The sequence below is a fragment of the Microbispora sp. NBC_01389 genome (genome assembly GCF_045040095.1).
Lineage (GTDB): Bacteria > Actinomycetota > Actinomycetes > Streptosporangiales > Streptosporangiaceae > Microbispora.
In genome coordinates this window covers 3,897,000-4,087,500 of sequence record NZ_CP109552.1, presented here as the reverse complement: position 1 = coordinate 4,087,500, position 190,501 = coordinate 3,897,000, and the positions used below count along the sequence as shown (strand labels likewise).

The window sequence follows — 190,501 nt, the reverse complement described above, 5'->3', positions numbered from 1 at the left end:
CTACATCCCGAACATCGGGTTCATCCTCGGCCTCATCCCTCCGGCGTTACTCGGACTGCTGGAGGGCGGGCCCAAGACGATGCTGCTGGTCATCGTGGCTTACATGGCGATCAACGTGGTGATCCAGTCGTTCATCCAGCCGAAATTCCTGGGGGACGCCGTGGGACTGTCCACGACGGCCACGTTCCTCTCACTGATCGTCTGGGGCTGGGTGCTCGGCCCGCTCGGCGCCCTGCTCGCGATTCCGCTGAGCCTGCTCGTCCGCGCCCTGCTCGTCGACAGCGATCCGGACGGCGCCTGGACCGCCGCGCTCATCTCCGGGCGGCTGCCGGAACGCTCCGCGCGGCCCCGCCCTGAAACGCCCCCAGAAACGCGCCCCGAAACGCGTCCGGCGCCTCCCTGCGATCACTGACCGCACATCGCCGGCCGCCGCCGGACGCTCCTCGACACGGACCGGTTCCGCGGGGTGCGGCGAAGGGTACGGCGGGGCGCTCCGGCTTAGGGTCTGGTCATGCGGCGATGGGACGACGACGAGCGGCTGACCGGGATCACGGACGCCTCGGCGATGGAGCCACAGGTGCGGGCCCTGCTCGACGCGATGGGGAGGGACGGATGGGTCACCGAGGAGCCCGAGGCGCACCTGCTTCCCCATCTGCGCCGGGCGTGCGGGTCGGAGTGGCTGCTCACCGGTGAACGCCTGCTCGACGACGGCGTGTACGAGGTGACGGTCTCGCTGTCCGGCGACAGGGAAGGCGTCCACGTGCACCGCGACGTGATCCGCCTGCTGTCGTCGATCGCCGAGTCCGCCTTCTTCGTACGGGAGGCGGGGCCGGGCGTGTTCGAGTGCGTGACCGGGCGGCTCGACGGCGACCCGCCCGGTTACCAGGGCCATGGTCACCTGGTCCGGCTCATCGTGACCTGAGCGGCCGGGCTCACACGGCCTGTACGCGTGCTCTCCCGTCCGGCGCGGGCAGCGGCATGCCCTCGGCGTACCTCCGCTTCCACGGGATGGCCGCGGCCAGCAGCGGAAAGATCAGCAGCGAACTGATCGCCCATGGTGAGTGCAGTTCCATCCAGGCGGACCCGTGGAACTGGGTGAGCACGATGTATCCCGCCGCGGCCCACAGCGTGCTGCCGAGGATCGCCGGCCAGGCCCAGCGAGTCGGCCGCGCGACCAGGAACGGCATGAACCACAGCAGATACTGCGCGCCGAGGCGCGGTGTGAGGATCATGAAGGACAGCAGGATGGCGATCGTGACGTCGACGGGATCGGCCCTGCGCCACCAGACGAGACAGGCGACGATCGAGGCGTAGATGAGATACTGACCGATCCTCGCCGGAGTCGGATCGAGGTTCCAGTTGCCGCCACTGACCAGCGCGGTCCAGCCCCAGTCTCCCGTGATCGGGCGGACGTCACTGGGCCGCAGGCCGATGGTGTTCAGCACCTCCGGAAGCTGCCGCCACTCCGTCCAGCCGCCGATGGGGAGCGTCAGCAGGAAGAACACCGGCGGAAGGGCGACGGCGACCAGCGCGACCAGCCGGCTGCGGAGCCCCGGCAGGAACATCAGCATCGCCGGGACGAGGATCACGGGCCAGCTCTTCGCGCACAGCGCGAGGCCCATGAGCACGCCCGCCCCGACCGCCCCCCACGTCGCCGCGCGGTCCGCCTCCGCCGGGCGGACCAGCCGCCGGACGATCTCGCCCGGCGGGATCCACGGCAGCGGCAGCGTGCGGTCCGCGATCCGCAGATGTGCCCACGGCAGCGGCTCCGGCCGGCGCCAGTCGCCGGGGCCTCGCGCCACGACGTACGCCGCGACGCCGAAGACCAGCGACACCGGCTCGACCTGGCCGTGTACGGAGGCGACGAGGATCGCGAGAGGGTTGCAGGCGTACTGGAAGGCGCGAAGTTTCGCGGTCCGTCCCCCGGCCAGCCTGCCGACCAGCGGGATCAGCACGATATCGGCGACGACCGTGACGATCCGGCCGGCGTAGTCCCAGGTGACGCCCAGCCACAGCAGCAGGCCGTACAGGTAGGGGATCATCGGCAGGAAGTGCCAGCCGCCGTTGCTTTCGAGCACCGGGTCGCGGCCTTCGACGATCGCCCTGCCCGCGGGCTGGAAGCTGTTCACGTAGTCGATCGGCTGGAACTTGGTGTCCTTGGCCGCCAGGACCATGATCAGAACACGTACGGCGATGCCGAGCGTCAGCGTGACGGCCAGCGACGGCCGCCAGCCCTTCCACTGGGCGACGAGCGCCAGTACGACGCCGGTGGCGAGGACGATGCTGGTGGGGATCGCGTATTCCATGACGATGCCAAGCCTGCCCGACAGACGGCAAAACTCGCGACTCAAAGACGTTTTCGGTTGTCCACCCGTCGCACTACGTCACTATTCGGGGTACTGTGAGCACGGAGCGTAGCATTCGGGAGACCTCGATGAAGATTCGCCTGTGGATCACTCTTGTCATGGCCGTGATCGTCGGCATGTTGATCGGCCTGCTGGCCCCCACGCACGGGGGCGACCGGCGCGTCGCGTAGGGGGTGTCGGGCTCGCGGCGCCGGCCGCCTGCCGAGGAGCTCCGAGGAGCTCCGGGACCGGGCCCGGTGTGCCGGGCCCGGCCTCCTTTCACAAGGGCCTGCTTCTCCTCGTCGCCGGGGTCAGAAGCCCGCGGTGACCCGGGTGAAGTCCCAGTCGCTCTGCGCGATGCCGCTGCAGTTCGACACCACCCCGCCGCCCGGGCAGCCGCGGTCGCGGTTGACCGACCAGAAGGCGAGCCGGCCGAGGCCCTTCGACTTGGCGTAGTCGCGGATCTGGGTCCAGGTGGACACCGAGGTCAGCTCTTGCTGGTCGGAAAGGCCGTTCATGCCCGAGATGCCCATGTGAGCGTACGCCTGGGCGTCGCTCCAGCCCCAGGCCGACTTGAGCGCGTTCTTCAGGCCCTCGGCCGCGTTGACGGTGTTCTGGTACATGTTCGCGCCGCCGCCGAAGTCGAACGGCATGATCGTGTAGTTGTCGATGTCCACGCCGAGCGCCTTCGACTGGTTGATCAGCCGCGTGCCCCACCAGCTCGGGCCGGTCGTGCTGGTGCCGAAGGTGACGACGACCTTGACGTTCGGGTTGTTCTGCTTGACGATCTTGAGCCCGCCGAGGATGCGGTCCTGGACGGCCTCGTTCTCGAACTCGTCGGAGTTCTCGATGTCGAAGTCGACCGCGGCGGGGCTGTACGCGTTGATCACCTGCTGGACCGCCGAGGCGAAGGCGGACGAGCTGGAGCAGTTCGGGCCGAGCTTGTTGCCCTGCCAGCCGCCGAAGGAGATCTGGACGTTGCCGCCGGCGGCCTTGATCTGCGAGATCGCGGTGGCGTCGGCGCTGCCGGACAGCGGGCGCGAGCCGTCCCACGCCGGGACGCAGCCGCCGCCGGAGAGCATGAAGGCCATCGTGAACTGCTTGACCCCGGTGGCGTTCATGACGGTGGCGGGGTTCGGCGGGTTGCCCCAGCCCTCGTAGAGGTAGGGCGCGCCGGGAAGCTTGCCGCCGCTCGCGGGGCAGCCCGTGGTGGTGCCGGTCACCGACCCGCTCGTCGCGGACTCGCCGTTGCTGTTGTACGCCTTGACCGTGTACGTGTGGGTGGTGCAGGTGCCGAGGCCGGAGATCGTGGCGCTGGTGCCGCTGACGGTCGCCTTGACCGACGTGCCCTCGTAGACGCGGTATCCGGTCACCGTGCCGCTCGACGCCCCCCAGGACAGCGAGATCGACGAGCCGCTGGTGCCGGTAACGGACGGATTGCCCGGCTTGCCCGGCGCGCCGGACGGAGGCGTCGGGCTCGGGGACGGGTTGCCTCCGCCGCTCACCGGCTTCCAGAGCGCCGGGACGATCGGCGGTTCCCAGCCGGTCAGGGAGGTGTGCGCCTGGATGCACTCGTAGTCGACGCCCTGGTAGGTGACGCGGGCGCCGACGGCGTACCAGGTGTTCGGGGCCCAGGCCGCGTAGGCCAGCGTGACCAGGCCGCTCGGGGCCGCCGAGGCGGAGGCGGTGGTTCCCGCGACCAGTCCGGCGACCGCCAGGAGGAGGGAGGCGACCAGGGCGAGCGCCGCCCTGACCTGCCGGCGCGTACGGAAGCGAAGCTGCATTCTTCCTCGCAAGGTGGGTGGGGGGTGAGTGGGGAGGATCGAGGGGGGTTCAGCCCGTGAAGGCCTTGAAGATGTCGGTGAACTCGTAGGCGGACTGGGAGACGCCGCTGCAGGTGGGCGAGAGCGTGCCGTTCGGGCAGCCGCCGTTGTCCCGGCCCACCGACCAGAAGCCGATCCGCCCCACGTGATTGGCCTGCGCGTACGACAGGAGCGTGCGGGCGTCGGCCTGGGAGGTCACCTGGCCCGTGTCGTTCTTGCCGATCATCGGGGTGAGGCCGAGCATCCGCCTGATCTGCGCGTCGGTCTTCGACGGCCAGATCTGTTTCAGCTGCGCCACGGTGGCGTTCGCCGCGCCGACCATCGCGGCGCCCCAGGCGCCGGAGTAGCCGAAGTCCATCAGCATCGGGTTGACCAGGACGTTCAGGCCCCTGGCCGCCGCGTCCTGGAGGATCTGCACCGAGAACGGGTCGACGCCGTAGTCCTGGCCCTGCACCCGCAGCGTGTAGCTGATCACGGTGCCGCGCTCGGCCTGCAGCTGCCTGAGCGCCGTGTTGACCTTGGCGGCGTCGATGGACGCCTCGACGTCCACGTCCAGATAGTTGGTGCCGACCGTATCCAGCACCTTCTTGTACGCCGCGAGCAGCGCCGCCGAGGTGCCGCAGGTGTGCTCCAGGTAGGGCCCCACGGCGCCTCCGGTGGCCACGATCACCTGGCCGCCCCTGGCCTGCAGGCCCTTGACGTCGCCCACGATCCGCGCGTCGCCGATCGGGATCGTGCCGCCCCAGGCCGGGTTGCAGCCCGTGCTGTCCCCCAGCGCGAAGGCGAGGGTGTAGTTCTTCACGCCCGTCGCGGTGTACGCGCTCACCAGCGACGGCGTGGTCATCGTGATGTCGACGTACGGCGCGAAGGTGATCGCGCCCGGGTTGGGCGGCGGCCCGGAGGGCGACGGGCTGACCGAGGGCGAGGGCGAGGGCGAGGGCGAGGGCACGGTGCCGGGGCCGTCGAGGATGACGTCGTCGGCGTAGTAGGTGCCCTGGCCGTACCAGCCGTTGACGTAGACCGTCACGCTCGTCGTCGCGGATCCGGTGGTGAAGGACGTGGCCAGGCGAGACCACACCGGCCCCGGCGAGGCCCACGTCTGCACCTCGACCCCGGCGCCGGTCGCGCCCAGGAACACGTAGTTGCCCTGCACCCAGGCCGACAACGCGTACGTCGTGGACGGCTTCACCGCGATCGTCTGCTGGCACCGCGCGTAGTCGTTGCCGACCGGCGTCGCCGACAGCGCCCTGGACCCGCCGTGCACCGGACTCGACACCACCTGTGCCGTCGGCGCGCACGTCCAGCCCGACAGGCCCGACTCGAAGCCCGGGTTGGCGGCGATGTTCGCGGCCCGGGCCGTTCCGGTGAAGACGCCGGTGAGCAGGGCGGCGAGGGCGAGGGACGCCGCCGTGCCGGCTCCGATGACCTTTCTCATGCGCGCCGTCCCGGGTACGGAGCGACGGTCGTGGAGAACTCGCGGCGCGGATTCGTGATCTGCATGGTCACAACCTCTGTGGGGGGTGAACGGGAGGTTGGGGGAACGGCATTCTTTTAGGAAAGTTTCCTAAGAGTTGCACGGATCGTAGCCCCCTGGTCGCGTGCCTGCAAGACCCAATTCGACAGCGTTCCTAACGCAGGCTGTCAGGCCGGGGTCGAGGCCGCGGACGCGGTGGGCGGCTGCCCGCACGCCCCTCGGACCGCGAACCCCGGTGAAGCCGGGAGGGCCCAGTGGTGAGCGTCGTGGTGAGCGTCGTGGAGAGCGTGCGGTTCGGGGTGCTCGGCACGTTGCGTGCGGAGGGGCCGGGATGCGGTTCAGCGGAGGATGGTGCCCTCGCGCAGGGCGTGCCGTCCTCCGCTCTGGACGGTGACAAAGTCGACCACCCCGGTCAGCTTCTGCAGGTCGAAGCCCGCCTTGACGCGGTCCGGCTCGGCCGGCACGTAGACGGTGAGCAGGTAGCGGCGTCGGTTGGCCACGCCGAGCGCGTCGAGTTGCGCGCGGAACTCGGCCAGCAGAGCCGTCAGGTGACGCCTGTCGTCGGCCCCGACGTGGTTGCCCAGGTGGCCCTCTTCACCGGGCCACTCCCAGTCGACGTCGATGCCGTCGAAGACGCCCGCGGCGCTGCCCGGTCCGCCTCGGCTGCCCACGCCCGGCAGATCACCCCTGATGTACGCGTCGAGGCACGACTTGACGAACCGCTGCCGGGTGGCGGCGGTTCGCGCGACGTCCGAGAAATACTTGGAGTACGTCCAGCCTCCGATGGAGATGAGCGTTCTCAGGTTGGAATGCCGGGCCTTCAGCTTCTTCAGCTGGTTGAAGTTTCCGGCGAGCCGGGCGTCCGGAGGGTCCGCCCTGCCGTCCAGCGACTCGGCCGCCGTGAAACCCCGCTGGTAGTCGGCCCAGGCGTCACCCGCGCCGTCGCCCTGGTCGGGGTCCTCGGGATCGGGCGCGGGCGGCCGGGTGACGCCGTTCAGGCAGGTCAGCGACGTCGGGTCGATGTTCGCGAAGGCGTAGACGGCGTGCGTCAGCCTGCTCGCCTGCCCGCTCTCCTCCAGGTCGCGCACGGTCGAGGTGGCGCCGTACGCGCCGCGCTGGGGGACGTACCCGACCCTGATCGGGCGCGGCGAGGGGGAGGGTCTGGGGGTGACCGTGACGGTGACCGTCACCTCGGGCATGGGCACGGACTCGCTCTCCACCCGGGTCGCCGCCGCCTGCGCGGCCGTGACCGTGCTCCGCGCCGCGGGGGCGGCGGCGGTCCCGGTCGCCCGGGCCGGGTCGAAGCAGGCGATGAGCAGGGCGGAAAGCACGGCGGACAGGACCACGACGGTGAAGGCGCCACGCGTGATCGCTTGCATGGTTGCTCCGAACGGAAAAGGGACCTCCGGCGTCGGAACGCCGAGGGGAGGGAATGCCGCGGGAGCGTAGTGACGTCTTCGACCGGCGGACAACCGGCCCAGTCTTAACGCCGCATTATGGCGGGCTCATGTCGCAGGTGGGCGCGTTCCAGCGAGCCGACCTGCTGCTTTTCATCATGGCGGTGGTCCCTGCAAATTTCACCCCTGCGGCTGAGAACGCACGCGGGGCCTGTCCCTACGGATCGACGGTCAGACGGCGGCGACGAGGGTGAGGACGCCCGCGCCGACCAGGGCGAAGGCCCACATCCGGTCGAGGTTGAACCAGGCCCGGCGCAGGACGGCGACGCCGAGGAACTCGTACACGACCACCGCGACCACGGTCGCCGTCAGGAACATCGCGAGCGTGTGCACGCCGGCGACGAACAGCCCGCCGGACAGCGCGTGCCCGTGGTGGCTCGCGGGCATCCGGGTGAGGACGGGCAGCAGCATCAGCCCCGCGCCGTGCATCGACGACATCAGGAACGACCAGGCGGCCAGTTGCGGCAGCGACAGCCGCATGCCCACCCAGCGGAAGTGCCGCCGGGCGAGCAGATGCCACAGCCCGAACCCGACGAGCAGGACCCCCGCCCCGATCGCGAGGGCCGTCCCGGTCACGAGCGACCCGGTCGCGGACACCACCGCCACCACCACGGCCACCGACGCGAGGTGGCCGAGCGCGATGACCGGGAGGGACTGCAGCAGCAGGTCGCGGCTGCGCTCCTGCAGTCCCCGGGCGACGGCGAACAGCCAGCCCATCGCGGGGTTGATCCCGTGGAAGGCGCCGAGCAGGATGACCGCGGTCAGTGTCACGGGTAGCAGTAGGAGTCGGAGGACGCGTCGCCGCCCTGCAGCCGGGTCTGGTGCGGGCGCAGGCCGCGGAAGTCGTCGCCGTGCGGGAAGAACCGCTCGTCGAGCGTGAAGCCGTCCGCGTCGATCTTCGCCATCCACGCGCCGACCCCGTCCGGGTAGAACTGGTCGTCCCAGGCGCCGTAGAGGGAGTTGGTGACGTAGACCCGGCGGCCGTCGCGGCTCACCTCGACCATCTGCGGCCCGCCCGCGAGCCGCTCGTCCGGAGCGGCGGGGTGGGCGGCCCGGTCCACGATGCCGCCGAGGCGGATCGAGCCGATCTCGACCGGCTTGAACGGGTCGGACACGTCGTACTGCTTGAGCTCTCCGGTGCCCCAGCACGACACGTACAGCCGCTGGTCGTCCACCGACAGGTCGATGTCGGTGACGAGCGGCGGCACCGCGCCGAACGGCTTGAGCACGTCGGGCAGGTCGTCCGGCGAGGCGGGCTCGGCGGGGATCGTGATGACCTTGGTCGCCGCCCAGCGGGAGCCCTCCTTGTGCCACACCCACACCGAGGCCGACAGGTCCTCGACGCTGACGACGACCCCGGCGAAGCCGTACGTCTTCGTCGGGTCGTGGGCGGGGCGCAGTTCCAGCGTCATCTGGTGCTGGTCGCCGAGGTCGACCTCCTGGACGTGCCGGCGCTTGCGCAGGTCCCAGAAGTGCAGCTTGTGGCCGTATTTGCGGCCGAGCAGCAGTTCGCCGACCACCCCGTCCTCGATCATGGAGGGCGTGCCCCACTCGGAGGTGACCAGCACGTCGTGGTTGATGTGCCACCAGAAGTCGTAGGCGAGGTACTGCGGACCGCGGTCGACCTCCCACCTGCCGAGGACCTCGAACGTGTTGTGGTCGAGGATGGCGATGCCGCCCGGGCCGTCGTCGCCGTAGCCGCCGAGCGCGCTGACGTAAAGCCCCTCGGGACCGCAGTGGACGGTGTGCGGGCGGGAGTAGCCGGCCCGCTTGCCCAGCTCCTCGGGCTCGACGACCTTCACGAGCTCGGGGCTGACCCGGTCCTTGGTGTCGTACACGTAGATCCGCGACGACCGCAGGCCGGGAACGATCAGGTAGCGCCGCTCCACGTGCGGGTGCGGCGCGTACGGGCAGAGGGCGCTGCTGCAGGCGTTCCAGCCGAAGTGGTGCAGCTCGTCCCCTGTGTGCGGCAGGTCCGTCCAGCCGGCCACCGTCCCGTACGCCGGAGAGGCGGGGTCGGTGTCGAGCACGGCGAGCGCGTCGGGCCGCTCGGCCGACCGGTCGAAGGCGGCCACGTAGGCCAGCTTCTCCGGCGGCGCCTCCGCCGCGTCGCGGGGAGATGGATAGAAGGTGGGATCGGGCTTCCACAGCGTCATGGGCCCAACAATTGTCCTTATTACCCATAGGGTCAATAGGTATCTTCCGGCTCTTAAACTGCCGTGACCAGGTGCTGTGCGGAGCTATACCCTGACTTATCACGCTTTACGGAGGCAGGGTTGTTCTTCGGCATCACCAACATCTGGACCTACGTGGTCGGCTCGTTCCTGATCGTCCTGCTGCCCGGGCCGAACTCGCTCTTCGTCCTGTCCACCGCCGCCCAGCGCGGAGTCCGGCGCGGCTACCGGGCCGCGGCCGGGGTCTTCGTCGGCGACTCGCTGCTCATGTTCCTGTCGGCCGCCGGGGTCGCGTCGCTGCTCAAGTCCACGCCCGTGCTCTTCACGATCGTGAAGTACTCGGGCGCGGTCTACCTCGGCTGGATCGGCTTCGGCATGCTGCGCGGCGCCTGGCGCTCGCTGCGCGCCTCCCGCGCCAGGACCGCCCCGCCCGAAACCGGGGCCGCCGCCGAGACCGTCCGGGAGAACCCCGCGGATGCCGCCCGGACGACCGGGCCCGCCGGGGAGCACGCGGCGGCCGACGAGCGGCGCGACCCGTTCCGGAAGGCGCTCACGATCAGCCTCCTCAACCCCAAGGCGATCCTGTTCTTCGTGGCGTTCTTCGTACAGTTCGTGGATCCGACGTACGGCGCGCCGGCGCTGTCGTTCCTGATCCTGGCGCTGATCGTGCAGGTGTTCAGCGTGACCTACCTGACCGCCCTCATCTTCGGCGGCACGTTCCTCGCGGCCCACTTCCGCCGCCGCCGCAGGCTCGCGGCCGGGCTCACGTCGGGAGTGGGCGCGCTCTTCCTGGGCTTCGGCGCCAAACTGGCCACCGCCACGCTCAACTGAGCGGCGGCCCGCACGGGGCCGTCCTCACTCGCCGTGCGCGTCGGCCAGGGCGGTCTCGAACGCGTCCATCTCCCGCTGGACCCTGTCGTATCCGGCCGACGGCAGCCAGGCCATGACACGTGAGACCCCCGCCGCCTCGCACCGCTCCAGCGCGGCGGGGTCCGCCGGGACGGCCAGCATCACGACCTCGACGTGCCGGCCCGCCTCCTCCGCCCGCCGGAACAGTTCGGGGATCCGCTCCAGGACCCCCGGGCCGTAGTTGGGCAGCCAGGCGTCCCCGTACTCCAGGACCCGGTCGAACACCCGCGGCCCGACCCCGCCCACAAGAATCGGCGGGTGCGGGCGCTGGGCCGGCTTGGGCCACGACCAGATGGGGTCGAACGACACGAACTCCCCGTGGTACTCCGCCTCGTCGCGGGTCCAGATCTCCCGCATGGCCTGCACGCGCTCCCGCATCAGCGCGAACCGGCGGGCGGGGTCGGTCCCGTGGTTGCGCATCTCCTCGCGGTTCCAGCCCGCCCCGATGCCGAACTCGAACCGCCCGCCGGTCAGGTCGTCCACGCTCGCGACCGTCTTCGCGAGGCCGATGGGCTCGTGCTCCGGCACCAGGCAGATGCCGGTGCCCACCCGCAGGCGGGTCGTCGCGGCCCCGGCCGCCATCGACGCGACGAACGGGTCGTAGGTGTGCCAGTATCGCCGCGGCAGTTCGCCGCCCCGCTCGTCCTCCGGCGCCTCGCCGCCGGGCGGCACGGGGATGTGCGTGTGCTCGGTGAACAGCAGCGCCGCGTGGCCGCGCTGCTCCACGAGGCGCGCGAGCGTATCCGGACGAACCGCATCATGAGTTGCGAAGTACCCGAATCCCGTATTCATCCCGTCACCGTAACCCGCGCCCGTGTCAGCGGGGAAAGCGGCCCGAGGCGCACGACGAAGCCGCGACCAGCGCAATCGTTTCGTCGGCGGACTCTCAAATGACATGCCGCATCGGTATCGGACGACACCTCGGTCAGTGCTTCAGGCCCGTCAAGGCCGTACCGTCAGGTACGGTAAGCCACCGATGCACCACCTTCCCTGGGCGTTTCCGACCGCGATGTCCGGGTAGGCGCGTTTGCCAACTACAGCGTCGGTCTCCCCCGCCGGCCCGTTGGAGTGTCATGAACCACACGCCCTTCGCCATGCCCAGGCTCACCGCCCTGATCAAACAGGCGGTCCCCCGGCTCCTCGAAGGTGTGGTGGCTCCTCTCGCCGTTTTCTACGCGGCACTCGCGGTGCTCGGCCTGCGCGGCGCGCTGATGGCGGCGATCTCCTGGGTCTACCTCGGCGTGCTGTGGCGCCTGGTGCGGCGCCAGCCGGTGCCCGGCACGATGATCTTCGCCGCCATCGCCATCACCGTACGGACGGTGCTCGGCCTGTGGAGCGGCAGCGCGGTGGTCTACTTCATCCAGCCGGAACTCGGCACGATCGTCATCAGCATGGTGCTGCTGGCGTCCGTCCGGATGCGCCGTCCCCTCGTGGAGAAGCTGACGCTCGACTACATCCACCTGCCGTCCTTCGTGCTGCGGCACCAGCGCGTCCAGCGGTTCTTCGCCCGGATCACGCTGCTGTGGGCGTTCGTTCTGCTGGTCAACTCGAGCGTGAGCATCTGGCTGCTGCTGCACCAGTCGATCGGCACCTACCTGCTGGTCCGGACGACCGCCGTGGCGGTCATCACCGGGATCGCCTTCCTGGCGTCCGTCTGGGCGTTCCGCAGGGTCCTCCGGCGGCTGCACACGGAGGCCCCGGCGGTCACCGGTTAGAGACGTAGTGCCTGTTCATCCGGCCGCCCGTCATTCTCGCCGCGGCTCCGCCTGACCGGACCATCCCGCCGGTCCCGGCAGTCAGCGCGGCCGGACGAGCATCAAAGCGACCCGCTTTCGGTGCGCCGGTGAACCTCGTCCGCCGTACACGGAGAGAGCCGGATCGGCGGCGCCCGCGAGGACGGCAGGGCCATCGCTCCTCAGCAGAGCACCGTCAACTGGCGCACCCTGAGCACCGACATTTCTGCGCGCCTGTGATTCCAACAAATCGCTTTGCAGGGGTGTTCATGGTGCGGTGACATGAAAGAATCAATACAAGCTTTCGAATACATCGGGGAGGTGCGATGGATCCGTTCGATATTGATCATGAGCACCTCGCTCGTTCGAACAATATCGGCGATGACGACTGGTGGGAGCGGCTCACGGCCGGCTCGCCCCTCTGGTCTATGGAAGACTCTCTCGCCCGCGAGTACGTCTCCATCGTTGACCCCGAGCCGCGAAAGCACGCGAGCCGGCGCAGCGACTCGGCCAAGATCCCCCTCATCCAGGCGTTCGCGAAGAAAACCAGTGCCGTTGACGACTCCGCCATCGGTGATGCCGCGAGCGGTGCTTCTCCTGAAGGCCCTTCTGACGGTGCCGATGTTCACGGCGCTGCTGCCGGTTCTCCCGGCACGGGCAATCACACAGGACGTGCCGACAGCGGCGATCCCGATGGTGCGCCCAGGGGCGCGTCTGATGGTGCTTCCAGTGGTGCTTCTGGCGGTGCCTGTGATGCCGGGTCGTCGTCGTGGGTGGCGGTGGCGGCGGTTGTCGAGGCGGCTCGGGTGGTGGCGTTGGTGCCGGTGCCTGAGGACGCGGGTGTGTGTCTGGCCGAGGCGGAGGAGTTGCTTGCGGTCCGTGATCGGATCACGTCGGCGTTGGCCGCCCGGGTGGGTCGTGTCCATCGGGCCGGGGAGGCGAAGAATCACGGCCATGCGTCCACGAAGTTGTGGTTGCGGTCCGCTGGGGGGATGACCCCTGCGGGGGCCGGCCGGTTGGTGACGATGAGCATGGAGCTGCACCGTCTGCCGCAGGTCCGCCGCCTGTTCGCCGAGGGCAGCCTGCCCGAGGGGATTGTGGAGGCGATCTGCACCGCCACCTCTGGGCTGACCGATGACCAGGCCACCACCGCTGAGCGGATTTTGCTGGAGTTGGCGAACTCGGCGGGTGCGGCGGAGGTGGCGAAGGCGGGGCGGTATCTGCGGGCGGTGCTGGACCCCGACGGGCATGAGAAGGACGAGCAGGCCGACTTCGATCGCCGGTTCTTTAGGGTGCGCCGGCGCAGGGGCGGCGGGCTGGAGGGCGAGTTCTACCTGCCGGTGGAGGCCGCCGCGCGGTTGCAGCACCTGCTGGACGTCTACGCCAAGCCCAAGGCCGAGGGTGATGACCGGCCGTTGAGTGTGCGGAACGCGGACGCGTTGATCGCGTTCTTGGAGAACAAGATCGTGACTGAGCTTCTGGTGCTGGTCAACGCCGAGTCTCTCCCCGACGACTCTCCGAGTGGCACTCCCTGCGACGAGGGTGAGCCCATCATCGACGACGGCGAGCCCACCATTGAGGAGCCCGCCGGCGAAGAACCACACGCAGAGCCAGACGAAGAACCACACGCAGAGCCAGGGGGTGCGGAGCCGGGCGCACGGCCATCGGCCGTCAGCCCCGAACGCACAGCCACTGCGCCCCCGGCGGGCGGGGATCGCTCAGCCGGCGAGGACGGTAGCTCGACCGTCGCGCCCTCCGCTGGAGACGACACCTCCCGCGCCGCCTCCCCCGCCGCCTGCCGTGCCGCCTCCCGTGCCGCCTCCAGCGCCGCCGCGGGTGCGGGCGCGGGTGCGGGCGCTGACGGGCAGGAGCGTGTCACCGGCCGCGCGGCCGCCGGTAGCTCGCCCATGGACGGTCCGGCTGCCGCCTGGCCGCACTTCGACCCAACCGACAGCCACGAGCACGGCCACGAGCGCGGCGACCTGCGATGACGTCCAGCAGGACCACGCCAACGACCACGCCGACGACCACGCCGACGACCCTGACGACGACCCTGACGACGACCCTGACGACGACTCTGACGACGACCCCGGCACTCAGGAAGAGGGCATCGAGCGAGGACACCGCAGAAACCGAGCGCGGCCGCAGCAGGCACCCCCGCAGCAGGCACGCCCGCAGCAGACGCATGCCCCTGATCCCCCACCCGAGCCCGACGCCCCGCCGGATGCGGAAGGGAGCGCCCGGCCGGGAAGCGACGCCTGGCCTGGCGGTGGCGCCTGGCCGGGAGGCGACACCTGGGCCGGGGTGGGAGCCGATGCGCCGCCGGGTGTGGACCACGGCGGTGGTGCCCGGCCGAGTGAGAGCGCCTGGCCGGGAGGCGACGCTTGGCCTGGCGGTGGCGCCTGGCCGGGAGGCGACACCTGGGCCGGGGTGGGAGCCGACGCGCCGCCGGGAAGCAGTCCGCCGGGAGCGGGCGGCAATGCGCCGCCCGGGGCGTGGATGCGGAGGTTGCCGGGGCTGATCCTGGCGACCGGGCACCTGCTGCCCGTCTCCAGCGTGCACCGGCTCGCCCGCACCAGCAGCCTGGTGAGGATCGTCATGAACGCCGCCGGGCAGGTCCTGGACATGGGCCGCAAGGTCAGGTTGGCCACCCCCGCCCAGCGCCGGGCCGTCTTCACCCGGTACGCCACCTGCTGGGTCGACGGCTGCCCCCTGCCCGCCACCATGTGCCAGATCGATCATTGCGACAACTGGAGCAGCGGCGGGCTGACCGACCTCAAGCTGCTCGGGCCGGCCTGCCAGTTCCACAACCGCGACCGCTACCGCCACCCCACCCGCTACACCCCCCGGAAGATCGGAGACGACCGCTGGGCCTTCACCTACCGCAACCCCCGCAGCAGCAGCTCCCGGAAACGCGTTTGAACTCCTCCCCGGCCTGAAGGCCGGAGATTCTCCCGTCGCGTCGCGGTCAAGCGGCGTGCGGGGGTTGACGCTTCGCGGACCGGGCAGCCCCGAGGTCTCCACGTCCTGACACCGCAGTTCCTGCGGCGTTGCGTATGTTGATCGCGGCGTTGGTGTCGGCGTGGCCGGCCCACCCGCACGCGGGATTCACGCACGAGAACCGGGTGCCGTCCCGGGCCGCCGAGTCACGGTGGCCGCACCGGTGGCAGGTCTGCGCCGTTCCCGGGGCGGGCACCTTCACCACCAGCCCGCCGCGATCACGGGTTTTGTACTCCAGCAGGGTGACCGTCCGGCCCCACGCCTGCCCGGCGATGGCGCGGTTCAGCCCCGCCTTCTGCCGCACGTTCCGGCCGGGGTGTTCGATCGTGCCCTTGGCAGTGCGGACCATGTTCGTGATCGTCAGGTCTTCCACCACGACCACGCCGAAGGCGCGGGCGAGTTCGGTGGTGGTCTGGTGCTGCCAGTCGACGGCCCGGCGCTTGGCTGTCGCGCGGAGCCGGGCGATCCGGTCATAGGTGCGGGCCAGCCGTCTGGACGCAGGCCGGCCGGGAACGCGAGTGCGGCGCTGGCGGGCCGAGGTCTTCTCCAGCCGGCGCAGGTGTTCCTTCTCGCCGTCGCGCAGCCAGGGCCCGTGCTCGCGCATGGTGCCGTCCGACAACGCCAGGGCGACGGTGATCCCCCGGTCGATCCCGACCCGCTCGCCCCGGTGGGCGGCCGGGGCCGCCGCGACCACTGCTTCGGTGCGGAACACGATGTGCCAGCCGTAGGCGTCCTTGACCAGGCGCGCGCCGGTGATGCGCCCGGCAGGGCCGCCCCTGGTGACGCCGGGAAGATCCCTCGTCCACCGGAAGCGCACCCGCCCGACCTTGGGCAGGTTGACCGCACCCCACCGCCGGTTCACCCGCGTGACCTGCAGATCACGGGCCTGCGGCACATCCACCGCCGGCCGGGTCCGCAACCGGGGTCGGGAGTTCAACGGCGAACACGACCACGCCCACCCACTGATCCACTACCCGCCGAAGGTCGCCCTGTCCACGCTCGTCAACCCACTGAAGGGCGTCTCGGCGCGGATACTCCGCAAGGAACACAGCGCGCATGTCCGCAAGTACCTGAGGGGTGGACACTTCTGGTCCGAAGTCCTACTTCGCCGGATCAGTCGGCGGTGCACCGCTCACGGTACTCAAGCCGCACATCGAGCAGCGGCAACGCCCACCGTGACCTGCGGGTGAAGGCACGTTCGCGCCCTAGCGGGCACTCCCGCGCGGGCCTTCACCCCCGGCCTGAAGGCCGGAGCACTGGCCCGCATTCCGGTAGAGGCGGCTCGTGGGCCGGCACGGCGACGGGCCCGATCGTCGGAGGTGCCCAACGTCCGGAACAGCGCATAGCCCCGGCCCATCCGGATCCGCATCCGCATCCGGGGCGATCAGTCCATCGTGTGGGCGCGCACCGCCTCGTCGCCCCGGGTGTGCCAGGCGTCGAACGTCAGGGCCGTGACCTTCCAGCCCTCGGCCTGCCGTACGAGCCCGAGCCGGTAGACGCCCCACACCTCCCACAGGCCGCCGCCGAGCCCCTCGTCGAGCACGTTGTAGGCGTAGCCCTTCGCGGTCACGTGCGCCTCGGCGCCGTCCACGGTCACCGCGAAGTTGCTCACAGTGTGGAAGCTCTGCTTGCGGCCGTGCAGGCCGGTACGCCAGCCGTCCACGAGGGCGTCGGCGCTGATCCGGGCCGGCTCCCCGCCGTTCAGGCTGGTGAAGTCGGCGTCCACCTCGTCGTCGAACAGTTCCCGGCACACCGGCCAGTTCTTTGCGTCGACGGTGTCGAAGACTGCGGTCACCACGTCCACGATCTCGGCGCGGTCGACCAGTGCGGCGATCTGATCCATGCGCCCCATCATGCCCGTGAGATCGTGTGGTAGGCACGGTTCCCATGGGAATCGCACTTGTCACCGGCGCCTCGCGAGGGCTCGGCGCCGTCATCGTGGAACGACTCGCCGCCGACGGCTGGCACGTCGCCGTCAACTACGCCAACGACACCGCCGGGGCCTCCGCCGTCGCCGACCGCATCACCGCCGCCGGCGGCTCGGCGACGACGGCCCGGTTCGACGTCACCGATGAGCGCTCCGTACGGGAGGGCGTGGCCGCGCTCGGGCGGGTCGGCATGGTGGTGAACAACGCCACCGGCCCGCAGCCGATGATGCCGGTGGAGAAGCAGACCTGGGACGACCACCTCGGCCAGCTCCGCTTCTTCGTCAAGGCTCCCCTGCTGCTCCTGCAGGCCGTGCTGCCCGGCATGCGCGAGGCCGGCTCGGGCCGGATCGTCAACGTGGGCAGCGAGGTCTCCGACCTCGGCAACGCCGAGTTCGGGCACTACGTCTCGGCCAAGGCCGCGATGCACGGGCTCACCCGGTCGTGGGCGCGGGAGCTGGGGCCGTACGGGATCACCGTCAACACGGTCGAGCCCGGCTGGATCCCGGTGGAGCGCCACGCGGACGTGCCGCCCGAGGACTACACCGGTTATCTACGGGACGTGCCGCTGGGTCACATGGGCGTGCCGCTCGACATCGCCGAGGCGGTGGCGTTCCTGGCCTCGCCCGGCGCCCGGTTCGTGACCGGGCAGCGCCTCGCCGTCAACGGCGGCCGGACGATGAGCTGACCCTCAAGAGAGGTGAAGAATTTGGTGACCCAGAAGGGTTTTTGACAAAAAATGAGTTAATGTCCGTTCATGTCCGGCGCATATTTCCCTCGCATCCAGACCGTCACCGGCGCCCTTCCCGTCTCCGAGATCGACGGGCCGGTGCTCCCCCACGAGCACCTGCGCACCGACACCCGCTGGGGGATCGGCGTGGACTCCGATCCGTGCCGGTGGCTGGACGAGGAGCGATATGTGCTGGCCGAGATCAAGGACCTCGGCAGGGGTGAGGCGCTGGGTCTCGTCGTCGAGCACAGCTGCGTCGGCATGGCCCGCGACCCCGCGGCCCTCGCCCGCATCTCCATGGCCGCGCGGGTCCCGATCGTCGCCGCCACCGGCTTCGCCGCCCAGCCGTTCGCCGGCGCGGCGATCACCCGGTACGGCGTCGACGACCTGACCGCCGACCTCCTCCACGAGATCGGCGCCGGGCTGGACGGGACCGGCGCCCGGCCGGGCGTCATCGTCGCGGCGTCGTGGGGTGAGACGCCCGCCCCCGCCGAGGAGCGGGCGGTCACCGCCGCCGCGCGCGCCTCGCTGCGCACCGACCTCCCGGTGGCCGCCGGCGGGCTGGAGCCGCTGGAACTGCTGCTCTCCCAGAACGTGCCCGCCCAGCGGCTCAGCGCCCCGGGCGCCGACACGCCGGCCCAGCGCAAGATCGCCGAGACCGGCGCGTACGTGAGCGTGTCCTGCGCGGACGACGTGCTCACCCTCCTCGACGCCGGTCACGCCGAGCGCATCCTGGTCAGCAGCGGTGTGCGGCTGCGCGAGCACCTGGCCGGCTACGGCGGGCAGGGGTACGGCCGGCTGTTCTCCTCGGTCGTCCCGGCCCTGCGGGCCGCCGGGGTGGACGACGGCACCGTGCGCCTCGTCACCCGCGACAATCCCCTCCGCTGGCTCACCGCCGGCCAGGGCCGCCTCGCCGCCTGATCCCGCCCCTCGGACTCACCGCGTCGTCTGGCCGCGTGGACGGCGCAGGGCGAGGCGGAAGGCACAGCCCGATCCGCCGGGAGCGCCGGACGCGACGGTGAGGTCGCCGCCGTGCGCCCGGGCGATCTGCCGGGCGATGGGCAGGCCGAGGCCGGTGCCGGGCACGTCGCGGTGTCCGCGCCAGGGCACACGGCCTCCGCGGGACGGTGATCCCCCGGTCGATCCCCACCTCAGGGCCGGAGTGCGCGGAAGGGGCAGGCACCTGGCCTTCGGTCCGGAACACGAGCTCGGCCCGGCGCCGCACGCCGTCAGGAGCAGGGCGACGAGGGTCGGTCCCGCCGAAACCCGCGCCGGGAATCCGGCAAAGAACCTTCGCATGCGGGAAACGTACGGACCCCCGCGCGAACCTGATGTGAATGGAACCGGACGGCGTCCCACCGAATGGCCGGATCGCCCCGATCGTTCAGGCCGGGTCCGGCCCGGAGTAGCGGGCGACGAGTTCGGCGCCGATGCGGGCGAGCTCGTCACGGACGGAGCGCGGCTCGACGACCTCGATCAGGGCGCCCCACCCCGCGAGGTGACGGGCGAGGTCCAGCGGGGTCGGGGCGGCGAGGCGCACCCGGACACGTCCCCCCGCTTCACCGTCGACTTCACCGTCGACGTGGCAGTGCCGTCCGAACCGGTCGCGCAGGACCGGCACGAACCGCTCCTCGACGAGCGCGGTCGCCCACGTGCGCGAACGCCGCCCCTCGATCTCGTCGACGACCTCCTGCCAGGCGGCGGCGAGGACCAGGCCGGCGGGGCGTTCGGCGGTCTCGCCGGTCGCCTCGGCCCGGACGATCCTGTCGACGCGGAAGGTCCGCCGTCCCCGGTCGGTTCCCGCCAGCAGATACCAGACGTCGTCCTTGTCGATCAGCCCCCACGGGTCGACCAGCCGCTCCGCGGGTTCCGCTTTCGGACCGGCGTAGGTGAGGCGGACCCTGCGGCGGCTCACCACGGCGCTCCGCAGCAGGTCGACCATCGCGGGCCGAGGGCGGTCGCGTTCCCCCCACCGGACGGGGTCGACCAGGGTCGCGTCGCGGGCGGCCTCGGCGTCGGCCCGGAAGGTCCGGGGCAGGGCCGCCAGGAGCTTGCGCAGCGCCGCTCCGGCCGCGGCCGACCCAGCCGACCCAGCCGACCCGGCCGCGGCCGGGCCGAGGAGCAGGAACAGCGCCTGCGCCTCGGGCGCCGACAGACCGCTCAGGTCGGTGCGGGCGCCGCCGACCAGCGACCAGCCGCCGCCACGCCCCGGCTGCGGATAGACCGGGACGCCCGCCGCCGACAGCGCCTCCAGGTCCCGGCGGGCGGTGGCCACGGAAACCTCGAGCTCTTCGGCCAGCTCGGCCGCGGTCACCCGGCCGCGAGCCTGCATCAGCAACAGGACGGCAACGAGACGGTCGGCGCGCACGGTTCCCGATTCTGCCCGGAAAAGTGCTCAGAAGGTGAGCACTTCAGGCCGGAGGATTGAAACATCAGCCACTGAGAAGGGAAACCCCGATGTTGCGAGGCCTCACCACCGTCAGCTTCTTCGCCGACGACGTCACCGCCGCCGCCCGCTGGTACGCCGGACTGCTCGGCGTCGAGCCGTACTTCACGCGTTCCGTCGAGGAGACGCTCGCCTACGCCGAGTTCCGGATCGGCGACGACGAGGACGAGCTCGGCATCGTCGACCGCCGCTTCTCCCCCCGCCCCCGGCAGGAGGAGCCCGCCGGCGCGGTCGTCTACTGGCACGTGGACGACGTCGAGGCCGCCTTCGCACGGCTGCTCGACCTGGGCGCCACGACGTACGAGAAGCCCGTGGAGCGCGGCCCGGGCTTCGTCACCGCCTCCGTGGTCGATCCCTTCGGCAACGTCCTCGGCGTGATGTACAACCGGCACTTCCTGGAGGTCCACGACCGGTGACGCGGACGCCGCCTCAGCTGTCGAAGCCGACGCCGAAGGCGTCGAGGGTGCGCAGCCAGGCGTTGCGGCGGCCCCCGTGCTCGTCGGCGCGGGCTATGGACCAGCGGGTGAGCTGGATGACGCCGGACCGCACCGGCTCGGGCGGGAAGGGCATCGGCTTGTGCCGCACCATCTCCAGCTCGGTTCGCTCGGTGAGACGCCCCTGCAGCAGATCGAGCATGACGTTGGCGCCGAAGCGGGTCGCCCCCACGCCGAGGCCGGTGTATCCGGCCGCGTAGGCGAGGCGGGAGCCGTACGCCGTGCCGAAGAAGGCGCTGAACCGGCTGCAGGTGTCGATGACGCCGCCCCAGCGGTGGGTGAAGCGCAGGCCGTGGAGCTGCGGGAACGTCTCGAAGAAGTGGGTGGCGAGCTTCTCGAAGGTGGCGTCGCGCTGGTCGTATTCGGGCCTGACCAGGCCGCCGTTGTGATAGACGGCGTCGTAGCCGCCCCACAGGATGCGGTTGTCGTCGGTCAGCCGGTAGTAGTGGAACCGGTTGGCCGAGTCGCCGACGCCCTGGCGGTTCCGCCAGCCGATCTCCGCGAGGAGGTCGCCGGCCACCGGCTCGGTCATCAGCGCGTAGTCGTACACCGGCACCAGGAAGTGCCTGAGCCGGCGTAGCAGCGGCGGGAAGGCGCCGGTGCCGAGCGCCACCCGCCCGGCCCGGACGCGGCCCTTCGGCGTCCCCAGCTCCAGCGCCGTGCCGTCGTCGTGCAGCGAGCGCACCGGCGTGTGCTCGAAGACGCGCACGCCGAGCCGGACGCAGACGTCGCGCAGCCCCCAGGCGAGGCGCGCCGGGTCGAGCATGGCGACGCCGTCCCGGTCCCACACCCCGCCGAGGTACGTCGGGGAGTCCACCTCGGCCCGCACCTGCTCCCGGTCGAGCCGCTCCAGGCGCTGGCCGAGCGAAGCCGCCGCGCTCACCTCCTCGTCGAGCCCGGCGATCTGCCATTCCTCTGTGGCCACCGAAAGCTCGCCGGTCCGCTCGAAGGAGCAATCGACGCCGTGGCGGGAGAGGGTCCGCTCGATCTCGTCCAGGTTCTCCCGGCCGAGCCGTTCCAGCGTCGCGATCTCCGCGGGCCAGCGGTCCTGGCCGTTGCCGAGCCCGTGGGTCAGGCTCGCCGCGCAGAAGCCGCCGTTGCGGCCGGAGGCGGCCCACCCGACCGCGCGGCCCTCCAGGAGGACCACGTCGAGCGAGGGGTCGCGTTCCTTGGCCATCAGGGCGGTCCACAGGCCGGTGAAGCCGCCGCCGACCACCGCCAGATCCGCCGTGACGTCTCCCGTCAGCGGGGGCAGCGGCTCGGGCGCGATCGGCCGGTCCAGCCAGTACGGTTTGCGCTCCGCGTCAGCGAGAGCTTTCTGCGGACTCACACATTTCACTTCCCCTCGAGATCCTGGGGATCTCACAGGTTCTTACAGGGGCCTACATCAGTTCCGGCGGCGGGCCATGAGGGCGTTGACCACGGCGATCAGCACACCGACCGCGAAGATCAGCGTGCCCATGACGTTGACCTGCGGCGGGATGCCCACGCGGGTGGCTCCCCAGATCCACAGCGGGAAGGTCACCGTCCCGCCCGCGTTGAAGTTGGTGATCACGAAGTCGTCGATGGACAAGGCGAAGGCCAGCATCGACCCGGCCAGCACACCGGGCATGATCATCGGGAGGGTGACCAGGCGGAACGTGGTCCAGGTCCCGGCTCCGAGATCCCTGGCGGCCTCCTCGAGTGAGTGGTCCAGCGTCATCACCCGGGCCCGCACGGTCACGGCCACGAACGAGATCGAGAACATGACGTGCGAGATCACGATCGTCCAGAAGCCCAGCGGCACGGCGAGGGTGACGAACAGCGACAGCAGCGACGCGCCCATGACGATCTCGGCGCAGGAGATGGCCGCGAACATGACGACGTTCATCGTCGCCGACCCGCGGAAGCGGTAGCGGCCCAGCGCCAGGCCGATGAGCGAGCCGAGCACTCCAGCGATGATCATCGTCAGCACGGCGATGAGCAGCGAGTTCACCAGCGCCTGGGTGAGGTCGCCGATCTCGAACAGCTTGCCGTACCACTTGAGGGTGAAGCCCTGCCAGGCGGTGTTGTATCGGCCGTGCGTGTCGTTGAACCCGAACAGGATCATGACCGCGATCGGCACGACCAGCCAGGCGATCACCAGCCAGGTGTAGATCTGGAGGCCGCGCCCCCTCAGCAGACCTTGCCTCATCGGGCCGCCACCTCCAGCACGTCGTCTGTGCCCAGCGCCCTGGCGTAGGCGAAGATGCCGACGAGCAGCAGCGCCATCAGCGTGAACGACAGCGCCGAGGCCGTCGGGTAGTCCTGCGTGACCAGATACTGGTTCTGGATGACGTTGCCGATCATCGTGGTGTTCGTGCCGCCGAGCACGGACGCGTTGACGTAGTCCGACGTCGCCGGCACGAAGGTCATCAGCACGCCGGCGAAGACGCCGGGCAGCGACAGCGGGAGCACCACGCGCAGGAACGTCTGGAACCGGCTCGCGTAGAGGTCCTGCGCCGCCTCGAGGACGCGCGGGTCGATCCGCTCCAGCGCCACGTACATCGGCAGCACCATGAACGGCAGGAAGTTGTACGCGAGGCCGCCGATCACGGCGAACGGCGTGGCGAGGACGCGGAAGCCGTCAGGCAGCAGCCCGATGTTCTTCAGCGGGCCGAGCAGCATGCCGTTGTCCGACAGCAGGAACTGCCAGGAGATCGTCCGCAGCACGAACGACACCAGGAACGGCAGCAGCAGCAGGAACAGGTAGAACGACTTGCGGCTGCCGCCCTTGAACGCGATCCAGTACGCCACCGGGAAACCGATGACGATCTGCAGCACGGTCGCTGCCAGGCCGTAGAGCAGCGACCGGATGATCTGGTCGTGGTAGTTCGCCAGCCCGCCGATGTAGGAGTGCCAGTTCCACGTGAAGGCGTAGCCGTCCTCCACACTGCCCGACTGCAGCGACAGGGACAGCATGACGATCATCGGGACCACGAAGAAGATCGCGAGCCACAGACCGCCCGGGAAGATCAGCGCGTACGGCGTGAGCGCCGCCCTGAGCCTGCTCATGACGTGGTGATGGGCTGGAAGACGCTTTCGAACTTCTTGTGCTCCTCGCTGTTGTCGAAGGTCACGTAGGTTCGCAGCTTGGCGTAGTCGTCGTCGCTCGGGAACACCAGCGGGCTGTCGGCGATCATCTCGAGGGTCTTCTTGTCGGTTCCGGACGCCTTGGCCGCGTCGGCGAGGATGGCGTCCTTGGCAGACGGGACCGGGGTGACGTAGTTGATGTACTCCGCCAGGCTTCCCGCCATGTCGGCCTCGTAGAAGAAGTCGATCAGCGTGATCGCGTCGACCGGGTTGGCGGCGGTCTTCGGGATCATGAAGTTGTCGGTCCAGATGGTGGCGCCCTCCTGCGGGATCACGAACTTCAGGTCCGTGCCGTCGGAGAGGTTCTTCTGGAAGATGTCGCCGGACCACGCCTGACAGATCCAGATGTCGCCCTTGGCCAGCGGGTCGATGTACGACTGGTCGTAATATTTCCGGACGATTCCCGAGTCGCGCTGCTCAGTGAGCTTCGCTGCCGCCTTCTCCCAGTCGGCCGGGGTGGACTTGTCCGGGTCGATGCCGAGCGCGAACATCGCGAAGTTCGCGATCTCCTGCGAGTCCGCCATCATGCCGACCTTGCCCTTGTACTTCGGGTCCCACAGGGCCGAGTAGCTCGTCGGCGGCGTGTCGATGTACTTCGGGTTGTACGCGATGCCGGTCATGCCGGACGCCCACGGAACGGTGTAGACGTTGCCCGGGTCGAACGCCTCCTGGGTGTATCGCGCCCCGACGTTCTTGGTGAAGTTCGGCAGCCGGTCGTGGTCGAGCGGCACCAGGTAGCCGAGCTTGATGAGCTGGGTGAGCTGGACGCTGTTGGTGAAGACCATGAGGTCGTAGTTGATCGACTGCCCGGCGGCCAGCTGCGGCTGGATCTTGGCGTACCAGCTCGTGGTCTCCTGGATGACCTCCTTGTAGGTCACCGTGGTCCCCGTGCGCTTGGTGAACTCCTTGAGCTCGGGCTGCTTGGGGTCCATGTAGAGAGGCCAGTTGGCGAAGTTCACGTGGCCGTTCTTCGCCTTGCCCGACCAGTATTTCTCCACCTCGGACTGCACCTGGGCGGAGGAGGTGGGCCTGGCCGCGCCCTTGCCCTGCACGCCGCAGGCCGCGAGGGCGAGCCCGGCTGCCGACAGTCCCGTGAGACGGAAGGCGTCGCGCCTGCCGAGCCGGCGCTGGGTCATGCCGCGGAGGAAGGCGGGGTCCTTCCCGTGGGGATGGTTCATGGGGTTCGTGTGCTCCGGGGAGTTCGGGGTTTTACCTCAGCGCGTAGGAGTGCCGGGGCTGCCAGGAGAGCCATACCTCGTCGCCGCGCTCGGCGGTGATCGTGCTGTCGTTCGCGTTCTGCTCGAACACCGTGATCTCGGCGCCGTCGCCGAGCATCACGACGTAGCTGTTGTACGTGCCGAGATAGACGACCTCGGCCACCGTCCCCCGGACGACGCTGAGGTCGCCCTCCGGCTGCTCCTTGGCGAGCTTGATCTTCTCGGGGCGGACGGTGAGATCGACGTGCTGCCCGGCGGAGAGCGCGCCGTCGGCCGGGACGAGGATCCGGTCGCTCGGCCCGAGGGCGAGCACGGCCGTGTCCCCGCTCACCTGCTGCACGGTGCCGCCGAACAGGTTGGAGGTGCCGATGAAGCCGGCGACGAACGTGCTGACGGGCCGCTCGTAGATCTCGCGGGGTTCGGCGAGCTGTTCCACGAGGCCGTCGTTCATGACCGCGATGCGGTCGCTCATGGTCAGCGCCTCGCTCTGGTCGTGCGTCACGTAGACGAACGTGATGCCGACCTCGCGCTGGATGCGCTTGAGCTCGATCTGCATGGCCTGACGGAGCTTGAGGTCGAGCGCGCCGAGCGGCTCGTCGAGCAGCAGCGCGCGGGGCCGGTTGACCAGCGCGCGGGCGAGCGCGACGCGCTGCTGCTGGCCGCCCGACATCTCCTTGGGACGGCGCTTCTCGCGGCCGGTGAGGTCCACGACCTCCAGGATCTCGCCGACGCGGCGCCTGATCTCCGCGTCGGGGACCTTCCTGCGCCTGAGCCCGAACGCGACGTTGTCCCAGACGTTCATGTGCGGGAACAGCGCGTACGACTGGAACACCATGTTGATGTCGCGTTTGTTCGGCGGGACGTGCGTGACGTCCTCCCCGAGAAGCCTGACGACCCCCTGGGTGGGGTCCTCGAACCCGGCGATCATCCGCATGGTGGTGGTCTTGCCGCAGCCGGAGGGCCCGAGGAGGGAGAAGAACTCCCCTTCCGCGATCGCGAGGCTCACGCCCTTGACCGCCCGTACGACCTCGCCGTGCGAGACGTACTCCTTGACCACGTTGTCGAGTTCGATGGCGGGCACGCTGACTGATCCGGGGGCGGCGGCGACCGCCGCCCCCGGGCCCGCCTGGATATCTGTCATTCCAGGCTTATCCCTCTTTATCGATAGGTCGTACGGCTTGCGCCGGGAACCTATTCGCCGATGTAGTGCATCACGTGCTTGACGCGGGTGTAGTCGTGCAGCCCGAAGACGGACAGGTCCTTGCCGTAGCCCGAGTGCTTGAAGCCGCCGTGCGGCATCTCGGACACGAACGGGATGTGGGTGTTGACCCAGACCACGCCGAAGTCGAGGCGCTTAGACATCCGCATCGCCCGCCCGTGGTCGGAGGTCCAGACGGAGCCGGACAGGCCGTAGCGGACGCCGTTCGCCTTGGCCAGCGCGTCGGCCTCGTCGGTGAACGTCTGGATGGTGACGACCGGGCCGAAGATCTCGTCCTGCACCATCTCGTCGTCCTGCCGCAGCCCGTCGACCACCGTCGGGGCGAAGAAGTAGCCCCTGTCGCCGACACGGGCGCCGCCGGTGAGGACCTTGGCGTGCTCGGGAAGCCGCTCGAAGAACGACTCGACCCGGGCGAGCTGGCCGGCGTTGTTCAGCGGGCCGAAGTAGGCGTCCTCGTCGTCGAGCCCGCCCAGCCTGGTGGCGGCGGCGGCCTCGGTCAGCGCCGCAGCGAACTCGTCGTGGATGCTCTCGTGCACCAGCACCCGGCAGGCGGCGGTGCAGTCCTGGCCGGCGTTGTAGAGGGCCGCCCCGGCGATCCCCTCGGCGACGGCCCTGATGTCCTTGACGTCGTCGAACACCACGACCGGGGCCTTGCCGCCCAGCTCCAGGTGGACCCGCTTGACGTCGTCGGCGGCGGTCTTCGCGACCGCCATGCCCGCGCCCACCGAGCCGGTGATCGCGACCATGCTCGCGGCCGGATGGCCGACCACCAGCGCGCCGGTCTCCCGGTCGCCGGTGACGACGTTGAAGACACCGGCCGGCAGGACGTCGCCGAGGATCTCGGCCAGCTTCAGCGTGGAGGCCGGGGTGGTGTCGGACGGCTTGAGCACGATCGTGTTGCCGGCCGCGAGCGCGGGGGCGATCTTCCACACGGCCATCATCATCGGGTAGTTCCACGGCGTGACCTGGCCGATGACGCCGATCGGCTCGTGCCGGATCACCGAGGTGTGGTCGGCCATGAACTCGCCGGAGGTCGGGCCCTCCAGGGTGCGGGCCGCGCCGGCGAAGAAGCGGAAGTGGTCCGCGGCGATCGGGGTCTCGTCCTCGGCCATGCGCGCCCGGGGCTTGCCGGTGTTGCGGCACTCGGCCTCGTTGATCTCGCCGGCCCGGGCCTCGATCGCGTCGGCGACCTTCAGCAGCAGCGTCGCGCGCTCACCCGGCGTCGTCTGGCCCCACGTCTCGAAGGCGGCCGTCGCGGCGGCGTACGCGGCGTCGACGTCCTCCTGGCCCGACACCGGTGCCTGGGCGTAGACCTCCCCCGTCGTAGGGTCTACGACGTCGGAGAAACGGCCGCTCGCGGCGTCGACGAACTTCCCGTTCACGAAGTTCTGGAGACGGGTGGTCACCGTTGACCTCCTGTTGAGGTAGCTAGGATGTCGCGACTCTGACAGAGAAAAGAGCCTACGACAAGGGATTTCGTGGCTAAGATACCAAACTGCTACGGAATCGCTTGACGGAAGCGATTCAGCTGACACCATGTCAGATCAAGATCGCAACATGTCGAAAACGGTGCCGTAACACAAGGTCGGTAGGACCGACGCGCTCTCCAAGAGAGGACACCCCCCGAGGATGACGACTCCGCCTAAGTCCCGCGCGGCTGCCGCGAAGGGCGGGCCGGTGGTGCTCGACGAGATCTCCAAGCAGATCATCGAGCAGCTCCAGACGGACGGGCGCAAGCCGTACGCCGCGATCGGCAAGGCCGTGGGCCTGTCGGAGGCCGCGGTGCGCCAGCGGGTGCAGCGACTGCTGGACCTCGGCGTCATGCAGATCGTCGCCGTGACCGACCCGCTGACCCTGGGCTTCCCGCGCCAGGCGATGATCGGCATCAAGTGCGAGGGCGACCTGGAGCGGGTCGCCGACGAGCTGTCGCAGATCCCCGAGATCGACTACGTCGTGCTCACGGCCGGCTCGGTGGACATCATGGTCGAGGTGGTCTGCGAGGGCGACACCCACCTGCTGGAGATCCTCGGCAAGATCCGGGCCATCTCCAGCGTCCGCGCCACCGAGACGTTCGTCTACCTCAAGCTGCACAAGCAGACCTACTCCTGGGGCACGCGCTGACGCCCTCCTGGGTCGTGACGGCTCCTAGGTTGTGACCGCTCCTAGGTTGTGACGGCGACCGCGCGTACGGGGGCTCCGTCGGCGGCGTGGAGCCGCAACGGCAGCAGGGAGACCTCGACGGCGCGCCCGGCGGCCTGGGCCTCCAGGAGCGGGCCGAGGTTGCGCAGGTTCTCGGCGATGACGCCGTGCGCCCCGCAGAGCACCCGGTGCGCGGGCAGGTCGGCGGGAGCGGGAGTCGGGTCGACGCTGAGGGCGTCGACGCCGACGGTCCGCACGCCCGCGTCGACGATCAGGCGGGCGGTCTCCGCCTCCAGGTACGGGTGGGCCAGATAGCCCGGCGTGCCCCAGTGGGCGTCCCAGCCGGTGGCGACCAGCAGGACGGCCCCCGGCCCCAGCCGCCCGGAGACCGGGCCGAGCATCGCGGGGGTGATCGGCGCCCGCGGCGGCAGCCCCCGGGCGTCGAGGACCGCCGCCGGGCCGAGGAACCGCTCCAGCGGCAGGTCGTCGAGCGCCGGCAGCGCGTCGTCGATGTGGCACGGCGCGTCCACGTGGGTGCCGGACTGCGACCCGAGGTGCAGGCGGAGGACGTTCACGCCCTCCTCCGCCACCGTGAGAGCGGGCGTGATCTCCACCTCCGGATCTCCGGGGTAGACCGGCATGCCGCTCACGACGGGCTGTGACAGGTCGACGATCATCGCTTCTCCCCCGCGTCAGGCCCTGCCCGGCGCGAGCGGGCCGCTCAGATCGTAGGCCACGCCGAGGCCGCGCCGGCGAGACCGCTTGAGCGTGCCTCACGGCCCCGGATCAGGACAATTGGGTCGATCACGGGAAATAAGCTCCACGATGTGGACACGCACACCACGGTGGAGGACCTGCTGCGCTCCCCCGCGCTGCAACTGAGGGTCGTGGCCGGTGAGCGCGGCCTCGGCAGGTCGGTCTCCTGGGCCCACGTGAGCGAACTGGAGGACCCGACCCCCTGGCTGCTCGGGGCCGAGGTCATCATGACGACCGGCATCGGCGTGCCGCGCGCCGGCGCCGCGCAGCGCGCGTACCTGGAGCGGCTGGACGACGCGGGGGTGGCCGCGCTCGCGCTCAGCGCGGGCCTGCACGTCCCGCCGCTCCGCCGGGCCTTCCTCGACGCCGCGGAGGAGCGCGGGTTCCCGGTGCTGGAGGTGCCGCTGGCCGTGCCGTTCATCGCGATCGCGCAGGAGGTCGCGGCGGCCGTGCAGGAGGACGCCCGGCAGCGGCTGGGAGCCCAGCTCCAGGTGTTCGGCGCGCTGCGCTGGCTCGCCTCGGAGGGGCTGGACACGGCGGGGCTGTTCCAGCGGCTCGAACGGCTGTCGGGGTACGCCATCCACCTGAGCACCCCGCAGGGGCGTCCGCTGCTGCCCGGCGTGCCCGCGCCCCCTCCCGGCGTACGGCTGCCCGCCTCGGCGGACGCGCCGCCGACCATCCCCGGCGGTTTCGCGCTCCCGGTCCCCGCGCCCGGCGGCCCGGCGGTATGCTCCGCCGTCACCGCGACCTGTACGTGCTGACGCCGGCCCCCGTGATCACCGGCGACGCGGGTGACAGGGACGCGGGGACGGCGCTGCGGGAGATCCCGGGGATCGCGGCGGGCGTCAGCCGCCCGCTCCCGCCCGGGTCGTCGCTGCGGGTCGCCCAGCGCGAGGCGCTGTGGGCGGTCTCCCGCGCCGCCGAGTCGGGCCGGCCGCTGGTGACGTACGGCGAGGACACCACGGGCCGGTGGCTCCCGGACGACGTGGGCGTGCTGACCGCGCTGGTCGAGCACGTGCTCGGCGACGCCCTGCGGTACGACGCCGAGCACGGTTCCGATCTGGTCGCGTCGGTGCGGACCTGGATGGAGCGCGACCGCCGCGTCGACGACGCCGCGCGGGCCCTGCACATCCACCCCAACACGCTGGCGTACCGGCTGCGCCGGTTCGGGGCGCTGACCGGCCGCGACCTGTCGGCGACCGGCGACTTCGCGGAGGTGTGGCTGGCCGTCCGCGCCGCCTCCCAGCTCGGCGGCCTGTAGCGCCGGGTCAGCGGATGCCGACGTAGAAGCGGGTCTGGTCGCTGCGGTGGAGGGCGCGATAGGCCTCGAACCTGGTGGTGTCCTCCAGCCACGCGACCGACTCGATGCCGAGGAGCGGCGTCGAGGTGGACACCTCCAGGAGCGCCGCGTCCTCCCGGTCCGGGAAGACCGCCTCGATCCAGCGGTCGGCCGCCGCGGGCTCGATGCCGTACCGGCGGCGTAGCGTGTCGTAGAGCGACTGGTTCTCCAGGACGACCCGCTCCAGGCCGGGGACGAGCCGGGCGGGCAGGGCGGTCTCGACGAGCAGCCACGGCTCACCGTCGACGCGGCGGAGCCTGCGCAGCCGTACGACCTGCTCTCCCTGCGGGATCCGCAGCAGCGCGGCCTCCCGCTCGTCGGCCTCGCCGAGCGCCTGGCGGATGGTCTGGGTGGTCACCCGGCGCCCTGACTCCCGCAGGTCGTCGGCGGATCCGGACATCGACCCGACGAACCTCAGCTCGGTCTTGCGCGGGGCGACGAAGGCCCCCTTGCCCTTCACCTTGTAGATCAGGCGCTGCTGCACCAGCTCGCGCAGCGCCTCCCTGACCACCGTGCGGGAGACGCCGAACAGGTCGCTCAGCTCGGCCTCCGACGGCAGGGGCCGGTCGGGGCCGCGCTCCCCACTCTCGATCTCCGCGCGCAACGCCCGCATGAGCTGCATCCACAGCGGTTCCGCCCCGTCGCGGTCAAGGGGCGGATAGGTCAGGGTCACGGGAACCTCCTCGGCGGCACCGCAGCAGCATGCCCGATCCACACCTGTCACTACAAGTCTTTCAGAGCCGTCAGCAAGATTATCCACCTCTCCCGGATAGAAGCGACCGGAAACATCCTCTTGACATGCCCGAAACGCCGTCTTAGTTTGCTTGTCACTACAGGCCTGTAATAACAAGTCGGCCCCGAGCCGACGTGTTCCAGCCGATCTCCCCCCTCGCGAACCCGCTCTGTCTGGAGACACCATGCACATGCGTCCCACACGCCGGCCCTGGCGCGCCGCCTCGGCCGCGGCGATCTCCGCCCTCGCCGTCCTGGCCGCGGGCTGCGGCTCAGGTGGCTCCGGTGACACCGCCGGCGCCGCGGACGGGGCCGCGGGCGGCGGCGCCGGCGGCGGCAAGCCCTTCATCGCGCTGAGCAACGGCTTCATCGGCAACGGCTGGCGGCAGACGATGATCGCCAAGTTCGAGGCGGCCGCCCAGCAGGCCAGGAGCGACGGGCTGATCGGCAAGTACAAGGTCGTCAACGCGCCGGGCGACAACTCCGCGACCGAGCAGGTCGCCCAGATCAAGAGCCTGCTGCTGCAGAAGCCCGACGCCCTGCTCATCGACCCGGCCTCGCCGACCGCGCTGCAGCCCGTCATCCAGCAGGCCTGCAATTCGGGCGTCAAGGTCGTGGTCTTCGACTCGGCCATCGACGCGCCCTGCGCGCACGTGCTGCAGAACAGCTTCGTCGACTGGGCAACGTACGCCGCGAAGCCCCTCCTGGAGGGCATCGGCGGCAAGGGCTCGGTCATCGTGAGCCGCGGCGTCGTCGGCTCCCAGCCCGAGGCCGAGATGCTCGACACCACCAAGAAGATCCTCGGGGACTACCCCGGAGTGAAGACCGTGGCGACGGTGACCGGCATGTGCGACGGCGCCACCGCGCAGAAGGCGGTGCTCGGCGTGCTGTCCAGCGTGCCGAAGGTCGACGGCGTCATCGGCTGCGGCGACGGCTACGGCGTCGCCCAGGCGTTCGCCACGGCCGGCAAGACCGTGCCCGCCGTGGACTTCGAGACCAACGGCCGCGCGCTGAGCTACTGGCGGGACAACAAGATCGACAACGGCTCGGTCGCGGTCATGTCCGACCCCGGCCAGTCGGTCGCCGCCCTCTGGGAGGCACTCGACCTGCTCGACGGCAAGGACGTGCCCAAGCAGATGACCTTCCCGATCGTCCTGATCGAGCAGAAGGACCGCGACGCCTGGGCCTCGGTGCTCAAGCCCGACGAGTACGCCGCCTGGCCGTGGACCCGCGACCTGTTCCGGCAGCAGGTCGAGGCCGTCAAGACCGGTGGCGAGCCGGTGCGGCCGCCGATCCCGTCCGCGCAGGGCTGACCCGGCCCGCTCCACACACCCAACGGCACGCAGGAGACGGAGGAGACCCGGGGATGCACGTCGACAATCTCCCGGCCGGCGGCGCCGCGCCGCCGGGCACGGACACGGGACCGGCCGGCCGGCCGCCCGTCGTCGCCGCCATGGGCGTGACCAAGGCGTACGGGCGTACCCGGGCCCTGACGGGCGTGGACCTGGAGGTCCGCGCGGGTGAGGTGCTCGGGCTGGTCGGACACAACGGCGCCGGCAAGAGCACCCTCATGCGGGTCCTCGCCGGGCTGGAGCCCTGCGACGCCGGCACGGTCCTCGTCCACGGCGCGAAGGCGTCCGCCGGAGACTTCCGCACGGTGCGGATGGCCTACCAGGAGACGTCGCTGTGCCCCGATCTCACCGTGGCGGAGAACATGTGGGTGTCCTCGCGGCACTGCCTGCCCCGCCTGCGGTGGCGGCGGGCCGCGAGCGACGCCGTGCGCCACCGCCTCGACGAGATGTTCCCCGGTCACGGCGTCTCCCCGCGCGACCGGGTGGAGGACCTCTCGCTCTCCCGCCGCCAGATGGTGGAGATCGCCCGTGCCTGCCTGGTGGACCGGCTCGACCTGCTGATCCTCGACGAGCCCACCGAGTCGCTCGGCCCGGACGCCGCCCGCTCGCTCTACGCCTACGTGCGGCGGCTGACCGAGGCGGGGACGGCCGTGCTGCTCATCTCGCACCGCATCCGGGAGGTCCTCTCGGTGGCCGACCGCGTCGCCGTCCTGCGCGACGGCGCGGTCACCGCCGAACGGCCCGCCTCCGGACTGAGCGAATCGGCCGTCCTCGGGCTGATGGGCGCGCACGTCGCCGCTCCACCGACGTCCGGCGCGCCGGCCACCGCCGGGACCACCGCCGGGACCACCGCCCGCGAGACGGTGGCCGAACTGCTCGGAGCCACCGGCCCGGGCCTGCGGGAGGTCACCCTGCGGGTCGGCGGGGGCGAGGTCGTGGGCCTCGCCGGGCTGGCCGGTCAGGGCCAGCAGGAGGTGCTCGAACGCCTGTGGCGGCCCGTCCGGCGCGACACCACCGTCGGCGTGAGCCGGGCGTACGTGCCCGGCGACCGGCAGCGCTCGGGGGTGCTGCCCCTGTGGAGCGTGGGCGACAACCTGATCGTGACCGCACTGCGCGGGATCGCCCGGCGCGGCATGCGCCGCCCGGCGGAGGAGCGCGCCGTCGTCGCCGACTGGGTGAAGCGCCTCTCGATCAGGGGCGGCGCGGAGGCCGGGATCACCGAGCTGAGCGGCGGCAACCAGCAGAAGGTCATCGTCGCCCGGGCGTTCGCCTCTCCCGCCGGGCTCGTGCTGCTCGACGACCCGTTCCGGGGCGTGGACGTGCACACCAAGACCGACCTGTACGGACTGATCCGGCAGGAGGCGGCCAAGGGCCGCAGCGTCGTCTGGTACTCCAGCGAGAACGCCGAGATGGCCCACTGCGACCGGGTCTACGTCTTCCGCGCCGGCCGGGTGGTGGCCGAGCTCACCGGCGAGGAGATCTCCGAGGAACGCATCATCGGCGTCTCCTTCGCCGAGAAGGGAGAAGACGACTGATGGCCCAGCTTCTCGCCCCCGCCCTGCCGGGCCGGGCGCGGATGCGCCGCTCCGCGCCCGCCGCGGTCAGCGCCGTGGCCCTGGTCGTGATGGTCTGCGTCTGCTCGACGCTCCAGCCGGGCGTGCTGACCGTGGAGGGCCTGACCCTGGTCCTGTCCGCGACCGTGCCGCTGGTGATCGCCGCGCAGGCCCAGATGACGCTCATGGCCGTCGGGGACATCGACCTCGGGATCGGCAACTTCGTCGGCCTCGTCACCGTGGTCTCCGCCACCCTGCTGGTCTCGTCGCCCCTGACCGGCGTCCTCGTGCTGGCCGGGCTGGTCGCGGCGTACGCCGTCCTCGGCCTCCTCATCCACCTGCGTCAGGTGCCGGCGCTGATCGCGACCCTCGGCGCGTCGTTCGTCTGGCTCGGCCTCGGCCTGTTCCTGCTGCCCACGCCCGGCGGCACGACCCCAGGGTGGCTGGCGTCCTTCGGCGCGTGGCAGCCCGCGGGCTTCCCCGCGCCGCTGCTGCCCATCGTGGTCGTCGCCCTGCTGGTCTACCTGCTCTCCGCGCGCAGCGCCCTCGGGGTGCGGATGCGCGGCCTCGGCAGCAACCCGGTCGCGCTGCGCCGGGCCGGGCTGCGCCCGGGGACCTCCCGCGTCGCCGCCTACGCCACGGCGGGCGTGCTCGGCGTGCTGTCCGGCCTCGTCCTGGCCTCCCAGACGGGCGGCGGAGACGTGTCGTCGGCCTCCAGCTACACGCTCATGACGGTGGCCGCGGTCATCCTCGGCGGCGGCTCCTTCGCCGGCGGCACCGCGGTGCCGTGGGGCGCGGCCGTCGGCGGGGTGACGCTGGGCCTGGTCAGCGTGGTTCTCAGCCTGCTCGACGTGCGGTCCGACATGCAGTCGGCCGTACAGGGAGTGATCGTCCTGGCCGTGCTCGCCGGCCGCGTCGTCGTGGGGAAGGTGCTGCGATGAACATCCGCGTGGCCGGGTCGCGCTCCTGGAGCGGCCCCTGGGTGTGGGGCTTCGCCGCCGCCGCGCTCGTGTGGCTGGTGATCCTGGTCATCTCGGGCCAGGGCGGCGGGCAGACGGTCTCGCTGGCCCTGTCCCTCGCGCCCTACCTCGTCATCGTCGGGCTCGGGCAGATGCTGGTCGTCACCGCGGGCCCGGGCAACATCGACGTGTCGGTCGCGTCGGTCATCTCGCTCGCCGGGTTCGTCTCGGTGGCGGCGGCCTCCGCGACCGGATCGGCGGCCGTCGGCATCCTCGCGGGCATCGGCGCCGGCGCCGGCGTCGCGGCGGTCAGCACCGTGGCCATCCTCGGCCTGTCCGTCCCCCCGATCATCGCCACGCTCGCCGCGGGGCTCGTCGCCTCGTCGATCACGCTGTCGACGGCCAACGGCTTCACCGCCGTGCCCGACGCAGGTCTGCGCGCGGCGCTCAACCTCCGCCCGGCGGGCGTGCCGGTCCTCGCGCTGGCGATCGCGGTGCTGACCGTGCTCGTCGCCGCCCTGCTGCGCCGTACGGTCTACGGGCGGTCGCTGGTCGCGGTGGGACAGAACCGCCGCGCCGCCGAACGGGCCGGCGTCCCGGTCGCCCGGGTCATCGCCACGACGTACCTGCTGAGCGGGGCGCTGGCCGGGCTGACCGGCGCGCTGCTCGCCGCCTACATCGCGCCCTCGGCCGATCTCGGCACCCGCTACCTGCTCGACTCGGTGGCCGTCGTGGTCATCGGCGGCACCCTGATCTCCGGCGGCCGGGCGGTCCCGGTGGGCGTGTGGGGCGCGGCCCTGTTCTTCATCCTCCTCGACGGCCTGGTCAACCTCGTCGGCTGGAGCACCGCGGCGCAGAACCTGCTCAAGGGCGGCCTGGTGCTCCTCGTCCTGTTCCTCGCAGGCGGAGGCGACCGGAGCGGAGGCCTGGCCTCCCTGTTCAGACGGCGGCCGCGACCCGCGGCCCCCACGACCACCACCACCGCAACCACTCTCACAGGAGAAGACACTGATGGCTGACACCGACGGCCTGCTCGACGCCCGCGACTTCGGGACGTCCGGACCCGCGGCGGGCGGCTTCCACGTCAAGGGCGCGCACGGGCAGGACTGGGGCCTGCGCAACCGCCTGTCGCGCATCTTCCGGCCGGACACCGGGCGGACGGTCATGCTCGCCTTCGACCACGGCTACTTCGTCGGGCCGATGGCCGGCCTGGAGCGCCTCGACACCCGGATCGCCCCGCTCACGCCGGACGCCGACGCGATCATGATGACCCGTGGCGCGCTGCGCACCAGCATCCCCGCGACCACCGGCGCGGGAATCGTGCTGCGCGCCAGCGGCGGCCCGAGCATCCTGCGCGAACTGTCCGACGAGCACATCGCGCTCGACATGGAGGACGCGCTGCGCCTCAACGCCGCGGCCGTGGCCATCCAGGTGTTCGTCGGCGGCGAGCACGAGTCGCGGTCGGTGGCCAACCTGGCCTCGCTGGTCGACGCCGGTCAGCGGCACGGCGTGGCCGTGCTCGGCGTCACCGCCGTCGGCAAGGACATGGTCCGTGACGCGCGCTACTTCCGCCTGGCCACCCGGATCAGCGCGGAGATGGGCGCCCACATCGTCAAGACGTACTACGTCGAGGACGGCTTCGAGACCGTCACCGCGAGCTGCCCGGTGCCGATCATCGTGGCCGGCGGCAAGAAGCTGCCGGAGCTGGACGCCCTGACGATGGCCTACCGGTCGATCCAGGAGGGCGCCGCAGGCGTCGACATGGGCCGCAACATCTTCCAGAGCGAGAACCCCGCCGGGATGCTCGCCGCCGTCCGCGGGGTCGTGCACGACGGGCTCAAGCCCGAGGAGGCGTACGAGATCTTCAAGGAGAAGGCGGCCGGCGCCGCGATCTGAACCCCCAAGGGCGCGGGTCCGGCGAGCGCCGCCCGCGGACCCGCGCCCGTCCTTCCCCCGGGAGCCTCCCATGTCGCACCATGTCCCCACCGGCGAGAACGACGTCGTCGATCTCGCCGTCATCGGAGCCGGTATCAACGGGCTCGCCATCGCCAGGGACGCGGCGGCCCGCGGCCTGCGCGTCGTCGTCGTCGACCGCGCCGACGTGGGCTCGGGCACGTCGAGCACCTCCAGCCGGCTCATCCACGGCGGCCTCAAGTACCTGGAGCGCTACGACTTCGCGCTCGTGCACGAATCCATCCGCGAGCGGCACCTGCTGTTCCGCACCGCTCCCCACCTCGTCCGCGACTACCCGATGCTGATCCCCTTCTACAAGGGGAACACCCGGCCCGGCACGCTGATCCGCCTCGGCCTGCTGGCGTTCGACCTGCTGGCCCTGGGCCGCGGACGCGGCCTGAGCCGGACCGTGCCGGTCCGCACGGTGGCCCGCGAATGGCCGACGCTGTCCCGCGACGGCCTGCGCGGGGCCGCGCTCTTCCACGACGCGCAGGTGCCCTGGGCGGAGCGGCTCTGCGTCGAACTGTTCCTCGACGCGCGCCACCTCGGCGCGCGGGTGCTCACCTACACCTCCGTCACCGGACTCGTCGTCGAGGGCGACCGCGTCGCGGGCCTGCGCACCGAGGACGTGCGGACGGGGGCGCGCGGCGAGATCCGGGCCGCCGTCACCGTCAACGCCGCCGGGCCGTGGATCGACCGGGTCCTCGACGGCCAGATCCAGAGCCGCCGTCTGAACGGCGGCACCAAGGGCAGCCACGTCGTGCTCGACCCGTTCCCCGGCGCCCCCGGCACCTGCATCTTCTTCGAGGCGGCCGCCGACGGCAGGCCGATCTTCGTTTTCCCCTGGCAGGGCCGCTACGTGCTCGGCAGCACCGACCTGACGTACGAGGGCGACCTGGACGAGGTCGTCGCGAGCGACGCCGAGATCGAGTATCTGCTCGCGGAGACGAACCGGATCTTCCCCGGCGCCGGGCTGACCCCCGCCGACGTGCTGTGGAGCGTCGCCGGGATCCGGCCCCTCCCGTACGCGAGCGGGGTGTCGGACAACGCCAAGATCAGCCGTGGGCACACGGTGCTCGACCACGGGCCGGCGTACCGGGGGCTGCTGACCGTCATCGGCGGCAAGCTCACCACCCACCGGGCGCTGGCGGAGGACGTCACCGACGCGGCGCTGCGCGTGCTCGGCCGCCGTCCCCGCCCGTGCGTCACCCGGGCGCGGCCGCTGCCCGGCGCGGAGACCTCGGCCTGGCCGGAGTTCGTCCGCGACTTCCTGCGCGACTCCCCGCTCGACCGGGCGTCCTCCCGCCGCCTGCTCCAGCTCTACGGCGTCCGCGCCCGCCGGGTGCTGGAGATCGCCGCCGGGGACCCCTCGCTCGCCGAGGTGGTCGACAAGGAGACCGGAGCGCTCGCCGCCGAGGTCGTCATGGCGGTGCGCGAGGAGGGGGCGGTGACGCTGGCCGACGTCATGCTGCGGCGTATCCTTGTCGGGCTCAACGGCGACATGGGCCTGGACAGCGCCGCGACCTGCGCGGACGTCGCCGTACGCCACCTCGGCTGGGACAAGGAGCGGGCCCGCTCCGAGGTGGCCGCGTACGAGGAGGAGTTGCGGCGTCACCGGCCCCGCGCCCTGGCCGGGGCGGCGGGCCGGGGCGGCGGCAGGCGTGTGGGCAGGGGCGTGGGCGGGAGCAGGGGCAGCGGGGGGACGGCATGACGAACCAGGTCACGTGTTACATCGGGGTCGACGTGGGCCTGACCGCGTCGAAGGCGGCGGCGTTCGACGCGGAGGGACGAGAGGTGGGGGTGGTGCACGCCCGCACACCGCGCACCAGCGTGACGGCCCACCGCCACGACGTGGACATGGCCGGCCTGGCCGAGACCGTCGTGTCGCTGCTCGGCGATCTCGCGGGCAAGCTCGCGGCCGACGGGTACGTGCCGGCCGGGATCGGCGTCGCGGCCCACGGCAACGGGCTCTATCCGGTCGACGAGTCGCTGCGGCCGGTCGGGCCGGCCATCGCGTCGTCCGACAGCCGCGCCCAGCACATCGTGGACGCGATCGAGCCGGAGGCGGCCCGCCGCCTCGCCGCCGAGACGGGCTCCATCCCGTGGGCCGCCCAGCCCGCCGTGCTGCTGCGCTGGATGCACGACGCCGAGCCGGAGGCGTACGCGCGGACCCGGTGGGCGCTGTCGTGCAAGGACTGGGTGACCTCCCAGCTCACCGGCGTCCCGAGCGCCGACTACAGCGACGCGAGCGCGTTCGGGATGGTCGCGCTGGACACCCGCGCCTACACTCCGACGGCGCTCGAACTCGTGGGGCTGCCGGCCGCGGACCTCGGCCGCTTCCCGCCGCTGCGGGAGTCGGGGCAGGTCGTCGCCGGGCTGAGCGCGCGGGTCGCGGAACTGACCGGGCTGCCCGAGGGGCTGCCGGTGATCGCGGGCTGCATGGACTGCGTGGCCGCGACGCTCGGCGCGGGCGGCCGGGCGCCGGGCGACGTCACGATCATCGTGGGGACGTGGGCCATCAACGGGGTCGTCGTCCCCGCGGCGACGCCCGCGCCCGAGGTCACACTCAGCGCGCTGATGCCGGACTCGGGGACGATGCTCGCCATGGAGGTCGCGCCGACGTCGGCCGCCAACCTCGACTGGCTGAGCTCGGCCTCGGTCCCGCACCGGCAGACCGGCGGAGGCGTACCGGCGGCGGACCTGCTGGAGGAGGCGGCGACGGTCGCGCCGGGCGCCGGCGGTCTGCTGTTCCTGCCCTTCGTGAACGGCGCCCCCGAGCACCCGGCGGCCTCCGGGACGTTCCTCGGCGTCTCCGCCGTCCACCGCCGCGGTCACCTCACCCGCGCGGTCATCGAGGGGGTCGCCCAGTATCACCGGGTGCAGCTCGACCGGGTCCTGGCCAGCGGGGCCGATGTCGGCGACCGGCCCTGGCGGCTGGCCGGCGGCGGCGCCCGGTCGGAGGTCTGGGCGCAGGTGTTCGCCGACGTGCTCGGCCGTCCCGTCCGGCGGCAGCTCACCAGCGAGCTGGGCGCGCGGGGGATCGCCTCGCTGCTGCCCGCCGCGCTCGGGCACAGCGACGTGCCGTGGTCGGTCAGCGACACCGACGACCTGTGCGTGCGTCCCGGTCCCGCCCGGGAGGCGTACGTCCGGCAGGCGGAGGTGTTCGACCGGTGCCTCACCGGGATGTCGGCCGCATGGGTGGAGATCGAGCGGTACCGTACGGCGGGGTTCGAACCCGCTCCCGCGGACTCCGCGGGCTGAACCCCGCCCGCCAACTCCGGCGTGGATCCGTCGTCCGGGGGCGCCCGCGTCGCGGGCGCGTGGAGACCGGACGTCGCGCGGGACGTCCGGGGGAAGCGTGAAAGCCCGGTGTCGCGCCCGTGCGGGGTCGCGAACGCCGTGGGCGTCACGGTGACGGCCGCGCGGAGAGGGCGGGTGCGGGGGCGGGTGCGCGGGCGGCGGGTGTCTCACCGGCCGCCCGCGCCCGCCCGAACTCGTCACTCAGAGCTTGGGCTTGTGCGCCTTGTACAGCCAGGCGTCGAACAGCGCGCCGAGGTCCTGGCCGGAGAGCCGCTCGGCGAGGGCCACGAAGTCCTTCGTGGTGACGGTGGAGTGCCGGTTCTCCTCCGTCCACGTGCGCAGCAGCGTGAAGAAAGTGTCGTCGCCGATCTTCTTGCGCAGGGCGTGCACGGTCATGGCGCCGCGCGTGTAGATCGCGTCGCCGTCGAACATGCCGGCGCGCCCCGGATCACCCGTCTTGAGCTTCCAGAAGTCGCCGCCGCTCTTCTTCTTGTAGAGCTTCGCGAAGGTCTTCTCGGCCGACGGGCCGCCGTGCTGCTCCTCGTACAGCCACTCGGCGTACGTCGCGAAGCCCTCGTTGAGCCAGATGTCCTTCCAGCTCCGCAGGCCGACGCTGTCGCCGAACCACTGGTGGGCCAGCTCGTGCACGATGACCAGGTCGTCGGCCATGCCCTTGTCGTACACCGGCCTGCCCTGGGTCTCCAGCGAGTAGAAGACGCCGAGCCGGTCGGCGATGCCGCCGGTGGACGAGAACGGGTAGGCGCCGAAGACCTTCGACTCCCATCTGATCGCCTTGGCGGTGGTGCGGTGCAGGTACCTGAACTCCTTGGCCAGCGAGGGGTCGTACGCCGTGATGTTGGGGATGCCGTCGACGGCGCCCTCGGTGACCTTGAACTTCCCGATCGCGACCGTGGCGAGGTACGGCGCCATGGGCTGGGACATCTCCCACCTCCACGTGCTGTAGCCGCCGCGGACGCCGACGATCCCGGAGTTCTTCGGCTCGCCGTTCGCGAGGACCGTGACGCCGTGGGGCGCGGAGATCTGGAAGCTGAAGGTGGCCTTGTCGCGCGGGTTGTCGTTGACGGGGAACCAGCTGCGGGCGCCGTCCGGCTCGGCCACGACAACGGCGCCGTCCGTGGTGTTGATCCAGCCGGAGGCGCCGAGCGCCTCGTCCTGGATCGGCTTCGGCCGGCCCGCGTAGGACACCTCGACCGTGAACTTCTCCCCCGACGGCAGCCCGTGGCGGGGGGTGACGACGAGCTCCTGGCCCTTCCGCCGGTACGCGGCCCGCTTGCCGTTCACCTCGACCCGGCTGATCTTCGGCCCGGAGAAGTCGAGGTTGAAGCGGGACAGGTTCTTGGTCGCCGTGGCCGTGATCGTGGTGGTGGCGCTGATGTGGCGCGTCTTCGGCGTGAACCTCAGCTTGATCGTGTAGTGGCCGGCGTCGTACCCGCCGTTGCCCGCGTGCGGGAAGTACGGGTCTCCCAGGCCGGCGGAGCCCGGCGTGTAGGTGTCGGCCAAGGCCGCGGGGGCGGCGACCAGGGATGTGGTCAACGTGAGACCGGCGGCGAGGACGGCCGCCAGGGGGGATGATCTGCGAAGCATGAGCACCATCGTGGTGCATCAGGCCATCGAATTGGCACTTGTTGCGATTCATGGGGGTTTTCAGGATGGACCAGTGATCACGAATCACCGAAACGGCCGTAAATCCTTCGGTAGGCTCGGGGACCTATGCGGATCGCCAGCGTCTCCTTCCGGTACGGACGGCGCGACCCCTGGGTCCTGTCCGACGCCGACCTGGTCCTCGATCCGGGGGACGTCGCCGAGGTCTCAGGCCCGAACGGCACCGGCAAGTCGACCCTCCTGCGGCTCGCCGCCGGGCTGCTCAGGCCCGTACGCGGACGCGTGGAGGGCCGCCCCCGGGTCGTCGGGTACGCCCCCGAGCGCTTCCCGGCCGACCAGCCGTTCACGGTGGCGGCCTATCTGCGGCACATGGCGGCGGTCCGCGGGCACAGCCGGATCGGGGGCCAGGACGCGATCGGCCACTGGAGCGAACGGCTCGGCATGGACCACCTGCTCGGCCGGAACCTGCCGGACCTGTCCAAAGGCAGCGCCCACAAGGTGGGCCTCGCCCAGGCGCTGCTCGCCGACCCGGGGCTGCTCGTGCTCGACGAGCCGTTCGCCGGGCTCGACGCCGCCACCCGCGCCGAGCTGCCCCGGATCATCGCGGAGATCGGCGCGCGCGGCGGGATCGTGGTGGTGAGCGACCACCAGGGCGACCTGCGCGACTTCCCCGGCCTGCGCCGTTTCGAGGTCCGCGACCACGCCGTACGGGAGTTGAAGGTCGAGAACACCGGCGAGACGCCCCTGACCGTGCTGGAGGTGGCGGTGGCCACGCCGAAGGCCGCTGACCTGGCCGACCGCCTGCGGGCCGAGGGCTGCACGGTGCGTATCACGGCGCCTATCACGGCCCGCGTCGCCCGGGAGGCCGCGGAATGACCCCCGTGATCGCCCTGACACGGTTCCGCATCGCCGGATACGTCGCCTCGCACCGGGCCCTGCAGCCACTGATCGCGCTGCTCGCGCTGCTGGCGGTCCTCTACGCGGGCGCCGTGCCCGCCGGTCAGGAGATCGCCGCCACCGCCGACTCGGCGGCCATGCTCGTGCCGGTGCTCGCCTGGGCCGCCCGCGGCCTGCTGGACACCGAGCCTGACGAGCAGCGCGCCGTCGCCCTGTCCGCCCTGGGAGCGCGGGAGCCGGTGAGCGGGCTGCTGGCGGCGTTCGCGTCGCTGCTCGCACTGGCCGCGATCGCCGAGGCCGCGTTGCTCGTCCGCCTGGCCGGCTCCCCCAGCCTCTCCGTGCTGCTGACCGGCGTGTGGCTGCATCTGCTGTCGGTGGCGGCGGGGCTCGCCCTCGGGGCGTTGACGAGCCGCCCGATCCTGCGTTCCCCGGCGGTCTCCACGATCGCCCTGATGCTTGGTTACCTGTGGATGCTGCTGGTCAGCCTCACCGGGGCCCGCTGGCTCACCGTGCCGGTGCTGGGCTGGATGCGGGACGCCCACCACGGGGTGCTGCCGGCGAACCCGCCCCTGCTCACGGCGCAGTCGCTGCTGTGGCCCGCGATCGGCCTGGCGGCCTACACGTGGCTGCGCCGCACCCGGCCGTAACCTGCTACGGCCGGTCCCGCTACGGCTGGAGCCTTATGGCTGGGGCGCGGCGGCGAGCTGGCCGCATGCCCCGTCGATCTCCCGTCCCCGGGTGTCCCGTACGGTGACGGCGACGCCGTGGGACTCCAGACGGCGGACGAAGGCCCGCTCGTCCTCGGGCCGCGACGCGGTCCACTTCGAACCGGGGGTGGGGTTGAGCGGGATGAGGTTGACGTGGACCAGCTTGCCCTTGAGCAGGCGGCCGAGCAGGTCGGCCCGCCACTCCTGGTCGTTGACGTCCTTGATCAGCGCGTACTCGATGGAGACCCGCCGCTTGGTCCTGGCCGCGTAGCTCCAGGCCGCGTCGAGCACCTCGGCGACCTTCCACCGCGTGTTGATCGGCACGAGCGTGTCCCTGAGCTCGTCGTCCGGAGCGTGGAGGGAGACGGCGAGCGTCACCGGCAGGCCCTCCTCGGCCAGCTTGCCGATCGCCGGCACCAGGCCGACCGTGGAGACGGTGACCCCGCGGGCCGAGATGCCGAGGCCCTCCGGCGCGGGATCGACCAGGCGGCGGACGGCGCCGATGACGGCCTTGTAGTTGGCCATCGGCTCGCCCATCCCCATGAAGACCACGTTGGTGACGCGGCCCGGCCCGCCCGGGACGTCGCCCCGCGCCAGCGCCCGCGCCCCCGCGACGACCTGCTCGACGATCTCGGCGGTGGACATGTTGCGGGTGAGCCCCGCCTGTCCCGTCGCGCAGAACGGGCAGTTCATGCCACACCCGGCCTGGGAGGACACGCACATCGTGACGCGGTCGGGATAACGCATGAGGACCGACTCGACCAGTGAGCCGTCGAACAGCTTCCACAGGGTCTTGCGGGTGGTGCCGCCGTCACAGGTGATCTCGCGTACGGAGGTCAGCAGCGGAGGCATGAGCTGCTCCACCAGCCGCTCGCGCAGCGGCGCCGGCAGGTCGGTCATCTGCTCCGGCGAGCCGGTCAGCCGGGTGAAGTAGTGCCGCGAGAGCTGGTCGGCGCGGAACGGCTTCTCGCCGATCTCGGCCACGGCCGCCCTGCGCTCGGCCATCGTCAGGTCGGCCAGATGGCGCTGCGGCTTGGCCCGTCGGGGCGCGACGAAGGTCAGCTGCCCGGTCTTCGGCTGCTCGCTCACGCGAAACCCTTTCCATCTCGTCGCGGCCGCCCTCTTAACGGCTGCCGCGAGCGGTTCTACATTCTGTCTGGCGGCGAAATCCCGCAGGCCTACGAGAGGTGAGGTATGGACATCACTGTCGTGCTCACCAGCCCCAACCCCTACGGGAGCCGCACGCTGACGATCGAAGCCGACCGGACCTCCTCGGTAGCTTACCTTCGCGACGCGCGAGGAATCGTCCACGGAGCGGTCTGGCTGGCCAACCACGTGCCCGCACCTGACGAGGACGACCTCGCCCGGGTGGACGCCGGGCTGCCCCCGGTGCTGCCCGCGGCCCGCACCACGCGGCCGCAGGGCACCGCGCCGCTCGACCCCGCGGCGCTGTCGGTGCTGTGGTTCGAGGAGGGCGACGGCGTCGCCCTGTACGAGCACGGCGAACTCCTCGCGGTCATTCCATCGTGGGCCGACCTGGACCGCGGCCTGCCGGGATACGCCAGGGACGCGGTCGGGGAATCGCTGTACGCCTGGTCGCTCGCCGAGGCGCTGGAGGGCCTCGCTCCCCGCGTGGCCAAGGCCCGCGCCTACTGGCAGTGGCGGCAGGCGGAGGGAAGCTGGGCCACCTTCCAGCAGTTCGTGCTGGGCCACCTCGACAGCAGGCTCGGCCCGCCGGGGCGCTACTGGGACGCCGGCGGCGACCGCCTCCCGCTCGTCGGCGTCAGCGAACGCCCGCCGACGTTCACCAGGGACTACACGGTCCTGTCGACCGTGGGCATGAGCTGCCAGCGGATGCCCACCGCGGAGATGTACGACACGGCGTGCCGGGTGGAGCTCGCGCTCGCGACCAGGCAGGATCCGAGGGCCGCCGCTCGGGTGTTCGCCTGGCTCGGGCAGTACCCGTGGCGTTCGGTGACGTGGCTGGGGCATGGCCACACGGCCCGCTGGTTCCAGAGGCCGGCGACGTTCCCCCTGGGCGGCGGGCACGAGGGGGTCCTCATGCTGATGGACCCGCCAGGATTGCCGGACATGTCCGGATTCATGTTTGGCGGGGACGTCGTACGGTGGCTGTGGCTGCTCCCGCTCACCGACGCCGAACTCCGCCTGGTGGCCGAGCACGGTCATCGGGCGGTGACCGAGCGGCTCGCCCTCACCAGCCGGATCTGACTCCGCGACCGGTTCTTCAGGCGACCGGGACGAGCAGCGTGAGCAGCAGCCAGACGGGGACGAGCGTGAACAGCAGCGAGTCGAGACGGTCCATCGCCCCGCCGTGACCCGGCAGCAGCGTGCCCATGTCCTTGATTCCGATGTCGCGCTTGACCACCGATTCGACCAGATCGCCGAGCGTCGCGCAGGCGACTCCCGCCAGGCCGACGACCGCGCCCTCCCAGTATTCGCCGCCCAGCAGGAAGTGCACCAGTAAGGCGCCGGCGACGACGCAGGCGAGGGTGGACCCGGCGAAGCCCTCCCAAGTCTTCTTCGGGCTGATGAGCGGCGACATGCGGTGCCTGCCGAAGAAGATTCCGGCGAAGTAGCCCCCGATGTCGCTGCAGACCGTCACCGCGACGAACACGATCACCCGGTCGGGCCCGTCCTCGGGGGCCAGCAGCAGGGGGACGAACCCGGCGATCAGCGCCGGATAGGCGGCGACGAACAACGCGCCCGTCGCGTCCCTGACGAAACCCTCGGCGCCCTGGAACATCCGCCAGGTCAGCAGCACCATCACGGTCACCGCGAACGCGCCGACGAGGAACGTGGCGCCACCCCAGTACGGGCCAAGCACCATGGCCGCCATGCCCGCGAGCAGCGGCGCGAGGGGCACCCGCACCCCGTGGTCGCCGAGCGCCTTGACGATCTCGTAGACTCCCACGCCGACGGCCATCAGGACCACGACGAGGAACGCCACCTTGACAAAGTAGAGCGAGCCGATGACCACCGCGCCCAGCGCGACGCCGACCGCCACGGCGGCCGGGAGGTTGCGCCCGGTGCGGCCGACCGGCTTCCCGGCGTCTCCGGACGGGTGCCCCGGCACGCCCGCGTGCGCCGGATCATCCCTCTCGGTGCCGTGTCCCGCGCCGGAGGGTCCGGTCGCGCCCTCCGCCGGGTTCCGGTCGCCGGCGGCTGCAGTTCCGTCCACAGCGTCTCACTCTCCATATACGCGTGATCCTTGTGCCGCACCTGCCCATGGCGCGGCACAAGGATCGCGGCACAAGGATCACGGTCATGCCGTCCGGCCCGGAGGCCGCGGCGTCAGACCTCGAGCAGCTCGGCTTCCTTGTGCTTCAGCAGCTCGTCGATCTTCGCGACGTGCTTCTGGGTGAGGTCGTCGAGCTCCTTGACCGCGCGGTGGACCTCGTCCTCGCCGGCCTCGCCGTCCTTGACGAGCCTGTCGAGGATTTCCTTGGCGTGCCGCCGGATGTTCCGCACGGAGACCCGGCCGTGCTCGGCCTTGTTGCGGGCGACCTTGATGTACTCCTTGCGGCGTTCCTCCGACAGGTCGGGGAACACCACGCGGATCACGGTGCCGTCGTTGCTGGGGTTGACGCCGAGGTCGCTGTCGCGAATGGCCCTCTCGACCCCGTTCAGCGAGCCCTTGTCGTACGGCTGGATGAGCACCATGCGCGCCTCGGGGACGTGGAACGACGCGAGCTGCTGGATGGGCGTCGGCGACCCGTAGTAGTCAACGTTGATCTTGTTGAACATCGAGGGCGTGACGCGGCCGGTGCGGATGCTCGCGAAGTCGTCCTTGGCGACCGTCACCGCCTTGTCCATCTTCTCCTCGGCCTCGAGGAGGGTTTCGTCGATCACTGCGGCTCCCTACTTCCCTGCCGGACTCACCAGCGTGCCGATCTTCTCACCGCGGACCGCCCGCAGGATGTTGCCCTCGCCCATGAGGTCGAAGACCACGATGGGCAGGCCGTTGTCCATGCACAGGCTGATCGCGGTGGCGTCCATTACCCCGAGCCCGCGCGTCAGCACCTCACCGTACTCAAGCTGGTCGAACCGGACCGCGTCGGGGTTCTTGCGCGGATCCGAGTCGTACACGCCGTCGACCTGGGTGCCCTTCAGCAGCGCCTCGGCGCCGATCTCCAGCGCGCGCTGCGCGGCACAGGTGTCGGTCGAGAAGAACGGCGAGCCGAGGCCCGCGCCGAAGATGACCACGCGCCCCTTCTCCAGGTGGCGGATCGCGCGGCGGGGCAGGAACGGCTCGGCCACCTGCTGCATCGTGATGGCCGTCTGCACACGGGTGTCGATGCCGCGCTTCTCCAGGAAGTCCTGCAGGGCGAGACAGTTGATGACCGTCCCCAGCATCCCCATGTAGTCGGCCCGGGCGCGATCCATGCCGCCCTGCGACAGGGCCGCGCCGCGGAACATGTTGCCCCCGCCGACGACGACGGCCACCTGCACGCCCTCGCGGACGGCCTCGGCGACCGAGTCCGCGAGCTGGGCGACGACGCGCGGGTCGATCCCGAGGGACTCGCCACCGGCGAACGCCTCACCCGACAGCTTCAGCATCACCCGCTTCCACCGCAGCGGCCCGTCGTACGACGAAGCCGCCGGCGTGGCGGGTCTGGGGTTCTCCTGCACGGCGGCGGCCTCCTCGTGTCGCGTGGGTCGATCCTGGCAATTAAGCCTAAGCCTGGCCGACCTTGTAGCGGGTGAAGGCCAGGACCTTTACGCCGGCCTCGTCCGCGACCTTCGCGATGGTCTTCTTGTTGTCCTTGACGAACGCCTGCTGAAGGAGCGTGAAGTCCTTGTACCAGCCGTTGACCCGGCCATCGACGATCTTCGGGATGGCGCCCTCGGGCTTGCCCTCCTCGCGGGTCATCTGCTCGAACAGCGACCGCTCCTTCTCGATGACCTCGGCGGGCACCTCGGCGGGGCTGAGGTACTTCGGGGCCATCGCGGCGGTGTGCTGGGCGATGTCCTTGGCGATCTCGGCGTTCGGCGTGTCGAGCTGCACGAGCACACCGACGGCCGGCGGGAGCTGCGGGTCGGTCTTGTGCATGTAGGAGGTGATGAAGCCACCCTCCAGCACCGAGAACCGGCGGATCTCGATCTTCTCGCCGAGCGCCGCGTTGGCTTCGTCGAGCAGCTCCTTGACGGTCTTGCCGTTCAGCTCGGACTCGAGCAGGGACGGCACGTCGGCGGGCTTGCTCGCGACGATGTGCGCGACGATGTCGGCGGCGAGCTCCTGGAAACGCTCGTTCTTGGCGACGAAGTCGGTCTCGCAGTTGAGCTCCAGCAGCGCCGCGAGGGAGTCGCCCTCGTGCTTGACGGCCACCAGGCCGTTCGACGCGGTGCGGGCCTCGCGCTTGCCGACGTCCTTGGCGCCCTTGAGGCGCAGGATGTCGACGGCCTTGTCGAAGTCGCCCTCGGACTCCTCGAGCGCCTTCTTGCAGTCCATCATGCCGGCGGCGGTCAGCTCACGAAGCCGCTTGACGTCGGCCATGTTTACGGAAGCCATTGTCCAATTCCTCTTCGGGACCCGGATGCGAATCGTCATGGGGGCGGGGCCGGCCGGTGTGGCGCGCCCGCCCGGTGGAGCCGTGGGCGCCGGTGCCCGGTGCGGCACCGGCGCCTGGGACCAGGTCTTCCCTGGGGTCCCCGCCTGTCGGAAGCGGCCGAAGGCCGCGCCGGCGGGGACCGGTGGCCGATCCCTAGGCCTGCTCGCCCTGCTCGCCCTGCTCGCCCTGCTCGGCGGCGGGAGCCTCGGCAGCCGGGGCCTCAGCAGCCGGAGCCTCAGCAGCCGGAGCCTGAGCGGTCTCGACGGCCGGAGCCTCGGCGGTGTCGGCGGTCTCCGTGGCCTCGGCGACCGGCGCCTCGGCGGCGGGGGCCTCGGCAGCGGGGGCCTCGGCAGCGGGGGCCTCCAGGAGCTCGCGCTCCCACTCGGCCAGCGGCTCGGCGGCGGCGACGCCCGCGGGCTTCTCGTCACCGCGGCCGGCGCCCGCACGGGTCATCAGGCCGTCGGCGACGCCGTCGGCGATCACGCGAGTGAGGAGGCTGACGGCGCGGATGGCGTCGTCGTTGCCCGGGATCGGGTAGTCGACCTCGTCCGGGTCGCAGTTGGTGTCCAGGATCGCGACGACCGGGATGCCGAGCTTCTTGGCCTCGTTGATCGCGATGTGCTCCTTCTTGGTGTCCACGACCCAGACCGCGCTCGGGACGCGGGCCATGTCACGGATACCGCCGAGGGTGCGCTCCAGCTTGTCCTTCTCGCGGCGGCGCATGAGGAGCTCCTTCTTCGTGAGCCCGGAGGCGGCCACGTTGTCGAAGTCGAGCTCCTCCAGCTCCTTGAGCCGCTGGAGCCTCTTGTGCACGGTGGAGAAGTTGGTGAGCATGCCGCCCAGCCAGCGCTGGTTCACGTACGGCATGCCGACGCGCGACGCCTGCTCGACGATCGACTCCTGCGCCTGCTTCTTCGTGCCGATGAACATGATGGTGCCGCCGTGTGCGACGGTCTCCTTCACGAAGTCGTAGGCACGGTCGATGTACGACAGCGACTTCTGCAGGTCGATGATGTAGATGCCGTTGCGCTCGGTGAAGATGAAGCGCTTCATCTTCGGGTTCCACCGGCGGGTCTGGTGGCCGAAGTGAACGCCGCTCTCCAGCAGCTGCCGCATGGTGACGACAGGGGCCATGGTCATGGTCCTCCATGGTCGTGTGCCCTCGGGCACGGTCTCGGTTGGTCACGCGGGCCCTGTTGCCCGCGCCCTGACGCCCCGGGCCGCCGCTTTCACCGGACGTGGTCCGGACCGAGAAAGGCGGCTCGTGAATGGGCGTGCGAATTCGGCCTAACAGGCCGTCGAACAGTCTACCCGGATCCGCCCCTTCCGATGACCCTCCACGGGCGCGGCACCCGGCGGCACCCCGCACGCTCCACCCGGCACCCGGAAGAGCGGCCTTGACCTCGGCGATTTCCGCGGGTGCGGCCCGCTCGGAGCGCCCCTGCGGCTTCAGGCACCCAGCGGCTTCAGGGGACCCAGGCGGCGGGGTGCTCGCCCTGGCGGGGCGGCGGGGTCGTCCAGCCCGGCCGCGCACCCCCGGCGAGGCCGGGAGGCGTCACATAGGTGAGCGTGCCGAAGGGGCTGTCCATCGTCGCCAGCAGATCCTCGGCCGGGCGGAGTGGCACTCCCCCGCCGTCGATCCGGCCGAGATCGTCGAGCCACGCCGCGGTCCTCGCCAGCGACACCTCGACGTGCCAGGAGCCGCCTTCGGCCGCGCGCCGGATCAGCGCCGCGACCGCGCAGAAGGCCGCCAGATATCCCGTGCCGTGGTCGAGGGCCTGGGCGGGCAGCGGCGCGGGCCGCAGGCCGTCGCCGTTCTCATGGGCGATCCCGCTCGCCATCTGGACCAGACTGTCGAACCCCCGCCTGGAGGCCCACGGCCCCCGGCTTCCGTAGGCGGAGACGTCGACGCAGACGACGCCGGGCCGCAGGGCGGCCAGGTCGTCCGGCCCGAAGCCCCTGGCCTGGAGCGCCCCCGGCCGATACGCCTGGATGACGACGTCGGCCCCGCGGACCAGCTCCCGCAGCCGGTCCCGGCCCGCCTCCGAGCGCAGGTCGACGTGGCACGACCGCTTGCCGAACGCCGTCTCCACCACGAGCCCCGGCACCTCCGGCAGGTGCGCGGCGCCCACCCGCAGGACCTCCGCGCCGTAGGCCGCGAGCGTGCGGGCGGCCACCGGGCCGGCGATCACCCTGGTGAGATCGAGCACCCGGACGCCGCTGAGCGGTCGTTCCCCGCCGCCCGCGCCGCGCTCCCCCGCCTCGCCCCGGCTCGGACCGTGCCCCCCGGAAAGGCCCACACCACCGCCTGGGCCGCAGGCCCCACCTCGGGCTCCACCGGTACCGGCACCGTCATCCCGGCCGCCGGGGCCGGAGAGCCAGGAGAGACCGACCAGAGGGAGGCCGGCCAGGGCCTGCGCTTGGGGATGCGCGAGCCATTCCGCCCTGCTCCGCATCGCGGCTGCGCAGCCACCCTCCCGGACGACCGCCTCCTCGACCTCCACGGCCGTACGACCGGCGCACGCCCTCTCGACGGCCTCCCTGCCCGACCCCGGGGCGAGCCCGAGCGCGCGCAGTGCGGCGTCCCGGTGGTGGTCGAAGTTGCAGTGGAGCCGGACCCAGCCGTCGGAGGCGGCGTAGTCCCCCGACAGAGCCGCCCAGACGTCCATGGCCTTCCCGTCCGTACGGAAGTGCCGCTCGCTCTGGAAGGCCACGGCGGCGTGGCGGACGTCGATCGCCACCTCGGGGTCACGGCTTCCCGGCGCAGGGATCGGCTCGGGGTTCGGCTCGGGGCTCGGTTCGGGGTGCGGCTCGGCGGCGCGCCCGCGTCGGGCGGCGTACGCGGCGACGGCGGCGCTCACCGCGCCGGCCGATGCCGCGGCCATCGTGCCGAGCCGGAAGACGGACGGCAGCACGGGGTCCTGTCCCGTGACACGCACGGCGGGCAGGGCGACTCCGACGCTCGCCCCCAGCTCCGCGATCAGCTTTTCGATCACCACTGGCTCCTCACTCCCGAAACGCCCGGCGGATGCTCCGCTCGCATGACCTGTCACGTCACCGCGGCGCTCCGCCGTCCCGCCCGCACGGACCGGGGCAAGTATCCACACCCGTGCCCAGCCTGCCGTGCCCGCTCCTCCCGATCTCCGGCGGCGGACCGAGCTGTGGACAAGAAAGCGCTTTCGGTTCCGCGCCTGTGGAGCACTCCGCCTGTCCACAGAAAGGCGTTCGGCAGGACGCGGCTGAGGCGGGCTCGGCGAGTGTCGGGGGCTGGAGGTGGTCCGATGGCCGCGAAGGATCAACTGGGCAGGCACGGCGAGCAGTTGGCCGTGACCTATCTGACGGCGCGAGGCATGCGCGTCCTCGACCGGAACTGGCGCTGCGCCGAAGGCGAGATCGACATCGTCGCCCGTGACGGGAACGCGCTGGTGGTCGTGGAGGTGAAGACCCGCTCCGGGCGCAGCCACGGCACCGCGTTCGAGGCGGTGACGGGCGAGAAGCTGCTGCGCCTGCGCGCACTGGCCGGCCGGTGGCTGGCCGCGCACACCGAGCGGTTCGACACGATACGGGTCGACGTGATCGCGCTGGAGAGGTTCGCCGGCGACTTCTCGCTCAGACATGAACGGGGGGTGGTCTGAGGTGCCCGTCTCCCGGACCCACTGCGCCGGCATCGTGGGCGTCGCCGGACGCCTCGTGGAGGTCGAGGCCGACGTCGGCCGCGGCATCGCGGGCACGCACTTCATCGGGCTCCTCGACACCGCGATCAGCGAGGCCCGCGGCCGCGTGCGGTCCGCGCTGATCAACAGCGGATTCGCCTGGCCCGACGCGCGGATCACCGTGAGCCTGTTCCCGGCCACGCTGCCCAAGCGAGGTTCGATCTTCGACCTGGCCATAGCGGTCGCGATCCTCGGCGCGGCCGGCGCGGTGCCCGCACAGCGGATCGCGACGCCGGCGTTCCTGGGCGAGCTCGGTCTCGACGGCCGGGTGCGGCCCGTCAGGGGCGTGCTGCCCGCCGCGCTCGCCGCGGCCCAGGCGGGCGTGGGCACCATCGTGGTGCCCGCGTTCAACGCGACCGAGGCCGCGCTGGTGCCCGGCCTCACCGTCGTTCCGGTCGCCACCCTCGGCGAGCTCGTGGGATGGCTGCGAGCGGGCGACCTGCGCCGGCTCCCGGTGGTGGCGGACGCCGCGTCCCTGTCGCGGGACGACGACCCCGCCGAGGACGCCCCCGGGCCCGACCTGTGCGACGTCGCCGGGCAGCCGATGGGCCGCAAGGCGCTGGAGGTGTGCGCCGCCGGAGGGCACAACCTGTGGATGCTGGGTCCCCCGGGGAGCGGCAAGACCATGCTCGCCGAGCGCCTGCCGACCCTGCTGCCTCCGCTGGACCAGGACAAGGCCCTGGAGGTGTCGGCCATCCACTCGGTGGCGGGCACGCTGCCGCCGGGACGCCCGCTGCTCACCCGGCCGCCGTTCATGGCCCCGCATCACAGCGCGACGATGGCGGCCGTCGTCGGCGGCGGGAGCGGCGGCGTCGTACGGCCCGGGGTGGTCTCGCTCGCGCACCGTGGCGTGCTCTTCCTCGACGAGGCGCCGGAGTTCGCGACGACCGTGCTCGACTCCCTGCGCCAGCCGCTCGAGTCGGGGGCGGTCACCATCGCCCGGGCCGTCGGCACGGTCACGTTCCCCGCCCGGTTCATGCTGGTGCTGGCGGCGAATCCCTGTCCCTGCGGGCTTCAGGGCACCGCTGGGCACCCCTGCCGGTGCACCCCGGCAGGCCGGCGCCGCTACCTCGACCGGCTCTCGGGGCCGCTGCTGGACCGCGTCGACGTCAAGGTGCGGATCGGCCGGGCCACCCGGGCCGAGCTGCTCGCGGACCGGCACTTCGTGGAGAGCAGCGCGACCGTGGCCGAGCGGGTCGGGCAGGCCCGGGAACGGGCCGCCCGGAGGCTCGCCGGCACTCCGTGGCACACCAACGCCGAGGTGTCCTCGTCCGCGCTGCACAGCCGGTTCCGCCTGCCCGACAGCGTGATGGCCCCGCTGCACCGGGGGCTCGACGTGGGCACGCTCAGCGCACGCGGCCTCGACCGCGTGCTCCGGATCTCATGGACGCTCGCGGACCTCGCGGGCGAAGACCGTCCGGGCCGCACCGAGACATCGGCGGCCCTCGCACTGTGGCTCGGAGTGGACTGATGCGAGTGACCGACTCCTCGAAGGAGACCGAACGGCCCGGGGAGCCCGGATGGCCGGATGGAGCGCGACTCCCCGGCGAGCCGGAGCGCCCCGGCGAGATGGAACGGCCGGGCGGAGCGGGACAGCCGGAGCGGCCGGATGAGGCGGTGCGGCTGGCGCGGGTGGCTCTCATGCGCATGGCGGAGGCGGGCGACGCGGTGATGGGCCGCCTGATCGCCCGCTGCGGCCCGGTGGCCGCGATGGAGCAGGCGAGACGGGGGACGCTCGACCCCGGCTTCGTACGCGAGGAGAGCGACCGAGGCGGCCCGTCGGCACGCCAAGGGGACCTCGATCGGCACGCGGCCGCCTGGGCGGCCCGCTACGGAGATCCCGCCGCCGACCTCGCGGAGGGTCGGCGGCAGGGGGCGCGGCTCGTCGTCCCGGGCGACGCCGAGTGGCCCACCCAGCTTGACGACCTGGAAGATGTCAGGCCTTTCGGGCTCTGGGTGGACGGGCAGGCGAACCTGCGCTTCTCCTGCCTGCGTTCGGTGTCGGTCGTCGGGGCCAGAGCAGCCACCGCGTACGGCACGACCGTGGCGGCCGAGTTCGCCATGGGTCTCGGCGGGCGAGGCTGGACGGTGATCAGCGGCGGCGCGTACGGGATCGACGGCGCGGCGCACCGGGGCGCCCTGGCCTCCGGCACGCCGACGATCGTCGTGCTGGCCTGCGGAACGGACGTCTGTTATCCGAGCGCCCACGAGGACCTGTTCCGCGTCGTGCGAGAGCACGGGGTGATCGTCAGCGAGTGGCCGCCGGGGGCGCACCCCACCCGGCTCCGCTTCCTCGTCCGCAACCGGGTGATCGCCGCTCTGTCCCGGGGAACGGTCGTCGTCCAGGCCGCCGCCCGCAGCGGGGCGCTCAACACGGCGTCCCACGCCTCCGGTCTCAACAGGCATCTGATGGCCGTGCCCGGTCCCATCACCGCCGAGGTCTCCGCGGGCTGCCACATCCTGATCCGGCAGGGCAAGGCCGTCTGCGTGACCTCCGCCGAGGAGATCGTCGAGGTGGCCGGCTCCATCGGGGACGACCTCGCCCCCGAGCGGCGCGGCCCCGTCTGGCCTCGTGACGGACTGAACGACGAGACCAGGCGCGTCCTGGAGGCGATCCCGGCGCGGGGCGCCGCGGGTCCCGCCGCGATCGCCGTCGCCGCCGGCGTTGACATCGGGACGGCGCTGTCCTGCCTCGGCGGCCTGGCCGCGGCGGGCTTCGTCGAGAACGTCGACCGGGGATGGCGGCTGCGGCCCACCGCCCGGGGCTGACAGGTCACCCCGGCACTCCCCGCGGCGCCCCGGACGCGCGTAGGTTCACCTGTGTGGGCCGCCGGCGCGGCCCGACGCGGCAGGGGCCGAGCGCGAAGGGGAAGGGCGGCATGACAGCGGGCGAAGAGCGGGATCACGGACGGTTCGATGTCGTGCTGGAGCAGTTCGAACGGCATCTGCACCTCGAACGGGACCTGTCGCCCCACACGGTGCGGGCCTACCTGGGCGACGTCACCGCACTGATCACGCATCTGACCGCCGCCGGGCAGACGGACCTGTCCGGCCTGGACGTCACCGGCCTGCGTGACTGGCTGGGCGACCAGCACCAGGCCGGACGCTCCCGCGCCACGCTGGCCCGCCGGACGGCGTGTGCCCGGGTCTTCACCGCCTTCTGCCACCGCCGGGGCTGGCTGGCGAGCGACCCGGGGCTGCTTCTCGGCACCGCCAAGGCGGAGCGCCGGCTGCCCAAGGTGCTGGATCAGACCGAGGCCGGGGCCGTTCTCGACGCCCCCGCGCGGGACGAGCCCAAGGACCTGCGCGACCGGGCCATGCTCGAACTGCTGTACGCCACGGGCATGCGGGTGAGCGAGTTGTGCGGCCTCGACGTCGACGACGTGGACCGGGACCGCAACACCGTCCGGGTGATGGGAAAGGGGCGCAGGGCGCGGACCATCCCGTTCGGCCTGCCCGCGCTCCGGGCCCTCGACGCGTGGTGTGTGCGCGGCAGGCCTCTGTGGGTTCGCGAAGGGAGCGGTCCGTCGCTCTTCCTCGGCGTCCGGGGAGGGCGTGTCGACCAGGGCACCGTCCGGCGCGTCGTCCACGCCCGGCTGGCCCAGGTGGAGGGGGCGCCCGACATGGGTCCCCACGGGCTCCGCCACACCGCCGCCACCCACCTGCTCGAAGGCGGGGCCGACCTCCGGTCCGTCCAGGAACTGCTCGGACACGCCTCGCTGGCCACCACGCAGATCTACACCCATGTGTCGATAGAACGGCTACGGGCGGCCTACCGCCAGGCCCACCCCCGGGCCTGACGACGCCTCGTGCCGACCCTCAACCGGCTGATTCCGCCCTCCCACAGCGCCCAGCTGGGCCAGGCCGGGGACAGCCTGACGTGCGGTGCCGAACAGAGACATGGTGAGAACAGAGACATGGTGGGAGAGGCGGCAATGGACCAGGGCACCCGCGGCGAGCTCATCAGCCGGCTGGCCGAGGCGATCGGGTCCGTCACGGCCGCGCACCCGCTGCGGGTCGCCATCGACGGACCACCAGCCGCCGGCAAGACCACGCTGGCCGACGAGCTCGCCGTCGTCCTGCGCGCGCAGGGCCGAGACGTCATCCGAGCGACCATCGACGACTTCCTCTTCCCCCGTGCGCAGCGCTACCGACGCGGCCAGTACTCGGCCGAAGGCTGCTACTTCGACGCCCACGACCACGCCTCGCTGTGCCGCGTGCTGCTCGATCCGCTGGGCCCAGGCGGAGACCGGAGGTTCCGACACGCGGTCCACGACAGAGACACCGACACCCCGTCGTCTCCGCCGGCCACGACCGCCACCGCCGACGCCGTACTGCTCTTCGACGGCGTCTTCCTCCTGCGCCCAGAACTCGTCGACCGGTGGGACCTGCGCATCTTCGTGTCCGTCCCATTCGAGAAGACGATAGATCGCGCCCAGGACCGAAGCACGGCACTGGCCGGATCCACCGCCGACCCCGCCGAAATCGAACGGTCCTGGCGCAACCGCTATATCCCCTCCCAACAGCTCTACTTCGCGACGGCCCGCCCAACCGACCACGCCGACGTCATCGTGTACAACGATCAGCTCCAACGGCCGGCCTGGGAAGTCCGACCACACTCATCGATACGCAGGATCTGACGATTGCTCGATGGCCCAGCGGGGCAGGAGACGGACCTGTCCCTGCCCGAAGAGGAGGAGCGGATCGAGGTAGAGCCGGCCGCTCGAAAGGCCCCGCTCACTCAATAAGCCCCGATCACTCAATAGGCCCCAGTGCAGGCATGACACCGGGCAGTGCGCGGCGCCGTCCTCGATGAGGCCGATGACCTGTCCGGCCGCGACGACCTCGCCGGGGCGTACCAGGGCGCGCACCGGCAGGTAGGTGGTGCGCAACCCTCCGGCGTGCACGACCGTCACGACTCCCCGTCCGGCGATCCGCTCCGCCACGCCGGCCCTTCCCGGCCCCGCGGCCCTGACCTCCTCGCCGGGATCCGCCGCGAGGTCCACGCCCCGGTGCCCGGCGAGCCAGCGCTGTGCGGGCGGATCGAAGAGCCTGAGCGGCCGTGCGTGCCTGGAAAGCGGCCACGTCCACCTCGGCGCTCCTCTGGGGAGCCGCGTCCCCGCCGCCCGGAACGGGCGGGACGAAGCCGGCTCGCGCGGATAGCCGATCGCCGCGGGCCGCTCCGCCTCGCGCGGATGGCCCGCCGCCGCGGAGTGCTCCGTCCCGGACGGAAGGGCCTCCGTGGGTCTGGCCGCCCGCACCGGCCCGGCGGGAGGGTGGGGCGCCTTCGAGGGCGCGGGGGCCGATGCGGGGGCCGGGGACGGCTTCGGAGGAGGATTCGGGGGAAGAACGGCGCCGGTGAAGCGGGCGGCGTCCGAGGGAGAGGCCGGAGCCGCGATCACCAGGACGATGACGAGCGGATACGTGACGCTACGCATGCGATCAGGATGCGCGGTACGAGTCCGCACCAGGCGGCCGAGCGCCGTTCTGTGGATAGACAGACGGGTGGAAGACAGGTGCCGCCCAGGATCAGGCGCGGCACCGGGCCGACCTCGTGCTCGATCAGCCGCCGTACCGGGTCAGCCGCCGTCGGACGCGATCAGTTGGAGAAGCCTTCCTTCGGCATCTCGAGGTCCGGCTTGGCCAGTTCCTCGACGTTGACGTCCTTGAAGGTCACGACCCGCACGTTCTTCACGAAGCGGGCCGGGCGGTACATGTCCCAGACCCAGGCGTCCTGCATCTTGACGTCGAAGAAGACGTCGCCGTTCTCGGCGGTGCGCACGTCGAGATCGACGGAATTGGTGAGATAGAAGCGCCGCTCGGTCTCGACCACGTAGGTGAACAGTCCGACCACATCGCGGTACTCCCGGTAGAGCTGCAACTCCATCTCGGTCTCGTACTTTTCGAGATCTTCGGCGCTCATCCCGGTCCTCCTCTTCCGCTCCCCGTCGAGATCCCTGCCGAGACTCCCGTCGAGGTCCCCATCAAGATCGCCGGTCGAGACCGGTCCTCTTCAGAGGACACCGGCCCCGACCTCATTCTCGCGCATGTCCCCATCCTGCCCCGTCCACAGTCCCCCTGCCGGGACCGGTGTCCCATGAGTCACCCTGGCCACCGTCACGAACGAGAACCGGTGCTGGGCACACGGCCCGTGGCGGGCCAGCGCCCGTCTGTGGCCCGGCGTCACGTATCCCTTGTGCAGGGCGAAGCCGTACTGCGGGTAGGTCTCGTCGAGACCGTGCATCAGCCGGTCCCTGGTCACCTTCGCCACGATCGAAGCCGCCGCCACGCATGCCGCGACCTGGTCGCCCTTCCAGACGGCCAGCGACGGCGCGGGCAGCCCGGCCACCGGGAAGCCGTCCACGAGCACGTAACCGGGGACGAGCCCCAGCCCGGCGACAGCCCGCCGCATGCCGGAGATGTTGCACTTGTGCAGGCCGCGATCGTCGATCTCCCGGGATGGGATGACGACCACGCGCACGGCCCGTGCGGTCGCCATGATCTGCTCATGGAGACGTTCGCGGACGGCCTCGGTCAGCAGCTTGGAGTCGCCCAGCCCGTCGATCTCCCGCCCCAGCACGACCGCGGCGACCACCAGCGGTCCGGCGCAGGCGCCGCGCCCGGCCTCGTCCACCCCGGCGACCGGCGTGAAACCCCGCCGGGCCAGGGCCCGCTCGTAGCCGTAGAGTCCGGAGTCCCGCCGTACGACACTCGGGCGCGGACGATAGGCAGCTGTCATGACGAGAAGCAGATTACGCCCCATTCGAGACCCGCGATACGGCCGAAACCGCCTTCGGCGGCAAAGCCGCAGGTGAGATCAGTGAACGACCGAGAAAGTGTCGGGACGGGACAGGAACGAGATCCGGTTCAGCGGCCAGTAGCGCAGGAACGCGCGCCCGATGATGTCGTCCTCCGAGATCGTGCCCTGATGTCCGTCGTCCAGGTAGAAGCGCGAATCGGCGGAGTTGTTCCGGTGGTCGCCCATCAGCCACACCCGTCCCTTGGGGACCTTCACGTCGAAGTCCCGGCCGGAGGGATAGACCCCCGGGTAGAGGTACTTGCCCTCCTCGTCCAGGGGCGTCCCGTTCACGGTGATGCGGCGCTTGTCGTCGCAGCACTTCACATGGTCGCCGCCGACGCCGATCACCCGCTTGATCGTGTCCTCGCCGTCCCAGCCCTTGAAGACCACAATGTCGCCGCGCTCCACGGACCCCAGCTTGTACGCGAGCTTGTTGACCACGACGTAGTCGTTGATCAGCAGCGTGTTCTGCATCGACTCCGACGGGATGTAGAACGACTGCAGGAGGAACGTATGGATCAGCAGTGCGGCGACCACCCCACCGAACATGTACAGGAGGGTGTCCCGCAGGCCCGAGCCCTTCTTGGCGGCGTCCTTCTCCTGCTTCCCGGGCCCGGTCTCCGCCGGCACCGTCCCTGTCGGCACCGTCCCTGTCGGCACCGTCTCCGGAGGTCCGGCCCCGGCCGGGCTCTCGCCCACGGGACGCACGGGCCCGCCGCCCGCGCCTAAGCGGCTCTCGTCGGCCTCGCTCACTTGATCTCGCTCTCTCCTCCGGGCTCGCGCACGTCCGCCCTACCGCCGCCTCAGCCTGCGCCCGAACCCGCGGCCCATCCGGCGGCCCGTCCGGCGGCCCATCCGGCGGCCCACGGCGACCAGCGGCACGGCCCCGGCGAGGCCCGCCACGAACGGCGCGGCCCCGGCGGCGGCCTGGAAGCCCGGCTGCCCGAACGTGTCCGGGATCGGCAGGATCTTGGCTCGGTCGAACGGCCAGACGATGACGAACGCGCGCCCGATCACCTTGTCGGCGGGGATCGTACCGCCGCCCGGGTCACCGGTGTGCAGGCGGGAGTCCCAGGAGAGCGAACGGTGGTCGCCCATGACCCAGAGGCGGCCCGGCGGCACGGTGACCTCGAACGGCCGGTCCGACGGCGCGTTGCCCGGGTACAGGTACGACTTCTCGTCGAGCGGCACGCCGTTCACGGTGACACGGCCCTGGGCGTCGCAGCACTTGACCTTGTCTCCGGGCACGCCGATGACCCGCTTGATGTAGTCCTTCTCCCCCGGGACCATTCCGAAGGCCGTGCCGATCCAGCGCATGGCCCCGACGACGGGGTTCGACGGCTTCTCTATCTGCACCTCGGGGTCCCAGGAGTCCACTCCGGAGAACACGACGACGTCACCGCGCGCGATGTCGCGTACGCGGTAGACGAGTTTGTTGACCAGAACCCGGTCGTTGATGAGGAGCGTGTTCTCCATCGACCCCGACGGGATGTAGAACGCCTGGACCACGAAAGACTTGATCAGCAGGGCCAGAGCGAGAGCGACCACGATCAGAACGGGCAACTCCCGCCAGAACGAGCCTTTCTTCTTGCCGTCCTCGGCGTTCTGCTTGACGTCTTCGGCGACCACGTCCACCCCGTCCTCGACAGGCGACTCGTGCCCGGCCCCTGTCCTCGCTAGCCAACGCTGCTGAGCCTAGATGATGTCCAGGACGGCGAGCGTCGAGGACACCGCATCCCCGGCCAAAAAGAAAGTGGCCCGCACCTGAGGCACGGACCACGATCCCCAAGACCCTACTTGGCGGTCGGCAGCGCGTCGCGCTTCTCGCGGATGCGGGCGGCCTTTCCGCGCAGGTCACGCATGTAGTACAGCTTGGCCCTGCGGACGTCACCGCGGGTGACCAGCGTGATCTTCTCGATCACCGGGCTGTGGACCGGGAAGGTGCGCTCGACGCCGACGCCGTAGCTGACCTTGCGGACCGTGAACGTCTCACGGATACCGCCGCCCTGACGGCGCAGGACGAACCCCTTGAACACCTGGATACGGGACCGGTTGCCCTCGACGACGCGGACGTGAACCTCCAGCGTGTCACCCGGGCGGAAGTCCGGTACGTCGCTGCGCAGGGCAGCCTTCTCGAGCTCCTGGATCTGCGTGTGCATGGCGGCGGTTCCTCATTGACATGAGCACGCGGAGGTCCACCCGGCCGGGCCGCGGCTCGGCATCGAGGGGGACACGCGCGCTTGGCTTGATACGTCTTGTCTGCCACGTCTCGACCGGGACTCACCCGGACATGCGGAAGAAGGCAGCAGCGACTCAGTCTGCCACATCTTCCGGCGCTGCGCGAAACGCGCCGCCCGACTCGCCGCCAGACACGGCGGCGGACCGGCGTTCCTCGAACTCCTCGACGACGTGCCGGTCGTGCTTGTCGAAGCCCTCCCGGTCGAGCCTGGCGGCCAGCTCCGGCCTGCGCTCCAGCGTGCGGCGCAGCGCCTCGTCCCGCCGCCACCGGGCGATCCTGCCGTGGTGACCCGACAGGAGGACCTCGGGCACCTCGTGCCCCCGCCACACGGGCGGTTTCGTGTAGACGGGGCCTTCCAGCAGGTTGGCCATGGCGCCGGGGGCGAAGGAGTCGTCGGCCACCGACCGCGCGTTGCCGAGGACTCCGGGCAGCAGCCTGCCCACGGCCTCGACCATGACCAGGACGGCTGCCTCTCCCCCGGCCAGGACATAGTCGCCGATGCTCACCTCGTCGGCCCGCAGGCGGGCGCCGTACTCGGCCACGACCCGGGAGTCGATGCCCTCGTACCGCGCGGGCGCGAACAGCAGCCACGGCTCCTTGGCGTACTCCAGCGCCACTTCCTGGGTGAACGGCCGTCCGCTCGGGGTGGGCACGATCATCCGGGGCAGCGTGTCCTCGCCGGAGCCGGCGCGTCCCTCCCCGATCACGGCGTCGACGGCCGCGCCCCAGATCTCCGGCTTCATCACCATGCCGGGCCCGCCGCCGTACGGCGTGTCGTCCACCGTCTTGTGGACGTCGTGGGTCCATTCGCGGAGTTGGTGCAGATGGATGTCGAGGATGCCGCGCTCGCGCGCCTTGCCCATCAAGGAGACGTCGAGCGGGGCGAAATACTCCGGGAAGATCGAGATGATGTCGACGCGCATGCGGCCGCTCCTACTCCGCCTCGGTGTCGAGCAGCCCGGGCGGAGGGTCGACGACCAGGATCCCCTTCCCGAGGTCGATCTCGGGCACGAGCGCCTTGACGAACGGGATGTACGCGTCGTCGCGCGACGGCCGGGTCACCACCAGAAGGTCCTGGCCGTGGTGGAGGACGTCACCCACCTCGCCGACCCGTTCTCCCCCGGTCGTCACGACCGCCAGGCCGATGAGCTCGTGGTCGTGGAACTCGTCGGGGTCCTCCAGCGGCGGCAGGTCGGCGGAGTCCACGACGAGCAGGGTGCCGCGCAGCGCCTCGGCGGCGTCCCGGCTCGCCACGCCCTCGATGGTCAGCAGCAGGATGTCCTTGTGCCACCGGGACCGCTCGACCGTCACCGGGCCGGCCGAGGCCGGGTCGGTGACCAGCGTCACGCCCGGGGCGAACCGCGAATCGGGGTCGTCGGTGCGCACCTCGACCGTGACCTCGCCCCGCACGCCGTGCGGACGGCCGATCCTGCCCACGACTAGCTGCACGTGCCGCCTACCATTCTTCGTCAGTTTCCGGCCCGGGAAACCCGGCGCCGGGAGAGCCGTCCCGCGGGGACCCGCGGAAAGCCCCGGAAAACACACCGGGGGACCCCGGTGTGGGGTCCCCCGGGCGCGAGCGTCGCCGCTGGAGCGGGCTCAGCGCGCCTCTTCAAGGTCGACGAGGTCGATCCGCACGTACTTGCCGTCCGACAGCGCGTTGACGACTGTGCGCAACGCCCTGGCCGTACGGCCGCCACGGCCGATCACCTTGCCGAGGTCGTCGGGGTGAACCCGGACCTCGAGAACGCGCCCGGTGCGAATGCGCCGGGCGCGGACCCGGACGTCGTCCGGATGCTCGACGATGCCCTTGACCAGGTGTTCGAGGGCTTCCTCGAGCACCTCAGGCCTCGCCTTCCGGCTTCTCCTCCGCGGCCGGGGCCTCGGTGGTCTCTTCGGCCTTCGCAGGCTTCCTGGCCTTCTTCGGCGTGGTGGCGGCGGCGCCGGTGTCGCTCGACAGCGACTCCCGGGCCGCGGCCTCGTACGCCGCGTGCCGGTCGGGCTTGGGCTCGGCGACCAGGAGCGGCGTGGCGGGGGCGGGCTCGCCCTTGAACTTCTGCCAGTCGCCGGTCAGCTTGAAGATCTTGAGGACCGGGTCGGTCGGCTGCGCGCCGACGCTCAGCCAGTACTGCGCCCGCTCGGAGTTCACCTCGATGCGCGAGGGGTTCTCCTTCGGGTGGTAGAGGCCGATCTCCTCGATCGCCCGGCCGTCCCGCTTGCTCCGGGCGTCGGCGATGACGATGCGGTACTGCGGGTTGCGGATCATTCCGAGCCGCTTGAGCTTGATCTTGACTGCCACGGGTGTGGTCTCTCCTGCATTAGAGCGTGGGTGAGTGGTATCTCGTCGAGTGGGGCACGACGGGAGCCCGCTCGAGGGACAGACGCGGCCGGCAGAGGTGAGAGGGCATCCGCCTGGTCACGATGTTCCAGCCTGACATTCTGCCAGATGATTGCGCGTGCTCGGGCAACGACGGCCCCGGCGCCGCTCCCGGTTTCCCCCACCCCGGAAAAGGGCCGCCCGGAAAAGGACCCGGAGGACGACCCGGAAGACGGCCCGGAGAAGCTCCGCCGGAGACGGGGAGACACGCGCCCTCGCGGAAAGGGTGCCCGATCAGGCGAACTGACCGGCGGGATCGGCCGTCCAACAGGCATGCGAGCAATCACGAGCACGGCCGGCGTCGCGGCGGCGGCGGCCATCCTGCTGTCCACCGGCTACGCTCTGTCCACCCGTGACGCCCTGTCCACCGGTGACGCTCTGTCCGACGCCGCGCACCCGGCGGTCGGAGCATCGGCGGTCGGAGCATCGGCGGTCGGAGCATCGGCCGCCGGCCCGGGCGGAGGCTCCGGCGAGAGTACGGGCAGGGCTGCCGGCGCTGCCGGCATGGTCTCCACCGCCCCGGCACCGGCCTTCTCATCGGCACCGGCCCACGGCACCGTCCGCGCGGCCTCCGCTTCGACCAACTCCACCAACTCCACCGCCTCCACCGCTTCCTCGGCGAAGGAGCCCGCGCGGTGCCGTACGACGGGACTGCGGGCGCGCGTCGGACGGCAGGACGCGGGGGCGGGGAACCGCTACGCGCCGCTCGTGCTGACCAACACCTCGGGCGGGACCTGCTGGGTCTACGGCTTCACCGGGCTCGTCCTGATCGACGGCCGGGGCGACGTGCTGCGCACCCGCACCCGCCGGGAGAGCGTGACGCCACACCGGGTCACGCTGCGGCCCGGCGCGAGCGCGCACGCGCGGCTGCACTGGACGGTGGTGCCGTCCGGGCACGAGACCCGGTGCCCCGCCTCGGCCCGGCTGATGATCATCCCACCGGACGAGGTGGCGCACCTGGAGGTCCCGTTCAGCGCCACGGTCTGCGACGACGGCCGGATCGACGCCAGGCCGATGGCCCCCGGCGCCGGTCTCTGACCCTCACCGGACGCCCGGCCACCCGTTAATTCTGGCCGGGCAGCTTGAGCTTGGAGGGGTCGAAGCCGGGCGGAAGCTCCAGGCCGGGGGGCAGCTGACCGCCGTTCCCGAGGTTGCCGAGCAGGCCCTTGGGCAGCTTCGGCTCGTCCGAGCCGTCCGAGCCGTCCGAGGCGGCGTTCGCCCCGGCCTTGCCGAGCGCGGCCTTGCGGGGGTCGCCGCTGACGCGGCGGCCCTTCTTGGGCTTCTGCGCCTTCTGCTTGCGCCCGCCGGGCATGCCCGGGATGCCCATGCCCTGGGTCATCCGCTTCATCATCTTCTGCGCCTCGAAGAACCGGACGACCAGGTTGTTCACCTCGGTGACCGTCACTCCGGAGCCCTTGGCGATGCGCGCCCGGCGGGAGCCGTTGATGATCTTCGGATCCTGCCGCTCAGCGGGGGTCATCGAGCGGATGACGGCGGCGACGCGGTCCAGGTCGCGGTCGTCGACCTGGTTGAGCTGCTCGCGCATCTGGCCCATGCCCGGCATCATGCCGAGCAGGTTCTTGATGGGCCCCATGCGGCGGACCATCATCATCTGCTCGAGGAAGTCGTCGAGGGTGAAGCCGTCGCCGGAGACGAGCTTGCCCGCCATCTTGGCGGCCTCCTGCTCGTCGAACGTCTTCTGCGCCTGCTCGATCAGGGTGAGGATGTCACCCATGTCGAGGATGCGGCCCGCCATCCGGTCGGGGTGGAAGGCGTCGAAGTCCTCAAGCTTCTCACCGGTGCTGGCGAACATGATCGGCCGGCCGGTGACGTGCCGCACCGACAGGGCCGCGCCGCCGCGGGCGTCGCCGTCGAGCTTGGTCAGCACGACGCCGTCGAAGCCGACGCCGTCCATGAAGGCGCGGGCGGTGCTCACCGCGTCCTGGCCGATCATCGCGTCGAGCACGAACAGGACCTCGTCCGGCGTGACCGCGTCGCGGATGTCGGCGGCCTGCTTCATCAGCTCCTGGTCGATGCCGAGACGGCCGGCGGTGTCGACGATGACCACGTCGTGCTGCTGGCGCCGTGCGTGGTCCAGCGACTGCCGCGCCACCGCGACCGGGTCGCCCACGCCGTTGCCGGGCTCGGGGGCGTACACCGCCACTCCAGCCCGCTCGGCCATGACGGCGAGCTGCTGCACGGCGTTGGGGCGCTGCAGGTCGCAGGCCACGAGCAGCGGGGCGTGCCCCTGGTCCCGCAGCCATCTGGCGAGCTTGCCGGCGAGGGTCGTCTTGCCCGAGCCCTGGAGACCGGCCAGCATGACGACGGTCGGCGGGTTCTTGGCGTAGCGCAGCCGCCGCGTCTCGCCGCCCAGCACCTCGATCAGCTCGTCGTTGACGATCTTCACGACCTGCTGGGCGGGGTTCAGCGCCTGGGAGACCTCGGCGCCGCGGGCCCGCTCCTTGATCCGGGCCACGAAGTCCTTCACGACCGGCAGCGCGACGTCCGCCTCAAGAAGCGCGATGCGGATCTCGCGGCAGGTCGCGTCGATGTCGGCGTCGGAAAGCCTGCCTTTGGACCGAAGGGAGGAGAAGACCGAAGTCAGCCGGTCGGAAAGCGTCTCGAACACGTGTTTGGCCAGCCTCGAAGCGAGTGGACGGGTCGGTGAACCATCAGTCTCCCCAGACTATCCGCCCGTACGGCGTTCACGCCCGCGCCGCCGTGGTGAGATCGCCGGACGGCGGCGCCGGGTCGTCACCGGAGCGCGCCGACGTGCGATGTCAGGGCGTGCTCGACGAGCGTGATCAGGGCGCTCTTCACCGATCCCCGGTCCCGGGCGTCCGTACGGACGATCGGGACCCCGGGTGAGATCGTGAGCGCCTCCCGCAGTTCGTCCTCCGAGTGGGTGTACTGCCCGTCGAAGCCGTTGACGCCGACGACGAACGGCAGCCGCGCCTCCTCGAAGTAGTCCACCGCGGGAAAACTGTCGGCCAACCGCCGGGTGTCGACCAGCACCACCGCACCGATCGCCCCCCGCACCAGGTCATCCCACATGAACCAGAACCGATGCTGACCCGGCGTGCCGAACAGATAAAGGATCAGATCCCGATCCAGCGACACCCGCCCGAAGTCCATCGCCACCGTCGTGGTCGTCTTGTGCGGCACCAGCCCCACATCATCCACACCCGCCGACGCGTCGGTCATCACCGCCTCCGTCGTCAGCGGCACGATCTCCGACACCGCCCCCACGAAAGTCGTCTTGCCCACACCGAAACCCCCCGCGACCACGATCTTCGTCGAGGTCAGCCCCCGGCTAGAGCCTGCGAAGTCCACTGAGCACCCTTTCCAGCAAGTTCAGATCCGGCTTACCCGCCTCCAACTGCGGCTGATGCACATGCACCAACCCCTCCGCCGCCATGTCCGCGATCACCACACGAACCACACCCAGCGGAATCCGCAACAACGCCGACACCTCGGCCACCGACCGCACCTGACGGCACAGGGAGGCGATGGCCCGATGCTCCGGCGGCCTCGTGGACAGGTCGTAGTGCGTGGTCGTGGCGGAGGAGACCAGTGCCTCCAGCGCGAGCTGCATACGTGGCGTCGTACGCCCGCCGGTGACGGTGAACGGGCGCACCGGGGAGGGCGGCTCCTCCGGGAGCGGGCCGCCGGGCCGCTGTCCCCAAGGGTCCATGCGTCACCTCCGCGGGTGGGACGCCTGCAGCTCGGCCCGGACCGCAGGGGTCAGCACCTGCCCCGCACGCTCCACCAGCAACGTCATCTGATAGGCCACCAGACCCAGATCGGAGTCGGCCGCCGCCAGCACCGCCAGACACGACCCGTCACTGACCGACATGATCAGCAACAACCCCCGCTGCATCTCCACGACCGTCTGCACCACGGGACCGCCCTCGAACACCCGGGAGGCCCCCTGCGTCAGACTGATCAACCCGGCGGCCACCGCCGCCAGCTGATCCGCCCGATCCTTGGGAAACCCGTTCGAGAACGCCAGAGGCAACCCGTCGGCCGACACCACCACGGTGTGCGCCACACCCGGGACCGCACTCACGAAATCACTGATCAGCCAGTTCAGGCCGCGTGCACCCTGGCTCAACTCCCTCATGCGCCGTCCCCTTTCTTCGTCGGATAGCCCTCGTCCTCACTCAACTCGCCCCGGGCCACCGCCCGCCCCTGCCGTACGCCCTGCTGGAAGCTGGACAGGCGGCTGCGCGCCCGGTCCGGCGACAGGGGCGGCCGCGGCGTCTGCGGCGTCTGCGGCGTCTGCTGTGTCTGCTGTGTCTGTGCCGCCTGCGGCTGCTGCGGCCCGGTCGAGTCCGCCGAGCCGGGCACCAGGTTGGCCTTCGGGACCCGCTTCGGCAGGCCGGACGTCGTCGTGCCCTCCCAGGCCGGCTTCTCGGCGGCCGCGGCGGCGGCCTGCCATCCCGCGTCCGTGGCCTGCTCACGCTGCCAGTCCGCCGGGCCGGTGTCGGTGGCGGGCGTACGGCGGAACCACGCCGACTCGACGGAGGCGAAGATCGGCAGGAACTCCTCAGCCGGCGGCGCCGGCGGCGCTCCGCCCGTTCCCACCGGCGCTCCGTACACCGGTCCGGTCTGCGCGGGGCCGAACTGCGTGGGGCCGAACTGCGTGGGGCCGGTCTGGGCGGCACCCGGTCCGGAGGGCATCGGGACCGGCCCTGTGTTGACGGAGAACGCTCCGGACTGGGCCCCGATCGGACCCGAGACGGCGGGATCGGGGAAGGCGGGAGCGGAGAAGGCCGACCCGGAGAAGGGGGACCCGGAGAAAGCGGGATCGGGGAAGGCGGGGCCGGAGACGGCGGGAATCGGACCGGTCGCCTCGCCGGGCAGGGGGTCGAACGGGCGTGTCCGCGAGAACATCCCCGGCTGCCGGGCGGCGGGGAGCGCCGCCTGCGCCGCCGGCGCGGGAAGCCCCTGCGGGCGGCCGTTCCAGCCGGACGACTGGCCGGGCTGCCCGCTCCAGGCGGGCGCGAAGGCTCCCGCGTAGGCCTGCTCCGGGTACGACGCGCCGCCCATGAGGCTCTCCGGCAGCAGGACCATGGCGGTCAGCCCTCCCCCGTCGTGCGGCCTGAGCTGCACCCGGATGCCGTGGCGCATGCCGAGGCGGCCGACCACGAACAGGCCCATCCGGCGGGACACCGACACGTCCACCACCGGCGGGTTCGCCAGCCTCCAGTTGGCCTGGGAGATCTCCTCGGCGGTCATCCCGATGCCGGAGTCGGTGACGGAGATCATCACGCCGCCGCCGTCGATCCGGTTGCCGGAGACGACCACCCGGGTGTCGCGGGCGGAGAACGACAGCGCGTTCTCCACCAGCTCCGCCATCAGGTGAATGATGTCGTTGACGGCCTGGCCGGCGATCGAGACGTCCGAGGGGAAGTTCAGCACCACCCGCTCGTAGCCCTCGACCTCCGACAGCGACGCCCGCAGAACGTCGGTGATCTCGACGGGCCGGCTCCAGCGGCGGGCGGTCTCCTGCCCGGCGAGGACCAGCAGGTTCTCACTGTTGCGGCGCATGCGGGTGGCGAGATGGTCGAGCTTGAACAGGTTCGCGAGCCGTTCCTCGTCCTGCTCGCCCTGCTCCAGCCCGTCGATCAGGGTGATCTGCCGCTCCACCAGGGTCTGCGTACGCCGCGACAGGTTCACGAACATCGCGTTGACGTTGCCGCGGAGCCGGGCCTCGTCGCCCGCCAGCCGTACGGCCTCACGGTGGACCTCGTCGAAGGCCCGCGCCACCTCGCCGATCTCGTCCGCCGACAGCACCCCGATCGGCTGCACCTGCTGAGAGCCGGCGGAGTCGGACTCGCGGAGGCGCTGGACGAGGCCGGGCAGCCGGTGCCCGGCGACCTCCAGCGCCTCGCTGCGCAGCCGCCGCAGCGGCCGGACGACCGAGCGGGCCATGACCAGGGTGATGACCAAGACCACCAGCAGGACGGCGACGACCAGGACCACGTTGATCGCGGCGACCCTCTGGTCCGACGCCTGGAACTCCTCGCTGCGCGTGATCACCGCGCGGGCGAGCGCGAGGTTGACCTTGTGCATCTGGTCGCCGGTCTCGGTGATCGCGTCGAACCAGGTGTCCGCGGCCTGTCCGCCGGGCTCGACGCGGTGCAGCGGCAGGCCGTCGCGGGTGAGGCTCAGGGCGAGGGCGCGCAGGTATTCGGCCCGGTCGACCTTCTGGCCCGTCACGGTGTCCGAGAAGAGCTGGCGCTGCGCGGCCGTGGCCTGGGCGAGGAACGCGTTGCGCTCGCTGACCTCGCGGGCGCGGGCGGCGGTGAACGCGTCGATCTCCGCGTTCTCGAACCGGTTCCGGACCAGCGCGGCGGCGAGCAGCGCGCGCTGCTTGGAGACCTCCTCCTCGGTCCGCGCGAGCGAGGCCATCGACTTCAGACCGGCGATGACGCCCTCGTCCACCGCGCCCTGCACGGTCTCGTCGTACAGCCGCAGGGCGTCGGCGGCGACCTGGGAGTACTTCTCGATCGCGGGCAGCGCGGGAAGCTTGCTCTCCAGGATCGTGGTGCGCAGCGCGGGCAGCTCGTCGAGGCGGCCGCGCAGGCGGACGAGATCGGCGCGGCCGATGTCGCCGAACGCGGCGCCCGCGGTCTCCGCCTTCGACCGCACCCGCTGCGCCGCCGCGTCGACCGCCGACTGCTGGTCGTGGATCAGCGAGAGGGTCGCCCCGCCACGGCGGTCCGTCCCCACGTAACGGGCCGTCAGGTCGCGTTCGAGCTGCAGCTCGTGGACGAAGTCGCCGATGCCGAGGACCAGTTCGGCGACGTCCTGCACCCGGCGGTACTCGGCCGCGCTGCTGATCGAGGAGGACACCCGCAGGCCGCCCAGCGTGACCGCGACGGCGGTCGGCACCAGGATCAACGCCAGCAGCCGGGTGCGCATCCGCCAGTTCTTCAGCGCCAGACGGCTACCGGCGCCCTGCCCGGGCGGCTCCGGCTGCGCCGGTTGCTCCCCCAACTCCCCCGCGGACGCCTCGGAGCCGGCCGGCAGCGGGGGCGGCTTCCGTTCACTACGACGACCGCTCTCGACTGTTGCCGTCCTCACTGATGCAACCTCACGCGGTTCTCGAGATGGGATTCGGGCCTATCACTCGGGATACCTCCCACAAGACATCGGCAATTGGAGCATAAGGCGACGAGATAGACCAACCTGTCAGATAATTTGGCACGGTCCAACGGCCGGAAGTTTCGTGCGGCGATGCATCGGGAAAGCCTTTCGCGAGTGACATCAACCGGCGCTCAGCGTTTCCGAATCAAGTTCTGGACATATATCGGTCCAAACAGCCACACCCCAGGTTACGGGGCATAGTGGATTTACTGACAAGTTTGGTGACATAGGGCTCCTAATCCTGTTATCCCGGTTTAAGTCCCGCTACGCTTCTCGCCCGTCGCCCGGTGCCGCCATCTCTCGCACCGGGCGCCTCGCTTCCCCCATCTGAGGAGACTCCATGAGGCTGACGGGTCGCAGAACCGTCATTGGCGTCATAGCAGCGTTGACACTTACCGCCTGTAGCGGTGCGGACACACAGACGACATCGTCCGGCGACAACGGACTGGAGAAAACCACCCTCAAAGTCGGTATTCTCCCCATCGCCGACGTCGCGGCGCTGTTCATCGCGATCAAGCAGGGCTTCTTCAAGGCCGAGGGGCTGACCATAGAGCCCGAAGTGGTCCAGAGCACCATCGTCGCCATCCCGAAGCTCGTGAGCGGCGCGACGGACATCACGCTCGGCAACTACTTCTCGGTGCTTTCGGCGCAGGAGGCGAAAGCGGGGAACTTCCGCGTCCTCGCCGATACATTCCAGGCCAAACCGGACGTATTTGACATCGTGGTCAAGAAGGACTCACCGATCCAGTCGGTCAAGGACCTCAAGGGCAAGAAGGTCACCGTCGCGGCGCTGAACAGCATCGGCGAGCTCGCCGTCGCCTCGACCCTGCGGGCCAACGGGCTGTCCCCCAAGGACGTCCAGTACGTCCCGGTGCCCTTCCCCCAGGCGCCGGGCATGCTCGCGTCCGGCCAGGTGGACGCGGCCTGGCTCACCGAGCCGTTCCTGACCGGCGTGCAGAAGGACATGGGCGCCCGCAAGATCGCCGACACGATGACCGGCGCGATGGCGGACTTCCCGATCGCGGGCTGGACCACGACCGAGCCCGCCCTGGCGAAGTACCCCAAGACCATGGCCGCCTTCCAGCGCGCCATCGTGAAGGCCCAGCAGATCGCCGACTCCGACCGCAAGGCCGTGGAGAAGGTGCTGCCTGACTACACACAGATCAAGCCGGAGGCGGCGTCCATCATCACCCTCGGCGCCTACCCGTCCACTCTCAACCCGACGCGCATCCAGCGGGTCGCCGACCTGATGCTGGAGTACGGCTACCTGAAGTCCAAGATGGACGTGACCCCGCTGCTGGTGCCGATGCCGCAATGACCGTCGGCAGAGTGGTCCGCGGCGCCGTCGGCGTCGCGGTCCTGCTGGTCGTCGCGGAGATCGCCGGCCGAACCGGCCTGATGGACACCCAGATCATGCCGCTGGCGTCCACCGTGCTCGCCGGGGCGGCCGGGCTCGCCGTCGATTCCGAGTTCCTGCACGACGCCTCGGCCACCGTCGAGGTGTGGGCGGAGGGTCTCCTCGTCGCGACCCTGCTGGCCGTGCCCGCCGGAGTGCTGCTCGGGAGCCTGCCGAAAGTGGAGATCGGGCTGCGGCCGCTCATCGAGTTCCTCCGGCCGATCCCCTCGATCGCGCTCATCCCCCTGGTCACGCTCATCATGGCCACCGGTGGCGCGGTGAAGGTCACGATCGTCGTCTACGCCGCGTGCTGGCCCGTTCTCGTCAACACCATGTACGGCCTGCACGATGTGGACCCGGTCGCCAGGGAGACGATGCGGGCCTTCGGCTTCGGCCGCCTGGCCGTGCTGCTGCGGGTGGCGCTGCCGAGCGCCGCCCCGTTCGTCCTGACCGGCGTACGCCTGGCGGCGTCGGTCGCGCTGGTGGTGGCCATCAGCGCGGAGCTGCTCTCCGGCGGCGAGGGCGGCATCGGCGTGTACATCATCAAGGCGGGATCGGGCTACCGGATCGACCTCATGCTGGCGGCCACGGTGTGGGCGGGGCTCATCGGCCTGGTCGTGAACGCGCTGCTCGTCCGGGCCGAACGCGGCCTGTTCCGCTGGCACGCCGCGCGTGCGGGGGTGGCCCAGTGACGACCCCCCCAGTGACGACCCCGCCGCTCACGACCGCCGTCGTGAGCGGCGGCCGGTGGGCCGGCCGGGCGCGCGGGCTCGCCGTGCGGATGTGGGCGGTGCCGGTCGTCGTCGCCCTGTGGGAGGCCGCCGCCCGGTCGGTGGAGTCCGTCTACTTCCCGCCGCCGTCGGCGATCCTGGCCCGGCTGCGGGAGCTGTGGTTCTCCGGGCCGCCGGCCCGCCTTTTCCTCAGCGACGCCGCCATCGCCGACTTCCTGCCCAGCCTCGGTCATCTGTTCGGCGGATGGGCGCTCGCCTGCGTGGGCGGGATCGCCCTGGGCGTCGCGATCGGCCGGTCCCGGACGCTGGCGGGCTACGTGGACCCGCTGATCGAGTTCGGCCGGGCGATCCCGCCGCCGACGCTCATCCCGCTGTTCATCGTGCTGTTCAAGGCGGACACGCGGATGCAGCTCGCCACCATCGTGTACGGCGTGATCTGGCCGGTCCTGGTCAACTCGGTGGACGGCGCCCGCTACGTGGACCGCCTCCACATCGAGACGGCGCGCGTGTTCGGCCTGTCCCGGGGCGAACTGCTCTTCCGGGTGATCCTGCCGGCGGCGGCGCCGAAGATCTTCGCGGGACTGCGGCTGAGCCTGTCGCTCGCGCTCATCCTCATGGTCGTCGCCGAACTCGCGGGCAGCGCGACCAGCGGGATCGGCTACGAGCTGATCTACACGCAGCAGAACTTCGACCTGCCGGGGATGTGGGGGACGATCGCGCTGCTCGGCGTCCTCGGCTTCCTCCTCAACTCGTCGTTCCTCGTCGTGGAGCGGCGCGCCCTGTCCTGGCACCGGGGTGCCGGGCGGAGAAGCTGAGGTGACACCGTGCTCGATGTCGTCAACCTGACCCACACCTACGGCAGCGGACCGGAGGCCCACCGGGCGCTCGGCGGGATCGACCTCAAGGTCTCCGAGGGCGAACTCGTCTGCGTCGTCGGCCCGTCGGGCTGCGGGAAGTCGACGCTCCTGCGGTCGATCGCGGGGCTTGTACGGCCGACCGGCGGGGAGGTCCGCGTCAAGGGCCGCCCGGTCGACGGGACGCCCGACGACCTCGCGGTGGTCTTCCAGGACTACAGCAGGTCGTTGTTCCCCTGGTTGTCGGTGCGCGACAACGTGGCGCTGCCGCTGCGGCGGCGCGGCCTCGACCGGGCGGCCCGCCGTACGGCGGCGGCGGAGGCGCTGGCGGCGGTGAGCCTGGAAGGCGCCGCGGCCAAGTATCCCTGGCAGCTGTCGGGCGGCATGCAGCAGCGGGTGGCGATCGCGCGGGCCCTCGCCTACCGTCCCTCGCTGCTGCTGATGGACGAGCCGTTCGGCTCCGTCGACGCCCAGACCCGCGAGGACCTGGAGGATCTCGTCCTCGCCGTACGCGGTCACCATCGCATGACGATCGTCCTGATCACCCACGACATCGACGAGAGCGTCTACGTCGGCGACCGGGTGGTGGTGCTGACCCGGGCGCCCGCCGTGGTCGCCGCCGACCTGCGGGTGGACCTGCCCGGTCCCCGCGACCAGATCGGGACCCGGGAACTGCCCGCCTTCGTGCACCTGCGGGCCGAGGTGAGCCGCCTGGTGCGCGGCAGACCCGAATTCACCCCCGAGTTCAGCCCCGGATTCGGCCCCGGATTCGGCCCCGGATTCGGCCCCGAGTTCAGCATGGCCCCACCGCACATGACGACCTCACCTCTCATGAACACCCCCTCACATCTGACCAAGGAGTAGTGAACGTGACAGAAGCCAGCAGCGTCGTGTGGGAGCACCTGCGCGGGTTCTACCGGGCCGCGGCGCTCGGCGCGATCGTCGACCTCGACTGCGCCGGCCACCTGAAGGACGGACCGCTCACCGTCGAGGAGCTCGCCACCCGCTGCGGCGCGCACGCGCCGTCCCTCGCCCGCCTGCTGCGCACGTGCGCCGCCAACGGGCTGTTCACCTCCGTCTCCCCCGGCACGTACGCGCTGACCGACGCGGGCCGGCTGCTCGTGGAGGGCGTGCCCGGCTCGCTGCGCACCGCCGTCCAGTTCAACACCGCGCCCACGCTCTCGTACGGCATGAACGCCCTGACCTCGACGGTGCGCGCGGGACGGTCGGCGTTCGTCGAGAAGTACGGAGTGCTCTACGACCACCTGGGGACCGACCCCGAGCTGAACCGCGTCTTCAACGACTTCATGAGCCAGCGGTCGCAGCCGATGGCGGACGGGGTGGCCGCGAGCTACGACTTCTCGTCGGTCAAGACGCTGGTGGACCTGGGCGGCGGCCGGGGCCACATCCTGGCGACGGCGCTGCGGGCCAACCCGCATCTGCGCGGTGTGCTGGTGGAGCTGGCGCACGTGCTGCCGGACGCGCGGGCCGCCTTCGACGAGTGGGGGCTGTCGGAGCGGGTGGAGGTCGTCGAGGGCGACTTCTTCGCGTCGGTCCCCGCGGGTCACGACGCCTACCTGCTGGGCAGTGTGATCCACAACTGGGATGACGAGGACGCGATCCGGATCCTGCGCGTGGTCCGCGACGCGATGAGTGACGACGGCCGGGTGCTGCTGGTGGAGTTGGTCCTGCCGGACGACGACTCGGCGCACTTCGGGAAGGACCTGGACATGCGGATGCTCGGCCTGTTCGGACAGGGAAGGGAGCGCAGCAGGTCGGAGCACGACGCGCTGCTGCGGGCGGCCGGGCTGCGCCTGACCGGCACCTACGGCCTGCCGTTCCACGCCACCCTCATCGAGGCGGTCCGCGTCTAGACCGGTGACTCCCGAGCGGGGGCCGCCTCAGGAGCGCCCCCCGCCGGGTACGGCGACCCGCATGGTCAGCGCGTGCTCGACGAGGGTGATCAGGGCGCTCTTCACCGATCCCCGGTCCCGGGCGTCCGTACGGACGACGGGGATCCGCGGCGCCAGACTCAGCGCCTCACGCACCTCCTCCTCCGCATGCGGATACTGCCCGTCGAAGCCGTTGACGCCGACGACGAACGGCAGCCGCGCCTCCTCGAAGTAGTCCACCGCGGGAAAACTGTCGGCCAACCGCCGGGTGTCGACCAGCACCACCGCACCGATCGCCCCCCGCACCAGGTCATCCCACATGAACCAGAACCGATGCTGACCCGGCGTGCCGAACAGATAAAGGATCAGATCCCGATCCAGCGACACCCGCCCGAAGTCCATCGCCACCGTCGTGGTCGTCTTGTGCGGCACCAGCCCCACATCATCCAAACCCGCCGACGCGTCGGTCATCACCGCCTCCGTCGTCAGCGGCACGATCTCCGACACCGCCCCCACGAAAGTCGTCTTGCCCACACCGAAACCCCCCGCGACCACGATCTTCGTCGAGGTCAGCCCCCGGCTAGAGCCTGCGAAGTCCACTGAGCACCCTTTCCAGCAAGTTCAGATCCGGCTTACCCGCCTCCAACTGCGGCTGATGCACATGCACCAACCCCTCCGCCGCCATGTCCGCGATCACCACACGAACCACACCCAGCGGAATCCGCAACAACGCCGACACCTCCGCCACCGACCGCACCTGACGGCACAGGGTGCTGATCGCCTGGCGTTCCGGGGTGAACGTGGAGAGGTCCTGCTGCACCGAGGTGGCGGAGGACACGAGCGCCTCCATCGCCAGCTGGAGGCGTGGCGTCGTGCGTCCTCCCGTCACCGCGTAGGGCCGTACGAGGGAGCTCTGCTCCGTCTGTGCCGGCCTCGGGTTGGGGGTCGCACCGCCGTACTGCCGGTGGGCGTCGGCCACCGGCGGGTAGGGCTCGTTGTTCCAGCCGCCGCTTGCCACAACGTCCTCCTGACGTTCTCGTTATCGCTCCGGGTTTCCGGTGGTGACCCGGCGCGCCCCGCTCCCGGGGCGCGTCTCCCGATCTGTGCTCCGCTGTCCGCGGCCGCGGGTCTCACCTCGCGGAACGGCGGGTCACCTCGGGTGGGAGGACTGCAGCTCGGCCCGGACCGCAGGGGTCAGCACCTGCCCCGCACGCTCCACCAGCAACGTCATCTGATAGGCCACCAGACCCAGATCGGAGTCGGCCGCCGCCAGCACCGCCAGACACGACCCGTCACTGATCGACATGATCAGCAACAACCCCCGCTGCATCTCCACCACGGTCTGCGTGACGGGGCCGCCCTCGAACACCCGGGAGGCCCCCTGCGTCAGACTGATCAACCCGGCGGCCACCGCCGCCAGCTGATCCGCCCGATCCTTGGGAAATCCGTCCGAGAACGCCAGGGGCAACCCGTCGGCCGACACCACCACGGTGTGCGCCACACCGGGCACGTTGTTCACGAAGTCCGTGATCAACCAGTTGATGCCGCGTGCGGCCTGACTCATCTCCCTCATCAGTCCTCCTTCTCACTGTCCTGGGCATCGGGCTTGCCCAGGGACGCCGCCCCGGGGTATCCCTGGTCCTCTCCGGCCTCCCCGCGCGCGACCGCACGGCCCTGCCGTACGCCCTGCTGGAAGCTGGAGAGCCTGCTGCGCACCCGCTCGGGCGAGAGCACGGGCGGGGGTGGCGGCGGAGTGGCCGCCGCCGCGGGGGCGGGTTCCGCGGAGGGCACCGGAGCGGTGGCCGAACCCGGCACGAGGTTGGCCTTGGGCACCCGCTTGGGCAGACCCGACGAGGTGACCCCGCCGAGGGCCGGTTCGCTGGCCGCCTGGGCCGCCTGCCAGCCGACGTCGGCCGGGGACGACCAGGCCTTGCTCTCCGCGCCGTCTTCGTCGGAGTCGCTCTTCTCCTCCGGGGCGTCGGCCTTCTTGAACCAGTCCGACTCGACCGCGGCGAAGATGGGGAGGTACTCCTCCTCCGACTCCAGCGGCGAGTCGCGCACCACCGGAAGCGGGCCCGTGTTGTCCTCGCCCTCGAAGGGACCGCGTCCGGCCCACCCGGCCGCGCCGCCTTCCTCCCGTCCTACCGGCCAGGAGGTGCTCCCCGGCGGGGGCAGGTGGCCGGGCCAGGGCGTGTCGACGGGCGCCTCACCCACGCGGCCGCGGTTGAAGGGGTTCGTGTCGAAGGGGCTGGACTCGAACGCGCCCGATTCGAACGGGCGCGAGTCGAAGGGTCCGGAGTCGAAGGTCGTGGTCTCGAACGGGTCCCGCTCGGCCGACGTCTTCTCGAACGGCGTCTTCTCGAACGGCGTCTTCTCGAACGGCGTCCTGTCGGAGAAGTCCCGGTCGGCGGGCGTCTTGTCGAAGGGCGTCTTGTCGAAGGCCGTCCGGTCGAAGGGGCCGGACTCGAACGGACTGCGGGCGAAGGGATCGGGCTGGCCGAAGGCACCGCTGTCGAACGCGCCGGTGTCGAACGCGCCGCTGTCGAAGGGGTTCCGGGCGAAGGGGTCCGGCTCCGCGGGGCGCTCGAAGCCACCCGATTCGAAGGGGTTGCGGGCGAAGGGGTCGTTGCCCGCGTTCCGCTGCGGCGGCTCGAACGGATTGCGCGAGAACGGGTCGGGATCGAAGCCGGTCGTCTCGCGCGGGAAGGTCTCGAAGGGCCCGCGCTCGGAGGCGGCGGCGGCCGGGGCGCCGACGCCCGGCGCGTCCGCGCCGAACACGGAGGTGCGCGGTGGGTTCTCGAACGGGGTCGGGCTGGCGAGAGCGGGCGCGCCGAACGCGGGAGCGCCGAACTGCGGCCCGGCCCCGACGGCCGGCATCGGGCTGGTCAGCTCCGGCTGGGGCATGCCCGGCACCCCCGGGAAGGCCGGGCCCGCGTGGGCCAGCAGCGACTCGGGCAGCAGCACCATGGCCGTCAGGCCGCCGGTGTCCTGCTGGCGCAACTGCACCCGGATGCCGTGACGCAGCGCGAGGCGGCCGACCACGAACAGGCCCATGCGGCGGGACACCGACACGTCCACCACGGGCGGGTTCGCCAGGCGGTGGTTCGTCCCGGCCAGTTCGTCGGGCGTCATGCCGATGCCGAGGTCGCTCACGGAGATGATCAGGCCGCCGCCGTCGATGCGGTTGCTCGACACCGTGACCTTGGTGTCGCGGGGCGAGAAGGAGATGGCGTTCTCGACCAGCTCGGCCACCAGGTGCACGACGTCGTTGACCGCCTGGCCGACGATCGACGCGCCGGCCTGCACCTGGATGTCGACGCGCTCGTAGCTCTCGACCTCCGACAGGGAGGCGCGGACGATGTCGACGATGGGCACCGGCTGGCCCCAGCGGCGCGCGGCCTCCTGCCCGGCGAGGACCAGCAGGTTCTCACTGTTGCGGCGCATGCGGGTGGCCAGGTGGTCGAGCTTGAACAGGTTGCCCAGCCGGTCGTCGTCCTGCTCGCCCTGCTCCAGGCCCTCGATAAGGGAGAGCTGGCGCTCCACCAGGGTCTGCGTACGCCGCGACAGGTTCACGAACATCGCGTTGACGTTGCTGCGCAGGCGCGCCTCGTCGCCCGCCAGGCGGATGGCCTCGCGGTGGACCTCGTCGAAGGCCCGCGCCACCTCGCCGATCTCGTCACGGCCGACCACGCCGATGGGGGCGATGGCCGGCACCTGGCCGGCGTCGCCGGCCTCGCGCAGCTTCTGGACCGTGTCGGGCAGACGGTGCCCGGCGACCTCCAGCGCCTCGCTGCGCAGCCGCCGCAGCGGGCGTACGAGCGAGCGGGCGACGCCGGTGGTGACGAGCAGCACCGCGATCAGCAGGAGGACGACGGCGACGGCGACGACGACGGCCCGCTGCTGCTCGTCGTCCTTGAGCGACTGGGCGCGTGCCACGATGGCCGACGTCAGCTTGGCCTCGACGGTGCGCATCCGGTTGATCGGCTGCGAGATCGCGTCGAACCACAGGCGGGTGTCGTCGCGTACGGACTGGTCGAGGCCTCTGAGGTCGAAGCCCGAGTTGGCCCGGTCGAGCACGAGCGTCCGGAGGAACTCCGCCTCGTCGACCCTGCCGCCGGAGACCGTGTTGTCGTAGTCCGTCCGTTCCTCCGGCGTGGCGCTCTTTCGGAACGCGCGCAGCTCGCTCTCCTGCGCGGACATCGCGCCGAGGAAGCTCTGGAGCTGGGCCTGCTCGAACCGGCCGGAGGTCAGCACCGTGGACAGCAGGCCGCGCTGCAGGGAGGCGCTCTCCTTCGCGCGGGCGAGGGCGGCCAGGGTGACCGACATCGCGCCGAGCCGGTCGTCGACCGTGCCCTGGGACAGTTCGTCCTGCAGGGCGAGCAGGTTGCCGATGACGAGGGTGTACTGGTCGAGCACGGCTCGCGGCTGCAGGTTCCCCTCCGCGGCCTGGCCGCGGAGCGACTCCACGCCGTCGAGCTTGCCGAGGATGTGCTCGATCTCGGCCGTGGCCCGGTCGCTCACGCCCGACCTGACCTCGTTCGCCAGGTCACGTACGGCGGTGGCCGCCTTGTTCGTGAGGATGGTCTGCGCCTTGACGGCGGCGGCCGCCTTGGGCGGGCGGCCGATGGTGGCGTTCCACGCGGCCCGGTCCCGCTCGGTCTGCAGTTCGTGGGTGAGGTTCGCGACGCGGTCCACCAGCCGGGCCAGGTCGCTCGTCTGCTGGTACTGCGACGCGGTGGTCACCGAGCTGACGATGCGGAACCCGCCGAGCACCAGGGCGGCCAGCGTGGGGATGAGGATCAGCGCCACCAGCCGGGAACGCACCCGCCAGTTACGCAGGAGGAAACGGCTTCCCTCGTCGGGCTCCTGCTCAGCCGGAACCCCGGTCCCGGGGCTCTCGTCGGTCCGGGGGTCTAGTGTCCTCACAGGCTTCGCAACCTCTCGCCGTATGTGCGCACAGGGGGGAATTCTCGTCACGGATGTGGTTGGCGTGACACGGGAGACGTCCTGCAGGCGAGGGTAATTGCAGCACACCGACACCAGGGAGGCCAACCGAACACCCGTGCACAAACAACCTATACAGGCACGGAGATGATGTTATTTGATTAAATATCGGGTCGTCTTCATTACCGGATTCTGCCCCTCCGGCTAGGTCACCATCTCACGAAACCACAGGCAGAAGGCCGGGAATCCGGTGACGCGGGCGGCCCGGACGGGCTCGGCCGCGCCCGGACGTCACGAAGGGCGGCACCCGGGGGTACCGCCCTCGCCGCCCTCTCGCCGAAGGCTCACGGGACAGCGCTCAGTAGGTCCTGCCGTACGCGGCGCGGACCGTGAGCACGTACTCGACCAGGCTGATGAGCGTGGACTTGACGCCGTCCCGCGACCTGGCGTCCGTACGGACGACCGGAACGTGCGGGGCCAGCGACAGCGCCTCGCGCACCTCCTCCTCCGAGTGGAGGAACTGTCCCTCCCAGCCGTTCATCGCGACGAGGAACGGAAGCTGGGCCTCCTCGAAGTAGTCGATGGCCGGGAAGCAGTCGGCGAGCCTGCGGCTGTCCACGAGCACGACCGCCCCGATGGCACCGCGGACGAGGTCGTCCCACATGAACCAGAAGCGGTGCTGGCCCGGAGTCCCGAACAGGTAGAGGATGAGGTCCTGGTCGAGCGACAGCCGCCCGAAGTCCATCGCGACCGTCGTGGTCGTCTTGTTCGGCGTGAGCCCCAGGTCGTCGATGCCGGCGCTGGCGTCGGTCATCACGGCCTCGGTCGTCAGCGGAAGGATCTCGGAGACGGCACCGACGAAGGTCGTCTTCCCGACGCCGAACCCACCCGCCACGACGATCTTCGTCGAGGTAAGACCACGACTAGAGCCTGCGTAGTCCACTGAGCACCCTTTCGAGCAGGTTGAGGTCTGGCTGTCCCTGGTTGAGCTGCGGCATGTGCAGGCGGACCAGACCCTCGTCGGCCATGTCGGCGATGAGCACGCGGGCCACGCCGAGCGGGACCCGGAGCAGCGCCGAGATCTCCGCGACCGATCGTACGGTACGACACAACATCATGATCGATTCCTGCTCCGGACCGAGCAGGGAATAGTCATTGCTCTTCAAGGTCACCGATGACACGAGCGTTTCCATCGCCAGGTGATAACGCGGCTCGGCTCGCCCACCGGTGACGGCGTACGGACGGAACAGAGGCTCGTCCTCTGTCCCGTCACGATCCCGCATGCCCCACTCCCATGATCATCGCCGCGATGTCTGCAGCTCGGCGCGCAGCGCCGGGGTGAGCACCTGTCCGGCCCGTTCCACGAGCAGGGTCATCTGGTAGGCCACCAGGCCCATGTCGCAGTCCGGGGAGGCCAGCACGGTCAGGCAGGACCCGTCGCTGATCGCCATGACCAGCAGCAGGCCGCGCTGCATCTCGACCACGGTCTGGGTGACCGAGCCTCCCTCGAACACCCGCGAGGCGCCGACGGTGAGGCTGAGCAGGCCGGCGGCGACCGCCGCGAGCTGGTCGGCGCGGTCAGGGGGGAAGCCGTCCGATTGGGCGAGTCGCAGGCCGTCCGACGAGACCACCACCGCGTGCGCCACCCCGGGGGTGGTGCCGACGAAGTCGGTGATCAGCCAGTCGAACCTGCGTGCTTCCACGCTCAACTCAGTCACGAGCCCTCCTCCTCGTTACCCGACCCTTCGGTGAGGCCGCCGGCCGCTTGGGCCCGGCCCCGCCGCACACCCTGCTGGAAGCTGGAAAGGCGGTTGCGGACCGCCTCGGCCGAGACCGGCGGACGCGGGGGCGCGGCGGCGCTCTCCGCGCCGACCGAGCCGGGCACCAGGTTGGCCTTCGGCATGCGCTTGGGCAGTCCGGCCGCGGTGACGCCGCCGAGCGACGGGTCCCGCACGCTCGCCGCGGCCTGGAAACCGCTGTCGGCCTGCGACCGCCACCCGCCGGTGCCGCTGGACTGCTGCGCGGGCGTCGCCCGGTTGTCCGCCGGCCCGTTCGCCGGTGCGGGGGCCGCGGCGGCCTTGGCGGCATCGGCGGTTCTTGCGATCTCCCCGGTGGTCTCCGCGGTGGTCTCCCCGTCCGTACGCGGAACCGCGGTGGGACCGGTGTCGGAAGGACGGCGGAACCAGGCCGACTCGACCGAGGCGAAGATCGGCAGGAACTCGTCGCCGCGCTCCAGCGGCGAGTCCTCCACCGCGGGCAGCGGACCGGTCGCCGACGCGAGGTTCCCGGAGCCGCCGGCTCGCCCCATCGCGGGCGGCGGAGGGAAGGCGGTCGGCCCCGTGCCGCCCGGCGGCACCGCGCTCTGGGGCGCCGGGGTGAAGACGTTCGGTCCCGTGCTCTGGGGAGACGGCGGGAACGCGGTCGGTCCCGTACTTTGCGACGACGGCGGGAACGCGTTCGGACCGGTGCCGTGAGCGGAGGGGGGGAACGCGTGCTCACCCGTGCTCCGCGTCGACGGCGGGAAGGCGGTGGGCCCGGTCGTGCCGGCCTGCGTGGCCGCGTTCCGCCGTGGGAGCGGGGTGGGCCCGGTGGGCAGCGACGGCCAGGAGGTTTCGGACCGGCCGGGCGCGGGCTCCTCGCCGATCGGCGTGCCGAACGCCGGGGGCCACGACGCGCCCGGCTGCCCGCCGAAGGCCGGGCGTGGGGGGTCCGCGTCCGGAGATCCTCCCGGCGCTCCGGGCATCGGCTGCGGCCCCGAGTTCCCCGTGTACGTGTTCCCTGTGTACGCGCTCTCGGTCGGCGGCGCCTCGACGGGACCCGGCGGTCCGTACGGGTGCTCGGCCGGCGCGGACGGCGCCTCCCTGACCGGAGCGCCGAAGGCGGAGAAGCCGCCCGAGCCGTTGCCGCCGGACCCGGCGCCACTCGGCGCCGGGGGCCGGCGCGACCCCACGCCGCCGGCCGCGCCGTCGCCGGGGTTCCACGGCTCGAACGGACCCGCTCCCGGCGCCTGGCCGGCCGGGTTGGGCTCGGCGAACGCCTGCCGCGCCGGCAGCCCGGCCGCGGTCTGCCCGACGGGGACCGACGGACGCGGCATGAGGGGCTGGTCGGCGTTGGAGATGAGCTGCGCGGGGAACAGCACCATCGCGATGATGCCCGCGCCGTCACCCCGGCGCAGCTGCACCCGGATGCCGTGACGCAGCGCGAGGCGGCCGACCACGAACAGGCCCATCCGGCGGGAGACCGACACGTCGATCGTGGGCGGCTCGGCGAGGCGGCGGTTGATCTCCGCCAGTTCCTCGGCGGACATGCCGATTCCGGCGTCGGTGACCCCGAGCATCACGGCCCCGCCCTCGACCGGGCTGCTGGAGACCACGACCTTGGTGTTGCGCGGCGAGAAGGCGATGGCGTTCTCGACGAGCTCGGCCAGGAGGTGGACGACGTCGTTGGTGGCGTGCCCGGCCAGGGCGATGCTGCGGGGGATCCGGACGACGACCCGTTCGTAGTCCTCGACCTCCGACAGCGAGGCGCGGACCACGTCGACGAGCCGGGCGGGCTGGCTGCGCTTGCGCGGCGGCTCGTGCCCGGCGAGCACCAGGAGGTTCTCACTGTTGCGGCGCATGCGGGTGGCGAGGTGGTCCAGCTTGAACAGGTCGGCGAGGCGCCGGCCGTCCTCCTCGCCCCGCTCCAGGCCGTCGATCAGCGAGATCTGCCGCTCCACCAGCGTCTGGGTGCGGCGCGACAGGTTCACGAACATCGAGTTGACGTTGGCGCGCAGGCGCGACTCCTCGGCGGCCAGCCGTACGGCCTGCAGGTGGACCTCGTCGAAGGCCTGGGCGACCTCGCCGATCTCGTCGGTGCTGCCGACCGCGATCGGCTGCACCTGCGACTCCCGGTCGGGGTCGTCCGACTCGCGCATGCGCCGCACGATCTCGGGCAGCCGGCGCCCGGCGATGTCGAGCGCCTCCACCCGCAGGCGGCGCAGCGGCCGGACCATCGAGCGCGCGATGAGCGCCGTGGTGGCCAGCACGAGCAGCAGGAGGGCGAGGATCAGGGCCCCGGCGATGAGGGCGTTGCGCTGTTCGGCCGACTGCAGATCACGGGTCCGGTCCTGCACCAGCGACGACACACGGCCCTCGACGGCCGCCATCTGCTCGATGGTCTTGGTGCTGTCCTGGAACCACCGCTGGGCCGTGGTGTCCCTGCTGCGGTAACGGCTGAGGGACTGGTTCTGCAGGCCCAGCCTGAGCGCCCACGACTTGGTCAGCTCGCCGTTCACCACGTTCGAGTCGGCGAAGAGGGTCACCAGGCGGGCCGCCTCGGCCTGTGGGGCCTCCGAGTAGAACGTCGCGAGGTAGCTCGCCTGGCGCGACTGGGCGGCCAGGAAGTCCTGCAGCTCGAAGGTGGTGAAGTTCTGGTTGCGCTCCATGAACTCACGGGTGAGGGCGGCCCGCTGCAGGGCCACCTCCTCCTTGGCGTGGGCGAGACCGCCCAGGGCGCGGACATTGCCCACGATCTCGGGGGCGACGTCGCTCGCGCCAAGCTCGTCGTGCAGACGCAGGATGTTGGCGATCAGTGCGCTGTAGTCCTCCGGCGCGCCGTTGGCGCGGATGCCGGCGAGGCTGGCGAAGCGGCTGGTGAGCTGCTGGGCCTGCTCCCCCGCCCGCGCGCCGTAGTCCACGTCGACGTTCTTGAGGTCGGCCCGCACCTGCTGCACCAGGGGGTCGACCACCGCGCGCTGCTGGGCGCGGGTCAGCTCGGTCTGGCCGTCGATGTCGAACGTGCGCCTGCCGTTGCCTCCCCAGACGAACAGGTCGCGTTCGAGGGCGAGCTGCTCGGCCAGGTCCCGCAGGTGCACCGAGTATTCCGCCGCCGACCTGGTCCGCTGGTAGCCGGTCAGGCTGTCCATCGAGCTGACGACGCGGAGGCCGGCGAGGAGCACGGCCACGAGCGTCGGGGCGAGGATCAGCGCGGTCAGGCGTGTGGGAACCCTCCAGTTGCGCGCTGCGAACGGGCTCCTCCGCCTGCGGTTATCGGTATTCGACTGCTCCATGCTCACCGGCCCCGCCATCGTTCGGCCTGCCTTCACGCGTCTGGACAGCATGAAGTGACATAGCTCTATAAGCGGGGACAATTCGACCACAAGGTCATCAAGGCGAGCGGCCCTACCCCTGCCGCAGCACCCCAATTGTTACCAAGAGGTGAGGATCGTGACCCTTACTACCTGAGGGCCGCGAGAACATGCTCCCGTACCTGGATCCGCTGCTGTTCGTCGACAATGGGGCGGCCCGTACGATCCGCCACATAGAAGACATCCACCGCTTCTGCGCCCAGAGTCTCCACACGCGCGGCGCGTACGTCAAGTCCGCACTCGCCGAAGGCGCGGCCGATACGCCACAGCAGACCGGGTCTGTCGTGCGCTCTCACCTCCACCACACTCGCCGTGTTGGACGCGTCGTCGAGCAGTGTGACGCGCGGCGGCGCCACCGGCACCCGGGAAGGGCGCATGGACCTCGCCCGCCGGGCCAGGCGCTGCTCGATGTCGAGCCGTCCGGCCAGGACGAGGCGCAGGTCGGCCTCCAGCGTCGCCGGATCCGGCGGCGAGCCGTACTCGGGGACGACGACGAACTCGATGACGGCGGTCGACCCGGCGGACGCGGCGGAGGCGGCGCGCACCGCCATCCGGTGCGCCGCGAGCACCCCGGCCGCCCGCCACAGCAGCCCCGGCCGGTCCGGCGCGACCACGGTGACCGCGCTGCCGTTCACCCGCACCGCTCCGCCGCCGTGCCGGGCGAGCGCCGCCTGGTCGGCCGACAACGCGGGCGCGGGCGCCGGCGGCGCGCCGGACAGCACCGACCTCACCCGCCGGACCAGGTCGGAGACCAGGGACGCCTTCCAGGAGTTCCACGCGGCCGGGCCGGTCGCGGAGCCGTCGGCCACGGCGAGCGCGGCCAGCAGTTCGAGGACCTCCCGGGAGCCGATCGCCTCGGCCACCCGGGAGATGGTCACCGGGTCGTCGAGGTCCCGCCGGGTGGCGGTCTCGGGCAGCAGCAGGTGATGCCGCACCACCGTGGCGAGGACCTCCACGTCCGCCTGCGGCAGGCCCATCCGGGCGCCGATGTCCCGGGTGACGATCTCACCGGTGGTCGAGTGGTCGCCCGGCCAGCCCTTGCCGATGTCGTGCAGCAGCGCCGAGATGAGCAGCAGGTCGGGGCGGGACACCTCGCGGGTGAAGGCGGCGGCCCCGGCCGCGGTCTCGATGAGGTGCCGGTCCACGGTGTACCGGTGGACCGGGTTGCGCTGGGGACGGTGCCGCACGCGCTCCCAGTCGGGGATCAGCTTGACCAGCACGCCGGCCTGGTCGAGCTCCTCCCAGACCGGTACGGCGGCGCGGCCCGCGCCGAGCAGCGCCACCAGCGCGCCGCGGGCCTCCGGGGGCCACGGCACGGGCAGCGGAGGCGACTGGGCGGCGAGCGCGCTGACCGTCGCCGGTGCCAGCGGGAGCCCCGCCTCGGCGGCGGCGGCCGCCGCCCGCAGCACGAGGGTGGGGTCGGAGCGTGGGGTGACGCCGCGGGCCAGCACGACCTCGCCGCCGTGTTCGACGACGCCGTCCGCGAGCGGCCGCCGTCCTCGTGGCGCGGGACCGGTCAGCAGCCGGTCGACGGTGCGCCAGGTGGCGTCGAAGGCGTGGGAGATGGTGCGGCCCGCCTCCGCCAGGCGGCGCATCAGCGCCTCGGCGTCGAGCATGCCGAGCGTCCCGGCGACCGCGTCCTGCTCCTGGAGCACCAGGCGGTCGGTTCCCCGGGCGGTGACCAGGTGCAGCCCGTGCCTGATGTCCAGCAGCAGTTCGTACGCCTCGCGGACGCGGGGGCCGGGGGCCGAGGCCACCCAGGCGGCGGCCACGGCCTGCATCGCCTGCACGTCGCGCAGGCCGCCCCTGGCGTCCCTGAGGTCGGGTTCGAGGAGAAAGGCCAGCTCGCCGCCGGTCTCGGCGCGCTTGTCCGCCGACGCCCGCAGCTCGGCCAGCCGGCGCCGGGAGTCGGCCCGCCACTCCACGAGCACCGCCTCCCGGGCGGACCGGGTCAGTTCGGGATCGCCCACCACGTGCCGCGCCTGGATCAGCCCGAGCACGGCCTTGAGGTCCTCCCTGGCGACCTTCACCGCCTCGTCCACGGTGCGGACGGAGTGGTCGAGGCCGATCCCGGAATCCCAGATGGGGTACCAGATGCGGTCGGCGATCCTCGCCACGTCCTCGCGCCCGTTGTGGAGCAGGACGAGGTCCAGGTCGCTGCCGGGGGCGAGTTCGCCCCGGCCCAGGCTGCCGACCGCGACCAGGGCCACGCCACCGATCCCGGTGGGAGCGGCGGGGCCTCGCTCGTCGGGGAGGCCGCCCTTCCCTCCCGATCCCTCCTCCCGCGCGTACGGCCGGGTGGCCGCCGTGCGGAACAGATCGGTGAGCCATCTGTCGATGTCCGCGGCCCGGTCCTTGCGGGTCGCGGCGAACGAGCGCGCCTCCCCTCTCATCATCCGGTTACAGCGCCTCCGGTCCGCGCTCCCCGGTGCGGACCCGGATGACCGTGTCCACGGGAACCGACCAGACCTTGCCGTCGCCGATCTTCCCGGTCTGCGCCGCCTTGACGATCACGTCGATGACGTCCTCGGCGTCGTCCTCCTCGGCCAGGACCTCGACCCGGACCTTGGGCACCAGGTCGACCTGGTACTCGGCGCCCCGGTAGACTTCGGTGTGGCCGCGCTGGCGGCCGTAGCCGCTGGCCTCCGAGACCGTCATGCCCTTGATGCCGAACTGCTCCAGGGCGGCCTTCACGTCGTCCAGTTTGAACGGCTTGATGACTGCGGTGATGAGTTTCATGCGTCGACCTTCTTCGTCTGTGCCGCGGAAACGGGCCCGTTGACGGAGGTCACTCCCGAGGAGTGAACGATGCCGAGGTCGTACCCGGTCTCGGCGTGGGTGGTGATGTCGATGCCGGTGACCTCGTCCTCCTGCTCGATCCGGAAGCCCATCGTCTTGTCGATGATCTTCCCGATCACGTAGGCCATGATGAAGGAGTAGAGGCCCACCGCGACAGGGCCGAGCGCCTGGACGCCGAGCTGCGAGATCGGGCCGCCGTAGATGAGGCCCTGGTTCTGGCCGTCGGCGAAGGGGTAGCGGGCGATGAGACCGAGGGAGACCGCGCCGATCGCGCCGCCGACCAGGTGGACGCCGACCACGTCGAGCGAGTCGTCGAAGCCGAGGCGGTACTTCAGGCCCACGGCGTACGCGCAGACCGCGCCGGCCAGGAGGCCGAGCACGAGCGCCGCCCACGGGTCGACGAAACCACAGGCGGGGGTGATGGCGACCAGGCCGGCCACGGCGCCGGAGGCGACGCCGAGGGTGGTGGAGTGGCCGTCGCGCAGCTTCTCCACGAGGATCCAGGCGCCGGCGGCGGCGGCCGTGGCGACCTGGGTGTTCATGAACGCGAGACCGGCGGTGCCGTCGACGGCGAGCTCGGAGCCCGCGTTGAAGCCGAACCAGCCGAACCACAGCAGGCCCACGCCGAGCAGGACCAGGGTGAGGTTGTGCGGGCGCATGGGGTCCTTGCGCCAGCCGGTCCGCTTGCCGAGCACGAACGCGAGCGCGAGGCCCGCGGCTCCGGCGTTCACGTGGACGACCGTACCGCCGGCGAAGTCCTCGATGCCGAGGTTGGCCAGCCAGCCGCCGCCCCAGACCCAGTGGGCGACCGGGAAGTAGACCAGCGTCGCCCAGGCGATGCCGAAGACCACCCAGGCGCCGAACTTGGCGCGGTCGGCGATGGCGCCGCTGATGAGGGCGACGGTGATGATCGCGAAGGTGAGCTGGAAAGCCGAGAACACGAGGCTCGGCATGCCGGTCCCGTCGTCCGCGGTGGGCGTGTCGATGAGGCTCTGCAGGCCTATGGCGTCGCCGCCGCCGACAAGCTTGTTGATGACGTTGTCTCCGTCGCCGAAGGCGTCGAAGGCCAGCGAGTGGCCGTACAGAACCCAGGCGAGGGTGATGGTGATGATGCTGACGAACGACATCATCATCATGTTCAGGACGCTCTTCGCCCTGGTCATGCCCCCGTAGAAGAACGCGAGCCCGGGCGTCATCAACAGCACCAGTGCGGTGGCTGTGATCATCCAGGCGGTGGTACCGGTATCGATCTTCACCGACGCGGCCCTCCTTACATTTGGCGTGTGGCCGGTTATCACTCCCTCAGTGGCGTCGTCCCGGGCTTCCTCGGCCGGCTGGCTCACTGACGTTGGCGAAAGCGTGTTCTTCCGCCGTTTCAGCTCATGACCATGCGTGTTTCACCGGTGTGAAACTCGCCGATCCCGTGTGTCGGCCAGGTTTCGGACGTGCTGGGAACGACAAAACGCGCACCCCAGGGGGGTGCGCGTCGTCGGGATACCGGTACGGCCGGTCGTCAGGCGGCGCTGGCCATCTTCCGCAGCCGCGACAGCGCGTCGCGCTCGATGCGCCGGGCGCGGTCACGGCCGATGCCGTAACGCTCGCCCACCTCGGTGAGGGTGTGCTCCCGGCCGTCCACCAGGCCGTACCGCCAGCGGAGCATGTCGCGCATCTGGCCCTCCAGGCCGGTCAGCCACTGCTCCAGGCGCTCCTTCTCCAGCGTGGCCATGGCCTGCTGCTCCGGGTCCGCCCAGGTCCCGTCGGCGATCATGTCGCCCAGCTCGGTCTCGTCCTCGTCGCCCACCCCGAGCTGGAGCGAGACGGGGTCGGACGCCCAGCGGCGCAGCTCCTGCACGCGCTCGATCGGCAGGTCGAGCACCGCGGCGAGGTCGGCGTCGGTCGGCTCGGCGTCGAACTCGGCCAGCATGTCCCGGCGGACCCGCATGAGCCGGGTCATCTGCTCTCCCGCGTGGGTGGGCAGCCGCACCGGCCGCGCCTGCTCGTGGATGGAGCGGCCGACCGACTGCCGGATCCACCAGGTGGCGTAGGTGGAGAACTTGTATCCCCGGCGGTAGTCGAACTTCTCCACCGCCCGGACCAGCCCGAGGTTGCCCTCCTGCACCAGGTCGATCAGGGGCATCCCCCGCCCCGAGTACTTCCTCGCCACGGCCACCACGAGGCGCAGGTTGGCCTGGATGAACTCGTCCTTCGCCCGCCGTCCCGAAACGGCGATGCGCTCGAGCTCCTCGTCGGTCGCGTCCGCGGCCTTGGGCTCCGCCCGCCCGCTGTCGAGCAACTGCTCGGCGAACAACCCCGCCTCGATCCGTTTGGCGAGCTCGACCTCCTGATCCGCGGTCAGCAACGGAACGCGGCCGATCTCGGCCAGATACGTCCCCAGCAGATCCCGGTCAGAGACCTGCTGCTCATGCGTCCGATTCCCCGTCGCCATACGATGGCACCTCGTTCCGCCGCCCGCGATATGCAATACGTGAGCCGGTGAACCGGACCCGTCCGCCCCGCTCGGCGTGGCCCCCGGCTTCCTGCTCCTGACCCGGTCAACGGCCGGTCCATGGCAAAGATTCCCCAAATGAATACGACCGGGGAATGGTTTACAGTTCCTCCCCAGGGAGGATGCGGGGCCGGGAGAAAAGCCGACTACCCAGATATCCCGGGTCTAAACAAGGCGGCGTCCCCCTCGCCACACCTGTGCCACCAGCGGCACGCCGGGCCGGTACGCCAGGTGGACGTACGACGGCGCCTCCAGGATGACGAGGTCGGCGCGGGAGCCCGCACGCAGGGCGCCGACGTCGGTGCGCCGCAGCGCCCGCGCGCCTCCGCGGGTGGCCGCGCGTACGGCCTCCAGCGGCGTCATGCCCATCTCCCGGACGGCCAGGGCCACGCAGAACGGCATCGACGTGGTGAACGACGACCCCGGGTTGCAGTCGGTGGCGAGGGCCACGGCGACCCCGGCGTCGAGCAGCCGCCGCGCGTCGGGGTAGGGCGACCTGGTGGAGAACTCCGCCCCCGGCAGCAGCGTGGCGACCACCCCGGAGGACGCGAGCGCGTCCACGTCGGCGTCGCCGAGATAGGTGCAGTGGTCGGCCGACGCCGCCCCCATCTCGCAGGCCAGCCGCACGCCCGGCCCCTCCCCCAGCTGGTTGGCGTGCACCCTGACCTGGAGCCCGGCCTCGCGGCCCGCCGCGAGCACCCGCCTCGCGTGGTCCTCGCCGAACGCGCCGCGCTCGCAGAACACGTCCACCCATCTGGCGAACGGCGCGCACGCCTCCAGCATCGGGCCGGTCACCAGCTCGACGTACTCGTCGGCGGTGGTCTCCGGCGGGACGACGTGCGCGCCCAGGAAGGTGGTCTCCCCGGTGAACTGCCGGGCGATCTCCAGGCTGCGGCGCTCGTGCTCGACGGTGAGGCCGTACCCGCTCTTGATCTCGAAGGTCGTGGTGCCCTGCGTCGTCATCTCCGCGACCAGCAGCGCGGTCGTGGAGACGAGCTCGGGGATGGTCGCCGCCCGGGTCGCGGCGACGGTCGCGTGGATGCCGCCCGCCGTGTAGGGCCGGCCGGCCATCCGCGCGGCGAACTCGTCGGTGCGGTCGCCCGCGAACACCAGATGGGCATGGCTGTCGACGAACCCCGGGATGACGGCGCGTCCCTCGACGCGGACCCGCTCGTCGGCGGGCGGGGCGCCGGCCGTGGGCCCGATCCAGCGGACCACCCCGTTCTCCGCCACCAGCGCGGCGTCCCGGATCTCCTCCCGCTCGGGGTCCGCCGTGAACAGCAGTCCGATCTCGGTGAAAACCGTGGAGTTCGCGTCGCTCGGCCACACGTCTCCTGATCCTCGCCAGGCCCCGCGTCGCGCAAACCCGCCGGGCCCACCTGGAATCCCCTGTTGGGGTGGAGCTCCGCGCCTCCCACGCCTGCCGTACGCGCCGGTCAGGCGACGAGCGGGGCGAGCGCCTCGCGGAGCAGCCTGCCCGCGTCGCCGAGGACGTGCCGCCCGTCCGTCACGACGCGCCGCCCGCCGGACACCACCGAGTGCACGTCGGCGGCCGTCGCCGTGAAGACCACCGAGGCCACCGCCGACGCCCGCGTCGCCCCCGCCGTGCGGACCGAGTCGAGCCGTACGGAGACGAGGTCGGCCCACGCGCCCGGCACCAGGCACCCCGCGTCGGGAAAGCCCAGGGACGCCTGCCCGGCGGCGGTGGCGGCGTGCAGGAGGTCGGCGGCCGGCCAGTGGCCGCGCTGCCCCGTGACCAGTCGCTCGTCCAGCTCGACCGCCCGGGCCTCCTCGAACAGGTCGATGACCGCCTGGCTGTCGCTGCCCAGCGTGACGGGCGAGCCGGCGTCCAGGAGCCGGCGGGCGGGGCCGACGCCGTCGGCGAGGTCCCGCTCGGTGGTGGGACACATGCACACGTGGCTGGTCGAACCACCCAGGAGCGCCACGTCCACGTCGGACAGGTGGGTGGCGTGCACCGCGGTGGAGCGCGGCCCGAGCGCGCCGTGCTCGTGCAGCACCTGCACCGGTGTCGCCGCGTACGCCTCCACGCACGCCTCGTTCTCGGCCCGCTGCTCGGACACGTGGACGTGCAGCGGGCCGGTGTGCCGGTGGGCGAAGTCGACCACGACGTGCATCTGCTCGGGGGGCACCGCGCGCACGGAGTGGATGGCCGCGCCGATCTCCACGTCCCGCGCGCCCTCGTGGGCCCCCGCCAGCGCGTCGGCCCTGGCCGCCCAGCGCTCGGCGTCCCCGTCGCCGAACCGCACCTGGGCACCCGTGAGGGCGTCGCCGATGCCGCCGGTCAGGTAACAGGCGTCCAGCAGGGCGATGCGCAGCCCGGCCCGCCTGGCCGCCTCGACCAGCGCCTCGCCCATCACGTTCGGGTCCGCGTACGGCGTGCCCCCGGGGCCGTGGTGCAGGTAGTGGAACTCGGCCACGGCGGTGATCCCGGCGAGCGCCATCTCCGCGTACGTCGCGGTGGCCAGCGCGAGGTAGCGGTCCGGGTCGAGCGCCTCGGCCACCACGTACATCCGCTCCCGCCAGCTCCAGAAGTCGCCCCGGCCCGTCTGGGTGTGGCCGCGCAGGGCGCGGTGGAAGGCGTGCGAGTGGCAGTTGGCCAGGCCGGGCAGGGTCAGCCCGGCCAGCCGCTCGGCGCCCGGCGGAGGCGGCACGCCCGGCCGGACGTCCGCGATGCGGGAGCCCTCGATCGCCACCGCGACGCTCTCCACGACCTCGCCGGGCGGCAGCCACGCCATCTCGCACCAGTAAGTCACGTGCACCGGTCCTCCAGGTGGGCGGCATAGTAGCGGCATCGTGGCGCCACGGCCGGTCCGGCGGGCCGTCAGCGGGTGGGCCCCGCCGCCGGCCGCACGGTGATCTCGGTGACATGCGCGTCCGGGGTCGCCGTCACGGCGGTCAGCACGGCGCGCGCCACCGACTCCGCCTCCAGATACCTTCCCGGCTCGTACGGCTCACCCTCCTGCTCGCGCACGTCCCTTTGCATGTCCGTGCCCACCCGGCCGGGGAAGATCGAGGTGACCCGCACGCCGTTCGGCTGCTCCTCCTCGCGCAGCACGTCGCCGTAGGCGCGGAGGGCGAACTTGCTGGCGGCGTAGGAGCCCCAGTTGGGGTTGGCCCGCTGCCCCGCGCCGGAGTTGATCAGCACGACGTGCCCCCTGGCCGCCCGGAGGGCGGGTAGCAGCAGCCGGGTCAGCTCGGCGACCGCGACGACGTTGACCTCCAGCGTCCGGCGCCACACCTCGGCCGGGGTGTCGGCGAGATGGCCGAGCCTGGCGATCCCCGCGCTGTGCACCAGCAGGTCGAGCCGCTCCACCCCCTCCACCTCGGCAGGGGTCAGGTCGGTGAGCTCCACCGCCCAGGGACGGGACCCGGGCAGCTCGCGGCACAGCGCGTCGAGCGCCGTGCCGTCCCGGCCGCCGAGCAGCAGGTCGTACGTGGGGGCGAGGGCGCGGGCGATCGCCGCGCCGATACCGCGCGAAGCGCCGGTGATCAAAGCCGTGGGCCGCATGGCGCACCACCTTAGACGGAACGCGGCGGGGCGCCCCGGCCCACTGACCGGAGCGCCCCGCCTCCGGCCCGGCCACCGGGCGCGCCCGCACGCGCGTTGCCCCCGGCGTCCGGGGCGGTGGTGAAGGAGAGGTAACGCACCTCCTGCCTTCCCGGCTCCCGGTCGAAAGAAGCTGTGGCCAGGTGTAAGGGCTGCTCACGGTTCCGCATCGCCCGCCCGTATCGCCCGTCCGCGCGGGCCCGCCGGTCGCCGGTTCAGGTCGCGACGAGGAACTGCGTGGCGGCGAGCTCCCGGTAGAGCGTGTCGGCCGCGACGAGCTCGTCGTGGGTGCCCCAGGCCCGCACACGCCCGGCCTCCATCACCACGATCCGGTCGGCCCCGGTCACGGTGGACAGGCGATGGGCGATCACCAGGACCGTCGTCTCCCGCGCCACCTCCGCCACGACCTCCCGCAGGCGCAGCTCGTTGACGGCGTCGAGCTGGGACGTCGCCTCGTCGAGCAGCAGCAGCCTCGGCCGGCGCAGCAGCGCCCTGGCGATGGCCACCCGCTGCCGCTCCCCTCCCGACAGCAGGACCCCTCGGTGGCCGACCGGCGTCTCCAGCCCCTCGGGCAGCCGCTCGACCAGGTCGTCGAGGCGGGTGCGGGCCAGGGCGCGGGCGATCTCCTCGCCGGTCGCCTCCGGCGCGCCGAAGACCAGGTTCTCCCGCAGCGTCCCGGCGAGCACGGGGGCGTCCTGCTCGACGTACCCGAGCATGGCCCGCAGCTCGCCGAGCGGCCAGTCGCGGACGTCGCGCCCGCCGATCGCGACGGTCCCCTCCCGGGCCTCGTAGAACCGCTCGATGAGGCCGAACACCGTCGACTTGCCCGCGCCGGAGGGGCCGACGAGCGCGGTCATGCCGCCCGCGGGCACCTCGAAGGTCACGCCGTGGTGCACGACCGGCCGGTCCTCGTCGTACCGGAAGACGACGTCCGCGAACGTCACCCCGACGGGGTCGCCGCCCGCCGCCTGGGTGGGCACGGAGGCGGGCGCGGCGACCGGTTCCGCGGGCAGCAGGACGATCTCCTGGATGCGGGTGACCGCGGCCAGGCCGTTCTGCATCTGGGTGAGGCTCTGGATGATCTGCCCGATCGGGGAGACCAGATAGAACAGGTACATCAGGAACGCGATCAGCGCGGAGATCTCCATCTCCCCCGACGCGACCCGCGCGCCGCCGACTCCCAGCACCGCGAGGAACGCGAGCTGGATCGACGTCCACGCGCCGACCCCGGCGAGCGACGTCCATCCGGCGGCGGCCACCCCGCGGTCGCGCGCCTCGGTGGCCGCCGCGGTCACCACCGCGGTCTCGCGGATCTCCGCGCCGCTGGCCTTGACCGTACGGAACGCTTGGAGCGCCCGGTCGAGCATCGAGCCCATCTCGCCCAGCGCCTCCTGGGCCCGCAGCGAGGCCCGCCGGATGCGCGGGGCGATCACCACGCCCATGACCGCGACCAGGGCGACCACGGCCAGGGTGACCCCGAGGAGCAGGCCGTCCATGATCGCCATCATCACGGCCGCGCCGAGGAACGTGAACGCGCCTCCGACCAGCGACGCCAGCGCGTCCGTGCAGACGGCCCGCAGCAGGGTCGTGTCGGAGCCGACGCGCGACAGCAGGTCGCCGGGACTGAGCCGGTCCACCTCGGGGACCCTGAGCCGCAGGATGCGGTCCACCAGCGTCCGGCGCGAGGCGAGCACGATGGTCTCACCCATGCGTTCGAGCAGGAAGCGCCCCGCCGCCGCGACCAGCGCGCCGGCCATGACCGCGGCCGAGAGGCCGAGCACCGGCCCGGTCATCGTGCCGCCCGCGCCGAACGCGTCGATCACCTGCTTGGCCATCAGCGGCATCGCGAGCCCGGCGAGGCTGCCGGCGAGGCTGAGCAGGCCGCCCAGCAGGAGCGTCCGCCGATGAGGACGGACCTGGTCGAGCAGCACCCGCCAGGCGGCCCGGTCCCCCAGGGACGCCCTGCGCTGTCGCGTGGCGGGTGAACCGTCGCCGGGGTCGTCGCCGTCCGTCGCCACCGCAACCCCCTCCGCGAGAGCCCACCCTGCGATCTTCTGTGGACCCTAACGCACCGGAAAGACCGGTGCGCGCGGGGATTTCGCGCCTCTGGGCGGTGGCTTTGACCGGCCCGTGACCTCGTGCGACAGCGACGAGCGGCCCCTCAGCCCCGTACGCCGTACAGCAGCCGGATGTCCCTGATCGTGTCCATGATCTCGTACCAGGTGAGGCACAGGGAGGCCTCGGCCTCCTCGGTGCGCGCCTCGCCCGCCATCAGGCGGTCGCCGGTGAGGAACGCCGCCTCCTGTTTGAGTTGCGCCGCCATTTTCCGGAACACGAATCGCCCGCGAGACTCCATGCCGACCCTCCCGCCCCCCGACAGCATTTACATCCCGTGAAATACCCACATAATCCGACGAAATTCTTTTCGCCCGATCAGCGGACCGCGTGGTTCACGCCATTCCCGGAGGCTACCCGCCGAAGGCTCAGCGGGCGCGGGGGCGTCCCGACCGCCAGTGCCGCCCGGCCCGCTCGGCGCCCCGCTCCGCGCCCCGCCGGGGACGCGGGACCACCGCCCGCCGCCGGTGGCCCCGTACGGGCGACTGGGGCGACTCGGGCGACTCGGGCGCGGGCAGGTCGTGACGGCCGGAGACGAACTCCTGCACGGCGATCTTCACCCGGATGACCGGCCTGCGCCAGCGCTCCTCACGGTGGACCGCCTTGGCCATGAGGCGGGGCCGGGGCCGTCGCGCCCGCTCCGAGTAGAACCAGCGGGCCCACGGCGAGCCGGGGCGGGCCACCCGCACCGCCCCCACGTACAGCGACGGCGGCACGAACAGCCCCAGCAGGCCGCTCCAGATCTTCCCCTTGAGCAGGGTGATCACGGCGAAGACGAGGTTGACCACGAGGAAGGCGGGGGCGGTCCAGTCGTCCGCGGTGGTGCCACCGTCCCAGCCGAGGGGGTGCAGCCCGAACAGGAGAAGTCCGGTGGCCGCGATCGCCACGAAGACCGCGTCGACGGAGGTGCGGCCCTCCTCCTGCCAGTAGACGTCGCGCAGGTGCAGGATCAGCGCGAACTCGTCGAGCACAAGGGCCGCGCCCACGCCGAAGACGGCCGAACTGAACGAGTACCACCCCTGGGAGACACCCGACAGGATCAGTCCGGCCACCCCGCCGAGCAGGGTGAGCACCACCCCGAAGACGACGTGGTGGATGTGCATGTCGCCGACGCTGACGTTGCCGAACCACCGCGTCCTGGCCCTGATCAGCCGCACGTTCACCCGCGTGCAGAGAAAGGCTGTGATCAGTGCCACGAAGAAGCAGAACAACGGCAGGCGGTGCGCGTCGACGACACGTTCGCGAAACCAGTCGGCCATACAGATATCAGTCCCCTGATCTCCGATGCTACGGCCGGCCCCGGAGTGGTCAGGCAACCGTCAGGCGAGGAAGCCGCGCAGCAGCGCGGCCGTCCCCTCCAGGTGCTCGGCCACCGCCCGGCCCGCCGCCTCGGGGTCGCCGTCCAGGATCGCGGCGGCGATGGCGGCGTGCTGCACCGCCGCGTGCTCGATGTTCGGCCCCAGCACGGGGATCGCGTTGAGCAGGTCGGTGACCCGCAGCCGGGCGTCCGCGCACGCGGCGGCCAGCCGCGGTGAGCCGGTGAGCTCCGCGATGGCGAGATGGAAGGCGATGTCCCTGTGGCGGTAGTCCGCCGGGGCGGCGTCGTTCACCCCGGCCAGCCGGGCGTTCAGCGTCTCCCGCTGTCCCGGGGTCAGCTCGGTCGTCGCGAGGACCCGGGCCGCCCCGCACTCCACGGCCATCCGGAAGGTCAGCGCGTCCTCGAGCTCGTCCTCGCCCATCCGGGTGAGCGCTCTGCGCAGATCGCCCTCGCGGGGGCGCGGCGGGCGGTAGACGACGAACGCGCCGCCGTACCTGCCCCGCCGTACGTCGAGGTAGCCGGCCTCCTGCAGGGCGCGGATCGCCTCGCGCAGGGTGACCCGGCTGATGCCGAGCCGGGTCGCGAGCTCCCGCTCGGGCGGCAGCTTGTCCCCGTACGCGACGACTCCCAGCTTGACGGCCTGGAGCAGGCGCTCGACGGTCTCCTCGAACGCGTTGCCCGCCCGCACCGGCCGCAGCAGCGACAGGGGCGCGGCAGCGGCAGCGGGAGCCGGGGTGCCGTCCATGCCTCGCCGTCCCTCCGCCCGTTCGCAGCCCAGGCACGTCCCGCCGCACCCCCCGTGTGTCCCGCGTGTGTCCCGCATGTTGTTGACGACGAGGGGAGCAGGGTGCTTGCATGCCTTCAATGGTCTGATTCTAGACAATTGGACGGGAGGCGTCGTGCTCGGCGTGGAACGACTTCGCGACGATGTCGAGGCGGGCCGGGTCGACACGGTCCTGCTCGCCGTCACCGACATGCAGGGACGGCTGCAGGGCAAGCGGCTGTCGGCGCGGTACTTCCTGGAGGAGGTGCTGGACCACGCCGCGGAGGGCTGCAACTACCTGCTCGCTGTGGACGTCGACATGAACACCGTGGACGGCTACGCCATGTCGTCCTGGGAGCGCGGTTACGGCGACTTCGTGATGCGGCCCGACCTGCCGACGCTGCGCCGGGTGCCCTGGCACGAGGGCACCGTGCTGCTGCTGGCCGACCTGGTGTGGGAGGACGGCTCGGACGTCGTGGCCTCTCCCCGGCAGATCCTGCGCCGCCAGCTCGCCCGGCTCGCCGAGCGCGGCTGGACCGCGCAGGTCGGCACCGAGCTGGAGTTCGTCGTCCACGACGACAGCTACGAGCAGGCGTGGCGGCGCGGCTACCGCGACCTCACCCCGGCCAACCTCTACAACGTCGACTACTCGCTGCTCGGCACCTCGCGCATCGAGCCGCTGCTGCGGAAGATCAGGCGCGGCATGGAGGGCGCCGGGCTGTACGTCGAGTCCGCCAAGGGCGAGTGCAACCTGGGCCAGCACGAGATCGCCTTCCGCTACGCCGACGCGCTGACGACCTGCGACAACCACGTGTTCTACAAGAACGGCGCCAAGGAGATCGCCGCCCAGGAGGGCAGGTCGATCACCTTCATGGCCAAGCCGAACCAGCGCGAGGGCAACTCCTGCCACATCCACCTCTCGCTGCGGGACGCAGGCGGCAGGCCGGTCATGGCGGGCGACGGGCCGTACGGGCTGTCGGAGACCGGGCGGCGGTTCGTGGCCGGTCAGCTCGCGGGGCTGCGCGAGCTCACGCTCTCCTACGCCCCCAACGTCAACTCCTACAAGCGGTTCGTGTCCGGCAGCTTCGCGCCCACGGCCGTGAAGTGGGGGGTGGACAACCGCACCTGCTCGATGCGGCTGGTCGGCCACGGGTCCTCGTTGCGGGTGGAGAACCGGGTGCCGGGCGGCGACGTGAATCCGTACCTCGCGGTCGCGGCGATGATCGCGGCCGGGTTGCGCGGCGTCGACACGGAGCTCGATCTGGAGGAGCCGTTCGGCGGGAACGCCTACGAATCCCCGGCCGAGCGGGTGCCGGCCACGCTCCGCGACGCCCTGGCCCTGTGGGAGGGATCGAGCATCGCCGAGGAGGCGTTCGGCACGGACGTGGTCGACCACTACGCCAACAACGCGAGAGTCGAACTGGCCGCCTTCGACGCGGCGGTCACCGACTGGGAGCTCTATCGGGGGTTCGAACGGCTGTGAAGATAGTCAATCCGGCGACCGAGGAAGTGATCGCCGAGGTCGAGATGGCGGACGCCGCCGAGGTGGACCGCGCCGTCGAGCGGGCCGTACGGGCCTTTCCCGCCTGGCGGGCGGTCGCGCCCGGCGACCGGGCCCGGCTGCTGCGCCGCTTCGCGCGAATCGTGGAGGAGCACGCGGAGGAACTGGCCCGGCTGGAGATCGCCGGCGCCGGGCACACCGTGGGCAACGCGCGCTGGGAGGCGGGCAACGTCCGCGACGTGCTCGACTTCTACGCGGGCGCGCCCGAGCGCGACCACGGCAGGCAGATCCCGGTGGCGGGCGGGGTGGACGTCACCTTCGCCGAGCCGCTGGGCGTGGTCGGGATCATCGTGCCGTGGAACTTCCCGATGGTCGTCATGACCTGGGGGGTCGCCCCGGCCCTGGCCGCCGGCAACACGGTGATCGTGAAGCCCGCCGAGTGGACGCCGCTGACCGCACTGCGGCTGGCCGAGCTCGCCCTGGAGGCCGGGCTGCCCGAGGGCGTGCTCCAGGTCGTCCCCGGCGAGGGGGAGGTCGCGGGAGCCCGCCTCGTCGAGCACCCGGACGTACGGAAGATCGTGTTCACCGGCTCGACCGAGGTCGGGAAGCTGATCGGCGCCAAGGCCGCCGAGCAGGTCAAGCGGGTCACGCTGGAGCTGGGCGGCAAGAGCGCCAACATCGTCTTCGCCGACTCCGACCTCTCCCGGGCGGCGGAGTCCGCCCCGATGGCGGTCTTCGACAACTCCGGCCAGGACTGCTGCGCCCGCTCGCGCATCCTGGTCGAGCGTTCGGTCCACGACGACTTCCTCGCGCGGCTCACCGAGGCCGTACGCGAGGTGAAGGTCGGTGACCCGAACGACCCGGCGTCCCAGATGGGCCCGCTGATCAGCGCCGAGCACCGCGAACGGGTCGCGTCGTTCGTCACCGACGCGGACGTGTACGCGCGGGGGTCGTGCCCCAGCGGGCCGGGCTACTGGTTCCCGCCCACGGTGCTCGCCGGGTCGTCCTCTGAGTCCTTCCGGCGGGCGTTCACCGAGGAGATCTTCGGGCCGGTGGTCGCCGTCGTGCCGTTCGAGGACGAGGCCGACGCGGTGCGGATCGCCAACGACACGGCGTACGGCCTGTCGGGGTCGATCTGGACCCGTGACGTGGGCCGGGCGCTGCGCGTGGCCCGGGCCGTCGAGGCGGGCAACCTGTCGGTCAACTCGCACTCCAGCGTCCGCTACTGGACCCCCTTCGGCGGCTTCAAGCAGTCGGGCCTGGGCCGCGAGCTCGGCCCCGACGCCCTGTCCGCCTTCACCGAGACCAAGAACGTCTTCATCTCCACGGAGTAGACCAATGCAGCGTTTGCAGGACCGCGTCGCCGTCATCACCGGGGCGGGCAGCGGCATCGGGCTGGCCACCGCCCGCCGGTTCGCCGAGGAGGGCGCGAAGGTCGTGGTCGCCGACCTCGACGAGACGGCCGGCGCCAAGGCCGCCGACGAGGTGGGCGGCCTGTTCGTCCGGGTGGACGTGGCGAACGAGGACGACGTGGCCCGGATGTACCGGACCGCGTCCGAGGAGTTCGGCAGCGTCGACATCGCGTTCAACAACGCGGGCATCTCCCCGCCCGACGACGACTCGATCCTGGAGACCGGGATCGACGCGTGGCGGCGGGTGCAGGAGGTCAACCTCACCAGCGTGTACCTGTGCTGCAAGCACGTGATCCCGTACATGCGGAGGCAGGGCAAGGGGTCGATCATCAACACCGCGTCGTTCGTCGCGGTGATGGGCTCGGCCACCTCGCAGATCTCCTACACCGCGTCCAAGGGCGGGGTGCTCGCGATGAGCCGCGAACTGGGCGTCCAGTTCGCCCGCGAGGGCATCCGGGTCAACGCGCTGTGCCCCGGGCCGGTGGACACCCCGCTGCTGCGGGAACTGTTCGCCAAGGACCCCGAGCGCGCCCAGCGGCGCCTGGTCCATGTGCCGATCGGCCGCTTCGCGCGGGCCGAGGAGATCGCCGCGGCGGTCGCGTTCCTCGCCTCCGACGACGCGTCGTTCATCACCGCCTCGGAGTTCCTGGTCGACGGCGGCATCTCCGGCGCGTACGTCACCCCGCTGTAGAGATTCGGAGCTGTAGAGATTCGGAGCTGCAGGGGGCTTGGGGCCGGGCGGAAGCGTTTTGTCAGACGAGGGGGAGGCAGGGCGATGTCCCGTCCGGTCATCGGCGTCACCTGCTACGTGGAGCCGGCGAGGTTCACCGTGTGGGACATGCCGGCGGCGCTGCTGCCGTACATGTATGTCGACCACGTCGTGCGGGCGGGCGGGCAGCCGGTCATCCTGCCGCCCGCCGGGGAGCCCGCCGCGCTGGCCGGCCGTCTCGACGGGCTGATCGTCGTGGGCGGGGGCGACATCGACCCCGCGCGGTACGGAGCCGTCCCCGCCGAGCAGACCGGCTACATACGGAAATTTCGTGACGACGCCGAGTTCGGACTGATGAGCGCCGCACTGGCGGCCGGGCTGCCGTTCCTGGGCATCTGCCGGGGCCTGCAGGTGCTCAACGTGGCGCTCGGCGGCACCCTCCACCAGCACCTTCCCGCGGTCGTGGACCACACCGGCCACTCCCCCGCCCCCGGAGTGTTCGGCCGCCTCCCCGTACGGCTCTCGCCGTCGCTGGCCAAGGTCTACGGCGACGAGGAGCTGGCCCCGGCGCACTACCACCACCAGGCGATCGACCGCCTGGCCGACGGCCTGGAGGTCACCGCCCGCTCGGACGACGGCACGATCGAGGCCGTCGAGGTCACCGGCGCGGCGTTCGCCCTCGCCGTCCAGTGGCACCCCGAGGCCGACGAGGACGGTCCCCTCTTCCGCGCCTTGGTTGAGGCCGCCGGAACCCGCTCCTGATCGCCTGTCCCGCCTCGTGTGGTCGTCAGTCCGTCATCCAGAGATACCAGTCGCCGCCGAGGTGACGATCCAGTTCGTCGAATTCCCCTCCGTCGTCAGACCCCGTGGGTAGGTAGGCCATGCCGTACTCCTCCAGGGACAGGAACGACCCCGACCCGGCGATGGCGAAGCTGACACCGCCCCCCGTCAGCCGTTGAGAAGAGGTGACCGTGAAGAGACCGACCCTGCGTTGTCCCACACCGGCGGTCCCGGCCGCCACCGCGTGCGCGTAGTCGTTCAGGGCCGCTTCGGACAGCTTGAAGCCCGCCCACGTGCACGCCCCGCTGACGGCCGTCACCAGTGTGACCAGCGCCATGAGCGGCGTCAGCGCGGCCGTGAAAACAGGCCGCTATCGCTTGCTCATCAGTATCGCCGTGAGCCAGGCACAGAAGAGCAGAGGCCAGCCGAGGAGAACCGGCCGATGAAACATCCACATGACGCCGGGGATGGCCGCTGCCGTCATGGTCACTGTCGACAGCAGAGCGGTCGCGACGGGCAGCACAATCCACACCGCCCGGGCAGTCCACGGAACCGTTCGCATCGAATCCACTCCCGACATGGCACGGCAATACAGAGCCGACACGACAGTCATCCGGGTAGGGGCACGCTCGCCCGTACGGAAACCGAGGCGGGGCCCTCAGCGCCTGCGGCTGCCTTCTATTTTGCCTATTCGTGCGACCTCATGAGGACCGGAGCCGCACATCCAGACACCGACGCCGTTCCGCTCCGCCGGCTTCAGACCGAGTCGATGACCAGGACACAACGGCCAGACCCGCCAAAACTCGTCGATGTAGTCCCCTTGAATGCCCGCCGCGATCTCTACCAGAGTGTCCTGGAATCCGATCCCGAACACTCCCCACCCATGGACGACCACTCTCTGCTCAGCGGGTTCATCCATCGAGACTACGGGAGTAGATTCTCCGCAGTTCTGTGATGGCCTCCGTGCCGAGGCGATCCACCTCGGCGTCAAATGCCTCGTCCTCTCGCAGCAGAGCACGGCCGTTCCAAGATCGTGAAGCGGTGTCGTTAGGCCCAGTGATGTTGATCGCGATCTGATCACGTACGGCGTGTTTGTCCTGGAATGAGCTGAAGCTCCAGCTAGCAAGGGTCTTCTCACAGATCAGCTTGCGCGCATGGAGCTTCAGCGTGACCCAGTGTGCCACCGTGGCCGCCGAACCGGTAACGGCCGAGCCCGTCATCCGTGTCCCCCTCGGCGAAGCATGCGGCGACCTGCTCAAACTGTTCAAAGGCGTGACCGATGGGCGCTCTGATCAAGGACGTGACCATCCGGTGGCGGCGGTGCTCGCCCTGGCTGCGGCGGCGACCGTGGCCGGGATGACGGGCTACCGCGCGATCACCGGCTGGATCGCGGATGTCCCCGCCGAGGTCCTGGCCGACCTCTACATGCGAGCAGGAGCGGCCCCGGCACCCGCGCCAGGCATGACCACGATCTGGCGCGTCCTCACCGACACCGACGCCGACACCCCGGACGCCGCGATCGGCACCTGGCTCACGACCAACCTATCGACCTGTATGAACGCCGGCGATGAGACAGACCAAGAGGGGACGCCGCTTGCCCATCTGCGGCTGGACGGCAAGACCGTCCGGGGCGCCAAGAACGACAACGGAACCCAGCGGCATCTGCTCGCGGTCATGCTGGGACCGCCGGACACGGCCGTGGTAGCCGCGCAAGCCGAGGTGGACGGTGCCAAGCCCCGTGAGACCATCACCGCCCGGGAACTGCTCAAACGCCTGGATCTGACCGGTACGGTCACCACCGCCGACGCACTGCACACCGTCAAGGCCACCGCCAAGGTGATCCACGCCCGGGGCGGCCACTACGTCCTGCCGGTCAAGGAGAACCGCAGCAAGCTGTTCGATGCCCTGGACGCGCTGCCCTGGAGGGACACCGAGATCGCCCACACCAGCACCGGCAAAGGCCACGGCAGGATCACCACCCGCACCATCCAGGTCCTGCCCGCTCCCGACGACCTCCCCTTCCCGCACGTCAGCCAGGTCTTCCTGATCGAACGGTACGTCACCGACCTGCACGGCAAACCGATCTCCGCCGTCGCCCAACTCGGCGTCACCAGCCTTAACCCCGACCAGGCCACCCCCACCCACCTGGCCGGATACGTCCAAGCACAGTGGGGCATCGAGGTGCTGCACCGGATCAGAGACACCCTCTACCGCGAGGACCGCTCCCGTACCCGCACCCGCTCCGGGCCCCGAGTAATGGCCTCCCTGCGCAACCTCGCCATCGGCGCCTTACGCCTCGCCGGCCGAACCGACATCACCGAAGCCACCCGCTGGGCCTGCCGCTACATGACCAGGCCGTTCACCATCCTCGGCCTAACAACATGATCTTGGAACGGCCGTGGCCTGTGTGGATGTCGAGAACTTCAATTCTCTGACAATGCGAGGAAGAACAGCTAGAGATAATCGGGATTACCACAATGCGGCCGAACTGCTGGAAGACGCCCTGCGGCTGTGGCGGGGCGACGCCCTCCTCGACCTCAGGCGCGTCGACGCACTCGCGGTGTGGGCCGACCGGCTCGACGAAGACCGGCGCACCGTCACCGAGGACCTGTTCGACGTACGGCTGGCACTCGGACAGCACCACGAGGTCGTCAGCGCCTTGACGCAGTGGGCCTCGACGCACCCGCTGCGTGAACGCCCCCACCAGCAGCTCATGCTCGCCCTGCACAGATCCGGCCGCACCCATGAGGCGTCCATGGCCTACCAGCGCCTCCACCGGACTCTTACCGACCAGATGGGCGCCGAACCCGCTCCCGGCACGCGCAAGCTCCACCAGCGCATCCTCGCCGACGACCCGGAGATCGGCGAGTCCCTCTCCTACATGTCCGGGGTCGTGTGACGGGCCGACCGGCCGCCCTTGGTCCCGCCGGGCGCCAGTTCGTGGGCGGATCGCACCGCCCAGAGGATGCTCGCCAGCGCGTTCAACCGGCCGAAGGTGAAGACGGGTGGATCGAGGATGCCGAAGTCGGGGAAGTTGTCCAGGCAGAAGCCGAACGCACCCACCACGACCGAGATCCAGCCCAGCACAACCGTGAGGGCGGACCACCGCCTCTCGCGCATCTGGGCCGCGACGACGGACGCCAGCCAGACGAACCCCAGGAACTGCAACAGCTTGAGCAGTGCGAGTGCCATGGCCCCGGCCATCGGCGGCAGGGCCGAGGCAACACCGAGCATTCGCAGGCACGTGGCGCCCGCGCCCGCCATTCCCGTCGTCAGCATCAGGGCCCGATGAAAGGAACCGGTTCTCCGGAGGACATCCGGAAACCGCAGCGTCACCCATCCCAGTAACAGCGCGGCGAGCAGGGCCACAACGCCGTAGGGAAGCGACACGAGGTTCGACACCAACACGCCCGTGGCCAGCGAGTAGAGGCTCCACCGTACGGCGCGCACGCGTGGGTCGCCGGCCATACCGGCGTCGCCGTCCTCCGGCCCATGTCGGCTGTCGCGGGAAACGTTCATCACTCTCCCAGGCAGTGTCAGGAGGTCCGGGAGAGCGACCTCGTGAGAGCCGTTCACCGGCCGCTCCGCCCGGCCCGGCAATCATGGCCCGACCGGGAGCCCACTTGCCGGTGTTTGCACCGACCCGTGGTGATTCTCGGTCATGTAACCGCTTTCATAACATGCACGTGCATGTTCGCTGGGCATTCATGACTTTACGGACCGCAATGCCGAGTGCCGAACAACGCATCTGCGGACGGCCGGAAAACGCGCAATTTTGACGAATGAAGCCGGAGAGGGATATCGTCAAACGCCGATCAAAGCCGCCGTCGTCGGCGCGTTCACGCTGCCTTGCGCGAGGGGAACCGTGTTATACGCCGTGCTCGGACCGTTTTCGGCCATGAACGACCGAGGAGACGCCATCGCCGGCCTCGCCGCGAGACATCGCCAGCTCCTGGCACTGCTCGTGCTCAATCCGAATATCGCGCTGCACCGGGACAAGCTCACCGGACTCCTGTGGAATGGCCGTCCCACCATTTCAGCGCCGCGCAATCTTACCACCTACGTCGCACAGGTGCGGCGGCGGCTCTCCCCTCGCGATCCCGGCCTTTCTCCGGTCCGTACGGTGAAGGGCGGATACCTTCTTTCCGTCCGGCCCGGGTCCGTGGACGTCGCAGAATTCAACCAATGGGCGGCGCAGGGCAGAATCGCTCGCGAGAATGGCGATTACCACAATGCGGCGCGGTTGTTGGAGAACGCGCTGCGCCTGTGGCGGGGCGACGCCCTCCTCGATGTGCGGCAGATCGACGGGCTCCGCGTGTGGGCCGAACGGCTCGACGAGGACCGGCGCGCGGTGACCGAGGACCTCTTCGACGTACGGCTGGCGCTCGGGCACCACCGCGAGATCGTCGGCGGCCTGGCCCAGTGGGCGACCCGGCACCCGCTGCGCGAACGCCCCCACCGGCAGCTCATGCTGGCCCTGCACCGGTCGGGCCGGACCCATGACGCCTCCGCCTCCTACCAGCGGCTGCGCCGCACCCTGGTCGACCGCCTCGGCACCGAGCCGTCCCCTGACACCCAGGCCCTCCACCAGCGGATCCTCACCGGCGACGCCTTGAACGCCTTTCCCGCCCGCGGCCACACAACCCCGAGGGGGGTCACTCCGAGCGCAAATTAGGTCACCCAATGTGACACAAGACCTGCGCGCGACGTCCACGTACAGTGACAATATGGCTGTGCTGACGATCGAGCTTGATCCGACGACTGAGCAGATCCTGGCCCGGCTGACAGCCGACGGACGGTCGGCCACAGATGTGGTGCGGGAGGCCATCAGGCTCGCCGACCGTCTCCGCTGGCTGGAGCAGGCCCGCGCGGACGCGGAGAGGCTTGGCAAGGACCCGGACGACCTCGCCGAGGTCCGCGCGATCCGCCAGGAGCTTGGGCATCCGGATGCGTGGTGACGCCCGACACGGCCTGTTGCATCGCTAGCCCAACGCTAGGGGTACGAATGGGCGCCGCGGGTGGGACAAAGCGGGTGACGTGGCAGGTTACGGGGACGGCGGCGAACCCACTAGGCTGGCAGCTCACCGATGATCCCGTGCGGGAGAGCGTCCTGGCAGCCGGTCAGGGCCCCTGAAGGAGCAAGCCCTCCCCGCGAACCTCTCAAGGCAAAGGACCGCGCGGGCCAGGTGACCTCTGGAAAGAAGGCCGTGAGGCCTCGCCGAAGGTGAAAGTCCGGCAAAGATCGGACGAAGCTCTCAGGCGCCGATGACAGAGGGGGAGGATGCCCGATAGTTCAGTGCAGCATCCGTCCTTTCCGAGGTCCTCATGTCCCGATCCACCCCGCTTCGCGGGGTTCACGAACGCCTTGGCGCGACCCTGACCGACTTCGCCGGATGGCAGATGCCGTTGCGGTACGGCAGCGAGTCGGCCGAGCACAACGCGGTGCGCACGGCCGCGGGGCTGTTCGACCTGTCCCACATGGGGGAGATCTTCGTCACCGGCCCGCAGGCGGGCGAGGCGCTCGACCACGCGCTGGTGGGCCACCTGAGCATCCTCGGCCCCGGCCGCGCCCGTTACACGATGATCGTGAACGAGGACGGCGGCATCCTCGACGACCTCATCGTCTACCGCCTCGACGAGGACCGGTACATGGTCGTCGCCAATGCCTCCAACTACGCCGTCGCGGCGCGCGAGCTGGCCGCCCGGTCCGAGGGGTACGACGCGCGGGTGACGGACCGGTCCGACGAGTACGCGCTGGTGGCCGTGCAGGGGCCGCGCGCCGCCGAGATCCTGCGCGGGCTGACCGACGCGGATGTCGACGGCCTGAAGTACTACGCCATCCTCCCCGGTGTCGTCGCCGGGGCGCCCGCCATGATCGCGCGGACGGGCTACACCGGCGAGGACGGCTTCGAGCTGTTCGTCCTCAACGAGCACGCCGTACCCCTGTGGGACGCGCTCGCCGAGGCGGGCCGCGACCTCGGGCTCGTCCCCGCGGGGCTGTCGGCCCGCGACACGCTGCGCCTTGAGGCCGGCATGCCGCTCTACGGCAACGAGCTGACCTCCTCGGCCACCCCGTTCGACGCCGGTCTCGGCCGGATCGTCCGCTTCGACAAGCCGGGCGACTTCGTGGGCCGGTCCGCCCTGGAGCGGGCCGCGCGGAACGGCGCCACGCGGCGGCTGGTCGGGCTGGTCGCCCGCGGCCGCCGGGTGCCCCGCCACGGCTATCCCGTCACCCGGGAGGGCGCCGTCGTCGGCGAGGTGACCAGCGGCGCGCCGTCGCAGTCCCTCGGCAAGCCGATCGCCATGGCGTACGTCACCGAGGACGCCCTCCGCGAGGGCGGCCTGACGGTCGGCATCCGGGGCAGCCATGAACCGGTCGACGTCGTCGATCTGCCTTTCTACAGGAGGAGCAAGTGAGCACCATTCCCGAGGACCTGAGCTACACCAAGGAGCACGAGTGGGTGGCCGGGATCGATGACGGCCTCACCGTGACGGTGGGCATCACGGCGTACGCCGCCGGACAGCTCGGCGACGTGGTCTACGTGCAGGTGCCGGAGGCGGGCACGACGGTGGCGGCCGGTGACGCGGTCGGCGAGGTCGAGTCGACCAAGTCGGTGAGCGACATCTTCGCCCCGGTCGCCGGCGAGATCGTCGAGACCAACGCCGCCGTCGTGGACGACCCCTCCCTGGTCAACACCGATCCCTACGGCGACGGCTGGCTGTTCCGCGTGCGCCTGGAGGGGGAGCCGGAGGACCTGCTGTCCGCCGCCGAGTACGGCACGCTCACCTCCGGCGAGTCCTGACGGCCCCGGCCGGGCACGGGAAAGGCGACGATCAATGGCGATCAGCGTCTTCGACCTGTTCAAGGTGGGGATCGGGCCGTCCAGCTCGCACACGGGCGGCCCGATGGCCGCGGCGCACAGGTTCGCCCGCGGGCTGCACGAGGACGGGCTGCTGGAGAAGGTCACCCGGGTCGAGGCCGTCCTGTACGGCTCGCTCGGGCTGACCGGCAAGGGCCACGGCAGCGACAAGGCGGTCCTGCTCGGCCTGTCCGGCGACAAGCCCGAACTGGTCGACGTCGACACCGCCGACGAACGGCTGGCCGCGATGCGGGCGAGCGGCACGGTGACGCTGCACGGCCTCCGGGAGATCCCGTTCGTCGTCGGCGAGCACCTCGTCTTCGAGCGCAAGGTGTCGCTCCCCCACCACCCGAACGGCATGCGGTTCACGGCGTACGCCGGCGACGCCGTGCTGCGCGAGAAGGTGTACTACTCGGTCGGCGGCGGCTTCGTGGTGGACGAGAACGCCACCGGCGCCGACCGGATCAAGCCCGACGACACGGCGCTGCCGTACCCCTTCACGACCGGGCGGGAACTGCTCGCGCACTGCGCGGAGACCGGCCTGTCGATCTCCGGGCTCATGATGGAGAACGAGCAGGCCTTCGGCCGTACGCCGGAGGAGATCCGGGCCCGCCTGCTGCACCTGTGGGAGGTCATGGCCGAGTGCGTGCGGCGCGGGACCTCCCGCGAGGGCGTCCTGCCCGGCGGGCTCAAGGTGCGGCGCCGGGCGCACCAGCTCCACCGCAAGCTGCGGGGCGAGGCCGAGGGGGCCGACCCGCTGCGGGCGATGGACTGGATCACGCTGTTCGCGCTGGCCGTGAACGAGGAGAACGCGGCGGGCGGCCGGGTCGTCACCGCCCCCACCAACGGCGCCGCCGGGATCATCCCGGCCGTCCTCTCCTACTACCTGCGGTTCCTGCCGGGCGCCGGCGAGGACGGCGTCGTCCGGTTCCTGCTCACCGCGGGCGCGATCGGCGTGCTGTTCAAGGAGAACGCCTCCATCTCCGGCGCGGAGGTCGGCTGTCAGGGCGAGGTCGGCTCCGCCTGCTCGATGGCCGCTGCGGGCCTCACCGAGGCCCTCGGCGGCACCCCCGAGCAGGTGGAGAACGCGGCGGAGATCGGCATCGAGCACAACCTCGGTCTGACCTGCGACCCGATCGGCGGCCTGGTCCAGATCCCGTGCATCGAGCGCAACGCCGTCGCCTCGATCAAGGCGGTCACCGCCGCGCGCATCGCGCTGCGCGGGGACGGCCGGCACTTCGTGCCGCTCGACAAGGCCATCAAGACGATGCGCGACACGGGCAGGGACATGCTCGACAAATACAAGGAGACCTCGCGCGGCGGCCTCGCCGTCAACGTCATCGAATGCTGACCGCGCTCGCCTCATGCGTGCGGAGGACGCCCAATAGGGTGGTGCCCTCGCCGACGAGGAGGAGGGCCGTCACGTGAGGTGGCGCGAGGCGCTGCGCCCGCATCGGGCGTTCCTGGTCCTGCTGGCGGCGGGCGCCGCCCTGCGCGCGCTCGCCGTGCTCGGCTACCGGCCCGCGCTGTGGTTCTGGGCCGACTCGTTCGCCTATCTCAGCTCCGCCCTCGACCTGCGGCCCCTGCCCTCCCGGCCGTCCGGTTACTCGCTGTTCCTGTGGGCGCTGAGCCCCCTGCACAGCGTCACCGCGGTCGTGGTCGTCCAGCACCTGCTCGGCCTCGGCATGGCGGTCTGCGTCTACGCCCTGCTGCGCCGCCGTACGCGGCTGCCGGGCTGGGGCGCGGCCCTCGCCGCCGCGCCGGTGCTGCTCGACGTCCACCAGATCCAGCTCGAACACCTGGTCATGGCGGACCTGCTGTTCACCGCCCTGGTCGTGGCCGCCGTGACGATCCTGCTGTGGCGGCCCCGGCCGGGCGGGTGGTCCGTCGTCGCGGCGCTGCTGCTGCTCGGGCTGGCGGCGGTCACCCGGACCCTCGGGCTGCCGCTGATCGCGCTCGCGCTGCTCCCCGTGCTGTTCGCCCGGCGCTGGCGGCCCGCGCTCGCCGGGCTCGCCGCCGCCTCGGCCGTCCTCGGCGGGTACGCCGTCTGGTTCCACGACGCCCACGGGTCGTACGGGATGGGCGGCAGCAGCACCTGGCTGTGGTCGCGCACCATGACCTTCGCCGACTGCGCGGTGATGAGGCCGCCGCGGGACCTCGCGGTGCTGTGCCCGTCGGGGCCCCGGCTCGCCGCGCCCGCCTACATCTGGGACCCCCGCTCCCCCATCCAGCGGGTGAAGCAGGACCGGGAGCGGCTGGCGGGCGAGTTCGCCTCGCTGGCGATCCGCCGCCAGCCGCTCGACTTCCTGACTACCGGCCTGCACGACGCCCTGTGGGCGTTCGAATGGGACCGCAGGCCCTACCCCTCCTCCGGGCCGCAGAGCGCGTACGTCTTCCCCGCCTCGGTGAAGCCGTTCACCTCCAAGATCGCCTCCGGCGGCCGTACGGCGGCCGAGCTCACCACCGCCTACCAGGGCGCATCCGGGGACACCCGGGTGGCCGAGCCGTACGCGGGATGGCTGCGCGCCTACCAGGAGCAGGGCTTCCTGCGGGGACCGCTGCTCGCGGTCGTGCTGCTGGCCGGGCTCGCCGGGCTGCTCGCGCGGCGGTGGGCCGCGCTGCTGCCGTGGACCGCCGCGATGGTCCTGCTCCTGCTGCCGCCGCTGATCGCCGCCTTCGACCACCGTTATGTGGTGCCCGTCGTGCCGCTCGCCTGCCTGGCCGCCGGGCTGGCCCTCGGCGCCCCCGCGGCGGCGGCCGATGTCAGAGCCAGAGCCAGAGCCGGCGCCGCGGCCGGAGGCCGCAGGCGGTCAGCGTCTGCGAACGTGCAGGCGGACGACGGCGGGCGCGTCGTCCCGGCCGATCGTGCGGCGAATGCGTGAGACCGCCGACTCGTCCAGGCGCCTGATCACCTGCCGCAGATCGGCCGGCCGCTGCAGGGACACCGACACCCGCAGCCTGCCGTCCCCGGCCACTCTGACCGACAGGCGGCCGATCTCCTCGATGCCCTTGAGCGCCACGCCGAGCATCGCGATGCCCGCGCCGGTGCGACGGCCGAGCCGTCCCCAGCCGAGGGCCAGGACGAGCCAGCGGGTCGCGACCAGGGCGACCAGCATCGCCGTCCCGGCCAGCAGGGGAAGCGCCCACGGCCGGCCGCCGAGCGCGTCCAGGCCGGCCGGCGCCGGCCCGGGCCGCCGTGCGACGGCCAGCAGGCCGAGCCCGCCCGCGACCAGCACCAGGCCCACGAGGAGGAGCCCGACGCGGTTCCCCAGACGCGGCCGCATGTCAGTTTCCCCTCCCCCGGAGCCGTACGACCACCTCGTGGCGGGCCTGGACGCCGAGGCCGGCGAGCCGGTCGCCCACGGCCGCGCCGACCTCGCGCAGCACCGCCCCGGTCCGCGCCGTACCGGTGACCACGGTGACCTCGATCCGGCCGCGGAGGATGTGCACGTTGGCACGCCGGACGTCCTCGACCTCCCGCGCCGAGGAGATGAGCGTGCGGCGCAGCCCGACACGGGTCAGGCCCATCGCGAGCAGCGGGTCCGCACACCGCAGGGGCACGAGACGGGGACGGCCGGGCACGACGGCGAGGGCCACCAGGCCCGCGCCGCAGACGATCATGCCCACCGCGGCGAGCGGGACGGCGGGGTCGGCCAGGGTGAGGTCCAGCAGGCGGGGCGGCAGCCGCCAGGGCAGGGACACGCCGAGCATGACGGCGACGGCCTGGACGGTGAGCCCCCAGCCGAGCAGGGCGAGCACGGCGGCGACGACGATCGCGGCGGGGGTGCGCCCCGGCCACAGGAGTCGTGCGGCGCCACGACGGCCGGCCGTGCCCTCCTCGGGAACGCTCGTGCCGCCTCTTCCGGCGCCCTCGTCGCTCCGGGCCCAGCCGGCGGTCCCGGAACGGACGACGGTTCCGCCTCCCGTGGCGCGTACCGCGTCCTCCGCGTAATCGGCGTACTCGGCGTGCCCCGCGCGCACGTCCCCGCCGGAATCCCCGGGGCCGCCGGAATCCCCGGGGCCGCCGGGGCCGCCGGAGCCATCGGGGCCGCCGGCGCTGCCGGTGCTCCTGGCGCTCGTGGCCGACGAACCCGTCAGGATCTCCTGCAGGATGCTCATCAGCCGTTCACCCCTCCCGCGCACCGCGCAGGGCCCGCTCGGTAGTCACGCCCTCATGGGTATATCGGCGCCGCGCCGGGCCGGGCGGGACACCCGCCCGCTTGCGCGATCATGGCGGCTTCCCGGCCGAGATTTTGCCCGGACCCGATTAACATGAATCAAGCTCATGTATTCGGCGTTAAGCTGCCCCCATGGACGACCGGCAGCGCCTCGACCGGGCGACGGCCCACCTGGAGCCCCCCTTCGCGGTCCTCGACATGGACGCCCTGCGGTCGAACGCGGCCGGCATGGTGAGCCGGGCCCGAGGCAAGCCGATCCGCGTCGCGAGCAAGTCGATCCGCTGCCGGGCCGTGCTGGAGCGGGTCCTGGCCATGGACGGCTTCTCGGGAGTCATGGCGTTCACGCTGCCCGAGGCGTTGTGGCTGGTCTCCACCGGCCTGCGGGACGTGCTCGTGGCGTACCCGACGGCCGACCGGACGGCCCTGCGCGCCCTGGGGTCGGACGAGGCCGCGGCCCGGGAGATCACGGTGACGGTCGACTCCCCCGAGCACCTCGACCTGATCGAGAGTCTTCGCACGCCTCACCCGATCCGCGTCTGCCTCGACGTCGACGCGGGCTTCGTGGCCTTCGGCGGCAGGTTCCGCGCGGGCGCGCTGCGGTCGCCGGTCCGGGAGCCCGGGCAGGCCGCCGCCGTCGCCGCCGACGTCGCCGGGCGCCCCGGGCTGCGCCTGGCCGGGCTCATGGCGTACGAGGCGCAGATCGCCGGGGTGGGCGACGACGTCCCCGGGCCGTACGGCGGGGCGGTGCGCTGGATGCAGCGGCGGTCACGCCGCGAACTGGCCGTACGGCGCGGCCGGATCGTGCGGGCCGTACGGCAGGTCGCGGACCTGGAGTTCGTCAACGGCGGCGGCACGGGAAGCATCGAGAAGACCATCGCCGAGCGGGCGATCACCGAGGTCGCGGCGGGCTCGGGATTCTTCCACCCCCGGTTGTTCGACTTCTATCGCGGCTTCACCGGCCGGCCCGCGGCGCTGTTCGCCCTGCCGGTGGTGCGCCGGCCCTCGCCGGGAGTCGTGACCGTGCTCGGCGGGGGCTATCCCGCCTCCGGCGCGGCCGGGCCCACCCGGCTGCCCCAGCCGTACCTGCCGGAGGGGCTCCGCTACCACCCGGACGAGGGAGCGGGCGAGGTGCAGACCCCCCTGCTCGGGGAGGCCGCGGCCGGGCTGCGCCTCGGCGACCGCGTCTGGTTCCGTCACGCCAAGGCCGGGGAGCTGTGCGAGCGGTTCCCCGTGCTGCACCTCGTCGAGGGAGACCGGGTGGCCGAGGAGGTGCCGACGTACCGGGGCGAGGGCATGGCGTTCCTCTGACGCCCTGCCCCCTGTCTTCGGGTACGGCGCGGGCCGGTCAGCGGGACCGGCGGCGCAGCAGCACGATCGTCGCGCCGACGGCCACCACGATCCCCACGCCGATGAGCACCGGGGCGAGGTTCCGCGCCGGATACTCGCCGGGCTCGGCCTCGGCTCCCTCCGGGCCGTACGTGGTGATCCCGCGCGGCGGGCCCAGCACCAGGTCCTCCACGGACGCGACGAAGTCCATCGCGTTCGCCTTGGCCTTCGCCACACCGCGCCCGGCGACGCGCTTCGGGCTCACCCGGTCCGCGATGGCGTCGACCGTGCGAGCGAGCTCCGCCCGCGTGCGCTCGATCCTCTTTTCCAGCGCATCGGGATCGGTGTCCGCCATGCGATCCCCCTCCTGTGGTATTCGTGTGTGATCAGTCTGCCAGGTCCGGCAGTCGCCCCGTACAGCGGCCGAGCCGGTAGTTTGGTTGTCGCTTGCCCGCCGATCGCCGCGGGTCACCTTTTCCGGAGGACGTGATGAGCAAGCTCCAGCCCGGCGACGCCGCGCCGGACTTCACCCTTAACGACGCCGACGACCAGGAGGTCTCGCTGGAGTCCTTCCGCGGCCGCCGGGTCATCCTTTACTTCTACCCGGCGGCGATGACCCCGGGATGCACCAAGCAGGCCTGCGACTTCCGCGACACCCTCGGCCCGCTGACCGAGCAGGGTTTCGTGGTGCTCGGCGTGTCCAAGGACAAGCCGGCCAAGCTGCGGCAGTTCCGCGAGCGCGACGCGCTCACGTTCCCGCTGCTGTCGGACACCGGTCTCGAGGTGCACAAGGCCTACGGCGCGTACGGCGAGAAGACGAACTACGGCAGGACCGTGATGGGCGTCATCCGGTCCACGTTCGTCATCGACGCCGACGGAAAGGTCGAGAAGGCCCTCTACAACGTGAAAGCCACCGGCCACGTCGCCCGCCTCGCGAAAGAGCTGGGAATTTCCTGATCCACCCCTTTCGCGAAGGTCACAGAATTGTCGGCGGCGGCCGATACATTCCGGGTCATGCGGAAGTACACGTACACCCCCGAACTGCTGACCGAAGCGGCGGCCAACGCCGCGAGCATCGCCGACGTGCTGCGTTATCTCGGCATTCCGTGGTCGGGGGGCACCCACGCTCACATCAGCCGCCGCCTCAAGCACTTCGGGATCGACACCTCCCACTTCCGGCGGCACTCACCCAACAAGGGCAAGCCGTCACCGCGCAGGTACCTGCCGACGGAGATCCTGGTCATGCGGCCCGAGGGCTCGCCTCGGCAGAAGCCCACCAAGCTCCGGCGGGCGCTCCAGGAAGTGGGAGTCCCCTACCGCTGCGCAGACTGTAAGATAGACGGAAGTTGGCAGGGCCGGCCGTTGACGTTGCACATCGACCACGTCAACGGAAACTGGCTGGACAACAGAAAAGAGAATCTGCGATTTCTCTGCCCGAACCGCCATTCTCAGACCGAGAATTTCGCGAGAAAGGGAAGAGGAAAAGGGGTCGTAGCCCAGCCGGCAGAGGCGACGGCTTTAGGTGCCGTAAAGTGCGGGTTCGAATCCCGCCGACCCCACAAGAATTCAGATACAAATCAAAGCGCCTTTGATTTCGCAGCAGAGAGCAATTCTCCAGGCGAAAGAAAAACGGCGCCCGCGAAAATGGCTGTGATCCCAGGGGTCTCGGCGGCTCCGGGCGAACGGCGTCTCAGCCGCCCGGCCGGCAGATGATGCCGTTCTCGGTGCGCCGGCACCACTGGGGCAGCCGGCCGTCCTCCCCGCCCGGGAGGCTCCGACCACGAGGAAGCAGGCCGTCCTGGTCTCCGCCCGCCACCCGGCTCGCCCCGGCGTGCGTCTGGTCCCAGATCAGACCGGTGGCGGCCACGACACCGCCGCCGAGGAGCGCTCCGACGAGCGCCGAAACGACGCCAACGGTGATCAACCGCCCGGTCTGGCCCTGCGGCAGGCGGCCCGCCAGGCGTCCGCGCAGGCCTCCCGGCGGCCGGAAGGACGGGCCTTGAGGGGCGCCTGCGGAGTGCGGCGCCGCTTCCCGCCAGCCGGGAGCGCTCCACCCGGCCCCTCCGGGGCCGAACGCGGACCCCCCGCCCAGCGGAGGGATCGAGGTGGTGCCCGGAGGAAGGATCGCGGGCCTGCCCGGGGGAAGGGCGCGGCGCGCGTTCGCGGGACCGGCCGGACGTGGTCCTGGAGCCCCCGGCGATGTGCCCGCGGGACCGACGAAGGAGGGCGGCCCGGGAGGACCCGCGGGACCGACGAAAGAAGGTGGTCCGGGAGGGTTCGCGGGACCGGGCGGAGACGTTACCGCCGGTGGAACGGTGCCCGCCGGTGGAACGGTGCCCGCCGGTGGAACGGTGCCCGGCTGCGTGATGGCACTCCCCTGCGGCACGATGCTCACCTCCGTGACAGCGCTCCCCTGCGGCATGGCGCCCGGATCTGGGCGCGGGCCGCGCGACTCGTCCTCAGCGCCGCGCGGCACCGCGTCCTGACCCGCCATTCAGATCTCCCTTTACCCGCTTCCAGGAAGCGTTCCCGGGAACCAGGATGCGCTGCGGTCCGTAAGAATGGCGTAAGCGCCGCCACCGGCTGCGACCTGAGTCGTACGGCGGTATCCGCCGCAAGAGTGAGACCTTTCTGAACAGCCGATACGTATCGTGGGTACGTGTTCGGCAGCATGCGCGCCTGGACCCGGCGCCACAGCAGGATCGTGGACACGCTGGCGATCTCCCCGCTGGCGCTGTTGTGCGTGTCGACGGTCGAGGTCTTCAGTCGCACCAGCGGGATGATGAACGCGCGGCACATCGGCGTGCCCGTGTTGCTGCTGCTGTCCGCCGCGCTCGTCGTTCCGTTGTTGTGGCGGCGCAACCACCCGCGTGAGGTCTTCGCGGTGGTGTCGGCGGTCAGCTTCGCGCAGTGGCTGCTGAACATCGCCGTCCTGCCCGCGAACCTGGCGGTGCTCGTCGCGATGTACGGCGTCGCCGCCCGCTGCACGCGGCGGTGGTCGCTGGCCGCCGGCGTGGTCGCCGAGGGAGGGCTGCTGCTCGCCATGCTGAGCTGGTCTCCCGATCCCCTGCGGGCCTGGCCGTCGGCGTCGGTCTTCGTCGTCGCCGTGTGGATCGGCGGCATGTACGCCAACACCCGCCGCCGGTACGTGGAGAGCCTGGTGGAACGCGCCGAGCGGGCCGAGCGGGAACGCGACCAGCAGGCGCGCATCGCGGCCGCCGCCGAGCGCGCCCGCATCGCCCGCGAACTGCACGACGTGGTGGCGCACAACGTCAGCGTGATGGTCGTCCAGGCCGACGGCGCGGCGTACGCGATCGACAGCGACCCGGAGCAGGCGCGGCGCGCCATGCAGGCGATCTCGGCGACCGGACGGCAGGCGCTGGCGGAGATGCGCAGGCTGGTGGGCGTGCTGCGGCAGGACGCGGGCAGCCCGGCCGAGGAGTACGCGCCGCAGCCCGGCGTCGCGCAACTGGACGAGCTGGTCAGGCAGGTCAGGGACTCGGGGCTGCCGACCGAGTTCACGGTGTCCGGCACGCTCCGCACGCTGCCGGAGGGCGAGCAGCTCGCCGTCTACCGGATCGTGCAGGAGTCGCTGACCAACGCGATCAAGCACGGCGGGCCGGGCACCCGGGCGCGGGTGGAGATGACGTACGGCCCGGGGCTGATCGAGCTGCGGGTCAGCGACGACGGCAGGGGCGCGGCGGCGCCGCGGGTGATCGGCGGCCATGGCCTGATCGGGATGCGGGAGAGGGCGGCGATGTACGGCGGGAGCGTCGAGGCGGCGCCCCGCTCGGGCGGGGGCTTCCAGGTGGTCGCCCGCATCCCCGCCGGGATGGCCGCCTGAGAAGGTGCGGAGCCCGGCCGCCGGCGGGCTCGCGTACGGTGTCGGAAGCGCGACGGTGACGAGCGGAGCGAAGTGGCAGTGATACGCGTCATGCTGGTCGACGACCAGGAGCTGGTGCGGACGGGGTTCCGGATGGTCCTCGGGGCGCAGCCGGACATCGAGGTCGTGGGTGAGGCGGCGGACGGGCAGGCCGCCGTCGAGGCGCTGCGTACGGTCGAGGCCGACGTCGTCCTGATGGACGTCCGGATGCCCCGGATGGACGGCGTGGAGGCGGCCCGCGTGATCTGTGCCGCGCCCGGCGGCCCCAGGGTGCTGATCCTGACGACGTTCGATCTGGACGAGTACGCGTTCGCGGCGATCAAGGCGGGCGCGGCGGGGTTCCTGCTCAAGGACGTGCCCCCGGCCGAGCTGATCAGCGCGATCCGGTCGGTCCATTCGGGGGACGCGGTGGTCGCGCCGAGCACGACCCGCCGCCTGCTCGACCGGTTCGCCGTGCTCCTGCCGGAGGGGGACCGGCGGCGGCAGGACACCGGCGCGCTGACGGCGCGGGAGCGGGAGGTGCTCTTCCACGTGGCCCGCGGCCTGTCGAACACCGAGATCGCGACGCGGCTGCATCTGGCGGAGGCGACCGTGAAGACCCATCTCGGCCGGGTGCTGGCCAAGCTCGGGCTGCGTGACCGGGCTCAGGCGGTCGTGTACGCGTACGAGACCGGGGTGGTCTCCCCCGATCATCCGAGGGGCTGAGCCGGGAGTACCCCGAAAGTCGCACCCGCGCGTCGCCACCCGTCCCGGGGCCGCAGACCAAGAACGTCCGCGAGGCCGAGGAAACGCCCTGATCACGCCCATAGCGTGGGCTTATGAGCACGACAACCCAGACCCGCACCGCCGTGGTCGCGCGGGGCCTGACCAAGGTGTACGGCACGGGCGACGCCGCGGTGCACGCCCTGCGCGGCGTCGACGTCGACTTCGCCGCCGAGGCCTTCACCGCGATCATGGGGCCGTCCGGCTCCGGCAAGTCGACGCTGATGCACTGCCTGGCCGGGCTCGACACCGTGACGGACGGTCAGGTCGCCATCGGCGACGCCGAGCTCACCCGGCTGGGCGACAAGCAGCTCACGCTGCTGCGGCGCGAGCGCGTCGGTTTCATCTTCCAGGCGTTCAACCTGTTGCCGACGCTGACGGCCGAGCAGAACATCCGGCTCCCGCTGGAGATCGCGGGCCGCCAGGCCGACCAGGCGCTGTTCGACCGGGTGATCGAGACGGTCGGTCTGCGGGACCGGCTCGGGCACCGGCCGAGCGAGCTGTCGGGCGGCCAGCAGCAGCGCGTCGCCGTGGCGCGGGCGCTGATCAGCAAGCCTCAGGTGATCTTCGCCGACGAGCCGACCGGCAACCTCGACTCGCGCAGCGGCGCGGAGGTGCTGGCGTTCCTGCGCAGGTCGGTACGCGAGCTGGGGCAGACGATCGTGATGGTGACCCACGACCCGGTGGCGGCGTCGTACGCCGACCGGGTCATCTTCCTGCGGGACGGGCTGCTGGTGAGCGAGCTGGAGCGGCCGACGCCGCAGACCGTGCTCGACGCGCTGATGGCGCTGGAGGCCTGAGCAGTGTTCCGGACCACTCTCGCCGGTCTTCTGGCGCACCGGCTGCGCCTGATGCTCACCTCCCTCGCGATCGTGCTCGGGGTCGGGTTCATCGCGGGCACGTTCGTGCTCACCGACACGATCGACGCCGGGTTCTCCCAGTCGTTCGCCGCGGACGCCGACAAGGTGGACGTGGTGGTGACGCCCGCGGACGACGGGGACGCCAAGGACGCCAAGGACGACGGGATGCTGCCGGAGCGCGCGCTCGCCGCGGTCAGGGCGGTGCGGGGCGTCCGGGACGCCCAGCCCGTGCTGTCCGGCGACGCGCCGCTGATCGGCAGGGACGGCAAGGTCGTGGGCGACTACCCCACCGCCGGCGTCTCCATCCCGGCGAGCCGCATGAAGATCACTTCGGGTAGGGCGGCCTCCGCCGCCGGCGAGGCGGTGCTCGACAGGAACACCGCCAAAGCCCAGGGGTACGCGCCCGGGGCCACCGTCGCCGTGCTCGACAAGGCGGGTAAGCGGCATGAGTTCCGGCTCGTCGGGATCTTCGACGTGGGTCTCGACCAGAACCTCGCGTACCGGGGAGCGGTCGCGTTCACGCCGGAGACGGCCCGGCTCGTCACCGGCGCGAAGGGCTTCACGGAGATCGACGTCGTCTCCTCCGGTCCCGCGCCGGAGACCCTGCGTACGGCCGTCGCGGCGGCCGTGGGAAGCGGCGCGAAGGTCATGACCGGGCGGGAACGCGGCGACGAGCTGGCCCGGAGCAACCACGTGGACACGGCGTTCCTCCGGACGGCTCTGCTGCTGTTCGGCGCGATCGCGCTGCTCGTCGCCACGCTCGTGATCTACAACACCTTCGGCATCCTGGTCGCCCAGCGGAGCCGCGAGATGGCGCTGCTGCGCTGCATCGGCGCGACGAGACGTCAGGTCTTCGCCTCGATCGTGCTGGAGTCGGCCGTGGTCGGCCTGCTGTCGTCGGTGCTCGGCCTGCTGACCGGGCTCGGCCTCGGCGCCGCCGCGGTCGCCGTGCTGCGGGCCACCGGAACGGACATTCCCACGGGCACGGTGAGCCTGTCCCCGCAGACGATCGCCATCGGGCTGTGCACCGGCGTCGTCGTGACGATGGCCGCCGCGCTGCTCCCCGCGCGCCAGGCCACCCGCGTGCCGCCCGTCGCGGCGCTGGGCACGCAGGTCGAGGAGCACACGTTCCGGACCGGGGTCGTACGGGTGGTCTTCGCCGCCCTGTTCACGGTGGCGGGGGCCGGCCTCACCGCGGCGGGCGTGCTCCAGAAGCCGGGCCAGCCGGCACTGGTGACAGTCATGGCGGGCGGCGCGCTCGTCTTCTTCGCCGTCCTCGTCCTCGGCCCGGTGATCGTACGGCCGCTGAGCGGGCTGGCGGGCTGGGTCCCGGCGCGGCTGTTCGGCGTGCCGGGGCGGCTCGCGGTGGACAACTCCCGGCGCAACCCCAAGCGCGCGGCGACCACCACTGTGGCGCTGACCGTCGGCGTGACGCTGATGACGTTCATGTCGGTCCTGACCGCGACGGTGCGGACCACCGTGAGCGACCAGCTCGACCGGCAGTTCCCGGCCGACTACATCCTGACGGCGCAGACGGGCGCGATCCCCCGCTCGATCGCCGACACGTTGCGCGCGAGCCGCGACCTGTCCGCGGTGACCGAGTTCCGGGGGAAGAAGGCCAAGGTCAACGGCCACGACTACGAGGTGGGCACCGTCACCCGATCGGCCCTCGGCACCTCCGTCAGGCCGGAGGCGTCGACCGGCACGCTGGACGGCTTCGGCGCGGGCGACGTCGCGGTGGCCGACTTCGTGGCCCAGGACCTCGGCGTCAAGGTCGGCGACCACGTGACCGTCGCGTCGGGCGGACGGAGCGTCCCGCTCACGGTGGTGGCGGTGCTGAAGGCCGGCGTGTCCCTGCTGCCGCCGTTCACCATGGCCGAGCAGGCCTTCGAGCAGCACTTCGGCAGGGTGGACGACGCGCAGATCCTGGTGGACGCCGCCTCCGGCGTGCCCGCCGAGCGGGCGCGCGCAGTCGTGGACGACGCGACCGCGGCCTACCCGGCGGTGAAGGTCGGCAGCACGACCGAGATCCGCGGCCAGTTCGACGAGGCGATCGACACGGCGCTCATGGTGGTCACCGGGCTGCTGGCCCTCGCGATCGTGATCTCACTTCTCGGCATCGCGAACACGCTGTCGCTGTCGGTCCACGAGCGCACCCGCGAGTCGGCGCTGCTCCGCGCGCTCGGCCTGACCCGGCCGCAGCTCCGGGGGATGCTGTCGGTCGAGGCGCTGGTTCTCGGCCTGGTGGGCGCGATCGTCGGCGTCGTGCTCGGGGTGGTGTACGGCTGGGCGGCCACGGCGACGCTGACGCAGGACGTCTCCTTCCGGCTCCCGGTCACGCAGATCCTGCTCTTCATCGCCGCCTCGGGCCTGGCCGGCGTGCTCGCCGCGGTGCTGCCCGCCCGGCGCGCGGCCCGCGCCTCGGTCGTCGGCGCGCTGGCGGCCTCCTGACCGGCCGGCGGCCTCATGAGGGGCCGGCGCCGCGTCCGCGGGATCGGGCGGACGCGGCGCCCACGCGCCCGGCCCTGATGCGGGCGCCGTGTGTGGCCGCCTTCCGGTTCAGGGCGTCACAGGCGGCGGCCCTGGCGGTCGACAACCACCGCGAAGACGCCCGTGACGTCCTCGTACGGCGGGTCCACCGCCATGTGGCCCCGCTGGGCGTCGATCCACAGGACCTCCCCCCGGCAGTTCACGGCGTTCCACGCGTGACTGCCGCCCCCGGCCCACCGGGTGATGAGGACGGCGGCCGCGCCGTGCCCGCCGAAGATCAGCCGCTGGGCGACGGCCACGTACGCCCGGCGGCCGTGGCCCACATACTCGAAGCGGTGACCGAGCCACTCCTCGGCCCGCGCGACCCCCCCGGTCTCCCCGGTCAGCAGCGGCCGGCCGGACGGGTCGTACTCGGGATGCCTGCGCGCCGCCACCACGGGCTCGCCGTGCCAGGTGGACATCACCGACAGCGCGCAGTCGACGGCGTTGTTGGACCTGAACGCGTCCTCCGTGGGACCTTCGGCGTTGACGAGGCGGATCCAGGTGCCGCGCGGGTCCGGGAAGCGCCCGTTCACCGCCTGTGCCAGGCTCGCCTGACCATCCCGGTCCGCCTCGGCCAGGCCGCCCGGCCGGCCGTACGTACGGGTCTCCTCCAGCCGCCGCGGACGATCGTGCCCGTCCAGCCAGTCGCGTTCCGTCTCGTCCCGCAGGACGGCCGACCAGAAGTCGTCGACGTCCCCCTCATCCGGATGGGATTCGGCGGTCTCGTCGGGATGCCCGAGATGGTCGGCCTCCGGGACGGCCTCGTCCGGCCACGCGCACCCGGCCGAGGCGACCGCGCCCATCTCCCCGGGGACCGGTCGCCCGCCGTCCCCCGTATCCGCCGCGCGGTCCGTCACGCGGTCCGTCACGCCGTCGTCCCCGGCGGAAGGGAGATCGTCGCCGGCGGAAGGAGGATCGGCCGCGGCACCGGGGAGGTCGGTCCCGGTCGCTCCGGAGAGAGCGTTCTGGCCGTCGTCCACGGGCGGGAGCATGCCGGTGTCCTCCGCGTCAGGCGCCGAGTCATGGAGAACGGCGTCGGCGGCGGTCCCCCCGGCCGTCGCCTCCGCCGTCTCCCCGGTGGTCGCCCCGGTGGTCGCCCCGGTGGTCGCCCCGGTGGTCGCCTCGGTGGTCGCCTCGGTGGTCGCCTCGGTGGTCGCCTCGGTGGTCACGGCGGCCTGAGGAACGGCGTCGTCCTCCCCGATCCCGCAGGTCCCCGTGTCCTCGCAGATCCCGGTGTCCTCGCCGATCCCGGTGTCCTCGGGGGGTGCCGGGGCGGGCACGGCGTCCCGCATCACCGGCGGCCCGCCGCGGCGGCCGATCGACATGCTCAGGCCGTGGCCCGCGTTGTCGCCGTTCCTGGCGGCGGGCACGACCGGCACGGCCCCGGCCTCCACGCCCAGCGGCAGCGCCGCGATCCGCACCTCCAGGCGGCGGTCCCCCAGCGAGGGAGCAGGCGCCTCGGCGGCCTGCTCGTAGTCCCGCCATCGCCGGCCGTCGGCGGCGACGACCGGGTTGTACACACCCGACGGCAGCCGCCACCTCGCATGCCGGCGCGCCTTCTCCTGGTTCACGCGTTTGGCCCCCCTCTTCGCGCCCCATCAGGGTGCCGATGGTAGGGGCGGGCCGTACGAGGCGCGGCGGGTTTTCCCAACTCCAGACCCAGCCGGTTGTGAGCGCCCGTGGCGTGTCTCAGCTGGCCGTGACGGTGACGGAGTGATACCCGGTCGCGCCGTCCGGCGCGGGCGGCGCCTCGTCCGCGGTCTGGGTGTGGCCGGTGGCGTCGGTTGCCCGCACCGAGATCGTGTGCCTGCCCGGCGTCAGATCCACCTCGATCGACCACTGCCGCCACGTGTCGGGGCCTGTCGTGCCGGCCAGCCGGGCCTGCTGCCATCCGGCGCCGTCCACCCGCACCTCCACCGCGTCGATGCCCCGGTGCTGGGCCCACGCCACGCCCGCCACGGTCGTGCGGCCCGCCCGGACCGTGTCCCCGCCGCGCGGCAGGTCGATCCTCGACTGGGTCTTGATCGGGCCCTTCGGGGCCCATCCTCGGGGCGTCCAGTACGCCTCGTCCCGGTCGAACCGGGTGACCTTGATCTCGGTGACCCATTTGGTCGCCGAGACGTACCCGTACAGCCCGGGGACGACCTGGCGGACCGGGAAGCCGTGCTCCTCGGGCAGCACCTCGCCGTTCATCGCGATCGCCAGCAGCGCGTCCCGGCCGTCCATGACCACGTCGACCGGTGTGCCGCAGGTCCAGCCGTCCTGGGAGACGCTGAGCAGCATGTCGGCCTCGCGCCGGATCCCGGCGTCGCGCAGCACGTCGGCCAGTCGCGCGCCGAGCCAGCGCGCGTTGCCGGCGTACGACCCGCCGACCTCGTTGGACACACAGGTCAGCGTGACGTCGGCCTCCGTCAGGGGCCGTTTGAGCAGGTCGGCGAAGGTCAGCTCGACCGGCCGGTCCACCAGTCCGTGGATCTTCAGCGTCCAGCGGGCCGGGTCCACCGTCGGCACCACGAGAGCGGTGTCCACCCGGTAGAAGTCCGCGTTGGGCGTCACGAAGGGGGTGAGGCCGGGGATGCGCAGGTCGGCCCCGGCCGGGATGGGGGCGGCCGGCCGCGCCGCGCGCGGGAGGATCTTCGCCACGCCGCGCCTGGCCAGTTCACCGTTTTTGCGCCCGGACAGCAGCCATCCGCCGAGCCCGCCGGCTCCCGCCACCACGACGCCCGCCGCCACCCCGTTCAGCAGCCTGCGCCGGTCGAACGCGTACGCCTCCTCGGCCGACTCAGGCGACACGGTGGACGGCACGGGGGCGGGTGACTCAGGGCCGGGGGCAGTGACAGGTGATGACATGGTTCCCGGCCGCATCACCGCTGGCTTGGCCGGGCTGTTGACCGGGACGACGTCGCTCACCGGTTGGGCCAGGGTGCGGCTTCGGGCGTCGGCGGCCCTGCTGGCGGCGACGTAGTCGTCCTCGTCGCTGCGCGTGGCACGCCGCCACAGCCGCGAGAGGGCGTACGCCCCGGCCGCGGCCCCCGCGAGCGAGGGCAGCACGTGCGCCGCTCCGGCGTCCGGCCGGGACAGCGCCGCGGCGGCGCCGACGAGCCCGAAGACGGCCAGCCCCGCCATGCCGTACGCGGTCCGGCGGCGGGCGAGCAGTCCCAGACCGGCGGCGACGAGCGCGAGCACCACGACGATCCCGGTCAGCAGCACCGGCTTGTCGCCGGAGCCGAACGTGCGGATCGCCCACTCCTTCAGACCGGCGGGCGTGGCGTCGATCACGGCGCCGCCCACCGCGACGACCGGCGCCGCGGCGGGATCGACCAGACCGGCGACGACCTGGGCCGTCCCCAGCGCCACCGCGGCGGCGGCGAGACCGGTGAGGACGGCTGCCCAGGCGGGCACGCCGACGCCTTCACGGATGCCCTCGCGGGCGCCTTCGCGGATGCCTTCTGCGTTCACGGTCCGAACGCTACGCCCGCCCCCGCCCCGGCGGTCTTACGGCGCGATTACGAGACGGCCTGGCCGATCACCGGGGCCAGCGCGCGGAAGGCCCTGCCCCGGTGACTGATCGCGTCCTTCTCCCCGGCCGACATCTCGGAGGTCGTCCGGGTGTCGCCGTCCGGCACGAAGATCGGGTCGTAGCCGAAGCCACCCGTGCCGCGCCGCTCGCGGATGAGGAAGCCGTGCATGGCCCCCTCCACCACGTGTTCCGCCCCGCTCGGCAGCGCGAGCGCCGCGCAGCAGGCGAAGTGGGCCTGGCGCCGGCCGTCCGGCACGTCGCCGATCTGCGCCAGCAGCAGGTCGAGGTTGGCGTCGTCGTCGCCGTGGCGGCCCGACCAGCGCGCGGAGAAGATGCCCGGCATGCCGTTCAGCGCGTCCACACAGAGGCCGGAGTCGTCGGCGACGGCGGGCAGGCCGCTCTGTGAGGCCACCGCGTGCGCCTTGAGCAGCGCGTTCTCGGCGAAGGTGAGGCCGGTCTCGGCCACGTCGCCGATGTGCGGGAAGGCCTCCAGGCCCAGCAGTTCGACCGGCACCCCGGCGTCGGCGAGGATCCGGCGCAGCTCGACGATCTTCCCGGCGTTCCGGGTGGCCAGGACCACCTTGTTCATGCTGTCGTCCTCGGTGCTCGTCGGAGAGGGCCTAGGAGAGGGCCTCGGTCTGCAGGCGGGTGAGCTCGGCGCAGCCGCTCGCGGCGAGGTCGAGCAGGCCGTTCAGCGTCGTGCGGTCGAAGGGCGTGCCCTCGGCCGTGCCCTGGACCTCCACGTAGTCGCCCCTGCCGGTCATCACCACGTTCATGTCGGTCTCGGCCTTGACGTCCTCGCTGTAGTCGAGGTCGAGCATGGGCTCGGTGCCGACGATCCCGACCGAGACGGCGGCGACCGAGTTCACCAGGGGGTCGCCGGGGCACATCCGGCGCTGCCGCATCCAGGCGAGCGCGTCGGCGAGCGCGACGTACGCCCCGGTGATGGCGGCGGTGCGGGTGCCGCCGTCGGCCTGCAGCACGTCGCAGTCGAGCAGTACGGAGTTCTCCCCCAGGGCCTTGTAGTCCACGCAGGCGCGCAGGGAGCGGCCGATCAGCCGGGAGATCTCGTGGGTGCGCCCGCCGATCTTGCCGCGGACCGACTCGCGGTCGGTGCGGGTGTTGGTCGACCGGGGCAGCATGGCGTACTCGGCCGTCACCCAGCCCAGCCCGCTGCCCTTGCGCCAGCGGGGCACGCCGCTTTCGACCGTCGCGGCGCACAGCACCCTGGTGCCCCCGAACTCCACCAGTACGGAGCCCTCCGCGTGGGCGAGCCAGTTCCGGGTGATGGTCACGGGACGTAGCTGGTCGGATCGACGACCGTGTGAGCGAGCCATACGGGTCACCCTAGGTCATACACGGCGCCGCTCCGTGCCAACTCCATCGGCCCGTCGAAACCGCCGCGTGCGGCGTCCTCCAGGACGCGTGCCTTGTCGTACCACGGCACGAGGTGGGTGAGGACGAGCGTTCCGGCGCCCGCCCGCGCGGCGTGCTCGGCCGCCTGCCGGCCGCTGAGGTGCAGGCCGGGCGTGAGGCCCGGCTCGTCGAGAAAGGAGGCCTCGCACAGCAGCACGTCGGCGTCGTGTGCCAGCTTGACCAGCTCGGCCGACTCCCCGGTGTCCGCCGAGTACGCGACCGAGCGGCCCTGATGGGACACCCGGAAGCCGTACGTCTCCACGGGGTGGTTCATCGGGGCGGCCGTCACCTCGAACGGGCCGACGTGCCGCGCGCCGGGCGACAGCCGCAGGAAGTCGAAGGAGTTCTCCAGCACCGGCTCGTCCGGCATGGCGTACGCCGCGTTGAGCCGCCTGGACGCTCCGGCGGGGGCGTGCACCGGGATCTTCGGCAGGGGGCCGTCCGGGGTGTAGGTGCGGACGACATGGTAGGCGCACAGGTCGAGGCAGTGGTCGGCGTGCAGGTGGGACAGCAGGACGGCGTCGACGTCGTAGAGCCCGGCATGCCGCTGGAGGGCGCCCAGCGACCCGCTGCCGAAGTCGACGAGCATCCGGAAGCCCTCGGCTTCGAGGAGGTAGCAGGAGGACGGGCTGTCGGGGCCGGGGAAGCTGCCCGAGCACCCGACGACGGTCAGCCTCATCGCGGACTCCCCACGCCGGTCGCCTCGCCGAGCCCGGGGGCGGTCCGCTCCACCGACTGGAGCTCCGGGCCGAGGAACCGCTGGCCGAGCCGTTCGAACAGTTCGGTGTCGCCGGTCGCCCGGAAACGGTGCCCCGGCACGCCCGCGCCGTTGGAAAGGCCCCGGTCGTGCAGGATCCGGTAGACGTCCTTGGCGGTCTCCTCGGCGCTCGACACGAGCGTGACCCCGTCCCCGGCGACGTACGACAGCGCGCCGGTGAGCAGCGGATAGTGGGTGCAGCCGAGGATCAGCGTGTCGCAGCCCGCGTCCTGGATCGGCTTGAGGTAACCCCGGACCACCTCGATGAGGTCGTCGCTCATCGTCTCGCCCCGCTCGACGAACTCCACCAGCAGGGGTGCTGCCACCGCGACCAGCTCGACGTCGGGGGCGGCGGCGAAGGCGTCGTGGTAGGCCATCGACTCGATGGTGGCCCGCGTGGCGATCACGCCGACCCTGCCGTTCCTGGTGGCCCGCACGGCCCGCCGCGCGGCGGGCTGGATCACCTCGACGACGGGGACGTCGTAGCGCTCCCTGGCGTCCCTGAGCACGGCGGAGCTGGCGCTGTTGCACGCGATCACCAGCATCTTCACCCCGTGCTCGACCAAGTGGTCCATCACCTCCAGCGCGTAGGCGCGGAGCTCGGCGATGCGCTTGGGCCCGTACGGCTGGTTGGCCGTGTCGGCCACGTAGAAGATCGATTCGTGGGGCAGCTGGTCGATGATCGCCCGGGCGACGGTCAGGCCGCCCACCCCGCTGTCAAAGATCCCGATCGCCCTGCTGTTGTCCTCCGGCACGCTTCCCAAGGTTAGGGGACCGGTCCCCGCCGCCGACGGTAAGAAACCTCACAACGCGCGCCGGACCACGAGGGGCGCGGCCGTCAGCCGCGGCCGAGCCGGGCGAGCTGGCGCGACTGGGCGACCAGCCGGCCCGCCGAGTCCCACACCTCGACCTCCTCGTCGAACCAGCCGTCGCTGATCAGCCGCCCGCCGCCGATGAGGGTCAGCCACCCCGGGGCGGGCAGGGCGCGCAGGTGCCAGGTCAGCTCGACCGTGGGGGCCCAGCCCCGCGCCCCCGCCGAGAACACGACCGGCGGCAGCGCGTCCACCGCCATCGCGAGCACGAACGGGTCGGGGTCCTGCGGCTCGGCCAGCCGGAAGTAGGCCCGCGACTCGGGCCGCCCGGTGGGCTCCCCGGTCAGCCAGCCGATCGTGGGCGGGTCGAACAGCATCTCCATCCGCGCGCTGAAGTTCATGGCCGGCGCGGCCTTGGGATCGGGCAGGCGCACGCAGCCGGCCAGGGCGGGCATGACCGCCGACGGGCCGTCCGACCAGTCCGGGGCCGCCGATCCGTCCAGCGTCGCGGTCGTGACGAGCATCTCGACGGACGTCTCGCCGTCCCGCACGAGCCGCGCCCGGGTCATCGTCGCGGTACGGCCCGACTTGAGCTGGTCGAGCACGACCTGGGCCGGGCCCGGCCGGGCCACCCGCAGGAACTGGGCGCCGGTGGACACCGGGTGCGGGTGCGGCGAGGCGTCCGTCACCGCGCGCAGCATGGTGGCCATGAGATAGCCGCCGTTCAGCGGCCCGCCCATGGAGTATCCGTCGTCGAGACACACGTCGTAGGTGGTGTCGTCGATCCGGATCGCCCGCGTGGCCTCGTCGAACTTGGTCATGCGCCCCTCGCCGCCCTACCGAATGATGTTCTGCTCGTTACTGTAGCGTGGCGCTCGTCACCGTATTCGACGGGATCACCCGGCCAAAACCTGGTCATCGCCCAGGCGACATGGTCAAGCGGGCTGCAAGCGCCCTTCTAGCGGTCGCTCCTAACCTCCGGGCTACGACGCCTCCGGGCGTACGACCCGACGACGCTTGTGAGTGAGCCAATGCCCGCCGACCGCTCCCCCCGGCAGCCGGATTCCCGGACTCCGCACCCGCGACACCCCGAACCGGCACCGGGCCCCTGGAGCCCGCGTGACGAGAGCGAACTCGACCGCACCATCTCCTACCGGTTCCCCCGGTCCCCGGGCCGGGAGACGCACACCGTACACCTGCCCGCGTGGGGCGATCAGGAGGAGATCGGCTTCGCCACGGTGGCCGAACCGCCGCCGTCCGCGCCGGCTCCGGAGGGCCGGCGGGGAGCCCGCGGCTGGATCCTCGCGCTCGTCGCCGCCGTGCTCGTCGGGGTGGTCGGCGGGGGCGGCGTGTGGGCGGCCGCGAAGCTCGGCGGCGGCGGCACGCAGCCGCAGGACGTGCTGCCCGCGAACGCGATCGCCTACGTCCGGCTCGACCTCGATCCCTCCGCCGAGCAGAAGCTCGCGTTGTTCGGCATCGGCCGCAGGTTCTCCGCGACCCGGGACGCCTTCGGCGGCGACGACCCGCGCGAGGCGCTGGGGAAGGCCCTGGTCAACGCACTGGGGAAGGACGGCGCCGGCCTCGCGGAGGTCGACTACGCCAGGGACGTCGAGCCGTGGCTGGGCGACCGGGCCGGCCTCGCCGTGCTCCCCTCGGCGGACGGCGGCGACCCCGTCGGGGCGATCGCCGTACAGGTCAGGGACGAGGCGGCGGCCAGAGCGGGCATCGCGCGCCTCGGCCCGCGCGACGGGAAGGGCGGCCTCGCGTTCCGCGACGGATACGCCGTCATCGCCCCGAGCCAGGAACTGGCCGACCAGTACGTCACGGCGGCGCCGCTTTCGGGCGAGCCCCGCTTCGCGGGCGATCTCCAGGCGCTGGGCGAGCCGGGCGTGCTGTCGTTCTGGGCCGACGTGGAGAAGGCCGTCGAGGCCGCGTACCCCAGGCGGGACGGCGCGGAGCCGCTGCTCGACCGCGTCAAAGGCATGCGCTTCGCCGGCGCCCTACGATTCTCCGGCGACTACGCGGAACTGGCCGGGATCACCCGCGGCGGGAAGACGGCGCCGGGCCGTCCCGAGCCGGTGCGGATCGGCGAACTGCCCGCGACCACGGTCGCCGCGGCGTCGTTCTCCGGCCTGGGCGACCTGCTGCGCGAGCAGTGGCCCTCGATCGAGCAGGCCGCGAACGGCGCGGGCGGCGGGCCGTACGCGGAGACGCTCGACGCGGCGCGGCAGTACGGCCTGTCCCTGCCGGACGACCTCGTGACGCTGCTCGGCAGGAACCTCACCCTCGCCCTGGACGAGACGGGCCTGGACGGCCCGCGGCCCGCCTTCGGCGCGGTGCTCACGACCGACACCACCAAGGCCCAGGACGTGGTGGACAGGGTGAAGGCCTACCTCAACGGCATCGAGCGGCCGGCGGACTTCGCCACGGCGAGTGGCGACGGCCGGTTCGTGCTCGCGACGACCCCGGAGTACGCCGCCGCGCTCGGCGGCGGCGGCGCGCTCGCCGAGTCGGAGACGTTCCGGCTGGCCGTCCCGGACGCCGGGAACGCCACCTACGCGGTGTACGCCGACCTCGACCGGCTGGAGAAGCTGTACCTGAGCGGCGCCGGGGAAGCCGAACGGCGGGACCTGGAGAAGCTGCGGGCGGTCGGGCTGAGCGGCACCTCCGGCGAGGCCGGATCGGGCTTCACCCTCAGAGTCGTCTTCGACTGAGCCCCCGGCCCGCACGGCCGCGCCGCCGACGGGTGGCGCGGCGGGCGGGCGTCAGGCCCAGAGCTGGCCTTCGAGGCGGTCTTCGGCCTCGTCGAGCGTGCCCTCGTAGGCGCCGGTGGACAGGTACTTCCACCCGCCGTCGGCCACGATGAACACGATGTCGGCCCGCTCCCCCGCCTCCACGGCCTTGCGGGCCATGCCGAGGGCCGCGTGCAGGGCGCAGCCGGTCGAGACGCCGGCGAAGATGCCCTCGGACGCCAGCAGCTCACGGGTGCGCCGGAGCGCGTCGGCCGAGGTCACCGAGTAGCGGGTGGTCAGCACGGACGCGTCGTACAGCTCGGGGACGAACCCCTCGTCCACGTTGCGCAGGCCGTAGACCAGCTCGCCGTACCGCGGCTCGGCGGCCACGATCTTCACGTCCGGCACGTGCTCGCGCAGGTAGCGCCCGACGCCCATGAGCGTGCCGGTCGTGCCGAGCCCGGCGACGAAGTGGGTCACGCCCGGCAGGTCCGCGAGGATCTCCGGCCCGGTGGACTCGTAGTGGGAAAGCCAGTTCGCCGGGTTGCCGTACTGGTAGAGCATCACCCAGTCGGGATGCTCGGCCGCCAGGCCCTTGGCCACCCGTACGGCCTCGTTGGAGCCGCCCGCGGCCGGCGAGGAGATGATCTCCGCGCCCCACATGCGCAGCAGCTGGCGGCGCTCCTCCGAGGTGTTCTCGGGCATGACGCAGATCAGCCGGTAGCCCTTGAGCCTGGCCGACATGGCCAGCGAGATGCCGGTGTTGCCGGAGGTCGGCTCCAGGATCGTGCAGCCCGGCGTGAGCAGGCCGTCCTTCTCCGCCTGCTCGATCATCCACAGCGCGGGCCTGTCCTTGACCGACCCGGTCGGGTTGCGGTCCTCCAGCTTCGCCCAGATCCGCACGTCGGCGGACGGCGAGAGCCGGGGCAGCCCCACCAGCGGGGTGTGCCCGACCGAGTCGATCAGCGAGTCGAAGCGCATCTAGCGCGCTCCGCCCGCGACGGCCGGGAGCACGGTCACGGTGTCGCCGTCGGCGACCGGGGTGCCGAGCCCGCCGAGGAAGCGCACGTCCTCGTCGTTGAGGTAGACGTTGACGAAACGGCGCAGCCCCGAGTCGTCCACCAGCCGGTCCTTCAGGCCGGGGTGGCGCGACTCCAGGTCGCCGAACAGCTCTTCGAGGGTCGATCCCTTGGCGTTGACCGCCTTGGCGCCATCGGTGTAGCTGCGGAGGATGGTAGGAATGCGGACCTCGATGGCCATCTCGGCTCAATCTCCTTGATCTGTGGTCGTCGTCGGGGTGGGCGTCCGTTCACTCACGTCCGCCCGCGTGCGCCCGTGCGGGGCGCGCGTTCGTTCATCTGGATGGAACATGGCCGGGCGGGCGGCGATTCCAGCCGGGAGCCGCCGGGAGCCGGCCGGATTCGAGCCGGGCGGCGGCAGGCGGCCGGGGCTCAGCGACAGTCGTAGACGACGACGGACGGCGTGTGCGCGAAGAGGAACGCCTGAACAGGAGATTCCGGGCGTACCCGGCGCATCAGGACAGCCGGTGACGACACAGGACGGGCGTCATCGTAGGGCATGGGTCAAGTTTAACCGTACGCCTCGACGATCTTTACGTCCTCCTCCGTAACGACGCCGTCATCGATCCGGAACGACCGGAACGGCGTCTCCTCCTCGGAGGCGGTCGAGACCAGCACATAGTGGGCGTCGGGCTCGGAGGCGTACCGGATGTCCGTGCGGGAGGGGTACGCCTCGGTGGCGGTGTGGGAGTGGTAGATCACGACGGGCGTCTCGTCCCTGTCGTCCATCTCCCGCCACACGCGGAACTGCTCCATGGAGTCGAAGCGGTAGAACGTCGGGGACCGCTCGGCGTTCTCCATGGGGACGAAGCGCTCGGGACGGTCCGATCCGGCGGGCCCGGCCACGATGCCGCACGCCTCGTCCGGGTGATCGGCCCGCGCGTGGGCCACGATCTTGTCCACCAGCTCGCGTGAGATCGTCAACATGTCGGAAAACCTACCAAAGCGCCCTGACGAGGGTGTCCTGCAGGTAGGTCAGCCAGTCGTAGATCACGAACACGGGATACCGCGGGTCGTCCTCGGACATCGAGGAGATCTCCTCGTGGACCTCCTCGGTCACCTCCAGCCGCACGCCCAGCCCGAGGCGGACGTCGTTGAGCGCCCGCAGCCACGCCTGCCCCTGCTCCGCGGTCAGCGTCAGCCGCCCCGGCGCCGCCGTCTCCAGCACGGTGGTCGCGTCGGCCCGCTTGCCGTCCCGCAGCGTCGCCTCCGTGTACCGCCGGAACTCCCCCGCCGCCTCGTCGTCCTCGGCGTACGCGGCGGGGAACAGCCGCGCGAGCACGGGGTCGTCCGGCGGGGTGGCCGAGCCGATGCCGAGCGCGCGCTCCAGCGGGTCGTCCCCCGTGGCGCCCGGCTCCACCAGGCCCAGCACCTGTGACACCAGCGAGCGCAGGATCGACACCTCGCCCGCGTCGAGGTGGACCGAGACGCCGTCGCGCGCCGCCCTGAATCCCGCGCTCATCATCGGTCCTGCTGGACGGTCGCCCACAGGCCGTAGGAGTGGAGTATCTGCACGTCCCGCTCCATCTCCTCCCGGGTGCCGCTGGACACGACGGCCCTGCCCCGGTGATGCACGTCCATCATGAGCTTCTCGGCCTTCTGCCGGGGATAGCCGAACACGGTCTGGAAGACGTATGTGACGTACGACATGAGGTTGACCGGATCGTTCCACACGATCGTGAGCCACGGCAGATCGGGGCGCACGTCCGACGACGGACGCTCGACCTCGGCTGGAGCTGTGCTACCCACGTAACCATCCTGCACCACGACCGTCGTACTCTTCGACACGTGCGCATGACCACGGGCACGGCCCTGCTGACCGATCAGTACGAACTGACGATGCTCCAGGCCGCGCTGGCGGGCGGCGCGGCGCACCGGCGGGCGGTCTTCGAGGTGTTCGCCCGGCGGCTGCCCGGAGGACGGCGCTACGGCGTGGTGGCCGGCTCCGGGCGGTTCCTCGACGCGCTGGAGGACTTCCGCTTCGACGAGCAGGACATCGAGTTCCTGTGCTCCGCCGGGATCGTGGACGGGCCGACGGGCGACTTCCTCGCCGGCTACCGCTTCTCCGGCAACGTGTACGGCTACCGCGAGGGCGAGGCGTTCTTCCCCGGCTCCCCGATCATGGTGGTGGAGGGGACCTTCGCCGAGGCGGTGCTGCTGGAGACGCTGATCCTGTCGATCCTCAACCACGACTGCGCGATCGCCGCCGCCGCGTCCCGCATGGCGCAGGCCGCCGGCGGCCGGCCGCTGATCGAGATGGGCTCGCGCCGCACCCACGAGTACGCCGCGGTCGCCGCCGCCAGGGCCGCCTACCTGTGCGGCTTCGCCTCCACCTCCAACCTCATGGCCGGTCACCTGTACGGCGTGCCGACCGCGGGCACCGCCGCCCACGCGTTCACCCTGCTGCACGACTCGGAGGCGGAGGCCTTCCGGATCCAGATCGAGTCCCTCGGGCTCGGCACCACCCTGCTCGTGGACACCTACGACGTGGAGAGGGCCGTACGGACGGCGGTGGAGCTGGCCGGGCCGGACCTCGGCGCGGTCCGCATCGACTCCGGCGACCTCGCCGTGGTGGCCGTCGAGGTGCGCCGCCTGCTCGACGCCCTGGGCGCGGACCGGACCCGGATCGTCGTCACCAGCGACCTGGACGAGTTCGCGATCGCCGCGCTGGCGGCGGCGCCCGTCGACGCGTACGGCGTCGGCACCGCCCTGTCCACGGGCTCGGGTCATCCGACGGCCAGCCTCGTCTACAAGCTGGTCGCCCGCGAGGACGGCTCGGGAGGCCTCCGGCCGGTCGCCAAGGCGTCGGTGGGCAAGCCGAGCGTCGGCGGGCGCAAGTGGGCCTACCGGAGGACCGGCGGCGGCGCCGCCACCGCCGAGGTCGTCACCCGCGAGCCGGTGGAGTCCGGCGACCGCCCGCTACTGGCCGAACTCGTCCGGGACGGCAAGGTCGTGGGCCGGGAGAGCCTCCTGACCGCCCGCGAGCGCCATCGGGCGACTTTGGCGGAGTTGCCACTCGAAGCCCGCAGCCTCTCCCCCGGAGACCCCGCAGTCCCTACTATCTTCAAGTGATCGCGGGGGACCGGCGCATGAGGACGACGCCGGTCCTCCGTGATCGCCCGGAGGGTGATCCGATGAAGACCGCGCTCATCGTGGTGGACGTGCAGAACGACTTCTGCGAGGGCGGCAGCCTGCCGGTCGGCGGCGGCGCCGGGGTGGCCGCCGCGATCAGCCGCCACATCGACGACCACGGGTACGACCACGTGGTGGCCACCCGCGACTACCACGTCGACCCCGGACCGCACTTCGCCGCCGAGCCCGACTACGTCGGCACCTGGCCGCCGCACTGCGTGGCCGGGACTTCGGGGGCGGCCTTCCATCCGGCCTTCGACACGGCGAAGGTCGAGGAGATCTTCAGCAAGGGCGCGCGGCAGGCGGCCTACAGCGGGTTCGAGGGCGCCACCGCCGACGGCGTCGGGCTGGCCGGCTGGCTGCGCGAGCGGGGGGTGGAGGCCGTCGACGTGGTCGGCATCGCCACCGACCACTGCGTCCGGGCCACCGCCCTCGACGCCGCGGTCGCCGGCTTCGCCGTACGGGTCCTGCTGGACCTGACCGCCGGGGTCGCCAGGGAGACGACCGAGTCGGCGCTCGCCCGGCTGGCCGAGGCCGGTGTGGAACTCACCGGGGAGCCCGTCCTCCTGTCCTGATCCGCACGACGCCCCTTCCGGCCGTACGACCCGCCCCGGGGAGACATCCGTGTGCCCGAGGCGTCGCCCCAGCGGGGGCGGCGTAATATTTCGGTGACATAAAAAGGGCGGTCACGATCGTCCAGCAGGGCGTCTGGCACATGTCCAAGGAGTCGATGCCGCTGGCGGCGGGCTACCTCGCGGCCATGGTGCGGAGCGACCCGGAACTCTCGGCGCGGAGCCGGATCGAGATCGTCAACTATCCGGGTGCGACCAGTCCGTGGGAGATGGCGACACGGCTTCTCAGCGGTGCCGTGCCGGACGTCCTGGCCTTCTTGGTGCTGGGCTGGGACGTCCGCCAGTTCGGCGCGCTGGCGGAGACCTTCAAGCAGGTGAACCCGAAAGGGACCGTGGTCTTCGGCGGCAACCACGTGTCGAACCAGGCGGAACGCGCGTCCTCGCCGCGGGCGGCGCCACGCACTCCTACGGCCTCGCCGGGATCGGCGCGGCCCCCTCCCTCAGCTCCGGTTTCTCCCTCCTGGGCCGCCGGACCGCGGGCGCTTCGGAAGGGATGAGCTGGGCCTCGTCGGGGATGGGCGCGGGCACCACCGTCGGTGGGTTCAGCGGGGGCTGGCTGGCGGACCGGACGGGCAGCGGGGCGGCCTTCTGGCTGTGCGTGGTCTTCGGCGCGGCGGCCCTGACGATCGCCTGGCGGGCCACGTCGGGGAGTGACGCGGGCCCGGCCGCCCAGCCGCCGGCCTGACCGGGGCTCTGCCGCCTCCCGGTGTGGCGTGCCCCCACGTCAACAGTCTCACCCCGTAGCGTCATTGAGGTATCACGTGGAGTGACGACCCTTCGTGGATTGGCGGCCTGATGTTCGCGTTCTCGCTCGGCCTGTGCTGGCTCGTCCTCACCCCGGTCTGCGTCTGGCTGCTCTTCCGCCGCGGCCACCGGGGGCCGCTTCGCGCCGCGGGCGCGGTGACCCTGGTCACGCTGCAGGCGGCCACGATCGCCTTTGGGTTCGCCCAGAGGCACGGGGCCGTGCCCGCACAGACGGTCGCCGTACGGGACCCCGGCGCCCCCGCACCCGAGGGACGCGCGCCGGCCGTACCCGGGCGGGACGAACAGGACGGGCAGAGCGGGCAGGACAGGCAGAGCGGGCAGGACGCACCGGACGCCCCGGGAGGCCCCGCCCCCTCGCCGGTGTCACCTCCGCCCGCGGCGAGTGGCGAGCCCGCCTGCGACCAGCGCGTCGCCACCCCCGACGCCGTACGACTCTCGTTCCGCGGTCGGGCCCTGCACGGCCTCACCGTCTACTGGCCCGCCACCACCGGACAGTGCGACACCGCGACGGTGGCGGTGCACCAGGCCGGGCGCCGGTTGCGCATCTGGGTGCAGGAGGGCGCGGAGGGCGGGCGCCAGGAGGGAACGCATCACGTTCCGATCCGCGTGGAGGGGGGCGTCGCCTCCTTCAGTCTCCGGCTGGGCCCGGCCACCCGGCAGCATCGCCGCTACGTCGCCATCGACGGCCACACCGGCGACCGAATTCCCCTTCGGTCGCCCATGTCATAGTGAATGGCGATTCGCACTCGTCAGCTTTCCGGTGCCGGTGGAAAAAACACACGTGCCGCCCCCGACTCCGGTGGCCATTCATCCACCGGTATGGACAATCCCTATCCTGCCGGGTACGCGCCGCGAATTTCCTGAATCCTCGCCCTCCCATGAAGGTTCGAACCTGATAGCAATGTCCTCCGCGCACCCCGCCTTCGCAGCGCGCCCCGGCTGCGCTGCCCTACAGTTGGAGGACGCCCTATGGCCATGGCAATGCCCACCCTCAGACACCGCGTCAAGCGCTTGGAGATTGACTTCATGGAACTCAGCGTCCGTTGCCGCAAGCAGGCGGCAGAGCACGCGTACGACGCGATGCAGATGACTTGGGACAAAATCGATTCGATGAGCGACCGCCTGCTCCGGGTCGAGCAGGTCGCCGCGGAGACGAGAGCGGACGTCGGCCTCCTCAAGCGCCAGATGGGCGTCGTCACCATCCGGCTCGACCGCATCGACGGCGAGATCAGCCGCCTGGACGGCAACATCGAGGCTCTCAACGTCCGGGTCAACCACCTCACCGACCGCGTCGACAGCCTCCACGACCGCGTCGACCACCTCACCGACCGCGTCGACGGCCTCGCCAAACGGGTCGACGGCCTCAACGACCGAGTCGATGGGCTGACCGCACGCGTCGACGCCCTGACCCAGCGCGTCGACGGACTCAACGACCGCGTCGAGCACCTCACCCAGCGCGTCGACGGACTCAACGACCGCGTCGACCACCTCACCCAGCGCGTCGACAGCCTCCACGACCGGATGGACAAGATGGCGGAGTCCAACGCGACGATGTTCGAGGCCGTTCTCCAACGGTTGGACGACCTGTCTGCCCAGGTCCGCATGAACCAGCACGCCTCGGCTTCTGGAGGCGCGCCCAACGGCGGCTGACGGCGTTCCTCGGTTCGCCGTCCTGTCAGGGTCGGCGGACCGAACGCCGGGGTGGGGTCACCTGCGCTGGGTGGCCCATTTGCGGATCATCGCGATCCGCTCACGGACCTGCTCGGCGGTGGCCTGGGCGATCGCGGGCCCGCCGCAGGCCCGACGCAGCTCCCCGTGGATGACGCCGTGCGGCTGGCCGGTGCGGTGGTTCCACGCCCCGACGAGGCCGTTGAGCTCCTTGCGGAGCTCCGCGAGCTGCTCGTGCGGCGCGAGGGCCGGCGCCTGCTCCGCGCTCTTGCGGGTCTTGCGCATCGCCGCCTGCTGGTCGGCCTGACGCTTACGCAGCAGGGACGCCACCTGGTCGGGCTCCAGCAGGCCGGGAAGGCCGATGAAGTCCTCCTCCTCCGGTGAGCCGGGGGCGGCGGCGGTGCCGAACTCGCCACCGTCGAACAGCACCCGGTCGAAGGTCGCGGACGCCTCCAGCGTCTGGAAGGGTAGCTCGTCGCCGAGCGCGTCGGGCTGCTTCTTCTCCTGCTGCGCCTGCTCCAGCAGCATGTCGTCGAGGCCGTCCTCGTCGCGGCGGCGGCCCAGCACGTGGTCACGCTCGGTCTCCATCTCGTTCGCCAGGCCCATCAGGACGGGCACCGACGGCAGGAACACCGAGGCCATCTCGCCGCGCTTGCGGGCGCGGACGAAACGCCCGACGGCCTGGGCGAAGAACAGCGGGGTGGAGGTGCTCGTGGCGTAGACGCCGACGCACAGCCGGGGGATGTCGACGCCCTCGGAGACCATCCGTACCGCGACCAGCCATCGCCGCTCGGAGGTGGCGAAGTCCTTGATCTTGTTGGACGCGCCGGGGTCGTCGGAGAGGACGACCTCCGCACCCTCGCCGGTCACGGCGCGGATGTGCCGGGCGTACGCGCGGGCGGACTCGTGGTCGGAGGCGATGACCAGCCCGCCGGCGTCGGGGACGCCGCGCCGGACCTCGGTGAGCCGGCGGTCGGCGGCGTGGATGACGTGGCGGATCCAGTCGCCCTTCGGGTCGAGCGCGGCGCGCCACGCCTGGGAGAGCTGGTCCTTCGTCAGCGGCGTGCCGAGCGTGGCGGCGATCTCGTCCCCGGCCCGCGTGCGCCACTTCATCTCCCCCGAGTAGGCGAGGAAGATGACCGGCCGGACGACGCCGTCGCCCAGGGCCGGGCCGTACCCGTAGGAGTAGTCGGCGACGCTGCGCAGGGCGCCCTCCCCGTCCTCCACATAGGTGACGAACGGGATCGGGCTCTCGTCGGACCGGAACGGCGTGCCGGTCAGCGCCAGCCGCCGGGTCGCCGGCTCGAACGCCTCACGGACACCGTCGCCCCACGACTTGGCGTCGCCGGCGTGGTGGATCTCGTCGAAGATCACCAGGGTCTTGCGCGCCTCGGTGCGGGCGCGGTGCAGCGCCGGGTGCATCGCGATCTGGGCGTAGGTGACCGCGACGCCGGTGTAGTCGCGGGAGGTCGCGCCCTGGCTGTTCTTGAACTCGGGGTCGATGCCGATCCCGACCCGCGCCGCCGCGTCGGCCCACTGCCGCTTGAGGTGCTCGGTCGGCGTGACGATCGTCAGCGCGCGCACGACGCCGCGGCTGAGCAGTTCGCTGGCGATGCGCAGCGCGTACGTCGTCTTGCCGGCGCCGGGGGTGGCGACGGTCAGAAAGTCTCTCGGCTCGTGCCGGCAGTAGAGGTCGAAGGCCTCCTGCTGCCAGGCACGCAGCTTGGGGGCGGTGCCCCAGGCGGCTCTGTCGGGATAGGACGGGGAGAGGTGGGACGCGGCCGAAACGCTCAACGACGCCTCCCCGAACTCATCGGAACACTGGTGTCTCTATCGGTTCGCTCCCTCACAGTGCCATCAGAGTAGCCCGCCGCACCGACAGAACGCGCCGACCACACGCATGGTGGTCCGAAATCGCATGGTGTGGGAATCGCCACAGCCACCGATCGGGACGCCGCGGGACGTGGCCCGATCCGTACCCGGCCGGCGCCGCGGACCGGGAGGTCACGGCCACCGTCAGCGTCACGGCGCCGGTCAGGACGGCGGAGATACGAAGAGCGGGTGGCCCGCGGAGCTTTCACGCGTCCGCGGGCCACCCGCCCTGTCGTCTAGCCGGCCTCGCCCGTCGTCACAGACGCGTCGGCGTGGTGCAGTCCGCGGCGGTCAGCGGCAGGGTCGAGGCGCCGCTCGTGCTCGCGACGCTGCAGTCGGAGACGAAGATGCTGCCGTCGGCCTTCCGCACGGTGACCCTGAGCCGCCCCACGGGAATGCCGCTGTTGGTGAGGCTGGTCAGAACGCCGCCGGTTCCCGACAGAGCGGTGCTCGGCGACGGCGCCAGCGTCACGTCGTAGAGGAAGCCCGGGGAGAACACCGAGGTGAGGTCCGCCCAGGCCGTGCCGTCGTGGACGAACACGTGGCCCCTGCGCGCCGACCCAGTGAAGGTCTGCGAGGTGAGCGGCACCACGCCCGTGGGGGCGCCCACCGCCGGCAGCACGCTGAAGGTTGTGATGATGTTGGTCGAGTCGTGGCGCGGAAGGGGAATGAAGCTCTTCTCCCCGCCCTGCGAACTCGTCGCCTCATGCGTGACCGGGGTGGTCTTCGTCGAGGTGGCGCTCGCCGCGATCGAGCCCGACAGCCCCACGGTCGCGCAGGTCACCGCCACCGCGGCGGACCAGGTCAGCAGGCGACCGGCGCCACGCGAACCAGAGGCAGAGCTGCTCTTACGAGAAATCAATTTGATTTCCCCCCATGGTGAGAATTGGTCTTTCCGGGTCACCGCGTTTTCGTGCGATGCGACCTCGAAGATACCCGTCCGGAGAAACGCGGGCAGCGAGCCACTTATCGGATACCGGCAAACAGATGTTACGCCTATCTCAAAGCCGTTCCGGCGATTGTCGCGATTACCCGCATCACATGACGGAACCGCCGACCGAGCACTCGGCCATTCATATACTGATGCGTCCGGGCATAAAGGACGGAGCACTCGGCCGTTTTGACGCCCCGTTTTCCGCTTGAGCCGCTATATCGGGTAGAACGCCGTCAAGAAGCCATTTTCCTGGCATGCCATGTGCCGGTTCCGCCGTACGAAGAAGACCCGGCAGATCGTGCCACGGCCGTCAGCGGGCGCCCCACATGAGGCCCTCGATCTCGGCGCGGGACCGCGGCTGGTCGGGATGCGCGAGCCCGAGCAGGACGGTGCTGCCGCCGTCGGACCGGGTCAGCAGGGTCACCCGCATGAAGGCGGGCTCGTTCACGACGTCGCTGTACTCGGCGCGTACGGCCCGGGTGTGGCCCGGCCGCCCGCCGACGGTCACCGCGCGGTCGTCGAGCACCTCGACCTTGTCGCCGTGCAGCAGCAGACGGGCGTAGAGATCACTCAGGTCGATGACCTCCGAGCGGAGGCCGGGCGGATCGACCGGGTCCCCCGGCCGTGCCATGACCGTGGCGCTGTCCCCGCGCGCGGCGACGGTGGTGAAGCCGCTCACCGGGGCGACCACCCCCTCCCGCCACCCGGGCGGGAGGGTGTAGGCGACTCCGGCCACCTGGTCGTGGATCACGGTCGGCGGCACGCGCTCGGCCCGGTTCAGGACCGTGACCACCACCGCGCCGATGACCGCCGCCGAGCAGGCCAGCGCGAGGCCGCCCACCAGGAGCCGCCACAGCCACCGGGGCATGCGCCGGGGCGGCGTGGCGGGCGCGCCATACCGGCGGGCGGCGGGCGGAAGCTCGTCCTCCTCCTCGGCGGGCGACGTGAGCGGCCACACGGGGGGCTCGGCCGTCACCCGTCCGGGGACCGGCGCGCCGTACGGCGCCGTGCGGTCGCGCCCGACGGCGCCGCGTGACGTGCGGTGCCGGCCGGCGGCGCTCCCGGCGTCCTCCGCGCCCGTGTCCCCGCCCGTTCCCGGCATGCCGTACGGACGCGTGAGGCCCCTGCCGGTGGCCTCACGGCCCGCCTCGCCCGGTCCCGGGGGCTGTTCGGCGGGCGGCCAGACCCGGCGGGTCCACTCGTCATCCACAAAGCCTCCCGGGCGACCTGGCCGGGCGTGCGTGGGACGGAACCGGCGAGCAAGACGAAGCGATCAGGGCCACCCGCGGAGCCCTGTGACCGTGAACGCTGCTGTGGAGTTATTCACACACGCGCCGCCGCGTCAACGCTTCCCGGCCGATTCGTCATAGGGCTGCGCGGCGAGGGCGTCCGTCGTCACCTCCGGGTCGGCGCCCTCCGCGGCCGGTCGGCGGTAGACGTCCCACATCTGCCGGATCCGTACGGCCTGGCCCGGGGTGAACTCGCGCATGCACCGGTCCTGGGAGTAGTCCATGAAGTTGTGCATCGGGTCGTCCCCCGGCGCGGGACAGGTGTCCTTCCGCGGCGGGCAGCCGTTGGTCGGGCGGGCCTCGGCGGGGGTGTCGTCCACCGAGTCGCCCGGGGAGGCGCAGCCGTTCTCGAAGGTGTGCAGCAGGCCGAGCCAGTGGCCGATCTCGTGGACGGCGGTGAACCCCCTGGCGAAGTCGCGCAGCGGGCCGCCGGGCACGCTCCGCCAGTCGATGACCACTCCGTCGAGGCCGGGGTCGTCCTTGTACCAGTAGGGATAGGTGGAGTATCCGAGCACGAGCCGGCTCATCTGGGCGATGAACAGATTGAGCGTCTCGGGGCCGCCGGTCCGCAGTTTCCCCTTCAGCGGCTCCTCGAATCCCAGAGGGTCGCGGAACCAGGCGCGGTTGTCGGTGTGGGTGATGCCCTTGAGCTCGAACCTGACCCCGGTGTCGGCGCCACCGTACCCACCGGAGTACGCGGTGTTGAGCACGGCGATCTGCCTGGCCACGGCGGCGTCGGGCAGGCCGAGCGCGCCGTCCCTGACGATGTGCACCCACACCGGCACGGTGATTCCTTCGACGGCGCCCGGGTCGCGCCGGGCAGCGCCCGCGGCGCCGCTCCCCTCCGCCGCCTGGAGCCTGCGGCCGAGATCGGCCGACATGCGGGCGACCTCGTCCGGCCCGGGATCGCGCGGCTCCAGCGCGTGCGTGAGCCCCAGGGGAAGCGCGGCTCCCGAGCCCCGGCGCCGGGCGACGCCGGGCCGGGCCGGGCAGTCACCCGGCCGGGCGGCAGTCACCCGGGCCGCAGTCACACGGGCGGCGGGCACCCGGGCAGCGGGCACCCGGGCGGTCGACGTACGGGCAGTGGACGGCCCACGCGTCGTGGTCGCGGCGTGGCGGGCCGGCGGGAGGCCCGTGACCGGCCCTCTCGTCCCCGCGGGACGGGAGGGCGGAGAGACGGCGGACGCCGGGACGGCGAGGACGCCGCCCAGCGCGCAGAGGCATGCGAGGACGACGGCGATGGGTCGCCGAACCATTCTTTCCCCCGATACGGCTGGTCAGAAGGCTGACGTTAGCCGTCGGGGGAATGGTCATCCCGCACCGACACTCACTCGCCCGGCTGCTCGCCCTTCGGCAGCCCTTCGTAGATCTCCTTGCACTCCGGGCAGACCGGATACTTCTTCGGGTCGCGGCTGGGCACCCAGACCTTGCCGCACAGGGCTCGCACCGGCGCACCGGTCACGTAGCTCTCAGTGATCTTGTTCTTGTCGGCGAAGTGCGAGAAGCGCTCGTGGTCACCGTCGCCGTGCGAGAGCCGGGGTGTGACGTCGCTCTCGGGAAGAATCTTTGTGCCGCTCACGAGCACCAAGTCTATTGCAGCGGGCGCGTTCCCCTCGGTGCGCGAATCGGCACGTCGGCCACCCTGGCGGACACGATCGCGCCGAGGATGGCGGTGCCGAGCGCGCCGCCGACCTGCATGGCGGAGTTCTGCACGCCGCCCGCGACGCCGCTCAGCTCCTCCGGCGCGTTGCCGACGATGATCTCGGTGGCGCCGACGAACACCGGCGACAGGCCGAACGCGAGCAGCACGAACGGGATCGCGGTGTCGGCGAAGGCGGCGTCCACGCCGAGCCGCGACACGAGGAACATCGCGACCGCGCTGATCACCATGCCGCCCGCGATGGTGATCTTGGGGCCGAGCCTGCCGATGAGGACGCCCGCGATGGGCGAGGCGACGATCATGCCGGCGCTCATGGGCCTCATGGCCTCCTGGGGCAGCCGCGCGGATTCGGGCACGCCGCGACCCTACCGGCGGCCGTGCGACCGGTGAACGTTTCATCGGGTCGCGGAGGCCCAGGTGAGGGGTGGCGGGGAGCGATCGCGCTGGTCCGGCGGCCCATCCTGCCGAACCGGTTCAGTCCAGGTGGATCCGCTCGGCGGTCCCGCCGGGCCGTCTCCTGTACGGTGCCCGGCCGCGCCGCCTAGGGTGCCGGAGGCGCTCCCAACGGCGTCGCTCCCCCCACCCGAGGTACAGAATGAAAACACGTCTCATCGCCGTGGGCGCGGCACTGCTCGCCCTCCTGCTGTCGGTGGTCGCGATGAACCAGACCGCGCAGGCCGCGACCGGCCTCCACGTCAGCGGCACGAAAATCGTCGAGGCCAACGGGAACAACTTCGTGATGCGCGGCACCAGCCACGCGCACACCTGGTACGCGAGCCAGACGAGCTCGTTCACGAACATCAAGTCGCTGGGCGCGAACACCGTGCGCGTCGTGCTGAGCGGCGGCCGCTGGACGGCCAACTCGGCGAGCGACGTCGCCAACGTCATCTCGCTGTGCAAGCAGAACCGGTTAATCTGCGTGCTGGAGAACCACGACACCACCGGGTACGCCGAGCAGGGCGGGGCGTACACGCTCGACCAGGCCGTCGACTACTGGGTCGGCCTGAAGAGTGTGCTGACCGGCCAGGAGAACTACGTCGTCATCAACATCGGCAACGAGCCGTACGGCAACAACAACCCGTCCGCCTGGACCAGCGCCACCAAGAACGCGATCGTCCGGATGCGCGCCGCCGGCTTCCAGCACCTGCTCATGGTGGACGCGCCGAACTGGGGCCAGGACTGGCAGTTCGTCATGCGTGACAACGCCGCCTCGGTCTTCGCGAGCGACACCCAGAAGAACACCGTCTTCTCGATCCACATGTACGGCGTCTTCGACACCGCGCCCGAGATCACGAGCTATCTGCAGGCGTTCCAGACAGCGGGCCTTCCGCTCGTCATCGGCGAGTTCGGCAACATGCACTCGGACGGCGACCCGGACGAGGACACGATCATGTCCCAGGCCCAGTCGCGGGGCGTCGGCTACCTCGGCTGGTCGTGGAGCGGCAACGGCGGCGGCGTCGAGTACCTGGACCAGGTCACGAACTTCAACGTCAATCAGCTCACCTCCTGGGGCCAGCGGCTGTTCAACGGCGCGAACGGCATCAAGCCGACCGCCAAGGAGGCCACGATCTACAGCGGCCAGCCGTCGGTGAGCCCGTCGGCCAGCCCGTCCGGCTCGCCCAGCACGTCGCCGAGCCCGTCGCCCAGCGCGTCTCCGAGCCCGCCCCGCAGCCCGTCCGCGTCCCCCAGTGCATCGCCCAGTGCGTCGCCCAGCGGCAACGGCCGGGGCTGCTCGGCGACATACCAGGTCACGAACCAGTGGGGCGGCGGCTTCCAGGCCGAGGTCACCGTCAAGGCCGGGTCCGGCGCGATCTCCGGCTGGACCGTCACCTGGACGTACGCCAACGGCCAGACGGTCACCCAGGCGTGGAACGCCACGGTGACGTCGAGCGGCTCGTCGGTCACGGCGAAGAACGTGAGCTACAACGGCGGCCTCGGCGCCGGAGCGTCGACGTCGTTCGGCTTCCTCGGCTCCTGGAACGGCGCCAACCCGGTGCCCGCGGTGACCTGCACCGCGAGCTGAGAGACCGTGAGCCGAGAAGCCGCGAGCTGAGAGACCGCGAGCTGAGACACGGCGACCCCAAGCGATCACCCGAACGATCGTTCACGGCCGGGCGCGCTCACCGCGCCCGGCCTCCGCCGTACGGGCCGTGCGGGTCGCGAGGGAAGGCCGGTGCTCAGTTCAGCATCGGGTCGTCCGGGAACGTGGCGACCAGGGCGAGATCGCCCTTCTGCCGGCGCAGCACGGTGCGCCACAACGCGGAGGGGTCGGGGTCGAAGGTGTCCCCCTGCTCCGAGTCGACGACGTACCAGGCGCCCTCCTTCAGCTCGTTCTCCAGCTGCCCCGCCGTCCAGCCCGCGTAGCCCGCGAAGATCCGCATCTGCGAGATCTCCCCCGCCAGGATCTCCGGGGGCGCGTCGAGGTCCACCGTGCCGAGGCGCGACACCGCGGCCCTGCCCTGCAGCCGGCGCCAGCCCAGCGGCTCCTCGCCGCTCAGCACGACGGCGAGCGCGAGCGCGCTGTCCGTCTGCACCGGGCCTCCCTCGAACAGCACCGGAGGACCGGTGACCAGAGGGTCCCACGAGGGCAGGACCTGGGTCACCGCGATCTCGCTGGGCCGGTTGAGCACCACGCCCAGGGTGCCGCCGTCATCGTCGTGCTCCAAGACGAGCACGACGCTACGCCGGAAGTTGGGGTCGTCGAGCAGTGGCGTCGCTACAAGCAACCCGCCGACGTAGATCGCCTCCGCCATACATCCCATCATGAGGGAGGAATGCGAATTCGTGTACGTCGCCCCCGGTTTGCCGCGGCAGGTGACCCGCCGCGACCGAAGCGTCGCCGTGGGTGCCGGCCGCCGGGTGCCGAGTGTGCCGGGCGCGGTCAGGCCTCCGTGAAGCCGCGCGGCCGGCCCCCGGCCGACTCCCGTACGGCGGCCGCCACCGCGTTGGCCACGTCGGGGTGAAAGACGCTGGGGATGATGTAGTTGGGCCCGAGTTCCTCGGGGCTCACCACCGCGGCCAGCGCGCGGGCCGCGGCGAGCAGCATCTCCGGGGTCACACCGTCCGCCTGCGCGTCGAGCAGCCCGCGGAACACGCCCGGGAACGCCAGCACGTTGTTGATCTGGTTGGGATAGTCGGACCGGCCGGTCGCCACGACCGCCGCGTGCTCGCGGGCGTCGTCCGGGGAGACCTCGGGCTCGGGGTTGGCCAGCGCGAACACCACCGCGTCCCGCGCCATCGTCGCGACGTCGTCCCCGGTGAGAATCCCGGGGGCGGAGACGCCGACGAAGACGTCGGCGCCCTTGACCGCGCCGCGCAGGTCGCCGCCGTACCCCTCGGCGTTGGTGTGCTCGGCGATCCACCGCAGCGAGTCGTCGAGGTCGTCGCGCCCGAGGTGGACCGCGCCCCGGTAGTCGCAGACGACGACGTTGCGCGCTCCTGCGGCCAGCAGCAGGCGCAGCACCGCGGTGCCCGCCGCGCCCGCCCCGGCCATCGCGATCCGCACCTCGGAGATCTCCTTGCGGACCACCTTCAGCGCGTTCGTCAGCGCGGCGAGCACGCAGATGGCGGTGCCGTGCTGGTCGTCGTGGAAGACCGGGATGTCGAGCAGCTCGCGCAGCCGCCGCTCGACCTCGAAACAGCGCGGCGCGGAGATGTCCTCCAGGTTGATGCCGCCGAACCCCGGCGCGATGGCCCGCACGGTCGCGACGATCTCGTCCACGTCCTGGGTGTCGAGGCAGATGGGCCAGGCGTCGATGCCGGCGAACCGCTTGAACAGGGCGGCCTTGCCCTCCATCACCGGCAGCGCGGCGGCGGGGCCGATGTTGCCGAGCCCGAGGACGGCGGAGCCGTCGGTGACGACCGCGACCGAGTTGCGCTTGATGGTGAGGCGGCGGGCGTCCTCCGGATTGCGCGCGATCGCCAGGCTGACCCGCGCCACCCCGGGGGTGTAGGCCATCGACAGCTCGTCGCGGTTGCGCAGGGGAACCTTCGACTGCATCTCGATCTTGCCGCCGAGGTGCATGAGGAAGGTGCGGTCGGAGACCTTGTGGATGGCCACGTCCTCGACCGCGCCGAGGCTGTCCACGATCGCCTGGACGTGGTCGGCGTCCTTCGCCGCGCACGTCACGTCGATGCGGAGCTTCTCGTGCCCGGCGTTGGTCACGTCGAGGGCGGTCACCACGCCGCCCGCGTTCTCCACCGCGTGGGTCAGCAGGCTGACGGCCTTGCCTCCCGCGGGCACCTCGAGGCGCACAGTGATCGAGTAGGAAACGCTGGGCACGGTGGCCACGTCTATCCGCTCCTTTGCGGGGGTGGTGCCTGGCCGCGCCCGCCCGGCTGCTCCCCTGGGCGCGGCCTCCGCGTGGCGGTCACGCTCTCGCACCCCGGCGTGGGCGGCACTTGAGTGTTATCCATCGTGCCATCTCCGGCCGGGTGTTTCAGCCCGCCGCCCGGTGTCGCCTCTGGGCCGCCTCTGGGCCGCACGCGGCGAGAACGGGACGGCGCCCGGAGCCGCCGTCCCGCCGGGGAACCCGGAACGGCTCTCAGAACAGGGCGTTGGCGAGGGCCCTGCGCGACCGTACGACCGAGGGGTCGTCGGCGGGCAGCGCGTCGAACAGCCCGAGCAGGTGCACCCGGACCCGGTCCCGGTCACCGCCGCGCGTGCGCCGCACGAGCCCGATGAGCCGGTCGTACGCCTCGTCCACCCGCCCGCTCACCATTTCGAGGTCGGCGGCCTGGAGTTGGAGGTCGACGTCCTCGGAGGCGTCCGCCGCTCGCCCGAACACGTCGGCCTCGTCGAGGTCCTGCGTGCGCCGCAGCAGGCCGACCCCGGCGAGCCCGATCTTCGCGCCCTCGTCCGAGGGCGACCTGGCCAGCAGGCGCTCGTAGGCGGCGGCCGCCGCGTCCAGGTCGCCCTTCTCGACGGCCTGCTCCGCCCGCAGGAGCTCGGGGTCGACCGGCGGCTCGTCCGCCGCGTCCGCGTCCCCGTCCGCGCCCGCCTCGACGCCGAGCTGCTCGAACACCTGCGAGAGCGCCTGCCGGAGCTGCGCCTCCGGCAGCGGGCCCTCGAACAGGGGCATGAGCTGCCCTTGGAAGGCCAGATAGACGGTGGGCACCGCGCGCATCCGCAGCGCCTGGGCGAGCTGCGGCTCGGCCTCCACGTCGACGCGGGCCAGCAGCCACGCGCCCGCCGCCTCCGCGGCCAGCTTTTCCATCACCTCGCTGAACTGCTGCACCTGCTCGGCCCGGCGCATCGTCGCCTCGACGATCACGGGCACGCTCAGCGAGCGCTCCACCACCTCGGCGTTGAAGGTGGCCGAGGTCACCTCGATGACGGCCGCCGAGGCGGCTCCGGGCGGTCCGGCGGCCTCGCGCCGTGCCTGGGCGTCGAGGGCCTGCTTGCGCGCGCCGAGGTCCACGGCGCCGTAGAGCGATCCAGGTCGAGAGAACTCCGCTGCCATACCCCCAATCCTGCCGTACTCTTCCGCGTGATCCGTGCCATCCCCGCCGCCTTCCTCCGCGATCGCGGTCAAAAGGCGGCGGGCTCGGAGTAGGTGCCCCACTCCTCGCGCAGGACGTCGCAGATCTCGCCCAGGGTGGCCTCGGCCCTGGCCGCCTCCAGCATCGGCGGGATCATGTTCTCGGCCGTCCTCGACGCGCTCCGCAGGGCGGCCAGCGCCGCGTCCACCGCCTTCCGGTCGCGCGCCGCGCGCCGTTCGGCGAGGACCCGCCGCTGCTCGGCCTCGACCTCGTGGCTGATCCGGAGGATCTCCAGCGGCTCCTCCGCGGTCGAGGTGTGGCAGTTGACGCCGACGATCCGCTTGTCGCCCTTCTCCAGCTTGCGCTGGTAGTCGAAGGCCGACTCGGCGATCTCCGACATGAACCAGCCGTCCTCGATGCCCCGCAGGATGCCGGCGGTCATCGTGCCGCCGCCGCCCATCTCCCGGATCCTCGCGAAGATCTCCTCCGCCTCGGCCTCCAGCCGGTCGGTCAGCGCCTCCACGTACCAGGAGCCGCCGAGCGGGTCGACCACGTTGACGACCTCGGTCTCCTCCATGATCACCTGCTGGGTGCGCAGCGCGATCTCGGCGGCCTTCTCCGACGGCAGCGCGAGCACCTCGTCCAGCGCGTTGGTGTGCAGCGAGTTGGTGCCGCCGAGCACCGCCGCCAGCGCCTCGACGGCCGTACGCACGATGTTGTTGTCCGGCTGCTGCGCGGTCAGCGACACCCCGGCCGTCTGGGTGTGGAAGCGCAGCCACTGCGCCTTCTCCGTACGGGCGCCGTACACGTCGCGCATCCAGCGGGCCCAGATGCGGCGCGCGGCGCGGAACTTGGCGATCTCCTCGAAGAAGTCGATGTGCGCGTCGAAGAAGAAGGAGAGCCCCGGGGCGAAGACGTCCACGTCGAGTCCGCGCGACAGGCCGAGCTCGACGTAGCCGAACCCGTCGGCGAGCGTGAAGGCCAGCTCCTGCGCGGCCGTGGACCCGGCCTCGCGGATGTGGTAGCCCGAGACCGACAGCGGCTTGTACGCGGGGATCTCGGCGGCGCAGAACTCCATGAGGTCGCCGATCAGCCGCAGATGCGGCTCCGGGGCGAACAGCCACTCCTTCTGCGCGATGTACTCCTTGAAGATGTCCGTCTGGAGCGTGCCGTTGAGCTTCCCCACCGGCACGCCCTGCCGCTCGGCCGCGACCACGTACATGCAGAAGATCGGCACGGCCGGCCCGCTGATGGTCATCGACGTGGTGACCTCGCCGAGCGGGATCCCGTCGAACAGCAGGTCCATGTCGAGGGCCGAGTCGACCGCGACGCCGCAGTGGCCCACCTCGCCGAGCGCGCGCGGGTCGTCGGAGTCGCGGCCCATCAGGGTCGGCATGTCGAACGCCACCGACAGGCCGCCGCCCCCGGCGCCGAGGATCATCTTGTAGCGCTCGTTGGTCTGCCGGGCGTTGCCGAACCCGGCGAACTGCCGGATCGTCCAGGGCCGGCCACGGTAGCCGGTGGCGTACAGGCCGCGGGTGAAGGGGAACTCCCCCGGCCAGCCGATGCGCCCGAACCCGGGGTCCGTGCCGGGCGGACCGTAGACAGGGTCCACCTCCAGCCCCGACAGGGTCCGGAACTCGCGGTCGCGCTTGAATGCGGCGTCGTACCGCGCCTGCCAGCGGGCCCGGCCGGCCTCGATCGGCTCCGCCCCCGTGCCGGCGCCTGTCCCGGCTCCCGCGTTCCCTGTGGCGCTCGTCGGATCCGGCTGCATGGGTCCTCCCCGGTCGTCGCTCCTCTCCGAATACTAGGACGTCCTAGTAATCGGAGCCACCCCTGCCCTATCGGCTGGGACCCCCTTCCTGACTCCTCGCTTCGACCAAGGTCACGTCACACGTTGGTCGCGAAATTCCACAGGGCTTTGACAGCTCGCGGAAATCTTCAAATATGGTCACCGCCCTTGAAGGTGCACACGGAGGTGGATGTGAACCGCTTGACAGTCGTCGCCGCGACCGCGGCGATGGTGGCGGCAACCCTCGCCGTACCCGCGCAGGCCGTACCGACGGCCACCGGATCGGTGACGCAGACCGAATACGTGGTGTTGTACAAGGAAGGCACGTCCGCGGCGGACGCCCAGAAGGCGATCGAGGCCGCGGGAGGCACCGTGGTGAAGGTGAACACCGAGGTCGGCGTGGCCACGGTCAGCAGCACGAACGCCGGCTTCGCCACGGCCCTCGCCGGGGCCGCGGCCATCGAGGGCGTCGCGCCCAACCGGGTGATCGGCAGCGCGCCCGACGACGCCAAGGCGTCCGCCGCGCGGAAGGCCCCCTCGCGGGCGGCCAGGAACCGGGGCGTCGAGAGGGAGGGCCGGGGCGGCAAGGGTCCCAAGTGGGGGCGCAACGTCAAGGACGAGCCGCTCGCCGACCTGCAGTGGGACATGAAGCAGATCCACGCGGACGAGGCGCACAGGTACGAGCAGGGCGACAAGGGCGTCCTCGTCGGCATCCTCGACACCGGCGTCGACGGCTCGCACCCCGACATCGCGCCCAACTTCGACCGCAGGCTGAGCCGGAACTTCACCGTCGACGTGCCCGCGGACGCCAACGGCAACGAGATCGACGGGCCGTGTGAGGACGACCCCGACGGGTCCTGCACCGACCCGAACGACGTGGACGAGGACGGCCACGGCACCCACGTCGCCTCGTCGATCGCCGCGCCCATCAACAAGCTGGGCATCTCCGGCGTCGCACCCAAGGTGACGATCGTGAACCTGCGGGCCGGCCAGGACTCGGGCTACTTCTTCCTCCAGCCGACCGTCGACGCCCTCACCTACGCGGGCGACATCGGCGTCGACGTGGTCAACATGAGCTACTACATCGACCCGTGGCTGTTCAACTGCGCCGACAACCCGGCCGACAGCCCCGAGGAGCAGGCGCAGCAGCGGCTCTACATCGCCGCCACCCAGCGGGCGATCAACTATGCGCACGCGCACGGGGTGACGCTGGTCGCCGCGGCCGGCAACGAGGCGATCGACTACACCAGGACCAACGTCGACTCGGTCAGCCCCGACTACGCCACCTTCCCCGGCCAGGCGGTCAGGACCCGGACCATCCCCGCGTCCTGCGTCTCGCTGCCGGCCGAGGCCGAGCATGTGATCTCGGTGTCCTCCACCGGCATCAGCAAGCGGAAGGCCTACTACTCCAGCTACGGCAACGGCTACATCGACGTGGCCTCGCCCGGCGGCGACGTCTACGACACCCCCGGCAACACGCGGGACGTCGGCAAGGCCACCCTGTCCGCGTACCCCAAGGCGCTGGCCCTGGCCAACGGCGAGATCGACGCGAACGGCGACCCCACGGTCGACTACGTGGTGAAGGACTGCAAGGGCTCGACCTGCGCCTACTACCAGTACCTGCAGGGCACCTCGATGGCCTCGCCGCGCGCGGCCGGCGTCGCGGCGCTCATCGTCAGCCGGTACGGCCAGCGTGACCGCTTCCGCGGCGGCCTGACCATGGACCCGGACAGGGTCGAGGCCATCCTCAAGGGCACGGCGACCAAGGCGGCCTGCCCGAACCCGCCCGCCTACACCTACACCCGCAACCTGCCGAGCGGCACCACGGTGACGACCACGCACGTCTGCGAGGGCACCGCGGCCGGCAACGGCTTCTACGGCAAGGGCATCGTCGACGCCCTCCACGCCGTCGGCCGCTGACGACCGCGGATCGGCGGCGCGCCCGTGAACACGCGGGCGCGCCACCGGTCCGCCCTTCCGGGCCCCGGCCGCGCGACAGCGGCCGGGGCCCCTTCACGTCGGGGGCCCGTTCACGTCGGGGGGCCGGGAACGGGAGGCAGGAGCCGGGGGGTCAGGGGCCGAAATCGCCCGCCGCGACCCGGAGCGTCCGGAGCAGGCCGAACATCTCGCCCAGTTCGGCGTCGTCGTACATGCCCAGGCCGAAACCGGCGTTCATCAGGTCGTCCGTGGCCCGCCGTACGATGTCCCGGCCCTCAGCGGTGATCTCGGCGAGCACCCCGCGGCCGTCGCGCGGGTTGCGCATGCGCCGCACCAGCCCGGCGCGCTCCAGCCGGTCGACCGTGTTGGTGACGCTCGTGGGATGCACCATCAGCCGCTCGCCGATCTTCGACAACGGCAGCGCCCCCGACCTGCTGAACGTCAGCAGCACGAGCGCCTCGTACCTGGCGAAGGTCAGGTCGTAGGGCTTGAGCAGCGTGTCCAGTTGCGCCAGCAGGATCTGATGGGCTCTCATGATCGAAGTCACGGCGGCCATGGCGGACGACGGCCCGAACGTCGCGCGCCAGGTCTCGGCGGCCCTCTCGATCGGGTCGAACGGGAGCTTGAGCGGCCGGGAACCGGTCACGGGCGATGGCTCTGAGCTGGGCGGAACGGACACAGCGATATACGGTAGCGCGGCTCCGGCCTTGATCGTCCAGGGCGGCCCAGCGTAACCGGACCGAGTCCTTGACCCCAGAACTCCTCCCGGCAGGGTCACGCTCCGTTATGGTTGCCACGTCGAAAGGTGAGGCGGCGGCAAACCCGGCGGCACGGGGAACCCCGTCTGCTACCGGGTGTCACAGGATCTCGCCGCAGGGGAAGCGGCCGGTCGTCGGCCGGCCGCGGCGGACAACGGGATCCGGGGACACCCGCACGGAGCAGGCGAGGCGAGGCCGGCCGGAGGATCAGCGCCACGGGGAACGGCGCGGGTCCGCACACCGCTCACACAGACACGGGGGAGATTCTCAATGGGCAGCACTGCTGTCCCGGCGCCGCATGCGCGCCGGACTTCGACGGCGTGGCCGGTGGCCGCGCCCGGCTGTGGGTGAGCACAGGGGCGGTTCACGCGGAGAGCTGAAACACGGCGCGCTGGTCGCGGGGACCGTGCTGCTCGTGCTCGGGCTCGTCGCCGCGTGGAGCGTCCTTATTCCCGGTTTCATGGACTGGGACGAGATAGTGGCGGCCGTCATCGGCTCGCTGCGGCTGACAGGGCCGGTCGGCGCCGCGTTCGCGGCGTGGGTGGCGCTGCGCAGGCGCCGCGCCGAGCGCGGCCGCGTCCTGACGCCCTGGCGGGCCGCCAGGGCGCCGTTGTCGATCATCGCGGTCGTGACCGGGTCGTTCGGGGCGACCGTCCTGCTGCTCGGCCTGCGCGCCGCGCTGACCGGGCAGGGCGGCGCGCTGCTGCCCGGCGGCCTCGCCATGTCCGTCGCGGGCCTGGGGCTGTACGTGATGGTCGGCTGGATACTGGGCTGGATACTGCCGGTCACCGTCGTCCCGCTGCTCGCGGGAGCGGGCACGTACGGCGTCTTCACCCTGCTGGCGACCGGGCCCGGCTGGGCCGGCCGGCTCATCCCCGCCGCCCGGCAGCCGTACGAGTTGCTCGCGGCCGGCGAGACCGCCTACGCGGACCAGGCGCTCTGGCTGGTGGGGCTCAGCGCCGCGCTGTTCCTCGGGTGGGTCGCCCTGGTGACCGGACGGACGCTGGCGCTGGCCGCCGCGGCGATCGCCGTCCTCGCGGCGGGGACGGGCGCGGCCCGGCTGGTGAGCGAGCCGCGGACCACGCTGGCGAGTGAACGCTACGCCTGCCAGGAGTGGCCTATCACCGTGTGCGTGCGTCCGGCGCTGCGCGCGGGGCTGACCGACCTCGCGGGCATGTTCACCATGCTCGCGGCGCGGCTGGCCGGGACCCCGGCCGCCTTCAAACGGGTCGAGCAGCGCGCGCCCGGCGAGGGCGGGCCGGCGGCGCCGGGAGTCGTGGTCGTCCACCTCGGCGATCTCGGCGCCGGATACGCCCAGCGGGCCGCCACCGAGTTCCTCGACGGGCTGGCCCGCCCCTGCTCCGAAGTGGCCGCGGAGGGCTACCGGGCGATCGTCGTCGCCTGGCTGCGCAACGATCCGCTGCCTCCCGGAGAGCTTCCGGAGCAGCACGCCGCCGCCCTGTGGTTCTCGGAACTGACCGATGCCCAGCGGCACGACTGGCTGCGGCTGTTCTACTCCGACTTCGTCTCCTGCGGCCTGCAGGCCAGGCACTTCGGTGGGGGCACCCGGCCGGTGAACCCCGCGGTGACTCCTTATCCCGTCGATCCCACCCCGGCGGATCCGGCCGGGCACGCCGGGGCGACGCCGTCCGCCGGTGCGCCCGTCCCCACAGGCGAACCGGGAGCCCCTGGCACAGGTCCGGTCGGTGCGGGCCCTGCGGACGGCGCCGCCGGATCCACCCGCCCGCGGCCCGGCCCCTGGAACGGAGGCTCCGCCACCGAAGGCGCGCAGCCAGGCCTCCCAGGGGACACCGCCTCCGGGCGGCAGGGGCGGACGCACGACGGAATACGGAACGAGAGGGGTCCCGGCGGGCGGCGAGCCGACGTCATCGGGGCCGACGTCATCGGGGCCGACGGACAGGCAGGAGGCGGACAGGCAGGAGGAGGGCACGGAACGGGCGACTCGCCGGGCCGCGCCCCTGGGCGCGGCGAGCGACGCGGCGTGGCGGAACGCGGCCCTGGCCCCGGTCCCGGCCCCGGCCGTGGCGACCGGCGCACAGGCGACGACTCCGGCCGCGGCATCGGCGGCCGCGACACGGGCACCCGTGGCATGGGCGGCCGCGACACAGACACCCGTGACACCGGCGGACACGACACCGGCGGTCGCGACACCGGCGGTCGCGACACCGGCGGTCGCGACACCGGCGGTCGCGACACCGGCGGTCGCGACACAGCGCAGGACGCTCCCCAGGTGACGGACGTGCCCGCCGCCCTCCTGGGACCCTCCTGATTCCGGCCCGGCTCCGGTCCCGGCTCCGGCCCGGCTCCGGCCTGGCTGCGGCCTGACTGCGGCCTGGCTCCGGGGGGCGAAGCCGCCTGATCGCCGCACGGTCAGGCGGCTCGTCCCGGTTGGGGCGGGCCGAAGACGGGGTTTTGGAGAGCCGAAGACCGGCGAAAAGAGGGATTGATCTTGCCGCGCGTGAGATCGCCGAAATACCGGGAAGATTCCACCCGTGGACCGAAAGACACGTCCCTCCTTCGCGCCGGCCGACGCCGGCCCCGGGGCAGACTCCGCCACCGACGCCACGACGGGCGCCGGGATACCCGCCCGCCGCCGGGGGCGCGGCTGGTGGGTGCTCGCCGGTCTGCTCCTCGTGATCGCTCTGCTCGTGGTCGGCGCCCGCCTGACCTGGTCCTGGATCGACCCGCTGGGCGACCAGACCATCGACAGGAGCGGGCCCGCGCTGCTGCGGTCGATGCAGAACCTGAGCCGCTTCGAGGCCGCGACCGGCGAGTTCCAGGTCATCGTCGATCTGGAGAAGGACGCGAAGTTCCTGCCCGACGCCATCAAGGGCAGCCGGACGCTGTTCGTCGGAGCCGGCAGCGTCGACGCGTACGTGGAGTTCTCGGGCCTGCCGAAGGACGCGCTCACGGTCTCTCCCGACCGCACGGCGGTGACCGTACGGCTGCCGCACGCCGAGCTGGAGAAGCCGAACCTCGACAACAAGCGGTCCTACGTGTTCGCGCAGGAACGGGGCATCTTCGACCGCATCTCCGACCTGCTGTCGTCGTCGCCGCAGAACCAGCAGGAGCTGTACGTCCTGGCCGAACGCAAGATCGGGGACGCCGCCGCCGCCGGCGACCTGCGCTCCAGGGCCGACCAGAACACCAAGGCCATGCTGGAGGGCATGCTGAAGTCGCTCGGCTTCACCACCGTCACGATCAAGTACACCGGCGAACCCTGACCCGTACTGCCCTACTGTCGGCGCAGCGCGGCGAGGAGGTCGTCGGCGGCGGTGTAGGGGTCGGTCCCCGCGTCGAGCAGCCGCGCGGCCAGCGCGTCCAGGCGGTCGCCGTGCAGCCCGGCGAAGCGGGAGCGGAGCCCGGCGAGCGCGATGGCCTCGATCTCGTCGCGGGCGCGGGCCAGCCGCCGCCTGCGCCCCTCGCCCGACTCGTCCAGGTACGCCTGGTGCTTGTCGAGTGCGGCCGTCAGATCGTCGGCGCCCTCTTCCCTGGACGCGACCGTCGTGACGATCGGGGGACGCCACGGCGGCTCGGCGAGCCCCGTCATGTTCCGCAGCTCGCGCACCGTCGCCTGGGCGCCGTCCCGGTCGGCCTTGTTCACCACCAGCACGTCGGCGACCTCCAGGATGCCCGCCTTCGCGGCCTGCACGCCGTCACCCATGCCGGGGGCGAGGATGACGACGGTGGTGTCCGCCAGCCGGGCGACGTCCACCTCGGCCTGACCGACGCCGACCGTCTCGACGAGGATCACGTCGCAGCCGGCCGCCTCCAGCACCCGCAGCGCCTGCGGCGTGGCCCACGCGAGCCCGCCCAGGTGGCCCCGGCTGGACATGCTGCGGATGAAGACCTCCGGATCGGTCGCGTGCTCCTGCATCCGCACGCGGTCGCCGAGCAGCGCGCCGCCGGTGAACGGGCTGGACGGATCGACCGCCAGCACCCCCACCCTGCTGCCCCGTCTGCGGAACGCCCGGATGAGCGTGCCGGTCGAGGTCGACTTGCCGACGCCGGGGGCGCCGGTCAGGCCGATCACCCGGGCGGTGTACGGCCGGGCCGCGCCGGTGGCGAGGTCGGCCATGACCTCGCGCAGGACACGGTTGCCTCCCTGCGGCTCCGCCTCGCCCGCACCACCGGCACGCGCGGCGTTCCCAGTGGCATTCCCTGTGACGTTCCCTGTGACGTTCTCGGCGATGTTCTCCGCGGCGTTCTCGACGAGCGAGATCAGCCGGGCCACCGCCCTCGGCCGTCCCAGCCGCACCTGGGCGGCCAGCTCCCGGACGTCCACGTTCACTCCGTTCCCCGGTCAGGCCCCGGGCGCGGGCACCCGGATGATCAGTGCGTCGCCCTGGCCGCCGCCGCCGCACAGCCCGGCCGCGCCGAGGCCGCCGCCACGCCTGCGCAGCTCGTGGGCCAGGGTCAGCACGATGCGGGCGCCGGACGCGCCGATCGGGTGGCCGAGCGCGATGCCGCCGCCGTTGACGTTGACCTTGTCGAGCGGGACGCCGAGCTCCTTCGCCGACTGCAGCACGACCTGGGCGAACGCCTCGTTGATCTCCAGCAGGTCGAGGTCGTCCACGCCGATCCCCTGCTTGGCCAGCGCCTGGCTGATCGCGTTGGCGGGCTGCGACTGGAGCGAGTTGTCCGGCCCGGCCACGTTGCCGTGCGCGCCGATCTCGGCCAGCCACTCGAGGCCCAGCTCCTCGGCCCTGGCCCGCGACATCACGACCACGGCGACGGCGCCGTCGGAGATCTGCGAGGCGGACCCGGCCGTGATCGTGCCGTCCTCGGTGAACGCCGGCCGCAGCTTCGCCAGGGCCTCCGGCGTGGTGTCCCCTCGGATGCCCTCGTCGGCCGAGAACAGGACCGGCTCCCCCCTTCGCCGCGGCAGCGCGACCGGGACGATCTCGTCGTCGAACAGGCCCTTCTCGGTGGCCTCGGCGGCGCGCTGGTGCGAGCGCGCGGAGAAGGCGTCCTGCTCCTCGCGGGTCAGTCCGAGCCTCGCGTTGTGACGCTCGGTGGACTCCCCCATGGCGATCTGGTCGAAGGCGTCGGTCAGCCCGTCGTACGCCGTCGAGTCCAGGATCCCGGCGCCGCCGTACTTCACGCCCTTGCGCAGGCCGGGCAGCAGGTGCGGGGCGTTCGTCATCGACTCCATACCGCCCGCGACCACGACGTCGAACTCGCCCGCGCGGATGAGCTGGCCAGCCAGCGCGATCGCGTCCAGGCCCGAGAGGCAGACCTTGTTGATGGTGAGGGAGGGCACGGTCATGGGGATTCCGGCCTTCACCGCGGCCTGGCGGGAGGGGATCTGCCCGGCGCCCGCCTGGAGCACCTGACCCATGATCACGTACTGGACCTGGTCAGGGGAGACGCCCGCCCGCTCCAGCGCCGCCTTGATCGCAATTCCGCCGAGTTCGACGGCGGACAGGCCGGACAGTGAGCCGAGAAGGCGTCCGATGGGCGTGCGTGCTCCGGCGACGATGACGGAACCAGACATTTCGGGACCCTCCACTGCGAGATCGGGGCGACGGTGTCACCATACCCAGGAGTAGTTGGGTCGCCCTGATATGGGCGCGGCGAAGGGACCTGCGATGCTCCTGCGAATCGACCACGTGGGCGTGGCCTGTCACAACCTCGAAGAGAAGATCGAGTTCTACGAGTCGGTCTTCGGGCTGACCGTCGTCAGCCGGGAGGTGAACGAGGAGCAGGGCGTCCGGGAGGCGATGCTGCACGTCGCCGACGGCGACCAGGGTGCGTCGTACGTCCAGCTTCTCGAACCGCTGCACCCCGACACAGCCGTGGGCAGGTTCCTCGCCAAGCGGGGCGAGGGCGTGCATCATATCGGGTACGGCGTGGCGGACGTCACCAAAGCCCTGGAGGATATCGGAGCGAAGGGCGTGCGCCTGGTCGACGAGCGGCCCAGACACGGGTCGATGGGAGCTTCGATCGCGTTTCTGCATCCCAAGGACGTGGGAGGGGTTCTCACCGAGCTTGTGGAGTCGTCCAAGCGTTAAGTAAACGCAAGAAACGTTCATACGTAACAAGTAGCGCAGAAAGTCGGAGGGGGCCGCCAACGCGGCAGTACCGGAGTACGCTGGCGTTCATCACCGGACGTGGATGCCAATACCGGCTCCTCGCTTCGGAACCGACCCCCCCGTCCGGCCCCTGTAGCCGTCTCGACAACCAGGATCGAGCCTCATGCAGTCCGACATCGACGCCCAGCTCAACAACTTCTTCGAGGATGCCCCTTCCCGCGAATTCGACGTGGTGCTCCGGGGTTATGACCGGCACCAGGTCCACGACCACCTGAAGACGCTCGACACCGAACTGCGTCAGGCCAAGGAGCAGGTCAGCGGGCTTCAGCGGGAGCTCTCCGACTCCCAGCGCCAGCTCCAGGAGCAGGAGCGGCCCACCTACTCCGGTCTCGGCGCCCGTATCGAGCAGCTGCTGCGGCTGGCGGAGGAGCAGGCCACCGAGCTGGTGCAGGCGGCCAGGTCGGAGGCGAACGAGATCCGCGCCGCCGCCAAGGTGGACGCCGCCGACCTGCGGGCCGCGGCGGAGAACGAGGCGGCGGAGAAGCGGGCGCTGGCCACTCGCGAGGTCGAGGAGATGCGCAGCACCGCCGATCGCGACGCCGAGGAGATCCGCTCCACCGCACGGCGCGAGTCCGACGAGCTGACCGCGACGACCGAGCGCGAGGTCGCCAAGATCCGCGCCACCGCCGACCACGAGGTCGCCGAGAAGCGGGCCGACGCCGAGCGGGAGATCGCCAAGCTGCGCACCACGACCGAGCGTGAGGTCGCCCAGCTGCGGGCCTCGACCAAGCGCGAGCGCGACGAGGTGCTCACCACGGCCAAGCGCCAGGCGGACGAGATGCGGGCGCAGGCGCAGCGGATCCTTGAGGAGTCGGAGGCCAAGCGGGCCCAGGACGAGGCGGAGTTCGAGATCCAGCTCGCCGCCCGCCGCGAGGACGCCGAGCGCCAGGAGGCCGAGCGGCACGCCACCGCCCAGGCCAACACCCAGAAGCTGGTCGCCGAGGCCGAGCAGCGCGCCGCCACCGCCGAGCAGCGGGCCGCCAAGGCCACGCAGCAGGCCGAGCAGACCCGCCGCGAGGCCGACACCCACGCCAAGCAGCTGCTGGCCAACGCGCGCAAGAACGCGGACCAGCTCGTGGCGGAGGCCAAGACCAGCGCCGACACGATAGTGACCGACGCCAAGAACGAGGCCGAGCGCACCCGTACGGCGATGCAGCGCCAGGTGGACGAGCTCACCCGCCAGCGCGACAGCATCACCAGCCACCTCGCCCAGCTCCGTCAGCTGCTCGGCGGCGCCCCGCTGCCGGGCATGGAGGCGGAGCCGGCCCCGGTCACCGCGGCTCCGGCGAAGCCCGCCCTGTCGGCCGCTCCGCCCATCGCGGAAAAGCCGGTCGTGTCCGCCACGCCGGCGGAGCCGATCAGCTCGGCCAAGAGCGACGACGACTCGGAGTGGTGGCAGGAGTAGATCACCGGCGCGTTCGGGGAGTCCGCCGAGGCCGTTCAACGGCCGGGCGACAGTGACGGCTACGAGAACGGGGCCCGGCGATGATCGCCGGGTCCCGTTCCGCGTTACCAGGACGCCGCGTTACCAGGACGCCGCGTTACCAGGACGCCGCGTTACCAGGACGCCGCGTTACCAGGACGCCGCGCGACCCGCGCTTCGCGCGGGCCGACTTTCGCCCGAGCGGACGGCGATCAGGGCGCGAGGGATTTGACGAACTCGGCGACGACGCGGTTGAACGCGTCGGGCTGCTCGATGGCGGACAGGTGGCCCGCCTTCTCGATGACGGCGAGCCGCGCCTCAGGGACGGCCTCCGCAATCGCCCGCGCGTCCGCGAGCGGCGAGATCTCGTCCTCGTCGCCCACGACCACCAGTGCGGGCACCGTCAGGGACCGGAGCGTGCCGAACGCGTCGGGCCGGGCCGCTATCGCCCGCTGGGCCCAGGCGACCGCCGCGGGGGGCGCCGCCTGCATGAGCCCGCGGACCCTCCCGAGGACCATTCCCCTGCGCTCCCTGGTGGTCGCGCCGACCAGCGCGGGCAGCCCTTCGAGCAGGACGCCGGTGTCGCCCGCCAGGACGGCCGCGGCGATCCGCTCCCGGTTGGCCCGCACCGGCTCCGGGTCGGCCTGCGCCTTGGTGTCGGCGAGGATCACCCCGAGCACCCGGCCGGGATGGCGGCGGCACAGCGCCATGGTCACGTAACCGCCCATCGACTGGCCGCCGACCACCGCGCGGTCGACGCCCTCCTGGTCGAGCAGCCGCACCACGTCGTCGGCCATCGCGTCGACCGAGGGCTCGTCATCGCCGAGGAGCGTGCCGCCGAAGCCGCGCAGGTCGGGAGTGATCACCCGGCAGAAGGGCGCGAGTCCCTCCCGCTGGGCGAGCCACATCGCCGAGGACAGCGGAAACGCGTGGAGCAGGACGACAGGCAGGCCGCTTCCTGCGGATCGCGAGTAGAGCTGCATCAGCTCACGGTAACGCGCGGCACACCTCCGGCCGCCCTTCGTCACCGATTCGCGACCTGGTGCGACCACCCGCTCCGTACGGACGGCGGGCCCGCGCGGCGGCGCACGCGCGGGCGGCAGGTCACACGGGGGTGGGTCAAACGGTGGTGGGGAGCGGCGCGGCGGCGGGGTTCAGGCGCCTGACGACCTCGTCGAGCACGACCCGCACGTACGGCTCGCCGACCCACAGGTGCTTGGCTCCATCGACGCCGATGACCTCGGCCTGCGGCGCCGCGGCGAACCGCCGTGCGGCCTCCTCGGGGCGCAGGTAGTCGTCCAGCTCGGGAACGAGGGCCACCAGCGGGCGGCCGAACTCGCCCCAGGCGGCGACGTCCTCGTCCCCGGCCCGCTTCAGCGGCGGCGACAGCAGGATCGCGCCCCGCACGAGCGGGTCGCGGCCCCACCGCAACGCGAGCTCGGTGCCGAACGACCAGCCGAGCAGCCACGGGTTCGGCAGGTCGTGGAAGTCGGCGTACTCCAGGGCGGCGGCCACGTCCCACCTCTCCCCCTCGCCCTCGTCGAACGTCCCCTGCGAGGTGCCCCGGTCGGAGGTCGTGCCGCGCGTGTTGAAGCGCAGCACGGCGATGCCGGCCAGCGCGGGCAGCCGGTACGACGCCTTGCGCAGCACGTGGCTGTCCATCATGCCGCCGTGGGTGGGCAGGGGGTGCAGGCAGACCAGCGTGGCCGCGGGCGGCCCGGTCTCGGGCGTCGCCAGCTCGCCGACGAGGGTCAGCCCGTCCGCCGTCTGCAGCTCGATGTCCTCGCGCCGGGCCGGCAGCACCGTGGACGCCCTGATGTCCATTCCCACCTCGTATACGTCGTGTCAGTAGCGGCTGCGGCCCGGGCCCCGGTTGACCCGGTTGCGCCAGCACGCCGTGTGCCAGTGCCGCCGCTCGTCCTCTCCCCCGGACCACGCCGGCCAGCTCACCACGTGCGGCAGCCCAGGACCGATCTCCTGCTCGCAGCCCGGACACCGGTACGCCCTGCCCTGGATGGCCCCGGAGACGTTGCGGACGACCCATTCCCCGTCCGGCGCGCTCTCCACGCGGTCCACGCCCGGGACCGAGCCGCCGACCGGACGTGCCGCGCGGCCGTCCGGGCGTTCGAACGGGCCGCGGCGGCGGGCACGGCGGGGGCTCACGGCGGGCGTCCTTCCGGGGGAGTTCATGTCAGACGGAACGGGAGATCCCACCCCATTCTTCCAGCACCGGTAGGTCCTCGTACGCCGGGATGCCGGTCGCACCGGTCAGACCCTGCGGCGGGGCGGTCACGCGAACACGTCGCGCACCGGCGGACAGTGCCGGAGAACGGCTCCGGCTCTCCGGAAGCCCGATAAGGTTGACGCTCATGCGGCTGGTCATCGCGCGGTGCAGCGTCGATTACGTGGGGCGGCTGACGGCTCACCTTCCCATGGCGCCCCGGCTCGTCCTGATGAAGGCGGACGGAAGCGTGTCCATCCACGCCGACGACCGGGCGTTCAAGCCACTGAACTGGATGAACCCGCCCTGCAAGGTGCGCGAGGAGACGATCGACGGCGTGCTCACCTGGTCGGTGGTGCACGGCAAGACCGGCGAGAAGCTGGTGCTGACCATCGAGGAGGTCCTGCACGACTCCAGCCACGAGCTCGGCGTCGATCCGGGGCTGCGCAAGGACGGCGTCGAGGCGCACCTGCAGGAGCTGCTGGCCGAGCACATCACCACGCTCGGGGACGGCTGGACGCTGGTGCGCCGGGAGTACATGACCGCCATCGGGCCGGTGGACATCCTCTGCCGCGACCATCTCGGCGGCGCGGTGGCGGTGGAGATCAAACGGCGCGGCGACATCGACGGCGTGGAGCAGCTCACCCGCTATCTCGAACTGCTCAACCGCGACCCGCGCCTGGCGCCCGTGAAGGGAATCTTCGCCGCCCAGGAGATCAAGCCGCAGGCGCGCGTGCTCGCCGCCGACCGCGGCATCGACTGCGTCACACTCGACTACGACGGCCTGCGCGGCATCGAGCCGGAGAACCCCACGCTTTTCTAGACTCTTTCTAGAGCTTCCCGAGACCCTCCCCAGACCCTGCCAACAGAACCGGGGAGACCGGTGCCAGGATCCTCCGTGCCCCCACCCCGTCTCGCTCCGGGCCCGATAAGCCCAGGTAGGACGGATGAAGGGGCGGGTGACGGGGCTCGGTCCCGGCGCACATCCCCGCTCGGTACGCGGCGGGCCTCGGCCGCCGCTCGCCGCCGTGGTGACGACCGCCTCGCCCCCGCTCGGCCCGAAATCGCAGATGCAATTGCATCTGTACCGGTTCACACCTATTGCTAATAGTCGTGATGATTGATGCTTATGTCAAGCCATTCGGCCGGTTCAGCATGTTCCTGAATCAGCTAATTCCCAGCACTTCCACTAAAAGGATCTTGCGTTCATAATGGGGAGTTCTGGGGGACTATGAGAGCGTGAGGTGAAGAGTGGCGGGACGGGACTATCGGGGGATGTCGGCTGCCGAAAGGCTGGCAGACAGGCGGGAACGGCTCATAACAGCCGCCTACTCCTTGTTCGCCCACCCCGGCTTCCACTCCACCACCATCGAGCGGCTCTGCGCGACCGCGCGTATCTCCAACCGCGCCTTCTACGAATGCTTCTCCAGCCGCGAGGACCTGATGCGGGCGGTTTATGACCGGTGCATCGAGGAGACTCTGGCCTCGGTGGGCGAGGCAATCGAGAAGGCCCCGCCCCGACTCGACGACCGCATCGTCGCGGGCATCGCCGAGTATGTCCGCTTCGTCACCGCGGACACGCGACGCGCCCGGGTGATGCACCTGGAGGTACGGCGAGCCGGCAACGTGCTGAGCGGGGCCCGGCAGCAGGCCGTGGCCGCCTTCACCAAAATCATCGAGAGCTCGGCGCGGGGCGCGGGCCGCACGCCCCCTCTGGACCTCCACCTGCTGGCGCTCGGGCTGATCGGCGCGATCACCGAATTGCTGATCGAATGGGTGCTGACCGAACCCACCCCGCCCACGGACGAGCTCGTGGAGGCCTGCGTGTTCATCTTCCGCCGCACCTTCGCGGCGGACGGAACCCAGACGGCCTCCGCTTACTGAGGCGGCGGACGGCGGCTACGCTGAGCGGCATGACCCGAGCCGACAACGACAGTCCGGTCGTACTGTCCAAGATCTACACCCGTACGGGCGACGACGGCACGACCTCCCTCGGCGACATGAGCCGCACCCGCAAGACCGATGCCCGCCTGGCCGCGTACGCCGACGTCGAGGAGGCCAACGCGGCGATCGGCGTCGCCCTGTCCACCGGCGGCCTGCCGCACGACATGGTGGCGGTGCTGGGCAGGGTGCAGAACGAGTTGTTCGACGTGGGCGCGGACCTGTGCAATCCCGTCGTGGACGATCCCGCGGGGATGGAGTACGCCCCGCTGCGGGTGGAGGAGTCCTACATCGTCTGGCTCGAAGAACAGTGCGACCGGTTCAACGCGACCCTCAAGCCGCTGCGCAGCTTCATCCTGCCCGGCGGGGCCCCCGCCACGGCCTTCCTCCACCTCGCCCGCACGGTCGTACGGCGGGCCGAGCGGATGGCCTGGGCGGCGCTGGAGGCGCACGACGACGTCAATCCCCTGACGGCCAAGTATCTGAACCGCCTGTCGGACCTGATGTTCATCCTGTGCCGCGTGGCCTCCGCCGGCGACGACGTCCTCTGGAAGCCCGGCGCCACCCGCTGAGAGCAATCAAGGGGCGCGCCGGAGGCACCGCAATTCTACGCCGCGTCGAGGTGGGCGCTGGGCGGGGCAGACTCCAGCCAGGCGAGGAAGCCGGTCAGGGCGTCCTCGCTCATCGCCAGGCACAGCGGGCCGGCCATGACGGGCCGGGTGGCGCTCGCCGCCGAGCGGTCCGCCGAGCAGACGACGGTCCAGTAGCCGGCGGGCCCCTCACCCGAGCCGAGCATCCTCCGGCTGGAAACCGTGAGGCCGCGCCTCGCGATCGCGTGGCGCGGCCTCAGGCCGAGTCCCAGGAACGGGATCCAGTGCAGTTCTCCCCCTACGTAGCGGGCGACCCCGCTTTTCCAGCCTCCCCGGCGGTCGCGTACCCGGCACACGATCGTGCCCCGGGCCCGGGCCAGGGCGAAGCCCCGCACGACGAGGAGTGCGAGCACGGCGACAACGCCCGTGAGAACCTCAAGCGCCGTCACTGCCTTCTCCTCTGCCGTGTCAGACCTCTTCGCCGGCGGCCCGCAGCCGGGCAGCCGCGCGCCTGGCCTGGTGCCGCGCGTCCGCGTCCTCCTGGTCGGCCTCGATCGAGGCCTGCGCACGCTGCAACGCGTCCTTGGCCCGTGCGACGTCGACCTCGGAGCCGAGCTCGGCCGTCTCCGCCAGGATCGACACGTCGTTGTTGGCGACGGAGATGAACCCGCCGTGCACGGCCGCGACGAGATCGGCGTCGCCGTCGCGCTTGACGCGCAGCACCCCGCCCTCGACGAGGACGCCGAGCACGGGAGCGTGTTCCGGCATAATACCGATCTCGCCGTCCACGGTCTTGGCAATGACCATGTCGGCCTCGCCCGTCCAGAGCTCACGTTCCGGCGAGACGACGCCCACGCGAAGCTTTGCCACTTCTCAGCTCCCTTTCGACGGACGCCCGCACGGCCCGGCGGGGCCGGGCCGTGCAGGCGCCGAAGGTGTCCTAGCGCTCGAGTTCCTTCGCCTTGGCGATGGCCTGCTCGATGCCACCGACCATGAAGAAGGCCTGCTCGGGCAGGTGGTCGTACTCGCCGGCGCACAGCCCCTTGAAGGAGGCGATGGTCTCGTCCAGCGGGACGAACTCACCCGGCTGGCCGGTGAACGCCTCGGCGGCGTACATCGGGTGGGACAGGAACCGCTCGATGCGGCGCGCCCGCTGAACGGTGACCCTGTCCTCCTCGGAGAGTTCGTCGATGCCCAGGATGGCGATGATGTCCTGCAGTTCCTTGTACTTCTGCAGGATCCGCTTGGTCTCCTGGGCGACCGCGTAGTGCTCGTCACCGATGATCTGCGGGTCGAGGATCCGCGAGGAGGAGTCGAGCGGGTCCACCGCGGGGTAGATGCCCTTCTCCGAGATCGGCCGGGACAGCACGGTCTGCGCGTCGAGGTGCGCGAACGCGTTGTGCGGGGCCGGGTCGGTGATGTCGTCCGCGGGCACGTAGATCGCCTGCATGGAGGTGATCGAGTGACCGCGGGTGGAGGTGATGCGCTCCTGGAGCACGCCCATCTCGTCGGCGAGGGTCGGCTGGTAACCCACGGCGGACGGCATGCGGCCGAGCAGCGTGGAGACCTCCGAACCCGCCTGGGTGAAGCGGAAGATGTTGTCGATGAACAGCAGCACGTCCTGCCCCTGCACGTCGCGGAAGTACTCCGCCATGGTCAGAGCGGACAGCGCCACCCGCAGACGGGTGCCCGGGGGCTCGTCCATCTGGCCGAAGACGAGGGCGGTGTCCTTGAGGACGTCCGCCTCCTCCATCTCCAGCCACAGGTCGTTGCCCTCACGGGTGCGCTCGCCGACGCCCGCGAACACCGAGGTGCCCGAGAACTTCAGCGCGACGCGGCGGATCATCTCCTGAATCAGAACGGTCTTGCCGACGCCCGCGCCGCCGAACAGACCGATCTTGCCGCCCTTCACGTACGGCGTGAGCAGGTCGATGACCTTGATGCCGGTGGGCAGCATCTCCGTACGAGCCTCGAGCTGGTCGAACGCCGGGGCCGAACGGTGGATCGGCCAGCGCTCGTTGATCTCGATGGAGGCCTTGGGCGCGTCCAGCGGCTCGCCCAGCGCGTTCCACACGTGGCCCTTGACGACATCGCCGACCGGCACCGAGATCGCGGCGCCGGAGTCGCTGACGGCCGCGCCGCGGACCAGGCCGTCGGTGGGCTGCATGGAGATGGCCCGGACGATGTTGTCGCCGAGGTGCTGGGCGACCTCCAGCGTCAGGGTCTTGGTCTCGCCGGCCAGGGCGACGTCGACGGTGAGGGCGTTGTAGATGTCCGGCATGGCCTCGACGGGGAACTCCACGTCGACGACCGGACCGGTGACGCGGGCGACCCGGCCCACGGTGGTCTCAACAGTCTGTGCGGTCATTTCACTCTTTCCCCGCTGCGGCGTCAGCCAGCGCGTTCGCGCCACCGACGATCTCGCTGATTTCCTGGGTGATCTCGGCCTGGCGCGCCTGGTTCATCTGCTGGGTGAACGTGCGGATGAGTTCGTTGGCGTTGTCGGTGGCCGACTTCATCGCGCGGCGCCGGGCGGCGTGCTCGGACGCGGCCGACTGGAGCAGCGCGTTGTAGATACGCGACTCGATGTACCGCGGCAGCAGCGTGTCGAGCACATCGCCGGCCGCCGGCTCGAACTCGTAGTAAGGCGGGATGCCCTCCGAGGGCGTCTCCGCCTCCTCGACCTCGAGCGGCAGGATCCGCTTGACGATCACGTTCTGCGTCAGCATCGAGACGAAGCCGGTGTAGACGACGTGGATCTCGTCGATCCCGTCCTCCACCTTGAACGACTGGATGAGCGCGTCGGCGATCTCCTTGGCGTTGGCGTACGACGGGCTGTCGGAGAAGCCGTCCCACTCGCCGAACATCTCCCGGCTGCGGAAGCGGTGCCAGGTGAGGCCCTTGCGGCCCACGACGTACGGCTTCACGGTCAGGCCGCGCCCGGTCAGGTGGCCCTTCAGCGCCTCGGCCTCACGGAGGACGTTGGCGTTGTAGCCGCCCGCGAAGCCGCGGTCGCTGGTGACGATCAGGACGCCCGCGCTGGCGGGCCGCTCCTTGGCCACCGTGAGCGGGTGGTCGACGCCCGCGGTGTGCGTCAGAACCGCCGACACCGCGTGCGTGATCTCCCGCTCGTACGGCACGGCCGCCTGCATCCGCTGCTGCGCCTTGACGATGCGCGACGAGGCGATCAGCTCCTGCGCGCGGGTGATCTTCGCGGTGGACTTGACCGACCGGATCCGCCGCCGCAGCAGTCTCAGCTGGGCACCCATGGGCTACTTCGCCTCGGCCTTGCGGACGTGCCTGACGACCTTCTCCTGGCCGACCTGGCTGGCGTCCAGCGCCTCCACCGGCTCGTCCCTGACGAGCAGCTCGCCGCTGGAGGTGGTGAAGCCCTTCTTGAACTCCGTGATGGCGTCCTTGAGAGCGGTCACCGTGTCGTCCACCAGCTCCCGGGTCTCCCGGATGCTGTCGAAGACACCCTTCTGGGCGGACCCGAGGTAGTCGAGGAACTCGGCCTCGAAGCGCCGGATGTCCTCGACCGGCACGTCGTCGAGCTCGCCGGTGGTGCCGGCCCAGACCGAGACGACCTGCTTCTCGACCGGGAACGGGCTGTACTGCGGCTGCTTCAGCAGCTCGACCAGGCGGGCGCCACGCTCCAGCTGGGCACGGGAGGCCGCGTCCAGGTCGGAGGCGAAGGCCGCGAAGGCCTCCAGGTCGCGGTACTGGGACAGCGACAGGCGGAGCGTGCCGGCCACCTTGCGCATGGCCTTGACCTGAGCGGAGCCGCCGACTCGGGAGACCGAGACACCGACGTTGATCGCCGGGCGGACACCGGCGTTGAACAGGTCGGTCTCCAGGAAGCACTGGCCGTCGGTGATGGAGATGACGTTGGTCGGGATGAACGCCGACACGTCGTTGCCCTTGGTCTCGATGATCGGCAGGCCGGTCATCGAGCCGCCGCCCATGTCGGCCGAGAGCTTGGCGCAGCGCTCCAGCAGACGCGAGTGGAGGTAGAAGACGTCGCCGGGGAACGCCTCACGGCCCGGCGGACGGCGCAGCAGCAGCGATACGGCGCGGTAGGCGTCGGCCTGCTTGGTCAGGTCGTCGAAGACGATCAGCACGTGCTTGCCCTGGTACATCCAGTGCTGGCCGAGGGCCGAACCGGTGTACGGGGCGATGTACTTGTAGCCCGCCGGGTCGGACGCGGGAGCGGCGACGATGGTGGTGTACTCCATCGCGCCCGCCTCCTCCAGACGACCGCGGACCTGGGCGATCGTGGAGCCCTTCTGGCCGACGGCGACGTAGATGCAGCGAACCTGGCGGCTCGGGTCGCCGGAGAGCCAGTTCTCCTTCTGGTTGAGGATGGTGTCGACCGCGATCGCGGTCTTGCCGGTGCCGCGGTCGCCGATGATCAGCTGGCGCTGGCCGCGGCCGATCGGCGTCATGGCGTCGATCGCCTTGAGGCCGGTCTGCAGCGGCTCCTTCACCGGCTGGCGCTGGACGACCGAGGGGGCCTGCAGCTCCAGGGCGCGGCGCGCCTCGGCCTGGATCGCGCCCTTGCCGTCGAGCGGGTTGCCCAGGGGGTCGACCACCCGGCCGAGGAAGTCGTCGCCGACCGGCACCGACAGGACCTCGCCGGTCCGGCGGACCTGCTGGCCCTCCTCGATACCGCTGAAGTCGCCCAGGACGACCGTGCCGATCTCGCGCACGTCGAGGTTCAGCGCCAGGCCGCGGGTGCCGTTCTCGAACTCCAGCAGCTCGTTCGCCATCGCCGAGGGCAGACCGGAGACATGGGCGATGCCGTCGCCGGCGTCGACGACGGTCCCGATCTCCTCGCGCGCGGCACCTTCCGGCTCGTACGCCTGGACGAAGCGCTCAAGGGCGTCCCGGATCTCGTCCGGCCGGATCGTAAGCTCCGCCATCTCTTTCTTGTCTCCCTATTCGCCTCAGCCGGCCAACCGGCGGCGGACTTCTTCGATACGTCCGGTGATCGTGGTGTCGATGTAGTCGTCTCCGACCCGCACAGAGAACCCACCGAGCACCTTCGGGTCCACCTCGACGTTCAGGTGGACGTCTCGCCCGTAAGTGACTCGCAGCCAGGCCGCGAGCCGCTGCTTCTGCTGCTGCGTGAGCGGGACCGCGCTGCGGACCACGCCGACGAGGCGCTCGCGCGACCGCGCGACGATCCAGCCGAACTCCTCCAGCGCCGTCTCCAGGCTACGTCCTCGCGGATGCACGACGGCCTGCGTGACGAGCCGTACGGTGGAGGGCGCGGCCTTGCCGCCGAGCAGCGTGGCGAGCAGGCCGCTCTTGCGCTCGGCCGGGATGGCCGGGTCGCTGAGCGCGCGGCGCAGCTGCGGGTTGGCGGCGAGGATGCGGCCGAAGCGGAACAGCTCGTCCTCGACGTCGTCGAGGCGGCGCTCCGACTCGGCCTCGGCGGCCGCGGACATCACGCCGACGCGCTCCAGGGCGTCCGGCAGGTCGCCGGCCCTGGACCACCTGGCGCCGACGGCGGCGGCCGCGATCTCCGCGGTGGCGTCGCCGACCTTGCCCGCCAGCAGGGAGCGCAGCACGCTCTCCTTCTGCCCCGCCGGGCGGGAGGGGTCCGAAAGCCCCCGCCGCAGCCCGTGCTCACGGTCGAACAGGTCGGCGACGGCGAACAGCTCCTCGGCGAGGGCGCCGAGGTCGGCCGCCGCGGCGGCGGTGTTGAACCGCTCCTCGACCTCCGCGATGGCGGTCCTGCTGAGGCCGCGCATCAGCGGACCGCCTCCGGACGCGCCTCGAGCTCCTCGAGGAACCGGTCGACGACGCGGCGCTGGCGGGCCTCGTCCTCCAGCGACTCGCCGACGATCCGGCTCGCCAGCTCGGTGGACAGCCGCCCGATCTCACCGCGCAGCTGGGTCAGCGCCTGCTGGCGGTCGGCCTCGATCTGCGCGTGGGCGGTCTCGATGATGCGCCGCGCCTCGGCCTGGGCCTCGTCGCGCAGCTCGGCCTTGATCTGGGCGCCCTGCTCGCGGGCCTCCTCGCGCAGGCGGGCCGCCTCCTGGCGGGCCTCCGCGAGCTGTGCCCGGTACTGCTCCAGGGTGCGCTGGGCTTCGGCCTGGGCGTCCTCGGCCTTCTTGATGCCGCCCTCGATCACCTCGGTCCGCTCGGCCAGCGTCTTCTGGATGCGCGGGGTGAGGATCTTTCCGACGACGAGGAAGACGACGAGGAAGGCGAAGCTGCCGACGACCAGCTCGTAAACGTGCGGCTTGAGGGGATTGTTCGCCTCAGCCGCAAGGATGGTAGCTGCCATAGTCATAGGTGCAGCCTTCCTTCAGAGTGGGTACGTCAGCCGTAGATGAACGGGGCGACGAGGCCGATGAGGGCCAGCGCCTCGGTGAGGACGAAGCCGAGCAGCATGTTCTGGCGGATCAGGCCGTACGCCTCGGGCTGGCGGGCGATCGCCTGCACGCCCTGACCGAAGATGATGCCCACGCCGATGCCGGGGCCGATGGCGGCGAGGCCGTAACCGATCGCGCCGAGGTTGCCGGAGACTTCAGCGAGAACGCTCATTGCTGTTCTTCCTTTACTGGTCGGCCGGTGAGTGCCTCACTCACCGGTCTGGTCTACGTCAGGGGCGGGTCTCAGGGATCCCGTCAGTGGTCCGCGTGCAGGGAGCCGCCGATGTACATGGCGGCGAGCAGCGTGAACAGGAACGCCTGCAGGAACTGGATGAACATCTCGAAGCCGGTCATCGCGATCGTCATGACCGCACCCACGACGCCGAGGCCGGCGCCGAGCGGGGTGAGCTTCTCGAACAGGAACCAGAACCCGACGGCGCTGAAGAAGGCCAGGATCAGGTGGCCGGCGAACATGTTCGCGAAGAGCCGGACGGCGTGCGTGAACGGCGCGATGATCAGGTTCGACAGGAACTCGATCGGCGCCAGCAGGAAGTAGATCGCCTTCGGCAGTCCGGGCGGGAACATCATGTTCTTGAAGTAGCCGCCGAAGCCCTGGTGCTTGATGCCCAGGTAGATCTTGATGATGTAGATGGTGACCGCGAAGACGATCGGGAACGCGATGTGCGAGGCGATCGGGATCTGGATCAGCGGGATGACGCCGAAGAAGTTCCACAGCAGGATGAGGAAGAACAGGCTGAGCAGCAGCGGCATCCACCGCTCGGCGTCCTTGCCCAGGAACGGGCGGGCGACCTGGTCGCGGACGAACTGGTAGCCCATCTCGCCGACGTTCTGCATGCCCCGGGGGACGAGCTTCGGGTTGGCGAAGGCGCTCCATGCCAGGGCGGAAACCAGCAGGGCGCCGACGATGGCGAAAAGCACGGGCTTGGTCAGCCAGTAGGGCGCGCCTTCGAACAGGGGCGGGAAGTCGAAGATCGACGGCCCCGGCGCCGTGAACGCGTCCTCGGCGACGAGAACGAGGGGGGTCACCTTGTCACCTCGCCTACCCGCTCGGGGCTGAATGCCCGAAGCATGTGCTTGTTCGTCCGTTCGCTACGCTCGCGCACGGGCGTTCCCTTCAACGATTGGATCAACAGAAGAGCGTGGGAAGCGGGCCGGCTGTCAGCGGCCGTACTTCAGATAGACGAGGTAGGAAGCCAGCCCGACCCCGAGAATGACGCCTATGGGGATGAACGCGTGCACGCCGGTCCACCAGCTCAGCAACCAGCCGAGGCCGCCCCACAACAGGATCCCGGATAGCAGATAGCTCGGGACCGACCAGGCGGCGTCGGCGAAGTCGCGGCCGTCCGTCTCGGGTCTGCGCTCCTTTTCGCTCATCGCGGGCACGACGATAGCAGGAGCCATGCGGACTAGTCATATCGGGCTGCCCCGTACGCATGGTCATCCGCGTCCCCGCCCGGGGACCTCGGCGTCCGGCTCGACGTAGAGCATCTTGAGCTTCATGAATCCGCGCATCTCACCGATGGTCCACGCGAGCGTGCAGGCGATGACGCTCAGCGCGAGCACCCGGGAGTCGAACGCGGTCGCCCCGTCGAGGGCGCGCAGGATCACCATGATCACGAGGACCTTGACGGCGTAACCCACCACGGCCGCAGCCATCATCGCCATGGGCGAGACCCGGCCGGCCCAGGAGACGACGGCGAGGCCGACGGTGAAGAAGACGACGACGATGACGAGACCGATGCCGGCGCCCAGAGCACCCTGCGAACCGGTCACGAGCGCCGCGACGACGACGGCGACGAGACCGACGATCAAGGTCGGCACGGCGGCGCCCTTGAGCACGCGCACGTCGTTGGCCTGCATCGGAACTCCAGGATCGGTTGTCAAACGAGCGATTGCTACCTGCCGGGGCGGCGTATGCCCGGCCCCTTGCTAGTGAAAGCTATCACAAGCCTCGGAGTGCCACCTTTACCTGGCGTTTCTGCTGGTACGGGCGCGCCGGGCCGGGCTCAGCGGAGGGTTTGCGCGTCCGTGACGGAGGTGGTGGGCGGGATGGCTCCGGCACCCGAGGGGCCCTGTCCGGGGTAGGGATTGCGGCCGCTCGCCGGCAGCCTCCCGGGCGCGGCCTGCCCGGGCACGACGGGCGCGGCCTGCCCCGGCGCGCCGGACGCGTGCCGCCCGGAAGTCAGGGGCGGCGCGGGCGCGGGGACCACGGGGAAGACGAGCGTGTCGTGCTCGGAGGTCGTGGGGCGGGCGGGGCGTGCGGGGCTTACGGGGTGGGCGGCGCCGGCGGCCACGCCCGGGGCCGCGTTCGCGCCGGCCTTCTGGTCGCGGGCCAGGGTGCGGCGCGACCGCCACCGCGGCAGGCCCATGACGACCAGCACCGCCACCGCGAACGCGATCGTCAGCGGGAACACGACGACCCCCACGCCGACGATCGACAGGCCGACGATCGTGAAGGCGAACAGGAACGTCCACGCGTACATGATCAGGACGCTCCGCCGGTGGGAGTGGCCGATGTCGAGCATCCGGTGGTGCAGGTGGCCGCGGTCGGGGGCGAACGGCGACAGTCCGGCCGACGTGCGGCGGACGACCGCCATTATCAGGTCGGCGAGGGGCAGGACCACCACCGCGATCGGCAGGACGAGCGGCAGGATCACCGGGAACTTGTTGATCTTGCCGACGATCGCGTCCGGCTCGACCGACGACAGAATCGTGATCATCGAGGTGGCCAGCAGCAGGCCGATCAGCATCGCCCCGGTGTCACCCATGAAGATCTTGGCGGGGTGGAAGTTGTGCGGCAGGAAACCGGCGCACATCCCGATGAGGATCGCCGCGATGGCGGCGGTCCCGTTGATCCGCGAACCGCTCGCGGTCTGCTGGAGCACGATCGAGTAGGCGAAGGTCGCCGCGGCGGCGATCCCGACGATGCCCGCCGCCAGGCCGTCCAGGCCGTCGACGAAGTTCACCGCGTTGATCACGACGACCACGATCATGATCGTGAGGATCGTGTACAGGGTGGTGTCGAGCCCCTGCGACCCGCCCATGAACTGCGGCAGCGGGAGCCACTGGAGATACATGCCGAATTTGACGAGCACGGCACCGGCCGCGACCTGGCCGCCGAACTTGACCAGCGCGTCCATGCCGAGCCAGTCGTCCAGGAATCCGGTGACGACGATCAGGCCGCCGGCCGCCAGGAGGGCGAGCACCGTGTTGCCCGTCTGACCGCTGTCGAACGCGCCGCCGACGTACGGGAGGTTGGTCGCCACCAGCAGCGCCGCGGCCATCCCGCCGAACATCGCCAGTCCGCCCAGCCGCGGGGTGGGCACCTTGTGCACGTCCCGCTCCCGCACCTCGGGTGCGGCGCCGATACGCAGCGCGAACACCCGGACCGGCGGCACGAGCAGATACGTCACCGCTGCCGCCACGAGTGCCAAGAGGAGATATTCCCGCACGGACCTAGTTTCCTGGATAGGCGGTTCAGTTGTGACGGGCAAAAGACACAGATCGCCCTATCCCTGGGGATACGCCGGATGCACCGCGGTCAGCCCCTTTACCCGTTCGAGACTGACGGTATCGCACCCGGCCGCCGGATGGCCCGGACGACGACAGACCCGAGGCGGCCGGGGCCCGCTCCCCGAAGGGCACCTGGGGGTACCGGGGGCACCCCGGGGTGCCGGTGGACGTCAGGAGGTGAACGCGTGCGGCGCGCTTGTCTTGCCGGGAATCCAGCGCGGCGTGTCCGCCGCCTGGTCGCTGATCGCCGTGAGCACCGCCTGGCGGTACATGCCGAGCCTGCTGCGCCACTCGGCGACGTCCTGGACGTACCGGCCGGCGACGGGCGCGTCCCAGACGTCCCTGCTGCGCGCCATCTCGTACGGCTTGTCGAGGGACCTGGTGAGCTGGTCCAGCAGCGGGACCACCTGCAGCCACAGGTCCACGAGCTTCTGGTACTCCGGGTTGAACACCCAGTGCGTCGGCTGCCCGCCGGGCGAGAGCAGGTCGGTGCTCGACGGCGCCGGCGGGGTCTCGCCGGGCTGCAGCGGGGTCGGCGCCGGGGGGTCGGCGTAGCTCACGATCGCGCCTCCTGTGCGGGGCCGGCGGGAACGCCGGCGATGGTGATCGCATGCCCTGCGGCACGCTGCCCGATACGGCGCCAGGCGGGAGACCATGCCGCGGTCCCCACGCCAGGCGACGGCGTCGTTCGTGCTCGCACGGTCAGTTCTCCGGGGTCGGCGGACCGGGGTCGACGGCCTCGACGCGTCCGGGAGGCCCGTCGGGCTGGATCTTCCTCGCCACCCAGTCGCCCTCGCCCCACTCCCCCTCCGGAACTCTGACGTCCGGCATGTCGTGGGGAGCGATGTCGCGCTGATGGTCCGTCAGCATCTGCAGCCTCGCGTCGTCATGCAGGTGACGCTCCGGATAGGTGAGCACCCTCCCGGGCTGCTCGGAGGCGGCCGTCCGCGGATCGGGCCGCGAGTGGCCGTCGCCGTCCCTGGTCCCCGCGGCCGTGCCGTCCCGGTCCGTACCGGTCACGCCCGTCCCGGTGCCGTCTCCCCCGGCCGGCCCGTGCCCGCCCCATCCCTGGCCACGCGCCGCTCCGTGGTCCTCCGCTCCTCCGTCACCGGCCCCACGACCATCCGCCGTGACGCAGTCCCCGGCTCCGTGGCCACCCGCCGTGCCGTGACCACCTGCACCGTGCGTTCCGTGACCGTTTCCGTATCCGTTTCCATGGCCACCCGTCTCTCCCTGACCGCCCCCGCCGGTCCAGCCCGTGCCACCGTGACCAGCCGTCACGCCATGACCGCCCGCTCCGGCGTGCATCGCGCCGCAGGTGCAGCCCGGCCCGCCCACGACGCCCCCGGGCACGGAGGCCGCGCCACAGGTGCAGGAGAAGCCGGAGGTCGTGTCCGAGGACCCGGCGGAACCGGCGGTGTCCACCGGCCGCGTCACGTCGACCGTCACCGCACCGCCGCTCGGGTGATCGGCCAGGCCGCCCGTGGCCGTGCCCCTGCCCGGGTGATCGGCCAGGCCGCCGGTGGCCGTGCCCGAACCACTGGCCGCGCCGCCGCCCGTGCCCGTGTGGCCCCGCTCCACACCGTCCATCGCGACGCTGGCCGTCGTCGTGGGGTTCCCGGTGCCGCTGCCCGTGCCCGTATGACCGCTGCCCGTATGACCGCTGCCGGTGTGACCGCTGCCCGTGGCCGTCCCGGTGCCCGAGTGACCGCTGCCCGTGCCGGGGTGATCGGCCAGGCCGCCCGTGCCCGTGCCCGAACCACCGGCCGTGCCGGTCGCGGTACCGGAGCCCGTGCCCGAGTGGTCGGCCAGGCCTCCCGTGCCTGTGCCCGAACCACCGGCCGTGCCGGTGGCGGTGCCGGTCGGACCGTTGTCCGCCATGTTCATCGTGAGACTGGCCGTCGTCGTGCCGTTCGTCGCCCCGCCGCCGGTGCCGGTGTAGCCGGTGGCCGAGTCGTACGTGGCCGCGTTGTACGTGGCCGTCTGGCCCGTGCTCGCGGTGTGGGTCGTCACCGTGCCATGGTTGTCGGGGGTTCCCGGAACAGAGGTCGCGGTGCCCGCCGCGTACGGATCCTCCGTGGCGTTGTCGGCGGGTGTGCCGACGTAGTCGCCATCGGGGTCGCCGGGGGCGAGCCCGGTATGAGAGGCCTGGTTCGCCGTCTGGTTGCTCGGTTCGAGCGGATCGACGTACCCGGGTGCCCCGTTCGGGTGCGGACCGGCGGTTCCGTTCGCCGTCTGCTGGGCGTGGGTTGCCGCGCCCCCCGCGTCGGGCTGGTTCAGCGGGGTGGCGACGACCCTGACCCCGTCGACCGTCATCTCCTGCCGGCCGGCCCTCTGGTCGATGTCGTCCGGATGGTCCTTGCCCGGGGTGTCGATGATCTGCGAGTCGTCGCGGACGGCGGGCGACTGCTCCCCCGCCGGCTTCGATGCCTCCGGCGTTCCCTGCCCATGTCCCTGGGCCTGGCCCACACCCGCGGGCTGCTCACCCGCCGCCGTCGACCCCTGCGGAACACCCTGCCCATGCCCCTGCCCCTGGGCCTGGCCCACACCCGCGGGCTCTCCGAGACCGGAGTCGCCGGTGTCGGCGACGTCGACGGGCCGGACGGGATGAATGACCTGGGCCGCGTCCTGGGCGGGCCGCATCTGGGGAAGCTCGCCCGTCGCCGTACCGTGCGTCTTCTCCGCCGGCTTCGCCCCGGCCGAGCCGCCGCCGTCCGTCGCGGAGCGAGGCGCTCCGTCGGACGCGCTGTGCACCTGATGGGAGCTCTCGCCCTTCACCGCCGCGCCGGAGTCGCCCGAGCCGTGCCCGGCCGGCGAGGTGCGGACGGGCTGCTCCTTGTCGTGGAGCTGCTTGTCCCCGGGCTGCGTGGCCGAGCTCTCCGCCCCGCCGGCTGCCGCCCCGTGTTTCGCGGCGGGCTTGCGGTCGGCTTTGTGATCGGCCTTGTGGTCGGCCTTGTCTCCGTGCGACTCGGACTTCGGCGCCGGGTCGTCCGCCGGCGCGGTGATGTCCTTCTCCTGCGTGTAGGCGGTGCCGTTGACCGTGGGCGCCCTGCCGGTGCTCTGCTTCTCCTTCTTCTCCAGCAGCTCAAGCCGGCCGGTGACGTCCTTGACCAGGGTGGAGCAGGCGTCGGCGACCTGGGAGGGCCGGTGCGTCACGTGCACGGACACGCCCGCGTTGCGCGTCAGCTGGGTGACGCGGGCCTCGATGGTGCCCATCTGGTTCGCTGCGTGCTGAACTTGCGACAACAGCTCACGAACGAGCTTGGGATCCATCCCGTCGAGCTTGGCCATGGGCGCGCCTCCACAGAGATATCGGCGCACTTCACGGTAGCCGGGGCGACTTCGGTAGAGAAGACCGATAGCCAGACGGCATCGATCGCCCTGCTCAGAGCCCGCGATCACATCTCACATCGTGAGACGCAAACCCGGAGCGCGGTCACTCCTCCGTCGCGAGATACCCCACCAGGTTCCGGATCTTGTCCGTGGGAATCGCGCCCGTGCGCAGCACACGGGGAACGGCGGTGGTCAGGTCGACGATCGTGGAGGGGACGTTGCCGCCGCAGAGGCCGCCGTCCAGATAGACGGCCACCGACTCGCCAAGCTGCTCCTGGGCCTGGTCCACCGTCGTGGCGGGCGGATTGCCGGACCGGTTGGCGCTGGAGACCGCCATCGGGCCCGTCTCCTTGAGAAGGTCCAGCGCGACCGGATGGAGCGGCATGCGGACGGCGACCGTTCCCTTGGCGTCACCGAGGTCCCACGACAGTGACCGGTTGGCCCTCAGGATGAGCGTGAGCGGCCCGGGCCAGAAGGTGTCCACGAGGTCCTGCCCGTACGTCCCAAGGCTCTCCACGAGCGCGTTGGCGGCCCGTACGGTGCCCACGAGAACGGGGAGGGGCGTGTCCCTGCCCCGGCCCTTCGCCTCCATCAGCGCGTTGACCGCGGAGGCGGTGAAGGCGTCCGCGCCGATCCCGTAGACCGTGTCGGTGGGAAGCACCACGAGTTCGCCCTTGCGTACGGCAGAGGTGGCATCGGTCAGACCACCAGTTCGCTCGTCCGGGTTCGCACAGTCATACCGTCGGCTCACGAAGCCATCCTTCCACGTCTTTCGCCCGGCTCCGCCGTCGTGACCGGCTCACCGGTCCGATCGGAGCCGGTCCCGAACCAGTCTGGATCAGTCCGGGGCCAGCCGCGCGGTGACGAACCGGTCCCGGCCGGTCAGGTCCTGCCGCAACCGCACGTCGCGCCAGCCCCTCTCCTCCGAGAACAGCCAGTACACCGCGTTGCCCTGGAGGTCGGCGTGCTCGACCACGACGAACCCGCCCGGCCGAAGCAGCCTGCGGGCCGTGCGCTCGACGGCCCTGACCTCGTCCAGCCCGTCCTCGCCCGAGCCGTACAACGCCCGGGAGGGATCGTAGTCACGCACCTCGGGGTCCCGGGGGACCGCTCCGGGCGGGATGTACGGAGGGTTGGAGACGACCAGGTCCACCTGGCCGTTCAGCTCGGGCAGGCAGTCGGTGAGGTCCTCCGGGTGCAGGGTCGTGCGCCCCTGGCCGTGTTCGAGGACGTTGCGCCTGGCCCAGCCGTACGCCACGGGATCGATCTCGACGGCGTGCACCTGCGCCAGCGCGACCTCCTGGGCGATCGACAGCGCGATCGCCCCCGAACCGGTGCCGAGGTCGACCACGACCGGGGAGGCGACGTCCATCTCCTGGAGCCGGTCGATCGCCCAGCCCGCGACGACCTCGGTCTCCGGGCGGGGCACGAAGACCCCGGGGCCGACCTCCAGGGACAGATAGCGGAAGTAGGCCCGCCCGGTGATGTGCTGCAGCGGCTCGCGTGCCTCGCGCCGGGCGACCCCCTCCCAGAAGCGCGCGTCGAAGTCGGCGTCCTTGACCGTGTGCAGCATGCCGCGCGGCACGCCGTGGACGAAGGCCGCGATCTCCTCGGCGTCCGTTCGCGGTGACGGCACTCCCGCCTCGGCGAGCCGGGCGGTGGCGAGGGCGATTTCGTCGAGCAGAAAGGTCATGATCTCTTACGGCACGGGATTCGCGGCTGGGTTCGCGGCTGGGCGTGGCGGTCGCCGGTTCGCGGAGCACGGGCCGGCGGGGTGGCACGCGGCGGGGTCGCCAGGTCTCCGGGTCTCACGCATCATCTCCCAGGTCCTCCACGGTCTCCCATCGACCCCCACCGCTAGCTCACCCGCCGCTGTCTCACGTACGGGCGGCCAGCTTCTCCGCGAGTTCGGCGTCGAGCAATGCCTGTATCACCGCGTCGAGCTCGCCGTCCAGGACTTGGTCCAGGTTGTAGGCCTTGAAGCCCACGCGGTGGTCGGAGATTCGGTTCTCCGGGAAGTTGTAGGTGCGGACCCGCTCGGAGCGGTCGACGGTGCGCACCTGCGACTTGCGCTCGGCCATCGCCGCGGCGTCGGCCTGCTCCTGCGCCATCGCGAGCAGCCGGGCGCGCAGGATGCGCAGCGCCGACTCCTTGTTCTGGAGCTGGCTCTTCTCGTTCTGGCAGGAGACCACCACGCCGGTCGGCAGGTGCGTGATCCGCACGGCCGAGTCGGTGGTGTTGACGCTCTGCCCGCCGGGCCCGCTGGAGCGGAAGACGTCGATCCGCAGGTCGCCCGCGTCGATCTGGACGTCCACGTCCTCCGCCTCGGGATACACCAGCACGCCCGCGGCGGACGTGTGGATGCGGCCCTGCGACTCGGTCACCGGTACGCGCTGGACGCGGTGCACGCCGCCCTCGAACTTCAGCCGCGACCAGACGCCCTCTCGCCCCTTGATGGCGACGGTGACGTCCTTGTAGCCGCCGAGGTCGGAGTACTGGGCGTCGATGACCTCGGTCTTGTAGCCGGCCCGCTCGGCGTACCTCAGGTACATCCTCAGGAGGTCCCCGGCGAACAGGGCGGACTCCTGGCCGCCCTCACCCGCCTTGATCTCCATGATGACGTCCTTGTCGTCGTTCGGGTCGCGCGGGACGAGGAGACGGGTGAGCTTCTCCTCCAGCACCGGGATGCGGCCCTCCAGCTCGGTCGCCTCGTCCGCGAACGCCGCGTCCTCCGCGGCCAGTTCGCGCGCCGCCGTGAGATCCTGCCGTACGCCTTCGAGCTCCCGGTACGTCGCGACGATCGGCGTGAGCTCCGCGTACCGCTTGCCGTACGTTCTCGCCTTGCTCTGGTCGGCGTGCACGGCGGGGTCGGCGAGCCGCAGTTCCAGGTCCGCGTACTCGCTCATGATCTCGTCGAGGTTCACCGCACGCTCCTTACGCTCTGTCCTCGGTAAAGGCCGCAATCACCAAGAACGCCGACCCGATGGCGCCCCCGAAAAGGGGCGCCCCGAGCCGGCGTGTTGGAGGAGCTACTTGCCCTGGGCCTTCTTGCCGAAGCGCGCCTCGAAGCGCGCCACCCGGCCACCGGTGTCGAGGATCTTCTGCTTGCCCGTGTAGAACGGGTGGCAGGCGGAGCAGACGTCGGCGTGGATGACGCCGTTCTTGGCGGTGCTACGGGTGGTGAAGGAGTTCCCGCAGCTGCAGGTCACCTGCGTAACCAGGTACTCCGGGTGGATGTCGGCCTTCATGTCTCAGTCCTAACGCTAGGTGCGGTCGCCGGGTCGCTCTGCCTGTCGAGGGCTGCGCGCATCGGGCACACCTCGATGCGCTGCGCGGGAACCGGTACCGCTGCGGTCGGCTACCAGTGTGCCAGATCCTGCAACCATCCCAGGCCATGCGCTATTCCCACGCGCACGGGGCCCGCCGGGGCGGCGTCACCGGTCTGACGGAAACGCAGTGAAACATGACCGTGGTTGACACCTGTGTGGACGAGCCACATGTGTACCACTAGGCTCCCGTGTCCAAACCCTCTTTTCCCTCAATTTTACCAATGTAAGGGGTAACCATGAGGAAGGGCTTGCGGATCGCCTTGGCGACCGCAACGGGGGCAGCTGTCCTTGCCGCAGGAGCGGCCATCACGACAGTCACCCCCGCGTACGCCGCTGCGGCGATCGCAGAGATCAAGATCGACACCACGGTGAGCTTCATTCCGCCCAGCGGCAGTGACTCGATCCCATTCAACGTCAAGGTCAACAACCCCTACACGGGTTCCAAGGCTCCGGACATCAAGGCCGAGTTCTGGAAGGAAGGGGAGGTGACTACCAGCGCGGGACACGCCGCTTCGGTGACCGCCCTGAGCGACCTGGCGAACACGACTCCGGCTCCGACGCCGCCCGCGAGCCCGGTGGATGTCAAGGGCAGCATCCCGGTCTCGTCCAGCGACAAGCCGACCACCTCCACGGGCAAGTGGACCCTGAAGGTGTCGGTCTACCCCGATGGCAGCACCACCGCCGTCAGCAGCGACACGGCGACCTTCGAGGTCAAGGCCGCGACGCGGGTGACCAGCGCGAACGTGGACCCGGACCCGGTTTATCTGAAGTCGGGCAAGGAGGTCGACGTCTACGCGGGCTTCCATCTGGAGAAGTTCGGCGACGAGAAGATCACCGACGTCCGGCTGGAGTCGAAGGACTCGGACGACTACTACTCGCTGGCCACGGGCCTCGAGGCGGACGACTCTTACCACGACTCCACGTCGATGGACTACAGCACGTCCGCGGGCGGCTGGCAGCTTCGGATCAGCATCAGCCGGGGCACCAAGAAGTACTCCTTCGTCAAGGCCTTCCAGGTCAAGAAGAGCGGCAGCTCGAAGGCCAAGTCGAAGATCACGCTGTACGCCTCCCCCAGCAAGGTGAAGAAGGGCAAGGCGACCAAGCTCTACGGCAAGGTCTACCGCGGCTCGAAGGCGTGGAGCAAGAAGATCCTCAAGCTGTACTTCAAGAAGAAGGGCACGTCGACGTGGAAGTTCGTCGGCTACGTCGGCGCGACCTCCACCGGTAAGTACACCAAGAGCGTCAAGCCGAAGTACGACGGCTACTGGCGGACCACGGCGGCCGCCACCAGCCTGACCTCCGGCTCCCTGTCGAACATCAAGTTCGTCGACGTGAAGTAGCGCCCGGCTGTACGGCTCGCCCCACCAACCCCTGGCGCCGGCCGTACAGCACACCGCGGTGACGCGGCACAGATCGCCGAAGGCCCGCGCGGACCAGTCCGCGCGGGCCTTTCCGCGTCCGGGCGGAGAGCCGCACCAGGACACGCGCAACCCGGAGACGCGCAACCCGGAGACGCGAACGCCCCGGACGGGCGGGCCGTCCGGGGCGTCGGCGAGTGCCGTGCCGGTGTCAGTCGCGGTCGTTGCTGACCGTGGTCTTCTGCACCTGGAGCAGGAACTCCGCGTTCGACTTGGTCTCCTTCATCTTCTCCAGAAGGAGCTCAAGCGCCTGCTGCATGTCGAGGGCGTGGAGGACGCGGCGGAGCTTCCAGACGATGGCCAGCTCATCCTTGCCCATCAGGATCTCCTCCTTGCGGGTGCCGGAGGCGTCCACGTCGACCGCGGGGAAGATCCGCTTGTCGGCGAGGGAGCGGTTGAGCTTGAGCTCCGCGTTGCCGGTGCCCTTGAACTCCTCGAAGATGACCTCGTCCATCTTGGACCCGGTCTCGACGAGGGCCGTGGCGAGGATCGTCAGCGAGCCGCCGTTCTCGATGTTGCGGGCGGCGCCGAAGAACCGCTTCGGCGGGTAGAGCGCGGTCGAGTCGACACCACCGGACAGGATCCGGCCGCTCGCGGGCGCCGCGAGGTTGTAGGCGCGCCCGAGACGGGTGATCGAGTCGAGCAGGACGACGACGTCGTGCCCCAGCTCCACCAGCCGCTTGGCCCGCTCGATGGCGAGTTCCGCGACGGTGGTGTGGTCCTCGGCCGGGCGGTCGAAGGTCGAGTGGATGACCTCGCCCTTGACCGACCGCTGCATGTCGGTGACCTCTTCCGGACGCTCGTCCACCAGGACGACCATCAGGTGGCACTCCGGGTTGTTGCGGGTGATCGCGTTGGCGATCGCCTGGAGCACCATCGTCTTGCCGGCCTTGGGCGGCGACACGATGAGCCCGCGCTGACCCTTGCCGATCGGCGCCACGAGGTCGATGATCCGGGTGGTCAGGATGTTCGGCTCGGTCTCCAGGCGCAGCCGCTCCTGCGGGTAGAGCGGCGTGAGCTTGTTGAAGTCGGGCCGCTGGCGGGCCTGCTCCGGGTCCATGCCGTTGACGGTGTCGAGCCGGACGAGCGCGTTGAACTTCTCGCGCCGCTCGCCGTCCCTCGGCTGCCGGACGGCGCCGGTGACGACGTCGCCCTTGCGCAGGCCGTTGCGGCGGATCTGGGCGAGCGAGACATACACGTCGTTCGTGCCCGGCAGGTAGCCGCTGGTGCGCACGAAGGCGTAGTTGTCGAGGATGTCGAGGATTCCGGCGATCGGGATCAGGACGTCGTCCTCGCTGATCACCGGCTCGTTGCTCTCGAAGCGGTCGCGCCCGCGGCGGCCCCGCTCCCGGAAGCGGCCACGACGCCCGCGGTCGTCGCCCTGGTCGCCCTTGCCGTCGGAGCGGTTGTCCTGGCGGTTGTCCGGACGGTTGTCCTGGCGACCGTCGCCACGGCTGTCGCCACGGCTCTGCTGGTCGCGACGGCCCGGGCCGTCGCCGCCGTCGGCGACGCGCTGGTCACTCCGCTGGTCGCCGCGCTGGTCGCCGCGCTGGTCGGCACGGCTCTCACGGCTCTCACGGCTCTCGCGGTCTCCGCGCTCGCGGCTGCGCTCACCGCGCGCGCGGCGCTCCCGCCGCTCGCCGCGCTCGGGCCGCTCGCCGCGCACCTCGGACGGCGCGGACTCGGCCTGCGGCTCGGAGACCACGGCGGCGGATCCGTTCTGCGCGGGCTCGGCGACCACGGCGGGCGCGTGCTCGATCGCGGGGCGCTCCTCGCGCGGCGCGACGACGGGCTCGGCGGCGGTCACGGGCTCGGCGGGCGCCGCCACGGGCGCGGCCGAGCGGGAACGTTCCCTGCGGGTACGGGCGGGGCGCTCCGCGACGGCGGGCGCCGCCTCGGCGGCGGCCTTCGGCTCGGCCGCGGCCTCTCCCGCTCCGCCCTGCTTCTCCTGGATGGCCGAGATGAGCTGGCTCTTGCGCAGCCGTCCGGTCCCCGTGATGCCGAGGCTGGTCGCCAGGGCCTGAAGCTCGGGGAGCACCATGCCTGCCAGGCCCGTGCCGGAGCGACGTCGCGTACGGGCCGGGGCTGAAGTGGGGGTGTCGCCGGCGGCCTGGCCGTCGGAGAGGAGTTCGGTGGTGTCGCTCAACTAAGGGTCCTTCCCAGGGGTCGGGCGCCAGAATCGTGCGTCCAGGCGTCCCGGTGATGCGACCCGGCGGGACAGACCGGGTCGGGCTTCGCGAATCTCATGTGTCGGTGACCCTCGGGATTCGCGAGCGGTAGGTGCCCGGGGGCTATCCCCCGGATTGCCGCCACCGACCAGATGTCTTGGTGGTTCGAACGCGCATGTCTCCGAGCGCGCCGCCTCCGGCCATGCCACCCGAGGGTGTGCCGACTGGAAGAACCGGTTTCGGGGAAATCGCCTTGCCCGCGTCGCGGGACGCGAGACGAAGTGCAGCGATGAACGAATGACAAGCACGCACCCAACACGGGGGCACCTGGTGCGGCTATCAGCCTAACATCACCAGCGCGCACAGCTATTCCCTGAAGGTCGAAGAAACATCAGCGTGTCTCGGGAAACCGAACGAACGCACCAGACGGGTCGACGTTCATTGGCTGGATGTGCCAGTCATTACCCACTTCTGCCGCGATCAAATCCTTGGTTCCCGTTGTCGTCAACGCGAGCACCGTCGGACCTGCCCCCGAGACCACGGCGGCCACACCCGCCGCACGGAGCCGTCGCACCAGGTCGGCGGTGCGCGGCATCGCCGGCGCTCGGTACTTCTGGTGCAGGCGGTCCTCGGTGGCGGCGAGCAGGAGGCCGGGTTCCGGTCTCTCCGTGAGCGCCGCGACGAGCAGAGCCGCCCGCCCCGCGTTGGCCGCCGCGTCCGAGTGTGGTACGTCCTTCGGCAGCAGCCCCCGTGCCTCCTCCGTGGACAACCGGAAATCCGGGATCAGCGCCACCGGCCGGACGTCCTCGTGCGGAGTCAGTTTCACCATACTCGCCGCCCCCGACTGGTCGGTCCAGGCGATGGTGAGCCCGCCCGCCAGGCACGGCGCCACGTTGTCGGGATGCCCTTCCAGCTCGGTGGCCAGCGCGAACACGTCCGCGTCCGGAAGATTTTCCGCGCCGCGCCCCCGCGCGAGGGCGCGGGCGGCGAGGATGCCCGCGCAGATCGCGGCGGACGACGAGCCGAGCCCGCGCGCGTGCGGAATCCGGTTGCGGCACCGCAGTTCGACGCCGCCGGGCTGGGCGAACCCCATGCGGTCGAAGGTCGCGCGCATGGTCCTGACGACGAGGTGGCCCTCGCCGTCGTCGAGTTCGCCGGCGCCCTGACCCTCCACCGCGATCCGCACTCCGGGCGAGCCGGAGATCGCCGCCTCCACCTCGTCGTACAGGTCGAGGGCGAGGCCGAGGCTGTCGAAGCCCGGGCCGAGATTGGCGCTCGTCGCGGGCACGCGCACGACGACACCGTGACTGTCGGTCAATTCGTCACCTGGAGATGTGCTGAGTGTCAGAGGGCGGGTCGGGCGGGTCAGGCGAGTCCCAGCGCCGCTGCGGCCGCGTAGGCGTCGGTCGGGATCGTCACCGGAGCGGGAGCCCCGGAGATGGCCCAGTCCGGGTCCTTCAGGCCGTTGCCGGTCACGGTGCAGACGATCCGCTGTCCCGGCGTGAGCAGGCCCTGCTCGTGGGCCTGCAGCAGGCCGGCGACGCTCGCCGCCGAGGCGAGCTCGACGAAGACGCCCTCCTCCTGCGCGAGCAGCTTGTACGCCGCGGCGATCTGGCGGTCGGTCACGGCCTGGATGTCGCCGCCGGACTCGTCGCGAGCGGCCTCGGCGAGCCGCCACGAGGCGGGGTTGCCGATCCTGATCGCCGTGGCGATCGTCTGCGGATGGGTGACCGGGGAGCCGCCGACGATCGGCGCCGCGCCACTGGCCTGG

General features: G+C 71.5%; 185 protein-coding genes, 1 tRNA gene, 3 pseudogenes and 1 riboswitch (2 of these 190 only partly in view). Of the genes and pseudogenes, 70 read left to right on the top strand and 119 right to left on the bottom strand.

Features of this window, described 5'->3' with window-relative positions:
- Both OG344_RS18460 and OG344_RS18455 read left to right on the top strand, forming a co-directional pair.
- A protein-coding gene (locus OG344_RS18460; protein ID WP_405084156.1) for an AI-2E family transporter crosses the window boundary here: on the top strand, window positions 1-412 show its final stretch. Its footprint begins 701 nt before the window's first position; the window shows 412 of its 1,113 coding nt (coding positions 702-1,113); the start codon falls outside the window, past its left edge; it ends in the stop codon at window positions 410-412.
- Window positions 413-511: 99 nt separating this feature from the next.
- Complete coding sequence (locus OG344_RS18455) at window positions 512-922, top strand: hypothetical protein (protein ID WP_327044531.1); 411 nt, start codon at window positions 512-514, stop codon at window positions 920-922.
- 10 nt (window positions 923-932) lie between these two features.
- Here the strand turns inward: OG344_RS18455 and OG344_RS18450 are convergent, their stop codons facing one another.
- The 6 genes from OG344_RS18450 to OG344_RS18425 form a co-directional block, all read right to left on the bottom strand.
- The gene (locus OG344_RS18450) at window positions 933-2,306 is read right to left on the bottom strand and encodes a hypothetical protein (protein WP_405084155.1); all 1,374 of its coding nucleotides are present in this window, start codon (window positions 2,304-2,306) and stop codon (window positions 933-935) included.
- A gap of 350 nt (window positions 2,307-2,656) precedes the next feature.
- Window positions 2,657-4,129 carry a carbohydrate-binding protein gene (locus OG344_RS18445; protein ID WP_405084154.1) on the bottom strand — a complete coding sequence of 491 codons (1,473 nt, stop codon included), beginning with the start codon at window positions 4,127-4,129 and terminating at the stop codon, window positions 2,657-2,659.
- A 49-nt stretch (window positions 4,130-4,178) separates the two neighbouring features.
- Window positions 4,179-5,603, bottom strand: coding sequence for a carbohydrate binding domain-containing protein (locus tag OG344_RS18440; protein ID WP_405084153.1), 1,425 nt, complete (start codon window positions 5,601-5,603; stop codon window positions 4,179-4,181).
- Between the two features lie 377 nt (window positions 5,604-5,980).
- Window positions 5,981-7,021 (bottom strand): glycosyl hydrolase family 18 protein, encoded by a 1,041-nt coding sequence (locus OG344_RS18435; protein ID WP_327044527.1) that lies wholly within the window; start codon window positions 7,019-7,021, stop codon window positions 5,981-5,983.
- 249 nt (window positions 7,022-7,270) lie between these two features.
- Entirely contained in the window at window positions 7,271-7,870 is a 600-nt protein-coding gene (locus OG344_RS18430; protein WP_405084152.1) for a hypothetical protein, read from the bottom strand.
- Window positions 7,867-9,255 (bottom strand): selenium-binding protein SBP56-related protein, encoded by a 1,389-nt coding sequence (locus OG344_RS18425; RefSeq protein WP_405084151.1) that lies wholly within the window; start codon window positions 9,253-9,255, stop codon window positions 7,867-7,869. Before OG344_RS18425 ends, OG344_RS18430 begins: the two co-directional genes overlap by 4 nt.
- Before the next feature lie 120 nt (window positions 9,256-9,375).
- On the opposite strand from OG344_RS18425, the gene leuE reads away from it, so the two are divergent.
- A complete protein-coding gene (gene leuE / locus OG344_RS18420; protein WP_405084150.1) occupies window positions 9,376-10,104 on the top strand; it encodes a leucine efflux protein LeuE in 729 nt (242 codons plus the stop codon).
- A gap of 24 nt (window positions 10,105-10,128) precedes the next feature.
- On the opposite strand, the gene OG344_RS18415 is transcribed toward leuE, so the two are convergent.
- A complete protein-coding gene (locus OG344_RS18415) occupies window positions 10,129-10,974 on the bottom strand; it encodes an LLM class F420-dependent oxidoreductase (RefSeq protein ID WP_405084149.1) in 846 nt (281 codons plus the stop codon).
- Between the two features lie 281 nt (window positions 10,975-11,255).
- Between OG344_RS18415 and OG344_RS18410 the strand changes: the two genes are divergently transcribed.
- Window positions 11,256-11,897 carry a VC0807 family protein gene (locus OG344_RS18410; protein ID WP_150940329.1) on the top strand — a complete coding sequence of 214 codons (642 nt, stop codon included), beginning with the start codon at window positions 11,256-11,258 and terminating at the stop codon, window positions 11,895-11,897.
- 200 nt (window positions 11,898-12,097) lie between these two features.
- Here the strand turns inward: OG344_RS18410 and OG344_RS18405 are convergent, their stop codons facing one another.
- Window positions 12,098-12,544, bottom strand: a complete 447-nt coding sequence (locus OG344_RS18405) for a hypothetical protein (RefSeq protein ID WP_405089223.1) — start codon at window positions 12,542-12,544, stop codon at window positions 12,098-12,100.
- 144 nt (window positions 12,545-12,688) lie between these two features.
- On the opposite strand from OG344_RS18405, the pseudogene OG344_RS18400 reads away from it, so the two are divergent.
- Both OG344_RS18400 and OG344_RS18395 read left to right on the top strand, forming a co-directional pair.
- Window positions 12,689-13,369: pseudogene (locus tag OG344_RS18400) on the top strand (DUF222 domain-containing protein); the annotation flags it as partial.
- 358 nt (window positions 13,370-13,727) lie between these two features.
- Complete coding sequence (locus OG344_RS18395) at window positions 13,728-14,837, top strand: DUF222 domain-containing protein (RefSeq protein WP_405084148.1); 1,110 nt, start codon at window positions 13,728-13,730, stop codon at window positions 14,835-14,837.
- A 46-nt stretch (window positions 14,838-14,883) separates the two neighbouring features.
- Here OG344_RS18395 and OG344_RS18390 read toward each other — a convergent pair whose 3' ends face one another.
- Window positions 14,884-15,810 carry an RNA-guided endonuclease InsQ/TnpB family protein gene (locus OG344_RS18390; RefSeq protein WP_405084147.1) on the bottom strand — a complete coding sequence of 309 codons (927 nt, stop codon included), beginning with the start codon at window positions 15,808-15,810 and terminating at the stop codon, window positions 14,884-14,886.
- A 34-nt stretch (window positions 15,811-15,844) separates the two neighbouring features.
- Between OG344_RS18390 and tnpA the strand changes: the two are divergent.
- Window positions 15,845-16,094, top strand: a pseudogene (gene tnpA, locus OG344_RS18385) (IS200/IS605 family transposase); the annotation flags it as partial.
- 205 nt (window positions 16,095-16,299) lie between these two features.
- On the opposite strand, the gene OG344_RS18380 reads toward tnpA, so the two are convergent.
- Entirely contained in the window at window positions 16,300-16,758 is a 459-nt protein-coding gene (locus tag OG344_RS18380) for a nuclear transport factor 2 family protein (RefSeq protein ID WP_327044520.1), read from the bottom strand.
- Window positions 16,759-16,802: 44 nt separating this feature from the next.
- Between OG344_RS18380 and OG344_RS18375 the strand changes: the two genes are divergently transcribed.
- Together OG344_RS18375 and OG344_RS18370 are read left to right on the top strand one after the other, a co-directional pair.
- Window positions 16,803-17,528 (top strand): SDR family oxidoreductase, encoded by a 726-nt coding sequence (locus OG344_RS18375; protein ID WP_405084146.1) that lies wholly within the window; start codon window positions 16,803-16,805, stop codon window positions 17,526-17,528.
- A 69-nt stretch (window positions 17,529-17,597) separates the two neighbouring features.
- On the top strand, window positions 17,598-18,491 hold the full coding sequence (locus OG344_RS18370; protein WP_327044518.1) for an aryldialkylphosphatase: 894 nt from the start codon (window positions 17,598-17,600) through the stop codon (window positions 18,489-18,491).
- Window positions 18,492-18,506: 15 nt separating this feature from the next.
- On the opposite strand, the gene OG344_RS18365 is transcribed toward OG344_RS18370, so the two are convergent.
- Both OG344_RS18365 and OG344_RS18360 read right to left on the bottom strand, forming a co-directional pair.
- Complete coding sequence (locus tag OG344_RS18365; protein WP_405084145.1) at window positions 18,507-18,680, bottom strand: ATP-binding protein; 174 nt, start codon at window positions 18,678-18,680, stop codon at window positions 18,507-18,509.
- 274 nt (window positions 18,681-18,954) lie between these two features.
- On the bottom strand, window positions 18,955-19,938 hold the full coding sequence (locus OG344_RS18360) for a helix-turn-helix transcriptional regulator (protein WP_405084144.1): 984 nt from the start codon (window positions 19,936-19,938) through the stop codon (window positions 18,955-18,957).
- An 89-nt stretch (window positions 19,939-20,027) separates the two neighbouring features.
- On the opposite strand from OG344_RS18360, the gene OG344_RS18355 reads away from it, so the two are divergent.
- On the top strand, window positions 20,028-20,432 hold the full coding sequence (locus tag OG344_RS18355) for a VOC family protein (protein WP_405084143.1): 405 nt from the start codon (window positions 20,028-20,030) through the stop codon (window positions 20,430-20,432).
- Window positions 20,433-20,445: 13 nt separating this feature from the next.
- Here the strand turns inward: OG344_RS18355 and OG344_RS18350 are convergent, their stop codons facing one another.
- Genes OG344_RS18350 through OG344_RS18325 form a run of 6 tightly spaced genes read right to left on the bottom strand, consistent with a single transcriptional unit; the run spans window position 20,446 to window position 27,463 of the window.
- On the bottom strand, window positions 20,446-21,840 hold the full coding sequence (locus OG344_RS18350) for an NAD(P)/FAD-dependent oxidoreductase (protein WP_405084142.1): 1,395 nt from the start codon (window positions 21,838-21,840) through the stop codon (window positions 20,446-20,448).
- Window positions 21,841-21,897: 57 nt separating this feature from the next.
- Window positions 21,898-22,683 (bottom strand): ABC transporter permease, encoded by a 786-nt coding sequence (locus OG344_RS18345; RefSeq protein WP_405084141.1) that lies wholly within the window; start codon window positions 22,681-22,683, stop codon window positions 21,898-21,900.
- Window positions 22,680-23,543, bottom strand: a complete 864-nt coding sequence (locus OG344_RS18340; protein WP_405084140.1) for an ABC transporter permease — start codon at window positions 23,541-23,543, stop codon at window positions 22,680-22,682. Before OG344_RS18340 ends, OG344_RS18345 begins: the two co-directional genes overlap by 4 nt.
- Window positions 23,540-24,799, bottom strand: coding sequence for a spermidine/putrescine ABC transporter substrate-binding protein (locus OG344_RS18335; RefSeq protein WP_405084139.1), 1,260 nt, complete (start codon window positions 24,797-24,799; stop codon window positions 23,540-23,542). The genes OG344_RS18340 and OG344_RS18335 overlap by 4 nt, the downstream gene beginning before the upstream one ends.
- A gap of 31 nt (window positions 24,800-24,830) precedes the next feature.
- The gene (locus OG344_RS18330) at window positions 24,831-25,979 is read right to left on the bottom strand and encodes an ABC transporter ATP-binding protein (protein ID WP_405084138.1); all 1,149 of its coding nucleotides are present in this window, start codon (window positions 25,977-25,979) and stop codon (window positions 24,831-24,833) included.
- A gap of 50 nt (window positions 25,980-26,029) precedes the next feature.
- Window positions 26,030-27,463 (bottom strand): gamma-aminobutyraldehyde dehydrogenase, encoded by a 1,434-nt coding sequence (locus OG344_RS18325; RefSeq protein WP_327044510.1) that lies wholly within the window; start codon window positions 27,461-27,463, stop codon window positions 26,030-26,032.
- A gap of 223 nt (window positions 27,464-27,686) precedes the next feature.
- Here OG344_RS18325 and OG344_RS18320 point away from each other — a divergent pair, with 223 nt between their 5' ends.
- Window positions 27,687-28,178: an Lrp/AsnC family transcriptional regulator gene (locus OG344_RS18320; RefSeq protein ID WP_327044509.1), complete on the top strand. Its 492-nt coding sequence runs from the start codon at window positions 27,687-27,689 to the stop codon at window positions 28,176-28,178.
- A gap of 41 nt (window positions 28,179-28,219) precedes the next feature.
- On the opposite strand, the gene OG344_RS18315 is transcribed toward OG344_RS18320, so the two are convergent.
- On the bottom strand, window positions 28,220-28,873 hold the full coding sequence (locus tag OG344_RS18315; RefSeq protein ID WP_405084137.1) for a cyclase family protein: 654 nt from the start codon (window positions 28,871-28,873) through the stop codon (window positions 28,220-28,222).
- Between the two features lie 150 nt (window positions 28,874-29,023).
- Between OG344_RS18315 and OG344_RS18310 the strand changes: the two genes are divergently transcribed.
- Both OG344_RS18310 and OG344_RS18305 read left to right on the top strand, forming a co-directional pair.
- Window positions 29,024-29,713, top strand: coding sequence for a PucR family transcriptional regulator ligand-binding domain-containing protein (locus OG344_RS18310; protein WP_405084136.1), 690 nt, complete (start codon window positions 29,024-29,026; stop codon window positions 29,711-29,713).
- On the top strand, window positions 29,680-30,213 hold the full coding sequence (locus tag OG344_RS18305; protein ID WP_405084135.1) for a PucR family transcriptional regulator: 534 nt from the start codon (window positions 29,680-29,682) through the stop codon (window positions 30,211-30,213). Before OG344_RS18310 ends, OG344_RS18305 begins: the two co-directional genes overlap by 34 nt.
- A gap of 7 nt (window positions 30,214-30,220) precedes the next feature.
- Here OG344_RS18305 and OG344_RS18300 read toward each other — a convergent pair whose 3' ends face one another.
- Window positions 30,221-30,964: a GntR family transcriptional regulator gene (locus tag OG344_RS18300; RefSeq protein WP_327044506.1), complete on the bottom strand. Its 744-nt coding sequence runs from the start codon at window positions 30,962-30,964 to the stop codon at window positions 30,221-30,223.
- A gap of 250 nt (window positions 30,965-31,214) precedes the next feature.
- Between OG344_RS18300 and OG344_RS18295 the strand changes: the two genes are divergently transcribed.
- The 7 genes from OG344_RS18295 to OG344_RS18265 all read left to right on the top strand — a co-directional run bounded on the left by OG344_RS18295 (window position 31,215) and on the right by OG344_RS18265 (window position 40,101).
- The gene (locus OG344_RS18295; protein WP_405084134.1) at window positions 31,215-32,336 is read left to right on the top strand and encodes an ABC transporter substrate-binding protein; all 1,122 of its coding nucleotides are present in this window, start codon (window positions 31,215-31,217) and stop codon (window positions 32,334-32,336) included.
- Between the two features lie 53 nt (window positions 32,337-32,389).
- Entirely contained in the window at window positions 32,390-33,910 is a 1,521-nt protein-coding gene (locus OG344_RS18290; protein WP_327044504.1) for a sugar ABC transporter ATP-binding protein, read from the top strand.
- Window positions 33,910-34,869 (top strand): ABC transporter permease, encoded by a 960-nt coding sequence (locus OG344_RS18285; protein WP_405084133.1) that lies wholly within the window; start codon window positions 33,910-33,912, stop codon window positions 34,867-34,869. The genes OG344_RS18290 and OG344_RS18285 overlap by 1 nt, the downstream gene beginning before the upstream one ends.
- Window positions 34,866-35,906 (top strand): ABC transporter permease, encoded by a 1,041-nt coding sequence (locus OG344_RS18280; protein ID WP_405084132.1) that lies wholly within the window; start codon window positions 34,866-34,868, stop codon window positions 35,904-35,906. The genes OG344_RS18285 and OG344_RS18280 overlap by 4 nt, the downstream gene beginning before the upstream one ends.
- On the top strand, window positions 35,899-36,783 hold the full coding sequence (gene lsrF, locus OG344_RS18275) for a 3-hydroxy-5-phosphonooxypentane-2,4-dione thiolase (RefSeq protein WP_405084131.1): 885 nt from the start codon (window positions 35,899-35,901) through the stop codon (window positions 36,781-36,783). Before OG344_RS18280 ends, lsrF begins: the two co-directional genes overlap by 8 nt.
- 70 nt (window positions 36,784-36,853) lie before the next feature.
- Window positions 36,854-38,551, top strand: a complete 1,698-nt coding sequence (locus tag OG344_RS18270) for a glycerol-3-phosphate dehydrogenase/oxidase (RefSeq protein WP_405084130.1) — start codon at window positions 36,854-36,856, stop codon at window positions 38,549-38,551.
- Window positions 38,548-40,101 (top strand): FGGY-family carbohydrate kinase, encoded by a 1,554-nt coding sequence (locus OG344_RS18265; RefSeq protein WP_405084129.1) that lies wholly within the window; start codon window positions 38,548-38,550, stop codon window positions 40,099-40,101. Before OG344_RS18270 ends, OG344_RS18265 begins: the two co-directional genes overlap by 4 nt.
- 240 nt (window positions 40,102-40,341) lie before the next feature.
- Here the strand turns inward: OG344_RS18265 and OG344_RS18260 are convergent, their stop codons facing one another.
- Window positions 40,342-41,745, bottom strand: a complete 1,404-nt coding sequence (locus OG344_RS18260) for a M1 family metallopeptidase (RefSeq protein WP_405084128.1) — start codon at window positions 41,743-41,745, stop codon at window positions 40,342-40,344.
- 126 nt (window positions 41,746-41,871) lie between these two features.
- Between OG344_RS18260 and OG344_RS18255 the strand changes: the two genes are divergently transcribed.
- Window positions 41,872-42,639 carry an ATP-binding cassette domain-containing protein gene (locus OG344_RS18255; protein ID WP_405084127.1) on the top strand — a complete coding sequence of 256 codons (768 nt, stop codon included), beginning with the start codon at window positions 41,872-41,874 and terminating at the stop codon, window positions 42,637-42,639.
- Window positions 42,636-43,307 (top strand): hypothetical protein, encoded by a 672-nt coding sequence (locus OG344_RS18250; protein ID WP_405084126.1) that lies wholly within the window; start codon window positions 42,636-42,638, stop codon window positions 43,305-43,307. Before OG344_RS18255 ends, OG344_RS18250 begins: the two co-directional genes overlap by 4 nt.
- 33 nt (window positions 43,308-43,340) lie before the next feature.
- On the opposite strand, the gene rlmN is transcribed toward OG344_RS18250, so the two are convergent.
- A complete protein-coding gene (gene rlmN, locus OG344_RS18245; RefSeq protein ID WP_327044495.1) occupies window positions 43,341-44,456 on the bottom strand; it encodes a 23S rRNA (adenine(2503)-C(2))-methyltransferase RlmN in 1,116 nt (371 codons plus the stop codon).
- A 105-nt stretch (window positions 44,457-44,561) separates the two neighbouring features.
- On the opposite strand from rlmN, the gene OG344_RS18240 reads away from it, so the two are divergent.
- On the top strand, window positions 44,562-45,596 hold the full coding sequence (locus OG344_RS18240; RefSeq protein ID WP_405084125.1) for a suppressor of fused domain protein: 1,035 nt from the start codon (window positions 44,562-44,564) through the stop codon (window positions 45,594-45,596).
- A gap of 16 nt (window positions 45,597-45,612) precedes the next feature.
- Here the strand turns inward: OG344_RS18240 and OG344_RS18235 are convergent, their stop codons facing one another.
- From OG344_RS18235 to OG344_RS18210, 6 genes are all read right to left on the bottom strand, one after another.
- The gene (locus OG344_RS18235; RefSeq protein ID WP_405084124.1) at window positions 45,613-46,566 is read right to left on the bottom strand and encodes a phosphatidate cytidylyltransferase; all 954 of its coding nucleotides are present in this window, start codon (window positions 46,564-46,566) and stop codon (window positions 45,613-45,615) included.
- A 113-nt stretch (window positions 46,567-46,679) separates the two neighbouring features.
- The gene (gene frr / locus OG344_RS18230; RefSeq protein ID WP_327044492.1) at window positions 46,680-47,237 is read right to left on the bottom strand and encodes a ribosome recycling factor; all 558 of its coding nucleotides are present in this window, start codon (window positions 47,235-47,237) and stop codon (window positions 46,680-46,682) included.
- A 9-nt stretch (window positions 47,238-47,246) separates the two neighbouring features.
- Window positions 47,247-48,017 (bottom strand): UMP kinase, encoded by a 771-nt coding sequence (pyrH, locus tag OG344_RS18225; protein ID WP_327044491.1) that lies wholly within the window; start codon window positions 48,015-48,017, stop codon window positions 47,247-47,249.
- A 46-nt stretch (window positions 48,018-48,063) separates the two neighbouring features.
- Window positions 48,064-48,897 carry a translation elongation factor Ts gene (gene tsf / locus OG344_RS18220; protein WP_327044490.1) on the bottom strand — a complete coding sequence of 278 codons (834 nt, stop codon included), beginning with the start codon at window positions 48,895-48,897 and terminating at the stop codon, window positions 48,064-48,066.
- Window positions 48,898-49,090: 193 nt separating this feature from the next.
- Window positions 49,091-50,071, bottom strand: a complete 981-nt coding sequence (gene rpsB / locus OG344_RS18215; protein WP_405089116.1) for a 30S ribosomal protein S2 — start codon at window positions 50,069-50,071, stop codon at window positions 49,091-49,093.
- A gap of 332 nt (window positions 50,072-50,403) precedes the next feature.
- Window positions 50,404-51,933 carry a CoA transferase gene (locus OG344_RS18210; RefSeq protein ID WP_405084123.1) on the bottom strand — a complete coding sequence of 510 codons (1,530 nt, stop codon included), beginning with the start codon at window positions 51,931-51,933 and terminating at the stop codon, window positions 50,404-50,406.
- A gap of 285 nt (window positions 51,934-52,218) precedes the next feature.
- Here OG344_RS18210 and OG344_RS18205 point away from each other — a divergent pair, with 285 nt between their 5' ends.
- From OG344_RS18205 to OG344_RS18185, 5 genes are all read left to right on the top strand, one after another.
- Complete coding sequence (locus tag OG344_RS18205; RefSeq protein WP_405084122.1) at window positions 52,219-52,572, top strand: YraN family protein; 354 nt, start codon at window positions 52,219-52,221, stop codon at window positions 52,570-52,572.
- A 1-nt stretch (window position 52,573) separates the two neighbouring features.
- On the top strand, window positions 52,574-54,121 hold the full coding sequence (locus OG344_RS18200) for a YifB family Mg chelatase-like AAA ATPase (RefSeq protein WP_405084121.1): 1,548 nt from the start codon (window positions 52,574-52,576) through the stop codon (window positions 54,119-54,121).
- Window positions 54,121-55,419: a DNA-processing protein DprA gene (gene dprA / locus OG344_RS18195; protein WP_405084120.1), complete on the top strand. Its 1,299-nt coding sequence runs from the start codon at window positions 54,121-54,123 to the stop codon at window positions 55,417-55,419. Before OG344_RS18200 ends, dprA begins: the two co-directional genes overlap by 1 nt.
- Window positions 55,420-55,529: 110 nt before the next feature.
- On the top strand, window positions 55,530-56,450 hold the full coding sequence (locus OG344_RS18190) for a tyrosine recombinase XerC (RefSeq protein WP_405084119.1): 921 nt from the start codon (window positions 55,530-55,532) through the stop codon (window positions 56,448-56,450).
- Window positions 56,451-56,585: 135 nt separating this feature from the next.
- Window positions 56,586-57,290 (top strand): cytidylate kinase family protein, encoded by a 705-nt coding sequence (locus OG344_RS18185; RefSeq protein WP_405084118.1) that lies wholly within the window; start codon window positions 56,586-56,588, stop codon window positions 57,288-57,290.
- Here the strand turns inward: OG344_RS18185 and OG344_RS18180 are convergent.
- From OG344_RS18180 to rpsP, 10 genes are all read right to left on the bottom strand, one after another.
- The gene (locus OG344_RS18180) at window positions 57,270-58,088 is read right to left on the bottom strand and encodes a M23 family metallopeptidase (RefSeq protein ID WP_405084117.1); all 819 of its coding nucleotides are present in this window, start codon (window positions 58,086-58,088) and stop codon (window positions 57,270-57,272) included. The two genes, OG344_RS18185 and OG344_RS18180, sit on opposite strands and share 21 nt — an antisense overlap.
- A 161-nt stretch (window positions 58,089-58,249) precedes the next feature.
- The gene (locus OG344_RS18175) at window positions 58,250-58,573 is read right to left on the bottom strand and encodes a DUF2469 domain-containing protein (RefSeq protein ID WP_012888569.1); all 324 of its coding nucleotides are present in this window, start codon (window positions 58,571-58,573) and stop codon (window positions 58,250-58,252) included.
- Between the two features lie 90 nt (window positions 58,574-58,663).
- Window positions 58,664-59,389, bottom strand: a complete 726-nt coding sequence (locus tag OG344_RS18170; RefSeq protein WP_327044483.1) for a ribonuclease HII — start codon at window positions 59,387-59,389, stop codon at window positions 58,664-58,666.
- A gap of 78 nt (window positions 59,390-59,467) precedes the next feature.
- Window positions 59,468-60,202 (bottom strand): signal peptidase I, encoded by a 735-nt coding sequence (gene lepB / locus OG344_RS18165; protein WP_405084116.1) that lies wholly within the window; start codon window positions 60,200-60,202, stop codon window positions 59,468-59,470.
- Between the two features lie 39 nt (window positions 60,203-60,241).
- Window positions 60,242-61,078, bottom strand: coding sequence for a signal peptidase I (gene lepB, locus OG344_RS18160; protein WP_405084115.1), 837 nt, complete (start codon window positions 61,076-61,078; stop codon window positions 60,242-60,244).
- Window positions 61,079-61,242: 164 nt separating this feature from the next.
- Complete coding sequence (rplS, locus tag OG344_RS18155) at window positions 61,243-61,608, bottom strand: 50S ribosomal protein L19 (RefSeq protein ID WP_327044480.1); 366 nt, start codon at window positions 61,606-61,608, stop codon at window positions 61,243-61,245.
- A gap of 154 nt (window positions 61,609-61,762) precedes the next feature.
- On the bottom strand, window positions 61,763-62,611 hold the full coding sequence (gene trmD / locus OG344_RS18150; protein ID WP_327044479.1) for a tRNA (guanosine(37)-N1)-methyltransferase TrmD: 849 nt from the start codon (window positions 62,609-62,611) through the stop codon (window positions 61,763-61,765).
- Window positions 62,612-62,621: 10 nt separating this feature from the next.
- Window positions 62,622-63,137, bottom strand: coding sequence for a ribosome maturation factor RimM (gene rimM, locus OG344_RS18145; protein WP_327044478.1), 516 nt, complete (start codon window positions 63,135-63,137; stop codon window positions 62,622-62,624).
- Window positions 63,138-63,287: 150 nt separating this feature from the next.
- Entirely contained in the window at window positions 63,288-63,530 is a 243-nt protein-coding gene (locus OG344_RS18140) for an RNA-binding protein (protein ID WP_117409795.1), read from the bottom strand.
- Window position 63,531: 1 nt separating this feature from the next.
- The gene (gene rpsP / locus OG344_RS18135) at window positions 63,532-63,987 is read right to left on the bottom strand and encodes a 30S ribosomal protein S16 (protein WP_405084114.1); all 456 of its coding nucleotides are present in this window, start codon (window positions 63,985-63,987) and stop codon (window positions 63,532-63,534) included.
- 351 nt (window positions 63,988-64,338) lie between these two features.
- Here rpsP and OG344_RS18130 point away from each other — a divergent pair, with 351 nt between their 5' ends.
- Window positions 64,339-65,103 carry a DUF4232 domain-containing protein gene (locus OG344_RS18130; RefSeq protein ID WP_405084113.1) on the top strand — a complete coding sequence of 255 codons (765 nt, stop codon included), beginning with the start codon at window positions 64,339-64,341 and terminating at the stop codon, window positions 65,101-65,103.
- A 25-nt stretch (window positions 65,104-65,128) separates the two neighbouring features.
- On the opposite strand, the gene ffh is transcribed toward OG344_RS18130, so the two are convergent.
- The 5 genes from ffh to OG344_RS18105 form a co-directional block, all read right to left on the bottom strand.
- Entirely contained in the window at window positions 65,129-66,694 is a 1,566-nt protein-coding gene (ffh, locus tag OG344_RS18125; RefSeq protein WP_405084112.1) for a signal recognition particle protein, read from the bottom strand.
- Between the two features lie 125 nt (window positions 66,695-66,819).
- Entirely contained in the window at window positions 66,820-67,371 is a 552-nt protein-coding gene (locus tag OG344_RS18120) for an ATP/GTP-binding protein (RefSeq protein ID WP_327049534.1), read from the bottom strand.
- 7 nt (window positions 67,372-67,378) lie between these two features.
- On the bottom strand, window positions 67,379-67,759 hold the full coding sequence (locus OG344_RS18115; protein WP_327044474.1) for a DUF742 domain-containing protein: 381 nt from the start codon (window positions 67,757-67,759) through the stop codon (window positions 67,379-67,381).
- Window positions 67,760-67,762: 3 nt separating this feature from the next.
- Window positions 67,763-68,179, bottom strand: a complete 417-nt coding sequence (locus tag OG344_RS18110) for a roadblock/LC7 domain-containing protein (protein ID WP_327049533.1) — start codon at window positions 68,177-68,179, stop codon at window positions 67,763-67,765.
- A gap of 5 nt (window positions 68,180-68,184) precedes the next feature.
- Window positions 68,185-71,157 carry a nitrate- and nitrite sensing domain-containing protein gene (locus tag OG344_RS18105; protein ID WP_405084111.1) on the bottom strand — a complete coding sequence of 991 codons (2,973 nt, stop codon included), beginning with the start codon at window positions 71,155-71,157 and terminating at the stop codon, window positions 68,185-68,187.
- A 448-nt stretch (window positions 71,158-71,605) separates the two neighbouring features.
- Between OG344_RS18105 and OG344_RS18100 the strand changes: the two genes are divergently transcribed.
- The 5 genes from OG344_RS18100 to OG344_RS18080 are packed head-to-tail and all read left to right on the top strand — an operon-like array spanning window position 71,606 to window position 76,075.
- Window positions 71,606-72,538, top strand: coding sequence for an ABC transporter substrate-binding protein (locus OG344_RS18100; RefSeq protein ID WP_405084110.1), 933 nt, complete (start codon window positions 71,606-71,608; stop codon window positions 72,536-72,538).
- Window positions 72,535-73,308: an ABC transporter permease gene (locus OG344_RS18095; protein ID WP_327044471.1), complete on the top strand. Its 774-nt coding sequence runs from the start codon at window positions 72,535-72,537 to the stop codon at window positions 73,306-73,308. The genes OG344_RS18100 and OG344_RS18095 overlap by 4 nt, the downstream gene beginning before the upstream one ends.
- The gene (locus tag OG344_RS18090) at window positions 73,305-74,162 is read left to right on the top strand and encodes an ABC transporter permease (RefSeq protein ID WP_405084109.1); all 858 of its coding nucleotides are present in this window, start codon (window positions 73,305-73,307) and stop codon (window positions 74,160-74,162) included. Before OG344_RS18095 ends, OG344_RS18090 begins: the two co-directional genes overlap by 4 nt.
- 9 nt (window positions 74,163-74,171) lie before the next feature.
- Window positions 74,172-75,065, top strand: coding sequence for an ABC transporter ATP-binding protein (locus OG344_RS18085; protein ID WP_405084108.1), 894 nt, complete (start codon window positions 74,172-74,174; stop codon window positions 75,063-75,065).
- Window positions 75,066-75,070: 5 nt separating this feature from the next.
- The gene (locus OG344_RS18080; RefSeq protein WP_405084107.1) at window positions 75,071-76,075 is read left to right on the top strand and encodes a methyltransferase; all 1,005 of its coding nucleotides are present in this window, start codon (window positions 75,071-75,073) and stop codon (window positions 76,073-76,075) included.
- A 27-nt stretch (window positions 76,076-76,102) separates the two neighbouring features.
- On the opposite strand, the gene OG344_RS18075 is transcribed toward OG344_RS18080, so the two are convergent.
- The 19 genes from OG344_RS18075 to OG344_RS17985 form a co-directional block, all read right to left on the bottom strand.
- Window positions 76,103-76,666 (bottom strand): GTP-binding protein, encoded by a 564-nt coding sequence (locus OG344_RS18075; RefSeq protein ID WP_405089115.1) that lies wholly within the window; start codon window positions 76,664-76,666, stop codon window positions 76,103-76,105.
- 7 nt (window positions 76,667-76,673) lie between these two features.
- Window positions 76,674-77,072 carry a DUF742 domain-containing protein gene (locus tag OG344_RS18070; protein ID WP_405089114.1) on the bottom strand — a complete coding sequence of 133 codons (399 nt, stop codon included), beginning with the start codon at window positions 77,070-77,072 and terminating at the stop codon, window positions 76,674-76,676.
- 171 nt (window positions 77,073-77,243) lie between these two features.
- Entirely contained in the window at window positions 77,244-77,657 is a 414-nt protein-coding gene (locus OG344_RS18065; RefSeq protein WP_204288658.1) for a roadblock/LC7 domain-containing protein, read from the bottom strand.
- Between the two features lie 8 nt (window positions 77,658-77,665).
- Window positions 77,666-81,019, bottom strand: coding sequence for a nitrate- and nitrite sensing domain-containing protein (locus OG344_RS18060; protein ID WP_405084106.1), 3,354 nt, complete (start codon window positions 81,017-81,019; stop codon window positions 77,666-77,668).
- Window positions 81,020-81,395: 376 nt separating this feature from the next.
- Window positions 81,396-81,980: an ATP/GTP-binding protein gene (locus OG344_RS18055; RefSeq protein WP_327044465.1), complete on the bottom strand. Its 585-nt coding sequence runs from the start codon at window positions 81,978-81,980 to the stop codon at window positions 81,396-81,398.
- A complete protein-coding gene (locus OG344_RS18050; RefSeq protein WP_327044464.1) occupies window positions 81,961-82,320 on the bottom strand; it encodes a DUF742 domain-containing protein in 360 nt (119 codons plus the stop codon). The genes OG344_RS18055 and OG344_RS18050 overlap by 20 nt, the downstream gene beginning before the upstream one ends.
- Before the next feature lie 15 nt (window positions 82,321-82,335).
- Window positions 82,336-82,755, bottom strand: a complete 420-nt coding sequence (locus OG344_RS18045; RefSeq protein WP_405084105.1) for a roadblock/LC7 domain-containing protein — start codon at window positions 82,753-82,755, stop codon at window positions 82,336-82,338.
- The gene (locus OG344_RS18040; RefSeq protein WP_405084104.1) at window positions 82,752-86,123 is read right to left on the bottom strand and encodes a nitrate- and nitrite sensing domain-containing protein; all 3,372 of its coding nucleotides are present in this window, start codon (window positions 86,121-86,123) and stop codon (window positions 82,752-82,754) included. Before OG344_RS18040 ends, OG344_RS18045 begins: the two co-directional genes overlap by 4 nt.
- A 131-nt stretch (window positions 86,124-86,254) precedes the next feature.
- The gene (locus tag OG344_RS18035; protein ID WP_405084103.1) at window positions 86,255-88,561 is read right to left on the bottom strand and encodes a [protein-PII] uridylyltransferase; all 2,307 of its coding nucleotides are present in this window, start codon (window positions 88,559-88,561) and stop codon (window positions 86,255-86,257) included.
- Window positions 88,562-88,565: 4 nt separating this feature from the next.
- Complete coding sequence (locus OG344_RS18030) at window positions 88,566-88,904, bottom strand: P-II family nitrogen regulator (protein ID WP_111699519.1); 339 nt, start codon at window positions 88,902-88,904, stop codon at window positions 88,566-88,568.
- Window positions 88,901-90,220 carry an ammonium transporter gene (locus OG344_RS18025; protein WP_405084102.1) on the bottom strand — a complete coding sequence of 440 codons (1,320 nt, stop codon included), beginning with the start codon at window positions 90,218-90,220 and terminating at the stop codon, window positions 88,901-88,903. Before OG344_RS18025 ends, OG344_RS18030 begins: the two co-directional genes overlap by 4 nt.
- Before the next feature lie 257 nt (window positions 90,221-90,477).
- Window positions 90,478-91,410, bottom strand: a complete 933-nt coding sequence (locus OG344_RS18020; protein ID WP_327044460.1) for a sigma-70 family RNA polymerase sigma factor — start codon at window positions 91,408-91,410, stop codon at window positions 90,478-90,480.
- A gap of 225 nt (window positions 91,411-91,635) precedes the next feature.
- Complete coding sequence (gene hutI, locus OG344_RS18015) at window positions 91,636-92,799, bottom strand: imidazolonepropionase (RefSeq protein WP_405084101.1); 1,164 nt, start codon at window positions 92,797-92,799, stop codon at window positions 91,636-91,638.
- 107 nt (window positions 92,800-92,906) lie between these two features.
- Entirely contained in the window at window positions 92,907-94,250 is a 1,344-nt protein-coding gene (locus tag OG344_RS18010) for a formimidoylglutamate deiminase (protein WP_405084100.1), read from the bottom strand.
- Window positions 94,251-94,312: 62 nt separating this feature from the next.
- Window positions 94,313-94,999, bottom strand: coding sequence for an SDR family oxidoreductase (locus OG344_RS18005; protein WP_327044457.1), 687 nt, complete (start codon window positions 94,997-94,999; stop codon window positions 94,313-94,315).
- A gap of 254 nt (window positions 95,000-95,253) precedes the next feature.
- Window positions 95,254-97,056, bottom strand: coding sequence for an ABC transporter ATP-binding protein (locus OG344_RS18000; RefSeq protein WP_405084099.1), 1,803 nt, complete (start codon window positions 97,054-97,056; stop codon window positions 95,254-95,256).
- Between the two features lie 143 nt (window positions 97,057-97,199).
- The gene (locus OG344_RS17995; protein WP_405084098.1) at window positions 97,200-97,394 is read right to left on the bottom strand and encodes a hypothetical protein; all 195 of its coding nucleotides are present in this window, start codon (window positions 97,392-97,394) and stop codon (window positions 97,200-97,202) included.
- 127 nt (window positions 97,395-97,521) lie between these two features.
- A complete protein-coding gene (locus OG344_RS17990; protein WP_405084097.1) occupies window positions 97,522-98,412 on the bottom strand; it encodes a hypothetical protein in 891 nt (296 codons plus the stop codon).
- A gap of 60 nt (window positions 98,413-98,472) precedes the next feature.
- Window positions 98,473-99,216, bottom strand: a complete 744-nt coding sequence (locus tag OG344_RS17985; RefSeq protein ID WP_405084096.1) for a FadR/GntR family transcriptional regulator — start codon at window positions 99,214-99,216, stop codon at window positions 98,473-98,475.
- Window positions 99,217-99,379: 163 nt separating this feature from the next.
- On the opposite strand from OG344_RS17985, the gene OG344_RS17980 reads away from it, so the two are divergent.
- The 4 genes from OG344_RS17980 to OG344_RS17965 all read left to right on the top strand — a co-directional run bounded on the left by OG344_RS17980 (window position 99,380) and on the right by OG344_RS17965 (window position 103,618).
- Entirely contained in the window at window positions 99,380-100,717 is a 1,338-nt protein-coding gene (locus tag OG344_RS17980; protein WP_405084095.1) for a glutamine synthetase family protein, read from the top strand.
- A 44-nt stretch (window positions 100,718-100,761) separates the two neighbouring features.
- The gene (locus tag OG344_RS17975) at window positions 100,762-102,069 is read left to right on the top strand and encodes an aldehyde dehydrogenase family protein (RefSeq protein WP_405089113.1); all 1,308 of its coding nucleotides are present in this window, start codon (window positions 100,762-100,764) and stop codon (window positions 102,067-102,069) included.
- 4 nt (window positions 102,070-102,073) lie between these two features.
- Window positions 102,074-102,838, top strand: a complete 765-nt coding sequence (locus OG344_RS17970; RefSeq protein WP_204288641.1) for a 3-oxoacyl-ACP reductase — start codon at window positions 102,074-102,076, stop codon at window positions 102,836-102,838.
- 84 nt (window positions 102,839-102,922) lie between these two features.
- A complete protein-coding gene (locus OG344_RS17965) occupies window positions 102,923-103,618 on the top strand; it encodes a gamma-glutamyl-gamma-aminobutyrate hydrolase family protein (RefSeq protein WP_405084094.1) in 696 nt (231 codons plus the stop codon).
- Window positions 103,619-103,643: 25 nt separating this feature from the next.
- On the opposite strand, the gene OG344_RS17960 is transcribed toward OG344_RS17965, so the two are convergent.
- Complete coding sequence (locus OG344_RS17960) at window positions 103,644-103,973, bottom strand: hypothetical protein (RefSeq protein ID WP_405084093.1); 330 nt, start codon at window positions 103,971-103,973, stop codon at window positions 103,644-103,646.
- 574 nt (window positions 103,974-104,547) lie between these two features.
- Entirely contained in the window at window positions 104,548-104,856 is a 309-nt protein-coding gene (locus OG344_RS17955; RefSeq protein WP_405089222.1) for a hypothetical protein, read from the bottom strand.
- Between OG344_RS17955 and OG344_RS17950 the strand changes: the two genes are divergently transcribed.
- Window positions 104,804-106,021 carry an ISAs1 family transposase gene (locus tag OG344_RS17950; protein ID WP_405084092.1) on the top strand — a complete coding sequence of 406 codons (1,218 nt, stop codon included), beginning with the start codon at window positions 104,804-104,806 and terminating at the stop codon, window positions 106,019-106,021. The two genes, OG344_RS17955 and OG344_RS17950, sit on opposite strands and share 53 nt — an antisense overlap.
- Window positions 106,022-106,034: 13 nt before the next feature.
- Window positions 106,035-106,535 carry a BTAD domain-containing putative transcriptional regulator gene (locus OG344_RS17945; RefSeq protein WP_405084091.1) on the top strand — a complete coding sequence of 167 codons (501 nt, stop codon included), beginning with the start codon at window positions 106,035-106,037 and terminating at the stop codon, window positions 106,533-106,535.
- Here the strand turns inward: OG344_RS17945 and OG344_RS17940 are convergent.
- The gene (locus OG344_RS17940; protein WP_405084090.1) at window positions 106,514-107,155 is read right to left on the bottom strand and encodes a hypothetical protein; all 642 of its coding nucleotides are present in this window, start codon (window positions 107,153-107,155) and stop codon (window positions 106,514-106,516) included. The genes OG344_RS17945 and OG344_RS17940 overlap by 22 nt on opposite strands.
- A gap of 379 nt (window positions 107,156-107,534) precedes the next feature.
- On the opposite strand from OG344_RS17940, the gene OG344_RS17935 reads away from it, so the two are divergent.
- The 6 genes from OG344_RS17935 (at window position 107,535) to OG344_RS17910 (ending at window position 113,378) form a co-directional block, all read left to right on the top strand.
- A complete protein-coding gene (locus OG344_RS17935) occupies window positions 107,535-108,311 on the top strand; it encodes a BTAD domain-containing putative transcriptional regulator (protein ID WP_405084089.1) in 777 nt (258 codons plus the stop codon).
- A gap of 52 nt (window positions 108,312-108,363) precedes the next feature.
- On the top strand, window positions 108,364-108,594 hold the full coding sequence (locus OG344_RS17930; protein WP_204286580.1) for a hypothetical protein: 231 nt from the start codon (window positions 108,364-108,366) through the stop codon (window positions 108,592-108,594).
- A gap of 130 nt (window positions 108,595-108,724) precedes the next feature.
- A riboswitch (glycine riboswitch) is annotated at window positions 108,725-108,822 on the top strand.
- A 139-nt stretch (window positions 108,823-108,961) separates the two neighbouring features.
- Complete coding sequence (gene gcvT / locus OG344_RS17925; RefSeq protein WP_405084088.1) at window positions 108,962-110,053, top strand: glycine cleavage system aminomethyltransferase GcvT; 1,092 nt, start codon at window positions 108,962-108,964, stop codon at window positions 110,051-110,053.
- Window positions 110,050-110,439: a glycine cleavage system protein GcvH gene (gene gcvH / locus OG344_RS17920; RefSeq protein ID WP_327044438.1), complete on the top strand. Its 390-nt coding sequence runs from the start codon at window positions 110,050-110,052 to the stop codon at window positions 110,437-110,439. Before gcvT ends, gcvH begins: the two co-directional genes overlap by 4 nt.
- 34 nt (window positions 110,440-110,473) lie before the next feature.
- Window positions 110,474-111,847: an L-serine ammonia-lyase gene (locus tag OG344_RS17915; protein WP_405084087.1), complete on the top strand. Its 1,374-nt coding sequence runs from the start codon at window positions 110,474-110,476 to the stop codon at window positions 111,845-111,847.
- Between the two features lie 73 nt (window positions 111,848-111,920).
- Window positions 111,921-113,378 (top strand): hypothetical protein, encoded by a 1,458-nt coding sequence (locus OG344_RS17910; protein WP_405084086.1) that lies wholly within the window; start codon window positions 111,921-111,923, stop codon window positions 113,376-113,378.
- On the opposite strand, the gene OG344_RS17905 is transcribed toward OG344_RS17910, so the two are convergent.
- Together OG344_RS17905 and OG344_RS17900 are read right to left on the bottom strand one after the other, a co-directional pair.
- The gene (locus OG344_RS17905) at window positions 113,307-113,780 is read right to left on the bottom strand and encodes a hypothetical protein (RefSeq protein ID WP_405084085.1); all 474 of its coding nucleotides are present in this window, start codon (window positions 113,778-113,780) and stop codon (window positions 113,307-113,309) included. The two genes, OG344_RS17910 and OG344_RS17905, sit on opposite strands and share 72 nt — an antisense overlap.
- A gap of 1 nt (window position 113,781) precedes the next feature.
- The gene (locus tag OG344_RS17900) at window positions 113,782-114,615 is read right to left on the bottom strand and encodes a DUF6286 domain-containing protein (RefSeq protein ID WP_405084084.1); all 834 of its coding nucleotides are present in this window, start codon (window positions 114,613-114,615) and stop codon (window positions 113,782-113,784) included.
- A gap of 191 nt (window positions 114,616-114,806) precedes the next feature.
- Between OG344_RS17900 and OG344_RS17895 the strand changes: the two genes are divergently transcribed.
- On the top strand, window positions 114,807-115,982 hold the full coding sequence (locus OG344_RS17895; RefSeq protein WP_405084083.1) for an amino acid deaminase/aldolase: 1,176 nt from the start codon (window positions 114,807-114,809) through the stop codon (window positions 115,980-115,982).
- 37 nt (window positions 115,983-116,019) lie between these two features.
- Here the strand turns inward: OG344_RS17895 and OG344_RS17890 are convergent, their stop codons facing one another.
- Window positions 116,020-116,355, bottom strand: coding sequence for a DUF3618 domain-containing protein (locus OG344_RS17890; RefSeq protein WP_327044432.1), 336 nt, complete (start codon window positions 116,353-116,355; stop codon window positions 116,020-116,022).
- 134 nt (window positions 116,356-116,489) lie between these two features.
- Between OG344_RS17890 and bcp the strand changes: the two genes are divergently transcribed.
- Both bcp and OG344_RS17880 read left to right on the top strand, forming a co-directional pair.
- Window positions 116,490-116,957, top strand: coding sequence for a thioredoxin-dependent thiol peroxidase (bcp, locus tag OG344_RS17885; RefSeq protein WP_405084082.1), 468 nt, complete (start codon window positions 116,490-116,492; stop codon window positions 116,955-116,957).
- Window positions 116,958-117,485: 528 nt separating this feature from the next.
- Window positions 117,486-117,559: transfer RNA gene (locus tag OG344_RS17880), tRNA-Leu, on the top strand.
- A gap of 131 nt (window positions 117,560-117,690) precedes the next feature.
- Here the strand turns inward: OG344_RS17880 and OG344_RS17875 are convergent.
- Window positions 117,691-117,924, bottom strand: coding sequence for a hypothetical protein (locus OG344_RS17875; protein ID WP_405084081.1), 234 nt, complete (start codon window positions 117,922-117,924; stop codon window positions 117,691-117,693).
- Window positions 117,925-118,659: 735 nt separating this feature from the next.
- Here OG344_RS17875 and OG344_RS17870 point away from each other — a divergent pair.
- The 4 genes from OG344_RS17870 to OG344_RS17855 all read left to right on the top strand — a co-directional run bounded on the left by OG344_RS17870 (window position 118,660) and on the right by OG344_RS17855 (window position 123,956).
- A complete protein-coding gene (locus OG344_RS17870) occupies window positions 118,660-119,844 on the top strand; it encodes a sensor histidine kinase (RefSeq protein ID WP_405084080.1) in 1,185 nt (394 codons plus the stop codon).
- A 78-nt stretch (window positions 119,845-119,922) separates the two neighbouring features.
- Window positions 119,923-120,588: a response regulator transcription factor gene (locus OG344_RS17865; protein WP_327049529.1), complete on the top strand. Its 666-nt coding sequence runs from the start codon at window positions 119,923-119,925 to the stop codon at window positions 120,586-120,588.
- Window positions 120,589-120,701: 113 nt separating this feature from the next.
- Window positions 120,702-121,445, top strand: coding sequence for an ABC transporter ATP-binding protein (locus OG344_RS17860; RefSeq protein ID WP_327044428.1), 744 nt, complete (start codon window positions 120,702-120,704; stop codon window positions 121,443-121,445).
- A gap of 3 nt (window positions 121,446-121,448) precedes the next feature.
- On the top strand, window positions 121,449-123,956 hold the full coding sequence (locus OG344_RS17855) for an ABC transporter permease (RefSeq protein WP_405084079.1): 2,508 nt from the start codon (window positions 121,449-121,451) through the stop codon (window positions 123,954-123,956).
- 116 nt (window positions 123,957-124,072) lie between these two features.
- On the opposite strand, the gene OG344_RS17850 is transcribed toward OG344_RS17855, so the two are convergent.
- The 7 genes from OG344_RS17850 to OG344_RS17820 form a co-directional block, all read right to left on the bottom strand.
- Entirely contained in the window at window positions 124,073-125,608 is a 1,536-nt protein-coding gene (locus OG344_RS17850; RefSeq protein ID WP_405084078.1) for a toxin glutamine deamidase domain-containing protein, read from the bottom strand.
- Between the two features lie 118 nt (window positions 125,609-125,726).
- Window positions 125,727-127,496 carry a molybdopterin-dependent oxidoreductase gene (locus tag OG344_RS17845; protein ID WP_405084077.1) on the bottom strand — a complete coding sequence of 590 codons (1,770 nt, stop codon included), beginning with the start codon at window positions 127,494-127,496 and terminating at the stop codon, window positions 125,727-125,729.
- A gap of 47 nt (window positions 127,497-127,543) precedes the next feature.
- Entirely contained in the window at window positions 127,544-128,146 is a 603-nt protein-coding gene (rdgB, locus tag OG344_RS17840; protein WP_327044424.1) for an RdgB/HAM1 family non-canonical purine NTP pyrophosphatase, read from the bottom strand.
- A gap of 31 nt (window positions 128,147-128,177) precedes the next feature.
- Window positions 128,178-128,894, bottom strand: coding sequence for a ribonuclease PH (rph, locus tag OG344_RS17835; RefSeq protein WP_327044423.1), 717 nt, complete (start codon window positions 128,892-128,894; stop codon window positions 128,178-128,180).
- 5 nt (window positions 128,895-128,899) lie between these two features.
- On the bottom strand, window positions 128,900-129,652 hold the full coding sequence (locus OG344_RS17830) for an MBL fold metallo-hydrolase (protein ID WP_327044422.1): 753 nt from the start codon (window positions 129,650-129,652) through the stop codon (window positions 128,900-128,902).
- Window positions 129,649-130,485, bottom strand: a complete 837-nt coding sequence (gene murI / locus OG344_RS17825) for a glutamate racemase (RefSeq protein WP_373868704.1) — start codon at window positions 130,483-130,485, stop codon at window positions 129,649-129,651. The genes OG344_RS17830 and murI overlap by 4 nt, the downstream gene beginning before the upstream one ends.
- 83 nt (window positions 130,486-130,568) lie before the next feature.
- Complete coding sequence (locus OG344_RS17820) at window positions 130,569-131,363, bottom strand: thioesterase family protein (RefSeq protein ID WP_405084076.1); 795 nt, start codon at window positions 131,361-131,363, stop codon at window positions 130,569-130,571.
- A 210-nt stretch (window positions 131,364-131,573) separates the two neighbouring features.
- Between OG344_RS17820 and OG344_RS17815 the strand changes: the two genes are divergently transcribed.
- Window positions 131,574-133,256, top strand: coding sequence for a DUF3352 domain-containing protein (locus OG344_RS17815; protein WP_405084075.1), 1,683 nt, complete (start codon window positions 131,574-131,576; stop codon window positions 133,254-133,256).
- A gap of 51 nt (window positions 133,257-133,307) precedes the next feature.
- Here OG344_RS17815 and OG344_RS17810 read toward each other — a convergent pair whose 3' ends face one another.
- The 5 genes from OG344_RS17810 to clpS form a co-directional block, all read right to left on the bottom strand.
- Window positions 133,308-134,255 carry a PLP-dependent cysteine synthase family protein gene (locus tag OG344_RS17810; RefSeq protein WP_405084074.1) on the bottom strand — a complete coding sequence of 316 codons (948 nt, stop codon included), beginning with the start codon at window positions 134,253-134,255 and terminating at the stop codon, window positions 133,308-133,310.
- Complete coding sequence (locus OG344_RS17805; RefSeq protein ID WP_150939378.1) at window positions 134,256-134,534, bottom strand: MoaD/ThiS family protein; 279 nt, start codon at window positions 134,532-134,534, stop codon at window positions 134,256-134,258.
- A 329-nt stretch (window positions 134,535-134,863) separates the two neighbouring features.
- On the bottom strand, window positions 134,864-135,280 hold the full coding sequence (locus tag OG344_RS17800; RefSeq protein WP_327044417.1) for a M67 family metallopeptidase: 417 nt from the start codon (window positions 135,278-135,280) through the stop codon (window positions 134,864-134,866).
- Window positions 135,281-135,290: 10 nt separating this feature from the next.
- A complete protein-coding gene (locus OG344_RS17795; protein ID WP_327044416.1) occupies window positions 135,291-135,818 on the bottom strand; it encodes a DUF2017 domain-containing protein in 528 nt (175 codons plus the stop codon).
- Window positions 135,815-136,102, bottom strand: a complete 288-nt coding sequence (clpS, locus tag OG344_RS17790) for an ATP-dependent Clp protease adapter ClpS (RefSeq protein WP_327044415.1) — start codon at window positions 136,100-136,102, stop codon at window positions 135,815-135,817. The genes OG344_RS17795 and clpS overlap by 4 nt, the downstream gene beginning before the upstream one ends.
- Before the next feature lie 45 nt (window positions 136,103-136,147).
- Between clpS and OG344_RS17785 the strand changes: the two genes are divergently transcribed.
- The 6 genes from OG344_RS17785 (at window position 136,148) to OG344_RS17760 (ending at window position 140,532) form a co-directional block, all read left to right on the top strand.
- Complete coding sequence (locus tag OG344_RS17785) at window positions 136,148-137,425, top strand: nicotinate phosphoribosyltransferase (protein ID WP_405089112.1); 1,278 nt, start codon at window positions 136,148-136,150, stop codon at window positions 137,423-137,425.
- A 62-nt stretch (window positions 137,426-137,487) separates the two neighbouring features.
- On the top strand, window positions 137,488-138,060 hold the full coding sequence (locus tag OG344_RS17780) for a nicotinamidase (RefSeq protein ID WP_405084073.1): 573 nt from the start codon (window positions 137,488-137,490) through the stop codon (window positions 138,058-138,060).
- 140 nt (window positions 138,061-138,200) lie between these two features.
- The gene (locus tag OG344_RS17775) at window positions 138,201-138,614 is read left to right on the top strand and encodes a hypothetical protein (RefSeq protein ID WP_405084072.1); all 414 of its coding nucleotides are present in this window, start codon (window positions 138,201-138,203) and stop codon (window positions 138,612-138,614) included.
- Window positions 138,611-138,802: a hypothetical protein gene (locus tag OG344_RS17770; protein WP_405084071.1), complete on the top strand. Its 192-nt coding sequence runs from the start codon at window positions 138,611-138,613 to the stop codon at window positions 138,800-138,802. Before OG344_RS17775 ends, OG344_RS17770 begins: the two co-directional genes overlap by 4 nt.
- Before the next feature lie 110 nt (window positions 138,803-138,912).
- Complete coding sequence (locus OG344_RS17765; protein ID WP_405084070.1) at window positions 138,913-139,611, top strand: hypothetical protein; 699 nt, start codon at window positions 138,913-138,915, stop codon at window positions 139,609-139,611.
- A gap of 246 nt (window positions 139,612-139,857) precedes the next feature.
- Window positions 139,858-140,532, top strand: a complete 675-nt coding sequence (locus tag OG344_RS17760) for a hypothetical protein (RefSeq protein ID WP_405084069.1) — start codon at window positions 139,858-139,860, stop codon at window positions 140,530-140,532.
- Between the two features lie 57 nt (window positions 140,533-140,589).
- Here the strand turns inward: OG344_RS17760 and OG344_RS17755 are convergent, their stop codons facing one another.
- From OG344_RS17755 to OG344_RS17730, 6 genes are all read right to left on the bottom strand, one after another.
- The gene (locus OG344_RS17755; protein WP_405084068.1) at window positions 140,590-142,344 is read right to left on the bottom strand and encodes a DEAD/DEAH box helicase; all 1,755 of its coding nucleotides are present in this window, start codon (window positions 142,342-142,344) and stop codon (window positions 140,590-140,592) included.
- 334 nt (window positions 142,345-142,678) lie between these two features.
- Entirely contained in the window at window positions 142,679-143,206 is a 528-nt protein-coding gene (locus tag OG344_RS17750) for a hypothetical protein (protein ID WP_405084067.1), read from the bottom strand.
- Between the two features lie 460 nt (window positions 143,207-143,666).
- Window positions 143,667-144,566, bottom strand: a complete 900-nt coding sequence (locus OG344_RS17745; protein ID WP_405084066.1) for a hypothetical protein — start codon at window positions 144,564-144,566, stop codon at window positions 143,667-143,669.
- A 132-nt stretch (window positions 144,567-144,698) separates the two neighbouring features.
- Window positions 144,699-145,901 (bottom strand): M43 family zinc metalloprotease, encoded by a 1,203-nt coding sequence (locus OG344_RS17740; RefSeq protein WP_405084065.1) that lies wholly within the window; start codon window positions 145,899-145,901, stop codon window positions 144,699-144,701.
- Between the two features lie 71 nt (window positions 145,902-145,972).
- Entirely contained in the window at window positions 145,973-146,224 is a 252-nt protein-coding gene (locus tag OG344_RS17735; protein WP_405084064.1) for a DUF3039 domain-containing protein, read from the bottom strand.
- 11 nt (window positions 146,225-146,235) lie between these two features.
- Complete coding sequence (locus OG344_RS17730) at window positions 146,236-146,661, bottom strand: MFS transporter (RefSeq protein WP_327044400.1); 426 nt, start codon at window positions 146,659-146,661, stop codon at window positions 146,236-146,238.
- A gap of 239 nt (window positions 146,662-146,900) precedes the next feature.
- Here OG344_RS17730 and OG344_RS17725 point away from each other — a divergent pair, with 239 nt between their 5' ends.
- A complete protein-coding gene (locus tag OG344_RS17725; protein WP_405084063.1) occupies window positions 146,901-148,328 on the top strand; it encodes a cellulase family glycosylhydrolase in 1,428 nt (475 codons plus the stop codon).
- Window positions 148,329-148,482: 154 nt separating this feature from the next.
- On the opposite strand, the gene OG344_RS17720 is transcribed toward OG344_RS17725, so the two are convergent.
- The 4 genes from OG344_RS17720 to OG344_RS17705 form a co-directional block, all read right to left on the bottom strand.
- Window positions 148,483-149,058, bottom strand: coding sequence for a YqgE/AlgH family protein (locus OG344_RS17720; RefSeq protein ID WP_327044398.1), 576 nt, complete (start codon window positions 149,056-149,058; stop codon window positions 148,483-148,485).
- A gap of 128 nt (window positions 149,059-149,186) precedes the next feature.
- Window positions 149,187-150,596, bottom strand: a complete 1,410-nt coding sequence (locus tag OG344_RS17715) for an NAD-dependent malic enzyme (RefSeq protein WP_405084062.1) — start codon at window positions 150,594-150,596, stop codon at window positions 149,187-149,189.
- A gap of 253 nt (window positions 150,597-150,849) precedes the next feature.
- Complete coding sequence (locus tag OG344_RS17710; protein ID WP_405084061.1) at window positions 150,850-151,767, bottom strand: co-chaperone YbbN; 918 nt, start codon at window positions 151,765-151,767, stop codon at window positions 150,850-150,852.
- 68 nt (window positions 151,768-151,835) lie between these two features.
- The gene (locus OG344_RS17705) at window positions 151,836-153,560 is read right to left on the bottom strand and encodes a methylmalonyl-CoA mutase (RefSeq protein ID WP_405084060.1); all 1,725 of its coding nucleotides are present in this window, start codon (window positions 153,558-153,560) and stop codon (window positions 151,836-151,838) included.
- A 210-nt stretch (window positions 153,561-153,770) separates the two neighbouring features.
- On the opposite strand from OG344_RS17705, the gene OG344_RS17700 reads away from it, so the two are divergent.
- A complete protein-coding gene (locus tag OG344_RS17700; protein ID WP_405084059.1) occupies window positions 153,771-155,498 on the top strand; it encodes a S8 family serine peptidase in 1,728 nt (575 codons plus the stop codon).
- A 151-nt stretch (window positions 155,499-155,649) separates the two neighbouring features.
- Here OG344_RS17700 and OG344_RS17695 read toward each other — a convergent pair whose 3' ends face one another.
- Window positions 155,650-156,162 (bottom strand): MarR family transcriptional regulator, encoded by a 513-nt coding sequence (locus OG344_RS17695; protein ID WP_327044393.1) that lies wholly within the window; start codon window positions 156,160-156,162, stop codon window positions 155,650-155,652.
- Window positions 156,163-156,617: 455 nt separating this feature from the next.
- Between OG344_RS17695 and OG344_RS17690 the strand changes: the two genes are divergently transcribed.
- Both OG344_RS17690 and OG344_RS17685 read left to right on the top strand, forming a co-directional pair.
- Window positions 156,618-158,564: a hypothetical protein gene (locus OG344_RS17690; RefSeq protein WP_405084058.1), complete on the top strand. Its 1,947-nt coding sequence runs from the start codon at window positions 156,618-156,620 to the stop codon at window positions 158,562-158,564.
- A gap of 223 nt (window positions 158,565-158,787) precedes the next feature.
- Window positions 158,788-159,519, top strand: coding sequence for a DUF4230 domain-containing protein (locus OG344_RS17685; protein ID WP_405084057.1), 732 nt, complete (start codon window positions 158,788-158,790; stop codon window positions 159,517-159,519).
- Between the two features lie 11 nt (window positions 159,520-159,530).
- On the opposite strand, the gene meaB is transcribed toward OG344_RS17685, so the two are convergent.
- Together meaB and OG344_RS17675 are read right to left on the bottom strand one after the other, a co-directional pair.
- Window positions 159,531-160,580 (bottom strand): methylmalonyl Co-A mutase-associated GTPase MeaB, encoded by a 1,050-nt coding sequence (gene meaB, locus OG344_RS17680; protein ID WP_405089111.1) that lies wholly within the window; start codon window positions 160,578-160,580, stop codon window positions 159,531-159,533.
- A gap of 18 nt (window positions 160,581-160,598) precedes the next feature.
- Entirely contained in the window at window positions 160,599-161,792 is a 1,194-nt protein-coding gene (locus tag OG344_RS17675) for an acetyl-CoA C-acetyltransferase (RefSeq protein ID WP_327044389.1), read from the bottom strand.
- Between the two features lie 94 nt (window positions 161,793-161,886).
- On the opposite strand from OG344_RS17675, the gene mce reads away from it, so the two are divergent.
- Both mce and OG344_RS17665 read left to right on the top strand, forming a co-directional pair.
- Window positions 161,887-162,309 (top strand): methylmalonyl-CoA epimerase, encoded by a 423-nt coding sequence (gene mce / locus OG344_RS17670; RefSeq protein WP_327044388.1) that lies wholly within the window; start codon window positions 161,887-161,889, stop codon window positions 162,307-162,309.
- A 184-nt stretch (window positions 162,310-162,493) separates the two neighbouring features.
- Window positions 162,494-163,795 carry a DivIVA domain-containing protein gene (locus OG344_RS17665; protein ID WP_327044387.1) on the top strand — a complete coding sequence of 434 codons (1,302 nt, stop codon included), beginning with the start codon at window positions 162,494-162,496 and terminating at the stop codon, window positions 163,793-163,795.
- Window positions 163,796-164,025: 230 nt separating this feature from the next.
- On the opposite strand, the gene OG344_RS17660 is transcribed toward OG344_RS17665, so the two are convergent.
- The 3 genes from OG344_RS17660 to OG344_RS17650 form a co-directional block, all read right to left on the bottom strand.
- Window positions 164,026-164,796 carry an alpha/beta fold hydrolase gene (locus OG344_RS17660; RefSeq protein WP_405084056.1) on the bottom strand — a complete coding sequence of 257 codons (771 nt, stop codon included), beginning with the start codon at window positions 164,794-164,796 and terminating at the stop codon, window positions 164,026-164,028.
- A 136-nt stretch (window positions 164,797-164,932) separates the two neighbouring features.
- The gene (locus OG344_RS17655; RefSeq protein ID WP_405084055.1) at window positions 164,933-165,637 is read right to left on the bottom strand and encodes an alpha/beta hydrolase; all 705 of its coding nucleotides are present in this window, start codon (window positions 165,635-165,637) and stop codon (window positions 164,933-164,935) included.
- Window positions 165,638-165,658: 21 nt separating this feature from the next.
- Window positions 165,659-165,976: an ATP/GTP-binding protein gene (locus tag OG344_RS17650; protein ID WP_405084054.1), complete on the bottom strand. Its 318-nt coding sequence runs from the start codon at window positions 165,974-165,976 to the stop codon at window positions 165,659-165,661.
- A 206-nt stretch (window positions 165,977-166,182) separates the two neighbouring features.
- On the opposite strand from OG344_RS17650, the gene nucS reads away from it, so the two are divergent.
- From nucS to OG344_RS17635, 3 genes are all read left to right on the top strand, one after another.
- A complete protein-coding gene (nucS, locus tag OG344_RS17645) occupies window positions 166,183-166,857 on the top strand; it encodes an endonuclease NucS (RefSeq protein ID WP_405084053.1) in 675 nt (224 codons plus the stop codon).
- Between the two features lie 428 nt (window positions 166,858-167,285).
- Window positions 167,286-167,918 carry a TetR/AcrR family transcriptional regulator gene (locus tag OG344_RS17640; protein ID WP_405084052.1) on the top strand — a complete coding sequence of 211 codons (633 nt, stop codon included), beginning with the start codon at window positions 167,286-167,288 and terminating at the stop codon, window positions 167,916-167,918.
- Between the two features lie 29 nt (window positions 167,919-167,947).
- The gene (locus OG344_RS17635) at window positions 167,948-168,547 is read left to right on the top strand and encodes a cob(I)yrinic acid a,c-diamide adenosyltransferase (protein ID WP_405084051.1); all 600 of its coding nucleotides are present in this window, start codon (window positions 167,948-167,950) and stop codon (window positions 168,545-168,547) included.
- A gap of 35 nt (window positions 168,548-168,582) precedes the next feature.
- Here OG344_RS17635 and OG344_RS17630 read toward each other — a convergent pair whose 3' ends face one another.
- From OG344_RS17630 to OG344_RS17540, 19 genes and pseudogenes are all read right to left on the bottom strand, one after another.
- Window positions 168,583-169,014, bottom strand: coding sequence for a DUF2550 family protein (locus tag OG344_RS17630; RefSeq protein ID WP_327044378.1), 432 nt, complete (start codon window positions 169,012-169,014; stop codon window positions 168,583-168,585).
- A 19-nt stretch (window positions 169,015-169,033) separates the two neighbouring features.
- Window positions 169,034-169,435, bottom strand: a complete 402-nt coding sequence (locus tag OG344_RS17625; protein ID WP_117409063.1) for a F0F1 ATP synthase subunit epsilon — start codon at window positions 169,433-169,435, stop codon at window positions 169,034-169,036.
- Window positions 169,436-169,505: 70 nt separating this feature from the next.
- Complete coding sequence (gene atpD / locus OG344_RS17620) at window positions 169,506-170,933, bottom strand: F0F1 ATP synthase subunit beta (protein ID WP_405084050.1); 1,428 nt, start codon at window positions 170,931-170,933, stop codon at window positions 169,506-169,508.
- Between the two features lies 1 nt (window position 170,934).
- Window positions 170,935-171,834 carry a F0F1 ATP synthase subunit gamma gene (locus tag OG344_RS17615; protein ID WP_405084049.1) on the bottom strand — a complete coding sequence of 300 codons (900 nt, stop codon included), beginning with the start codon at window positions 171,832-171,834 and terminating at the stop codon, window positions 170,935-170,937.
- Window positions 171,835-171,837: 3 nt separating this feature from the next.
- Window positions 171,838-173,487: a F0F1 ATP synthase subunit alpha gene (gene atpA / locus OG344_RS17610; protein WP_405084048.1), complete on the bottom strand. Its 1,650-nt coding sequence runs from the start codon at window positions 173,485-173,487 to the stop codon at window positions 171,838-171,840.
- A gap of 24 nt (window positions 173,488-173,511) precedes the next feature.
- The gene (locus OG344_RS17605) at window positions 173,512-174,321 is read right to left on the bottom strand and encodes a F0F1 ATP synthase subunit delta (protein ID WP_327044374.1); all 810 of its coding nucleotides are present in this window, start codon (window positions 174,319-174,321) and stop codon (window positions 173,512-173,514) included.
- On the bottom strand, window positions 174,321-174,866 hold the full coding sequence (locus tag OG344_RS17600) for a F0F1 ATP synthase subunit B (RefSeq protein WP_327044373.1): 546 nt from the start codon (window positions 174,864-174,866) through the stop codon (window positions 174,321-174,323). Before OG344_RS17600 ends, OG344_RS17605 begins: the two co-directional genes overlap by 1 nt.
- Window positions 174,867-174,895: 29 nt before the next feature.
- The gene (gene atpE / locus OG344_RS17595; protein ID WP_150939446.1) at window positions 174,896-175,120 is read right to left on the bottom strand and encodes an ATP synthase F0 subunit C; all 225 of its coding nucleotides are present in this window, start codon (window positions 175,118-175,120) and stop codon (window positions 174,896-174,898) included.
- Between the two features lie 83 nt (window positions 175,121-175,203).
- Window positions 175,204-175,995, bottom strand: a complete 792-nt coding sequence (atpB, locus tag OG344_RS17590; protein WP_327044372.1) for a F0F1 ATP synthase subunit A — start codon at window positions 175,993-175,995, stop codon at window positions 175,204-175,206.
- Window positions 175,996-176,127: 132 nt separating this feature from the next.
- Window positions 176,128-176,343 (bottom strand): hypothetical protein, encoded by a 216-nt coding sequence (locus tag OG344_RS17585; RefSeq protein ID WP_405084047.1) that lies wholly within the window; start codon window positions 176,341-176,343, stop codon window positions 176,128-176,130.
- 63 nt (window positions 176,344-176,406) lie between these two features.
- A complete protein-coding gene (locus tag OG344_RS17580; protein ID WP_405084046.1) occupies window positions 176,407-176,829 on the bottom strand; it encodes a hypothetical protein in 423 nt (140 codons plus the stop codon).
- Window positions 176,830-177,275: 446 nt separating this feature from the next.
- Window positions 177,276-178,421: pseudogene (locus OG344_RS17575) on the bottom strand (MraY family glycosyltransferase); the annotation flags it as partial.
- Between the two features lie 231 nt (window positions 178,422-178,652).
- Complete coding sequence (locus OG344_RS17570; RefSeq protein ID WP_327044369.1) at window positions 178,653-179,042, bottom strand: hypothetical protein; 390 nt, start codon at window positions 179,040-179,042, stop codon at window positions 178,653-178,655.
- Window positions 179,043-179,184: 142 nt separating this feature from the next.
- A complete protein-coding gene (locus tag OG344_RS17565; RefSeq protein WP_405084045.1) occupies window positions 179,185-181,773 on the bottom strand; it encodes a hypothetical protein in 2,589 nt (862 codons plus the stop codon).
- Window positions 181,774-181,918: 145 nt separating this feature from the next.
- Window positions 181,919-182,566, bottom strand: a complete 648-nt coding sequence (locus OG344_RS17560) for an L-threonylcarbamoyladenylate synthase (RefSeq protein WP_405084044.1) — start codon at window positions 182,564-182,566, stop codon at window positions 181,919-181,921.
- Window positions 182,567-182,653: 87 nt separating this feature from the next.
- Entirely contained in the window at window positions 182,654-183,508 is an 855-nt protein-coding gene (prmC, locus tag OG344_RS17555; RefSeq protein ID WP_327044365.1) for a peptide chain release factor N(5)-glutamine methyltransferase, read from the bottom strand.
- Between the two features lie 184 nt (window positions 183,509-183,692).
- The gene (prfA, locus tag OG344_RS17550; protein ID WP_405084043.1) at window positions 183,693-184,739 is read right to left on the bottom strand and encodes a peptide chain release factor 1; all 1,047 of its coding nucleotides are present in this window, start codon (window positions 184,737-184,739) and stop codon (window positions 183,693-183,695) included.
- Window positions 184,740-184,844: 105 nt separating this feature from the next.
- Window positions 184,845-185,063 (bottom strand): 50S ribosomal protein L31, encoded by a 219-nt coding sequence (gene rpmE / locus OG344_RS17545; protein ID WP_327044363.1) that lies wholly within the window; start codon window positions 185,061-185,063, stop codon window positions 184,845-184,847.
- 259 nt (window positions 185,064-185,322) lie between these two features.
- Window positions 185,323-185,523 (bottom strand): hypothetical protein, encoded by a 201-nt coding sequence (locus tag OG344_RS17540; RefSeq protein ID WP_405084042.1) that lies wholly within the window; start codon window positions 185,521-185,523, stop codon window positions 185,323-185,325.
- On the opposite strand from OG344_RS17540, the gene OG344_RS17535 reads away from it, so the two are divergent.
- Window positions 185,513-186,484: a hypothetical protein gene (locus OG344_RS17535; protein WP_405084041.1), complete on the top strand. Its 972-nt coding sequence runs from the start codon at window positions 185,513-185,515 to the stop codon at window positions 186,482-186,484. The two genes, OG344_RS17540 and OG344_RS17535, sit on opposite strands and share 11 nt — an antisense overlap.
- Before the next feature lie 229 nt (window positions 186,485-186,713).
- Here OG344_RS17535 and rho read toward each other — a convergent pair whose 3' ends face one another.
- From rho to thrC, 3 genes are all read right to left on the bottom strand, one after another.
- Window positions 186,714-188,708, bottom strand: a complete 1,995-nt coding sequence (rho, locus tag OG344_RS17530; RefSeq protein ID WP_405084040.1) for a transcription termination factor Rho — start codon at window positions 188,706-188,708, stop codon at window positions 186,714-186,716.
- A gap of 413 nt (window positions 188,709-189,121) precedes the next feature.
- Window positions 189,122-190,048 carry a homoserine kinase gene (gene thrB / locus OG344_RS17525; protein ID WP_405084039.1) on the bottom strand — a complete coding sequence of 309 codons (927 nt, stop codon included), beginning with the start codon at window positions 190,046-190,048 and terminating at the stop codon, window positions 189,122-189,124.
- Window positions 190,049-190,095: 47 nt separating this feature from the next.
- Window positions 190,096-190,501: the 3' end of a threonine synthase gene (thrC, locus tag OG344_RS17520; protein WP_405084038.1), read on the bottom strand. Its footprint extends 653 nt past the window's final position; 406 of the gene's 1,059 nt are visible here — the last part of the coding sequence; its start codon lies beyond the right edge, outside the window — the gene reads right to left on this strand; its stop codon occupies window positions 190,096-190,098.

What these genes read in the sequence shown, in the direction of transcription:
- OG344_RS18455 (WP_327044531.1), top strand. Translation starts at nt 512, where the DNA reads ATGCGGCGATGGGACGACGACGAGCGGCTGACCGGGATCACGGACGCC.
- OG344_RS18450 (WP_405084155.1), bottom strand. Translation starts at nt 2,306, where the DNA reads ATGGAATACGCGATCCCCACCAGCATCGTCCTCGCCACCGGCGTCGTA.
- OG344_RS18445 (WP_405084154.1), bottom strand. Translation starts at nt 4,129, where the DNA reads ATGCAGCTTCGCTTCCGTACGCGCCGGCAGGTCAGGGCGGCGCTCGCC.
- OG344_RS18440 (WP_405084153.1), bottom strand. Translation starts at nt 5,603, where the DNA reads ATGAGAAAGGTCATCGGAGCCGGCACGGCGGCGTCCCTCGCCCTCGCC.
- OG344_RS18435 (WP_327044527.1), bottom strand. Translation starts at nt 7,021, where the DNA reads ATGCAAGCGATCACGCGTGGCGCCTTCACCGTCGTGGTCCTGTCCGCC.
- OG344_RS18425 (WP_405084151.1), bottom strand. Translation starts at nt 9,255, where the DNA reads ATGACGCTGTGGAAGCCCGATCCCACCTTCTATCCATCTCCCCGCGAC.
- OG344_RS18415 (WP_405084149.1), bottom strand. Translation starts at nt 10,974, where the DNA reads ATGAATACGGGATTCGGGTACTTCGCAACTCATGATGCGGTTCGTCCG.
- OG344_RS18410 (WP_150940329.1), top strand. Translation starts at nt 11,256, where the DNA reads ATGAACCACACGCCCTTCGCCATGCCCAGGCTCACCGCCCTGATCAAA.
- OG344_RS18380 (WP_327044520.1), bottom strand. Translation starts at nt 16,758, where the DNA reads ATGGATCAGATCGCCGCACTGGTCGACCGCGCCGAGATCGTGGACGTG.
- OG344_RS18375 (WP_405084146.1), top strand. Translation starts at nt 16,803, where the DNA reads ATGGGAATCGCACTTGTCACCGGCGCCTCGCGAGGGCTCGGCGCCGTC.
- OG344_RS18370 (WP_327044518.1), top strand. Translation starts at nt 17,598, where the DNA reads ATGTCCGGCGCATATTTCCCTCGCATCCAGACCGTCACCGGCGCCCTT.
- OG344_RS18355 (WP_405084143.1), top strand. Translation starts at nt 20,028, where the DNA reads ATGTTGCGAGGCCTCACCACCGTCAGCTTCTTCGCCGACGACGTCACC.
- OG344_RS18345 (WP_405084141.1), bottom strand. Translation starts at nt 22,683, where the DNA reads ATGAGGCAAGGTCTGCTGAGGGGGCGCGGCCTCCAGATCTACACCTGG.
- OG344_RS18340 (WP_405084140.1), bottom strand. Translation starts at nt 23,543, where the DNA reads ATGAGCAGGCTCAGGGCGGCGCTCACGCCGTACGCGCTGATCTTCCCG.
- OG344_RS18335 (WP_405084139.1), bottom strand. Translation starts at nt 24,799, where the DNA reads ATGAACCATCCCCACGGGAAGGACCCCGCCTTCCTCCGCGGCATGACC.
- OG344_RS18330 (WP_405084138.1), bottom strand. Translation starts at nt 25,979, where the DNA reads ATGACAGATATCCAGGCGGGCCCGGGGGCGGCGGTCGCCGCCGCCCCC.
- OG344_RS18320 (WP_327044509.1), top strand. Translation starts at nt 27,687, where the DNA reads ATGACGACTCCGCCTAAGTCCCGCGCGGCTGCCGCGAAGGGCGGGCCG.
- OG344_RS18315 (WP_405084137.1), bottom strand. Translation starts at nt 28,873, where the DNA reads ATGATCGTCGACCTGTCACAGCCCGTCGTGAGCGGCATGCCGGTCTAC.
- OG344_RS18305 (WP_405084135.1), top strand. Translation starts at nt 29,680, where the DNA reads ATGCTCCGCCGTCACCGCGACCTGTACGTGCTGACGCCGGCCCCCGTG.
- OG344_RS18295 (WP_405084134.1), top strand. Translation starts at nt 31,215, where the DNA reads ATGCGTCCCACACGCCGGCCCTGGCGCGCCGCCTCGGCCGCGGCGATC.
- OG344_RS18290 (WP_327044504.1), top strand. Translation starts at nt 32,390, where the DNA reads ATGCACGTCGACAATCTCCCGGCCGGCGGCGCCGCGCCGCCGGGCACG.
- OG344_RS18285 (WP_405084133.1), top strand. Translation starts at nt 33,910, where the DNA reads ATGGCCCAGCTTCTCGCCCCCGCCCTGCCGGGCCGGGCGCGGATGCGC.
- OG344_RS18280 (WP_405084132.1), top strand. Translation starts at nt 34,866, where the DNA reads ATGAACATCCGCGTGGCCGGGTCGCGCTCCTGGAGCGGCCCCTGGGTG.
- lsrF (WP_405084131.1), top strand. Translation starts at nt 35,899, where the DNA reads ATGGCTGACACCGACGGCCTGCTCGACGCCCGCGACTTCGGGACGTCC.
- OG344_RS18270 (WP_405084130.1), top strand. Translation starts at nt 36,854, where the DNA reads ATGTCGCACCATGTCCCCACCGGCGAGAACGACGTCGTCGATCTCGCC.
- OG344_RS18265 (WP_405084129.1), top strand. Translation starts at nt 38,548, where the DNA reads ATGACGAACCAGGTCACGTGTTACATCGGGGTCGACGTGGGCCTGACC.
- OG344_RS18260 (WP_405084128.1), bottom strand. Translation starts at nt 41,745, where the DNA reads ATGCTTCGCAGATCATCCCCCCTGGCGGCCGTCCTCGCCGCCGGTCTC.
- OG344_RS18255 (WP_405084127.1), top strand. Translation starts at nt 41,872, where the DNA reads ATGCGGATCGCCAGCGTCTCCTTCCGGTACGGACGGCGCGACCCCTGG.
- OG344_RS18250 (WP_405084126.1), top strand. Translation starts at nt 42,636, where the DNA reads ATGACCCCCGTGATCGCCCTGACACGGTTCCGCATCGCCGGATACGTC.
- OG344_RS18240 (WP_405084125.1), top strand. Translation starts at nt 44,562, where the DNA reads ATGGACATCACTGTCGTGCTCACCAGCCCCAACCCCTACGGGAGCCGC.
- tsf (WP_327044490.1), bottom strand. Translation starts at nt 48,897, where the DNA reads ATGGCTTCCGTAAACATGGCCGACGTCAAGCGGCTTCGTGAGCTGACC.
- rpsB (WP_405089116.1), bottom strand. Translation starts at nt 50,071, where the DNA reads ATGGCCCCTGTCGTCACCATGCGGCAGCTGCTGGAGAGCGGCGTTCAC.
- OG344_RS18205 (WP_405084122.1), top strand. Translation starts at nt 52,219, where the DNA reads ATGGCCGCGAAGGATCAACTGGGCAGGCACGGCGAGCAGTTGGCCGTG.
- dprA (WP_405084120.1), top strand. Translation starts at nt 54,121, where the DNA reads ATGCGAGTGACCGACTCCTCGAAGGAGACCGAACGGCCCGGGGAGCCC.
- OG344_RS18190 (WP_405084119.1), top strand. Translation starts at nt 55,530, where the DNA reads ATGACAGCGGGCGAAGAGCGGGATCACGGACGGTTCGATGTCGTGCTG.
- OG344_RS18185 (WP_405084118.1), top strand. Translation starts at nt 56,586, where the DNA reads ATGGACCAGGGCACCCGCGGCGAGCTCATCAGCCGGCTGGCCGAGGCG.
- OG344_RS18180 (WP_405084117.1), bottom strand. Translation starts at nt 58,088, where the DNA reads ATGCGTAGCGTCACGTATCCGCTCGTCATCGTCCTGGTGATCGCGGCT.
- OG344_RS18175 (WP_012888569.1), bottom strand. Translation starts at nt 58,573, where the DNA reads ATGAGCGCCGAAGATCTCGAAAAGTACGAGACCGAGATGGAGTTGCAG.
- OG344_RS18170 (WP_327044483.1), bottom strand. Translation starts at nt 59,389, where the DNA reads ATGACAGCTGCCTATCGTCCGCGCCCGAGTGTCGTACGGCGGGACTCC.
- rplS (WP_327044480.1), bottom strand. Translation starts at nt 61,608, where the DNA reads ATGCACACGCAGATCCAGGAGCTCGAGAAGGCTGCCCTGCGCAGCGAC.
- trmD (WP_327044479.1), bottom strand. Translation starts at nt 62,611, where the DNA reads ATGCGCGTCGACATCATCTCGATCTTCCCGGAGTATTTCGCCCCGCTC.
- OG344_RS18130 (WP_405084113.1), top strand. Translation starts at nt 64,339, where the DNA reads ATGCGAGCAATCACGAGCACGGCCGGCGTCGCGGCGGCGGCGGCCATC.
- OG344_RS18115 (WP_327044474.1), bottom strand. Translation starts at nt 67,759, where the DNA reads ATGGACCCTTGGGGACAGCGGCCCGGCGGCCCGCTCCCGGAGGAGCCG.
- OG344_RS18095 (WP_327044471.1), top strand. Translation starts at nt 72,535, where the DNA reads ATGACCGTCGGCAGAGTGGTCCGCGGCGCCGTCGGCGTCGCGGTCCTG.
- OG344_RS18065 (WP_204288658.1), bottom strand. Translation starts at nt 77,657, where the DNA reads ATGAGTCAGGCCGCACGCGGCATCAACTGGTTGATCACGGACTTCGTG.
- OG344_RS18050 (WP_327044464.1), bottom strand. Translation starts at nt 82,320, where the DNA reads ATGCGGGATCGTGACGGGACAGAGGACGAGCCTCTGTTCCGTCCGTAC.
- OG344_RS18035 (WP_405084103.1), bottom strand. Translation starts at nt 88,561, where the DNA reads ATGATGAGAGGGGAGGCGCGCTCGTTCGCCGCGACCCGCAAGGACCGG.
- OG344_RS18030 (WP_111699519.1), bottom strand. Translation starts at nt 88,904, where the DNA reads ATGAAACTCATCACCGCAGTCATCAAGCCGTTCAAACTGGACGACGTG.
- OG344_RS18020 (WP_327044460.1), bottom strand. Translation starts at nt 91,410, where the DNA reads ATGGCGACGGGGAATCGGACGCATGAGCAGCAGGTCTCTGACCGGGAT.
- OG344_RS18005 (WP_327044457.1), bottom strand. Translation starts at nt 94,999, where the DNA reads ATGCGGCCCACGGCTTTGATCACCGGCGCTTCGCGCGGTATCGGCGCG.
- OG344_RS17995 (WP_405084098.1), bottom strand. Translation starts at nt 97,394, where the DNA reads ATGGAGTCTCGCGGGCGATTCGTGTTCCGGAAAATGGCGGCGCAACTC.
- OG344_RS17990 (WP_405084097.1), bottom strand. Translation starts at nt 98,412, where the DNA reads ATGGCCGACTGGTTTCGCGAACGTGTCGTCGACGCGCACCGCCTGCCG.
- OG344_RS17985 (WP_405084096.1), bottom strand. Translation starts at nt 99,216, where the DNA reads ATGGACGGCACCCCGGCTCCCGCTGCCGCTGCCGCGCCCCTGTCGCTG.
- OG344_RS17975 (WP_405089113.1), top strand. Translation starts at nt 100,762, where the DNA reads ATGGCGGACGCCGCCGAGGTGGACCGCGCCGTCGAGCGGGCCGTACGG.
- OG344_RS17970 (WP_204288641.1), top strand. Translation starts at nt 102,074, where the DNA reads ATGCAGCGTTTGCAGGACCGCGTCGCCGTCATCACCGGGGCGGGCAGC.
- OG344_RS17965 (WP_405084094.1), top strand. Translation starts at nt 102,923, where the DNA reads ATGTCCCGTCCGGTCATCGGCGTCACCTGCTACGTGGAGCCGGCGAGG.
- OG344_RS17960 (WP_405084093.1), bottom strand. Translation starts at nt 103,973, where the DNA reads ATGGCGCTGGTCACACTGGTGACGGCCGTCAGCGGGGCGTGCACGTGG.
- OG344_RS17955 (WP_405089222.1), bottom strand. Translation starts at nt 104,856, where the DNA reads ATGACGGGCTCGGCCGTTACCGGTTCGGCGGCCACGGTGGCACACTGG.
- OG344_RS17940 (WP_405084090.1), bottom strand. Translation starts at nt 107,155, where the DNA reads ATGAACGTTTCCCGCGACAGCCGACATGGGCCGGAGGACGGCGACGCC.
- OG344_RS17935 (WP_405084089.1), top strand. Translation starts at nt 107,535, where the DNA reads ATGAACGACCGAGGAGACGCCATCGCCGGCCTCGCCGCGAGACATCGC.
- OG344_RS17930 (WP_204286580.1), top strand. Translation starts at nt 108,364, where the DNA reads ATGGCTGTGCTGACGATCGAGCTTGATCCGACGACTGAGCAGATCCTG.
- gcvT (WP_405084088.1), top strand. Translation starts at nt 108,962, where the DNA reads ATGTCCCGATCCACCCCGCTTCGCGGGGTTCACGAACGCCTTGGCGCG.
- OG344_RS17915 (WP_405084087.1), top strand. Translation starts at nt 110,474, where the DNA reads ATGGCGATCAGCGTCTTCGACCTGTTCAAGGTGGGGATCGGGCCGTCC.
- OG344_RS17905 (WP_405084085.1), bottom strand. Translation starts at nt 113,780, where the DNA reads ATGCGGCCGCGTCTGGGGAACCGCGTCGGGCTCCTCCTCGTGGGCCTG.
- OG344_RS17900 (WP_405084084.1), bottom strand. Translation starts at nt 114,615, where the DNA reads ATGAGCATCCTGCAGGAGATCCTGACGGGTTCGTCGGCCACGAGCGCC.
- OG344_RS17895 (WP_405084083.1), top strand. Translation starts at nt 114,807, where the DNA reads ATGGACGACCGGCAGCGCCTCGACCGGGCGACGGCCCACCTGGAGCCC.
- OG344_RS17890 (WP_327044432.1), bottom strand. Translation starts at nt 116,355, where the DNA reads ATGGCGGACACCGATCCCGATGCGCTGGAAAAGAGGATCGAGCGCACG.
- bcp (WP_405084082.1), top strand. Translation starts at nt 116,490, where the DNA reads ATGAGCAAGCTCCAGCCCGGCGACGCCGCGCCGGACTTCACCCTTAAC.
- OG344_RS17860 (WP_327044428.1), top strand. Translation starts at nt 120,702, where the DNA reads ATGAGCACGACAACCCAGACCCGCACCGCCGTGGTCGCGCGGGGCCTG.
- rdgB (WP_327044424.1), bottom strand. Translation starts at nt 128,146, where the DNA reads ATGAACAAGGTGGTCCTGGCCACCCGGAACGCCGGGAAGATCGTCGAG.
- rph (WP_327044423.1), bottom strand. Translation starts at nt 128,894, where the DNA reads ATGGCTCGCTCACACGGTCGTCGATCCGACCAGCTACGTCCCGTGACC.
- OG344_RS17830 (WP_327044422.1), bottom strand. Translation starts at nt 129,652, where the DNA reads ATGAGGCTGACCGTCGTCGGGTGCTCGGGCAGCTTCCCCGGCCCCGAC.
- OG344_RS17820 (WP_405084076.1), bottom strand. Translation starts at nt 131,363, where the DNA reads ATGACCAAGTTCGACGAGGCCACGCGGGCGATCCGGATCGACGACACC.
- OG344_RS17815 (WP_405084075.1), top strand. Translation starts at nt 131,574, where the DNA reads ATGCCCGCCGACCGCTCCCCCCGGCAGCCGGATTCCCGGACTCCGCAC.
- OG344_RS17810 (WP_405084074.1), bottom strand. Translation starts at nt 134,255, where the DNA reads ATGCGCTTCGACTCGCTGATCGACTCGGTCGGGCACACCCCGCTGGTG.
- OG344_RS17805 (WP_150939378.1), bottom strand. Translation starts at nt 134,534, where the DNA reads ATGGCCATCGAGGTCCGCATTCCTACCATCCTCCGCAGCTACACCGAT.
- OG344_RS17800 (WP_327044417.1), bottom strand. Translation starts at nt 135,280, where the DNA reads ATGTTGACGATCTCACGCGAGCTGGTGGACAAGATCGTGGCCCACGCG.
- OG344_RS17795 (WP_327044416.1), bottom strand. Translation starts at nt 135,818, where the DNA reads ATGATGAGCGCGGGATTCAGGGCGGCGCGCGACGGCGTCTCGGTCCAC.
- OG344_RS17785 (WP_405089112.1), top strand. Translation starts at nt 136,148, where the DNA reads ATGACCACGGGCACGGCCCTGCTGACCGATCAGTACGAACTGACGATG.
- OG344_RS17780 (WP_405084073.1), top strand. Translation starts at nt 137,488, where the DNA reads ATGAAGACCGCGCTCATCGTGGTGGACGTGCAGAACGACTTCTGCGAG.
- OG344_RS17775 (WP_405084072.1), top strand. Translation starts at nt 138,201, where the DNA reads ATGTCCAAGGAGTCGATGCCGCTGGCGGCGGGCTACCTCGCGGCCATG.
- OG344_RS17770 (WP_405084071.1), top strand. Translation starts at nt 138,611, where the DNA reads ATGAGCTGGGCCTCGTCGGGGATGGGCGCGGGCACCACCGTCGGTGGG.
- OG344_RS17765 (WP_405084070.1), top strand. Translation starts at nt 138,913, where the DNA reads ATGTTCGCGTTCTCGCTCGGCCTGTGCTGGCTCGTCCTCACCCCGGTC.
- OG344_RS17760 (WP_405084069.1), top strand. Translation starts at nt 139,858, where the DNA reads ATGGCAATGCCCACCCTCAGACACCGCGTCAAGCGCTTGGAGATTGAC.
- OG344_RS17740 (WP_405084065.1), bottom strand. Translation starts at nt 145,901, where the DNA reads ATGGTTCGGCGACCCATCGCCGTCGTCCTCGCATGCCTCTGCGCGCTG.
- OG344_RS17725 (WP_405084063.1), top strand. Translation starts at nt 146,901, where the DNA reads ATGAAAACACGTCTCATCGCCGTGGGCGCGGCACTGCTCGCCCTCCTG.
- OG344_RS17720 (WP_327044398.1), bottom strand. Translation starts at nt 149,058, where the DNA reads ATGGCGGAGGCGATCTACGTCGGCGGGTTGCTTGTAGCGACGCCACTG.
- OG344_RS17710 (WP_405084061.1), bottom strand. Translation starts at nt 151,767, where the DNA reads ATGGCAGCGGAGTTCTCTCGACCTGGATCGCTCTACGGCGCCGTGGAC.
- OG344_RS17705 (WP_405084060.1), bottom strand. Translation starts at nt 153,560, where the DNA reads ATGCAGCCGGATCCGACGAGCGCCACAGGGAACGCGGGAGCCGGGACA.
- OG344_RS17675 (WP_327044389.1), bottom strand. Translation starts at nt 161,792, where the DNA reads ATGTCTGGTTCCGTCATCGTCGCCGGAGCACGCACGCCCATCGGACGC.
- mce (WP_327044388.1), top strand. Translation starts at nt 161,887, where the DNA reads ATGCTCCTGCGAATCGACCACGTGGGCGTGGCCTGTCACAACCTCGAA.
- OG344_RS17665 (WP_327044387.1), top strand. Translation starts at nt 162,494, where the DNA reads ATGCAGTCCGACATCGACGCCCAGCTCAACAACTTCTTCGAGGATGCC.
- OG344_RS17660 (WP_405084056.1), bottom strand. Translation starts at nt 164,796, where the DNA reads ATGCAGCTCTACTCGCGATCCGCAGGAAGCGGCCTGCCTGTCGTCCTG.
- OG344_RS17655 (WP_405084055.1), bottom strand. Translation starts at nt 165,637, where the DNA reads ATGGACATCAGGGCGTCCACGGTGCTGCCGGCCCGGCGCGAGGACATC.
- nucS (WP_405084053.1), top strand. Translation starts at nt 166,183, where the DNA reads ATGCGGCTGGTCATCGCGCGGTGCAGCGTCGATTACGTGGGGCGGCTG.
- OG344_RS17635 (WP_405084051.1), top strand. Translation starts at nt 167,948, where the DNA reads ATGACCCGAGCCGACAACGACAGTCCGGTCGTACTGTCCAAGATCTAC.
- atpD (WP_405084050.1), bottom strand. Translation starts at nt 170,933, where the DNA reads ATGACCGCACAGACTGTTGAGACCACCGTGGGCCGGGTCGCCCGCGTC.
- OG344_RS17615 (WP_405084049.1), bottom strand. Translation starts at nt 171,834, where the DNA reads ATGGGTGCCCAGCTGAGACTGCTGCGGCGGCGGATCCGGTCGGTCAAG.
- atpA (WP_405084048.1), bottom strand. Translation starts at nt 173,487, where the DNA reads ATGGCGGAGCTTACGATCCGGCCGGACGAGATCCGGGACGCCCTTGAG.
- OG344_RS17605 (WP_327044374.1), bottom strand. Translation starts at nt 174,321, where the DNA reads ATGCGCGGCCTCAGCAGGACCGCCATCGCGGAGGTCGAGGAGCGGTTC.
- OG344_RS17600 (WP_327044373.1), bottom strand. Translation starts at nt 174,866, where the DNA reads ATGACTATGGCAGCTACCATCCTTGCGGCTGAGGCGAACAATCCCCTC.
- atpE (WP_150939446.1), bottom strand. Translation starts at nt 175,120, where the DNA reads ATGAGCGTTCTCGCTGAAGTCTCCGGCAACCTCGGCGCGATCGGTTAC.
- OG344_RS17585 (WP_405084047.1), bottom strand. Translation starts at nt 176,343, where the DNA reads ATGAGCGAAAAGGAGCGCAGACCCGAGACGGACGGCCGCGACTTCGCC.
- OG344_RS17580 (WP_405084046.1), bottom strand. Translation starts at nt 176,829, where the DNA reads ATGCAGGCCAACGACGTGCGCGTGCTCAAGGGCGCCGCCGTGCCGACC.
- OG344_RS17565 (WP_405084045.1), bottom strand. Translation starts at nt 181,773, where the DNA reads ATGGCCAAGCTCGACGGGATGGATCCCAAGCTCGTTCGTGAGCTGTTG.
- prmC (WP_327044365.1), bottom strand. Translation starts at nt 183,508, where the DNA reads ATGACCTTTCTGCTCGACGAAATCGCCCTCGCCACCGCCCGGCTCGCC.
- rpmE (WP_327044363.1), bottom strand. Translation starts at nt 185,063, where the DNA reads ATGAAGGCCGACATCCACCCGGAGTACCTGGTTACGCAGGTGACCTGC.
- OG344_RS17540 (WP_405084042.1), bottom strand. Translation starts at nt 185,523, where the DNA reads ATGAAGCTCACCGTGGTGTCGATCTTGATCTCTGCGATCGCCGCAGCG.